Raw genomic sequence first — 230,686 nt, 5'->3', positions numbered from 1 at the left:
AAGCTTTCACCAGAGACAGGATCTTCGCCACACAAAAACGCCCTACGAACACAGCGTGAAACACAGTGATAGTAAGGCGTATCTTGTAAACTAATTTGCTGACTTCTGGCCCTTGGCATGACGAAACCTCTCTTCCATAAGAAATGCACTGGTTAAATATACAGTATAGAGAGAAATCGTCAAGTTACGATGGGTGTCTTATTAATATTTTGCTTTTGCGCCGGTGAAGCCCATGGCCAAGAAGACGAAGCCGTCGCGGGTGATGCGATACATAGGGCGAGTCTTGTCTTGTTCATCTTTGTATTCGGCCAGCTCAAAATTGAGCGCGCTAAATTCATCGCTGCATTCAAGGCTTTCTATTTTGCGTAAAACGTTTCTGTGATGCTTGCCAAAACATTTGGCGAGATCGGTCGAGGTGGTTGTGATTTGGTCGTTGATGATTTGTACAACGGGTGCGTCATTGCTTGAGATAATGTCCATAGCCATGTTTGGCCTCCTGTGTATGAAGTTGACCACCTCGTGAGGTACTAATCTCAGTGAGGTGGTGGATCTAAATCAGGTTAGTACTACCGCCACAGGAACGGCCAACCCGAAGGTTGCCCAACAAAGACCCACCATAACAGGCAAATCTCGGCCACAAAAAAACACGCTCTGCGTGTTTTAGGCCGCTGTGTAAACGGGGTACTAATCCCGGCACTGGATTTTGCCAGTGCAAGGAGAATGTTAGATCAAGATTGGGGGCGGGTCAATGAAGTTAATGACTAATATTTAAGAGCCAAGTATGATTTTATTCCAAACCTCTCTATGTTCATGAGTTACATTATTATCACTACCAAGAAGATCAGTATATGCTTTATAAACATTTTGCGGCTCCTGAACCAGTCTCAAATAATATTGAATTGTTGGGAAAACACCGTTTACAATTACTTGGCAGCCAATTTTTTGTTTTAGTATTTTTAACTGAGAAATCTGCTCATCGCTAGGTTTACATTTTTCTGAAGTTGTCAAAATATAATATCGATCAAGTTGAAAAGGTGAAATCTTCTTGCCAGTATCTTGAATTAACTCTTTTGTTACTATAATTCCATGTTTAATTTCTAAAGCCTCAATTACTTTGTGTTCCTTATCCTCAAACTCAATATCACCAGCTGATCCAGTTTGAGAATCGGCTGCAGAATGCTCTTCAAGTTGTTTTAAATTTAAGGTTGCATACCGAGAAATTTCCTTTGAAACAAGCTGAAGCGTTGCGTATATAGCAAGAACAGGTAATCTAGAACCACCTTTTCCAGCGTACTTGTACATAATATGTTGCTTTAAGTGATCAACAATTGTTGTAATTTCATCTATATTAGGTGTCGCTAAATTAATAACTCGACCTTCTCTTAAAATAATTTGTTTATAAAACAAATATACAAAGAGGCTTTTTATTACATCTATTGACTGCTCTTGTGTTGCTTCATAGATTTCTAGAAATTCTGTCTTTACGTGTGCTATGTTTTCAACGTAGGATCTATTATATGGCTTAGGCCTTTCTAAAGTCCTTGTCTGCCATCCAGATTTTGCACCACTAAAATTCTTTAATGATAACCAAGGATAAATTACTTTTTCACTTAATCCTCTATGATTAAACCATTGTCTTTTAAGCAACGATTCTTCTTGAATTTGAGTCTGATGATACCTTACATCAAGTTCATTAAATGCTAATTTAATTGCTAGACCTGTAATAACGTTGTTAAAGGCAGCAGAAGCAGTTTCAGCTTTATCACATAAAACATCTACATAAGAAACTAGCCTTAAATCAATATCAGGGATATAATTATTTTTAGTATTATATATTTTTAAAGCTTCGACATATATTTCTTCAAGTTTTTTTTCAACACTTAATCTTAACCCATCTCCAATTTCTGATTTTTTACTCATTCATCAATTCCTTTGCTTTGAAATTCATCTGCTTCCTATTAGGCAATGTAAAAGGATAAGCAATCATGTATTGGTTTTTATCAATTGCTACATTTAGTTCTTTGCTTCTCAAGTCAAATCTAAATGCTCTAAGATATTCAACTAGATCAACAAAACTATCTATTTTAAAAATACTTGAAAACATTTTTGTCAAATGAGTTTTTTCGACAAAAGTTGAACAATTTTTGAAATCGGAACAATACTTCGCAAAAGAACAAATAGGATGATCAGAAAACTGATCAAAAGATTCAATGATAAAATCGGGATGAGGCTCAGTAAAGTGTCCGTAAATTTCAAAAAGCGAATGATAGTTGCTTGATTGAATAACAAAATCATCTATTGCGTTCCACATTGTCTGAATAGCGTGATCTGAATCACCAAATAGCTTCACATTTAAAGTAATTTCAAAATCTGAAAAAGATGAACTATTTACTGCCCCTAATTTCAGTGTCATTTTTGCAAAAAGCTTTCTAACCGAATCAGCCCTAACTTCAAGATTTACAACTCCATCACTATCTACAGTCGACACGACATTTTTTCTAGATTTTTTAAATGAGTGAGGAAATATTTCTTTTGAGTAATTGAACGCAATAAATTTATTTCTAATAAAAACTCTATTTTTTACAACAGACAAATGCATACTTTTTGTTTGCTGCGCTTTAATACCTTTTCTTTTATCAAAGGAAAGATTTTCTTTCAATGAAATTAATTCAAGTCCCTTTGTATCTTCACCTTTATCATCAAAAAGTTGTTTTTTAACAGAAAGAGCTAAAATATAAGCCATTTTAGGACTTACCGAATTTCCTATTTGCCTAATTTTTTCAGCTCTCTTTCCAGCAAGTTTGAAATCATCTGGAAAACCTTGTAGTCTTTTATACTCTGAAACAGAAAAATATCGATTATCCCAATGAAGTGGGCCGGTGTATTTACCAGGGCTTGCAATCAAAGTCTTTGTTGGATTGGATCTATCTGCTTTGTATAAAAAGTCTGAAAATCTTGAACGGTAGGCAAATATTGGATTAGGATACCCTCTCTTTTCCGTGAAATGAAGATAATTACTTCCTTCGGGAACTTCAGCTAATAAATGAGAATATTTACCACCAGTAAAAGAAAGATTAGTTATGTCTTCATCATGCTCAACTCCTTTTAGGGCTTCTTCTGCACCTATATGAGGAGTACCATTTTTCGAGTCGGGACCATGAGTAGGGCGAGGAAATTTAAAATCGAAGTCTTCATTATGACCAACAAGAATCAATCTTTCTCTATGTTGAGCTATTCCATAATCACACGCGTCTAATATCCTAAAGTCCAACTTATAGCCTATATCGCTAAAATATTTTTTTATATCCTCCCAATCTTTGCCTTTATTAGAGCTTAAAATACCTCGGACATTTTCAAAGAGAAAACCTTTAGGTTTTTTAGATTTTATTATTGCCCCATATGCTTGAAAAAGTGTTCCTCGATCATCTTGCTGACCTGCAGCACCACCAGCGCGTCTGCCAGAAGCTGAAAAAGTTTGGCATGGTGGTCCACCAATGATGAAATCTATATCATCAGGCAAATCATCTGGATCGATACTCCGAATATCACCTGAGAGTATCAATTTATCCTCAGTAAAATACTTACCCTTATTTAACTCAAGAGAATTACAAAACACTTCTTCCAATTCATTAGCAACCAAAATTTCAAAGTCTGCTTGATGAAAGCCTAAATCTAGCCCTCCGCAACCTGAAAAAAAACTTAAAGTACGAATTTTGTTCATTTTTTACTCTTACTTGTATCGGCGATGTAGCTATGTAAACTTCTAAAAACAGAAGTAAGATATCAACTATACAGCACCCTATAAGATCTCAATTAAAGCTACAGCTCTATTCTACTTATAGATTGGCTATGTAATTAGAATATAAAATTACCCTGTATAAATAATCAGTTATATTTGCATGCAAATTAACATAAATAGTTTTAAATTAGAACTGGAGCAATATGAAACTAACGTTCAAACAATGTAGATATGTGCTACATTCTCACTAACTCCCTCTCTTATCCGTCAAACTCCCATCTGCCCTTGTGGCCACATCGATGTTGCCCATCATGCCCTGTGCAAATTCGACTTTGAGTCTTTCTATCACTTGGTCGCTGACTTGTTGGTCGTAACTTGCGTTGCCTGTTGGCGTTAGGTGAATGGTTGGCGCGAAGGTCATGCTTTTGTTGTTGTTTTGCAGTTGTTGGCTTTGTTGTGCGATGGCGTCTGGTGCGGGTTGGTCGGTTTTGTCGTCTTCAAACCAGCCGCCCATTCATTCAGCTGGAGAGCGCCGCCGATCCATTCGCCCAAAGAGCCACCGCCCATGCCGCCTGCGATGGAGCCGACGATTCCCCCAATGGCAGTACCACTAATAGGCACGACGGAGCCAATGGCAACACCGGCTAGTCTGCGTCTGTCATGGCAAGGTCACCTAAACCACCCGCGTTGGCGGAACCTGAGAACATACCCAAAAATGATTTATTCTATTGATTAATTTGTATTAGCTTAAAACTAGCTTGTCTTGTCTCTTAGCTATCTTGTAATTTTATGACATAATGTTGTGCATCAGTCGCAGAGAGTTGCTCTCTAATATCGCGGCGCTTTTTTGAATTAATTCGATAGTAGAATCATGTCACTAGATAACGGGGCAACCCCAGTAAACCCAAGCAATAAGCTTGATCGCCGATTCTCCATTGCCCCCATGATGGAATGGACAACAAGCGACTACCGAGTTTTTGCTAGAACATTGACGAAAAATACGCTGTTGTATACCGAGATGGTGACAACAGGCGCTTTGTTACAAGGCAATCATCCTGAAAGATTCTTACGTTATGATGGTTGTGAGCATCCTATTGCTTTGCAATTGGGTGGATCTGACGCGGTAGCCTTGGGTAAATGCGCAAAAATGGCGGAGCAAGCGGGCTTTGATGAGGTTAACCTTAATGTTGGTTGCCCAAGCGATCGAGTGCAAAACAGTTTGATCGGTGCGTGTTTAATGGCGCACCCTGATAAAGTGAAAGACGCCATGCGTGCTATGCAAGATAGCTGCAGTATTCCAGTGACAATTAAGCATCGCATTGGTTTAGACGACCAGGAAGACTACAGTGTGGTTCGGGATTTTGTCGGTGATGTGGCAACGACTGGGGTGAAAACCTTCATAGTCCATGCCCGTAACGCGATTTTGGCTGGCTTAAGCCCGAAAGAAAATCGCGAAATACCGCCACTGAAATACCATTATGTGCATCAGTTGAAGAAAGATTTCCCAGACCTTGAAATCATTCTAAACGGTGGCATAAAAACAGTAGCAGAATGCCAAGAACAGTTGGCACACGTCGATGGTGTGATGGTTGGCCGTGAGGCATACCATAACCCTTGGATTTTAAGCCAAGTCGACGAAGTATTATTTGGCGGTCAGGCCTTGGTGCATGATCGCTACGAGGCACTAGAGGCTTTTGTTCCTTACGTGGAACGCAAGCTGCAAGAAGGCGAACGCTTAATGCATCTAACCCGACATATTTTGGGTATTTTTCAGGGTGAAGCCGGCGGCAAACAGTTCCGTCGCTACTTATCTGAAAACGGTCATAAAGCCGACGCACAGATAAATGTATTATTAGAGGCCATTGAATTGGTCAAACATCATCAACGCAAAGGATAAGAGCAATGAGCAATAAGTTATCTCAGTTAAAAGAGTTCACGACCATTGTGGCCGACACCGGTGATATCACGGCAATCAAAGATTTTTTACCACAAGATGCGACCACTAACCCATCGTTGATGCTTAAAGCTGCGCAAATTCCAGAATACGCCCCTTTCCTTGATCAAGCGGTGTCTTGGGCGAAAACACAAAGCAACGATAAAGATCAGCAGATTCTAGACGCTGGCGACAAGTTGGCGGTTATCGTGGGTACGGAAATTCTAAAATACGTTCCTGGTCGCATTTCCACTGAAGTGGATGCGCGTTTGTCTTTTGACAAAGAAGCGACTCTAGCGAAAGCACGCAAACTGATTGCACTTTATGAAGAAGCAGGTGTGTCTCGTGATCGAGTTCTGATCAAAGCAGCGTCTACTTGGGAAGGCATCAAGGCCGCAGAAGAGCTAGAAAAAGAAGGCATCAACTGCAACCTAACGCTGCTTTTCTCTTTCGCTCAAGCACAAGCTTGTGCCGAAGCCGGCGTTTACCTGATTTCTCCTTTCGTGGGTCGTATCCTTGATTGGTACAAAAAATCTACTGGCCAAGAATACACAGCTGAAACAGACCCAGGTGTGGTATCTGTTACTGAAATCTACAATTACTACAAGCAACACGGCTACAACACAGTAGTGATGGGTGCAAGCTTCCGTAATATCGGTGAAATCGAGCAACTTGCCGGTTGTGACCGTTTGACGATCAGCCCAAACCTTCTGGAAGAGTTGAAAAAAGACGAAGGCAAACTTGAGCGTAAATTGGTGCCAACCACTGACGTGAAACCAGCGCCAGCTCCTATCACAGAAGCGGCATTCCGTTGGGCGATGAACGAAGACGCGATGGCGACAGAAAAATTGTCTGAAGGCATTCGTAACTTTGCAGCCGACCAGCGCAAATTAGAAGTTACTCTAGCGTCTATGTTATAAAACAGAAGCAAGTAAATTATGCTAAAAACGCGGCCTAGGTCGCGTTTTTTATTTTCCACAAGAAGAACAAATGATGAACAAGCAGACAGAATTTGAAAAGATGGTTCAAGGTGAATCCTTCAATGGGATCGACCTTGATCTTAGATTACGACGGGAAGCCGCTCGCCTTGCGTGCGCTAAGTACAATGCCCACCCAAGCAAGGGTAACCTTCGCCATGTAACGCGTTTGTTTGCTAAGTTTGGCAGTGTGGTGATTGAGCCCGGTTTCCAGTGTGACTATGGCTCGCAAATTCATCTTGGCGATAGAGTCTTTATCAATTTTCAATGCATCTTTTTAGACAGCGCGCCGATTCATATTGGCGACGATGTCTTAATAGGCCCTGGGGTGCACCTTTATACAGTCGATCATCCAAGAGACGCCGAGTTACGAGCCTCTGGCGAATGCTTTGCACGCCCTATTAGCATAGGGCACAAAGTCTGGATAGGCGGCGGAGCCAAAATCCTTCCTGGTATAAAGATCGGCGATAATGCCATTATCGCAGCGAATGCGGTGGTTACTCGACACGTTGCTGAAAACGAACGTTATTTTGGCTGACACGTGGTATTGAATGGCTGACACGCGACCGACGTCCAGCCTGTTCGCCAGATCTGTTTAGAGAGGATATTTTTTGCACTATCCCATCAAACCATCATGATTCGCGCCTTATTTCTAGCGTCGCTGAACACTTCATCCAACTAGGTAAGCAATTGGCAATTGCTAAGGAAATGCACGACGCTTCCCGCTTGTTTCGATTATTTGCTATATACTTTAGTCAAATTAGCGAATTAAAGAGGTTGCTTCATGAAAACGTGGATTCTATTTTTAGCCAGTCTATTGGCACTAGATGCGAACGCCTCAAAAACGATCGTTGACGGTTCACTCAATGTTGAAGAAGTAACGCAATTTGACGGCACACCTTGGGGTATTGCCCTATTGAATGACAAAGAAGCCATCGTCACGGTCAAAAAAGGCGTAGCCTACAAGGTAAATTTAGCCAATGGTAAACAACAAACCCTAAGTGGATTGCCTGAAGTGGACAATCGAGGCCAAGGCGGACTGCTTGATGTCGCCAAATCCCCTACTTTCGATGAGGAAAAATGGGTCTACTTCACGTATTCTAAACCGGCCGATGAAGGCGCAAAAACCACATTAGCCAGAGCCAAGTTGATCAATAACGCTTTTACCCAGTGGCAAGATCTGCTGGTCACGGACTCAGCAAGCTCCGATTCAAAGCACTATGGTGGACGCATTGCGTTTGATGATAAAGGACATGTGTTTTTCTCTGTTGGTGACCGCGGCGTTCGTGAAAACGCTCAAAATCTAAACAACCATGCTGGCAGTATCATTCGTCTCAATTTAGACGGCAGTGTGCCGGCCGACAACCCTTTTGTCACACACGCGAACATTCGTAATGAAATTTGGAGCTACGGACATCGTAATCCCCAAGGGCTTTTTTATGACACAGACACCCATACCCTTTGGTCAAATGAGCATGGTCCGAGAGGCGGCGATGAAATCAACCTTATTCGCCCAGGCGCTAACTACGGTTGGCCGATTGTGTCCCATGGCAAAGAATATTGGGGCCCCATTGGCGTGGGTGACGGCGCCGAAAAAGACGGCATAGACAACCCTATCAAAGTATTTATTCCGTCCATCGCACCAAGCAGCTTATTGCGTTACAAAGGCATGCTATTTTCTAACTGGAACGGGGATTTCCTCTCAACAGCGTTGGCACTGCGACACTTAAATAAAGTGAAAATTGAACAAAATGGCGACACTACTGAAACTCGCTATTTAGAAGATCTTGATGAGCGTCTTCGTTCTATCGCACAAGATTCAACCGGGGCACTGTACATTGGCACGGACTCTGGGAAGCTTTTAAAAATAACGTTAGCAATCGAAACCAGCCTCAAAAAAGCGGGCTGAATGTGAAGAACTGAGCAAAGAAACAAACTAAGTAAGGAGCAGAGTCACTGTGCTTCCTTACTCAGATATAACCCTGTTAATCTGCGAACACAATACGGTTGCGGCCAAGATTTTTGGCCGCATACAAACGTTGATCAGCCAATCTGTACAAAGACTTAAAATCCCCTTCTCCTTCAAAACTGCAAGACACACCAATACTGATCGTATAGCGAATAGCCAGGTCATCCCAATAAAAGACAGCGTCTTGCACATAATGACAAAAAGAAGTCGACCAATCATGGCGGTTTGCGGCAGGCATCAAGACACAGAACTCTTCCCCACCTAAACGAAAAAGCTGATCACTATCATCGACATGCGCTCTAAGACGCTCTGCGAAGTCCACTAATACGGCATCGCCCACATCATGCCCATGGGTATCATTGATCTTTTTGAAGTTGTCTAAATCAATCAAAACAAGCGCCAAGGCATCACTTTCTCCTATCGCTTGCTGAAGTTGGTATTGAAAATGCTGACTGATATTACGCCGATTGGCCAGCCCTGTTAGCGGATCCGTAGACGCTATTTTCTTTAGCGCATATAACATTTTTTTATGAACGCGCTCAGCGCCATGAGTTAGCCCCCACAAAAACGCATAGGCACAGCTCAAGTTAATGACGACACTGATTAACTCTTTTCCAAAATCCTCATAGAAACGCAGATAAAGAATGCTAATGACTAAGCCCAGACAAATCCCGCTCAGCCAAACTCCTGTTTTCTTTCCTAACATAAGGTAAGAGGTCATTGGGAAGATAAGCACCCAAACTTGTCTTCCAGAGTGCAGTGGCGAATAACTTATGCCTGTCAAAATACACGCAAAAATAAACGCCACATAGATGAGTAGAGTCCATTTATAAAAGCGCGACTGCTGAGAACAGAACCACACAAAAATGGTCAACATAAGCAAAACGGTTTCAATCAATGCCAGCTGATATTTTGCTGCCAATAGATTCACCACGATGAGCACTGAGCAGGCGCTCCCAATGACCAGCAAAAAGCCCTTCAGTAAAGCTTCATTGAAAAGGGCTTCATTAAACCAATGCGTTGTCGACAGTTGCTTCTTCATTCCATACCATACATTACGTTATTCGGACCAACTTGAGTCCGCGGCAAAGTCACCCTCTGATAACACATCTGTCTCTTCACTCGTAGACACGTCATCGCCCCAACTGTCACTTGATGTCTCGTCACCCCAGCTATCTCCTGCCGCTTCTTCCCCCCAGCTGTCATCGTTGGCAGAGTCGGGGCTTTCAATCGCGTTGTTTTTCTTTGGCGGATTGCCGTCATACACATCGTACGCTCGACTCTGTAAATATACGTCTCGCACGAAGCTGTATCTATCGCCAATAATCATGGATTCAGCACTCAACAAACGCGCACGTGTTTCCACAACATCTAAACCTAAAAGCCCTAATTTTTCATCGCTATTGGGGTCTAATATTTCCGTTTCATCAATATAAGTATATTCAAGCACCAAGCCAGAACCATCACGAACGGTTGATGGGCCAAAAAAAGGCAAGACCAAATAAGGGCCAGAAGAAACACCCCAATACCCCAAAGTTTGCCCAAAATCTTCTTTGTAGCGCTTTAACCCCATCTCACTGGCGACATCAAAGATCCCTAACCAACCCGCGGTGCTGTTGATTAAAAACCGAAAAGTAGAGGATGCGGTTTCATCCCATTTGCCTTGCAATAAGTTATTGGTGATATTGCCAATTTCGCCTAAATTCGAGAAAAAGTTGCTCACGCCTTTTTGCACTGGATTCGGTGTTATTGCTTTATAGCCTTCAGCAACGGGTTTTAATATCGCCCCATCTACCGCATCATTGAAAGAGAACATGGCGCGGTTAAAGCCTTCCCATGGGTCTTCTTCCGTTGCGGCCGAGGCCACATGAGAAAACAAAAAAAACAGACCCAATAATAACGAACCTATCACATTGCGCATTTTTTCATTCATCCTACGTATTTACATTCTAGTCAAAGACTTTTATTTCTGCTTGTCCACTAAACCAGCTTTTTGACTTCTTGCCACTGCTTAGCAAGACGCTTATCGGAGATGGGCTCTAGTGTACCGACCGACTGGGCGAATAACGAAATGCGATATTCTTCAAGCATCCAGCGATACTTGATCAGTTCAGGGTCATACAGCGCTTTTTCGTCATGCGCTTTTTTCTGCCGAATATAGGTCTGCCAGAGGCCTTCCAACTCAGACACGTATTGATTCTCTTTGTTCAAATGGTTTTGAAAACGCTCTAAACGCACTTCAATCCCTTTGAAATATCGCGGTAATTGCCCCAACCAAAACAAAGGGGTATTACCAATAAAGCCTGGGTAAATCAGCTGCTCTAATTGCACTTTAATATCGCCATAAATGCGTGTCCAAGGCAAAGGAATGCTGCCTTTCATTCTTTTCGCCACGCCCTGATAAGAAGACAATACGCGGTAAAGCTGCCCTGCCATGTCATTCGCCACACTGACCAATTGTGGTTTATGGTTGACAACGCAGCTGTCGAATTCCGCTTTGGTACGTGGTAAAGCGCGACCATCCAAGAAGACTTTATCTAGCACCGCATTAAGTAAATCGTCCAACAAGGATTCTTTTGGGCCCAATGGTGAAAAAATTAACATAGATTCTTTTAAGTGCGGTAAGTTCTTTTGCAAGTAGCGCATTTCTTTACTCAAGGTCAATTTGAGCAAGGTGATCACGCCTTTACGGTGGGTTTCCACTGCGGTATTTTGGTCATCAAACATTTTTAAAGACACATGGTCGCCTTGCGCGACTAACGCAGGAAACGCTGTTACCTTAATGCCCGCTTGTTTGATCTCTTGACGCTCTGGAATCCCCTGCTCAGGCCATGCCGTTAAGCCTTCTTGCTCATGCTGTTTGGTGCCAAACTTGGCAAAGCTTTCTTCCACCAAATCGCTAAATTGAGTTTGAAGCTGCGCAAGATCTTTACCAATCCCCAATACTTTGCCGCGCTCATCCACAACCTCTAAGTTCAACGTCAAATGTGAATCAAGCTTGTCCGCATTCCATTCATTAAGTGGAATATCAATTAAGGTCTCGCGCTTAATTTGCAAACTTAACTGCGCTAATAAATCGCCTTTGTCTTTCGATAAATTAGGATAAATACGATCCACAAACTGAGGAATCGGCACAAAGCGGCGACGCAATACTTTTGGTAACGCTCGAAGCAAAGCTTCACAACGCTCTTTGATAAAACCGGGCACAGCCCAACCCAGATCTTCCAGACTTAACTGACGTAACAGTCCCACAGGCACTTTCAAAGTAGCACCATCGGATTCTTGGCCAGGTTCGAACTTATAGTCAATTGGCAACGCCACGCCATGCAAACCAAAGGAATCAGGAAACGCCTGATCGTCAACCATTACATCTTGGTTAATCAAATCCTCCCGCGTCATGAGCAAAGCATCGGGTGAGGTTTTCACAAAATGCTCTAAGCTTTTTGAGTTACGCACATGATCAGGCAATCGCGCATTATAAAAAGCAAATACGGTTTCATCGTCCACCAAAATGTCACGCTTACGCAGCTTGGCCTCTTGGGTTTCTAACGACTCAATCAAGGTTTTATTCTTGTGGAAGAAAGCTTGCTTAGTACGCAACTCGCCTTCGACCAATCCAGAACGAATAAAAATCTCTCGAGCTTCTTCAGGATTCACATGACCGTAATCAATACGACGCTTTGCCACAATAACCAAGCCATACAAAGAGACTTGTTCGTGGGCCATGATACGGCCTTGGTTGCGTTCAAAATGCGGATCAAAGTATTGACGTTTCACAAACGGCGCAGCGTATTCTTCGATCCACGCTGGATCGATGCGAGCTGCTACCCGCGCATAAAGTTTACTGGTCTCCACAAGCTCCGCCGCCATGATCCACTGCGGTGGTTTTTTGAATAACATTGAACCTGGGAAGATGGCCAGTTTGCGAGAACGACAGCCCAGCATTTCTTTGCTGTCTTCCATTTTATTGGCCACGTGAGTGAACATGCCCGCCAACAAAGCCCGATGAATCGCTTCATAATGACGCTCTTCGTGGTGTACTTCTTTGAAGCCAAGCTGCTTGCAGGCAATCATGATCTGACGATGAATGTCTCGCCATTCACGCATGCGCATGAAGTTTAAAAATTGCTTACGGCAATATTGGCGTAATTGATTCTGTGATAAAGCTTGGCGCTGCTCTTCAAAACGCTCCCATAAATTCAAGAATACCGCGAAATCAGAGTCTTCGTCTTTATCCACCGCGTGAGCTTGATCCGACTGAGTTTTCTTATCTTGTGGGCGCTCACGAGGGTCTGGAATGGACAAGGCACTGACAATAATCGCGACTTCCTTGAGCACACTGTGTTGCTCAGCGGCGATGAGAATGCGGCCTAATTTCGGGTCAATAGGTAACTTAGCCAACTGACGACCAATCGGCGTCAGTCGCTCTTTATGCAAAGCCCCCAGCTCCGTCAAGGCTCGATAGCCATCGTTGATCATGCGTTTGTCTGGCATTTCAACAAAAGGAAATTTCTCTACCGCGCCCAGCTTTAGATTGGCCATCTGCAAAATAACTGAGGCCAAGTTAGTACGAAAAATTTCAGGGTCGGTAAACTCTGCACGATTGTTAAAATCCGCCTCATCATAAAGACGAATACAAATACCATCAGCGACACGACCACATCGACCCGCCCTTTGGTTGGCGCTGGCTTGGCTGATTTTTTCAATCGGTAATTGCTGCACTTTGGAACGCACACTGTAGCGACTAATACGCGCTAAACCGGGATCAATGACGTAGCGAATCCCAGGCACAGTCAACGAGGTTTCCGCCACGTTGGTCGACAACACAATGCGGCGACCAGAATGAGGCTTGAAAATACGTTGTTGTTCGCTGGTGCTCAATCGAGCGTAGAGCGGCAACACTTCGGTATTGCGCAACTCGGCACGGCGCAGAATATCGGCGGTTTCGCGTATTTCTCGTTCCCCTGGCAAAAACACCAAAATATCGCCCGCACCACGGTAACCAGATTGACGTTCTTCGGCGATCAATAGCTCTACCGCATCGAGAATTCCTTGCTCCATGCTTTGGTCTTCGTCTAATTCTTCAGAATCCGACTTGCTCATCAAGGGCTGATAACGGACCTCTACCGGATAAGTACGGCCAGATACTTCGATAATAGGCGCATTGTCAAAATGTTCAGAAAAACGCTCTACGTCAATCGTTGCAGAGGTCACAATGACTTTTAGGTCAGGACGAGCCGCCAAGACTTGCTTTAAATACCCCAACAAAAAGTCAATGTTCAAGCTGCGTTCATGGGCTTCATCGATGATGATGGTGTCGTATTTATACAGGCGCTTATCTTGTTGGATCTCAGCCAACAAAATACCGTCTGTCATCAGTTTGATCAGAGTTTCTTCATTGCTTTCATCGCTAAAACGAACCTGAAAACCAACTTGTTCGCCCAGCTTAACTTGCAACTCATCACTGATACGTTCTGCCACGCTGCGCGCTGCAATTCGTCTTGGTTGCGTATGACCAATCAACCCCGCAATTCCCCGACCTGCTTGCAAACACATCTTAGGCAGTTGTGTGGTTTTACCAGAGCCCGTTTCACCTGCAATAATCACCACTTGGTTTTCTTGAATGGCCTTAATGATTTCATCGGCACGGGCGGCGACTGGCAAGCTTTCATCGTAGGTAATCTTAGGCAGACGAGACAAGCGAGCTTGATACAAGGTTTCAGACTGCTCAATCAGCGCGTTCAACTCGGACTGCGTTTTGTCAAAAGGCAATCCCTCCTTTTGACGCTTACTAAGCTGTGCTTGTTTTTGATCAATTAGATGACGATCGCGCGTCATTACGGCATTTGTCGACATGATAAGTAAATTTGTATCCTTTAACTTGGCGCAGAGAAAACAGCAATGATAAGTAACGCGCCGTTGGTATTAGAGGGCTTGGCACTAAATGGCAAACAGCCAGCTTAATGGTGGTAAGAAAACCTCTATCGATATAGTTGTAAATTCTAACATCAATCCCAAGGTAAGGGTTATAGTGATCAACATTAGCAACGTATCTAATACGCTGCTGTCACCGTCAACAGACCAATAAAAAAGGAAATGGTATGTCTCATCAAGTATTCGAAGATAACTCTCTTACCATTGGCAATACGCCTCTTGTACGTTTAAACCGTATTGGCAATGGTAATATTTGGGCCAAGCTCGAATCTCGTAACCCTGCGTTTTCAGTAAAATGCCGCATTGGCGCCAACATGGTGTGGGATGCAGAAAAGAAAGGCATTCTGACAAAAGGCAAATCCATTGTAGAAGCTTCTAGTGGTAATACGGGTATTGCCTTGTGTTTCGTGGCGGCATCGCGTGGTTACCCTATTACGATTACGATGCCATCTAGCATGAGTATTGAACGCCGCCAAGTCATGAAAGCGCTTGGTGCGACAATCGTTCTAACCGAACCCGCGAAAGGCATGAAAGGCGCGATTGCCAAAGCCGAAGAAATTGCCCAAGACGAAAACTTCGTTTTATTGCAACAATTCAACAATCCAGCCAACCCAGAAATTCATGAAAAAACCACTGGTCCAGAAATCTGGCAAGACACCAATGGAGAAATTGATGTGTTTGTGGCAGGCGTAGGTACAGGCGGCACCATCACTGGCGTAAGCCGTTATATCAAAAACACTCAAGGCAAAGCCATCATCAGCGTGGCGGTGGAACCGACCAGCTCTCCGGTTATTACACAAACGCTAAACGGTGAAACGCCAGCACCATCACCACATAAAATCCAAGGCATTGGCGCAGGCTTCGTCCCGAAAAACCTCGACCTATCTATGGTTGACCGTGTAGAGCAAGTCACAAACGAAGACGCCATTGCCATGGCAAAACGCTTAATGCGTGAAGAAGGTATCCTGTGTGGTATTTCATGTGGCGCAGCTGTGGTTGCCGCAGAACGCTTGAGCCAATTGGCTGAGTTTAAAGACAAAAAAATCGTCGTGGTTTTGCCAGACTCAGGAGAACGTTACTTGTCTACCGCTTTATTTGAAGGCGAATTCACTGACAACGAATTGGTTCAATAAGTCTCGATGAAAAGTCCCCTCGCGACCTCCACTTTGTAAGCGGGAGGAGTAAACAGCCCCCTCCCCTTATGTCTTTCAAGGGGAGGGGTTACTTTCTAACGTCATTAATGCGGCTTTTTCGTTCCGTAGCGCACCATGTCTTTGCCATTCTCAAAAACATAAGGGGTTACCCAACGCCCTAACAATAGCTGCTGATTATCATCCAGCACCGCCACAAAGGGACGCCCATTGGCATTGTTGGTCGCCAACGCCACCCCAGACACATTATTCAAACCTAAACCACCCGCTTCAACCAAACGCAAAAATGTCTCAAGCTCATCAAGGGTGTCAATTACTTCATTGTCATTAATCATTCGTTCTACTCTTTTGCCTCTATAATAGCTTTACATTCATACTAACCGCGAATGCCATGCGTTGGCTGTTCCTTCGATACCTTGTTGTAAATCAAGCTGCCGATTGCCCAATTGATAACTGAAGCAGATAATGCTCAAGCTCCGAGTCTGTCACTATTTCAAAATCGGTAAATAAAGCGACTGGCTTGATTGCTTTGCCATTACCTTGCTCTAAACGCACAAAACCTTTTTCGCTTAACGCTTTCAACGTGTTTGATAAGTTTGATTTTGCCCGTCCTGTTAATTCAGACAACTCGGTTACACTTTCTGGCCTTTCAGAGTCCATAAGGCGTAACAGCTCAATATTTTCTGGGCGCAAAATCTGAGAGATAGCGTTGATTGAGGTATACCAAACCTTGGGCTCATTTTCTTGAGGTCTGTACTTACCTTGAGCAATCGCTAATAACCTCATACGAATGAGCTGTTCAGACATAATTCCGATTCTTGCTTTCATATTATTTATCCTCAATTGCAGCAATGGTTTTGTCTATTCCCTCAAAGAAATCCTGAAGCAATGTGTAACAATCAGAGAATTCATAAGCTGTACCTTGGTCAACTGCTGATTTATGCAGATGATCGTATTCATAACGTTTACCACTAAATCTTTTGCCTTTCGGTGGTTTTACCGCATGAGCATTGTCATGACCAAACACCCTTTTATTGTATTTATTATGCAAAGTGAGATTGTAACGAATACCATGTGGTCGTTCTTTCGTTGGAGGAACTGACCATGCTTCAATTTTCCACCAATAACCATCATCCCTATGAACTTGCTCACCATGCATACTTAAAAGAACGTCAATTTCATCCAAGCTCAAGCCCTCACATCCATGTTATGACCAGATCATAACATATGACACATGTAATGCAAAATTGAGGAATTAATTAAATTGACTGGGCAGACACGTTAAAACATTTAGTCTAAATGATGGTGATTCATTTTTGCTATTTTCACTCTGACAGCATCACAAACAAAAGCGTTTAGACTTTGGCCTTCGGCAGCAATAACGACTTCTCGATACAATGCCCCACCAGTTCCAATATTCACCTTTACTAGATTATAGACTATAGCGCGGCAGCCAAATTGTTGGCTTTGATCTGACAAACCACTTCCCCTGCATCAAACACACACAATTCCCCAGCGTCCATTTGCTGCCAAATCTCGTCGTGGGTTAAGGGTTGTGTGGCGATCACAGTAACAACGTCTTTGTCCGTGGTGACTTCTTTAAAATCCACAATCACGTCTTCGTCTGACAAGGTCGCTTTTTTAAAAGGGGCACGACGGGTGATCCAATGCAGCTTGGTGGTGCAAAAGCAATATAAACGAATACCATCGGACAGCATCATGTTGAAAACGCCCATGGACTTTAACTGCAACGCCAGTTCAGCCAGTGTCACAGACAACGCCTTCAGCTCAGGCTCGTGCTCACCAAAAGAGGCTTGCAGTTGCTCGATAATCCAGCAAAATGCTCTCTCGGAATCCGTGCTGCCCAATGGGTGATGATGCACTATTGGTAATGACTCCGATGCCGCGAGCTGACCATTATGAGCATAGGTCCACGTTTTCCCCCACAGCAAGCGATGAAAGGGATGTGTGTTTAATAGACTGACAGCCCCCACATTGGCTTGACGAATATGGCTAATGACGATGTCACATTTCAGCGATGTCTTGCTCATGACTTCGGCCATATCGGAGTCTGCACTTGGTCTTGGATCGTGAATCGCCCATACGTAACCATCACGATACATGGCCATGCCCCAGCCATCTTTATGCGGACCTGTACGGCCACCACGGGCACGCAGACCAGAGAAACTAAAACATATATCGGTTGGCACATTCGCACTCATGCCTAATAACTCACACATCGTCTAGATCGTCTCTTTTAATAGATTTACGGCTTCTCATCCGGCGATACAATAAAACGCCACTGCCAATAATCAGAATCGCGCCTAGATTCAACACACCATACATAATCCATTCTCTCGTGGTAATGCTGCTTGCTTTGTCACGGATTTTTTCAATTTGAGTGCTTTCAACCACACTCTCACTTGGCTCTTCGACAAGGTCTTGATTTTCTTGATTGTCATCTACCACAGAGACAGTCGGCGCAAACGACACAGGCGCCACCTCTTGATCGGCCGAAGATGGCGTTATTAACTCATCCGTTAATGCGTTATCCCCTAAAGTGACAACAGGAGGACGTCCTGCTTCACGAGATACGCTCCACGATGGCGTCCAGTAATCGAATCGTAAATCGGTTTGTGTCATTCCCACCAGCTTGGCGCGCACTTTAATGTTGTCACCAACGGAGACCGGAATCACTTTTTCCCAGTAGCCTTGCCCAATCAATGGCATCTCTTGCGTTTCGATGGTGCCGTTTCCATAAGAGAATTCCAGTTTTATATTGGAGCGCAATACATTGAGCTTTAGATTAACAGGCTTAGCGGCAAACGCGACCAAATCACCGCCCTCACTCACCCCAGTAAATTCAATCGCAGGATGAACCGCAAAATATTGACTCAACTGACGCGAAAAGGTCTTACCGTCCACCAAAGTGACTAACTCATAGTTACCCGGCTCAACAATCCCTTCGATACGCTGCTTAAACTGACCATTTGTCCTCGCCAATTCGTTGCTATAAATTGGCTCTTCTGTTTCGCCACTTAATCGTTTTAACGTTTGTGTAACGCTAAGCAAGTTCAAAACATCGTCATCTTTGATCATGACATCGCTTTGAAACAAGCCTATGGTGGAATAAATAGGCTCATTAACAAAAATAACCGGAGCGACTTTCGTTGCTTGCGCACTCAAATCCGTAATCACCCTGACACTGCTTCGTGCCAAGTCGACATTGCTCACCTGCCATTCGCCTGCAGCAGGGTCGTTAATCGTGATTAAGGTATAGTGATCAGAAGCCGATACCGACACACCTTGGCCATTTTGCAACGACAAAGTGCTGGCATCCGGTTTTGTGATAAGCGGTTGCTCATTGCTTTCATGAAAGACGACAAGTGTCAGCTCTTTAATGGCGTCATCCACTAAAAAGCGATTGCCATTAAAAGGTAACTCATCCACTGGGGCAGCTTGAGTGAATATACGCTCAAAAACATCCAATAAATCTTCAGGTAAAGCCACTTCTGTGTGGATGGCGTTGGTTCTTAATGACAGCGACTCAAGCAAGGCTTTGTCTGTGTAGCCTGTCATAGAAATGGTATGAAGGTGAATGCCACGCTCTTCTAGTGTTGCGGTCAATTCGTTCAGTATTCGATCACGTGAAGCTTTGTTGATCGACTCATCCAAGCTAATGTCTACCATGCCATCCGTCACCAATATCCAGTGACGATCGAAACCTGGCGCCAAATCGCCCGAGTCTGGCGTGTCTAATAACAGCTTAATAATGGCTTCTAAATCGGTTTCTACGTCTTCAGTAACATAGGCATCCACATAGCTAGCCAGTTTTGCTTTAGTGGCTTTATTGACCTTGGCTTCGGACAACAAGACCCGAGGTTCTTCACCAAATAGCCAAATGCCTAGCGTCGCTTCTTCTTCAGGAGCGAGATTCGAAATAAGGCGCAATGCCTCTGATGTCAGTTTATCAGGATCACTGATTAACATACTGCCAGAGGCATCAACAATAACACGAAATTGAGTATCCGCTTGACTAAGTGGTCCCCAAAAAGATAAGACGGCTACTAACAACACAGTATTTATTTTCAACCATTTCACGTCTGCGAACTCCTTGAACGATTTACTTTGTTGAAATTAGCAACCGCTATCACGTTATATCATACGGTTCCGGCATTCCATGTACCCACTTTATAATATGGGTTTCCCATTCCTCTTCTTCAACATTATGCTCATTCACCGCATAATGTCGAACCGTTAGTCCCTGACGAAGCATTTCTTTATCACTCCCCACCACCAAAGGATGCCAGTTAGGCAAGTCTTTGGTTTCATGCAGAACACGATAACTGCACGTATCAGGCAACCATTGAAAATCATCAATCTGGTTTGGCGTAAGCGTAATACAACTGGCCACTTTTTCTTGTCGAGTCTCATACACCTTACACTGACAAGTCCCAATATTCAGTTGATGACAAGAAAGATTAGTATAATAAACCTCTTCTGTATCATCATCTTGTAATTTTTGCAGGCAACATTTGCCACAACCATCGCAAATAGATTCCCATTCAGTGGACGACATTTGCTCCAATGGAATGGTTTTCCAAAATGGCTCGTAACGCTTTGCAATCATTCTCTGAATCCAACCAATTAATAAACCGCTTGTGTCGGCGTTTTATACAAGTCCAGCAAATAGTCTTCTTTAACTGGTGGCAATTGTAGATAAAAGCCTTTTTCACGGATTTCGCTTGCCACTTTTTCCGGTGTGGCACGCGCTAACTTACTCTCATTTGTGAGTAACATCGTCATGGCGCTGATACCTTTGCCAAAACGCGCCATCAACGCTTCTGGAATGTCTTTCAGTCCCTTGCTTTTTTCCACATACAAGTACATACCATCATGCTTGGATGAGCGAAATACTTCGACGATTAAATGTTGCTTCATAATTTTCTCTTGGCGTTATTACGCCGTGTTAGGACTTTTTAAATTTTTCCAATACAGGATTAACGATTGCTTCACGGCGCCAGCCAGTTAAAGCGGGATTCTGCCAATCAATCTCAGTACCATCAAACAAGTGTCGCACCAAAGGATCGAGCAGCTTTCGCTTCATCATGGCTTCTGGTGCAATATTAAGCGTTTCGGCGCGTTCACGTACAAAGGCTTTAATGGCCTTAGTCAGCTCTCCCGCCTGAGATGGTAGAGGAATTTCCAACGGCAATTGGTACTCATCCGGTGATAATTCATTCACCAAAGCAACGTTTTGCAGAATCACTTCCCCATACAAACGATGCTGACGCCCCGTTATTTCCTCAGCCTCTGAAATGGCTTTGTGGTGCGTTGGCAAAATTTTCGCCAAAGACCAGAGCGTGCGATCTTTTAAAATCTGCCCTTTCGGAACATCTTCTTTTCGGGCTTGTCCATCACGCCAAATAAACAACAAACGTAGAAGCGTCAGACCTTCAGGCGACAAGCGCCAAGCGGTTTTTATACCGTCCCAGTTTTGCTCAGGATCGGCGTTCATTTGGTACTGCCATTTTAAAGAGTCACAATCTTCCATGACCCAGTCGAGCATATTTTTAGCGTTCAAACGAGCAATTTGCAACGGATATACTTTCGCCAAATAAACCACATCCAACGCGGCATATCGCTTTTGAGCGTCAGTCAATGGTCGTTGAATCCAATCTGAGCGCGTTTCGTCTTTGGCCACTTCAATTTGTAAATATTCATGGATCAGCTTCACATAACTGAGCGACCATTGTGCGCTGGCATAGGCTTCGCCTATTTGAGTGTCATAAAACGGCGTTGGCAACACCCCCAATAGACGCTCAAAAACATCCATGTCTTCGGAACAAGCATGGAACACCTTCATCACTGATGGATTTACCATTAAGTCACGCAACGGCTGCCACGCATCAATGGTCAATGGATCAATTAGGACGGCTTTTTCGCCTTCACTAACTTGAATCAACCCCGTAATCGGAAAATAGGTAGAGCGGCGAATAAATTCCGTGTCGACCGCGATAACGGGTAACTGCGCCCAGTAATCACACCAACTTGCCAGCGATTCATTGTCCGCTACCCAAACAATATTCAGAGCATCATCTTGATCATTCATACTAGAGCTTCTTCCGTCCCTCTAGCGCTAAAGCCAGAGTGTTTCCATCAACGTATTCCAGTTCACCACCCATAGGTACACCGTGAGCAATACGACTGACATTGATGTTTAATGTTTTTAATTTTTCAGCGATGTAGTGGCAAGTTGCCTCACCTTCCACCGTGGAGTTTGTGGCAATAATGGCTTCTTCCACGTCGTTATGCTGCACCAAACTTTCTAGGCGATCTAAGCCTAATTCTTCTGGCCCTATACCATCAATTGGCGACAAATGCCCCAACAGCACAAAATAACGACCGGTATAAGTGCCCGCTGACTCGATGGCGATGACATCGGCAGGTGTTTCAACAATACACAAACGCTTTGCATCACGCTCTGGGTCTTTGCAAATACCGCACTCAGCCTCTTCTGTCAAAGTACGACAGCTTGAACAGCGCCCAACCTTGTCGAGCGCTTCTCGCAATGCCGTTGCCAGTCTATCCGCCCCTTGATGATCCCGTTCTAATAGATACAACGCCATCTTTTGCGCCGACCTTGGACCAACTCCAGGCAAACAGCGCAATGATTCAATCAACTCTTTAATTAAGGGACTAAACAAAGCTCGCTCCTAGAAAGGCATCTTAAAGCCAGGTGGCAAAGACATACCTGCTGTTGCCGCTGCCATTTTTTCTTTTTGAGTCACTTCAATATTGCGCACAGCATCGTTTACCGCTGCCGCAATCAAGTCTTCTAACATTTCTTTGTCATCCGCAAACAAAGAATCATCGATAGAAACGCGCTTCACATCATGACGGCCTGTCATCAGGATTTTTACCAGACCAGCACCCGCTTGACCTTCTACTTCCATATTGGCGATTTCTTCCTGCGCCTTCTGCATGTTTTCTTGCATCTGTTGCGCTTGGCGCATCATGTTACCCATTCCACCTTTAAACATATCTTTGCTCTCCAAATTAAGCTTTAACTTTAACCGTATCGTAAACCAATTGTGCGCCCATCGTTGCCGATAAGGCTTGCACAACAGGGTGTGAATTCAGATGTTCTATGGCCACTTGCAAGGCTTCAGCTCGCTTGCTAGCGGCGAATTCCTCTGCAGTAACCCCTGTGGTATCTTCCACAGTATCGATAATAAGAGGCACAGTCATAGCGAAAAAATCGCTCAGCGCCCCTTGTATTTGCTCATAACGCACTTGGTTCAGCATGTGACCATATTCCAATGGCACTTCTAAACGAACCCCTTGATCACTGGCATCGACCAAGCTGGAGTTCATCAAAATGTTCTGCACCAGGCCAGTCAAAGGCAAGCGCGGCGCCACCAACCACCAGAGTTTCATAGTAAGCTGATTATAATGCTTTAGTTCAGGTAAGGGCATACCTAATGCGGGTTGGGCGATGGTATCCGGCACTTTTGATAAGCGAGTATCCGCTTCTTTGCTGTCTTCGACGACGGTCGACTCAGTTGGCTCCGCACCGAGTGCATCGACTAAATCTGCTGCGGGGTTGAATGGATCAACAATATCCGCGATAGCACGCTCTTCGGCTTCTTCATCGTCGTCATCTTCCTCTTCCAAAACATCATCTGTTGCAGAAAACGAATCGCCTGCGATCACAAAAGGCTTGGGCTCTGGTTGGTTCGCCACATCAGTCTTGGTCGGCGGCGTGACTGACTCCATCGAAGCAGCTGGCGCCATCAAAGCAGATGACTCGTTTTGGTCTAGCTGGGTATTATCAAGAGAATCCCCCCCTTCTGAATGGAAGGGTGCAATCGTTTCTGAATCACGGGCTGAAGCCATGTCATCATACAGATTGTCCTGATCCGCCGTCGTACCGTCGAACCTTGCATCGTCAAGCGTTGAGCTGACAGGCTCGATGTCGTCAGGAAGAGCATGGTCAGACACCACTTCATGCTGCATGGCAGCATCAGGTATCGACGAGGCAGCATTCACAGTTTCTGGTGATTCTTCCCAAGGCGGCCGCTCCGCTGCTGACATTGGCTTTGGTGGCGCTTGCTCAGAAATAGGCTCTGCGACCTTTATCCCTTCAGGTTCAGGTTCAGATTCAAGTTCAACAGCGGGTGTTTTTTTTTCTGTCTTCGGCGAAACCGAATAATCGGACTCAGTCGTTGAATTCAGTATCGCTGGCGATCCAGCTGGTGCGGCGGAAACCACCGGTGGTGCATCATGGCTCACGACCATGGGCGGCGTCGGACGAAAGGCAATCAATCGTAGCATCAGCATTTCAAAGCCTGCACGAGCAGAATGCGCCAAATGCAAATCACGTCGACCAATCAACAGGCTCTGATACATGATTTGAATTTCTTCTGAACTCACGCTAGCCGCAATTTCTTGGATTCGCACCAAATCACCGAGCTGATCCGTTAATGCACCAGGAACCTGCTGCTCTATTGCCACGCGATGCAATACGTCCAGTAAACTGCCACATATTGCGGCAAAGTCTGGTTGATAATCAGCAAGTTGCTCAATTCGCGTCAAAACTTGTGCGGCATTTTTTGCGGCCACACTCTCCAGCAAATCCAATACTTGTGCTTGGTTGACCAAACCTAACATGGCGGTTACGCCAGATTCTGTAATAGTACCGTTACCGAAAGCAATGGCTTGATCCGTCAAACTCAACGCATCCCGCATACTGCCGTTTGCTGCCTGACCAATTTGCCACAGCGCAGGCTGGTCATATTTCACTTGTTCGGTGGTCAGCACGGTTTGTAAGTAATCCACCACGCGTTGCGCAGACATGTTCTTCAAATTGAATTGCAAACAGCGGGACAAAATCGTCACCGGCAGTTTTTGCGGATCGGTGGTGGCAAGCAAAAATTTAACGTGTGCAGGCGGCTCTTCAAGGGTTTTTAGCAAAGCATTGAAGGAATGCGTCGACAGCATGTGCACTTCGTCTATTAGATACACTTTAAAACGACCACGAGTGGGCGCGTATTGCACGTTTTCCAATAACTCTCGTGTGTCTTCTACTTTTGTACGAGATGCCGCATCCACCTCTATCAGATCAACGAATCGTCCCTCAGCGATTTCACGACAGCTATCACAGGTGCCACAAGGTTCTGGAGAAATTCCGTTGGTTTCGCAGTTTAAGCATTTGGCAAAAATACGCGCAATGGTGGTTTTACCTACCCCACGAGTGCCGGTAAATAAATAGGCATGGTGCAAACGCTGCTGACGCAACGCATTGACCAAGGCTTGAAGGACATGATCCTGCCCTGCCATTTCGAGGAACGTCTGCGGACGCCATTTACGTGCTAAAACTTGATAACTCATGATGGATACTGGCTGATAAAAAGCGATTTTTTATTGTACGGCAGTCCGAGCAATTTCGAAACCACTCTTGGTACACTGGATGACAGGTAATCGAGACAAATAACCAAAAAACTTCACTATAAAGATCAATAGCTTGGATTTAGAAAAGCATTTTGCCCGACCAGGCCGGACAAAATGCTTAACCTAACTAACGAGCTTTTGCTTCACGCACCTTGCGTTGACGCTCTTTTTCCAAGGCTTTTTCTAAACGATGCTTCTCAACGGCATCCAACACCTCGGCACCAATATGCTCTTCGCCTCGCGCACGAGCAAGCTGCACTTGACGTTCACGCTCAATAAAACGCTGGCGCTGCTCATCGGTGAACTTATCAAAACAATGAACACAACTCACACCTTGAACATAGCGCTCATCTTGCTTTTCTGCCTCTGTGATAGGCATACGACAAGCGTGACATTGATCATATTCGCCTTTTTGCAGGTCGTGATTAACCGAAACGCGGTTATCAAAAACAAAGCACTCGCCTTCCCACAAGGTGTCTTCTTTTGGCACTTCTTCCAAGTATTTCAAAATACCACCTTCTAGGTGATACACCTCTTCGAAGCCTTGCTCAAGCATGTAAGCCGTGGATTTTTCACAGCGAATCCCGCCCGTACAAAACATAGCGACTTTTTTATGTTTTGCAGGATCCATGTTTTCTTTCACATAAGCTGGAAATTCACGGAAAGTCTCTGTTTTTGGATTAACGGCGTTTTTGAAGGTACCAATTTGCACTTCGTAATCGTTACGCGTATCCACCAACACCACATCAGGGTCAGAAATCAGCGCATTCCAGTCTTGTGGTTTGACATACGTGCCCACCACACGCTTAGGGTCAATACCCTCAACACCCATGGTAACGATTTCTTTTTTCAATTTAACTTTTGTGCGGTAAAAAGGCATGTCTTCATCGTAAGACTCTTTGGACACAATTTTGTCCAAGCCAGGCTGTTGATCTAACCACGCCAACATGGCGTCAATACCTTCACGCGATCCCGCTACCGTGCCATTAATACCTTCGCTAGCAAGCAATAAAGTACCGCGAATACCGTGATCTTCTAAGGTTTTTTGAAGGGGTTCACGAAGGGACTCAAAATGAGGCAGTTCAACAAACTTATAAAGGGCACACACGACAATTTTAGACATCTTTTTCTCCTATGCGATCTGGAACGTAAAACCAGAGCAATTAAACAAGGCGAGTATTATAGAGATTTATAGCGCCCTTTTCGAGTTGAAATCTAAAAAACCACACAAACAAAAAGGGATAACATAAAAAAGCAGAGCCGTTGCGACTATTGATCAGGGTCCAACGTTGTGCCAGTGGTATTATTGACACGAAACCAGCCTGCAATACTGTGTCGAGTTCGCTTTGCCAATTTGACCTCATGATAAAAACATTCACTTAAAAATACCGCCAAACGGCCTTTTTTTGGGAAAAACCGCCCCACTTCGACAGACGGATCGTTTTCATCGTAAATCACCAGTTCACCGCCATCGCCTTCTTGCCACTCTTCGTTCAAGTACAATACGGTAGACAAAATCCGATTACTCTCACCCTTGAACGCATCAATGTGTTTCTCATAAAAAGCGCCCTCTTCGTAACGAGCAAAATGCGCTTCATAATCAAACAACCCGAGAAACAAACGACGGTTCAACGCCACCCGCAGTTCGGCCATCATCTTCAAAAAATCTTTACGGATCGGGGTATCAGGGTCTATCCATTGAATATAGTCTCGACGCGCTTCTAAGGCTATTTGATGATCTTGTTTTCGACCAACACCCGCCTGCAACATAAAGGCATTCTGTATGCTTTCCGCTTCGTCCATCAAGGCTTGAGTGAAGTCCGTAGAAAAAAACGCATCCTGAACACTCCAGCCTTTCGTCTGTAGATCCATTAATAAATTTTCAAACGGTTCTTCGCGACTAAACGCGGGGATAGAGTTCTCAACATAAAGATGGGTAACAGGTAGCGCATGGATTGACATAGATGGATTAATCACTTCTAAAAAGGCAAAATAACATAGGCCATTATGATACTGTAGCCAAACACACAAAAACACCAAGATTTCACCCTTTTATGACCCAAGCCTTTCAATTACGCGACTATCAGATTCAAGCCGTAGACGCCTGTTTAGAACACTTTCGCCACACCAATGACCCTGCGGTTATCGTGCTTCCCACCGGCGCGGGCAAAAGCTTGGTCATAGCTGAACTCAGCCGATTAGCAAAAGGTCGCGTCGTGTGTTTAGCTCATGTCAAAGAACTCGTTGAGCAAAACCACGCAAAGTTTGTCGCCACCGGCACGTCAGCGGGCATTTTTTCAGCGGGACTGAAGCAAAAAAACAGTCACGAAAAAACCACGTTTGCCAGCATTCAATCCTTGTCGGCCAATCTCGATGATTTTAACGCCCCGGCCAGCCTTGTCATTATTGACGAATGCCATCGCGTTGGTTTAGAGGACGGCGGCCAATATCTGAAAGCCATTGAACACTTTCGCATTCTGAATCCCCAAGTAAAAATACTGGGACTAACCGCCACACCCTATCGCCTAGGCAGCGGATGGATTTACCAACATCATTACCATGGTTATACGCGCCACTGCCCTGACGGTTTTTTCAAAAAATGCATTTTTGAACTGCCACTGCAGCACATGGTTAAAAAAGGTTACCTAACCCCGCCCATCCATTATGACGCAGCCATCGCCCACTATGATTTTAGCCTACTGACGGAAAGCTTAGATGGCGAGCAAAATACCGACGACATTGCTTTAAACGAGCTCATTCACAAATACCCGCGCGTCACCAAAGCGGTGACAGAGCAAATACAGCAACTGAGCGAGGACCGTCAAGGTGTGATGATTTTTGCCGCGACCATCGATCATGCCAAAGAAATTGCCAGCTACCTTCCTGCCGAGACAACAGCGCTGGTGACAGGCAAAACCAAACTCAAGCAGCGAGACACCTTGATTTCGGCCTTCAAAGCCAAAGAGATTAAATACCTCGTCAATGTATCGGTATTAACCACGGGGTTTGACGCGCCACATGTAGACGTTATTGCTATTTTGCGCCCAACACAATCAATCAGCTTATTCCAACAAATTGTCGGTCGTGGATTACGCTTAAGCCCAGGTAAAAAAGACTGTCTCGTTCTAGACTACACCAACAATGGCTATCATATTTTCCAGCCGGAAATTGGCGAAAAGCGCCCTACGCCAGATTCCGTTGCCGTACAAATACATTGCCCTGCCTGTGACTTTGCCAATACTTTTTGGGGAAGAAAAGATGCGGAAGGCAATGTGCTTGAGCACTTTGGGCGCCGCTGTCACGGCTTAATAGAAATAGACGGCATAGAAGAACAATGCACCTATCGCTTTCGCTTTAAACGCTGCCCTTACTGTAATGAGGAAAATGATATTGCCGCACGACAATGCCAACACTGTGCCGAAAAATTGATCGATGCAGACGACTTACTCAGAAGTGCGCTCAACTTAAAAGACAACAAAGTACTACGCTGCGCTGGCATCACACCAACAATTAACCTCAAAGAAAAAAGCCTTAAAATCACCTACCATGACGAGGACGGTTTAACCCTGTCTGAAACATTTCGCTTTAATTTCAAAAAGTCACGACAAACATTTAATGACCTCTTTGCGCGCCGAATCGCCAATGGTAGCCAATCAATTGTGTTTGACAGGCTTGAAGAAGTTGAGCGTTTTTTACCCTACTTACCCACACCAGACTTCGTTATTGCCAAAAAGCAAAAGCAACATTGGCAGGTCACAGAAAGGTTATTTGATTACCAAGGGCCATACCGAAAAGCCAATGAGCTAACTTAACCGGCGACTAGCTCCGATTTTTAAGCGCGCTCCGATATGACATTTCAAACGGCAGGTTCATTCTTTTCAAGTGCTCAATTGCCTCTTGACCTAAAACCCCTTTCGGAACGGCGTTTAATAACACAAACCAATAATTAGCAATCATATTGTCCGCAAAAATACTCGCCGTTTTTTCGTCTACGCCAATTTGCTTAAATCGTTTAATAATACCCTCTGATATCACCGTCATTTGCTTGGTATGAAACCCTCCTTTCGCCAAGCTATCTAACAACACCAAACGCGTAAATTCTGCATATTGATCGTAAAAATCAAATAAAACTTGCGCCATTTGCAATAGGTAATCAATGGGGGAGGCACTGGCTTTTTGGGCAACCACAGCAGTACGAAGGGCCGCATCCATTTCGTCAAAAAAAATGTCTTTTACCAAAGCTAGCTTATCCGGAAAATGAACGAACAAGGTCCCCACAGCAATGCCCGCCTGATCGCTCAAATAGCGCGTGCTGGTGGCTTCAATGCCTTGTGTTAAAAAGGCCTGTTTGGCAATGGTTTTGATTTTAGATCGAGTATTGGCTTTTTGTTGTTGACGAAGGCTCACGTTCTCATTCCCCTCAGTAAGAAGTTAAGAGAGTCTAGCCTGTCTTATTTTCGATGACGAGTGCAATTTACTATACAGAGTATTAACGCAAAGAATTTACGCTGGGCATACCTGACTTGTTTAACGACTCCGACAAATCCCTCATAAACGATTCGATTCGCTCAGCATTGACCCCGTAGTCACCACTCCCTACTCTAGAACAAGAACGCATGTCCACACGAACCCGATTATTTTCTACCTGAGTGATACGAATCACCACATCGTCACGAAACCCAAAAATCGGCGTACGAGCAGTCGCTTCAATTATGCCTGCCCCAGCATACACAGCCACAATATCCCAACCACGTTCATCCACTAAGGTTGCCGCCGCGTCGTAGACAACAGACTTATCTTCTGAAGAAAAAACCGGCTTAACCTCGGGGTAATACTTAGCTTGAATGGGAGCCCATTCACTATTGTAATTGAGATCATTCTCTTTGGAACTGCGAATAAAGTTGACGTTTAGAAAGGTAGGAGGCATGTCCGTGTCCGTTGTGATGTCATTAATATCAGGCAAGCTGGCACGCTGTAGATAAAAGCCAATCCACATTAAGCTGTAAACCAGCGAAATAAGCAGCACTAGAATAAAAAAGCGGCGACTAGCAAGATTGCATTCTTTACGACAAACACCTAACGACAACGCAGCCAGCAACGATAAGAGCAACGAGGCAAACACACTTTTTCGCAACATGGAAAAGCCCGTTATCGGCTCAAAAATTCCAACTCGAACACCGGCAATAGAGATAAACGCAACACACCCTACTAACATGAGAAGAATGTATAAAACCGGAGAGATATAACGACTCATAGACAGCTCATAACGGAAAAATAATATCTCACACCATATCGCGACTTGATGACAACGAACAGAAGCAACAAGGCTGTTTCAACGCATTCCTTTGTATTTGCATATTTTCCGTAAATTTTTCGATAGCAAAGATTAAAGATTAGCAATCCTTATTAACAAATTGAAACAATCTAAACCAAGACTCGCCATCATTCATCTTTTATTCATTACCGCGGCACTGAACAGAACGCTAAAAGTTTACCTAGACATCCAAAACAAAAAACCGATAATAGCGCGCGATTAAAGACAGAAGATTTTATCCATGAAAACAGCACCAAACAAGCATTGTGTCGATCTATTGCGCGAGCAGTGTAAAACGGTTTCGATTCGCCCTTTCATTGCTAGAGGGTCGAGGGCTATTCGTTGTCCACATTGCCTAATGACGGAATTTGCTTGTTTTTGTCATTTAAGGGAAAACCAAACCTCTCCGGTAGAATTTATTTTACTTTTCCACCGAGACGAAATTCACAAGCCTACCAACAGCGGCAGACTGATTGCCGATTTATTTCCTCATGACACTCATGCGTATTTGTGGAGCAGAACCGAGCCCCAGCAAGCCTTGCTTGATCACATAACAAGCAAACAAGGCAATTGCACAATATTGTTTCCCAATACGCAAACAGCCAAAGAACAGAATAGACCATTCAGAAGCGTGATCCCATCAAACACCAATGGGGACACAAAACACACCTTCATTATCCTGGATGGAACCTGGAAACAAGCCAGTAAAATGTTTCACCAGAGTCACTGGTTAAAAGATATCCCACACTATGAAATCAATAGTGAAGCACAGCGATCCTTTCTTGTTCGCCATTCCAGCCATGAAATGCAATTTGCTACGGCGGAGGTGACAGCCATGCTGCTAGACACATTAGGACACAAAGAGCATGGCCAACACCTACTGCACTATTATCAAGCGTTTAACGAGCACTGTCTGATCAGTCGACAACGTGGAAACAACCCATAGCGCCAGATTGTGAAATAAAATAACCAAATATCATCAAAACGGTTTAGACGGACAAACGCAATCAAGATTCTCTAAAGAGTAAATTCACCCATCCATTGGAATGAAACTGCGCTGCTTGCTTTTTCTTTTTACCGACTAAAATCGGCCCGTTATCCAAAAATAAAAATGCCTTCCAAGTGCGCTTAAAGACACCCCAAGAAAGTTCAAACACCAATTCATTGTGACAACAAAAAAATACGGTTGTGTCATCTCCCCAATTAGAACAATGCGTTAGTACACCTTCAGGCAAAGAAGGCAGCTCGCTATCCCAGACCTTTTCCCATTGAATCTTGCCATCTGGGGCCTGTGTATTGGCTTTTTTCAACCAATCACGATCGGTAAAATGATCCGGATGCACTTGCTCATCACTGATATAATCTCGCCAAATCTGCCCTGCACGCTCCTCGCTTAATAAGCGAATTGCTTGCAAATCTTCCGGCTCAACCTTGGGGTCATTACGTTTGAAAATCCAATTTTTTGAAAAATGTTCTAACGATTGATACAAGAAAGTGTCCTTTGATAAATGAAACCATATAACAAGTTAAATGATGAAAAAAACTAACCTAACACGTGAAAAAGGATCGTTTGTTCAATCGGTCAAGCTTCTCTAATATTAGCATTGTTGTAATAAAACAACATTTTTTAAATAACCAACGAGGAGAATACTATGGACTCTCAACAACAATACGAAGCATTACTAGCAAAATGGGGCTATGCAGACACTACCGTTGAAGACCACGCTCGCCGTCAAAGACGCGCTCGTCGTGTAAAAGCTGTGGTTGCTTTTTTCAAGAACGCTTTCAAAGCGATCAAAAAAGCCAGCGCTCGTCCTCAGCAACTTGGTCAAGCAAGCAACTAAGCGCAACAAGAACACAATCTATTGCCATTGGGCGCTAGTATAACGTAAAGAGTTAGTCTTTTTTAAGGGGAGAAAAATAATAAAACCTCCCTCCCTTCCTTAACCCCGTTCAAATTCGTTATGATCCCTTTTCATTCACAACGAAACTTACTTTTCCTATGAGCTATTCTTACAAAGCCATCATCTTTGATTGCGACGGTGTCATTGTCGACACAGAAAATATATCCAACACCATCCTCAAGTCCATGTTAAGTGAATGCGGCCTAGAGCTCGATGACGAGACGCTGCACGCTAAATTCACGGGCTTCACCAATAAAGAAAATCTCATTAACGCGGAAAAACTGCTTGGCAAGCCATTACCTGCTGATTTCGATGAAGATTATAGACAACGTTTTCACGCTATTATCGAAGCAGACCTAGAGCCCATTACCGGCGTTCGTCAGTTACTCGATAAAATCACGGCCCCTATCGCCATGGCAACCAATGCACGACGCCAAGAAATGAACTTTAAACTGGATAAAATTCAACTAGCAGATCGTTTTTCCACTCGTTTTTGCGTTGAAGACGTGGAAAATGGCAAACCTGCGCCAGACTTGTATTTGACCGCTGCAAAAGCACTGAATGTTGAGCCTAAAGACTGCCTAGTAATCGAAGATTCTGTTGCCGGCATCACGGCTGGAAAAGCCGCAGGAATGCGTGTGCTCGCCTTTAGTGAAACACTCGATGCTAAAATGCAAATGGCCGCTGGGGCGACTGAATGCTTCAGCACTATGAAAGAGCTAGAAGGTTTGCTAGGTCTTTAACACACCCTCTAGCCGTTTTTGTCGTCCACTAAATTACCTGAGTAATTTAGTGAGACATAGACTGCAATTGTTTTAGCAGACTCTTCGGCAAGTCTTTAATCGTCAGCGTGCCGGAGTCTGCATTAAACACAACAGATTCCCCTAACAACTCACTGTCAAAACTAATGGTCAATGCTCGTGAACTTCCAGACAAACGGGTCAGTTTTTTCAGAGCCGCTTTCTCAACAAAAATTTCCTTTTCCATTTTGAAACTATCAGAGTCGGCAATTTCCAAAAACTTATTTGCCTGCTCGACAGAGAATCGAGATTCAACCTGAGAAGCAATCTCTTTAATGGCCAAGGGCTCGCGGTCTTGTGCTTTTGCTTGGCAATGCTCTGAAACCACTTTCTTAAATTCATTCGCCTGTTTAGACGGCAAACCTTCCGATTGACAAAAGGCAGCGGTCAAATCCACCAGCTTACGCGTCTCTTTCGCGGCAACCTTTGGCTCATCACAACCAATGAACTGAGTAAAATACTCACTCTCAAATTTCGGCGCACGACCAAAACGAAAGGAAATATAGCGTCCTTCGTCACCCGCTTGCCATGCGGTTAAATTGATGCGCAACGACATGTGCAACTTTTCCATCTCAATTTGTTCAATTTGCGACAGACTTAGATCCGCACCAAGACCAATGCCTTTTTTACGCTTTAACATCACGATGTATAAAAAATGCGTATCGTGAAGCTCATAATGGTTGAACCATAACAGGCCACCTTCTGCTTCTTCGACAGGCTCTAAATACTTTAAGTATTCTGCTGCACAATCCTTAGTAAAACCCGCAAAATCCACGAAAGTATCGTTCTTAAAATGCTTAAACAACAGAGCGGGCAATTGCGCGCCCTCTTCGCTTCCTTGAGGGTTAACAAAACGCCCAGTATTCATCCCCGAGCGATTAAAGAGATTCGTTACCTGAGCCGACAGAGCCTCAGCTTGCCCATCAACGGGGTTCTCATTTGGACGCGCAATCAGTATTGCTTTGCGCTCGCCTTCATGCTTTTGAATCTCATGCACAATTAAGTTGCTAATAGACACCAGCTACCTCTTACGTTTAATATGGATAATTACGATCAATTTTTAACCCATCGACTTGCATAGGATCTTCCCAAACCACAACACTATGATAAAACCAAAAACCACAAAGAGAGACACACGAAAAGAACTGGAATCTCTGGTAGATCAATTTATCAAGAAGAACGGAACCATCCAACAAGTCGACATGGGTGAGTCCGGTTTAGTTGATGGCAAGTATAACACGAGCCACATAGGCTTTAACGAGCCAAAACAAGATCGCACACCATTAAATCACGTTGTTGCGGCCATCCAACAACGAAAACACAGCAAATCACCGACCACCACACCGCCTAAAAAGCGCCCTAAGAAAAAAATCATCTATGATGACTTTGGCGACCCTATTCGCTGGGTCTGGGAAGAATAAGTATATAAAAAGGCTCTTCTGTCTATGGCTTTGAATTACTGAACTGATACTGCAATAATGCCACCACATATATTCATTACATTAGGGAGTTATCATGTCCATTCGATACCTACACGCCATGATAAGAACAGACAAACCAGAAGAAAGTCACACATTTTATACGCAAGGTCTAGGGCTCATTCAGACCAGACGCATGGACAGTGAAAAGGGCCAGTTCTCTCTGATCTACTATGCTACTGAAAAAGGCGCACCAGAAGTCGAATTAACCCATAACTGGAGTGATCGTACCTACACAGGCGGTGATCAATTTGGTCATTTGGCGTTTGAAGTCGACAACATTTATCAAGTGTGTGAAAAACTGCAATCTTTAGGTGTCACGATATTGCGTCCACCACGCGATGGCCACATGGCATTCATTAAAGACCCTAATGGCATTTCAATTGAGCTATTACAGAAAGGTGACTCTCTTGAAATCGCTGAACCATGGGCCTCAATGGCAAATATCGGCAGCTGGTAGTTACATTTCATTACAAAGTAACCGTTTGCTTAAACAAAGCTACAAAAATCTCATGGTTATTAAAAGTGTTTTTTCTTAAGCTAAAACGATACAAGTAATAACGAGGGTAACAATAACACTATGACTATTTTCATCAAAAGTATCAGCTTGATCGGAGTGCTCTTCGCCTTCAGTCATTCTGTTGCTGCAGAAAGTCTGTACGCATCTAATGTGCAGTCACGTCTTGCTGATGCGGATAGAGATGGGGTTATTGATGCCCGCGACCTTTGCCCTGACACGCCGAAAGATGCGGCAGTAGACAACTACGGGTGCCCTGACCAAACGACAAAATTACTGTCCGTCGAACTGAATGTCTTGTTTGACACGGGTAAAGCGGATATCAACCCTCGCTTCTACACAGAACTCAAAGATCTGGCTAAATTTTTACAAGACAATCCAACCAGCAATGTGGTTATCGAAGGGCATACGGACAGTCAAGGTTCTGCGGAATTAAACCAAGAGTTGTCTCAACAGCGTGCAAGTGCCATTGCCAATGTACTTATAGACAGTTTTAGAATATCACCAGACAGGGTAAAAGGCATTGGTTACGGTGCCAATAGACCGATTGCCACCAATGACACGGAAGATGGACGCAAACAGAATCGCCGTGTTGTTGCAGAAGTATACGCCAAACAACAATTTGCTAATGAACGCTGGACCATCTATAGCGTGGACAAAAATAGCAATACCGCACTAAATAATAGAAACTAGTTATCTTCTTGCCCCACTTCATTTCAATCATACTTAGAACAACTCCTAGAGCCCACCAATACTTCGCCGCAGCCAAACACATCGGCAAAGTACTGATCAAATTCCAGTCTTATCGTTACAGTAATACAAAAACCAAAAGATAAGCTCAGGGGCTTCTCTTTTTTGATAGATAAATACCGTGTTCCGTAGCACTTCAGCCACCCACATAGTGAACACCATAAAATGAAAATTCTCTTAAATTAGCAATGATGCCTAAGCGCACTTTACGGTAGAATAAACAAAAGTTTACCAGTATTAAGGAAGAGCATGATCCCTAATTACCAAGACTGCATGAGGCCTTTTTTGGAAGCCGTCAACAATGCATCGGATACGGAAGTAAAATTAAGAGACATCATTACGGCCATTAGCGATCACTTCCAACTGTCAGATGCAGAACGCGCTGAACCTTTGCCCAGTGGCAAGCAACCCATCATCGACAACCGCGTGGGTTGGGCACGCACCTATCTGAGCAAAGCCGGCTTAATCGACAGCCCGCGCCGCGCCCACTTTCAAATTACTCAACGTGGATTAAACGCCCTAAACGACCCAAACACAGAGATTAATACCCAATATTTAAAACAGTTTGAAGAATTCATCGACTTCACCAGCACCAGTACAAAAACAAACGATGCAAAAACACTAGAAGAACAAAACGTCGATGCCAACGACACACCCGACGAAGTATTGCGCAATGCCTACAAAACCATCAACGACGCCCTCGCCCAAGACATTCTAGAGCGCACTCGTAACGTCACGCCGGCTTTCTTTGAACAACTGCTTATCGACCTACTCATTGCCATGGGTTACGGCATTAATGGCTCAGGACACCGCTTAGGTGGCGCCTACGATGGCGGTGTTGACGGCGTGATAAACCAAGACCCTCTAGGTGTTGAGCAAATTTATATCCAAGCCAAACGCTATGCTCACGGTCGCAATATTACCCCAGAACAAATGAACAGCTTTGCAGGTGCCTTAGACAAAGTAAAATCCAAAAAGGGAATCTTTGTGACCACATCAGACTTCTCTACCAACGCCATCACAGAATCACAAAAATTCAGTGCACAAGTCGTACTGATAAATGGCCAACAGCTTGCGAAGTTAATGCTGCGCTATAACATAGGCTGCCAGACACAACAGACATTGCATTTAAAGCAAATAGACGAAGAATTTTTTGACCAAAATTAAACCGTTATCGCAACAGCATAAGATTAAGAGCACTCAAGATGCTATTGGACAATAAACTCAATATCACTGACCAAATAGAACTCTCGAAAGCAGAAGAAAAAATCAGTAAGCAAAAAGCGAAACAACTGTTTGACTCCAATGACATAGAAAAAATTGAGATTGGCACCTTTAAAGGCCTCGCCTATATCCACGCCTACTTGTTTGACGATATCTACCACTTTGCGGGTAAAATTCGCGAGGTAAACATAGCCAAAGGGGCTGATCTTCAAAATATAAGCCGATTTGCTCCTCTGATGTATTTAGAGCCATCACTGAAACACATCGACGCCATGCCTCAGAACAATTTCGACGAGATCATCGAAAAATACGTCGAAATGAACATCGCCCATCCATTCCGTGAAGGCAATGGCCGCGCTACCCGCATCTGGCTTGATCTTATACTCAAAAAAGAAATCCAACAGGTCATCGACTGGAATGCCGTCGATAAAGACGACTACTTTTCTTCCATGCAGCGCAGCGTCGTCAAAGACGTTGAAATTAAAGTGTTACTCAAACAAGCCCTAACCGATAAAATCCACGACCGTGCGCTATTTATGAAAGGCATTGACGTGAGTTACTACTACGAAGGCTACAGCGAATTTAAGACCGAAGAGCTATAGCTATTAGTAACAAATTTCTTTCCCAGCGCCTCTTCTTGCCCGAAAAACTGCCTTTGCATTGTCGATTTCACAAACTAAAAAGCCGCTATTAAGCGGCTCTGGTACAAACAATAAAAACGACTTATTGCGGCATGCTCTTCGCTTTTTCAAGCATCTGTTGCTGCTCCTCAATCGCTTTTTTTGCGATCCGGTCAAAAAACTGGCATTTTTCTACAGACCTAGCATGTCGAAAAAAAAACAGAAAAAGGCGTCAATTTCACTTTTTTAGGAATTAGCATTTCGTATCTCCTTAACTACCGTAAACCGACAATAGTTCTCTAATTGCTCACGATTGTACTTTTTGCGCAAAACCTCGCTAATAAAGCATAAAGTTAGTCATGAAGAAACAAAGCCTAATCTGCTTAAAACCAATTACTTGCAAATAACTAGGGCTCGCGCACCTCATCTAGCACGACTAAATACCCTTCTTACTCATACCAGATAAATGCACTTATTTACTAAACTGTACGGTAGGTAACACAACGCGGGGTAAGCGCAAACGTTCACACTGAGCACTTAAAAATTCACGCCAATAAGGCCAAACATGAAAACTGGCATTTTGCAGTGCGAATTCATCGATAACGTCTTGCTCTAATAGTTCTGCCATTTGATATTCAGCGATAAAGTCCGCCTCAATAAACGCTTTAATATTAGACTCCTCGCTATCGCTTGGGGACAGCCAGCGGGTTCCTAAACGAACATAAATCCTTACCAGCAATTCAGCATCATTCACTTTAAGCACTTCACTTTTTCGTACTGTATGCATTTGCTGAACAAGCAACTCATCTAACTCAGTTGATTTAGGATCAAAATCGTCTTCGCATTGCGCTTGTGTTGATTTTAAGTAAACATCCTGAATCTTAAGGTTCTCGATGGCTTGCTGTAATTTTTTACTAACTTTAGCCGCCATAACGCGCCTCATATCCAGTGGAATGGGAAGTAATCATCACAGCCTTTGCTTTAGCCCTATAGTTTGCAAGATTAACAACGGTGACATCATTCCACAGAGCATCTCGCTTAATATGAACACCCGCATTGGTCATTAACTTATCCAATACCGTAGGCACTTCATCGGCCATTCGTAGCAATCTATCCATTGCGTCAGATTGCATGACATCGTCGGCTTCATATTTAGAAAAAGCAACAGGACCGCCACCAAAAACCTTTGCCGCTTCGTCCTGGCTCAACCCCCAAGTCTTACGAAGGTCTCGCACCTGCTTACCCGTTAATAAACCTTGCACCTGCTTTTTAAAAGCTACCATGGCACGCTTATTAAAACGCGCTTCAGTTGCACCAGCTTGCTCGCTGCCACAGGCATCACATTCTGCATAATGACTTTCAACTCGGCCTTGTTGACCTAAATACTCAACATCAATCCATTCAGTATGAGTATGTAATTGCCCAGCTTCACAAATCGGACACATTCTTTGTTTCATAACATTCCCCTACTGCGATAAATGACAAGAGACAAGTAGCAATAACTTCCCTGTCTTAGCAATCGCAAATTTCACATAATATTCGTAACGCAGATGCTTATAAGCATTGTCATTCCACTCATCACGTAACAAGCGGTAACTATCACACGCCGCCCAAGGACCTGTTGGTTTTTGTACACACCATTCAGAATTGATGTATTCGCCTTTGGTTAATGCTTGCTTCAACAGCTCACGCACATCGGCAATATCAAAGGCCAATCGCCCAACGTCTTGTACGCACTTGCGAGTCCATAAATTGGTTTTATTGTCGCCCTGAGCTAGAAGCGCAAGAACATCAGCAACCTCATAAAGAGGACCACTTCTTATTCGAGCTCTTCCATTGCCAACCTCCGTAGGCGGCACACCATCATAAGCGCTAATATTTGATGCATTATTTACCATAATGGTAACTATATCCAGTAATATTCATTCTTTCCTTAGTTAATACAAAAAAGAGACCTGAGCTCTTTTTTGTCCTCATGCTACCATTAAAACACTACAACGCTTGCTCAACTAACGCCTCAGCAAGGTTCAATTGCGTGGTTTGCGCTTCACTGAGTCGGGCTTTCAGTTGGTCGCAGATAGCCATTAATTCATCGACTTTGGCGACGATGCGGTGCTGTTCTTCGAGTGGAGGAATTGGCAATAAAATAGTACGAACTTTGCCAACACTTAAATTGTAAAGTCCACTTGAAGTAACTGCTAACCGTTTCATTTCAGAAATACCTAACGGCGAATTAAGAACCATCAGCACCCAATCACTTAATTTATGTATAGCTGGGCGACACTTAATCAAATGATTTTGGTGAAGACAATTCTCAATTTCACCTTTCCAGATAGCACACCTACCAATTTCATTTTCACTCCCATTACCTTCAACAACCAGTAAATCAAAACTTTCCAGTCTGTACTGGTCCAGCTCTTCACCTGTTACTTCGAATCTTTTTAGGTCATTGATATCAATATTACCCCGCTGCACATTTGCAACGGCTAAATACGGGTAATGATTAGAAACTGGTGTTCTTTTAGGAGTCTTTTGAATGCCTCCAGATACGTAAAAACAACTGTCAACACTAGAGACTCTCCACCCTACCGGTAAATCAAACGGTTTTTCATCCTCTGAAATAGGAGGTAGTGGCTTCTGTTTTTTGATTTTCTTTTGCTTAATCAGTTCGTCTTTCTCGGCGGCGATGCGTTTTAGTAGCTCAGACGCGGGCTCATCATTGGGATCTTGGGGCACCAGTTTGCCCATCACGGCGAGTTGCAGGATGGTTTGTTTAAGCTGGTCGATGCTGTGTTCTGTAGTGAACAAGGTGTCGAAGTGGCCGCTGATGCGCATCCAATTTTCCGCTAATTCTTCGGCATTCTGGCTATTCACTAAAGTGTCTAGTAAGACTGTTACCAAGGCTTGGTGAGCATCAAGGCTGGATTCGGTTTGCGCTTCGAGTTGATCGCAAAGCGCCGTCAACTCATCGACTTTAGCAACAATACGGTGCTGTTCTGTTAAAGGAGGCAAAACAACTGGAATCATTTCCCACTTGCCTTTATTTATAATCGCGATTGTAGTGCTTGCAGAGAAACTCCATGATAAATTTTGGAAGTAAGAAGCAGAAAGAACTTTAAATAAAAATTCACTAATGTCCAAATATGGTGTTATTGAGTTGATTTGCTGATTAAAAGCACACTTTTGATCAATATAAGCGCATTTGCCAATCGTGCCAATACACACCATTAAAACGGAGCCTTTTGGCGCTATTCGCCCTAGAGACTCAGCCCCAAAATAAGATAACCCCTCATTAGAGTAATTAACTTTCCCTTCTAAAATATCTCCTGGTTTTATAAAAGGTATATCTGATCCAAAATACTCCGTCTTATTTTTGCTTGGAGTCCCACCTGTTTGCGTATAGCCCAATTCACCTAATCTCGCCCACTCCCACCCTTCAGGCAATTCAAACGGCTTTTCGTCTTCACTTATCTCTGGCAGCTTTTTCGGCTTTTTGATTTTGCCTTCTTTCACCAACTGGTCTTTTTCTTGGACGATACGTTCCAGTAAAACAGACGCAGGCTCATCATTCGGGTCTTGAGCGACAAGTTTACCGCGCACGGCTAACTCTAGAATCAGCTCTCGCAGTTTTTTGATGCCGTACAGTTCTATTTTTTTACTTGAGCCTCGGCCAGAGCTGGATTTGCGCTTGATGGCGCTGCTCCAGATGTCGATATGCTCGGTGATCAAATTGTCTATTGGGCTATGGGATTGCTCAGACATTACTTCTCTCCGCCTACACTAGCGCCAGACGAGCTTAACGCCGCGCCCAGTATGCCTTTTAGCTGGTTCCGTAAAGCGGCGATGTCGTTTTGTTGTGCTTGATAGGTTGCCAGTAGCTCTTCTGGATCGTGGCTTTCTATCGCTTCTTGGTAGGGGTTCTTAATGTCTAAGTTAAAGTTCCGCGCGATGATGTCTTCAATAGAAACTTTCCAAGCTTGGTTGGTTTCCACACGGCTGGCAAAGCCGTCAGCCTCGTCACCCCACCAGTCGATTTCCGCCTGAAACTCTTCAAACTTCATTGGTTTGGTTTTGTTGTAGTTTTTCACGCCATCTGGATACGGATGCTCTTAGAACCACACGTCTTTTGTCGGCTGGCCTTTGGTGAAAAACAGGATATTGGTTTTAATGCCGGTGTAAGGGTTAAACACACCGTTCGGTAAACGCACGATGGTGTGCAGGTTACATTTTTCCGTGAGCATTTTTTTGATCTTGGTTTTCACACCTTCACCAAACAAGGTGCCATCAGGCAGTACCACACCAGCTCGGCCTTGGTTGTTCAGTACTTCTATGATCAACTGCAAAAATAAGTCGGCCGTTTCGCGGGTTTGCATGTCCGCTGGAAAGTTCTTTTCAATGCCGTCTTCTTCGGTGCCGCCAAACGGTGGATTGGTGGCGATCACATCAATATTACTGTCCCAGTTCGCCAACGGCTGGCTCAAGGTATTGCCATGGCGAATTTGCACGGGCACCTCAATACCATGCAACATCATATTGGTGATGCACAATAAATGCGGCAGCTGCTTTTTTTCCACGCCGTGGATCTGTTGTTGAAGAGTTTGATGATCTTCCGTGGTCTGCACATAACGATCTTTCACATGATCAAAACTGCAAGCAAGAAAGCCGCCCGTGCCTGCGGCAGGGTCCATGATACTTTCCCCTAGTTTGGGGTCGAGACGGTTGACGATAAACTGAGTCACGGCACGAGGTGTATAAAATTCCCCTGCGTTGCCCGCGCTTTGCAAATCGCGCAGAATTTGCTCGTAAATATCACCAAACAGATGGCGCTCTTGGGAATCGGTAAAATCGATTTCGTTAAGTTTATTGATCACCTGGCGCAGCAAGGTGCCGTTTTTCATGTAGTTGTAGGCGTCACTGAAAGCTTCTTTCACCACAAAACCACGAGGATTACGATCACGAGTGGCATCAAGGTTTTTCATGTCAGGGAAAAGATCATCATTGATGAAATCAAGCAGGTCGTCGCCAGTAATGCCTTCGGGGTTGGTTGCCCAGTTACGCCATAGGTAATTTTCTGGAATGGGTGCTTGATAAGCATCATCCTGTTCAAAGGCTAACTCTTCTTCTTGGGCGTCAAAAATCTTTAGAAATAGCAACCAAGACATTTGTCCAAGGCGTTGGGCGTCGCCGTCTACACCAGCGTCTTTGCGCATAATGTCTTGGATGGATTTGATGACAGTCGTGATGGACATAATTTTCTCTATTGCATTTGTTCGAAATGATGTCACTCAAGCCAAATACTGGCTTGAGTGACATATGAATTGGGGTTGGTGTTATGCGCTTTGATCTTGATAAAGCTCGTCTTCTAATGCTTTCACCGCGTCGTAATAGGTTTCTTTTTTGCCATCGAAGCCTTTTTTAATAATTTCCTGCATACGCCCGAACTGGTCGAACGGCGCGACTTTAAGTACTTGTATGTTTTCGATTTCCGCTACACCGACATCGGCGTATTTATCGAGCAGACGGCTAAGCACTTCTTGCGCCACGCCATCATAACGCGTGAAGTAGTCGCGCTTTTTCACTTGGTTGACGCGCTCTTTGCGGGTCAGCGGCGGCTGATCATATACGATATGGCAAATCATATCGAATGGATCTAATTCTTTTCCGACTTCCTGTTCGAGTAATTCCCAAATCACTCCGCACTCTTCCAGCTCATCAATAATGGCTTGTTTGCGTTCTGCCGCTTGCCACGTTCTGACAAATTCATCGAGAGAAGCAAAACGCTTCGCTAAAGTTTTGCGGGTGTAGTCTTTAAAGGATTCGGTCACCAGTTTGCCGTCGGTATCATAATATTGTACCCGCTCTGCGAGGGCTTTCACTTGCACACCGTTCACATGAAATTTACGTGGTTTATCATCAGTCCAATCTGCATCATCCAGTTGGCAATCTTCACGACGACCGTTTTGGTAGTCACCTTGGGGCTCTTGAATGCTATCTGGGTCTATGCTGTCATCTTGACTCAGGTCGATCTCTTCACCATCGTGGATCATTTCATCAAGAAGAGCGTCATCAGCAAAATCTTCTGGCTTACTGACTCTAATTTGCTCTGGATCTCCATCAAAGCGCGGATCAGCAAACAGCTCAGTGGCCTTTTTAAAGTCTAATATGGTGAACCAAAGCTTATTGTATTCCTGATCAATACGAGTGCCACGACCAATAATTTGTTTGAACTTGGTCATAGACTGTATGCCTTGGTCGAGCACGATCAATTTACAGGTTTTGGCATCGACACCTGTGGTCATTAGTTCCGAGGTGGTGGCAATCACGGGATAAGATTCTTTTCGGTTAGTAAAATAACTTAGCTGATCTTTGCCCTCTTTTTCGTCCCCGGTAATGCGCATCACATACTTGTCACTTTTCGCCACCTGTTCAGGATTAAGGTTAATCAAAGCTCGGCGCATGCGTTCGGCATGATCGATGTTGTTACAAAATATAATGGTCTTTGCCATAGGGTCGGTGCGCTTTAAATAGTTGGTCACAGTTTGTGCCACCAACTGGGTGCGCTCATCGATTATTAGGTTGCGGTCAAAGTCTTTTTGGTTGTAGATGCGGTCATCTACCAAATAACCATCTTTATCTAACTTGCCTTTTTCTGGTCGCCAGCCTTGTACATCCACATCAATGTCGACACGCATCACTTTATAGGGTGCAAGGAAACCATCTTCGATACCTTGTTTGAGGGAATAGGTATAAATCGGCTCGCCAAAATATTCGATATTCGATACGTCTTCGGTTTCTTTCGGAGTGGCAGTTAAACCAATTTGTGTCGCGCTGCTAAAGTGGTCGAGAATGTCACGCCAGTTACTGTCTTCTGCGGCGCTGCCTCGGTGGCATTCATCAATCACAATCAAATCAAAGAAATCAGGGGAGACATTTTTATAGGCCTTTTGTATCTCTTCCGTGCCTGTCATACCCTGATACAGACCAAGGTGAATTTCGTAAGCAGGGTCAATTTTATGGCCTTTGATTTTGGTCATGGCCGCACCAAACGGCTGAAAGTCATTGATAAAAGTTTGATCAATTAAGGCATTACGGTCAGCCAAGAATAAGATGCGTTTTTTCTGCTTGGCTTTCCATAACCGCCAAATAATTTGAAAGGCGGTGTAGGTTTTACCTGTTCCTGTAGCCATGACTAATAACAGGCGATTTTGACCTTTGGCAACCGCCTCTATGGATCGGTTAATGGCTTGCATCTGGTAATAACGGGGCGCTTTGCCCTCGCCATCACTATGGTAGCTTTGCGTCACTAAGGGCAGCTGGTCGTTACGATAGCCTTTCCATTCACAAAATTTTTCCCAAAGCTGCTCGCAACTAGGGAAATCATCCAGCGCTATCTCGCTTTCAACTTGGTTTGGATTGGTTTTATCATGGAATAAAAAGCCATTACCGTTACTGGCAAAAGCAAAAGGCACACCTAATCGTTCGGCATAGTCCAAGGATTGTTGAATACCATGACCAACAGAATATTGATTGGACTTGGCTTCTATCACCGCCAGTGGCATACCGTCTTTATAAAAAAGTGCAATATCGGCTCTTCTCGCCTTTTGACGCGCTGCCACTTGACCTCGCACCACCACCTTACCATCTGTAACAGGGAACTCTTGTCGTATCTGTGTACGATCGTCCCAACCAGCACTTTTAACAGCGGGCAGAATAAATTTCGTGATGATGTCGGTTTCTGTTAATTTCGCTTTATTAATGCCTGAGGCCATGCCATTTATCCGCTGCAACTCCATTTAACTTCCTAATATAACGAAAGTTTTGTGTAAAGCCGAGTGTATTTGGGCAGTTAACCGAAAATTGAATGATCAGTTTCTGCTTTCTTCCCTAGACCAGCATGGGTATGCTGATAAGCAAAAATAAATTGGGATCCGCTGTACCATTTTAAGGATTGATAATGACCGCTTTGTTGAGTTTTTTCACTACCCGCATTCACTCCAATGCCTATATATTACTGATTTTATGCACTCTGTTTTGGGGTGGAAATACCATTGCTGGCCGTCTGGCTATCGCTCAGGTTTCACCACTCTCCGTGGTGTCTCTACGCTGGCTGATTGTGAGTAGCGTGATGTGGTTCTTTTATGGCCGCCAAGTCCGTCAGGAATGGCACCTGCTGCGTCCCCATTTGCTAAAAATGGTGCTGATGGCGACTCTGGGCTTCACTTGTTTTAATTCTCTATTTTATATTGCCGCTCATCAGACCACCGCCATTAATATTGGGATCATTCAAGGCAGTGTGCCTGTATTGGTCCTGCTCGGAACCATGTCCTTGTATCGAGAAAAGGTCCATCTTTTGCAGTCCATTGGTATTATTCTCACTTTAGTGGGGGTGACTTTGGTGGCCACTCAGGGCCACCTAACCAAGCTGCTAGAACTGTCCATTAATCCGGGAGACGGATATATATTGATCGCCTGCGTGTGCTATGCCATTTACACCTTGGCGCTACGCAGTAAACCAAATGTCTCTGCCATGGTGTTCTTTACTGTTTTGTCCTGTATTGGTGCCATCACGGCGCTGCCCGCTCTAGCCTATGAAATAGCCACTGGCGCGGCCTACTGGCCCACCCCACAAGGTTGGCTGATTGTGTTGTATATTTCGTTCTTTCCCTCTCTGATTTCTCAGGTATTTTTTATGCGTGGAGTGGAATTGATAGGCCCTGCCAGAGCCGGAGTATTTATTAATTTTGTGCCAATTTTCGCCCCCATTTTAGCCGTGCTACTGCTGCACGAAACCTTCCACTTTTATCATGCTATTGCTCTGGCCATGGTACTGGCAGGGATCTGGCTGTCGGAACGCAAAAAAACTTTGCAGACCGACTCAAAACACTCTCAGTAGGTAGACTAAATACAGACCAAACCAATTTTGGTCAGTATTTATTGACCAAACTGGCTTTGGTCAATAATTTGTGCTTTTATTATGCCTTTACTTAGCGATTAATCTTGGCGAGCTGGGAGGATAAATGCATGAGTTTGAATAGCAAAGCGGCGCTTGCCGGTGTGATCACCGGTGATATGGTGAATTCCAGTGCTTTGTCGGATGCGGAGCATCAAGCCTGTTTACAGCAGATTGAGCAAACCATTGGCATTTTCCAAGATGAGTTTAGCGCTCAGGGGGATGTGTTTCGCGGTGATGAGTTTCAAGTATTTGTCCCCGACCCAAAACACGCGCTGCGCTGTGCGCTGTTATTAAGACTCACACTGATGAGGTGTGTAAAAGACGCCGACGCTCGGGTGTCTATCGGTATTGGTCAGTATCAACAGATCGAAACGGAACTGAGAAAAACCGCCAAAGGCGAAGCTTTTCAACTATCAGGCCGCGCTTTAAAGGACATGAATGAAGAACGCCTTAAGCTGTCTTTGCCAGACACAGTTGAAGCCAACCCCAGCCGTGATTTATTGATTCGTCACCTCGATTTTATGATGACGGGGCTCAGTGAGAAACAAGCTGAGGTCTTGTTCCCTCGCCTTCTTTATCCTGAATTCACTCAAGAGGCTCTTTCCGCCAAAACGGGGATTCACCGCCGTTCATTAGCATCACGGTTGCAACGCGCCAATGCGAGTTTGATACTGGATACTTTGAATGTCATAGAAACCTCGTTAATAGGGAGTAAGTCGTGATGTTTCAGTTCGACGGTTTGGCTGTGTTGCTCTTGTTATTACTGGGGCATGTGATTGGTGATTTCTTCTTACAACCCAATACTTGGGTAAAAGACAAAAACACCCTCCAAGGCCATTCGCGCGCTTTGTATTATCATGGTCTGGTTCATGGTGCCATTGTCTTAGCGATTGTGAGTTTCGCAACCGCCACCAGCTTGCTCGGCTCGCTCTTCATCGGCTTATTATTCGCGCTCATTCATGGCCTAATCGATTATGCAAAAGTGAAAGTGGGACAAGGCTTTTTGTGGTTTATCATCGACCAGCTACTTCATATCCTCAGCATCCTATTTTTATGGTTTTATCTCTTTGATACTGCGATAGAACAAATCAGAACACTCATTGATAACATAGACTACAACGCGGCGTTACTCATCGCTCTCGCTTATTTAGTGATGTTAAAACCAGCCTCTATCGTTATTGGTGAAATTCTTTCCAAATGGTCGACCAATTTAAATGGGAATGGTGATGATAGCCAAAACACGAAAGTGCAATCCTTACCGGATGCAGGTAAGTACCTAGGCTATCTTGAACGCATTTTGGTATTAACCTTTATTTTAAACGGCCAATACACCGCCGTAGGATTCGTGCTGGCCGCGAAATCCATTTTCCGCATGGGAGACTTACGCGAAGCCCATGATAGAAAATTTACAGAATATGTGATGCTGGGCTCACTGTTTTCGGTGAGTATCGCTTTATTCACTGGCTTTATTGTGGTGAAGCTACTGTCCTAGCCCCCATGGTTAAAACGGGTGCTACGATATAACCATTCTTATCTGCTATAACGACTAACATGTATTCATGTTTAGAAAACAACACTGATTGAGTGAGTAATGTATGAAACGTATTGGTTTTTTGGGTTTAGGGATCATGGGCAAAGCCATGGCTGCCAATTTATTAAAAGCGGGATTTGATGTCACCGTGTGGAATCGCAATTCTGCAAAATGCGCTGAGTTGGTGGCATTAGGCGCACACCAAGGCGAGACCCCTAAAGCCGTTGCCGCAAGTTGCGATATGACCTTCGCCATGGTATCTGACCCTGAAGCCGCCCTCGCCCTTTGCCAAGGCCCAGATGGTGTTGTGGCAGGCATTGGTGCTGGCCGTGGTTATGTGGATATGTCGACCGTAGACGATACCACCTCGAAAACCATTGCCCACTTAATCACCCAAGCGGGCGGACGTTTTTTAGAAGCGCCCGTTTCAGGGACAAAAAAACCCGCGGAAGATGGCACATTGATTATTCTCGCCGCTGGAGACCCATCCCTTTATAACGACGCAAAAGCGGCATTCGACGTCATGGGCAAGATGTCACCGTACCTTGGCGAGGTTGGTCAAGGTGCCAACATGAAGCTCGTGGTGAATATGATGATGGGCGGTATGCTAAGCATCTTTAGCGAAGGCATGTCACTAGGACAAAAAGCGGGCTTAGATGGACAACAAATTTTAGACATTCTGGATGCAGGCGCGATGGCAAACCCAATGTTTAAAGGCAAAGGCGCAATGCTATTAAATGAAAACTACACCACCAGCTTTCCACTCAAACACATGCAAAAAGACCTACGACTTGCCATCGCGCTTGGAGACCAGCTTGAGCAACCTCTCCCAACCGCCGCGATTGCCAATGAAGCCTTTAAACAGGCGCTAAAAGCTGGCTTTGCAGAGGAAGACATTGCCGCGGTTTACAAAGTAATAAAGTAATCTTAAAAGTATGATGAGGAGATATTTCGGCATATCTCTTCATTGTCGTTCAAAATATTTGCATCAACCGCTTGGTAACCCCTTCTAAAATAAGGAAATAACGTCCAGCCAATTTGATTTGACCGCTTCCTTATGTCTCACCTCCTTCTATGCAGGTTAAGATAATCTATACTTATTTTTTTGCAGAGGTCTTAACCATCCTGACCAATACAGTAGGAGGACACTATGAATAATAGTTTTAACACTCAGCAACAACTCACTGTAAATGGCGAAGCGTTTCATATCCATTCCTTACAGGAACTTGGCAGCAAGGCAAAACGACTGCCTTTTTCATTGAAAATCTTATTAGAAAACTTGCTGCGTCATGAAGACAGCATCAGTGTCAAAGCCGAAGACATTCAAGCCTTACTTGATTGGAATCCACAGGCAAAACCCAGCAAAGAAGTCGCCTTCACGCCAGCTCGTGTTGTTATGCAAGACTTTACGGGGGTGCCCGCCATTGTGGATTTAGCGGCCATGCGTGATGCCATGGAAATACTCGGTGGTGATCCGGCGAAAATAAACCCTCTCTCTCCCGTTGAACTGGTCATCGACCATTCAGTACAAGTAGACGGTTATGGCAATGATGGGGCATTTGATTTAAACGCTAAACTAGAATACGACCGCAACAAGGAGCGTTACGAATTTTTGCGCTGGGGACAAACTGCGTTTGATAATTTAGAAGTAGTCCCTCCAGCAACCGGTATTGTGCACCAAGTAAACTTAGAATATTTAGCACGTGTTGTGTTTCATAAAGACAGTAACGGCGAAAAATCGGCTTATCCAGACACGCTAGTGGGCACAGATTCTCACACGACCATGATTAATGGTTTAGGCGTCCTAGGCTGGGGCGTCGGTGGCATTGAAGCCGAAGCCGTTATGTTAGGGCAACCTATTAGTTTGCTTATACCGCACGTTGTCGGGGTAAAATTAAGTGGCCGATTACCAGAAGGCACAACCGCAACCGATCTGGTGCTTACCGTAACGGAAATGCTGCGAAAACACGGCGTTGTCGGTAAGTTTGTTGAATTTTATGGTGATGGCCTTGCCGAATTGCCGCTTGCTGACAGAGCCACCATTGCCAACATGGCCCCTGAATACGGCGCTACCTGCGGTATTTTTCCTATTGATGACGAAACTATCAACTACTTGCGCTTAACCAATCGCGACGAAGCACAGCTTCACTTAATAGAAGCCTATGCCAAACATCAGGGCTTATGGCGCCACAATGGTGATGAGGCAGATTATTCCGATTATCTTGAATTAAAATTAGGCGATGTGGTGCCTAGCCTAGCAGGCCCAAAACGGCCACAAGATCGAATCCCCCTTGACCAAGCTGGCGACGTGTTACGCAAGCACTTAAAAACGTTTCAAAATGAACGCATTGAACGCCGAGAAAAAAACGATCACCAGCAAAGTCTTATTGAAAGCGAAGGCCCAGCCAAGGATGCCAATGAGCCGGTAAACGAAGCGCAGTTTATGGGAGCGGCCAATGTGACATCGCAAGGACAAGCGTTTGAACTCAATGACGGTGCTTGTGTGATTGCCGCAATCACAAGTTGTACCAATACGTCTAATCCAAGTGTGATTCTCGCCGCAGGTTTGGTCGCAAAAAAAGCCAAACAACTCGGCATTAATGTCAAACCTTGGGTGAAAACCTCTCTAGCACCGGGTTCTAAAGTCGTCACAGACTATTTAGAAAAAGCGGGAGTCTTAGAGGATTTAGACTATCTGGGGTTTAATCTAGTGGGCTATGGCTGCACGACCTGCATTGGTAACTCGGGTCCATTAGCCAATGAAATATCCGAGGCCATTCAGAAGCATCAACTCATTGTGAGCTCCATTTTATCAGGTAATCGCAACTTTGAAGGCCGCATTCATCAAGATGTAAAAATGAACCTGTTGGCTTCGCCACCCCTGGTTGTCGCTTACGCTATTGCAGGGCGCACGGATATTGATGTTTATAGAGAACCGCTAACGCAAGACAAACAGGGCAATAATATTTATCTAAAAGATATTTGGCCAAGCGTGAAAGAGGTCAGCGATTTGGTGAAAGACACCGTCACCAAAAGCCTGTTTGAAAAAAACTATGCCAATGTCTATCAAGGTGACCATCGTTGGCAACAGATTCAAGTACCCGATGGCAAACTATACGATTGGAATGAGGCTTCTACCTATATAAAAAAAGCCCCCTTCTTTGATGGCATGACGGTCGAGCCTCCCGGCATACCTAATATAAAAGGCGCCCGTTGCTTGGCGAAACTTGGCGACTCTGTCACGACCGATCACATTTCTCCGGCGGGGGCGATTAAAACAGATTCACCTGCAGGCTTATACTTACAGGAGCATGGTGTTGAAAAATCGCAATTTAACTCTTATGGATCACGTCGTGGTAATCACGATGTCATGGTTCGAGGTACCTTTGCCAACATACGTTTGAGAAATCTACTCGCCCCCAGCACAGAAGGCGGCGTAACACGTACCCAGCCCGATGATAATTTAGCCAGTATATATGATGCTGCCATGGCCTATCAAAAGCAGCACACCCCACTGATCATTTTGGCTGGCAAAGAATATGGAACAGGCTCATCCCGCGACTGGGCCGCGAAAGGCTCTTTACTACTAGGCGTCAAAGCCGTTATAGCTCAGAGTTATGAGCGTATTCACCGCTCCAATTTGATCGGAATGGGCATCTTGCCATTGCAATTTAAAGAAGGGGAAAGCCATGAGTCATTAGGATTAACCGGACAAGAAATATTTTCTATCGATGGCTTGCAGGACAGCGTCACTGACGTCACGCTGGTGGCAACCAAAAGCGATGGAGAAACGCTGCGTACCCGTGTCGATCTGCGTATTGATACGCCGAAAGAATGGGAGTACTACAAACACGGTGGCATATTACAATATGTATTGCGCAATATGCTTCATCAGTCCACTTAATGCTTGATGAACCTGACTACCAAGGCGAGTGAAGCAGACTTCATAAGCCTTGGTTTTTTTGTTGTGTGAATAAAATAGGTTAGTTTCGAAGGCAAGCAGCGCACCGATCAATATCAACAAACGCCTCATTTCTTCCGATTAGCCGATTAACTCACAACAACTCACGCGGTTAATATATCAATCCCCTTATCTTTTAACTCGTTAAAGGCGCCCTCAGGCAAACCAGAATCCGTGATGATGGTATCTATTCGCTCCATATCCAATGCATGAAAGGCCGCGATTTTCCCGTATTTGGACGTATCAGACACCAGACAAACGGCTTTCGATGATTTGGCAATGGCTTGCTTAACAATGACCTTCTCTTCATTCGGTGTAGAGAGTCCTTTCAAATTCCAAGACGAGGTTGAAATGAAAGCGATATCAATGTTCATGCTGAGTAAAAAATCAGCGACCTTTGATCCAACCGTTGACTGGTTTTGTCGATCTACCTTACCACCAGTATGGTAAATATCATTACTTGAGTTCGCCATTAAAAAAGCCGAAATCGCAAAATCATTGGTAATCACCAGCAGATCCTTGCGTTGAATAATTTGATGGGCAATCTCTAAAGTCGTGGTGCCAGCATCAAGGTAAACGGTCATGTTAGGCGCAATGATACTCGAGGCCAGCTTACCAATTTTTTCTTTTTCCGCGGCAAACTGCGTAATCTTCACATCGTGCGAGAGTTCAATATGAATATTTCTGGCCAGTTGAACCCCACCTGAAACAGAGCTGACTTTACCAATAGCTTCAAGCTTTTCTATGTCACGACGAATGGTCATGTGCGAAACATTAAATAAATCTACCAACTCCGTGATACTAACGACTTCTTGATTTTTCAACAAAGTCAGAATTTTTCTTTGCCGTTCAATAGGGATCATATTTGCGCCATTCCATTCACTAAATTACGTATTTCGCAGCTTAGCAAAAAACAACCCTCATGTGAATTTATGTGAATGAGCAGTAAAAAAACGGACAGTTCCCCTGTTTAATGCCATGTTTCGTGCTAGACATCACACCATGAGACGAGAAAAAGTCAAAAACACCGAATAAAAGTGTTAATAATTGTTGAAATATGTGAAACAAAACGCTTTAATCGGTTTCAATGGTGAAAAAATCACAAATCCGAACATAAACTAACAATAATTCAGTAGGTATTGTATGACAAATAAAGCGAAATCCGTCGGCGTGATCGGACTAGGCTCTATGGGCATGGGTGCGGCTAAGTCTTGTATTAATGCAGGTTTAGATGTGTACGGTTTTGACTTAAACCCTAACGCTCTAGAAGAGCTAAACCTTGCCGGTGCAAAAGCGGTTTCCAGTAGCGCCTTAGATTTTGCCGAGCAATTAGACGCCATCTTAGTACTTGTCGTAAACGCAAAACAAGTTAACTCCGTATTGTTTGATAGCGGCTTAGCGGCTGCACTAAAACCACAAACTGCCGTCATGGTATCTGCAACTATTTCCGCTGAAGATGCCAAAGCTATTCACCAAAAACTCTCTCAACACCAATTATTGATGCTCGATGCGCCCGTGTCTGGTGGAGCTGCAAAAGCGGCAACAGGTGACATGACTGTCATGGCATCCGGATCAATAGAAGCCTTTGAAAAACTACAGCCCGTCCTAAATGCGACAGCGGCTAAAGTCTACAACATTGGTGAAGAAATCGGCCTTGGTGCAACCGTTAAAATCATTCACCAATTGTTGGCAGGGGTTCACATTGCTGCCGGTGCTGAAGCGATGGCCCTTGCCGCACGCGCCAACATTCCGCTTGATCTTATGTACGACGTTGTCACCAATGCTGCGGGCAACTCTTGGATGTTTGAAAACCGCATGAAACATGTTGTCGATGGTGACTATACCCCAAAATCTATGGTGGATATTTTTGTTAAAGACTTAAACCTTGTTGCTGATACCGCCAAAGAGCTGAAATTCCCCCTTCCTTTATCTAGCACCGCTTTAAATATGTTCCTTTCTGCTAGTAACGCAGGTTTCGGCCAAGAAGATGACAGCGCGGTGATTAAGATCTTTAGCGGCATTAATCTACCAGGCGTGGAGAAGTAATATGTTATTAGGCGTTATTGCAGACGATTTTACCGGTGCAACGGACATTGCTGGCTTTCTTGTCGAAAACGGCATGCGCACCATTCAAGTCAATGGTATTCCTTCTGTAGATACGGACATCAATGCAGACGCGGTCGTTGTGAGCCTAAAGTCGCGCTCATGCCCCGTCGAACAAGCGGTAGAACAATCCGTAGCGGCACTTAAGTGGCTACAGTCAAAAGGCTGCCAACAATTTTATTTTAAATATTGCTCTACTTTTGACAGTACCGCTAAAGGCAATATCGGACCTGTCACCGATGCTCTTCTGGATGCATTGGGCGAAGACTTTACGATTGTCTGCCCCGCCCTTCCCGTTAACGGACGCACGGTTTTTAACGGCCATCTTTTTGTGCTGGGTCAATTGCTCAGCGAGTCAGGTATGCGCAACCATCCGGTCACGCCTATGACGAATTCGAATCTTATGGATTTGATGGACGCGCAATCCAAAGGCAAAACGGGTTTGATTCATTATCAAAGTATTGAGCAAGGCGCAGATGCCATTATTGGTGGATTCGCGGAGTTAAAAGCACAAGGCAAACGTTACGCCGTTGTCGATGCTTTTAAAGCAGAACACCTTAACGAAATTGGCAAAGCCGCTCGCTCGCTCAAATTAGTCACGGGCGGTTCTGGTTTAGCAACTGGGATAGCAAAAAACTGGGGAGAACATTTACAAGACCAAACTCTGGCAAAACAGGCTGGTCACCCATCTAAAGCACCAACGGTCATACTGTCAGGCTCATGTTCTGTCATGACCAACAAACAAGTTGAACTTTATAAAGCCAAAGCGCCTTTTTTTGCCATTGATATTGAACGCTGTATGAGCAATGAAAGCTATGTCAACGAGGTATTTGATTGGGTTGCCAACCACGTTAACGAATCCTTGGCACCCATTATTTACGCTACCGCTGACGCTGAAAAGCTCAAACACATTCAACATCAATATGGCGCTGAGGCTTCAAGCCAAGCGATTGAAACACTTTTTAGTCTACTGGCCACCAAACTACATGCTTACGGTGTGCGCAATTTTATCGTTGCCGGTGGCGAAACCTCTGGTGTCGTAACGCAAAGTCTAAAAGTCGACAGCTTTCACATCGGCCCTCAGATAGCCCCTGGCGTGCCTTGGGTAAAAGCCATTAATCAAGACGTTTCTCTTGCGCTTAAATCAGGCAATTTTGGCGATGAGAACTTTTTCACCACAGCTCAGGGGTATTTTTCATGAATGAAGCTGAATTGAGACAACAAATGGTCGATTTAGCTCGCTCCATGTTCAACCGTGGTTATGCCACTGGTGGTGCGGGCAACTTATCACTCAGACTCCCTAGCGGACACTTTCTCGCAACACCGACAGGATCCTCTTTTGGTCGTTTAGTGGCGGAAGAGTTGTCTGTCGTTGACAAAGAAGGTAACCACCTCTCTGGTAAACGCCCTTCTAAAGAAGTGGCTTTTCATTTAGCTATTTATGATAAAGACCCAAACTGCAACGCGATCGTGCATTTGCATTCCACCTATCTGACTGCGCTTTCTTGCTTGGAAAATCTAGACCCAAAAAATGCAATCAAAGCCTTTACGCCTTACTACGTGATGCGAGTCGGAGAACTGCCTGTTGTCCCATATTATCGCCCCGGCTCACCCAATATTGCCGAAGATCTTGGCAAATTAGCGGGTAAATATCGCGCCTTTTTACTGGCAAACCATGGGCCGATCATTACCGGCAGTGATTTTTTAGACGCTGTTGATAACGCAGAAGAGCTAGAAGAAACCGCGAAGTTGTTTTTTTTATTAGCAAACAAACCCACGCGCTACTTAACCGATGATGAAGTAACCGATCTAAAAGGGAGAGGCAAATAATGGCTAAATTTGCAGCAAATCTAACCATGCTGTTCACTGACGTTCCCTTTTTGGAACGCTTTGAGCGCGCACATAATGCGGGCTTTAAAGCCGTTGAATATCTGTTTCCTTATGCTTTTGACGCTGATGTCTTAGCGTCTAAATTGCAGCAATACGGATTTGAACAGGCTTTGTTTAACATGCCTCCTGGCAACTGGGATGCAGGCGAACGAGGCTTTGCGGCTATTCCAGGTCGTGAAAAAGAATTCCAGCAAAGTGTAGAAACCGCTTTAGCCTACGCACAGGCACTTAACTGTAAAAAAGTGCATGCTATGTCTGGCATTGTTGATCCTAACTTCAGCCGTAAAGAACACATCAACACATTCATCAATAACATTCGCTTTGCCGCAGACGAATTTGCTAAACACGGTATCGAGCTGATGATTGAGCCCTTGAACAATCGTGATGTTCCTAACTATTTCATTGCTCATCAACGAGAAGCCGCCGAGCTAATCCGACAAGTAGATCGACCGAACGTCAAACTTCAATTAGACATTTATCACGCCCAAATTATGGATGGGGATCTTACTCGTCTCATCCAAGATCTGGCCGATGTCACCGGTCATATTCAAATCGCTTCCGTTCCAAAAAGACATGAACCATCTGAAGGCGAAATAAACTACCCGCATTTATTTAACATATTAGATGAATCTGGTTATACGGGTTGGATTGGCTGTGAATACAATCCGAAAAACAGTACAGAAAGTGGCTTAGCTTGGGTTAAACCTTATTTATAAAAAACACTTTAAATTAAAATAAAAATATAAGGATAAATACATGAATATCGTCATTACTGGCGGAGCCGGATTTTTAGGCACCGAGCTATTAAAAGCATTATTAGTCAATTCCCCCACAATAAATAGCATTAAGATTGTCGATAAAGTGTTATTGAACGACACCTTACTGACTGATACTAAAATACAATCCATTATCGCAGATATCACTGTCGAAGAAGACGTTTCTAAGATTATTGATAAAGATACAACGCATGTTTTTCATCTTGCCGCCATTGTTTCAAGCCACGCAGAAGAAGATTTTGAACTTGGCATGCAGGTCAATTTAAAAGCCACTCAACTTCTGCTCGATCGTTGTCGTGAAGTCAATACGAGTATCCGCTTTGTTTTTTCCAGTTCTTTAGCGGTGTTTGGTGGAAAGCTTCCAGAAAAAATTGATTACATGACCGCCATGCAACCTAGCTCATCTTATGGCACTCAAAAAGCCATCTGTGAGTTATTGGTGAATGATTACGCTCGCAAAGGCTTTGTTGATGCCGTATCCGTTCGCCTACCGACTATCTGCATCCGTCCTGGCGCACCAAATAAAGCGGCCTCCTCTTTTGTAAGCGGCATTATTCGCGAACCGCTAAAACATGAGAAAAGCAATTGCCCAGTGGATATTCATTTACCACTTTGGGTATCTAGCCCAAACACGGTTATTAAAAACATGATTCATGCGAGTCAAATCGATACCCGCCTTTTAGAAGGGTTTAAAACCATTAACCTACCAGGTTTACAAACTTCTCCAAAAGAAATGATTGCCTGCCTTGCTGGCGCCTATGATGACTCTTATCTTGATTTAATTTCTTATGAAAGAGATGAAAAGATTGAAAAAATCGTTTCAAGTTGGCCCAAATCGATTAATAACGAAAAAGAGTTATCAATAGGGTTTATTAAAGACCAAAGCTTTCATTCGATATTCACTGAATTTGTAGAATCTATTAAATAAAAAACCAAGCTCTAATAACAATAAAGGAAGTAAAACTATGCTACCCATATCTGTGATCGGCTTAATAATAGCTGTCTTTGTTTTAATATTTTTAGTACTAAGAACCAGAGTTCATGTGTTGATCGCCATGTTAATTGCGGCCTGTATTGCCGGCTTAATCGGCGGGTTGAGTGTTGATGAAACCATGTCCGCTATTAGTAAAGGCTTTGGTGGGACATTGGGTGGCATCGGTATTGTCATCGGCTTAGGGGTCATGATGGGAGCGATTCTAGAGACCTCTGGTGCTGGCGAATCTATTGCTTACCATTTCATAAAATGGCTAGGAAAGAAAAAAGAAGAAACAGCATTGGCCATTACAGGATACATTGTCAGTATTCCGGTTTTTGTAGACAGTGCGCTTATTATTTTATATCCCATCGCTAAGTCTTTGGCGAAAAAATCTGATCGCTCTATCTTAACCTTAACCGTCGCCCTAGCTGGCGGATTGGTAGTCGCCCATCACTGCATTCCACCCACTCCTGGACCTTTGGGTGTTGCCAGTATTTTTAATGTAGATCTAGCGTCTATGCTCGGTTTTGGACTGTTAGTGGCGATCCCTTGCGTATACGGCATTGTTTTGTACGCACGCTGGTTAGAAAAACATTTCCCTGAATTTGCCGTTTCTCCGACATTGGCGGCCGATGCTGACCTTAAAAAGATTCATGATGATTACATGGCATCAAAAGAGTCAAAGGAGCTGCCTTCGCTGATCAAATCGATCATGCCGATTGTCGTACCGATTGTGTTAATTTTGATTAAGTCTCTGATGAGCTTGGCAGAGAAGCAATTTGCAATGGAAGGCCTATCAACGAGCACTGTTGGCGCCCTATTTAATTTCCTGGGTAACCCAATTATTGCCCTTTCTATCAGTACACTACTGGCCGTCTATACGCTGACGCCTTATTTAGACAAAGAAACAACCACCAAAAAATTAGAAGATGGCATATCGACTTGCGGCATCATTCTTCTAGTAACAGGAGCGGGTGGCGCATTGGGCAGCGTATTGCGTGAATCTGGTGCGGGTGCTGAAATTGCGAATCAGATCGTCGCACTTTCAATTTCGCCTATCATGATTCCATTCATTATTGCGACCTTGGTTAGGATTATCCAAGGAAGTGGTACGGTTTCAATGATCACGGCCGCTTCAATTTCTGCTCCAGTGCTCGCTGAAATGCAAGGCGTTAACATGCTGTTTGCTGCGTCTGCCGCCACCATGGGCAGTTTGTTCGCCGGTTACTTTAACGACAGCCTTTTCCACATTGTTAACCGTTTAATGGGCGTGACTGAGGTGAAAAAACAATTGGTCATCTGGACTATTCCAACGACGATTGCATGGGCAATTGGTGGATCGCTGATCATGATTTTGAACCTAATATTCGGCAGCCTAGGCAGTATCTACGATCCCGTCCTACCTTTAGTTGTGTTAGCAGCCTGTGTCTTATTTGTAAAAAGCCAAAGTAAGCCAGAAGCTAAAATCGCTTAAATAGGTCTTAATCAATAACTAGGGTCGACCGTAGTGTGTCGACCCTTTTTTTGTCCATTATTATTTTGAATCCAACTGAATGCGCGCCAGTATCTTGGCTGGCTGACTCAAGGGAAGGGATAAGATAGCGGCCTCGGCAGAGTTGGGATACACCTGCGTCAGTGCTGTAAAATTGACTTGATGTGTCACTAATATGGTTGGCTGGCTGACGCTTTGCTGAGAGAACCTTTGCAGCAGGGCTTGTGTTTGTCCTACGCGGTCTCCCTGACCGGCAAAAAACGAATTTAATATCGGCAAAGGCGTTACATCATCTTGAGCCAACAAATTCGCGGTTTCCAAACAACGACACCATTGACTACTGTAAACCGCAATGGAACCAGAATACTGCTCGCGTATATGTTCACCCCAAGCTAACGACTGTGAGCGCCCAGCGTCATTTAGGTTACGCTGTGTGTTACAGTCTTCTAGTACAAAGCCTTCGGGATCCCCTACGCCAGGAGCCAAAGCATGGCGCATAATCAGCACCGCCTTACCCTCTCGCCACGCCTGCCAAGCCGCAGCGTCCGCCCAACTGACGACAGGCCAAACACATAAAATCAACCACAAAAACGTTTTCATCAGCATCCTCCTCACAGTCTTTCTTAACTGTACGCAATGGCATAACAATAAGTTCAATAAATTAAGTTATATCGATAAACCATCATGGATCGATGGAATTGTACTGTTAACTTTTGAAAAAGCCTTTTTTGAGTAAAAAGCATACTAAACACCATAAAATATTATCAACCCCTTAACTTTTTAGCTCTGAAACGCACTAAAATAAGGCATTATTAACACCTGTAGTAACTCCCCCTTAAGTACCTTAATGAAGATTGGTGATTAGTGTCTAGGAAGTAGTGGTAATATCAGTACTAGAAAAAACTCGAGGCAGGTGAAAAGTAGGCTAAATTTACATCTGCCCAAAAAACTGAAAAATTGGCTAAGAAGCAGCATACTTTGCGCCTGATTTTGAAAGCTCCAAGCTCCAGGTGTACGAGTTAGCCTCAGGAGAGAAATTATGGATAACCCAGTTTTTGTGAATACCTTCTTGGTACCTCCTACCAATATCGATAGCTAATGTTGACTGCACTGATAAAAACAGATGAATTTTCTTACACCCTATCTTTCCTGAAAGCTCATCAATTACCTTACAAATTTCAGCTGAAATTCTATTAAGATTTTCTTGGTTCTTAACCATATTTCTTTCAGCGTTTTGATTTGAGGACATTATTAAAGTATTTGCCCTTAATTCTTCTGGCAACTGATCTTGGATTATCGGAGTAGTAAAACCTATAGCCAGCCCCACATCCCCAGATTGACTTGGACTGATATCCTCTATTTGATGCAAAGACAAACTAATTCTCATGTCCTCGTCATCCAACAACTTCCAAGATCCATCTCGATGAAACTTGTCGAAATAAACAACAGAACACCTCAGATTTTTCAGCATATACCCATATGCAACTAAAAGTGGAACCCTAGCCAAACCACCAAAGTACAATCGTTTACAGTCATCATGAACAATGAAACGGTTTAGTATGTCCACCAATAGCTCAGAGTTGTAAAATTGAACCTGCCGTTTAATATTTTCATCATTCCCTGCAATAGCTTGCCCCAAAATAGCAGCCTCACGACAAAACTCTTTCTCAGCACGATCGAGAATTACATCCGGAAACTCTCTCGACATTCCAGGCATAGAAGAAATTAGAATTCTAGAAGTATGTCGAACCTTAGACTTCAAGTCTGAATGAATTATATAAGCCCCAACAACCATCAAAAATATAGAAAACCAAAGTGGCTGAGATGTATCTACAAGGCTAGCACTAATAGAGTCAACGGGGGATTCAGATCTAAAGCTAACCGTTACATCAATTGCAGAATAGATTATTGATAACGAAAAAGGCCATAAACAAAGCTTTGCCCCAATAGAAATTTTAGGGTACGGAGACTTCTTGAGTCGCCAAGCCGTAACCCAAAGCCATTTAAACCTCTCCCACATTAGCAGTCTTCCCCTAGAACAGCGAACTCAATAGGTTCTCTATCAATGATTCCAAAAACCTTTACTTCATCTTTTCCAACGATAATAAAAAACAATTGCCTATCTTGATTTTCAGACTCATGCGCTAGCCAGTCTTTTAAATCCAAATTGGATGGCGATGGAACGGCTTGAGGATGTGTATGCCAAGTCCCTATATATCCCAATAAACCATCAGAGCAAGAAAAACATTCATCAATAATTTTTTGGTGGGAAGTAGGATCAAGCTTAAAATATGCCCGATCCCGAATATCCGATTCTTGTGGATAGGTAATTTCATACAGAGTGTAAATACTGTCATTTCCATAGCCAACCAACAGTCCTGCCGATTCAACATCATCAGAACCATCCTGCCGATATGATGTTAATTCCTCAACTACTGAAGCAGGAATTCGAAGCTTAAGATCATGGTTTCCATATACAACATACCTTTGATCCGAACAGACATCACACATTGGGTGACATAGTGATTGAATCTTCAGGTTTTTATCAAATGAGGAGTAACGACGGCTCAGTTTCAAGCCTTGATCTATCGCATCATCGTCATATCCTTTCCAACTCACCTTCGCTGATTCAGTTTGCTTTCCTCTCAAGTACTTTAGGGCAAGATCTGTAGCAACCAATGCCGTCTGACTTGAACTAAGGTGCCCATATGGAATAAACATCTCTCCACAACCTGCAAAGTTTTTAACTACGTCTTGATCAGATACGAGAAAATTCAGATTAGATGCTAATCCCCTACGACCGCTCTCTGGGTCAACATAAGCACACTTCAGACAACCTTTACTTCCCGGAACATCAAGCACTGCATGACCACCAATACCATACCCCTCCAGCCACGTATAAATAACAGAGGTATTAATATTATTTTGAACGACATAATCTTGAAAAATTCGTTCTTGTGTAGGGGAACCGATTGCTGCGATAACAAGATCAAACTCTCTCAAAATATCTTGATCTCTAAGGTCCAGAAGAGACTGTCCATAACCTCTAGCCTCAAGCCATGGGTACTTGGACATTAGCTGATAAGAAACGGCTAAGGACTTATGCTCAAACAGCCACCGAGAATCCAAGAAATGCCTATATATGTTAGATGGGGAATAGTAATCAGGGTCAACTATAGATAACAAGCCAACCCCAGCAGCACCCAGTTTATCTGCGACTTCACTGCCAACGGAGCCACAACCAACAAGTAAAACTTTCTTTCTCGAAAGTGTATTATCTGCTCCTCCTCGAAATAAAAGCTCTTCTTTATTCAACATTGTTAGAAAAATCGGCTCAACACTCCAGTTAGCCAGCTTTTCAAAGTTATCAGGAAATGATTTTTTGGAATTACAACAAAACCGAATCCCAAAATAAGAAACACCTGAAGGTGTTTCAATACCAAATACGCCCCAGAATTGCTTAGAACGACGAGACTTTAGGATACTTTCGATCTCTGATCGTGCATCACTATCAAGCAGTTCGAAAACCTCACAAATCCAATGCTTTAATTCAATTTCATTGCTTGGAAAACCTAAACTAATTTGCTTAACTGACATATAAAATGCAGAAATATATTCAGGAGCTTTAGAACGGACCGGCAAAGATAAATAATTTGAAATATTCGAATTTAAGTATTGCCTCGATACCGCCACATATGACAGCCCCAGAGGATTGACATTAGCACCAGCCAGTGGTCGAAAGATTTCCAAAATGTCGAAATCCTTCAAATCACAAGCACATATTAAGGATTCGACTTTTGTTGACTGCTCACTGAGCCATGTATTTTGCCAGTTCGTTGAAAACTCTCTCAAAAGCTCGCTTTCGTTGAATTCAGAGTCTGTCAAAAGCTTCGTTAAAAGATCCTGATGTCGTCGGATTGATTCCTCAAAAGCCAACTCAGGGCACTCGTAGTTAATGGAAACCGAATCCAAATTATTGACACATATGGATCCTAAGCCTTTCAAATCAGGATCTCTAGAGAGTAACACGTGGGCTAGTCGCCCAGATTTTTCATAATTCTCCAAAAAGAAATGTGGCAGAGATGTAATCTCTGCCACACAGCGATGCAAAAGGCTGACTACAATCCCGTTGATTTCGAAAGATACACGAAGGAAATCAAGCCCCTTAAACTCACATGGCTCAACATCATATTCGGAGTCCAGAAAGTACTCATAAATTTTTGAATAATCGAACTTATGCACCTTGAGAAGTCCCTGAAGCGCCAGCTGTAGGGAAATATGCGGCGGCTACACCTGCTACAGACCCAGTTCCTTTGTTGCCAGAAGAGTTAGGGATTTTAAAGTCATCACCGAAGACCTTATTCAGAATTTCGCATTGTTTGATCTCATCTGTTTCATTGTTAGCTTCTTCAAGCTTCCTCAACAGATTTGTAAGTTTGTTTCTAAACAATGTACCGATGTTGGTATCACTACCCGACCATGACTGATTTCCTACTTTATGCTGAAAGACATTTCTGTACGGTGATTTAGGCAAGTTTACTGATACCCTATATAATGGCTGATCAATTGAACCTGCTAATTGTATATATCCCGCATTCAGCATTTTACGTACAACCTTTTCAAGCACTACTAAGTCATCTTCAACATCTGAGAAGTAATCAGGCTGATACTGTTCTTTAATCATGATTGTCAAACCGATTGAGAAAAGCTTTTTCCGAGATTGTTCGTTGAAATTGACATCCCTCCAGCGTTTCATGTATCGAACCAGTCGCTTGTACTGCTTTCTCTTATTGAGAGCACTTTGGCCATAGTTAGAGGTATCATTGATCCAATCCATCAAACCTTTAGGATCTGTTGGTGACCACTCCTTATTTTCAACTGACGAGCCAAGTTTGCCTACTGCTAATTTATAATTTCCACTGGAGTCTCGAGTGTAAATTGTATAGTCAATGTGAAGATTGATACTCAAGTAGTCCGCTGTAACACATGGCTTCTTAACTTTTGGATTTTTAAAACTCCTCTTCGTCAGAACCTCAAGCGCAACGCCTTTCAACTTGACAGGATCCTCAGGCGCGGAGCCTTCATCAATGACCAATGCACGATCAATGTCATAGTCTCCGTCGAGATTATTAATTGCAGTGTTAACTGAAAATGACCCCTGTAAGAAGGTATCAACTACTGGATAACCTTCCTCTTTAAAGCGCGTTTTCAAATCATTAAGAATACTATCGTCTTTCTCTTTTGCATTCTTATAACCTGGTGACTGTCCAGTTAAGTAAATAGCTTTATCAAAATTATTGAAGTGGGTCTGAATTGCCATGTTGTAGGCTCCGAAAACAAGGTATCCTTATAGGTTGTGATGAAATGATCGAATTCAAGATCTAGCTTGAAACTATCTGACAGATCAACGTGAACGTCACTGAATGGACCAGCCTTTACTAGTCAGCTTTTAATCATCAAACCTTTTGTCATCACAAATCACACAACAAAAGTACACAGAGGAAAATTAACTCTCCAATTCCATTTTTAACGAGATTTTGCGAAGACAACACTGAAAGCCTCAGCGCATCAAGCATTGAGGCGATTAAAGGAAAATTCAGTCTGAAAAGTTAACAGTTTAATTCCAACGATCCATTCACACATACTGCCCAGCGCAGTAACCACTCGCCCATGCCCATTGGAAATTATAGCCGCCAAGCCAGCCAGTCACGTCTAGGACTTCACCTATAAAGTAGAGCCCTTTTTGTTTTTGTGATTCGAATGTTTTAGAAGACACTTCATTGGTATTAACACCGCCAAGGGTCACTTCCGCAGTGCGATAGCCTTCGGTGCCATTGGGTGCGATATCAAAGTTCGCAAGATAGTTGAATAAACTGTCGATCTGTTCATTAGAGGTCTGTGCGCTGCGCTCGGTTAACCACGGAAATTCGGCTTTTATCAGCTCTACCAATCTTTTTGGTAACACATTAGACAAGAAGCCTTCGTAGCTTTTCTTTGGCGTCCTTTGACGAACATCAAGTAAGTCGTCTAACGACAAGGTCGGAGCGATATTAATACTAAGGGCTTCGCCTGGTTGCCAGAAGTTGGTAATTTGCAAAATAGATGGCCCGCTCACACCACGATGGGTAAAGAGCATTGGCTCTTGAAAAGTGACACCATTGGCCGTTGCGGATATTTCACAGGCAATACCGGATAACTCAGACAGTTGTGCTTTACGATCTGGTTGTACCGTAATGGGAACCAAGCTCGCACGTGTGGGCAAAATATCATGTCCAACTTGTTTCGCTATGTCATAACCAAAACCGCTCGCGCCCATGGTTGGAATCGACAAACCACCCGTTGCGATAACAAGAGATTCGCAAGCAAACTCACCTTGGTTGGTTTTAACAAGGGTATGCCCATCTTGAAAATCAATGTGATGAATTTTCGTGTTTAATTTTAGCTCTGCACCAGACCATTCAAGCTCTGTCAGTAGGATATCAAGCAGATCTTTCGCAGAATGCTCACAGAATAATTGCCCCGGTGTTTTTTCTACATAATCCAGACCATGACGATCCACTAGGTCGACAAAGTCTTGCGGTGAAAAACGACGCAGCGCAGAAATACAAAAGTGCGGATTGTCAGATAAAAAATGTTTAGGCGCTGCATCCATGTTAGTAAAGTTACAACGGCCTCCACCCGACATAAGAATTTTTTTGCCAGCTTTGTTTGCGTGATCCAACACCACCACTTTTTTACCTCGGTAGCCCGCTGTTGCCGCACACATTAAACCAGACGCTCCGGCACCAATTACGATCACATCCACTTTATCCACAACCTACCTCATCTCTTATTAGTGGCTGCATTATAGTGTCTACGTCATTTATTGCCATCTAATCAGGCAAATAGACTTTCCAATCAGAACACAGAACGGAAGGTCAAAATCTTGTCCACAGAAACCGTTAAGAAGGCTGTGGGAATCATGAATATTCCCTTTAAATTCAATCAACTAAATAAAATCAAACATTATTTTTAATAATTTAAAAAAGCGACAAACAGCACAATCACGATAATTTTTTTGAGAAATGCAAACTATTTTTGAAAAAACAACTTGTAAAAACGTACTGTTCGGATATACAGTACTGTATAAATAAACAGTAAAGACAGTTTAAAGGATGTGTATATGATCAAGCTACCAAGCCCTACTCATACTATTCATAAAATCGCTCTACTCGGTGTTGTTGCACTGGCCTTGTATGCACCAGTGAAAGACCTTCTGAAATTCACAGAATCTGTCTTAGCAAAGGAAAGCATTCAAATTGTGGATGCATCGTTTGGCACTAATATGCCTTGGCAAGAAGACGATATGGCATTTGTAAAAGTCAGCCAAAATGCACAAACGAGTTTGTCTAGAGCACAGATTATCTACACAAAATTACGCTTTACTAATCCAACACCTACCCCACAAACTTATCGTAAGATTTGGCTGAATTTCTCTCATGAAAACGGCGATCAAGAATATACGACGGATTACACTCTTTATAATACCGAAACACGCCAGAGACTCATTGGACAGTCTGTACAATTAGGTCCAAACAGTAACATCGAAGTCATCGCTGCCTATCGTTTTATCCCTAGTTATAAAAATAAATCCCCCGTCAGTATGAGTGTATCGTGGGAAGGACAAAGTTTATTACGAAATAAGGCTTGCGAATACGATCTTGCGAGCTCTGCCGGTAACACATTTCAATACCAATGCCACTGAGGACAGTGCCACAAGACGCATTCGAAGTTTGTAAAAAATGCGCAAGCGCAATGTTGATAATCGTTTTCATTTCTAATACTATGTTGGCACATAAAATATTGGAGCCTCTAAGATGAAACGATTGTTAACCCCTATCGCAATTTGTGTGACTGGTGCGATGCTTACGGCCTGCAGTCCTGCCGCTCTAAAAAATGAATCCACAGCCGTCTCCGCTGACTCCGTTGTGGTTCATTATGCAGACATTGCGGAAGCGGTTTACACCGATTCACTAACAACGGCGCAAACACTCCGTGCTTCTATTGATACCTTATTAGCCAATCCAACAGAGGCTAATTTACAAGCCGCACGCACGGCATGGATCGCGGCTCGTGTGCCTTATCAGCAAAGTGAAGTTTACCGTTTTGGTAATCCGATTGTGGATGAGTGGGAAGGTAAAGTTAATGCTTGGCCTTTAGACGAAGGCTTGATTGATTACGTGGCGGCAGACAGCTACGGTACAGAATCCGATTTAAATCCGCTTTATACAGCCAATGTGATTGCGTCCACCAGCTTGATGATCGGTGGAGTAAAAGTCGATACTACCCAGATTACCCCTGAGCTAATTGCCGATCATTTACAGGAAGCGGATGGTGTTGAAGCCAACGTTGCCAGTGGTTACCACGCCATTGAGTTTTTACTGTGGGGTCAAGACCTAAACGGCACTAATCCAGGCGCAGGTGAACGTCCCGCCACAGATTTTGACCTAAATAACTGCACAAACGGCCACTGTGATCGTCGTCGCGCTTATTTAGTGGCTGCGACTGATTTGCTGATTTCAGACTTAGAGGAAATGGCAAATAACTGGAAGCAAGGTGGAGCGGCTCGTGTTGCGTTACTAGAGCAAACACCAGAACAAGGTCTTGCGACTATTCTTACTGGTATGGGAAGCCTTGCATACGGCGAGTTGGGTGGGGAAAGAACCAAATTGGGTCTTATGCTACATGATCCAGAAGAAGAGCATGATTGTTTTTCTGATAACACCCATTGGTCACATTACTATGACGCGAAAGGCATTAAAAATGCATATTTAGGTGAATACAAACGTGTTGATGGTAGCTGGGTAAAAGGAGCCTCTCTCTCCAATCTTGTAGCAAAACAAAATCCTCAGCTCGATACAGAAATGAAACAGAAGTTGGCTGAAACAGAAGCCGCAGCACAAGCTATGGTTGACGCCGCAGCTAAAGGTCAAACTTTTGATGTATTAATTGCCATGAACAACATCAAAGGCAATCAGCTGGTACAAAATTTTGTTGATTCGCTCGTTAACGAAACACGCACGACCGAAGACGTTATTCATGCACTAAAACTTGAAGGCATAGCACTAGAAGGGTCAGACAGTTTGGATAATCCAAGTGCAGTTTTTGATAATTAAGTGTGTCATAAGGACTGATCTGTAGTTAAAGCATGGATGAATGAGGCGTGTCATGTGAGACTTTTGCTTTTTAGCAAAGGTCTCTATCCACCTGTTATGGTACTTATCTGTTTATGACAGAAAACATCAAATTTTGTGTGTTTCTTGTTGCTAGCGCATGCGCTGGCTTTTTTTGTTTTCAAAGCTTTGCATTTGCCAGTGATTATTCCACGCCCTTGGCAGGGATAAAAATTGAAGACAAGCTGGACTTTTATATAGGTGAAGGCGTTTTTCAAAAGTTTTGGGTACCAGCCCCCTCCTCAACAACAGCCAGCGATGGATTAGGCCCTCTCTTTAATACTCGCTCCTGTAACAATTGCCATGTCAATAATGGTCGAGGCCATGCTCCTGATGAAAAGCAAAGCGGTGCATCGGTTCCTTCTTTTTTAGTTAGATTAGGAAAATCTTACCCTGCGTTAAGCGATAAGAAAGACAGGATCTACCCTCATATTGGCGACAAGCGATATGGTCATCAATTTCAAGGACAAAGTTCCCCAGGTATTTTACCTGAAGGCGATTATTATCTGACTTACAGCACCCGAATAGAAACACTCAGCGACGGCTCACAAGTGCCGTTAAGAAAGCCTAACCTGCATTGGAGTTCACTCAATTACGGTGAATTCGAAGCGAGCACTGGTTTTACGATGCTGGTATCGCCTGCTCTTGTTGGCATGGGTCTGTTGGATAACATTCCTGATGAAATGATAATGGCAGGTGCCGACCCTGATGATAAAAATAATGACGGCATTAGCGGCCGAGTAAGTTGGATTGTAAGCGATAAAAAAAAGCTCATAGGTCGTTTTGGTTATAAAGCCTCCGTTGCAACTCTCAGCGCACAAAATCAGTCGGCTTTTAATACGGATTTAGGCCTATCGACGCCTCTAACCCCCTCACCATGGGGAGATTGCACAGAGTTCCAAACAGACTGTTTGGCTAGCCCGAATGGCAACAGTGCACATTTGGGCAACCTTGAAGTAGACAAACAGCAAGCCAGGCTTGTGGATCTTTTTGTCTCTCTTTCCTCTCCTCCAACCATGAGAAACTTAACGAACGATACATTTTTACAGGGAAAGCATATTTTTGATGAGTCAGGATGTGCGAGCTGTCATACACCTAAAATGAAAACAGGCGATCACTCGCCCTTTGCCGTCCTTAACCACCGTACCTTTTACCCCTTCACCGACATGCTGTTACACGATATGGGCGAAGAACTTGCCAGCGGATTCCCTAGTTTTTCAGCCCGTCCAAACGAATGGCGAACCGCACCGCTGTGGGGAATCGGCGTCTCTGAAAAAATCTCAGGTAGAATGGGCTTTTTACACGATGGTAGAGCTCGAAGCATTGAAGAAGCCATTCTCTGGCATGGCGGAGAAGCGAAACAAAGCCAAGAACATTATAAAAGCCTATCTAAAGCACAACGAAATACACTCATTTATTTTTTGGAGTCACTTTAATGTCATATGTTTCAACACTAATGGCCTTAGCTATCGGGGCAGCGAGCCCTTTGATCGCAACAGCAGGCCAATGGGAAGGCCCACTTAACGGGATTACCGCCGAAGTCGTCACCCAAGGATATCAAGCCTATTCCACTTCATCGGCGTCGCTTGCGAAACTCAGCGTCGCACTTTGTAATGCGCCGTCTGAACAAGCGTTAGCTGCGACTCAAGCGGCTTTTAAAATCAATGCCCAAGATTGGCAACAACTACAGTGGCTCAATTTTGGTCCTGTTACCTATTTCATGCGTTACTATGCGTTTGAATATTGGCCAGATAAAAAAGGCGTTACTCAACGCCAATTAAGAACGCTAGCGCAAGGCGATCCGTCAGTGATGGATGCGCCAAAATTTTGGACGTCAGCGAGCATTGCGGTAAGAGGCTTAACGGCTATCGAAAGCTTGCTTTATCATCCTGATTTTACTCCGACACAATCAAGCAATCATTGTCGTCTTTTAGATAAAATTACCGCGCACCATGCTCAAAGTGCAGACGCAGTATTCAAACAGTGGCAAGAAGGCAAGGCACAAGATTGGGTTTTCGATGAAGAAGGCATGGGCTTTGATCCTGAGAAAGTCGCCTTAGAACAATTCTTACAGCAATGGATAGAGCACATGTCAGCGGTAAAAGACGCTAAGCTCGAAACGCCAATCGGCTACAATGGTCGAGAAAACCTCAAGCTTGCGGAATTTTATCGTAGCGATCTTTCACTCAAAGCCATACAAAAAAATCTGCAGACATATCGAGAAATTTATCACGCCGGCTCACCTTCTTTATTTGATATTGCGAAACAAAATGATGCCCGTCTGGCCGAGCAATTAGAATCTCTCTTAACTGACAATATAAAATTGGCATTGCTTCTTCCTGACGACTTTTTTAATGGCCATTACACAAAAGAGGAGCGTTTTAATCTGGCACAGCCACTTGTAAAGTCCATCTCAAACAGCCAGTCCACCCTATCTAATATTGTCACGACACTCGGCTTTCAAATTGGCTTTAATAGTAGGGATGGAGATTAAGCATGTTATCTAGACGGTCTTTTTTGATGTTGAGTGGCACTCTCATAACCACGCCAACGTGGGCCGCGCTTAGCCAACAAGAAGCAGGAGCGGCGCTGTATGCCTCAGCCTACTCACTCGATAAGAATACACATTTTTTTGCGTTATTTGATGATGAGGGCTCTATTTCATGGACAGCCCCCTTATCACAGAGAGCTCATGCACCAGTTATTCACCCTAGACAAAGCATTGTTGGTATTGTCGGTAGAAGACCTGGATTTTTTATGGATTTTTTTGACGTCTCAAGCAACCAAAGAATCAAACGCATTGAACCAAGCAAAGATCATCATTTTTACGGCCATGCCCTTTTTTCCGCTGATGGCACTCAGCTTATCACACAAGAAAATTACTACCCGACTGGCGAGGGCAAGATCTTTATACGTGATTGGCCGAGTGGAAACATCTTACAATCGTTCAGCAGTAATGGCATAGGTCCTCATGAGTCTGTTTTTTTAAATGACCAAGTGTTGGTTATCGCTAACGGTGGGCTCATGACTCACCCGAGAGAAGACAGAAATATTTTAAACCTTGATACCATGCAATCCAATGTCACTTATCTTTCTTTAAAAGAGGGTCGCATTTTAAATCAAGCCACTCATCACGAAGCGCTACATCAATTGAGTATTCGACATCTTGATGTGAACCAAAAAGGGACGGTTGCACTGGGCTTTCAGTATCAAGGCGATATGTGGGATCAAGTTCCGTTGGTCGCTTTATCTCGACTAGACCGTCCTGAACTAGATTACCTTCCTATGCCAGAAGACATTAGAGTTCGCTTCAAACAATACTGCGGCAGTGTTTGTTTCGATAAGTCTGGTGACATTTTGGCGATCAGTACACCAAGAGGTGGTTTAGTTGCCTTTTGGCATGTGGAGACGAAAACCTTTTTAGGTGTTGAAAATTGTCGTGACGTTTGCGGTCTTGTGTCGACAAGCAACGCCCATGAATTTTTATTGACCAGCGGAACCGGAGCACAGTTAAAAAGCAATCCCGTACAGAACACCAGTGAAATGATCAAAAATCATACCAACATACAATGGGACAACCATTTTCGACAAATTAATATAGAAAATTATGCCTAAAAATCAAAACTAACGTGGTCAAATTCACGGTTTTTAGGTAATGTCTATTTTAGAGCCGCAAATAAGTGCGGCTTCTTTTTGACATTATGAAGTTGATTAATGTTTATTGATTTTCTTAAAGGTTATTTTTTACTTGATTCGGACGCAGCCACTGAAGGACATGAAAAAGTCTTCCAGCAAAGTGCGTTAAGAATTTTGTTGGCGCTCACAGTGTGCATTTTAGTCATATCTGCATGCCACGCACTGATATTCTCAAGTGAAATATCGTTTCTAGGTATCAATACAGCGTACCTTTTTTTGGTTGCGTTACTACTGCATTTTAGCAAACAATACGTTCAAGCCTCGGCCATCCTATTCCTTCTTACTTTGTTGATAAGCGGCTTTTTACTGCTTGCTTTAAACGATGAATTCTATGCGCAAAAGTATGCGCTTATATCGCTTTATTCACTGCCTCTTATCACGCGATTGCTCTTTAGTTTTAGGGCCTCTCTGATCGCTATGATACTCAATCTATATCCGTGCTATCTGATTATGACAGAAAGCCTAAACAAACCTTTGATAGACATATCCTCTTCTTTCTACTTTCAGTTGCTTACCTTTGTCACGCTCAACATTGGTTTGCCACTGGTGGTTTCTCGTATTCTTAATACGCTTGAAAAGAACGCCTTGAACATGAGACAGCTTTATCAAAAACTCAATGATAATTACGCTCTCTATGAGGAGTTTTTCGAGAACACCGGTACGCCGACTTTGCTCTGCGATCAGCGAGGCAAAATACTCAAAGCCAATCAACTCGCTCGAGAACTGCTGTCAGATTCAGAACCAAACGATTTCAGCAATTCAACCATCACAAATTGGCTATCCCCAACGGGCGATGCTGGAAAGTTTTTCTGGCAATCCAATATTGCAGAATGCACCCTTAAGCACAAAGCCAATGTCCATATTGAAGTACGTCGGGCTTCGCTAACACAACATGGCTACTATGTCCTACATCTACAAAATACAACTCAATTAAAAGCCATCCAGCAAGAGCTTGAAAACACACAACAAACCAATAGCCGTCTTGCCCATTTCGACTTGCTCACCCTTTTACCCAATTACAGACATTTTTGCAGCCAAGTGAATCAGCGCATTAATGAGCAAGAGCGTCATCTAACGGGAGCCATGTTTATTATTCGAATTAGTCAGTTCAAACTGCTAAATAAGCAATACGGCAAAGACAATGCTAACAAAGTCATCCTGAATTTCTCTAAAATGCTACAAAAGAAACTCTCAGAGCACACTATCATCGGCCGATTACGTGGCGTAAAATTTTCTTGTTTTGTGCATTTGAGCCAGGCGTACCTAATTCAAAAAAACCTATCGGCACTTATCCATTCTGTTTTACCAAGCCAAATAAGTGTCGATGGGAATCGATTGAACATGGATTACCAAGTCGGTATCGCCTATTACCATACCGACGGAAAAACCGCCGAAGAACTCTTAGAACATTGTGAAATGGCGCTGGAATATTCCAGTCCGACCGAACGCTTCTCTTATTACAACCAAAACCTTGAAAACAAACTGATTGAGGAACACAAACTTGGTTTGACCTTAAGCTCGGCGATTAAAAACAAGCAAATTCGTATATGGTTACAACCACAAGTAAAACCAAATGGTCAAATATGCTCATTTGAAGCATTGGCGCGCTGGCAAAATAATGGACAATTCGTGCCACCAACGACCTTTATAAAAATCGCTGAAAAACTAGGACTGCTTCCTCTACTCGCTGAAAATCTCGTTCGTGAGCTAGTCAATACGCTGTCAACATGGCATAAAGAGCACATCTACACTCCCATTGCCTTCAATCTAGCCGGCCAAGAACTTATGAACGATGCGTTTTTTGCCTTGCTGATGACACTAATTGCGGATAAACCTTGGCTAAAAGACATGCTGGAATTAGAAATCACAGAAACCAGCTCTGTGATGACGCACCCGCTTATCCACAAACGTTTGAGAAGCTTGTCACAGTACGGCTACTCTATTGCCATTGATGATTTTGGCACTGGCCAAGCGTCTTTGGGTCAGCTGGTAGACATTCCTGCGAACATTCTCAAAATAGACCGTCGATTTGTGTCTCCCCTACCCGGTGACCAACGTCATGTTGATATAGTGAAATCTACCATACAGCTCGCAGAGTCGCTTGGTATGACGGTCATTGCAGAAGGTATAGAAACAAAAGAGCAAGCTACCTTGTTAGCAGCCTTAGGGTGTACGACACTGCAAGGCTATTATTTTGCGAAGCCCTCACCCTTATCAGACTGGACAACCAACGATAACGCCAAAGCAAAAGAACTTCGCATGGTTTATTAAGCCCTATCAATAAGATGCGGCACCCAAAAAATATCAGACCCCAGACACTAAAAAGCCAGAGTTCAATTTGAACTCTGGCTTTTTTAACGCAATAACAATTTATGCCATGATAAATTAGAACGCCATATTCATCGCAACAGAGACAACATTAGCAGAGGAACTGTAGTCAGCACTTAACTTACCACGAGCTCGGTCCTCGCCAGTTCCATCACGACTAACAGACACATCGTCGATCATCACATGGGTGAAGGCAAAGGTGGCCGATGTCATATCATTAAAGTCATAGGTGGCACCAATGGATATCCACTTACGATCTCCGTCTGGTGTCCGTGCTGAACGATATTTATCCGTCACTGGCGAATTATCCATTGCCACACCCGTACGCAACGTCAATTGATCAGAGTAGGCATAAGTCAAGCCTGCCGAGTACATCCACTGATCTTCAAAACCAAAGGTAAGAACTGAATTTGGCTGATCGCTATCAAAATCAATATTCAGACCATCCATAGATCCCCAGCCAGTTCTAATAGCGGACAATCCTAAAATCAATTTCTGCGTTAGATCTTGTTCCACACTTAAAGTAAGAACGGAAGGCAAAGTAACTGAATCTGATACAGTTGTATCAATTAAGTCATATCCGGTTGTAAGCGCACTAGCATTTAAAGTAGCAACATTTTTATATTTCACATCACCCTTAAAGTCGAGATCCACTTCACTGCGGTAACCTAAACCGAGACGAGTACCTTTTCTTGGCTCCATCGCAATACCAAAGCTATACCCATAACCAGTATCATCTGCTTCAATACGACCATCACCCTCTACACCCGAAATACCGACAGCAGAACCTAACACCACTTCGGCTTTATGAACTTGAACACTGGCACCAACAGAGACCCAATCATTCATACGATGGGCAAGAGAGAAACTCAAGGCAATATCCTGAAGTGATGTTTCTGTTGCATGAAAACGCCCTGCCCAATCATCACCATAATCTCCCGACAAACCAAAGGGCACATTCAAAGAAATACCCGCTACTGTTTTATCAGACAATGGCTTCGCAAAGTAAAAGGACGGCACAAACGTATTATCAACAGAGTCACTGTTTGTTGTAGAACCTGCAATAGCCGCTCCACCTGCAGCGGTTGCATTATTAGCACTAATGTTAGTCACGTCCATGCTCGGCATGACATAGGCGCCGGACACAAACACTGTCGTTTCTTTGGCATTCACAAAAAGCGCAGGGTTCCAGAAGCTAGCAGAGATATCCGCATTGGACGCCGCGACACCACCTAAGGCTTTACCTGACGCTGTCGCACTGTGATCGTTTAAAGCAAAACCAGCTGAGTATGCAGAAGACGCTGCTGCCACAGAGGCTGCAACAAGACTTGCTCTAAACAAGAATTTCGAGGAGGTAGTCATAAATAAGCTCCATTGTTATTTTTATTGGGAATTATATTGTGATCTTACAAAACACTTATACGCTTCAAGTATAGAAGCACATACCCTGATATTACCAGCAAGTATTTCTTCCGCAATAGCATCTTTACAAAATATCAGACGAAAAATAAAAATTATTAGTAAAAATCGGCATTCAAGACAAACAGCCAATAGAAAAGGTAGCAGATAATTTCAGTTATTGAGAAGTAGGATTGGGCGAAGACAAAAATATATTTAGTAGGCGTAAACAAAGCTATAAACACAGAATAAAATGCGTATTTATATAGCATTATTCAAGTAGGGAAAGTGCTGTAAAAGATAAGGTATGATATGTAGAGGCTTTACAATGCAAAACTTTAACGAAGTAGTCACGATGAACGTTAACAGTTTTAAATATAACAGTATTTTTTCCATACTTACGTTTGTAAGTAATGGCGGAATGGACGGGACTCGAACCCGCGACCCCCTGCGTGACAGGCAGGTATTCTAACCAACTGAACTACCACTCCAACACAATTGTTTTTAACGTCTCATCAGACGTGCCTTTACATCGGCAAGATGGTGGGTGTGGAGGGGTTCGAACCCCCGACATTCGCCTTGTAAGGGCGACGCTCTCCCAACTGAGCTACACACCCGCTCGTAATGTCTACACTTTGCCACACTCAGTAAGTAATGGCGGAATGGACGGGACTCGAACCCGCGACCCCCTGCGTGACAGGCAGGTATTCTAACCAACTGAACTACCACTCCAACACAATTGTTTTTAACGTCTCATCAGACGTGCCTTTACATCGGCAAGATGGTGGGTGTGGAGGGGTTCGAACCCCCGACATTCGCCTTGTAAGGGCGACGCTCTCCCAACTGAGCTACACACCCGCTCGTAATGTCTACACTTTGCCACTCTCAGTAAGTAATGGCGGAATGGACGGGACTCGAACCCGCGACCCCCTGCGTGACAGGCAGGTATTCTAACCAACTGAACTACCACTCCAATACAATTGTTTTTAACGTCTCATCAGACGCACCTTTTACATCAGTGAGATGGTGGGTGTGGAGGGGTTCGAACCCCCGACATTCGCCTTGTAAGGGCGACGCTCTCCCAACTGAGCTACACACCCAAGTTATCTAACGCTATTAGCCTAACTTACTTTATTAAGTAAGTGGTGCCGCCACCAAGAGTCGAACTCGGGACCCTCTGATTACAAGTCAGATGCTCTACCAACTGAGCTATAGCGGCTTAACGCCAAATCAAATTTTTATTTACTTACTTCTTATAAGTAAGTGGTGCCGCCACCAAGAGTCGAACTCGGGACCCTCTGATTACAAGTCAGATGCTCTACCAACTGAGCTATAGCGGCTTAACGCCAAATCAAATTTTTATTTACTTACTTCTTATAAGTAAGTGGTGCCGCCACCAAGAGTCGAACTCGGGACCCTCTGATTACAAGTCAGATGCTCTACCAACTGAGCTATAGCGGCTTAACGCCAAATCAAATTTTTATTTACTTACTTCTTATAAGTAAGTGGTGCCGCCACCAAGAGTCGAACTCGGGACCCTCTGATTACAAGTCAGATGCTCTACCAACTGAGCTATAGCGGCTTAACGCCAAATCAAATTTTTATTTACTTACTTCTTATAAGTAAGTGGTGCCGCCACCAAGAGTCGAACTCGGGACCCTCTGATTACAAGTCAGATGCTCTACCAACTGAGCTATAGCGGCTTAACGCCAAATCAAATTTTTATTTACTTACTTCTTATAAGTAAGTGGTGCCGCCACCAAGAGTCGAACTCGGGACCCTCTGATTACAAGTCAGATGCTCTACCAACTGAGCTATAGCGGCTTAACGCCAAATCAAATTTTTATTTACTTACTTCTTATAAATAAGTGGTGCCGCCACCAAGAGTCGAACTCGGGACCCTCTGATTACAAGTCAGATGCTCTACCAACTGAGCTATAGCGGCTTTAATAAAAGCAAAATCTTTTTTCATTCTCTTCTTTAACAGAAAAGAACTTTGACCAAAACTGGTGCCGCCACCAAGAGTCGAACTCGGGACCCTCTGATTACAAGTCAGATGCTCTACCAACTGAGCTATAGCGGCTTAACGCCAAATCAAATTTTTATTTACTTACTTCTTATAAGTAAATGGTGCCGCCACCAAGAGTCGAACTCGGGACCCTCTGATTACAAGTCAGATGCTCTACCAACTGAGCTATAGCGGCATAACATAACGCAGTTTACTTTAAAAAAACTTCCTAAGAAGTGGTGCCGCCACCAAGAGTCGAACTCGGGACCCTCTGATTACAAGTCAGATGCTCTACCAACTGAGCTATAGCGGCTTTAATAAAAGCAAAATCTTTTTTCATTCTCTTCTTTAACAGAAAAGAACTTTGACCAAAACTGGTGCCGCCACCAAGAGTCGAACTCGGGACCCTCTGATTACAAGTCAGATGCTCTACCAACTGAGCTATAGCGGCATTTCTCAAATTTTGGTCGGGACGGCAGGATTTGAACCTGCGACCACTAACACCCCATGCTAGTGCGCTACCAGGCTGCGCTACGCCCCGAAAACTTACGTCGAAAGAGTTAAACTCTGTCTCTGTCAGCGGGTGCGTATATTACTATAACAAATTGAAAAGGGAAGACTTTTATTAAGTTTTTTTCAATTTAATCATCTTACTAAAATTTAGTGGAACAATTGCTTAAACATTGATCTAAATGTCTTTCTAGAGGCACTTTAAAGCGGACATAACTTAGAAAACACGTCAAAAGCCTCAGCACACTCCTCCGTGCCTTTTAAAGTAAAAAAGCCATCCGAATGGATGGCTTTAGAAACAACAATAACAACATTACTCTTGCATGTAGTCTTCTACTTTAGACTTAAGCTTTTGCCCAGGTCGAAAAGTCACAACAGTACGCGCTGTAATCGGAATTTCTTCTCCCGTTTTAGGATTTCGACCGGGACGCTGACTCTTCTCACGTACTTCAAAGTTACCAAAGCCCGACAACTTAACTTGCTGCCTTTCTATCAAAGAATGGCGCACGACATCAAAAAAACCTTCTACAAGATCTTTTGCGTCTTTTTTGCTTAGACCAACAGAGTCCACCAAGTTTTCAGCAAGATCCGCTTTTGTCAACGATCCCATAAATCTACCCCCTTACAACGGCTCCCAACTGCTCAGACAAAGCTGCAACAGTTTGTTCGACTGAGTTGTTCACTTCTTCATCACTAAGAGTGTGTGAAGGATGCTGCCACGTCAAGCCCAAAGCAACACTTTTTTTCGTTTCATCAATACCTTGGCCTTGATAAACATCAAAAACCAAGACATTTTTGAGCGCATCACCTGCGGCCGAAGCAATCACTTTCTCCAACGCACTAACAGGCACAGAACGATCCACCAACAAAGCCAAATCACGACGCACTTCAGGGAAACGAGAAACCGCCTCATATTCTGGCAAGGTCGCATTCAACACAGCCGCTAAGGCAATATCAAACACATAGATAGGTTGATTCGCACCTAACGTCTTAGACAGTTGAGGATGCAACTCCCCCATCAAACCAACAAACTGACCATTCATAAAAATATCAGCGGAACGGCCTGGGTGTAAAAACTCACACTCAGAGCGCTCATAAGTTGGCTTACCGCCGTTATTCAAAGCAAACAATGCCTCTACATGCGCTTTTAGATCGTAGAAATCGACTTTCTCACTACCATGATACCAAGCCTCAGAATGGCGTGTTCCTGCAATTAAACCCGCTACTTGTTGCTGTTGATCTAACTCAGACAACGCCTCAACCGACCCAATAAAGCGACGACCCGTTTCAAACAAACGAACGCGTGATTGCTGACGATTTTGGTTATAAAGGTAAGCTTTCACCAACCCAGGCACCAAACTAGGACGCATCACCCCCATATCGGCTGAAATCGGATTTGCCAGCGGAACAGGCTCAATATTCGGTAAAAACTGTTTACTTAACACAGGATCAATGAAGCTATAAGTGACCGCTTCTTGATAACCCTGCGACACCAAAATAGAACGTAACACTTGAATCTGTGTTTTTGATTCTGGCAAAGGCGTAAAATTCACGGCCGCTTGCGGCATAGAAGAAGGAAGATTATCGTAACCATAGATACGAGCGACCTCTTCGATCAAATCTGCTTCAATCGCAATATCAAAACGATGCAATGGCGCCTTTGTTGTCCAAGCTTCGTCTGTTACTTCGACCATCTCTAGACCAAGACGAGTCAAAATATCTGTCACCACATCTTTGTCGATAGAGATTGCCAAATATTGATCTAACTTCTTACGTCGCAAAGTAACGAGTGCCGCTTGTGGTAAAGAGGCCTCATTTACCACATGTGTAATTGGGCCAACTTCACCACCAGCAATGTCCACAACCAATGCGGTAGCACGCTCTATCGCCAGCTCTTGTAACGTTGCATCCACACCACGCTCAAATCGATGAGAAGAATCCGTATGCAACCCATACGAACGCGCCTTGCCTGCCAACGACAAAGGAGCAAAAAAAGCACTTTCAAGGAAGATATCTTTCGTATCTTCACTCACACCAGAGCCTTCTCCGCCCATTACCCCAGCGATCGCCAACGGTGCTTTTTCATCCGCGATAACTAAAGTGTCATCGCGCAGCGCTATTTCTTGACCATCAAGCAAAACAATCTTTTCATCTTGAGTCGCCATCCGAACAACGATCGAACCGGACAAATTCGCCAAATCGAAAGCATGCATTGGCTGCCCCAATTCAAGCATCACATAGTTAGTGATGTCCACGATTGGATCAATAGAGCGAATACCACTGCGACGAAGCTTCTCAACCATCCATAGAGGTGTCTGTGCTTTTACATCAACGCCACGCACAACACGGCCCAAATATCGAGGGCAAGCATCCACCGCGTCGACTTGCACAGAGAAAGTATCATCGATGACAGTCGCCACCGGTACAACCTTCACAGGTGTTACATCTAGCTTATTCAGAACACCCACTTCACGCGCCAAACCCGCAACACTTAAACAATCACTACGGTTCGGCGTCAAATCAACATCAATAACTCGATCATCAAGCCCTAAGAAAGCACGAAAGTCTTCACCTGCTTTCGCAACAGCAGGCAACTCCATAATTCCGTCATGGTCATCACTCAACCCCAACTCAGAGGCCGAACACAACATACCAAAGGATTCTACTTGGCGAAGCTTGGCTTTTTTGATTTTAAAGTCCGCGCCCAATACCGCACCGATCTTAGCGAAAGGAATCTTGATGCCTGGACGCGCATTTGGCGCTCCGCAAACGACTTGAAAAATGTCAACGCCATCAGACACTTTGCACACTTGCAATTTATCGGCATCTGGATGGGGTTCAGCACTGATGATTTCACCTACCACAACACCTGAAAATGCAGATGCCACAGGCAAAACTTCATCCACTTCAAGGCCAGCTAGGGTAATCTGAGCAGCCAAGTCATCACTACTGATACCTGGATTGACCCACTCTCTTAGCCAATTCTCACTAATTTTCATAACAATATCCTAGGTCGACTGGTTACTTGAACTGTTTAAGGAAACGCAAATCGTTTTCAAAGAACATACGTAGATCATCCACTTTATAGCGCAGCATCGCGAAACGCTCTACTCCCATGCCAAAAGCAAAACCTGTGTATTTTTCAGAGTCAATTCCTGACATTTCAAGCACTTTAGGATGCACCATGCCACAGCCCAACACCTCTAACCAAGACTCTTCGCCCTTGCTATTCGTTCGCATGATATCCACTTCAATGGAAGGCTCAGTAAATGGGAAGTAGCTAGGACGGAAACGTACTTTCAAATCATCCTCAAAGAAAACGTTCAAAAATTGCTGCAAAATTCCCTTCAAGTCTGCGAATGAAATATTTTCGTCAATTAACAAACCTTCCACCTGATGAAACATCGGCGTATGAGTTTGATCTGAATCACAACGATACACACGACCAGGGCAGATAATACGAATCGGGGGCTGAGTCGTTTCCATTGTGCGCACTTGAACAGGCGATGTATGCGTTCTTAGTACCGTTGACGGATTAAAATAGAAGGTATCTTGCATCGCACGCGCAGGATGATGCGCCGGAATGTTTAACGCTTCAAAGTTGTGATAGTCGTCTTCGATTTCTGGCCCTGAAGCCACATCGAAACCAATACCACGGAAAAAAGTTTCGATACGCTCCATGGTGCGAGTCACTGGGTGCAAACCACCCACTTCCTGACCTTTGCCGGATAAGGAGATATCTATTGTTTCAGTTGCGAGCTTAGCATTCAATGCCGCTTCTGCAAGAAACGCTTTACGTTCAGTGATTTTTTCCTGAACTTGATCTTTTGCTTCGTTGACCATTTGACCGAATTTTGGCCTATCCTCTGCAGAAACGTTACCAAGCTGTTTCAACAAAGCAGTCAGAGCGCCCTTCTTACCCAAATAATGCACACGTACATCATCCAGAGCGGACTCACTCTCAGACGCAGCCACTGCGCTTAGCGCATCAGCAAGAATCTGCTTTAGGTTCTCCATTTACACACTCCAAAAAATAAAATAGGGGAAGAGCCATTGGCTCTTCCCCTATCAAAGACTGCATTGAGTGACTCGCTCTATTAAGATGAAATCTATCAAGATCGAACCACCCTAAGGCTACGTCAGAAATTAAGCCAAGCTTACTTTCGCTTTTTCAACGATAGCAGCAAAAACTTCTTTCTCGTACACAGCTAGGTCAGCCAAAACCTTACGGTCGATTTCAATTGCTGCTTGTTTCAAGCCAGCAATGAAACGGCTGTAAGATAGACCGTTGATACGAGCCGCAGCGTTGATACGTGCAATCCACAATGCGCGGAATTGACGTTTACGTTGACGACGGTCACGGTACTGATACTGACCAGCTTTGATAACAGCTTGTTTTGCTACACGAAATACACGGCTACGTGCACCGTAGTAACCTTTAGCTTGCTTTAAAATCTTTTTGTGACGGCGACGAGCCTGAACACCACGTTTTACGCGAGGCATAATATAAACCTTATACTAATAAATTAATGAACTAAAAAAAATCTAGACTTAGATGTATGGCAACATGCGTACGATAGACGCTTTATCGCACTGCGCGATCTGTCCCATAGGACGAAGATGACGCTTACGCTTAGTCGATTTTTTAGTCAAAATATGACTAGTATGAGACTGTTTATGTTTAAAACCATTCGCGGTACGTTTGAAGCGCTTAGCTGCGCCACTGTGTGACTTAATTTTGGACATGATAAAACCACTCTCGCATTCGTTAATGTTAGTGTAATTTTTCCACAATTCAGGCCTTAAGAGCCGAAACTCTTAAAGCTAAATTACGTGAAATTACTTCTTCTTTTTGGGGCCTAGCACCATAGTCAATTGACGACCTTCCATTTTCGCAGCTTGCTCTACTACACCATAATCCTCTAAGTCTGCTGCGACTCGATTCATAAGCTGCATACCAAGCTCCTGATGGGCCATTTCACGACCGCGGTATCGTAAAGATACTTTGGCCTTATCCCCGCCTTCAAGGAAACGTATCAGGTTGCGGAGTTTTACCTGATAATCCCCTTCCTCCGTCCCTGGACGGAATTTCATTTCTTTAACCTGGATCTGCTTCGCATTTTTCTTTTGCGCAGCTTTCGCTTTCTTCGCTTCAAAAATATGCTTGCCGTAGTCCATTATTTTGCAAACAATCGGATCTGAATCAGCAATTTGCACTAAGTCTAAAGTAGCCTCTTGAGCTGCTTTTAGTGCCTCTTCAAGAGAGACAACGCCAACTTGTTCACCATCAGCAGCGATCAAACGCACTTCGGTAGCTCGAATGTTCTCGTTGATTAGAGGACGCTGCTTACTAGCGGTACGTCCACGATTCATATTACCTTTTATAGTACTATCTCCATTTCTTGTTTACGGCTACGGCGAGCAACTTCTTTTTGAATTAAACTTTCAAATTCGGAAATACTCATCACTCCAAGATCTTCGCCAGTGCGAGTTCGAACAGCAACTTGTTTCTGTTCTACCTCTTTATCACCAACAACAATCATGTACGGCACTCGTTGAAGAGTATGCTCGCGGATTTTAAACCCGATCTTCTCGTTTCTCAAGTCAAGTTTTGCTCTAAAGCCATTTGAATTCAATGTTTTTGCCAAATCAGAGCAATAGTCTGCTTGGCGATCTGTAATGTTCATGATAACAACTTGTTCAGGCGCAAGCCAGACCGGAAACGCACCTTCTGTCTCTTCGATCAAAATACCGATAAAACGCTCAAGCGATCCGACGATCGCACGGTGCAACATAACCGGTGTTTGGCGAGAACCGTCTTCCGATACATACTGAGCACCCAAACGAGTTGGCATTGAAAAATCCACTTGAATAGTACCACATTGCCACACACGGCCAATGGCATCTTTCAAAGAGAACTCAATTTTTGGTCCGTAGAAAGCGCCCTCACCCGGCAATTCTTCCCATTCCAAACCAGCAGAATCCAGCGCATCAGATAAAGATTTTTCTGCTTTATCCCATACTTCATCAGACCCAACACGCTGCTCAGGACGAGTGGACAAACGATAAATAATATTTTCAAAACCAAAGTCTGCATAAACTTCATGTAACAAAGCAATGAATTCAGACACTTCTTGCTGAATTTGCCCCTCTGTTACAAAGATATGACCATCATCTTGAACGAAATTGCGAACACGCATAATACCATGCAACGCGCCAGAAGGCTCGTTACGGTGACAGGAACCAAATTCCGCCATACGAAACGGCAAATCACGGTAACTTTTCAGCCCTTGATTATAAACCTGAATATGACAAGGGCAGTTCATTGGTTTGACGGCATAATCACGATTTTCAGAATGTGTGGTAAACATATTTTCATGATATTTGCCCCAGTGCCCAGATTTCTCCCACAGCACACGGTCAACAATTTGCGGCGTTTTCACTTCTTGATAGTTATTATCAAGTTGCTTTTGACGCATATACTGCTCAACAGCCTGATATAAACGCCATCCTTTAGGATGCCAGAACACCATTCCAGGCGCTTCTTCTTGAAGATGAAAAAGGTCTAATTTCTTACCCAACTTGCGATGATCACGCTTTTCAGCTTCTTCGATTCGAGTTAGATAAGCGTTTAATTCTTTTTTATCGTTCCATGCTGTGCCATAAATACGCTGCAGCATTTCATTATTAGAGTCACCTCGCCAGTACGCACCAGCCAGCTTCATTAATTTAAAATGGCGCAACACTCGGGTATTTGGCACATGAGGACCACGGCACATATCCATGTATTCTTCATGATGATACAAGCCAACTTCTTTTACCGACTCGTCCATATCATCAATCAAGGCGACCTTATAGGTCTCGCCTCTATCAACAAATTGCTGACGTGCATCGGCAACGGGTGTCATTTTCTTAACGACATCATAATCGGTTTTGACCAACTCACTGATTCGTTTTTCAATAGCGGCCAAGTCTTCTGGCGTAAAAGGACGCTCATAAGCGATGTCGTAGTAGAAACCCTCATCGATCACAGGACCAATGGCCATTTCTGCGGTGGGATACAGTTGTTTAACCGCGTGCCCAACAAGATGCGCAAAAGAGTGGCGAATAATCTCCACGCCTTCTGAATCCTTTCCAGTAATGATACTTAAAGTAGCGTCATCAGAAATCAGTTCACACGCATCAACCAACTGACCATTAATACGACCAGCAACCGTGGCTTTTGCAAGACCCGGACCAATATCCTCAGCCACTTGCATGACAGTAACAGGATTTGAAAAAGAACGTTGGCTGCCATCAGGCAAAGTAATTACAGGCATTTTATTCCCCTATCGGAGTCAGTGGTGCTCCATACCAAAGAGCACATGTAAATTTCAGCGCATAAATTAGCATTTTTCGATTATGCATGCGAATCTAATTTAATGGTCGATTTAGGCCCATTAAACAGCTACATAGAAAAATCAAGCCCTTTTTCTCTCTTTAAGGCATAGACATTCTCTGCACGCAGAGTAAAATTGCACCTCGTTTCACACAGACTTCATTTATTAAAAGGCTATATGGATCTTTCAACTCTTGACGACTACTGCATTGAGACCACTCAAGCAGAACCTGACTTATTAATCGAACTGGTTGAAAGAACGTACTCTGAGATGGGTTACCCGAACAAGTTGTCGGGCAAAACCATTGGCCGTACATTGAAGCTTCTGGCAAAAATAGCTCAACCTAAACGTGCACTAGAGATCGGTATGTTTACTGGTTACTCTGCGCTTTCTATCGCCGAAGGTATGCCTAGCGATGGCAAGCTTATTTGCTGTGAAACAAACCCTAGAGCGATTGAATTCGCTCAGTCATTTTTTGATCGTAGCGAGCACGGCACAAAAATCCAAACAATTTTTGGCCCAGCACTCGATACAATCGAATCCCTAGAGGGAGAATTTGACTTTGTCTTTATTGATGCCGATAAGCGCAACTATTTAAATTATTATCAAGCCGTTCTACCGCTTGTTAAGTCCGGTGGCCTTATCATCATTGATAACTCCTTATGGCAAGGAAGAGTTCTAGACCCAAAAGAAAACAGCGATATCGCTGTGGATCAGGTCAACCGCTTAATTGCGCAAGACACACGAGTTGAGAATGTTCACTTGAATGTTCGTGACGGTCTCAACATCGTCGTAAAACACTAAACCCATTTCTTATAAACCCCAGTCACCTTTGGGTTACCTCAGGTGACTGGGGTTTATGTGCTATTAAAAAGATATTACGTAAGAGGCAGCGATTTTGGTCGTTTTTAAAATCACAAATAACATCTCCGGCAAACACTACATTGGAACGTCTTTCAATAGTGGCTTCCAACGTTTCGAACAGTACGTTGAAGCAACAAGTGAAGGGTTAGACTTTCCTTTATACAACGACATTAGGGAGAATGGCGTTGACGCTTTTACAGTTGAAGAACTATTTGAAACAAGCGACAAAGAAGAGCTTTATGAATTAGAAACGGATTACATTTCTATTTATAACGGTGAAAGTTTACGCGGCTACAAAATTGCACAAACAGCCGAAAAGTCTGTTAATTTAAATTTCGGTAAAAAAGCATTATTTGATGCAAATGGCGTATCAACAGCCGAGCAACCTAAAAAGACGAGAAAAGTCGCGGAAAAAAAAACCGTTGACCTCCCTAAAAAAACCGTCGAACCTGCACCAACAGCTAAGTCCTTTTTTGGCGAGCTGATCGGTGAAGACAGATTGGGAGCACCGGTTGCCGCTGTTACTGAAAAGAAAAAAGCACCTCCTCGCGCAAAAAGCAAAGCCAGCATCCAAAAAATGCTAAATGAAGCGGAAAGAGCCGCAAAAAAAGAACGCGAAGAAAAGCTGAAATCACAACAACAAGCAGAAGCAGAAGAAATGGCCCTCATCATGGCCAAAATTGATGTCACATCAAAATCTGCTACGTCCGCCTTTCGTCGCCGTAAAGGCTAATACTATTAGCCCATAAAAAAGCCCCAGATTGAAGCAATCACTCAATCTGGGGCTTTTTTGATTCTTTAGCGCATCACGCTCTTGCTTTTTTGAGCGTCTCAGAAATCATGAAAGCCAATTCCAAAGACTGATCCGCATTTAAACGAGGATCACAATGCGTATGGTAACGATCTGCCAGATCCGCCTCTGTCACTTCAAAAGCACCGCCAACACACTCTGTCACATTCTGACCTGTCATCTCAAAATGCACACCACCTGCGTAGGTACCTTCTGCATTGTGCACTTGGAAGAACTGCTGCACTTCTCTTAACACATCGTCTACACGTCTTGTCTTATAACCCGTTGACGCTTTTACCGTATTACCATGCATTGGGTCACTACTCCAAACCACTTGCTTACCTTCACGCTGAATGGCACGAATCAGCTTAGGCATCCCTTCTGCCACTTTATCAACGCCCATCCTGACGATAATATTTAAACGACCAGGCTCATTTTCAGGATTCAAAACGTCACATAAACGCAAAAGATCCTCTGGATCCATGGAAGGACCCGCCTTTACACCGATAGGATTCTTTACACCGCGCAAAAATTCAACATGAGCGCCATCAAGCTGACGAGTACGATCACCAATCCATAGCATGTGCGCTGAACAGTCGTACCAATCCCCTGTCAGACTGTCTTTGCGTGTCAAAGACTGCTCATAAGGCAACAGCAAGGCTTCATGTGAGGTGTAAAAATCGGTTTCCCTGAGTTGAGCCAAGCCAGGACCAATACCACAAGCCTCCATAAACTGTAATGCGTCATCTATTTTATCGGCAACACCTTGATAACGACTTCCTGCTGGGCTCGCACTTAAAAAGTCCAAATTCCATTGGTGCACCTGATGCAAATCAGCAAACCCACCTTGCGCAAAAGCACGCAGTAGATTCATAGTCGAGGCACTTTGATTATAGACTTGCACCAAACGCTCAGGATCGGGAACCCTAGCCTGCTCAGTAAACTCGATGCCGTTAATAATATCCCCCCGGTAACTGGGGAGTTCAACGCCACCTATTGTCTCTGTACCCGCGGATCTTGGCTTAGCAAATTGCCCTGCCATGCGCCCAACTTTAACAACGGGGCACTTACCTGCGTAGGTTAAAACCACGGCCATTTGCAACATCACTTTAAAGGTATCGCGGATATTATTGGCATGAAACTCCGCAAAACTCTCTGCACAATCGCCACCCTGCAGTAGAAATGACTGTCTATTGGCAACTTGCGCTAGAGCCTTTTTCAACTGCCGCGCCTCACCAGCAAAAACAAGTGGAGGCATTTTACCTAATGTTTTTTCAACTTGAGCCAAATGCTCTGCATTAGGATAAACCGGCTGTTGCAACGCCGTTTTTTCTCTCCAACTTGTTAATTCCCACTGCTTCATAATTTTCTACAACCTTCTTCTATTAATTATTTATTAACGGGCAACCACCCAGAGTATTTCAGCATCTTTAGTCGATGTCGACACCACAGCGTGCCCCATAGTGGCATCATAATACACACTGTCACCTTCTTTTAATTCAATTGGCTCATAGAGCTCAGAGAAAAAATTAATTTTACCCTGCAAAACCAACAAAAACTCTTCACCATCATGGCGAACCCACTCTTTAAACTCTGCAAACGATCTAGCGCGGACGGTGGTTTTAAACGGCACCATTTTTTTACGGCTAATGGAATAATTCAAAAGCTCATGCTCATACGTCGCCGTTGGATGAGGCTCCCCCTTGCCTTTGCGGGTAATGTCTCGCCTTCCTGCAATAGAGTGCTCACTGGCCTCAACAAACAGTTGTGGCAAGTCCATCTCTAAACCTTTAATTAACTTCTGCACGATAGTAAAACTGGGAGAAACTTGATCGTTTTCAATTTTAGAGAGTGTCGAACGAGCAATTCCTGTTCTTTTCCCCACTTCTTCAAGCGTCCAGCCTTTCGCTAAACGAATTTCCTTAACGCGCTTACCGAGCTCTAGCGGCTCAACAAACCTATCTGGGTCTGAGGCTGTGGCAGTTTCTAACGATGGACGACTAACCATAATTTTCCAATACTGTTATTTAAAACCCGATAACAGCCTATTAATCTAGAACGTCTCCGCTCTTAGTAGGCCTATTTTACCAAAGGAGCCATAGCGGCCACGCAGCGAGATAGGTCAAAGCCCTTACCTGACACCTGCCCGACTAATTCTTCATAGCTCCCCCCTTTGGCGTTTTCTAACAACACCCACAACACAGACGAACGCGTACCAGTGCGACAAAATGCCAATGTTTTCTTCTCTTCCAACAAGGCACGCCCTTGACAATCGACCTGATCCTGAGAAAGCGCCGCCAAATTGATAGGATTACTCACATATTCCATACCTAAAGATTCCGCCGTGGCACGTAAATTATCACCAGAAGGCTGATCATCCGACTCACCCTCTGGACGATTATTAATTACCCGCTCAAATCCCTGCGCCTTAAGCGAAGCGAAATCAGACTCAGTAAGCTGGGGGGCCACAAAATACAATGCATCGAGCTGAATAGGATGACTCATAACCTCTCTCCTCTTAAATAGACTTAGGAACGATATAACACTTTAATAAGATGAAACCCAAATTGCGTCTTTACAGGCCCTTGAACTTTTAACAAAGGTCCAGTAAAAACGGCTTTATCAAAAGCTGCAACCATATCACCTTTACGAAACTCACCAAGATCACCTCCCTTCTTACCCGACGGACAAGTAGAAAACTGTTTGGCTAATTTATGAAAATCAGCCCCCTTATCCAGTTTATCTTTGAGGGACTCCGCTTCCGCCTTTGTTTTCACCAAAATATGACATGCACTTGCCGTCGCCATCAAAACCTCTGCTATTTAAATTTACTAGATAAAACATGTTAACCTATTTAGTATAAAGGAATTCACTATCAGCAATCATTAACCTTAAATTAGTCTGAGCAAAAAAAGCAGTATTAACATCAATATAGGCGGTTTTACAATATGAGCAGTTACGCAGCAATAAGTGATCTTTCTTTTCTCCTTGTGGAACCCTCAGACACCCAAAAAAAAATCATTACGAAAGCGTTAGAAGACGCTGGCATCAGAAAAATTGACCATGCCAACAACATCCAAGAGACCATAGCATCGCTCGCTTCTTTCCCCCCTGATCTCGTCATCTCCACCATGTACCTACCTGATGGCACAGCCAATGATTTAATTGACAAAATCAGAGCCAACGAAGCAACCGAAAACCAATGCTTTATGCTCATTTCCAGTGAGCGCAACCGTGACCATCTTGAGCACCTAAGACAATCCGGTGTCCTTGCCATACTTCCTAAACCCTTTAGTAAAATAGACTTACAACGCGCCATTCATGCCACATTGGATCTCATTGTCGAAGAAGAAATAGACCTCGAAATGTTCGATCCAAAAACGCTGCGTGTACTCGTAACAGATGATAGCCTAATGGCCAGAAAGCATGTCAGCAAAACACTCAATACGATGGGAATAGAAAACATACAATTTGCGGAAAATGGCAAAGAAGCCATCGCATTGCTTAATGAAATGGAATTTGACCTCATTGTTACCGATTACAATATGCCAGAAATGGATGGAAGAGAACTAACCGAAGCGGTCAGAAAAGATCCCGCTCTCGCCCACATCCCTATCCTTATGGTGAGTTCAAACTCGGAAGACAGCCAACTATCAAACATCGCCCAAGAAGGCGTCGATGCCATCTGTGGCAAACCTTTCGAACCCAGCGTCGTTAGAAAATTATTGGCCAAAATACTAAGCTAGAAACAAAAAAAGAGCTTCAAATTTGAAGCTCTTTTTTTGGGTATAACAATCATTATTGAATGCGTTATCGACTGACCTATGCGGACGCCATGAGGGCTTCTACAATGACTTTATTTGCCTCAGGAAACTCATAAGATAACAAATCAGTAACAGCAACCCATCTCACCTCTTGGCCTTCTCTGCCAATCGGATTGCCATCAAATCCCGTCACTTTAAAGAAATGCAGCTCGACGCGCTTGTCGCCGTAGTCGTGGGAGATGGTTTTGAAAAACGAATAATCCGTTATAACAATCCCACACTCTTCCTTTAACTCTCGCAGCAAGGCCACTTCTGCAGACTCTGACGACTCACATTTACCACCAGGGAACTCCCAAAGATCGCCCTGATGCTGATTCGACTTTCTCAACGCAATGAACACAGAGTCATTGCGAAGAATGACTCCAGCGGCAACTTTTACCAACATCAGGTACGGTACTCAGCATTAATAGTAACGTATTCGTGAGAGAAATCTGTTGTCCAAACCACGTCAGACTCTTCCCCCATACCAAGATCAAGCACAATGTGAATCTCTTGTGGTGCCATCGCCTGCTTACCGTGCTCTTCCAAATAATCTGGAGAACGCCCGCCATTACGAGCAACCTCAAAACCATTGATGTGCAGCTGCACCTTATCAACATCCAAATTTTGAACGCCTGCACGACCCACAACCGCTAAAATACGCCCCCAGTTTGGATCGGAAGCAAAAAGCGCCGTCTTGACCAAAGGTGAATGAGCAATTTCAAACGCCGTCTTAGTTGCATCCGATTGCATAGCAGCACCGACCACTTCGACCGTTACAAATTTCGTCGCACCTTCGCCATCACGGACGATAGCATGAGCCAATTCCTGCATTACTTCCGTAAATGCTACGATAAACGCTTGTGCCAGAGGCTCATCAACAGAAGTTATCTTGACATTACCCGCCATACCCGTTGCAACAGCGATACAAGAGTCATTGGTTGATGTATCGCTGTCAATTGTTATACGGTTAAAGCTCTTATTGACAACATCCTTCAAAATCGATTGAAGAACAGACACTTCCATCGCAATATCGCTGCAGACATACCCCAACATGGTCGCCATATTAGGACGAATCATGCCCGCACCTTTCGAAATACCCGCAATACTATAAGTCTTGCCTTCAAATTCAAAAGTACGAATAGATCCTTTTGGTAAAGTATCAGTGGTCATAATACCAATACCAGCAGAATGCCAGTTATTCGCAGATAAATTACCCAGTGCCGCTGGAATAGCAGCAATGATCTTATCAACAGGCAAAGGCTCACCAATCACACCAGTTGAAAATGGTAAAATGGCTTCCACATTAACACCAGTCTGATCCGCTAAAAACTCACACGTCTTCAACGCCGTCGCCAAACCCAATTTGCCTGTTCCAGCATTGGCATTACCTGTATTAATAAGCAAATACCGACTACCAGACAAACCTAAATGCTGCTGACAAATTCGAACAGGAGCGGCGCAAAAAGCATTCTGCGTAAAAACACCAGCTACCGATGCGCCTTCACACAATTCAAAAATCACGACATCTTTTTTATTAGGCCTTTTAATACCCGCTTCAGCTACACCAATTCGGATCCCTTTTATTTCCGGGATAAATGGAAAATCATGTAATCCTACCGCCATTTAAACTTTCTCCAATTAAATCAGACGACCGTGACATTGTTTGTATTTCTTACCAGAGCCACATGGGCACGGCTCATTTCGACCTACTTTAGGATATTCTTGAGAGTCATCAGCACCTGCAGAAGAATCCGATAATGCATCCAAAGAATCATGGATCATACTCATCGTTGTTTTCTCTTGCTGCAGTTGACGTGCTTGCTCTATTTTCTCCGCTTCTTCAGCCGATTGAACCTTCACACGCGTAATAATCTGAATAACTTCAAATTTAATTTGTTCTAACAAACCTTGAAATAATTCAAATGCTTCGCGTTTGTATTCTTGCTTAGGATTCTTCTGCGCATAACCACGCAAATGAATTCCCTGTCTTAACATATCCATCGTTTGAAGATGCTCTTTCCACAAGGTATCCAGCACCTGTAGAAGCACTTGCTTTTCAAACGATCTAAATGGCTGCTCACCTGCGATGGCTTCTTTCGTTTGATAATCCTCTAGGAAGCTATCCAATATTTTCTGACGTAGTGGCTCTTCATAAAGTTTTTTGTCCTCTTCCACCCACTTAACAATGGGTAAAGACAAACCAAATTCATTACGGATTTTCTCTTCCAAACCAGGAAGATCCCACATATCGAAAATACTTTGTGGCGGAATAAACTCATCAATCAGCCCTGCCACTACTTCTTCGCGCATCGCCAAAATGGCTTCAGACAGATCTTCAGACACCATCATCTCAAAACGCTGGCGGTAAATAACTTGTCGTTGATCGTTTGCAACATCATCGTATTCTAATAATTGCTTACGAATATCGAAGTTACGCCCTTCAACCTTGCGCTGAGCTTTTTCAATCGCATTGGAAACCATCTTATGTTCAATGGCCTCACCCTTCTCCATGCCAAGCGCCATCATCATCTTTTTAATGCGATCGGACATAAAGATGCGCATTAAATTGTCTTCCAGAGACAGGTAAAAACGCGACGAACCCACATCGCCCTGACGACCAGCACGACCACGCAACTGATTATCAATACGGCGCGATTCATGACGTTCAGTACCAATAATATGCAAACCACCGGCAGCGAGAACCGCTTCATTACGCGCTTTCCAATCGGCTTTCAAAGCATCAATGCTTTCCTGACTGGCGGATTCACCGAGGTGAGCCAACTCAACCTGTAAGTTACCCCCTAAGACGATATCGGTACCACGACCAGCCATATTAGTCGCAATGGTAACCGCGCCAGGACGACCCGCTTCGGCAACAATTTCAGCTTCTCGCTCATGTTGCTTAGCGTTCAACACATTGTGCTTAACATTCTTTTTGAGAAGATAATTAGAAAGAAGCTCTGAATACTCAATAGACGCCGTACCAACTAACACCGGCCTACCTTGTTTTACATTCTCTTCAATGTCCAACACAATGGCTTCAAACTTGTCTTCAGTAGACATATAAATCAAATCATTGAAGTCTTTACGCTGCACTTGACGGTTGGTCGGAATAACAATCACTGATAATCCGTAGATTTGCTGAAATTCAAACGCCTCAGTATCGGCCGTACCTGTCATACCGGACAATTTTTCATACAAACGGAAGTAGTTTTGAAATGTGGTAGAAGCGAGCGTTTGGCTTTCCGCTTGGATAGTCACACCCTCTTTCGCCTCAACTGCCTGATGAATACCCTCAGACCAACGACGACCAGCCATAGTACGACCAGTATGCTCATCTACAATGACAATTTGGTCGCCTTGAATAACGTAATCTACGTTCTTCTTGAAGATAACATGTGCTTTTAGACACGCATGCACATGGTGCAACAAAGAAAGATTGCCTGCTGCATAGAGGCTTTCACCTTCCGCCAACATACCTTGCTCAACCAGCCAGTTTTCAACGAAAGAATGACCGTCTTCTGTCAATTCGATACTGCGTTGTGACTCATCAAAAATGTAGTGCCCAGTGGACTCTTCACTTTCACTCTCTTCTTGTTTGACCAAAAGAGGGGCAAGCATATTAATTTTTCGATACTGCTCAGAGCTGTCTTCTACCGCACCAGAAATAATCAGCGGCGTTCTAGCCTCGTCTATCAAAATAGAGTCAACTTCATCGACAACTGAAAAATGCAAGTCGCGTTGCACACGATCTTCTAAACGAAACACCATGTTGTCACGAAGATAATCAAAACCGAATTCGTTATTAGTTCCGTATGTTATGTCGCAAAGATAAGCCGATTTTTTCTCTTCTCGATCTTGGCCAGAAAAAACCACGCCGACGCTCATGTCTAAAAACTCATAAAGAGGCCTCATCCAATTAGCATCACGCTTCGCCAGATAGTCGTTTACCGTAACAACATGCACACCTTTCGAAGATAATGCATTCAAGTAAACCGCCAAGGTCGCAACTAATGTTTTACCTTCACCTGTCCGCATTTCTGCGATTCTGCCTTCATTAAGCACCATCCCACCAATGAGCTGAACGTCAAAATGACGCATACCCATGACACGTTGACTGGCCTCTCGAACAACAGCGAATGCCTCTGGTAAAATAGAATCCAGTGATTCCCCTTTATCAAGACGATCGCGAAACTCACTGGTTTTGCCAGAAAGATCATCATCAGATAACTTATGGAAGGACTCTTCAAGTTGGTTAATTTGTGTAACGACTTTTTTGTATCGTTTTACTTCTCGGTCATTCTTTGTGCCGACAATTTTTTTAATTACAGTTCCTAACATCTTGAACTCATCGTAGCCAATTAGTAATAAAGACAGTCTATCATGGTAATGTGTGACAAAACATGAAATATCAAGGACCTAAATACAAAAAAACCAGACATATAGTCTGGTTTTTAATAATCCGATCAAGAATTAATCACTTACTAAGCACCAACAAACGCTGGCTCAACGTAAGAAATCGGATGTCTTTGAGCTTCATCTTCAAATACAACATATTCCCAAGCATCTTGATGCTCAAGCAATGCCAATAACAACTTGTTGTTTAGCGCATGACCCGATTTATAGGCTTTATACTCACCAATCAAGCTATGACCAAGAAGATACAGATCGCCAATCGCATCCAATATCTTGTGGCGCACTAACTCGTCACGGTAACGCAAACCTTCATCGTTCAAAACACGGTAGTCATCAAGAACGATGGCGTTTTCCATGTTTGCTCCACGAGCAAGGTTGTTATTTTTGAAGTACTCAAGATCCTTCATAAAACCAAATGTTCTTGCACGGCTAATCTCTTTAACGAAAGTAGTCGTTGAAAAATCAAATGATGTGCTCTGAACATCTTCACCAATGGCTGGATGCTGAAAGTCGATAGTAAAGGACAAACGAAAGCCTGAGTGCGGCTCTAAAGAAGCAAATTTGTCACCTTCGTCCACGCGAATCGGTTTTTTGACTCGAATAAAACGTTTAGGGGCATTTTGCGCTTCCAAACCAGCGGACTGCAGAAGAAAAACAAAAGGACTAGCACTTCCATCCATAAGCGGAATCTCACTAGCACTCACTTCTACATAGGCATTATCAACACCCAATCCCGCCATCGCGGACAACAAATGCTCTACGGTACTAACCTTCACATCACCTTGACATAAAGCCGTAGCAAAATTTGTTGACCCAACTGCTCGTGCATCGCCATGAATCTCGACAACTGGATCCAAGTCTGTACGAACAAATATTATACCTGTGTTAACAGGGGCAGGCTTTAGTGTCAAATACACCTTTTCGCCAGAGTGAAGTCCCACTCCAGTTGCTCGAATAATGTTTTTTAGTGTGTGTTGGCGTACCATTATATTCCTACATTTTTATGACTGGATACTATTCTTAAAAAAAATAGTATCAATAACACATTTTTTATACAATCCAACATACTGATATTGCATCGTTTTTACTCAAACTAGTCAGCTTGACGACGTAAAAATGCCGGAATGTCCAAATACGATAATTTATCGCCACTTGAAATCGAAGCAGAATCCGATGACTCATTCTTCTCATTCAAGCTTTTCTCCACCTTCTCCACCTTCATCGTTGATGAAGGTTTTGGCGCAGGTTGAGCAACCGCTGCTTTAACATCATGACTACTTTCAGCAGCAGACTGCCCTACTTTTGCCATAACCGGTTGAGAGACAACAGATTCACCAACAGCAGATTGAACCTCAGCTGAAGAGCGACCCTCCAAACCAGTTGCAACCACCGTGACTCGCATTTCATCCCCTACACTAGGATCAATTGCACAACCAATCACGACAGTAGCGTCCTCAGACGCATATTCCTCAATAATCGCACCAACCTCTGTAAACTCAGACAACCCAACTTCTTCGTTAGCTGTAATGTTTACTAGCACGCCTCGCGCACCCCTGAGATTGATGTCTTCCAGTAACGGGTTGTGTATGGCAGCTTCAGCCGCCACTCTTGCCCGATCATCACCAGAAGCAGACCCAGTACCCATCATCGCCATACCCATTTCAGACATAACCGTTCTTACATCTGCAAAGTCAACGTTGATTAAACCAGGACGCATAATCAAATCTGTTATACCTTGAACCGCATTGAACAAAACGTTGTTCGCTTCACCAAATGCTTTCAACAGTGAAATATTCTTACCTAGCACTGGCAAAAGACGTTCATTAGGAACTGTGATTAAAGAATCAACATTTTCTCTTAATTCTCTTACACCCTCTTCAGCCACTCTTGCACGACGGCGACCTTCAAAAGGAAAAGGCTTCGTCACGACAGCAACTGTCAATATACCTAATTCACGAGCCACTTTTGCGATCACTGGCGCTGCACCAGTTCCTGTGCCACCACCCATACCAGCGGTGATGAACACCATGTCAGCACCCGTTAGCAACTGGGTGATTTTTTCTTGGTCTTCCAATGCAGAATCTCGACCAACTTCTGGATTTGCACCCGCCCCCAATCCTTTGGTAATGGTTGATCCTAACTGTAAAGAAACACCGGTCTCGAAACCTATAAGCGCTTTGGAATCAGTATTAGCACAAATAAACTCAACACCTTCCAAACGATTTTCCAGCATGTGACGAACAGCATTACCGCCACCACCGCCAACACCAATTACTTTTATAACAGCGTTATCTGATAGATTATCTTCGGCTAAATCAAAGACATTCATGGGCTTATCGCTCCTCAATAAATTCATAATCAATTCTGACTAAATATAACTTTGAAACCAGTGTTTTAATTTCTGCCACGCCTTCGCTGCACTGAAAGATGGTCCGATTTCTTTAGGAGCCAGAACTGATGTTTCTCGTTTAGTTTGTGTCTTAGACATCATCCGTTTCGAGATTTCAGTTACGTCAGCCTCTTTACTACCATAAGCCAATAATCCAACGCTTGTTGAATATATAGGGTTATCGACAATGTCAGACATTCCTTTAGTACAATCTGGTAAAGATAATCGAACTGGCATCTGAAACACCTTTTCTGCCAGCTCTGCCGCACCCTCCATAAGCGACGTCCCCCCAGTAATTACAATGCCTGCAGGGATTCGCTCGGCATAACCGCTGCGTCTTAACTCATCCAAAATTAAATTGTAAATTTCTTCGTATCGAGCCTCAACCACCTCCGTCAAAGCATGACGGGTAATGGATCTAGGCTGACGATCACCAACACTTGGCACTTGTAAAACCTGATCTGCCGACGCCATTGAAGACATCGCACACGCGTATTTCACTTTAATCTCTTCAGCATGCTGAGTTGGTGTGCGCAATGCCATCGAGATATCATTCGTCACTTGATCGCCTGCAACTGGAACCACAGCAGTATGATGCAAAGCACCATCAAGCCATACAGCAATGTCAGAGGTTCCCGCACCGATATCAATCAAGCAAACACCCAAATCTTTCTCATCTTCACTCAGAGAAGACTCACTGGAAGCAAGCTGAGACAAAATGACACCGTCCACACCTAAACCACACCGCTTGATACATTTCTCAACGTTCATCACGGCATTCACAGCACCCGAAATCAAATGCACATTGGCTTCAAGGCGAACACCAGACATACCCAAAGGATCTTTAATACCTTCTTGGGAGTCTATGTGGTACTCCTGGGGCAAAATATGCAATACCCGCTGATCGGAAGAAATAGGCACAGCCTGAGCAGCATCTATAACCCGATCAATGTCTTCCTTTTGCACTTCACCATTCTTCACAGCAACTATGCCATGCGAATTCAAGCTTCGGATATGGCTACCTGCCACACTGACATAAACCGAATGTATATTACAACCCGCCATCAGTTCCGCTTCTTCAACAGCACGTTGAATCGATTGAACTGTTGACTCTATGTTTATAACAACACCGCGTTTCATGCCTTTTGAGCTATGAGAACCAATACCGACAATTTCCAAACTACCATCAGCTAGAACTTCGCCTACCAAACAAATAACTTTCGATGTGCCTAAATCCAAACCGACTATCATTTCACCTTCCCGGCATCACATGTTGTTATGACAAGCCATTCATTTCTCTAAAAAAGCAACAAATAGGCCAATATCACTTATTTTGTTTCCAACCCACCGCTATGCCATGTGGATAGCGAGCATCAACAGACGTTATTTGGTCTATTCTACCCGATAAATCACTCTTATACACAGCTATAAAACGCTGCAACCTTTCTAAAATGTCTTCTCTGCCGAGCTTAACCTCTACACCATTGGTAAAAATTATGTTCCAAGCCCCCCTTGGCTCTAAGGTAAGAGTGGCAACACGCAGTGAAGTAGAAGCAAGCACTTGACTAATCAAACCAAACTGCTCAAGCACCACACCACTGGAATCTTCCGGACCATAAAACCTCGTTAGCGGCAAATCTGGCACCTTACGCGGGGCAATCACAACCGCTGAAGTGGAAATAAGTTGCCCATCCCCCCAGTATGCAAGAGGCGTATGTTCATGAACAAGGACCTGCAATGTATTTGGCCAAACTTTACGAATCTCTGCGTTTGCCACCCATTCCGATGACAGAACCACATCCATAACATGGGACAAAGAGACACTCAAAAGACTTTGGCCCAACAAAGAAGAATACTCAGATTGCAACTCTTCTTCTGTTGCGTATTTCAACTGCCCCTTTATTTCAATCTTTTGAATAGCAAACCAAGTATCAGGAGAGTCGTCGCCCTGAAAAGTGGCAACGATGATTAATAAAACTGCCCCTATTAGTGCCGCTATCCTCATAAATCAATCACGCCCTACTTTGCCAAGCGTTTTGCGCAATTTTTTCGACTAATGACGCGTAGTCAATCCCAACATACTTGGCCGCCATTGGAACCAAGCTATGCGATGTCATTCCAGGCGCTGTATTAACTTCTAACACCCAAAACACACCAGCTTGATCACGCATCACATCAACACGCCCCCAGCCAGAGCACCCTAAAGATCGATACGCATCCAAGGCCAACATTTGCAGTTCATTTTCGTCATCTTCATTCAATCCACATGGCAGCAAATATTCCGTGTCGTCGGCGATGTACTTCGCCTCATAATCATACAATTTATGATCAGGGGCAGGCTTCAAACCTATTGGCGGATAAGCAACATCATCAATAATCGTGATAGTGAACTCCGGCCCATCAACAAATTCCTCAACCAAGATATCGGAGTCATATTCAAGCGCTTTCAGCAGAGCCTCATCCAGCTCGGCACGATTCATCGCTTTATTGATACCGATAGTGGAGCCCTCTCTAGAAGGCTTTACTATCATCGGATAAGACATTTGCTGCTCAATCGCATCCGCATCTGCATGATTGACAAAAGACAAATACGCGGGCGTAGGAATACCAATACCATTCCAAAAACGCTTAGTGAGCACCTTATCCATTGCTAACCCACAAGATAACGGTGAACTACCGGTATAAGGCTTACCAAACATTTCAAGCAACGCCTGAACTCGGCCATCTTCCCCCTCACCGCCGTGAAGCGCAATAAAAGCCAGATCAAATGCAATAGACTGCAATTGGACAATCGGATCAAGTGACGCATCAGGCCCGTAAAGATCGAGCTCTACAACATTAAAACCTTTCGAACGCAGCCCCTCAGCAACCAAAGGACCACTCTGCATTGAAACTTCACGTTCCGCAGAACGTCCACCGTAAATCACGGCAATCACGGATTCTTTGAGTGTCTGTGCCATATTAAATACCGCTCACTGATAAATTTTTGGATACCATGCCAATATCGCCTGCCCCTTGCGTAATCAACAAATCCCCATCACGTAAAACGTTGCTCAAAATAGAACGCAAATCCGTCTCACTACCAACATGAATAGGATCAACATTACCGCGCTGGCGAATGCTGCCACACAAAGAACGACTATCAGCGCCATTGATCGTGTTTTCACCGGCTGAATACACATCAAGCAACAGCAACACATCCACTTGGGACAAAACCCTCACAAAATCCTCATATAGATCACGAGTTCGAGTATAGCGGTGCGGCTGATAGACCATGACTAAACGCTTCTCAGGCCAACCTGCACGAATCGCTTTTATTGTTGCCAAAACCTCACTTGGGTGATGACCATAATCATCAACAAACATCACGCTTGAACCGTCAGATAATTCGAGAGGCTTTTGCTCTTGGAAGCGACGCCCAACCCCTTCAAACCCCATCAGACCCGCTTGAATAGCCGTGGCATCCACACCCAAATCCGTTGCAACAGCGATAGTCGCCAATGCATTCAATACATTATGACGCCCTGGCATAGGCAAACGAATCTTCAATGGCTCACCATCCGGACGATGCGCCAAAAATTCACAATAACGCCCTATTTGCACAATATCCGTCGCATAAAAATCAGCTTCTTGATCAATACCATAGGTCAAAATAGGTCGACTCAATGATGGCAAAATCTCTCGAATATTTTCATCATCAACACACATCACAGCCAGACCATAGAAAGGCAAATTATGCACAAACTCTATAAAAGTATGCTTCACCTTTTCAAAATCACCATCATATGTGTCCATATGATCCGCGTCGATGTTGGTTACAATGACTGTTTGCGGTTGTAAATGCAGAAATGACGCATCACTCTCGTCCGCTTCCGCTACAAGATACGCACTACTACCTAGCTGCGCGTTAGCGCCAGCACTGGTTAAACGCCCACCAATAACAAAGGTTGGTGCTTCGCCTGTCGCGGCTAAAATAGAGGCCATTAAACTGGTCGTTGTCGTTTTGCCATGCGTCCCCGCAACCGCAATACCATGACGATAACGCATCAGCTCAGCTAACATTTCCGCTCGACGCACAATCGGAATACGATTCTCTTTACCCCAAATAATTTCAGGGTTTTGTTCATTTATCGCCGTAGACACGACAATAACGTGAGCGTCATAGACGTTTTCTTCCACGTGCCCAATATATACTTTAATACCCAGCCCTTCTAAGCGCTCTGTTGTGGATGATGCTTTGAGATCCGACCCAGACACTTGGTAACCTTGATTATGCAGCACCTCAGCGATACCACACATACCCACACCACCAATACCAATAAAGTGAATATTCTGAATGCGGCGCATGGTGGGAATATCGTACTGAGCTTTATTATCAATCATGATTTTATTAACCTTAAACAATGTGCAACAACATCTTGTGTTGCATTGGGGCGAGACATTAATTTAGCTTGCTCACCCATTTTCAATAATGCTTCCTCGCTCTCTATAAAACCAGAAAGCAAAGAAATCACTTTTTCGCAATTCAACTGCGTCTGAGGCAACAAATAGGCCGCCCCAACCTGCTCTAAATAACGAGCGTTCGCAGTCTGATGATCATCAATTGCGTGCGGATAGGGAACCAAAATAGAAGGCAGGCCCGCTACAGCTAACTCACTCACAGTCATGGCACCAGCTCGGCACAATACAATGTCCGCCCAGTAATAAGCTTGATCCATGTTCTCCAAGTAGGCTTCAACACGAGCCTCTACGTTCGCCTCTTTGTAACACTTAGACACTTCTTCAAAATTACGCACACCCGTTTGATGCCAAACATCCAAACGCTGAGAAAACGGCCACGTTGCCAAAACCTGAGGCATGACATCATTAATGGCTTTCGCCCCCAAGCTGCCGCCAACAACCAGCAATCGCAAGGGTCTTGCACTGCCGCTTCTGGGTTCACGAACACGCTGCGCCAAGATATCACTGCGAATCGGATTGCCGACACTAATCCCACTATCAAGCGCACCGTCAAAGGCCTGCAGCCTTACACGTGCTACTTTAGCAAGCAACTTATTGGTTGTTCCAGCAACAGCATTTTGCTCATGTATCGCTAATGGTATACCTAAAAGCCGAGCCGCCACACCACCTGGCCCAGCAACAAAGCCTCCCATACCTAAAACGATATCAGGCTTCTCTTTTTGCAAAACAGCTACGGCTTGACCAATCGCATGCAACACCCTAAAAGGCGCCACCAAAAGACCAAGAATTCCCTTACCCCTTACCCCTTTAATAGACAAAGAGTGCAATTGAATATCGTGTTTTGACACCAGAGACTCTTCCATTCCCCCTTTAGAGCCAAGCCACTGAACCTCTAAGCCTTTATCTTTAAAATTCTGCGCACAAGCCAGTGCAGGATAAATATGCCCTCCTGTCCCGCCAGCCATTATAATGACTTTTCTCGCCTTATTCATTTCCTACTCTCTTCACGTCACTTGCACCAGATGAGTCCGTATTATCGCCATATTCAAGCCGACGATTTTCAACATCGACACGCGCAACAACAAAAAGACTGCCTAACGTAATAATAAGACTACTGCCGCCATAGCTGATCAAAGGCAGCGTCAAACCTTTAGTCGGTAAAAACCCTGTATTCACCCCAATGTTAATGATGACTTGAGCCAAAATGAGAATAGCAAAGCCAAAACACATGTAGCCTGCAAAGGGACGAGAAAGTGCCATGGCTTTGTGGCCAATTTTGAACGCACGAGCCACCATAAGAGCAAACAAACAAATCAGTAGCAGTCCACCGAACATCCCAGTTTCTTCTACCCAAATAGAAAACACAAAATCCGTATGGGCTTCGGGCAAATAAGCCAACTTCTGAACACTATTTCCCAAACCAAGACCAAACCACTCACCTCGGCCATAGGCTATTAACGCCTGACTAAGTTGATACCCCTCATTGAAGGGATCCGCCCATGGGTCAATGAAATTCAACAGTCGTTTCAGACGGTAGCTTTCCGAAATCGCCACGACACCCAGCATACAAACCGCCGCCACCATCAATAGCAAAAATTGATACAAGGGCGCGCCACCCAGAAACAGCAGCACCATCACTGTGCCCAGCAACACCACGGAGGCACCAAAATCTGGCTCGAACAACAAGAAAAGAAGGAAAATACTGCAGAGACAAAGCGGCAGAACGAACCCGACCCAACTTTCTCTCACACGGTCTGCTCGGCGCACCAAGTAGCCTGACACATAAACCACCATACAGACTTTAGCGACCTCAGAAGCCTGTAAGTTAAAGACCACTAAATTGATCCAACGACGACTGCCGTTGACGCTTTTCCCAATACCAGGAACCAGCACAAGAATCAGCAAAATTAAAGACAATCCCATCATAAGGATGCCCCATTGCTGTAATTGGCTTGTAGGCAACGACAACAGCAGCCAACCAAAAGCCAACCCCAGAACAAGATAAAGAAGCTGCCTTCTCATAAAAAAATAAGGATGGCCGTGAATACTTTCTGATATGGAGATTGACGCACTGGACACCATCACCATGCCCAGAGCCAAGATAGAAATAACGGCGGCAAGAAAAACCGCATCCACTTTTACAAACTCGCGCCAAGACACACGATCAAATAGATTGAGCCATGTCATAACTCAGCAACCAAACGAGCGAAGTGCTGTCCACGCATCTCATAGTTTTTATACATGTCTAAGCTAGCGCACGCAGGCGAGAACAAAACAATCTCCCCCTTATGGCTATCTTGAGCAATACTCGCCACAATTTGATCCAAGGTTTCAAAGTGCCGAACATCCACGCTCGGGGATAACACCTCAGCAATTCGATGAGCATCTTTACCAAACAAATAAACAATGCGCACAAGATCTTGAATAGGCTTCGCCAGAGCACGAAAATCAGCGCCTTTCCCCTCACCCCCTGCGATCAGCAAAACCTTTTTATCCGCAGGCGAACCAAGCCCTTGCAACGCCGCCAACGTGGCACCAACGTTGGTCCCTTTTGAATCGTTAATGTACGTCACGTCATCCAGTACTCGGACGGTTTCACAACGATGAGGCAAACCGCCAAAAGTTCTCAACACCTCACCCACCGCATCAGACATAACATCCACGCCCAGCAACTCAAGCATCGCTAAAGCAGCCAGTACGTTCGCGTGATTATGAGAACCTTTAAGGGCAATTTGAGAAGTATGATACAATCGCTCAACACCACGACATAGCCACGCGCCGTCGCCATCTTTTAGCATGCCATATTCTTTCAGGTCCGGACTTTTTGTTGTGAACGCACGGACAGGTACACCTTCCGCTAACAAGGGCGCGGTTAAAATGTCTTGTTTATTACAAACCGCAGCCTTACAGCCTCGATAGACTTTTTGCTTAGCTCGCTGATACTCATACAAATCTTTATAGCGATCCATATGATCTTCAGAGACGTTGAGAAGACAAGCTAAGTCAGCTTGAAGCGCATGCGTTGTCTCAAGTTGAAAACTGGACAACTCCAACACATAAAAATCGGTACCTGGAGATAGAAGGTCTAAAGCAGGCAAGCCTAAGTTTCCACCTGCTTTGGTATTTTTGCCACAAGCCTGCAGCAACATAGCCACCAAAGTCGTCACCGTACTTTTCGCATTCGAGCCTGTAATGGCAACAAAAGGGGCATCGACATAATCACAAAACAAATCAATGTCACCACGCATCGCCACACCGCGTTCAGCCAAACGCGCTAGAACTGGTGTACGCAATGCGATCCCAGGACTAACGAATAGCTCCGTCACCCCCAAGGTCTCAAGAACATCTAAGTTGCCAGTAAAAATACGGTCTTCAGAACAAAATTCTTTGGCTTGTTCCAAACCAGGAGGATTCTCACGGGAATCCACCACATAAAACTCTATGCCCTTACTCGCTAAAAAACGTACGCAAGACAAGCCTGTCGCACCCAAGCCGACAACGGCTCTTACCCGATCTGACCCGATCAACGACATGCAAAACTCCTAACGTACTTTTAAAGTGGCAAAACCCACTAACACAAGACAAACCGTAATAATCCAAAAACGCACAATGACTTTTGGTTCAGCCCAACCTTTTAATTCAAAGTGATGGTGAATCGGTGCCATGCGAAATATTCGTCGTTTGGTTAACTTGTAGGATGCCACTTGCAATATTACCGATACTGTTTCCATCACAAAAACACCGCCCATGATGAACAACACCAACTCTTGACGAACGATAACCGCAATCGTACCCAGCGCTGCACCTAATGCCAAAGAGCCTACATCCCCCATAAAAATCTGTGCTGGGTAAGTGTTAAACCACAAAAAGCCTAATCCCGCTCCAGCTAACGCGGCACAAAATACCAACAATTCACCGGAACCCTGCACATAAGGGATAAGCAAATAATCAGCAAAGCGAATATTACCCGTCAGGTAGGCAAAAACACCTAACGCACCACCCACTAAAACCGTTGGCAAAATTGCCAAACCATCCAAACCATCTGTTAAGTTCACAGCATTACTCGTGCCGACAATCACAAAGTAAGTCAATACGATAAAAAACATTCCCAAGGGGATCGCCACATCTTTAAAGAGCGGCACAAGTAAAGCGGTTTCAGCAGGCGTAGTTGCGGTGTAATACAAATAAAACGCCGCCGCCAAACCAAACACACTTTGCCAAAAATATTTCCATCGACCAGGAAGACCGCGAGGATTTTTCTCCACGACTTTTCGGTAATCATCCACCCAACCCACAACGCCAAATGCCAACATGACCAACAGAACAACCCATACATACTCGTTGCGCAAATCTCCCCACAAAAGCGTGCTCACGGAGATTGAGAAAATAATCAACGCGCCACCCATGGTAGGCGTGCCAGCTTTAGATAAGTGCGTCTGAGGACCGTCATTACGGACCGCTTGACCAATCTGCAAACGCTGCAATAACACAATCACTTTATTGCCAATCAGCAGTGAAATCGCCAACGCCGTAAGAACACCTAAAATGGCGCGCAAAGACAAATAATTAAATACAGTAAAAAATGTATGGTATTTACTTAAATAAGCCGTTAGGAGGAGTAACATTGGTAAGGATTATCCTAATTAATTAATGCTTCAATGACATTTTCCATTTTAGCAGAGCGAGAGCCTTTGACTAAAATAGCGTGTTTTTTATCTAATGGGCGAACTACTGTCGCCGCTTCATTATGCGTATTACAAAATATTGCATTACCGCCTTCACGTCGAAAAGCCGCACCAGCAATACCCGCTATAGGACCAACACAAATCAAACACGAAATCCCTTTACCCTTAGCATACATCCCTAACTCGTGATGAATAATGTCTCGCTGATCTCCAAGCTCGGCTAACGCCCCTAAAATCAACCAAGTTTCTGCTACCGACTGCATCGCCAATACATCAATTGCCGCTTTGACTGATGACGGGCTGGCATTGTAGCAATCATTAATTAATAGCGCGCCATTTTTTGTCTTAAGGCGCTCTAACCTGCCTGCAACCAACACTGGCGAAGCCAATTTAGCGACCGCTTCTTTAAAATCCACGCCAATGACTAACATGGCTAACACCACTGCCATGCCATTCGCGATTTGATGCCGACCAGCACCAGCAATAAGAACAGGCAGTGCTGCCCCACTATAATGAAATATCGCTGTACTGGAATCCGCACCCAACTCTAAATCAGAGGCATATAAGTCCGCAGACTCAGTAAAACCAAAAGAATACACATTTCGATTAGCCGCAATACCACACCAATAATCGAAAAAAGCGTCGTCTGAATTGAGAATCACGCTTGCATCGGATGCTGCTCCAGAAATCAAACCGCCTTTTTCTTTTGCAATACTCTCAAGACTACCTAAACCTTCGAAATGACTGCCGCTCGCATTCGTCAAAATCACTACGTCAGGGGAGGCAATTTTCGCCAACAGGGGTATTTCACCCACAAAACTGGTACCGGCCTCAATCACAGCAACATCATGCTTCGACTCTAACTCTAACAAGGTCTGCGGGACCCCAATTTGATTGTTTAAATTGGCGCGTGTTTTTAACACATTTTTATCGGAAAGTGACTGCGCCAACCAATCCTTTACGGTTGTTTTACCATTACTGCCGGTAATACATACAACAGGACCTGCAAACGCATCTCGGACCAACCGCGCAATCGCACCATAAGCCAAAGTCGTGTCTGCTACCTTAACATAATTAGGCACATCCAGATCACGATCAGACACAACGGCAACGGCACCATTTTCAACGGCCTGCTTCACATAGTCATGCCCATCAAAGCGCTCACCTTTTAACGCAATAAAAAGACACCCATAGGTCAACTTTCTCGTATCCGTCACAACGGCTTGCAGAACACAATCCTCTCCCACAAGTACGCCACCACAGACCTGAGCAATGTCTGAAAGAGTCACATTAATTAACATAAGCTTCTATCGCCTTCAGCGCCTCTTCTTTATCGTCAAAAGGATGCTTAACACCTTCAATATCCTGATAAGTTTCATGCCCTTTACCCGCCACAAGGACAACATCATTTGGGCCAGCTGACAAAACAGCATTACGGATAGCAACACGACGATCAGGCTCAAAAGTAAATGCCGTATCATCAATTGTCTGCGCCAACACATCAGAAAATATTTGTTCAATAGACTCGGTGCGAGGATTATCAGAGGTTAACCAGACATAATCAGCGTACTGCTGCGCTGCGGCCATCATTAAAGGTCGCTTACCTCTGTCCCTGTCGCCACCGCAACCAAATACACAAATCAATCGACTACTCGAATGCTCCTTCAAGGCTTGTAACGCCACTGCTAGAGCATCTGGCGTATGAGCATAATCAACCACAACAAGAGGCGACTCCGCTAAATGCACTTTTTCCATACGGCCCGGCGCACCAGACAAATAGGATAACCCAGCAATAAGACGCTCTTTATCCTCTACAAAAGCCCACAGGCTGGCCAAAGCCGCCAACACATTTTGCACATTAAAGCGACCTAGCAACGGCAAAAATACGGGGACTTCACCGTCTGGATGACATAGATCAAATCGACACCCTGCCGATTCAAGCACCAATTGTTTAACATAAAAATCGGCCTTTGAATTTTGCTCACTATAATAATAGTGGCGCGAATCAACAGCGCCGTCAGCCATGAAACCAGCGTAAGCATCATCCAAACAAAATACGGAATGCGTCACACTGGGAAACGAAAACAATCGCTGCTTGGCCAGAGCGTATGAATTCATATCGCCATGATAATCAAGATGATCACGGGAAAGGTTAGAAAACACCGCTGTTTGAAAAGACACCCCTTCTAGACGCCCCTGATCCAAAGCATGAGAGGAAGCCTCAAAAGCGACAAAATCTATCCCTGAACCCGCCATATCCATTAATGTCAGATGCATAGACAAAAGATCAGGGGTCGTTTGTTTCGATTCAGATAAATTGTCCAACGGACCCACACCAAAAGTGCCCACCAAACCACTCTTAAAACCAACAAACTGGGCAAGTTGCGCAATGTAAAAACAAATGGACGATTTTCCATTAGTCCCAGTAACCGCAACCATATTTTTCGGCATGCGACCAAAAAAGGTATGTAGACACTCAACCAATAACTTAGCGGGATCGGCAACAGAAATAAGCTCAATATCACTCCGTTGCAAATGAAGATCTTCAGGGACAATGGCCACTTTGCCCCCTAATGCAACGACCTTATCCAAATAGTCCCAACCATTTGAAGCCACGCCTGGTAATGCAAAAAAAACCGCATCACCATCCACTTTTCGACTGTCAGTTTCCAAATGGCTATAAACAGCAGAATGCGGGATACCCTCTGAAGGATATCCCGCTAAATTAAGCAGTTGCTTATGTGACAGTTGACTCATTTAACCACCTTGTACCACCTGATAAGGCGCTTTTTTAGGTTGCAAGCGTACTTCTCTAAGTCCTTCTGGTAAATCAGGGTAAATATTTAACGTGGTTAACGCCCCTTCCATCACTCGAGAAAAAACAGGCGCGGCGACTTCACCACCATAATATTCTCGCCCCTTGGGATCGTTAATCATAACCACCATCGCCAGCCTAGGATCCGATGCGGGAGCAACACCAGCGAAAAGAGCGATATACTGATCGTACTCATACCCCTTAGAACCCACTTTATGAACCGTACCCGTCTTACCGGCAACACGATAGCCGGGTATTTGCGCCGCTTTACCAGATCCACGCTGTACAACTGCTTCCATCATTTTCACCACATCTTGGGCAACTTTCTTTGGAATCACTTGCTTTCCGTCTGCCGGAACGTCTTGTTTAAAAATAGTCACTGGAACGCGATAGCCACCATTGCCTAGCGCCATATAAGCCTGAGCCAACTGCAAAGTAGAGACCGACAAACCATAACCATAAGATAAGGTTGCTATTTCAGATGGATGCCATTTAGGATGAGAAGGCAGCACACCAGATGCCTCACCAGGAAAGCCTATCCCGACCGGAGAGCCAATACCTAACTCATAGTCCATATTCCAGACCGCATCCTGAGGCAGCGACAACGCTATCTTAGATGCGCCCACGTTACTGGACTTGATCAAAAGTTTTTCAAAATCAATCACGCCATAATTAGCCGCGTCGCGAATGGTAAAACGTCCAAATCGCATAAACCCTGGAGAAGTATTAATCGTCGTTTCTGTCGTGTACTGCCCAGACATTAAGGCGGCAGAGATAGTGAAAGGCTTCATTGTGGAGCCAGGCTCAAACAAATCAATCACAGCGCGATTACGTAACTCTTCATATTCAAGTTTTGAACGGTCATTTGGGTTATAGGATGGCTGATTGACCATCGCCAAAATTTCACCCGTTTTTACATCTAAAATGACAGCAGACGCCGACGTAGCTCTATGCTCAGTCACCGCGGCCTTTAGCTCTCGATAAGCCAGATATTGCAACCTAAGATCGATGCTCAGCTCAATATTTTCGCCTGGGTGTTCAGCTTGCTCTACACCCACGCCCCTAATAATATTGCCTGTTAGATCTTTCACATAACTGCGACGGCCAGGCTGCCCTTCCAGGGCTTTATCATAGGCAAGTTCAAGACCTTCTTGCCCCTTATCATCGATATTCGTAAAACCAACAACATGGGAAGCCACTTCACCAGCAGGGTAGAAACGCTTATATTCTTTTGTTTTACTTACACCCACCACATTTGCGGCCATAATAGCCTCTGCTTCATGAGGCGGTATCTGCCGCTTTAAATACATGAACGAACGACCTTTGTTCGCCTCAAATCGCTCTTGCAACCAAGCACGACCAACACCCATCACTTCCGCAAGACGCTTAATTTCTTCTTCTGGCCCGATATTTTGAGAAGGATCTCTTGGTAATTTCCACAACGCTTTAGGATTCGCAATAATCGTCCACGTGGGCGTACTAACCGCCAAAGGTTCACCTCGACGATCCAAAATCATACCCCGCGTAGCGGGTATAGCCTCTGTTCTAACCGCGCGAATTTCACCCTGATTTTGCAAAAAGGCTTTATCGACAACCGTCAGATAAAAGAGACGACCGCCCGCGATAAGAAACAGCAGCAACGCGATGCCGTATACAAATATGAAGCGCCATTTTCCTGGAGTTTGAACACTGTTTTCAATATTCATGGTTTCACTATTATCAATTCATCCTGAGAAGGTGCGTGCATTTTTAAATCTTTAATGGCCGCCTGTTCCAAGCGGCTAGGCTGAGTAAGTGCACTTTGCTCAAGCAGCAACTGCCCCCACTTCACCTCATAATCCACTTCATCTTGTTTAAGCGTCTGCAAATAAGAGAAGTTTTTCCTAAAATCATATACTTGGATCACCACCGCAATAGACACCAGAGTCAACAACACAACCCCAATCACAAACACCAGCGGCAAGTGACGTGTCTTAATCACTGACTCGCTCCAAAACACGTAAAACAGCACTTCTTGACCTTACGTTTTCACTTACTTCGGTTTGAGAAGGCTTAATCGCCTTACCTACCGTTTTAAACTTAATATCGAGATGGGCATTTTGAATCGGCAAATGCCTTGGCAACTCAGGTCCCTTCGCTTTCAACTTCATAAAGCGCTTCACAATACGATCTTCTAATGAATGGAAGCTGATAACCGCTAACCGACCACCCACCTTCAAAGCTTCCGCCGCCGCATCAAGGCCTGTTTCAAGATCTCCCAACTCATTATTGATATGAATCCGAATACCTTGAAAAGCGCGAGTAGCAGGATTTTTACCTTTTTCCCAAGCTGGATTGGCCTCTGCAATGATTTTTGCCAGTTGCAGCGTGGTTAAAATAGGCGTGTGGGCACGATAGTCACAAATAGCCTTTGCAATACGACGAGAAAAACGTTCTTCGCCGTATTGATACATCACATCGGCTAGCTCCTTTTCGTGAACCGTAGCAACCCATTGAGCAGCACTAATGCCTTTGTCTGGATTCATGCGCATGTCAAGTGGGCCATCATTCATAAAACTAAAGCCACGCTCAGCATCATCAATCTGAGGAGAAGAAACTCCCAAATCCATCATGACACCATCTACTTTATCCACACCAAACACGGCCGAAATATGCTCTGCCATATTCGCAAAACTGTCTTGAACAATCGTAAAACGAGCATCTTCTTGCTCTAAAGACTTGCCATGACGAATCGCCACTGGATCTTTATCAAAACCAAGCAAACGTCCATTCTCAAGTCTTTCCAGCACCAAACGAGTGTGACCACCACGGCCAAACGTGCCATCTACATAAAGACCATTTGCGTCGGTTACTAGCATATCGACGGACTCATTAAGCATGACGCTTATGTGTTCTGCCATCGTCTTTGTCATAAAGAAATATCCATCATGGTTTCTGTTTGTAAGTCACCAAGCGCATCTTGGGACAAATAATCTTCGCGCTGCGCTTCCCATTCTTCTTGGCTCCAAATTTCTAATTTTTTACCTTGACCCAGAATCGTTAGCTTTTTATCCAAACGCGCAAATTCGCGCAGCGGCGCGGGTAACAAAATTCGGCCCGCATTATCCACTTCTAAATCGGTTGCATGTCCCACTAAAAGACGCTGAAGACGCCTAGCCTGCGGCTGAAAAGTAGGCAATTTATCGAGCTTTTGTTGAATCAACTCCCACTCAGACAAGGGATAAAGCAGTAAGCATCGAGAGACAGGATCTATGGTGACAACCACGCCGTTATCATCATATTGGGCCAAATCATCACGCAAGCGTGCTGGAAGCGACATACGCCCCTTTGCATCCACACTTACTTGATGAATCCCACGAAACATTGTCATATCCCACTTATCGACACTTTATCCCACAATTTAACACCTTTTCACCAAAATAGTAAAAAAATATTACGTAAAGATATAAACACGCCAAAAAAGACACAAAAAAACCGCCCCAAAGGCGGCTCTTGATCAAAATAAATCCGTAGAAACGCAAAAAAACCAGATGCCATAAAGCAATCTAGTCACTAAGAAATTGATTTTAGTTTGGAAAAAAAATAAGAAAGGAAAAAATTGCAAGTTGGCCGATAAGCCGGGTTCTGTCGTGGACAGTCATTCATCTAATACGTACATCACTGCACGTCTCTAGCAACCTACCCGAACTCAGCGCGGGTCACGCCAAAGAGTTCCTATTTGGTCTTGCTTCAAGTGGGGTTTACCTAGCCACGAACTGTTACCAGTCGCGCGGTGCGCTCTTACCGCACCATTTCAACCTTACCGGCAGTAAACTGCTTAGGCGGTGTATTTTCTGCTGCACTTTCCGTAGGCTCACGCCCCCCAGGCGTTACCTGGCACTTTACCCTGCGAAGCCCGGACTTTCCTCCCCCCAATAAATTGAGCGGCGACTGCCTAGCCAACTTGCGACGGGCATGTTACTTACCTATGAGGACAATAACAAGGGCTTTCTTCCAAATAAAAGCACACAATACTCTCTAGTACATTCACTAGGCTACAGGGAGCTGAAAACACACCTCTAATCCACCCTCCTCACGATTACGAGCCATTATTTGCCCCTTGTGCGCCCTGATAATACGTTGCGATATAGTAAGACCAACACCAAAGCCGCCACTGTTCGCCTCCCGAGCCTCAGAAGAACGATAAAAAGCGTGAAATATTTTCTCCAGCTTATCGTCAGAAACGCCAGGACCATTATCGCGCACATAAATAAAGGCCGTCCCCGCTTTCTCCAGAGTTTCCACTTCAATAACACCCCCACAACCGGCATAAAAACACGCATTGCGGAGCACATTCTCTATCGCATGACGCAATTGAAGAGGATCGCCCAAAATGGTTTTCGGCATACGACCAATTTTTGTCACCGAAATCCCCTTAAGCTGACTTTCAAAACTCACATCCGCAACAATTTCACTCAGCCACTCTTGAAGATCCATCTCCTCTTTTATAAGAGAGGCTGCCTCTAGGCGACTTAAAGTCAACACCTGTCCAATTAACTCATCAAGCTCATGAAGCTCAGTGCGAATGCGATGAAGATAACCTTTCTGCGCCTCAGTCCCATACTTATCTTCCGCAATCGTCAGCGCCACCTCAATTCGAGCAAGTGGCGTTCTTAACTCATGAGAAACATCGCGCATCAGACGCTCCTTTGAAGACAAAAGCGTTTCTATTCTGACTGCCATTTCATTAAACTCACGCGCCAACTTACCCACCGCATCACTTCTGCGCGCCAGCTTATTCTCCACCCTAGCGGTCATGTCTCCCTGACCAAAGGAGCGAGCCACGCGTTGCAACTTAAGCAAAGGCCCCAGCAACCAATAAGCCAACACACCACTTGAAACCAATAGTCCAAGTAAAGAAAAACCAACAACCGCTTCAGGGGCTAACGAGCTAATTTCGGGATCAGGCTTAAATATCAGCAAGTACTGGACATTATTACCACCAATCACCTGAATAAATTGACTGTGCAAGAAATCCGCCGCTGGCCGAGTTGATGAACTCGGCGTATTCTGCTCTCTAAAGTTACGCGGCAAAGGCTTAAGAAGAGGTCGACCATTTTCTTGATACAAGTAAATGGTCCCAGACAAGCGCTTCTCTGCCTTTTTCGTTTCCTCTTGCAAGGAAACAATACCAAACTTTTCATACCCAGCGACCAACTGAACACCGACATCACCCAGCAAATCAGCGGACACCTGGTTGCGTTTCTGAATAAACTGCACCATCCCTAAACCAATACTAACCACAATAATATTGGACAGTAACACCACCAGAAACACACGCAGAAAAGTATTTTTCATAAAAGATTAAGCACCCTGCTCATTTGACACAAAAATATAACCAACACCACGCACCGTCTTAATTCGAGGGTCGCCGTTCTCTAAGCTGCCTATCTTCTTACGCAAATTACTGATGTGCATATCCAAACTGCGATCGTACATGGTTAATTTACGACCCAAAGCCTTTTCAGAAAGCTCTTGCTTTGTTAAAACCTGACCGGGCGCCATCAACATACATTCTAATAACGTGTATTCAGAGGTCGTTAACTCTACCAACTCCCCCTCAAGGTAAACTGTTCGATCTTTACGACGCAACAAAACACCAGAAAGATCAATGTCCGCCGTTGGGTCATCTTCACGCTCCTGACTTGCGCGACGTAAAATCGCCTTAATGCGAGCCAGTAATTCACGCGGATTGAATGGTTTTGACAAATAATCGTCCGCGCCCATTTCCAACCCTAGAATACGATCAATATCATCGCCTTTTGCTGTCAACATAATGACAGGCACAGCACTCTTATTACGAATCTGCTTTAACGTTTCAAAGCCATCCAATTCCGGCATCATGACATCAAGAATAATAATGTCAGGCATGTCGGCCGCCATCAACTCTAAAGCCTCGCGACCATTCCAAGCATGAGCAACTTCATAGCCCTCACCATCAAAGTATTCCTTTATTAGATCCGACAAACGAGCATCATCATCAGCAAGCAATAACTTAACCATAAATATTTCCTCTCATTTTTCCATTATTTAGCAGACGGTTACATCGCCATAAGTTCAATTGTAAATATTACCTTAGCGCCCAGCAAACTCCTCCCCCTCTTTTCACTCTATTTACAAAGAATGCTAATATGATGAACTTAGCGACCCACAAAAACAAAAAAAGCCGCAAAATGCGGCTTTTTTACAACAATATAAATGACTAACGCTTACTGCTTGAAGGGATCGCGCAACACAATCGTTTCATTACGATCAGGGCCAGTAGAAATAATATCCACCGGTACGCCAACCTGCTCTTCCAAGAAGCGGATATAATCTTGAGCATTTTTAGGCAAGGCCTCGAAGTTTGGCGCCCCCACCGTTGACTCAGTCCAACCAGGCATTTCTACGTACACTGGCTTAGCTTGCTCATACCCCTCACTGTCAACCAATGAACCCGCAACTGGATTACCGTCTGCGTCCGCATAAGACACACAAACTTTAATCACAGAAGAGCCGTCCAATACATCCAATTTAGTCAAACAGATGCCAGATACGGAGTTGATTTGAACCGCATGACGTAAAGCCACCGCATCAAACCAACCGCAGCGACGAGAACGGCCCGTTGTTGCACCAAACTCATGACCACGACGACCTAAACGCTCACCGTCTTCATCAAACAATTCTGTTGGGAACGGACCCGACCCTACGCGAGTGGTGTAAGCTTTCGTAATACCCAACACATAGTCCAAGTACAAAGGACCAAACCCTGTACCCGCTGGCGCTCCACCTGCTGTGGTATTGGAAGAAGTTACGTAAGGATACGTACCATGATCCACATCCAGCAATGAACCTTGAGCACCTTCGAACATAATGTTCGCACCCGCTTTACGCAAATCGTGAAGCAAGGTAATAGTGTCAGCAACCATTGGACGCAAGAACTCGGCCATTTCTAGGCCTTCCGCATAGACCTGATCAAAAGAGATAGGCTCTACTTTATGATAATTCGTAAGAATGAAGTTGTAGTACTCAAGCACTTCTTTCAGTTTGGCAGCAAAGCGCTCAGAATCCAACAAGTCACCAACACGGATAGCACGACGCGCCACCTTGTCTTCGTATGCTGGCCCAATACCACGCCCAGTGGTACCTATTTTCTTCTCGCCCTTAGCAAGCTCACGAGCCTGATCAATAGCAATGTGATAAGGCAAAATAAGTGGGCAAGCCGCACTGATTTTTAAACGTTCAACGACTGGCACACCCTGCTCAAGCAACTCCAGCATTTCTGTCTTCAACGCTGCCGGAGACAAGACAACACCATTACCTATAATGCATTGCACGCCATCACGCAAAATACCAGAAGGAATCAAATGCAAGACCGTTTTCTTGCCATCGATCACCAAGGTATGGCCAGCATTGTGACCACCTTGAAAACGTACAACTGCAGCAACATCCTCAGTAAGTAGGTCTACAACCTTACCCTTACCTTCATCGCCCCATTGAGTGCCTAGAATAACAACATTTTTACCCATAATTTCAGGTCTCATTTAGATAGTTCTTAAAGAAAAGTCTAGCTTCGAAGCGGCAACAACTGCCAAGCCCCATCCACAAAATCCAACTTAAAATCAGCGCTTCCAGCGTAAAGGTCGTCTAAAACCTCAACAACTTGATAACCCTCAGCACGCAGAGAATTTACCTTTAACCAAAGCTCGTTACTTGAGCAAATTGGTGACAGTACTGTTTTTGGTTTATTAACAACAATATCTGTCAAAGAAACCAAAGCTTTTACATCCGTGCTAAAACCTGTAGCAGGCCTAGACCGACCAAATACTTGGCCAATATTATTGTAACGCCCACCACGAGCAATCGCATTTCCGTGACCAGGAACATACGCCGCAAACACCACACCGGTATGATAGCTATAAGAAACCAAATCACTTAAATCAAAATGCAAGCCAACATTAGGAAAACGCTGACAGATAGAACGACTTACTTGCTGCAACAAAACAATCGCATCACGAATGGATTCATTAACATCACCAAGTAGCTCAGATGCACGCTTCAGAACATCTTCGCCACCACACAAACGCGGCAAGTTAACCAACCACTGCTTTTGAACATCACGCAGATCATTTAAACTTTCAACATAGCGGTCTAATTCAGGCAAATCTTTCGCCTTATAAAGCTCAATCAGCTTTTTTTCCTGATCCGCATTCAAATCACAAGCAGCCAGCACGCCGCTTACAACATCAACATGACCCAAATCAAGCACAACATTTGAAAGACCGGCGACAGACAAAGTTTGCAACATCAAAGACAGCACTTCGATATCACTCTCTACTCCACCATGGCCATAAATTTCTGCACCTAATTGAATAGGGCTACGAGTACCATCCAATCCAGCTGGCATCGTCCTCAAAACACTACCACAATAACTCAAACGCTGAACCCCATCATCCTTAAGACAATGAGCGTCAATACGAGCCACTTGAGAAGTAAAATCAGCGCGTATTCCCAAAAGTCGACCTGATAATTGGTCAATCACTTTAAAGGTTTCAATTTCTAGGTCTGAACCAGCACCCGTAAGAAGGGAATCCAAATACTCTAAAAGAGGGGGTATTACTAATTGATATCCCCAGCTTTCATGGAGATTAAGCAGAGTTCTTCTAAGATGTTCGATTTTAGCCGCCTGCTCAGGCAACGCTTCATCAACGCCCTCAGGAAGCAACCAACGATCTGCTAATGTCATTAAATTATCCTCTTAGCTTCGTGTCAGCAAAAGAAGTATTAATCCAAGAAACATACTAACCGCCCCCAGAATGCGCAAATTCAAATCTGAGCTCGCGATGGCTTTTACCATTATTTCCCTCCACACATTTGGAGCCAGAAAAGGCAAAACACCCTCGGCGATCAATAAAAGGCTGACGCCAACCAGCAGCGACTGCAACAATTCCTGCATAGATTCTCTTTATTTTGACCATTAAAAAACCGGGCTGGGCCCGGTTTGTGTAATAGTATCATGTTTCCCATTTTAACAAATAGGCTTCACGAACGATTATTGACGAATATGGACGCTATTTCGTACCGCCACGAACTGAACTATTCAAATACTTGAAGAATTCACTGTCTGGTTCAAGTACAAACAGATCACTGCTGCCATTAAAGCTTTCGCGGTAAGCCTGAAGACTACGATAAAATTCATAGAATTCTGGGTCCTGCGTATAGACTTTAGAATAAATAGCCGCCGCTTTAGCATCGCCATCACCACGTATCATTTCAGCGTCACGCTGCGCTTCTGCTTCAAGAACAACCTGCTGACGATCTGCATCAGCACGTATACCTTCCGCAAGCTCCAAACCTTTCGATCTATGCTCACGAGCTTCACGCTCACGCTCCGTTCTCATACGCTGATAAACAGACTCACTCACATCAGGCGGTAGGTCGATTCGCTTAACACGGATATCAACGATAGAAATACCTAACTCATTCTGAGCCACACGATTTAAATCGTCACGCAACTCGGTCATCAACTGATCTCGCTGACCAGAAACCACCTCATGCATGGTTCGTTCACCGAACTTATTACGCAACCCTGTATCAACACGGGAAGACAAAACTCGGTTCGCAACAAACTCATCACCCGATGTGGCCTGATAAAACTTAGCGACAGAATCGATTTTCCATTTAACATAAGAATCCACGATAACCGCTTTCTTCTCTAGCGTTAAATAACGCTGAGGACGCGAGTCCATCGTTAGAATTCGTGCATCAAACTTCTTAACTTCATTCATAATCGGCAGTTTAAAGTGAATGCCAGGCTGAACATCTTCCCGAACAATCTCACCAAACTTAAGCACAACCGCACGCTCTGTTTCTTTGACGACAAAAAGCGTCTGAGAAGCAATTAACACACCGAGAAGAACAACAAATAAAACTGAAAAAGAAAAGCCTTTCATTAGTTTCTGCCCTCTCTACGAATAGTTGCACTTTGGCGCTTACGTATTTCATCAAGCACTTGATCTGTTAGCGCCCCAATATTTCCAGAGCTCATAGAACCGGTACCAGTAGATGACTCAGCACGCTGCTTCATCAGCTGATCCAAAGGCAAGTACATCATGTTGTTTCCACCCTCAGTATCAACAACAACCTTATTCACATCTTTGTAGACCGTTTCCATCGTTTCAATATACAAACGACGACGAGTTACGTCTGGCGCTTTTGTATACTCACGATACAAACGATCGAAACGATCCGCCTGACCACTTGCCCGAGCAACAATCTCAGAGCGGTAAGCTTCAGCTTCTTCACGAATACGCTGCGCACGTCCACGAGCTTCAGGAATGATACCATTCGCATAAGACTCAGCTTCATTTCGTACACGCAACTCATCTTCTTTGGCTTTGATAACGTCATCAAACGCTTCCTGCACCTGAGTTGGCGCCTGAGTATTCTCAACGTTCACTTTCGAAATCAATACACCAGTTCCGTACGCTGTACTGTAATCTTGAATTCTCACCTTCACTTCTTCAGCCAACAACTCTCGGCCTTGAGTAAGAATTTGATCCATTTCAGAACTACCAACAACATGGCGAAGCGCACTTTCTGTTATCTGAGCAAGAGATTCTTCAGGATTACGCACGTTAATCAAGAAATCCTTAGGATCTTGAACAGAATACTGAACAGACACACCCACTTCAACAATAGCATCATCAACTGTCAGCATGAGTGCCTTGTGATCATGAGAACGCACTTTAGTAACATTCACTTTACTAACTGAGTCAATCATTGGTGGATTCCAATGTAACCCCGGCATAACAGTAGAGTGATATTTACCCAAACGAAGCACAACACCTCGCTCCTGTTGGTCCACCTGATAAACCCCTGTCGCCGCCCACAAAGCAAGCAAAGCCAACAGAACAATCGCAATCAGACTACCGCCAAATTTGCCAGACATGCCGGAATCACCACCGTTAGGGCCACCAGACTTGCGGGATTTTTTAACCCCCAACATGTCCATCAGCTTACGGAATGCTTCATCCAAATCTGGAGGGCTTTGATCTTTGCCTCCAGTTGGTTTACGACCCCAAGGATCATTATCGGCGTCTTTCTCACGACCTCCGTCCGGGCGCCCAGCACCATTATTACGGTTCTTATCTGGATTCCATGGGTCATTGTCGTTATTACCCGGTTCATTCCAGGCCATACTACGTCTCCACTTATTTTAATGATAACCCTGTATAACTCACGCTACCTCTATCTGATCTTCAGACATTCCCGCACGAGCCAAAATCTGTAAATAGTCTTTTTTAGGCAACTTCACATCAAGAACAGAACGACCACTTTCATCGAAACGCTCCGATCTGACAGCACCATGCTCAAACAGCATCGCCCTTATGCGCCCATACTTACTGGACAAATAAAGTGTTTCACTAAAAACATCCTCCGCCAATAGCTCAGAGATGGCCTGTTTAAGCAAATCAACACCTTGACCATCACGAGCAGACAACCAAACTCGGAAAGGGTTCCCGTCAGCGTCTCTATCGATACGAGGTTCCGTATCAGCCAAAGCGTCTATTTTGTTAAATACTTTCAACATTGGCACCTCATCGGCACCAATTTCTTTTAATACTGAATCAACATGCGCCATATTCTCATCACGAGAAATGTCTGCAGCGTCAACCACATGCAAAAGTAGATCCGCCTCAGACGACTCTTTTAAAGTCGCCTGAAATGCTTTAATCAAACGGTGTGGTAACTGTCGAATAAAACCTACGGTATCCGCCAATACAATAGAGCCAATTTGCTCCATCTCAAGGCGACGCAAGGTTGGATCCAATGTTGCAAACAGCTGATCTGCGGCGTACACATCCGCCCCTGTCGCTCGGTTGAATAAAGTCGACTTACCTGCGTTTGTATAACCCACTAATGACACAGTAGGCACAGCAGATCGGTCACGAGATCGACGACTCTGGTCGCGCTGTGACTCCACTTTTTCCAATCTTTTCTGAATAGACTTGATACGCTCTCTTAACAAGCGACGATCTGTCTCAAGCTGAGTCTCACCTGGCCCACGCATGCCTATCCCGCCTTTTTGGCGTTCTAAGTGCGTCCAACCTCGAATAAGACGAGTTGACATATGCTGCAACTGAGCCAACTCAACTTGCAACTTACCTTCATGAGTACGTGCTCGTTGTGCAAAGATATCAAGGATTAAGCCTGTACGATCAAGCACACGACATTGAAAAACACTTTCTAAATTGCGCTCTTGGGAAGGAGACAAAGCATGATCGAAAAGAACGACTTGCGCCCCTTCACGATCAACAATGTCTTTTATTTCAGCTAGCTTACCAGTACCGATAAAGTACTTAGCATCAGGACGCTGACGAGACCCCGTTACAACCGCAACAGGATCAGCGCCAGCCGAAATAGCAAGCTCAACAAACTCTTCAGGCCCATAAGATTCACTTTGATCACGAAAATCTATATGGACCAATACAGCTATTTCACCACTATCTGGACGTTCAAAAAACAATCTGGTATTCCTCTGCTTGCCCTATTAAAGACAAACTATTCAGCAGCATCTTCCGGCTGATCAGGAGACGGGACGCGGATAGTACGAGAAGGCACTACCGTAGAAATGGCGTGTTTATAAACCATCTGACTAACGGTATTTTTCAACAGAATCACAAACTGATCGAATGATTCGATTTGACCTTGAAGTTTAATTCCATTTACAAGAAAGATAGACACTGGCACTCTTTCTTTGCGTAGAATATTTAGATAAGGGTCTTGTAATGATTGCCCTTTTGACATTGGAATCTCCTTAAGTTAAGCGCAAAAAATTAAATTAAATATTGATAAAACAATACCGTAGATACTACACCAATTTTTTATCTATTTCCCCTATATAATCCTGCTTTCGATGTAATTCAAGGCATCAGGCACAAGATCTTTTGACAAACTGTCAAAAATCATCAAATCCTCCCACCCCCTTAGCCAAGTAAGCTGTCTCTTTGCCAGCTGACGAGAAGCAACGATACCTTTAAAGATAGCATCATCTAGCAAATCGTCACCGTCTAAATATTGCCATAATTGTCTATAACCGACACAACGCATAGAAGGCATCTCAATAGACAAATCTCCTCGGCGATATAAGCTCTCCACTTCCGCCAAAAAACCTTGGCTCATCATGTCGTAAAAGCGCTGTTCAATACGCTGATGCAAAACACTCCGCTCTTTCGGCATCACAGCCAAATTAATCATGTCAAACGGCAACGACACGGAGTCTTGCTCTGCCCAAAGTTGAGTCATAGACTTGCCAGTCAAACGAAACACCTCGATCGCCCTTTGCAAACGCTGCGGATCGTTAGGATGTATGCGCAGAGCCGCCTCAGGATCCACCTTTTGCAGCTCCTCATGCAGCGACGCCCAACCTTTGATGGACGCCTCCTCTTCAATAATAGCGCGCAATTCAGGATTTGCATTGGGCATTTCAGCCAATCCTTTTTGCAGCGCATTAAAATACATCATGGTTCCGCCTACTAGCAGCGGAACCTTCCCTTTTGAGAGAATATCTTGCGCGTGCTCAACGGCATCTAGGACAAAATCTGCGGCCGAATAAGACTCAACCGGATCGATGATATCAATCAATCTGTGCGGCGCTTTTGCCAACAGATCAGCGTCTGGCTTAGCCGTTCCAATGTCCATCCCCTTGTAAACAAGCGCCGAATCCACACTGATAATTTCAAAATCATGATGCTGCGCAAGCTCAACAGCCAGCCCAGTCTTACCGGAAGCCGTTGGCCCCATTAAACAAACTACATGTGGCTTTGCCATATCAACGCCCTCTCAAAAAGAGTTTATCTAAATCGGACATGCTCAAATGCGCCCATGTTGGTCTACCATGGTTACACTGCCCACTTCGTTCTGTCACTTCCATATCACGAAGAAGGCTATTCATCTCCGCAACAGTCAGTTTACGATTCGCTCGAACCGCGCCATGACAAGCCATTGAGGCCATTAATTCATTTGCCCGCGACGCCAACAAATCAGAGACCCCATTCGCGGATAAATCACTGATCACATCACGCACCAAACCTTCCACATCGCCACGAATCAGTATAATAGGCACTTCGCGCACCATGACACTTTCCAATCCCGCCCGCTCAACACAAAAGCCAAACGCACTAAATACATCAGCACTTTCTTCAACAAGATCCGCTTCACTCTGCGATACGGCAATATTAATAGGCACCAATAGCGGCTGGGAGGCAATGTTTTTTTGATAAAAAGCCGTCTTCATGCGCTCATAAACAATCCGTTCATGGGCGGCATGCATATCCACCAAAATAAGCCCTTGCTCACTTTCAGAAAGAATATAAACACCATGCAATTGCGCGACAGCAAAACCTAATGGCGGCACAGTTTGATAATCCGACTCTGACCTCACAAATGAGCCTTCACTTTCTCCTAGGCTATTTAACGGTGGAACTTCCCTGATTTCGCCAGTCTCTGGATCCACTATCTCAGTGGAAGAGACATATTCTTGGGCATAACCAGAGAGACGACGCATCCCATCAAGCTGCCCACGCACCTCAGAGACATCTGGAGAGCTAGACGTCGATCTCATCCAGTCCATAGAAGACGACGCAGACCGATTAGACAAGGGCAGAGCAGATTGCTCAGTAATATCCACGGCACGAGATAACGCCTCACCACCCACCGATTGACTCATACCCGTCGGGGCAGCATCAGACTCTGGCCGCACATCGGCAATCGCCTTATGGATACGACTGAACAGAAAATCATGCACCAGTCGCCCATCACGAAAACGCACCTCATGCTTAGTAGGGTGCACGTTAACGTCCACAGTGGCGGGATCTAACTCAAGATACAGAACAAAAGTTGGATGCCGACCATTATACAAAACATCTCGATAAGCTTGACGTACAGCATGAGCAACCAATTTGTCTTTAACCACGCGACCATTAACAAAGAAATATTGCAGGTCGGCCTGAGAGCGAGAAAACGTCGGCAGACCTATCCACCCCCACAGACGCAACCCCGCCGCCTCAACATCAAGGGTTAAAGCGTTTTCAATAAACTTTTTCCCCAACAAGGTTGCTAATCTATGTTCAGCGTGGAGCTGATCGGTGACGGGCCTAAGATCGTAAACCTGCTTACCATTGTGACTGAGACGAAAACCGGTTTCGTAACGACTCAGCGCCAGTCGCTTCACCACCTCTTCCAAATGGACAAACTCTGTTTTTTCAGTGCGCAAAAACTTACGTCGAGCAGGGGTATTAAAAAACAAATCTCGCACTTCAATGGTCGTACCCTGAGGATGGGAGGCAGGACGCACCGCCGCCGCCATGTCTTTCCCCTCTGCTTCAACACGCCAAGCCTCTTGTTCATTTTCAGCACGGGAAGTAAGATGCATTCGAGACACAGAACTAATACTAGCCAAGGCCTCGCCACGAAAACCGAGCGTTTTTACCGCCTCTAAATCATCCAACGTCACAATTTTGCTTGTCGCATGACGACTCAAAGCCAACGAAAGATCGTCTTTCATTATGCCAGTGCCATTGTCACGTATTTTTATGCACCTAACCCCACCCTGCTCCACATCGATATCAAGCTGTGAGGCACCGGCATCCAGACTGTTTTCAAGCAACTCTTTTACAACGGAAGCGGGTCGTTCAACCACCTCTCCCGCAGCAATTTGGTTAGCTAGACGTGGGGATAAAAGATTAATTCTTTGCATGAACGACCTTCAAAAAATGACACCCCTCCATGTAGAAGGGGTTTAAATATGGCGTTATCCGGCAGGAATAACAAGCTTCTGACCAACCCAAATAACATCATTACTAAGGTTATTAGCTTGACGCAGAACCGGTAAAGAAACTTGATTACGTCGTGCAATTTCAGACAAGGTATCCCCTTTACCAACCGTATAAACACGTTCGGTATGTTTGTTTTGTTTCCATGCCACCAAGGAACCATCAGGGGCATTTTTAGTGAAATACCCAATCACACCTTTGGCTATAGAGGCTGCAATCTTGACTCGATACGCCTTACTGGCTAGATTTTTCGCTTCTGTGCTGTTGGAGACAAACCCAGTTTCAATCAAGATAGATGGAATATCAGGCGATTTGAGAACGACAAAACCCGCCTGCTGAACACTATCTTTATGCAACACAGCAACATTTTTCATTTCGCCTAAAACACTGTCCCCCACATTCAAACTCATTTGAATGGTTGAGTTCATGGACATATCAAGCAGCACCTCGGCCAGCAGCTGATCTTTATCATCCAGTGAAATACCGCCCACCAAGTCAGCAGAATTTTCTTGCTGAGCCAACCAGCGACCCATTTCAGAAGTTTTACCGCTCAATGATAGCGCCCACACCGAAGCGCCACGAGCACTCGCCTTGGTAAAGGCATCGGCATGTATGGAAATTAAGAGATCCGCATTGGCCTCACGCGCCACCCGAGAACGATCACGCAGCTGAAGATACGTATCTGTAGATCGTGTCAACACCGCCTTAAAACCATCTACAGCGTTAATTCGACTTGCCAACTCTTTACCGATAGACAGCACGATGTCTTTTTCACGCACATTATGTTGCCCCAAAGCACCAGGATCCTTGCCGCCATGGCCCGGATCAATCGCAATCACGATATCGCGCTTCTCTTTTGACAAGTTTGCCACGCTTTTGACGACAGTGGCAGGTTTTTGAACACCGTACTCAAGCTCAACCAGTATGCGCGGGCCATACGTACCATTTGCCGCCAACACCGTACTCTTGGCCTTAGCTGCTTGCGCCAAATCAAGCACAAAACGCACGCCATCATTACGTTTAGCATAGCGGACACGCATCAACACATCGGACGACAGAGCAGACAACCCATCCACCACCGATGCTTGTAGATTGACGCCACTGACGTCCAAGACAATTCTCTCAGGATTTGAGAGCGGAAAAATCCGATGCTCAGAAAGCGCAGAAAGCTCAAAAACCAAACGTGTCACCCCTTCTTGCTGGGCAACACGAATATCTCTAACTTCTGCCGCAAACACATTTAAACATGCGACAGACAGGATCAAATTAATAAAAACAAAAAGACAAGTTTGAAATTTAGTATGCATATCAGACAGCTAGCTAGTATATCTGACACACTATAACCGCTGATTAAGCGGATCTCAATCTTACGAATAGTAAAGACATCTATACATCAAGAAGTTATAGCCTCTCCTAGAACATTTAACGCCACATTACCCTTTTCTGATTGCGCAATAAAAGAAACATGACGCCCTTGTCGTATCAATTGCAACGAAATCACCAAATCCGCCTCAGGGAGAACACCACGTCCCATTTCAGCCCATTCAATCAGACACAGACTGCCTACCGTGAAATAGTCACGGATCCCCATAAACTCAAGCTCTTCGGCATTTCCAACCCGATAAAGATCAAAATGGTAAGCCTCTAAACCAGCAAATTCATATGGCTCAACAATCGTATAAGTGGGACTCTTAACTGGGCCTTGATACCCCAAACCGCGCAACATCCCCCTTACCAACGTGGTTTTGCCCATCCCCAGATCACCCTCTAAATAAACAACTCCGCCACCTTTCAGCGCCTTAGATAGAGTTTCTCCCAAGTTTTCCATGGCCTCTTCACCATAAATTTCTTTTTCTATTCGCATCAACACCAACCCTTCTCACAGAAAAATATACGCAACCTAGAACAATAACCGCAATTCTAATACACAAGTCTTTTGAAACAAGCATCAATGGCGCATAATTAGTATGTTAGAGAGCCTCAACCACAAACAACACCGCACATTAAGGACACCTATCTATGGATTGGTTTCTCATCTCACTGATTGGTATTGCTGTTTTTATCACTGGCATTTCGAAAGGGGGATTTTCTGGCGCATTTGGCATTCTCGCCGTACCACTCATATCCTTACAAACCTCCCCCACCCTAGCGGCTGCCATCATGCTACCCATTCTCTGCATCATGGATATATTTACCGTGCAAAAATTTTGGCGGAAATGGAACACAGAGCAACTACTCAAATGCATTCCCGCCGCGATCGTTGGCGTTATTATTGGCGGCTTAACAGCGTCATGGTTCTCAATTGAATGGCTAAAAATCATGGTCGGCATTATAGCGGTGGGATTTACACTCAACTCATGGCCAAGAAAAAACACCCGCACCACACGAAAACCGCTTAGCGCTATAGTTGGCAGACTGTGGTGTTGCCTAGGTGGGTTTACCAGCTTTATCGCCCATGCTGGCGGACCACCAATGAGTGTATATTTACTTAGAACCAATCTTGATAAAACCCAATACGTGGCCACCGCAGCGGTGATTTTCACCGCCATCAATTACGTTAAATTGATCCCTTATGGCATGCTAGGGCAACTCAACACCGACAATATACTATTGTCGCTTAGCTTTACGCCCATCGCTTTTCTTGGGGTACAACTTGGCGCATGGTTACACTATAAAATATCCACAGAATGGTTTTTTAAAGCCATGTATAGCTGTCTTTTTTTAACAGGATTAAAACTAATATGGGATGGTACTTCCGCACTAAGTTAGCGGACAAAGTGAGTGAAATAAGTTAGCGGACAACCGCCCACTAACTTATTTAGAGGCTAACGCTCAATTCAAAAGGTTGACGCCTTAATCATCCAAACCAAACATGGTTTTACGATAATGTTTCAATTCACCAATAGACTCTAAAATATCGTCCAAAGCCAAATGCGAACCCGATTTAGAAAAACCTTCTAACGCCTCTGGCTTCCAGCGCTTCGCCAGCTCTTTAACTGTACTCACATCCAAATAACGGTAATGGAAAAACGCTTCTAACTTAGGCATGTAGCGATATAAAAAACGACGATCTTGCCCAACACTATTACCACAGATTGGCGATTTACCAGCCGGAACATAATTGGCTAAAAACTTGATGGTCTCCTCCTCAGCTTGTTCCATACTAATCGTTGAGGACAATACCCTTGCCGTTAATCCCGAATCCCCATGATGCTTCGTACACCATTCATCCATCGCATCCATTACCGCCTTGTCTTGATGAACCGCAAGATTCGGCCCTTTAGCCAACACATTCAAATATTTGTCTGTTACCACCGTCGCAATTTCAATAATGGTATCGGTTTCTGGGTCCAATCCCGTCATTTCAAGATCGATCCACACTAAATTCTCTTCATTTAAGCTCATAATCTTCCAAGTCCTTTATTATCAATGCCAAGCATTATACTCTATGCGCCTTACTTTATGACCAGACGAATCTAATGTCGAAGCGAAAACTTACTAAACAACAAACGTGGCGAATCGAAAGAATTCATAAAGAGCGCGTTGAACGCACTCAGAAACGAGGGGATATCGCCGAAGAACTTTTACAATCATCTGACCTCGGCCCAGAGACAGAAGGCATCATCATCTCGCACTTTGGCACGCAAGTGGAAGTGGAAGGCACCCAAGAACCTTTTATTGGCGTCTCTACGCGTTGTAATTTACGTGCTAACTTAGGCCAATTGGTTACTGGCGACAAGGTCATCTGGCGCCCTAAACAAAATGAAGGTGGCGTGGTCGTCGCGACCACACCAAGAAATACATCGCTGTCACGCCCAGACATGCACGGTAGAATAAAACCCGTCGCAGCCAACATAGACCACATCATCGTCGTTATTGCTGCTGAACCTGTTGCACACGCCAACTTAATTGACCGCTACTTAGTGGCCGCTGAAACCGTTGGCATACCGCCGGTTATTTTGCTCAACAAGTGCGACTTGATCGACGACAGCAACCAAGAAGAATTAGACACATTGATAAAAACCTATGAAGATCTTAATTACAAGATCATCAGAACCTCTATCAAGAATCAAGCTGGCATGGAAGCGCTTTATAACTTCCTGCAAGATAAGACCAGCGTCTTTGTTGGACAATCTGGCGTTGGCAAATCGTCGCTTATCGGCACATTGCTTCCTGGCATTGACATTAGCGTGGGAGAGCTGTCTCAAAAACGCAAAAAAGGCGTACACACCACCACCACAGCCAGACTGTTCCACATGCCAAAAGGTGGTGACTTAATTGACTCACCAGGCATTCGAGAGTTTGGTTTATGGCACATTTCGGAAGACGAACTATTGAATGGCTTTATCGAATTCCGGCCGCATATAGGTTATTGCCGATTCCGTGATTGCGCCCATGAAAAAGAGCCCGGATGCGCCATTCTCGCCGCTCTAGAAAAAGGTCAAATTACCGAACACCGCTTCCAGAGCTTCCTACGAATTAAGCAGTCTATTCGGGAAAATCAAGCCTTCTAAAACACCGTTTCAGGCGTGATATTCAAATCCGATTGCTGGACAGGGTTACCGTAGTTGCGGCGATTCTGATCCAGCAATTTTTTGTACGCATCATCCGTTAATAACGTAATGCTAATACGTCGATTTTCAGCACTGTCTGTCTCAAATCGATTGTAAGGTATGGTATCAGACAAACCAATCACCTGAGCAATACGTTTATCCTCTACACCGCCCTCCTCAAGGATATGACGCGCCGCATTCGCCCGCATCGCCGACAAATCCCAGTTATCCAAACCACCACTCCCACTAAACTTAGAAGAGTCAGTATGTCCCGTAATCACGATTGGGTTGGTGATTTTATTAAAAATCGGCGCCATTGTGAGCAACGTATTTTCTATGTCAGGCATCATGCGAGCACTACCGCGCTCAAACATTGGCTTATTTGGATCATCCAGCAAAGTAATTCGCACCCCCAGCGGAGTAATTTCAATGCGCATGTTTTGCTGCTGAGAAAGCAAAACATTCATCTTACTCAACTCTTCTTGCACCATATTATTAAGACTATTGGACTCAGCAGAATCTGGACCATTGCCCATTTGCGTGTCTCTCGTTGGCACATCGACACTGCCAGCCTCAGGCTGCTGCAGATCCAGCTTCTTCTCAGGACTCTTGGCTGGACTACCACCTAAGTCTATTGGATTTGCACTAAAACCCGCTGTAGATGCTCCCGTAGGATCTTGAAAATACCCCTCAATACTTGCCAACTCCTCAGGCGAGGCGACACTCAATATCCACAACACCAAAAAAAGCGCCATCATTGCCAAAGCAAAATCGGCTAAAGCAATCTTCCATGCACCACTGTGATGGCCGCCCTTTTTAATTTTTTTAACTCGACGAATCACCAAACCGTTAGAACCTAAGGCCATTCAATATGCTCCTTATCTGCCATGACGTCCAAATTAACGGTACTGCTTAAGATCATCGGCTAGCTCAATAAAACTAGGACGCATTTCAGGAGGCAACAACTTCCGCCCCGTCTCTACTGCCACTGGTGGCGCATAACCTGATACGATGGAGTTAAGACAGGCTTTAACACACAAATACGCTTTTAATTCGTGCGTACCCAGACTTTCTAAATGAGAGGCAGCCGGCCCGACAAAACCATAACCAAAGAAGATACCCAAAAAAGTGCCAACTAAAGCCGCCGCCACATGCGCACCAATCTCTTCAATCGGGCCACCAATCGACCCCATTGTGATAACAATACCCAATACCGCTGCCACAATACCAAATCCTGGCAACGCTTCTGCCACCCGAGTTAAGGCATGACTGGGGGCCACTAATTCCTCTTGAATTTGCTCTATTTCATTATCCATGATGGCCTCGATCTCATAAGCAGGCAAACCGGTTAATGTAAAGATACGGTAGTTGTCCGTTAAAAAATTCACCACCTCATGATCGCGAATGACGTCTGGAAAGCGATTAAACAGCTCACTCGTAAAAGGTGACTCAATGTCTTCTTCAATTGCCAAAAAGCCATTCTGGCGACTTTTCTGAAACAGACAATACATCAACCCCAGCAACTGCGTATAGAATCGCTTGTTATGCCGACTGCCTGAAAACACCTGAGGCAACATGGTCAATACTTTTTTCTGCACAATAAATGGGTTAGCCACCATAAAAGCACCCAATGCAGCACCACAAATTATAATCACCTCAAAAGGCTGCCACAAAGCCAGCATTCTTCCATGAGATGCCAAATAGCCAGACACCACACTAACAATCACCACCAACACGCCAGCTAATGCAAACATATTTTATTCCTTAATACCGACAAAGTATTCTCTCACCTCAATATACAGTATGATTAATGAGATCAAAAACATAAGAGCGCGTTAAACACACATCAACAAGAGCCACTAATGTAACCAGCTATGATAGACAAGTCACCTTCTGGCCTAAATGAATGGCTACATTTTCTGAAAAGCAAAAAGTTTCCTGTTCAAGCAGTCAATCTTACTCGCCTTAAGACTCAAATAAAACGAACAGAAGATACGCTTGATGGCATACAAGCCAACATAGCAGCCGATCCATTACTGGCATTTGCCATTCTCAATGAAGCAAATCGCATCGTACCAAATAAAAATAGTGAAATAAAAACACCTTTTCATGCTGCCGCCATGGTGGGAATGAACCGCATCGAAAAACTCATTCCTCAATTTGCTCCTTACACGCTTAGTACAAAAGAAAAATCCGCGCCATTAATCGCCTTTTTAAGCGAAATACAAATCAGCTACGAAGCCGCTACGATGGCTCGCCGCTGGGCAATAGAAAAACTCAGCAGCCACGAAGACGATATTTTTTGGATCACACTATTTCGCGACGCGGCCAGATGGCTATTATGGTTTTATGCCTACCCGACCATGACAATCATTGAACAAAAAATTAAACAAGGGCAAAAAGCCAGTCAGGCCGAACTTAATACCTTAGGGTGTCGCATTGATGAGCTCACAGTGCACCTCTGCACGCATTGGCACACCCCAAGCAAAGTAATTGAATCGTTTTTAACCAAGCACATACCCAATGCTAAAGAGCTACAAACACTCGCTCACTTAGCGCATCACCCAGATGAGCTGCCCGGTTTTGCCGAAGACAAAAGACTGACTATTTTAATTAACAATCCGTTAATTTTTTCATACTGCGCCAACAAAGTAGCCCATGAAGCGAATCGCATGGGATGGGATTCCAAAAATCTGCCTTTTTACTACCGCGTTGTGGCAACCATTATGCATCGGCGCGTGGGTGAAATCATTCAAACGGCGCATTTAGCAAGCACGGAAGCAGCCAAACTTTTTAACAAGGGAGGGAAAATATCACTCGCTCAACAGCTGCTTGACCCCATGCTTTATACAAATAAGACAGGGCCAACCACCAAGAAACACAGCCCGCTATCGCCTCTTGCTGAACTCAAAAAAGCAGTGAGCAAAACAAAGAATATGGGGACTAAGCAAAGGGCAAACCTGGCACTAAAAACGATCTTAAAGACCATCCCTAACACCCAGCACTGTATCTTATTTAGACATTCTGACAATAAAGTATCGCCGCTTTATCAGTCCGGCTACAATATAGACGCCATCAAAGCGATAAAGTGGAATGCCCCCTCAAACGTCTTCAAAAAGCTGGCGCAGAAAAGATCGGCTAGCCATCTAAATGGGGAGAAACTTGACAAAATATTAACTGAGTTACCACACACATCAGACCAAATTATTGATAAAAACAGCCATCTTATGCTTGCCTCAACACCAACATCAGCACATGAAATGGTCATATTTTGGCTAGAAACACGTAAAAAATTCAGTGAGAACGATTATAAAACGCTTAAGCAGATCGTTTCTATAATCAGCCACTCCACCTTATAAACTCACCTACTAGGACAAATAACGTGACTAAAGATCAACTTTTTGCATTTGCACAACACATCACTCCACAAAAAACCCTATCACGTGTTATCGGCAAGATAGCCGAGTGTGAAAATACTTGGGTAAAAAATACCTTCATCAGCCAGTTTGTAAAAAAATACCAAGTTGACATGAGCGAAGCGGTAAACAGCGATCCACTGTCTTACCGAAATTTTAATGATTTTTTCACTCGTGCCATTCGCCCCGAACTACGCCCTATCTGTAACGAAGAAAACAGCATCGCCTGTCCAGCAGATGGCGCCATTAGCCAACTCGGCAAAATAGAACACGGCACACTGTTCCAAGCCAAAGGCCATTATTACAGCCTAACCAGCCTACTAGGAGGTGACGCATCGCTATCCAATCAGTTTTTAGGCGGCTCTTTTGCAACCGTTTATCTATCACCCAAGGACTATCATCGTGTGCACATGCCACTCACTGGCAAACTCACCAAAATGATCCATATTCCGGGCAAACTATTTTCAGTAAACAAGGTAACCGCAGAGCAAATCCCTAACGTTTTTGCTCGCAACGAACGAACGGTTTGCTTATTCGATACAGAGGCAGGTCCAATGGCGGTGATACTGGTTGGCGCTATGATTGTCGCCAGCATTGAAACCGTATGGGCAGGACAAGTAACACCATTTAATAAAAATGTCGTCACTTGGGACTACGATCAACTCAGCAAAATAAACATTAACAAAGGCGAAGAAATGGGTCGATTCAAACTAGGATCCACTGCCATTGTATTGTTTGGTAAAAACGCCATCAATTGGGAAGAATCCCTACAAGCAGAAACCCCAACCAAAATGGGCATGCAGTTCGGTCAAGTTATCAAGCAATAACCCCACCCAAAATCAATAACAAAGCCTGCTCTGAGCAGGCTTTGTTATTTCTATCTATTTCTATCCATTTCTATCCATTTCTATCATTGGGCCGCACTGATAACAGGCACAATATCGTTACTTAACATGTCATGCAAACTGTCTCGATAACCCGTACGACCAGAAGGCAATGTCTCCTCTGACGTGATCGCAACAGTCAACGCCAATTCGGGCAATACGTAAATCATCTGCCCACCATAACCCCACCCGTAATAACCTTGTACGCCAGCAAAAGTTTGAATAAACCAACCATAACCGTACTCACCTTCATGAAAGCGAGACTGCGTTCTTGGTGTCCAACTCTGCGTGATCCATTCTTTAGAGAGCAAACGCTTACCCGACTCAGTCACACCACCGCGTCGATACAACTCACCAAACGCCAACAACGAAGCAGGAGTCATGCCCACCTGGTTGCCCCCCATTGGAATCCCTTTTGGACTCATCTCCCAACTTTGTATCGAAACACCGGAACCTTGCAACCACTGGTTAGCCAAAAGATAAGTATGCTGGCCACTTTGCTGCATAACAATAGCGGATAACAAATGCGTATTGCCCGTTGAATACTGCATATCGCCACCGACAGCATCAACAAAAGGCCAAGATAAAGCCGTCTTTACCCAGTCATCACTCACCACCCAACGGCCATAATTACGCCCTGAGGTTCGCTCCAAGCCCGCCTGCATCGACAGCAAGTGCCCTACCGTAATATCCTTTAAACGCGGATCTGGGTTATTGGGCAATTGCTTAGACAGCAAGGACACGATAGGCTGATCAACTCCCTCTATGACGCCGCGATCAATTGTCATACCAACAATGGCAGACATCAGCGACTTCGACGCTGACTTAATATTCGCCACCGCGTTAATATCGGCTTTATTATAGGCTTTTGCCCAAACTACTTGCCCATTATGGGCAATGTGGATTGTCTTAATGTTCGAAAAGCCCTGAGCGGTTTTATCCATAGCCGCAAAATCCAAAGCCTTAGCCTGAACACTCATAAACATGAGCAACGAACCAAACAGCCAAAAACGCATATTGAAAAATTCACCCCAACTTAAAACACATAAATGACCAGGACAGAACCAATGATCACAACTTCAGTCTGCTCAATAAAACCACATTGACCAAGAAAGTCTACAAAAAAGCCTGCATGAAGCAGGCTTTTTTGACAGTACCAGACAACAAAATACGCTAAGGTAGATCGTCTTCTAATTCTTCTTTCGGTGCAGGAATCAAGTCTTCTCTCTTCACATCCATCGCCAACAACAAATTTGCCGCCACGAAAATAGAAGAGTAAGTACCAATGATAATACCGACCAATAACGCCATGGAGAAATTATGAATCGCTTCACCACCCAAGAAAAACAACACTACTAAAACAAACAAGGTAGTCATCGAAGTAATCAAGGTACGATCTAGCGTCTGGTTAATCGAATCATTGACCAAATCATATGGCGTAGTGTCGCGCATAATACGGAAATTTTCACGAATCCTATCACACACAACAATCGTATCATTAAGTGAATAACCCACCACAGCCAACAAAGCCGCCAGTACAGTTAAATCAAATTCCACCTCAAACAGAGAAAAGAAACCTAAGGTGATGATAACGTCGTGTATCAATGCAATCACAGAAGCGAGAGAAAATTTGAATTGGAAACGCACTGCCACGTAAATCATCACGATTGCCAAGGCAAGTAACATGCCCAAGCCACCCTGCTCACGCAACTCTTCACCTACTTGAGCACCAACAAACTCTGAACGCTGCAGCGTCACCTCATTTGATCCGTGGTTTTGCAGCGTTGATAGTACTTCATCCCCTAAAGTCGGGGTGTAGGCATTCGCCATACGCACCACAACATCAGTCGTAGAACCAAAATTCTGTACTACAACATCGCTGTAGCCATTTTGTCCAAGCAGCTCACGAACATCGTCTAATTTTGGCGCTTCTTTATAAGCTACCTCAATCAAAGTACCGCCCGTAAAATCGAGACCAAACTGCAAGCCTTTTGTCGCCAAAGAACCAAGAGAAATCAGGATCAGCGCAACCGAAAAAGCAGCTACGATTTTACGCATTGCCATAAATGGAATATTTGTCACTTTCATGGCGCTCTCCTAAATATACAATTTCTTGTTTTTACGACCACCATACACAAGGTTAACCTGCGCACGAGTGACGACAATTGCCGTAAACATCGAAGTAAGAATACCCAACGACAAAGTCACAGCAAAACCTTTAACAGGTCCAGTGCCTACCGCAAACAAAATAACAGCCACAAGCAAGGTTGTGATATTCGCATCAAGAATCGTCGTAAATGCACGATTAAAGCCAGAATGTATGGCCTGTTGACTTGGCATACCACTCGCCAACTCCTCTCTAATCCTTGAGAAAATCAACACGTTTGCATCCACCGCCATCCCCATCGTCAACACAATACCAGCAATACCCGGCAAAGTGAGGGTGGCCCCTAAGATAGACATACAAGCCATCAAAAGAATAATGTTCAACGCCAAAGACACATTGGCAAAAATACCAAATACCTTGTAGTAAATCAGCATGAACAACATAACAACCAGCAAACCGATTTGCGCAGAGTTGATGCCCAACTTAATGTTTTCAGCACCCAAACTCGGGCCTATGGTACGCTCTTCAACAAAATAGATAGGCGCTGCTAAGGCACCAGCACGAAGCAACAAAGCAAGTTCAGAAGACTCACGAGGGCTGTCCAATCCGGTAATACGGAAAGAATTCCCCAAAGTGGTTTGAATCGTTGCCAAAGAAATAATGCCTTTCTCACTATAACTTCTTCGCACTTCTTCCATCTTGCCGTCTGTCTCAACAAAACGACTACGAGACTTATGCTCAATGAACACAACGGCCATGTTTCGACCAACCGCAGAACGAGTTACTTTACTCATCTGTCTGCCGCCTTTGCCGTCCAAGCTAATATTCACTTGCGGACGACCATTCTCATCAAACGATGAGCTAGCATCAGAAACGCTGTCACCCGTAATAATAATGTCGCGCTCTAAACGTGCCGTACGCCCACTGCCATCACGGAAGGTCAAGGTTTCTATGTCAGCGCCATTGTCTTCCAAGCCCGCTTCCAGATGAAACTCTAAGTTCGCCGTTGCACCAATAATACGTTTTGCCGCAGCGGTATCTTGCACACCTGGCAATTCAACAACGATACGGTTACTGCCTTGACGCTGAACAAGCGGCTCAGCCACACCCAGTTCGTTAACACGGTTTCGCAGCGTTGTTAAGTTCTGCTGCAAAGCATAGGCTTCAATTTCCTTCTTAGCCGCTTCCGTAAAAGTCACATCCAAATAAAACTCACCCGCTTCTTGACGAGTCGCATAACGATATTCAGGAAACTCACCTTTCAGCAGCGCTTCAGCGGACGATAAATCACCCGACTGCAAGAAACGCACAGATAGAACGCCATCTTCTATATCCACACTACGATAACGCACACGATCCTTGCGCAGTATTGCCTTCATCTCACTTGCGCTTACTTCAAGTCGTTGCTTAAGCGCCGCTGGAGTATCCACTTCTAATAGAAAATGCACACCGCCACGCAAATCAAGCCCCAATTTAGCAGGCCCAGCACCCAATGAAGACAACCACTCAGGTGTTGTAGGAACTAGGTTAAGCGCGGTTACAAAGTCATCACCCAAAGCTGCCGCCACAATAGGCTTAGCAGCCAGTTGGTCCTCACCGCTATTAAAGCGCAAGGTACCGCCAGCAGAGGTAAGCTCTGCTTCTTTCAATTCTATATTCGCAGTAGCAAGCGCATTTTTTGCTCTTAGCAAAGCTTGCTCATCAACAACCGCCGTTGCTTTTTGGGTAGATAGTTGTAGCGCTGGATCATCCGGATAAAGGTTTGGGAAGGCATAGAGTAGCCCCAAAGCCAAAACAAGAAGAATTAGCAAATACTTCCACAAGGGGTACTTGTTAAGCATGAAAAATCCTTTACACCTAAAATGAGACTGTTATTCGCAACACAGTGCAAACATCTCAAAATTTAATAAATCGGAAAAAGAAAAGCGCCTACACTAGGCGCTTTTCCAGGAAGGTTAAATAGACTTCAACGTTCCTTTTGGCAATACTGCAGCAACAGAAGACTTTTGAAATTTCATTTCAATGCCTTCAGACACTTCAAGTACTACATAGTTATCGTCTACTTTAGACACTTTACCTAATACACCACCGCCAGTTACTACCTCAGTACCTTTCGCTAGCGATGCAATCAAGTTTTTATGCTCTTTTGCACGTTTCGCTTGTGGGCGCCACATAAGGAAGTAAAAAATGACAACGAAGCCCGCAAGAAGTACTAGGTTAAAAATACCTGCATCTGCTGGTGCGCCGCCTTCAGCGTAAGCTGGTGAGATCAATGCGATCATGGTGTTAACTCTCCAATGGTTTATGAAACTGTTGTCATTTCTTGCGTAAAGCAATTGACATAATTTTGTTTATTATTCACTCAAAGCTGGCGTTTCTAAGCCACGCTTTGCATAAAACTCATCAACAAAGGCGTCAAATCTACCTTCATCGAGCGCCTGACGCAATCCCGCCATGAGTGTTTGGTAATATCGTAGGTTATGAATCGTATTTAATTGCGCCCCTACCATTTCTTGACACTTATCTAGATGATGTAAATAAGACCGAGAAAAGTTTTTACAAGTGTAACAATCACATTCTTTATCAAGTGGCCCCACATCATGACGATATTGCGAGTTTCGGATGCGCACAACGCCATCGGAAGTAAACAAATGGCCATTACGGGCATTACGTGTTGGCATCACACAGTCAAACATATCAACACCGCGACGAACACCCTCCACCAAATCCTCTGGCTTACCCACGCCCATCAAATAACGTGGTTTGTCCGCTGGCATTTTAGGGGTAATGTGGTCTAAGACTTTCATCATTTCGTCTTTCGGCTCACCCACTGACAAACCGCCAATGGCATACCCATCAAAACCGATATTCACCAACCCTTCTAAAGACTCGTCTCGAAGGTTTTCGTACATACTGCCTTGGATAATACCAAATAACGCCGATGGGCTATCGCCATGCTCATCTTTCGAACGCTGTGCCCAACGCAGGCTCATGCGCATAGACTTACCGGCCACATCAGGAGTCGCTGGATAAGGCGTGCATTCGTCAAAAATCATCACAATATCAGAGCCTAGATCGCGCTGAACTTGCATGGAAATTTCAGGACTTAAAAACACCTTAGAGCCATTGATAGGAGAACGAAAACTCACTCCCTCTTCCGTGATTTTGCGCATTTCACCAAGTGAAAACACTTGAAAACCACCCGAATCCGTTAAAATCGGTTTTTTCCATTGAGTGAAATCATGCAAATCTCCATGCGCCTTTACCACGTCCGTTCCCGGACGCAACCAAAGATGAAAAGTATTGCCCAAAATGATATCCGCACCAATTTCTTCGATATCTTTCGTCAACATTCCTTTCACTGTACCGTAGGTACCAACCGGCATAAAAGCGGGTGTTTCAACTTTACCACGGGGAAACGTCAAAGTTGCACGACGCGCCTTCCCTGACGTCGTGTGAAGTTCAAAATCCATAAAACATTCTGGGCGCTTATCAGACATTCGTCTTATTCCTCACCTTGCGGGCCTTTAGCCTGCGGATTACGTGTAATAAACATGGCATCACCATAACTGAAAAATCGATATTGTTGGGCGACAGCCTCTTTGTATGCGGCCATCACATGATCATACCCTGCAAAGGCACTGATCAGCATAATTAACGTGGATTCTGGTAAATGAAAGTTCGTTACCAACGCATCTACGGTTTTAAATTCGTAACCCGGATAAATAAAAATACTAGTATCGTCTTGCATTGGCGCGATTTCGCCACCTTGACTGGCCGACTCAAGACTACGAACACTCGTGGTGCCAACCGCAATAACGCGACCACCACGGGCTTTTGTGGCTTTCACTTGCGCGACGACACTCGGCTCAACTTCCACGTACTCTGCGTGCATGATGTGATCTTTCACATTTTCAACCTTCATCGGCTGAAAGGTTCCTGCCCCCACATGTAGGGTAACAAACGCAATCTCCACGCCTTCTGCGGTTAGTTTTTCCAGCAAAGCCTCATCGAAATGCAGCCCAGCCGTTGGAGCGGCAACCGCTCCAGGCTTTTGATTATAAACGGTTTGATAGCGTTCCTGATCACTGTCTTCATCAGGACGTTCGATGTAAGGTGGCAACGGCATGTGACCCGCCCGCGTCAACACCTCCAAAACAGATTCATTAAAAACAAGATGGAATAAAGCACCGGAACGACCAATCATAGTCGCTTCAATATGCTCCCCTTTATCTTGCCCTAAAATCAATTTACTGTTTTCTTTTGGTGACTTACTGGCACGAACATGAGCCAGTGCTTCATTGGTATTAATAATACGCTCAACCAATATCTCAACTTTACCGCCAGATTCCTTCTGCCCAAACATTCGCGCAGGGATCACTCGGGTATTGTTGAACACCATCAAATCGCCAGGCTGAACCAAATCCAACACAGCAGGAAACTGACGATGCACTACTGCACCACTTGGCCCATCCAGATGCAACAAGCGGCTTGCCGTTCTGTCTGGCGTCGGATAATGAGCGATTAAAGAATCGGGTAAATCAAAGTGATAATCGGAAACGAGCATGAAAAGAAAGCTACCTAGGAAAAACGACCCAGTATTCTAGCGAAAATCCACCCAAAAAGGTACTTCCAAGCGAACAGATGTTAAAAAGATAAAAAATAACACCAAGAGGCGTTGACTTATCTTTTAAATACCCTAGAATACGCCTCACCTTTTTCAAGGCCAGTATGGTGGAATTGGTAGACACGACGGATTCAAAATCCGTTGCCTTCGGGTGTGGCGGTTCGAGTCCGCCTACTGGTACCAACATAAAAAGCCCTGATCACTGATCAGGGCTTTTTTTTCGTTCCTTGAATGTCATTCTTGGGTTATTAAATCAGACAACCGCGTCATTTTAGGAACAAAATATGAACCGCCGTAAAAAAATCAAAGACATTCTTACCAAACGCATTAAACAAGCCAATTTGAAAGCCAACCCCAAAAAAGCCAAGCCTAAGTACATTTCCAAAGCAGAACGCGCTAAAATGGAAGAAGAAGCCATGGCAAACCCAAGCACAGAGGCCGCTGCAGAAACACCTGACACAAGCGAAACAAAAGACGCCTAAAATCGCGCCCTAAAATGCCAGTCACCCTCTTTCATGTCATTTCTGATTGACTGGCAAATATCTTTATCTATTTGATCACTGTCTATATCGTACAGACCACATTGCGCCATAGCGCGCTTATTATTGATATTCAAGCCTAAATATTCGTACACAACACGTGCGCAGCATGGCGCTCTTTCACCACTTCCCGACACACCTAAACGCAACCCTGTTAATCGTTCAACACGGTTTTGAAAAGAAGGATAAAGAATCGTCTGGGTCATTTCCACATGAGTTTGTCTTTCATAATCGATCAAAAACAACCGATCTGACAGCAATTGCACTACCCCACTGTACACACCATGAAAAGACTTCTTTAGGTTTCTAGGATTAAGTCGCTCGGTGCGATGATAGTATGTTTTGTCACCTTGCGACTCGATATGCACCAAGGTACGCAGAATTTTTCCAGGACACGCCATGGAAAGATAATACTCAAAGTAATAGCCGCTGTATTTCGTCAAACCGTGCTGACCAGATTGATTAAGCTGGTTAAATTGTTGCTGCTCAGGTGTCAAACTTTTCACTTCATCACTCTGGCGAATGGGGCGCGATTGCACCAGCTTAACGAATTGCGCATGAGGCAAAAGCATTTCACTGGGTTCGACGCCAAAAAACTCACCAATACGTCGCTGAGTACTGTGGCTAGGAACCGTTGTTCCATTTAAATAGCGATTAAACTGCGCACGATTAATGTTTAATCGACGACACACATCCGCTACAGATTTGTAGAAACTGCATAACAGCTGCAAGTTATCGGCAAAGTCTTCCACCACAGTTTTTCCCCCGCAAAATCAACCAACATGGCACACCAGCAGTGTAATGAAGATCTCCCTTAAAAACACCCAATAAATGATGCTAGTTGATACTCCTATAGCATCAACCAGCACCAAAAAGCATCTTTTTACGAACTCCCTTTTCTACACATTTTTCGCTCCAATGAGCGTCTGAATTCCCCCTTAATAAATCTAAAAAAAACTAGGAGTCATCATTCATGCTATCCCTTCTCACCGACTTGCTTTGGAGTAAAGTGCTCATTGCCGTACTAATCGGCATTGGCATCTGGTTCACCTTTGCTACCCGCTTTGTGCAATTTCGTTATTTTGGCAATATGTTCGGTATTCTTACCGCCAAACACCATGAGCCAGGCGGTAAACATTTAAGCTCTTTTCAAGCCTTAATCTTATCCGTCGCCGGTCGTGTCGGTGGTGGTAATATTGCAGGGGTCGCTGTCGCCATTACCATTGGTGGCCCGGGCGCTATATTTTGGATGTGGGTCGTTGGACTTATGGGCATGGCCACCAGCTTTATCGAATGCATGCTGGCGCAAACCTACAAAACAGCCGAAGCCGATGGCACCTACCGCGGAGGCCCAGCCTTTTACATCGAACGCGGTCTTGGTAAAAACTGGAGATGGTTATCGGTATTGTATTCCATCCTTCTATTGGCGACATTTGGTATTGCTTTTACTACCTTACAATCTTATTCCGTTGCAACGTCCCTACAAGACGCCTTTGGCATCCAACCTTATTACAGCGGCATCGGTATGGCGCTGATTGTTGGTCTGATCATCTTCGGTGGCGTAAAACGTATTGCACAAGTCGCTGAAATTTTGGTCCCCATCATGGCTGGCGGCTATTTGCTCATCGCCCTTATTGTGCTTGCAATGAATTTAAGCGCAATCCCAGACATGCTTATTATGATCGTTAAAAGTGCATTTGGTCTAGAACCGGCCATTGGTGGAGGCATGGGTGCCGCCATTATGATGGGGGTAAAACGCGGTTTATTTTCCAACGAAGCAGGTCTTGGTAGCGCACCAAACGTGGCTGCGGTAGCACACATTCCCCATCCAGCCAACCAAGGAATTGTACAAGCCTTTTCCGTATTCATTGATACCATTATTTTATGCACCTGTACTGCACTGATCATTCTACTCGGCAGTGCGTATGACCCAAGTAGCACAGACACAGTACAAGGTGTCGCCTTAACACAGGCGTCGTTAGCAACACATATGGGCGACTATGGACGTATGTTCGTCAGTATTGCCTTGCTCTTATTCGGTTTCAGTACCATTTTGTACAACTACTATTTAGGTGAAAACAGCGTTAGCTACCTCACAAAATCAGACAATCATGGCTTTTACATGAACGCCTTCCGCGTTGTCATCATTTGCCTTTGCTGCACCGGCGCCATTCTTGACCTTGGCACTGTGTTCGCTTTTGCCGATTTGAGCATGGGGTTATTAGCACTGGTGAACTTATTCGCACTCGCTTTACTGTTCAAAGTGGCGAAACGCATTTTGAAAGACTTTGACGTTCAGCGTGAACAAGGCAATAAAACACCGACATTTGAAGCCAGTCGCTTCAGCGATTTGGAACTGGACCAAGCATCTTGGCCCAATAGTGATCCGTCAATAAACGACAAAAATCATCAATAACCCAACTTAGATTACGCCTCACTGACCAACAGTGGGGCGTCAGGAAGCACATCATGAATACTCGCTCTGAATACGATTTACTTGGCAATATGGACGTTCCTGCTGACGCATTGTACGGTATACAGACATTGCGTGCCGCCCAGAACTTTTCCATCACCGGCGTTCCCATTTCACATTTTCCTGAACTAATCAAAGCGTTGGCGATGGTAAAAGCGGCCGCTGCTCGAACCAACCAAGAAATGAAACTGCTCACGCCAGAAAAAGCCGACGCCATTGTCTACGCCTGCCAAGATTTGATTCAAGGCCAATATCACGACCAATTTATTGTCGACGTAATCCAAGGCGGTGCTGGCACCTCGACCAATATGAACGCCAACGAAGTCATTGCCAACATTGCATTGATGAAATTAGGCCATGAAAAAGGCGAATACAAATACCTCCACCCAAATGATGACGTCAACCGCTCACAATCCACTAACGACGCTTACCCAACGGCGGCTTGCTTAGGCATTCAATTTGCTGCCGACAACTTTGTTCCTAGCCTTGCCTCACTCAAAGAAGCCTTAGAAGCCAAAGCGCGTGAATTCGCACACATTGTCAAAATGGGTCGTACACAACTTCAAGACGCCGTCCCCATGACACTGGGCCAAGAATTTGACGCCTTTGCCGTTACTCTGGGCGAAGATATTGACCGCATCAGTGAAGCATGCGCATTGCTTTGTGAAGTAAACCTTGGCGGCACCGCAATCGGTACGGGTATCAATACGCCAGAAGGTTACGCCAAATTGGTGGTCGAAAAATTAGCCACCATTTCGACTAAGCCACTGATACCTGCCAGCAACCTAGTGGAAGCCACCTCTGACATGGGTGCGTTTGTGTTTTTCTCCGGCATATTGAAACGCCTTGCTATCAAACTCAGCAAGATGAGCAATGATTTGCGCCTACTCTCAAGTGGCCCTCGCACAGGCTTAGGCGAGATTAACTTACCGCCCATGCAACCAGGCTCTTCCATTATGCCGGGCAAAGTAAACCCCGTTATTCCTGAGGCCATGAACCAAACCGCGTATCAAGTCATTGCCTCAGATCTTGCAGTAACATTAGCTGCAGAAGCTGGCCAATTGCAGTTGAACGCCATGGAACCCATGATCATTTACAACGTATTAAATTCGTTAAAAATGCTCAAAGAAGCCTGCCAAATGCTAGAAACACGCTGCATACGCGGCATCACCGCCAATGAAGCCGTCTGCGCAGGTCATGTGGAAAACAGCATCGGCATCATCACCGCACTGGTTCCCTATATTGGTTACGCCAATGCCTCTCGCATTGCTAACACGGCGTTGCATACGGGCAGCACAGTCAAATCTCTGGTCATTGAAGAAAACCTACTCACGGAAGAACAGGTCAATATTTTGCTCAGCCCACAATCCATGCTATCTCCTAGTAAGGTGGTCATATGAGCGCACAAGTACTCATCCTTTACACAGGCGGCACCATCGGCATGGTGCAAACAGAGCAGGGCTTAGCCCCTGCTTCTGGCTTGCAAGAACGCATAGAAATGGCATTGGGCATGAGTCTGAACACTCTCCCCTCTTTTGAAGTGCTGGAAATCTCTCCTCTGATTGATAGCGCCAATATCACGCCAAAACATTGGACAAAACTGATGTCAATTCTGGCCACTCACTGGCGAGATTACGATGGTTTTGTCATTCTTCATGGTACGGACACTATGGCGTATACCGCCTCAGCCCTGTCTTTTATGCTCGGCGCGTGCACGAAAAACATTATTCTGACTGGCTCACAAATTCCATTGGGCATGAATCGCAGTGACGCCACATCCAACCTGCAAGCGGCGTTATCTTTGGCAATCTCCCATAGAATAGCCGATGTCAGTCTTGTTTTTGATGGCAAACTCATGCGCGGCAATCGCATCCAAAAAATCAGCAGTGGTCGATTTGAAGCCTTTCATACGCCAAATGATGATTTATTAGGGGAACTTGCCATCGGCATGCAGCTGTACCCAACGCGCATGATTAAGAGCAACAAAGACAGCTCTGATACACGGCTTGATAACAAACTGGTCAGCTTTAGAGAAGGCGCGGTTGGCGTCATCACTCTCCATCCCAGTCAGCCTACCGCCCTCTATCAAAGCCTATTAGACGACGATAACTGCAAAGCCATCGTATTGTTAACCTATGGCGCTGGCAATGTACCGGATCAAAATCCGGCCTTTTTGTCTTTCTTAACCGAAGCCATGTTACGCAAGAAAAACATCGTGAATTTGACACAATGCCTACACGGTGGTGTATCTCAAGGCGCCTATGCAGCAGGCTCTATTCTATCGTCAATGAATGTATTGAGCGGCAGAGACATGACCCTAGAAGCGGCTTTCTGCAAACTTCATTGGTTGCTTGCTTTAGGGGAAAGTTATTATGGCATTCTAGAAAAGTGGAACACCAACTATTGCGGTGAATTTACACCGCAATAATCGATAGCACCAAAAACAGATAGCACCAAGCATAGCCGACATGGATTCACCATTATGTTTACCATAATCGTCTCGTCGGCTACGTGTTTGGCTGACGAGACGATTAAACCGGTTCACTCCACACAGCCCATTCGTTGCCACATGGGTCTAGGAAATGAAAACGACGACCACCAGGGAAATCAAAAATTACCTGCTCGATTGTGCCGCCAGCCGCTTGTACTTTTTCAAACACCACTTCCAGATCATTGCTGTATAAGATAATCAAGGCGGCACCATTTTGTGGCCTTGAACAAAAGTTCGCTTGAAAAAAACCACCATCTAACCCCGCATTTTCAAACGCTGCGTATTCCGGTCCGTAGTCCTTAAAACCCCAACCAAATACGTGACTAAAAAACGCTTTATTTAACGCCAAATCCCGCGCGGGCAATTCAACATAATTGATTTTATTCGATTCCATACCTTCCTTCCCTTACTTAATAGTCGATATCACCACCAAAATAACACTGATGACAATCATCGCACCACCAAGCCACTGCTGCTTGGTTATTTTTTCTGCGAAGCGCACTTTGGAATAATACAAAGTACCAAGAATTTCTATCTGCCCAAGGGTTTTCACTAAAGCGGGATTAACCAAAGCAAACCCTGTAAACCAACCAATTGAGCCCAACGAACTTAACACACCCACTTTGCAACTGAGCACAAAATTCTGCCTAAACGGAGCCAATATATCTTTGCTTTTGTACACCTGAATGCTGCACAAAATAACCGACTGCAACGCCAAAACATACCATAAGGTGACGCCTGCGCGGGTAATAATAGAACCAGACAAAGCATGACTCGCCATGGACGCCGTCACCGAAGTGATCGCAAAACACAATCCACTTGCCAAGCCCAACAACAAGGAAATATCTTTGTGAGCCTGTTTGATATTTTTCCATTGAACACTCATCACAATGGCACCCAATACACCAAACGCAATGCCCAACCAGGACCCAAACGTCAAAGTATAATGCAGTAAGGGCAAGCCAATTAATGCGGCCAGCACGGCTTCTGTTTTGGCTAACAAGGTTCCCAGCGCAAAGCTGCCAGATTGAAAAACACGCAACATAAAATAGGTCGCCATAATCTGAGCAACGGCACAAAGAGTCGCCGCCACAATAAAAACAGACCTATCTTCGACCGACACCCAACCAAATAGCCACCAGCAAATCACCAAATACAAAGTAACTAAAGGCATGCCATACAAGGAACGCGACATAGTGGCATGCAAAAAACCGCTTTGACGAGCCAAAGTATTTTGATACGCCGTTCGAACTGACTGACACCCTGCTGCGAACAGAGTAATGAAGATCCACATGCTTTAACGCTTCCTAAAGAATACAAGAAAGCGCTAGCATGCGGTCAAGAGAGGTATTTGTAAAAGGAATAAAACTTATCTGTTGGATTCCTATCAGGAATCTAACGAGTGGTTTTTATTTCTTTCGTAATTCCGTTACCTGCTCACCAGCAACACCCCAATTATCCGTATTGACTTCATCGATCACGACGACGGTGGTGGCTGGATTTTTACCTAACACATTAACCAGCAAATCCGTTGCGCCTTTAATCAGCGCCTGTTTTTGCTCTTTGGTTACTCCTTCATCGGTAATCCGGATATTGACATAGGGCATCAGGAACTCCTTATAGTTTTGCGACCAGCGCTGACAAAGACTGCTTTACCGATTCATCAACGATGTTGCCATCTTTCATCACATCGTAGAAATTCGGCACGCTCAAGCTGCCAACCACATTCCCTTTGAAATACGGCATACTGTTCACCGTTTGCGCAAGCACACTGCTTGCCCCACCCGGTCCTGGTGAAGTCGAAAGCACAACAACGGGTTTGTTTTGAAAAACGGCTTTTTCGACACGAGACGCCCAATCAAAAATATTTTTATACGCGGCAGAATACGAACCATTATGCTCTGCAAATGACGCCACAATCGCATCGGCCTGCGCAATAGCGTCCACAAAAGCGTGCGCTTGTGCTGGCACCCCTGACGCTTTTTCAACGTCTTCACTAAACAATGGCATCTCAAAATCATTAAGATCCAGCAAAGTCACGTCCGCGCCATCCACCAGATTCGCCGTGTATCCTGCCAAAGCCTTATTAATTGACTGACGACTTGAACTGGCACCAAATGCAAGTATTTTCATGTTCGATCCTTTTCGTTTGTTAAAAAAAATAATCCAGACTAACGTGGTTTCATCTTTTTTTGATGTTTCCCCACTTAGAATGCCACCATGAACGCCATTTTTAAACACACATTTGTTCGTTTTGCCTTTGTCGGTGGTATGGGTTTTCTAGTCGACTTGAGCAGTATGTTGCTGCTTTCGATGTGGATTGCCCCTCTGCTAGCGCGTGCCATGGCATTTTGGATCGCTGCCAGCTCAAATTGGTGGTGGAACCGCGTCATCACCTTTAAAAAAGCAGAGCAAAACAGCCAAAATAAAAAAGCCGCCGCATTGCAATGGCTGCAATTTATCGGCGGCTCTGTGATTGCCTTTGTGCCCAATTGGGGGTGCTATCTGATACTCATGTCTCACCCACCCACAACTCCCAACGCGACACTGATTCTTTTATGGCCATATTTAGCCATGGTCCCCGGCGTCGCTATGGGTATGATGCTCAATTACGCTTTCTCACGCTTTTGGATCTTTTCGCAGACAAAACACTAATTTATCGGGCTCATTCACATTAAAGAATTAAGGCTTTTCTGAGCCATATTCCGCAAAGCGACCTTTCGATTTGTCGTGCACTTGATCGTGGCGCGGCCAAGGCCAACCACCAAATTGCGTGCGTTGATAATCTTGGAAAGCCTGCTGCAACTCAGCCCGAGTGTTCATCACAAACGGCCCATGCTGCTCTACATGCTCACCAATTGGACGTCCTTGCAAGAGTAGGAACCGCGCCTTTTTGCCAACATTACGCAACACCAAAGACGCGTCACTCTTCAACACAAACGCCTCATTAATCGAACCACTCGTCTCGTCTAAGGTGACCTTTTCACCTTCAAAAAAATACAAGGTACGGCTCAAATTAGCCGCTGCTGCAGGTAATGTCCATTCCCCCTTTTCAGGCAGATCAATCAGCCAAATAGCCACGTTATTTTGAGAGTCAGCCGCCCAAGAATTCGGTGGACAAGGTGACGGCTCAACATGCTGAAACGTCCCAGCCACCACCTTAACGTGTGTTTCTAAACCATTGCTGTCTGGCACTCTCACCACTGGCGTGTCTTCATTCCAGAGCATGGCAAAATGCGGCGGCACCATTTTATTTTTACTGGGTAAATTCAGCCAAATTTGAAACAGTTCTAAAGGGTTTACATCGTCTTGGTTTAGCAAAGGAAACATTTCAGAATGTTGCACACCTTCGCCTGCCGTCATCCATTGTGTATCCCCTTCACCATAGCGGCCCGCTGCGCCCAAAGAATCTGCATGATCCACAAAACCTTTGTTGACGATAGTCACCGTCTCAAAGCCACGATGCGGATGCGCCGGAAAGCCAGGAACGCTCTTACCATGATACATGCGCCAACCATCAATACCGCCAAAATCTTGCCCTAAAGGACGATTATTCAGTGGCGCGTCAGGCCCCATTGAGGCGTTGGCTTTTGGGTAGGTATCATTATGAAAAGCACAAAATAAAAAAGGATCAAACGTTGGCCAAAACATTTGCAGCGGTATACGTTTTAAAATGGATGAGCTCATGTTATTTCTCCATCAAGCAATAATGTAACGAATACAGCTATAGTATCATCTACCAAGTTGATTGTTTTATGCTGATATTGGTTTCAAAATATCGATTTTTTAGATAGAACATCAAAGTGACACAGCATCCTCATAATGACACCGGAAAAACCACTTTTGCCGTACAGCCCGCCGCTCCGACGTTGTCCGTTAATGAAAACGAGCAATGATACTTAGCGCATATATCTCGCACTATCATGAGACCTAAACCGTAACTTTCCCCACCCGGCTTACCACTTAAACCACAGCCCGTGTCCACAATGGCAATTTCATTATCCGCTACTAAAATATTCACATGACCCTCTTCAGTACAAGCCATGGCATTTTTTAACAAATTCCCCACTAAAATATGCAAGGTTGGAATCGGCAACTTGGTGACCACTTGACCTGTTTCAATGATATCAACCGTTACCAATTTGTCTGCTAGGTAGCCCAAATGCATTTGACGAATCCCTTCAAATTCAGTGGATTGCACAACACGCGATGCAACAGCGTCTAAATCTTCATCTCGAGTCAGAGACAAGAGTGTGGTGATATAATCTTCCATCTCCTGACATGCTTGCACCATGCGCACACGTTGCCGCTCTAAAAACACTTTAGAATCAGATTTACCCAACAAAGTAGTAGCACCTTTCATCACCATAAGAGGCGTACGCAATTCATGACTTGCATAGCGATTAAAGGCTCTCTCACGCTCAATCAGATCTTTGATTTGATCTTGGTAACTGTTTAACCGATCCACCAAATGACGAATCTCTCTTGTCGCAGCACCTTCCGGCAACTCGATGGCCGACAAATTCGCGGGTGTTTTTTCACCAAGGCTTTTAGACAACTGAGCAAGAGGCTGAGTTAAACGATCCGAGATTCTCATCACCACCCACAAGCTCACCACCAGCAATAACAAAGACAACATCAACTGCGTACTTTGCGTTTCAAACATTTGCTCTTCAGAAATTTCATAAATCTCATCATAGTGAATGACATAAATATCTTTTAACTCACCATTTATAGCCACCTGAGAACGCATTGAAAAAATTTCCAGCGTTGTATCAGATCCTTCGTCTAACTCGTAGGGTTTATCATTTGTCATGCTTGGATTTAATACCACCCAAGCGGGTAAGTTTTCTTTCCCCACATAGACTTCAGAAAAAGGGGGAACAGACACATGCGTCTGCTCAGTGCCGTTCAACAAAGACACCGCGGTATTTCTGTCCTTGAGCATGCGATTTTCAGCATAAATCATCTCGATATTTTCAATCATCGAGGTAAACATAGAAAAGTGAAACGCAATAATAGCGAACGCCACAATCGAAAAATACGTGAAGGTTAACTGTTTCGCGGTTTTAATGGGTTTCATTCGTCACCTTCGGCAACTAGGCGATAGCCTACTTTCGACACAGTTCTTAAATACGCATGCTCAAACGGACGGTCTATTAAGCTTCGCAATTGATAAATATGGCTGCGCAACACCTTGCTGTCTGGTTCTTCATCGCCCCACAAGGCATCACATATTTCATCTTTAGACACCACATCGGGCGCTTTTTGAATCAAGCATTTTAAAATCGTGTATTGTGAAGGGTTGAGCGCATAACGACCACCCTCACGCTGCAAGACCCGAGTATTCATATCCAAGGATAAATGCCCATAGGTTAACATTCGATTCGCCAGACTGCCCTTGCGTCGTCTCACCAAAGCTTGCAACCGAGAGTCAAGAATTTCCAAATCAAATGGTTTTACCAAATAATCATCGGCTAAATGTTCAAAGCCAGACAGAATATCGTCTTTGGTATCACGAGCCGTTAACATCAGGATCGGCGTATCAATGCCCGCTTCACGCAACGATTTGCAGACGCTTAAACCATCCATTTTAGGCAACATTACGTCTAAAATAATCGCATCATAATGTTCGGTTTTGGCCAACTCATACCCTTGCAGGCCATTACCCGCATAATCCAACACGTAGTTTTTAATTTCAAAATAATCAAAAATAACGCCCGCAATGTCTTTATGGTCTTCCACTAACAGTAATTTCATAGTTATCTCAACAGTCAAATCTCAACAATCCACAATGCCGATAAAAAAAGAGTGGCCTAATAAAGACCTATTGTCACATAAAAGCATGAAAAAAAAGTGAATCACCTTTTTGCGACAAGACAGTGAGTAGGATGAGCTCAAGAACCTTTTCCTGAGCAGGAGAACCGCCATGAAAGCCATCCAATACAGACAATATGCAAACGTTAAACAGGCCGCAAAAGAACCCAAAGTCAAAGCCCAGCCTTTCGTGTCCGTGATTATTCCCTTTCTAAACGAAGCCGATGTTTTGGCAGTGTGCCACCAACGTGTCTGTGATGCCCTTTCTTTGCTTAAGCAGCCTTGTGAAATCGTCTATGTTGACGACGGTAGCACCGACGCCAGCTGGGCATTGGTAAGCCAGTTAAAGCATCCTTTACATCAAGTTCGCAGCTTACGCCTAAGCCGCAATTTTGGCAAAGAAGCGGCGATGAGTGCCGGCATGAAAATCGCAGAAGGCCGCGCCGTCATTTTATTAGATGCCGATTTACAAGACCCACCAGAATACATTCCGGAAATGGTAAAAGCCTGGCAAGATGGCGCCCAAGTGGTCGAAATGCAACGCCGTGAACGTCACGGTGAAAGCTGGGTTAAACGCACCACGGCTCATTGCTTCTATCGTTTTATGTCAAAAATAAGCGATCACCCAATCACTGAAAACGTCGGTGATTTTCGCCTTATGGATCAAAAAGTCGTGCAAGTCATCAATACCCTGCCTGAAAGAACGCGCTTTATGAAAGGGTTGCTGGCTTGGCCTGGTTTTACTCGCAAAATACTCACCTTTGACCGCGATCCTCGCTTAGCAGGCAACACCAAATGGAATTACCCAAAACTTATCCATTTAGCGCTAGAAGGCATCACCTCGTTTAGCACCAAACCCTTACGCTGGGCCACTATGGCAGGCCTAACAACGTCGGCCATCGCCTTTATAATGACGCTGATTATTCTTACCAAAACCCTCGTCTGGGGCGACCCTGTAGCAGGTTATCCATCAACCATTCTTATCGTGTTATTTTTGGGTGGCATTCAACTTTTATCCATCGGAGTACTGGGTGAATACGTTGGCCGATTGTTCATTGAATCCAAACAACGTCCCTTGTATGTACTGATGGAAAACACCCTAACCAAACCAACTCTTCACTCTGTGGACGCTGAATAATGCAAAAGCCAATGCTCTCTCGCCCTTCTGCCAAAATGCTGCTTATCTTGCTGATCAGCACAATGGCTCTGCGCTTGCTGTCGCTTGCACTGTATCCATTAATGGACACTACAGAAGCACGCTATGGTGAAATGGCGCGTATCATGTTCGAAACGGGTAATTGGATCACGCCCATGTTTGACTACGACGTGCCCTTTTGGGGAAAACCCCCTCTTTTCACTTGGCTCAGCAGTTTAGGTTTCAGCTTATTTGGCATAAATGAATTTGCGGCACGTGTCCCACACCTACTCGTTGGAATGGGGGTTATTGGCTTAGTGTATAAACTTGGCAAAGACCATTTTCAATCCACCGCCATGGGTATTTTTAGTGCAAGTATCTTGGCTTCGACCGTCTCATTCATTGTCTTAAGTGGCGCGGTCATGACAGATACCGCTCTGACTTTTTCGATCGCCCTAAGCATGGTCAGCTTCTGGCAAGCATGGAACAACAGAGGCAAGATCTGGGGTTATTTATTCTTTATCGGTCTGGCCTTAGGCATGCTATCAAAAGGCCCATTGGCGCTGGTATTAATTGGCATCAGCCTAAGCGTATGGCTATTTCCCAATGCACGTTGGAAAAAACTATGGCGCACCTTGCCTTGGGGCATTGGCACCCTGCTCTTTTTGCTCATTTCCGTGCCTTGGTACCTTATTGCAGAATACAAAACACCGGGCTTTTTAGACTATTTCATCATTGGCGAGCATGTTAAACGCTTCATCGTCAGCGGCTGGCAAGGCGACCTTTATGGCAGCGCACACGAAAGAACACGCGGTACAATTTGGGTATACGCTTTCATTTCCATGCTGCCATGGAGCCCTTTGGTTATTTGGCAGTGGATTCGCTCGATCAAAGACGCCAAAGACGTGGAAGAAAGCCCCGATGGTTTTGGTAGCTTCTTACTGTTGTGGATGCTATCTCCAATGATTCTATTCAGTTTCTCGGGCAACATCTTAGCCAGCTATGTTATGCCAGCTTTGCCAGCAACCGCGCTATTAGTGGTGCATTTGCACCACCAAAAGCCGCTCGCGAAGTGGCTTTACAAAATAGGATTTATAACCCCTATTTTACTGATTATTCTCATCAGTGCGCTGCATTTTGATTGGGTAGAAAAACGTTCCGAAGACAAAATAATGGCAAACTGGAAACAACAACCTGAAGCCGCCCAGAGCGATTTATTTTACCTACACAAACGCCCTTTCTCGGCTCAATACTATTCAGCTGGAAAAGCCAAACAGCGCTCTACAGACTTAGATTCTTGGCTGCCATCACAGCACAAGGCGTTCTTCATCGTGCAATCAAACAAAGACCACACCGTCTATGCAAACTGGTCCTGTGAAGAAAGAAGCCACATTGGAAAAGAGAGTCTTATCTATTGCAAAAGCAAGCCATAGACATACACTTGCCCAAAAAAAGGAGCCTTTCAAAGGGCTCCTTATTGGTACATTAAAGCACTAACCTACACCGCAACTGACCCATAGCTGGGTTCGCTGTGTGAATGATTTAACGCATCATGAGCATGGGCAATGTACATGATGGTGTTGTTTTTTGGCTCATTCGGTAATTCAGCTACGTCACCCTTCCAAGCAATTTTTCGCTCATCGCGAGGCGACACGCCGATGTGTTTACGATAACAACGGCTAAAATGTGGTGTCGAGATAAAGCCACAGGCCATGGAAATTTCCACAATCGACATATTGGATTGCTTCAGCAGTTTACGCGCCCTTTCGAGCCTTAAACGCAAGTAATAACGAGAGGGCGAACAATCCAAATGACGATGGAACATTCGCTCAATTTGACGACGTGACACATCCACAAAAGTGGCTAATTCATCCAGTTCTATGGGTTCTTCTAAGTTGTTTTCCATCAGCTCAATCACATCCACCAATTTCGGTGTGCACATGCCGACGCTATTAAATTGACGCATTGGCATGCGCTGTTGATCGGATTCACTGCGGATACGATCGCAGATAAACATATCAGAAATGGCATTCGATAATTTGGGGCCATGCTGCTTGGTCATCATGTTTAAAAACATGTCCATCGGCGCACTGCCACCAGAAGAGGTCAGACGATCTTTATCAATAGAAAACAGCTTGTTGTTGCAGTTCACCTTGGGAAAGGTTTCCTGTAGGGCCGTTAAACATTCCCAATGCACACTGCACTGATAGCCATTTAAAAGACCCGCATAAGCCAGTACATAAGCCCCTGTGCAAATACCGCCTAGCTGAACGCCTTTGCGAGATTGCTTTACCAACCACGATACCTGTTTCGCAGTGAAAGCTCGAGTAATGTCGATCCCACCCGCCACAATAATCAAATCAAACTCAGCACTGTCTTCCATGGACAGATCTGGCGTCAAACTCAAGCCGTCACTGGCCGTTACAGATTGCCCATTTTCAGAAATCAAACTCCAACTATACAGCTCTTCCGCTGACAACTGATTTGCCATTCGCAAAGGCTCAATCGAAGAAGCAAGCGCAATCATAGTAAAATGGTCAAGCAGTAAAAATCCTACTCTTGTCGTGCCCCTTGCACTAAAAGCTAGGGTCGAGTTATTTGCCATATCAATGTCCTCATATATGTGCTTCCTTATATCACTAGGCAAAATCCAGACCATATTTCCAGATAGCATTCCTAAATAACGGCAAGAAGCGCTTTTATTATTTTTAAGGAGATACAAAGTCTAAGTATCATAAGGGTTAGAGGGCAATGGCAATCAAACGAAAAAACACCATTACCCACCGACGCTACAAAGACCAACCAATAGAACATAGCACCACGCACTAAAATTGACCAGCATTGCGCTTTTATTGAACGCTTATTTAATAAAAAATCAGTATTCGATGACTACATTCGACTTAGGCACAGTACAACAAGACAACACGTAACCCGCCTCAACATCATCGTCGGTAATTCCACCATTGTGATCCATTTGGGTCTCGCCTTCTTTGACCAACACCTTACAGGTTCCACAGATACCCATACCACATGCTTTGGGTATCATAAGATCCAGCCTTGCCGCAGCATTATGCAAGGTCTCTCCGGCGATCACTTGAATACTTTTACCACTCCCAGAAAACTCAACACGCAATAAATCCGCTTGATTCATCGCTTCGGCTTCGGCCTGTGCGACTTCCGCTTGCTCAATGGCGTCTTCCACCACCTCAGCGGGTGTCGCACCAAAAGATTCTTCATGGTAATGCGACATATCAAAACCACGCTCTTGAAGCAGCGCACGCACTGCTTTCATATAAGGCGCAGGTCCACAGCAATAAATCTCTCGCTCCATAAAATCGGGGGAAATCATATCCAGCTTCGCCGCGTCTAAATAGCCTCGATAACCTTGCCACGGCAAACCATTTTCCATACGCTCAACAATCAAATACAAACCAAAATTATCCAATCGAGCCGCCATGTGGTCCAACTCACGAGAATAAATCACATCCCGAGGTGAACGCGCGCTGTGAATAAAGGTAATGTCTACATCAGCATTCGTATCAAACCACCAACGCGCCATCGACATAACAGGAGTAATCCCAACACCACCAGAAAGCAGTAATACTTTCTCGGCTGGAAAATCGATACAGTTAAACTGCCCAACAGGCCCATGTACCGCCAGCTCAGAACCCACTGTCATATTGTCATGCAGCCAATTCGATACTTCACCGCCAGGCACCCGCTTTACCGTAATCGAAAAGCTATAAGGCACAGATGGCGCGCTCGAAATAGTATAAGAGCGCATCACCTGCTTACCTTCGATGTCCAACTCTAACGTGACAAATTGCCCAGGCTTAAAAAAGAACATAACGGGCTGCTGTGCCATAAAACAAAAGGTTTTCACATCCCATGTTTCATGAATCACTTTCACACAACGAACATTATGTCGTCCATTTACCCAAGTCTGAGTATGTACTGGTGCCAAATAATCGGCGTTCACCGTCTTTGTAGAGTTAGTCATATGGAAATCTCTTAATGAATGTAGCGTACCTAAAATAATTGAACTGCACCTTTTCGAGCCATTTTGGATGCTGTTGAGCCGTGCAAGTTAACTCTCTGCGACAATTAGTTGCTCATGGCAGCCAACGCCAGAAGGGACAAGAGATTGCGAGTCGATTTAGGTATCTTCCCGTGTCGTGAATGGTCATTTCTTTCCCGCTTGATTGCGCCAATATAGCCTCACAATAAACGACACTGTTAAACAGTCCATCACTCTTTTTGTCATGTAAGGCCCAGAAAGATGAATCAACAACACGACCTACTGAATGTACGCCATGCTTCTCTAGAAGAAGCGAAAACTGCCATGACACAGTTACTAGAAAAACGCGCGAGCAATTACTCCTTAGACGCGCCGCTTTATAACGACCCACACATGTTCCGAATCGACATGGAAGAAGTCTTTCAAAAAGAATGGCTCTTTGTCGGTATGACCAGTGAAATCCCCAAAAAAGGCGATTACTTTACGGTGGAAATTGGTCAAAACCCCGTCTTGATTGTGCGCGACGCCGAAGGCAAGGTGAATGCTTTTCATAACACCTGTCGTCACCGTGGTTCGGTTATTTGCACAGAGCACCGCGGTAAAGTCGCCAATTTGGTTTGCCCTTACCACCAGTGGACATACGACCTAAAAGGCAACCTGCTGTTTGCTGGCACAGAAATGAATAAAAACTTCGACATGAAACAGCACGGCCTAAAATCGGCGTTTTGCAAAACAGGCGGAGGTTTTATCTTTGTCTGTCTCGGCAAAACCGCACCCGATGACGGTTTTGACGATTTCCTAGCAACACTCGACGAATACATGGAACCCTACGACGTAGAAAATACCAAACTGGCCGTCGAATCGACCATGTACGAACGCGCCAACTGGAAACTGGTATTGGAAAACAACCGCGAATGTTATCACTGTGCAGGCAGTCACCCTGAACTGCTCAACACATTATTAGAATGGGACGACACCGAAGACCCACGAGCACCGCAAGACTTCCTCGACCATTACCACGCTCAAGCCGCACAATGGGATGCGGAAGGCATTCCACACAAGCATAAAAGCTTTGGAGCAGTGCAGCGTAACCGTATTGTGCGCATGCCGCTGAAAAAAGGCACCAAAGTCATGACCATAGACGGATCTTCCGCTTGCTCATTACCACTGGGTCGCATTAAAAACCGTGAACTGGGCTCCATGCGCATATTGCACTTACCCAACTCATGGAACCACATGCAATCCGACCACTTCATCGTCTTCCGGGTGCTGCCTATTTCCGCCCAAGAAAGCATAGTCACCAGCAAATGGTTCGTTCACAAAGACGCCGTAGAAGGTATCGATTACGACACAGACACGCTACGCAAGGTCTGGGATGCCACCAACGAACAAGACAAAGTCCTCGGCGAACGCAACCAGCTCGGCATCAACTCCATTGGCTATCAACCAGGACCTTACTCAGAAACCTACGAATTTGGCGTTATCAACTTTTTGGACTGGTATTCATCAACCGTGCAGAAAAATCTAAAAGCCAAATAGCCCCAACCTTTTTCTAGCCCCTCTAGAAAAGCAAAAAGCGAATCGTTTGATTCGCTTTTTTTATGACATAACAACACGGAAATATCTTTTCTACAAAATCCGCTTAAGCAATCGATCCGCCCGTGTGCGAATGACTTTTTTCAACAGTCTTTGGATTTTGTCAGGGTAATCATGAATGGTTTCCAACTGACGATACGACGCAATCCGTTGAGTATGTTGATGAATATTATCAAACTCCGCCGTAAACTTAGCCAACAAATGCTGCTGCGGATCTTCCACCAACAAGCCGTTTTCCAAATCCAACGCCCAGGCTCTAGGGTTAACATTATTACCGGTTAGCAACATAGTCCGACGATCAACCCAAAGACCCTTTAAATGATAACTATGGTTGTCATGCTTCCATAAATGGATCGACAACTCGCCCGAGGCAATATGACTTTCATTCGCGCGGGCAAATTTACGCAAATTCATCTCATACAAATACGGCAAACCACCAATGGCTTTAAAAGGCTGATCGGGCGCGATATAAAAATCATTCGCGGTTTTATCCCCCACCACAACATGCACCTTCACACCACGTTTGATCGCGCGTTTCACTTCTCTCAGCACAACTTTCGGCAAATTAAAATACGGTGTGCACAGCACAATCTCCTGTTTCGCCTCCGCCAACAGCACCGTAATTTTTTGGTTCAGCGCGTTAAAACGTTTCCCCACTCCCACCAAAGGCGTCACCGCCACCTGCTGATCGCCAACAAACTGCTTTTCACCACCATAAGACGAACGGCCCAACGAGATTCTAAATTGTCGAATGACAGATTTTAGCTCTTTCGTCGCAGGCAGTCCGGCTTGGGCAAGATTGTTCACCGCGGGATGACGTATCATCTCATTGCGAACGAAGCCCACCATGCTGTCCGCCAACGCAGCATTCTGAATCACATGATAACGGTCAAACCGATAACGGTCTTGAAAATGCAGATACACATTGTTCAAACTGGCACCGCTATAAATCACCGTATCATCAATAACAAAGCCTTTTAAATGCAATACACCAAACACTTCACGGTTACGAACCGGCACGCCATACACCGGAATATCGTACTCATATCGTTCAGCAAACGCTTGATACATAGCCGCATTGCCCGCGGCTTTTTCAGCGCCAATCAAACCACGCTGAGCACGATGCCAGTCCACACAGATAGCAATGTCTAACTTAGGGTTACGCTGCTTGGCTTCATAAGCCGCCGTCAAAACCTCCCTGCCCGCTTCATCATCTTCAAGATACAGCGCCACAAGATAAACTCTCGACGTCGCGTTATGAATCGCTTCTAATAAATATTCTCGAAAACTAAGGGCAGATTGCAGAACATGGAATTGGTCAGGTTCAACCGCAAAAGTAGGCGTTGAACCGAATAAATGTCTAATGGGCATAATACAGAGGTGCTACCTTATTTTTAACGAACGACAGACTGTAACAAATTCACCGTCAATATCCTAAAAAAGAATCTACACCTTCACCTCTTCCACTTCAGGATGATTCTTTAAATACGCCTGCCATGACAAATCTATCGCCTTCACCTCACCTTCAATCCAATGTTTGAACGCCGTCACCTTTTGGTATTTAAAATGCGGTGCGGGCGCAACAAGGTAAAAATCGTACTGAGACTTCATGTAAATCGGCAAAGGACAAATCAGCTGCCCTTTCTCAATCAGCTCATACACCAAACCATAACGCATCATTGCCAAACCTTGGCAAGACAACAAAGCCTCCACCAAAGAAGTCGAATCCGCCACATGCAAATGCGACTTCATCGGCATATCGTAAAGGTCCAAAAAGCGCTGCAGCACAGGCCACACATGTCGTACGTCCGGCCCAGTATCGGTAATAATAGGAATATTGAGCAACTGCTCCTTGATTGGCTGGCTCATGTTGATCATCGAAGGATGACACACCAGTACCAAATACTCTTTGAACAACAATTGCGATTTCAGCCCCGCATACTGACCACGGCCCAAGCGAATACACAAATCCAAATCACTGTCCGCAAAAGTCGATAAATCAATGCTCGGACTCAAGCGCAGATTAATCTCCGGCTCTTGCGCTTGAAAGCGCCCTAAACGCGACACCAACCAACGGCTCGAAAACGACGGCACCGAGCTGATCACCAAGGTATTGGGTGTCGGATCTTCCATAATGCCTTTCACCCCTTCTTCTAATAAACCAAAGGCTTTTTCAACGTAATCCAATAAATACTGACCTTCCGCCGTCAATACCACTTGGCGAGTGTGTCGTTCAAACAACGCCACACCCAAGGCTTGTTCCAAGGTTTTCATCTGCTGACTCACCGCCGCCTGCGTCACAAAAAGCGACTCCGCTGCCTTCTTAAAACTCAACGTCTGCGCCGCATAACGAAACGCCTGCAGGGATTTAAGCGGTGGTAAAGCTCGACTAGAAGACATAAAGCATACCTTTTATAAATAAGATTTTCTTAACTATAGAACACTTTTTCTCGTTTGTCGCCGCGCAATTTAAAGCCGATGATTTGACCATAAAGCAAACACCTCAACCAACCGAGAAAAGGAAAACGCCATGAAAAACAGCACATCAGACGAGATGCATATTCTCACAAACCGTCCGCTAGACATAAGCCAATGCTGCAAAGCCACATTAGATAATCTGAAAGAAAAACCATGGAAAGCGATTATCAAAAAAATCGCCCACAACTGGCGCACTCGAAACCGACTCAGCCACCTAAACGAAGCACAACTGAAAGACATCGGCCTCACCGCAGCGGACGTGGATCACGAAGTGAACAAACCGCTGTGGAAGTGAGTTTTTTGGGGGTGATCGGGGCGCTTGGTGGAGTGCCTTTTTTGATATAAATAAATTCAGATTCAAGAAGCTCTGCACGAAATGACAAAATTGATCACTTAAAAAGTTAAGTTAATCAAAACATATAACTGCAAAAATGTCTTTATTGCTACAACAGCCTCAAAGTATCATGTATTTTCGCGTAAAAAAGCAAACAAGAGACTAAATATGGGCTGGTTAGAAGATATTGGTAAATCGCTTCCTATTGAAAAAATATACGATGATTTAGCTAGAAAATCTGTAGTTCAAGTTGGCGATATAGCACTAAACTCAATAAAAGCTGCTAGATGCATTCTTGCACCAATAGACTATCTCGCAGCACAACAGGACAAATTACAAAATCACCTAAAAAGAGTAAATGACAAAGTACCTGAAGATAGACAAATCAATGCTCACCCACTACTCACTGGTCCCATCATCGATAGCCTAAAATATGTTGAAGAAGAAAGTCTAATTTCAGAAATGTTTGAAAACCTCCTTGCTAGAGCTATTGATAGCGAAAGAGCAAGTGAAGCTCACCCTGCTTTTTCGAAAATTATTGCTCAACTATCACCTGATGAAGCTGTCATTCTTTACCACTTCAAGAGTCAAAGCTATGAAGCAGAACTTAATTATATTTATGCTCCTAATTTTAAAGATATTAATTCTATAGAGGTTTTGAGAAATCAGTTTCCAGTTGAGCTTTTAACGTTCCCCAATAATTACACTATGTATTTAAACCATCTTTGTCATTTAAATTTATTAACCCAGTTTAATAACATATCCCATGTAAAAGAAGGAGCCCCTTGTAACCACAAAATGTGTATAGAAACGACTAAAATAACCACCTTTGGCCAGCTATTTTCTCAAGCCTGCATTCCAGAGAAGATCGATTTATTTAAAATATAATTTTCTAGGGAATAAAATATAAAACTCCAGATTTTCATTCACAACCTTTTTAAATATCATTTAATATATTTTTTCTAGGTTGATATAGTTAAGGATAATCAATGAATATCACAATAGAAAACTGTAACAGTATTGATACAACAGCAATTACTCTAACGGATAAAAAATTAAACATTAAATTTGCACCAAACGGTACGGGTAAGAGTACAATAGCAAAAGCTGTCACTTTACATGCACAAGATGGCTCACTTGATGGCTTAATGCCATTTAAGTTAAGAAAGAATAACCCTAATAATAAAGCCCCTAGTGTGACCTCAGACACTGTGATAAACAGTGTTATGTGCTTCAACGAGGAATATGTACGTCAATTTACGTTTCAATAAGACGAGTTGATAAGTAACAGTTTTGACATTTTTATCAGAACAGATGCATATAATGCTGTTGAAGGAGACATTTCGACTATTGTAAGCGAAATCAACGGCTTATTTGGTGGCAATGAAGAGCTTGAAGCATTCATTGCAAACTTAAAAGAATTGGGAGATGCATTTACCTTATCGAAAACTGGTTTATCTCAGAAATCAGCTGGTATGAAAGGACTTTCCCAAGGTAACAAGTTACAACATATCCCTGAAGGTTTAGAGGCATATCGGCCTTTCATTAATAGCTCTTCGAATATAGCTTGGATTGATTGGCAAATAAAAGGTTCTCAACAGTTTTCTGAATTATCTGATTGTTGCCCATATTGCTCATCTGATACTACCGACAAGAAAGAGCAAATCACCAAAGTTGCTGAAGAGTATGACAAGAATGTCATTAAAAACCTAGTAAAAATCATTGATATAATCGACAAACTTGGTAATTACTTTACTGAGGCATCTAGGCAAAAATTAAAAGAAATTACTCTTCTTCCAAATGGTCTTGAACTCGAGCATATAGATTATCTTAAACAAATAAAAACACAAATCGACCGTTTATCTGATCGCTTGACTAAGTTAAAAGCACTCAAAGGTTTTGATTTCAAAAGAGATAAATTGGTAAGAGATCAGTTAAATGCATACAAGATAGATCTTGCTTTTCTTACTGAATTAAATTCTGATGCTACCAAACAAGAAATAGACTCAATTAACAGCTCTATAGATGAAGTTGTTGTGAAGGCTGGTCAGCTGCAGGGTAAGTTAAACCAACAGCGTAGTGCAATGCAGAAGCTGGTTGAAAAGTATCAAACAGAGATTAACAGTTTTCTATCTTACGCTGGTTATAAATATAAAGTACAAATATCAGGAGAAGATGATCAGTCTCAATTGAAATTACAACATATTGATCATGATGATTTTGTTTCTGGTGGAGATCAACACCTGAGCTTTGGTGAGCGTAATGCGTTCGCAATTGTGTTGTTTATGTACGAATGTTTATCCAAAAAGCCTGATTTGATCATACTGGACGACCCAATTTCTTCATTTGATAAAAATAAGAAGTATGCAATTTTAGAAATGCTTTTTCGAAGAAAATCTTCCAATTGCTTAAAAGGTAAGACCGTCTTGATGCTTACTCATGATGTTGAACCAATCATAGATACAGTAAAAGCTGTACAGAAACAGTTTGATAGTCAGGTGTTTGCTTCATATCTGAGATTTGACACTGGATTAATCGTTGAAATGTCGATAGATAAGAGTGACATAAAAACGTTCTCTCAAATTTGTACGGATTACTTAGCGACAGACGCTCATTCAATTTTAAAGCTAATCTACTTACGCAGACATTTCGAAATTGTCGACGATTTGGGCGATACCTACCAAGTTCTTTCTAACCTACTCCACTTGCGGTCGCAGAAGGAAGCAATAGATACACGTGAAGAAGGCCACCCAGTTATGGATAGCAGCAAACTAGAAGAGGGAATTGTTCAGATTACATCAAGTATTGCCGATTTTAGTTACGATGGTTCTCTTGAACGATTGAAGGATAAAAGATCGTTAAAGGACATTTATGATAACTGTTCAAGTGGGTATGAGAAACTGCAAATATTTCGTTTATTTGATGGGGTAGAAGTAGATAACTCCGTTCTTCAAAAATTCATTAATGAAACCTACCATATTGAGAACGAGTATATATGTCAACTCGACCCAACCAAATTTGATTTGATACCTGAGTATGTAGTTAAGGCTTGTGATGATTGCTTAATGGAAGCTGGGTTTTAATAAATATAGTAAGCAAAAAAGGCTATATTTATTTTTTGCTCTTATCATTTATTGAACAGTAAATCATATGTGCCTTGTACTCGAAAATAAAATAGAGCGGGAGTCTTTAGTTTCAAAAAAGCCAACAATAATGATTGTCCCAATTTTTCGAAAGCGAAAAGTGGGACAATCGCTGACACCGTTTTAGCAAGTGATTACTAGCCGCTACAGTTGGGCATAGATTTGAGACATTCCTTTATCTCCCGCTTTGTATTTTGGGGGATTAACCTGAAATACATTTCCTGTGATCTGTAAGTCTTGAATATTAGCTACTATACACAAATCCCATTCATGGCCCGGAGTAATATGCCCGCATTGTGTTTGATAGCAGCGTAGAACCTCATTTCCAGCTGTTGATATTCCTACAGCAGAAGGTTGTGCAACTCGCGGTAAGCCGCTATAAGTAAATGATACTTCCTCTCGGTTATTTATTGCTGAAATTAAAGTATTAATCATATCCGACTCTTATAGTTTTTTTTGGGAATATTCCCTTATTTTTCTGTAATTTTTTAGAACTATTATTAAAAATAACCTCACAAACCCTGTAACTAGAAAGCCAAGCCTGAATGTGACGTTTTAACCAACAGCGCGTTTTGTTATCCTTACTTTTTACTCTTTAATCTTAGTAGGCTTTTCATTTTCTGCAGTGCAAACCTGCATTTTAATTATTTGACACAGTAGGACACCCACATAAAAAATATAACCTCATCATACAAAAACATCCCTCGCACAGAAAGCATGTTTCTAAGAAAGTTTTCTTCTACTATTTTTAAAATACGAAACTCATTGCTTAAAGGCAGGTTTAGTGATTTTTATGCGAGTGAATTTACTAATGAAGGATTAGTTAATGACGAAAGACTTGGGTTGATTTAGGGAAGCTAGGCGTGAAGCCGAACATTGCTTGATCTAGGCTTTCTTTGGAGATTGTTTGCATGACAGTAATCCATAATTGACTGCTCTGCACCCACAACTGCTCCTGTTCTTGACCCAAACTCCGTGGCAATACACAGCCAGTTCTCAGAGGAAATATTAAGCCTTTGAAGAATTGGTAACATTAAAGCGTCTATCGCACCGCGTTTGTCTTCACGTATGAGGCGCCCTGTTATATCGACCAATTCAAGATAGTCCGTCAATTTAAATGGCAATCCATCAGGCATATCTTTTCTAGGATTTCCAACAAAAGGATAGAGTAGTTTTGGTTGCTTTTGATGTCTTGCAGCAACCACTCGCTTTTTAACACTGGTGAACTCTGAGGTTTCAGGTGTTGGATTGATTTTTGCTCTTAAGGGATTGAGGTCAACATAAGCCATACAAGCCGCTAATGCAGCTTCATCCAGCAAAGCTTGGGACTTAAAACGTCCTTCCCAGAATCGACCTGTACATTTGTCTTCAAAATTGGCTTGTCGAGCAATGAGTTCATTCAATTCTTTCATAAACCAGCTAATGTCTATAAAACGGCATCTAAAAGCTTCAGCAGACTTTTCAACCAAGGCCAAAGCAAACTCTGGTTGTTCTTCTCCTCGGACGTACTGCTGAGTAAACAAGGTACCTTTATGCAGCTTATGCCACCTTTTCAGAACCTCCAATGTAGACCATTTAGCCGCTTTTTCTACGTTTATGTGCAACACTACATGAAGATGGTTACTCATTACCGCATAGGTATAAACATCAATAGCAAAGACACTGGCAAGAAATAATAATCTATTTTCAACCCAACCTCGACGGTGCTCAAAGCTTTCACCAGAGACAGGATCTTCACCACACAAAAACGCCCTACGAACACAGCATGAAACACAGTGATAGTAAGGCGTATCTTCTAAACTAATTTGCTGACTTCTAGCTCTTGGCATGACGACGCCCCTTCCAAGAGAAATAAATAACACTGATTAAATATACAGTATATTTTCAAATCATCAAGTTTAAATGGGTGTCCTGTAAGTTCGTAGCCTCACCGCAGCGGATGTGGATCAGGAAGTGAGAAAACCGGTTTGGAAGTGATTTTTTGGGGCGGGAATAAGGGCGCTTGGTGAAGTGCCCTTGTTGCAGGGTTGTGGTTTCTATAGAAAGGGTTGTCTTTTAAGGCCCATTCAGCGGCTTGTCCGCTGCCTTTGTTTGTTACATACTACCATCCAAGTGGGATATTTATTAAATCTGAGAAGGCCCATAACACAGTGCCAATTTTTAGCATTGTGAATTCCCAACCCCTAAGCTTTTTTGACCAAATATCAAACATATCTTTTAGCCAAGCCTTAATAAACCCTTCCTTATCAAGACCTGCTAATTCACCGTCCTCATAATTCTTTAGGCTATTTATGATTTCAATAGCGTCCTTTTCATTAAACCCTGGTTTAATGCGCTCTAACTCGTTCTTTTTCTTATGCACAAAACCCGATGCCCATATTTCAAAAAGCTTTTCCTTACCTATAAATTTAATCATTTCTTCAAAACTCATATTCCTAAGATCCAAATAGAAATCTTTATAGGCCATAGTTATCGCTATCAGTGTTACAACAGCCCCCGCTCTACCTAAATGCGTAAAATCCTTAAATAGGATTGCTGTTACAAAGCCAACAACAAGAACTAAAGCTGCAGTAATGATATATGCAATAAACTCTATGAAAAAATTAAAAACAGGAGAGTCTTTATCTAGCTTCCATGTATCTTTATCTGACATTTGAACTCCATCGACTTAGAGCGCAACGCTCATTTTGTATGTGACAATTAAGAGTTATACAGCAGCGTAGCTGCGGCTATAGCCACTGTTGAACGGCTACGTGTTTATAAAGGGGGATTTGCTTTTTTCATGATAGGACTTCCCTGTTATATAACTCGCTAAATACCAAAGTCTGTTTGAGCTATGCCGCTTTAGATGGTCTTTGATCGCCGCTATGTTCGTTCTTCATTTACTCTTTTGTAGCGCGATTTGATCCGCGAGGCAAGCAATTCCCTCAGCCCTTTTTACCTGCTCCGCTTTCAAGGCAATGTATTTACGTCTAACTAAATGGGAGAAAATTAATGACGTTGTCGGGCTGAAGCCGCGACCTACAAAAAATCGAAGGAACTTGTCCGTAGTTTGAATGAGTCATTCATTAGAACAATGGCATTTCCTTAAAAAAAGCCGCTCCGCTTATCGTGCCCTACGTGTAAGTTTGTAGGAGGTATTTTGATGATTGATGCGGAGCAAGGCGAACGCCAAGAGCAAAGCTAATTGTTTTTATACACAGAAGACCTGTGTGCGACTTTGATCACGTTTATGATCAATACATCGTCCCTTATCTCATAGATGATCCGGTATAAACCTTGTCTTACGCGATAATTATCTAAACCCGATAGCTTGATGCAGCCTTCTGCTCTTGGATTATCAGCTAGACTTTCAATCTTTTGAAGTATTTTGGGTACGTCTTTTTTAGGAATATTCTTAAAATCTTTGCCAACTGACTTTTTGAAAGTAATTTTATATTTTGCCATTCGCTTTCAGCTCATTTAGGAAAGCTTCATAAGTCACTTCTGGCTCATTTACTCGTTCTGAAATGGCAGCGAGGTCTTCTTGATCTTCTCTCATAAGCAAACGTACCGCTTCATCAATTAGTTCTGAGATAGAGACATCAGATGATGCCGCTCGCATTTTTAACGCTTGATGGATAGCAGGCTCAAAGTAGACAGTTGAACGTTTTGATAAATTACTCATGTTACACCTCGACGACTTTTGGAGTTTTGACATTGTAGCGCTATAACGTTAAAACATCAAAAAGCTAATTTATACGAGCAAAGCAAACACCAAAAGCGAGGTCAAACGGCAATCTATAACAGTAACGTCGAGCGGTGGAGTTTGGTTTGCCTACGTCTCCGGCGGAGGTTAATGCAAAGAAAGCTTCGCTTTCGCGGCAGATTACGCTCCGCTTATCGTGCCCTACGTTTGGAGATGACTTGCAGGAAGCAAGGCAAACACCAAAAGCGAGGTCAAACGGCAATCTATAACAGTAACGTCGAGCGGTGGAGTTTGGTTTGCCTACGTCTCCGGCGGAGGTTAATGCAAAGAAAGCTTCGCTTTCGCGGCAGATTACGCTGCGCTCATCGTGCCCTACGTGTAAGTTTGTACGCGAGGTATTTTGGTGATTGATGTGGAGCAATGCGAACACCAAAAGCGAGGTCAAACAACAATCTATAGCGTAACGCCGAGTGGTGACGTTTGCTTATGTTTCATTTTCTATCAATTCGAGCTGTCTCTCACTTCGCCAGACGCGTATGAGCACAATCTCTTTAGCTTGCTTGAGGTAGACAACCCGAAATGGCGCGTGAATCAACTCACGAATGTGATCCATGTTGAATTCAGGAGCAATTCGGTCTGCATCAGGGTGAATTTGAAGCATGCCGCAATGCTTCAAGATAGCAGTGACGAAGTCCTCACCGATATGCGGCACACCCTCCTCTCGGTAATACTTCTGAATAGAACCCGTTAACAAGTACGGTAAGGAACAAGGATAACGCCTTGCTGGCTGAACTTGGGCAGTCAGACTGCTCTTCCCTTTCTTAGCTCTTCGATGTGTCGCTTTGGTGATTGTCCAAAAAGTCGAGCATATTCGCGGCTGAAGTGGGAAGGACTCTCGTAGCCTACTTGAAAGGCGGCGCTTGACGCATCAAGGTTTTCGTTAAGCATTAAACGCTGAGCTTCATTTAGGCGCAACCATTTCTGATACTGCAAAGGGCTCATTGCAGTATGTTCGCGAAAATGATGGTACAGAGTAGTACTACTCATTTGTACATGTGAAGCCAGTTCTTCAATATGAAAAGGTTTAGAGTAATGCGTTCTCAACCAACCAATCGCTCTTGAAATTCGATGGGTCTGACTCGCTGTTGACGCAATTTGCCAAAGTCGACCGGCTAAATCGCTGTTCAAAAGACGAAAGTGAATCTCTCTTATAATAAGAGGAGACAAGGTTTTAATGGCACTTGGCTCATCAAGCAAGGCTAGTAGGCGAATAAAGGGCTCTAATAAGGAGGTCGTAACGCGGCCTATTGCAGAACTGCCACTAATAGAATGCTCATAAGGTGGAGGCATGCCATTTTGAGCAATAATGTCCGCCATTAGTTGCGTATCAAGCTTTAACATTAACCCTAAGCAAGGCCGATCTGGACTGGCATCAAGCACTTGTGAACTGGCGGGTAAATCAAGTGAATTCAACAAAAAATGCTGGGTATCGTAAAGGAAGTTCTGCTCCCCAACCAACAGTTGTTTAGTGCCTTGAACAACAAAAAGCACGCTTGCCTCAATCATACAAGGACAGGGTTCCGTGATCACCTCTCGCCGAAAAAGGGAGAGTTTTTCAATCAAGGTAGGACAATCTTCCTGCCCTATCGTTCTGTCTTCAATCGTCTTAGCGAGTTCACGTTGAATACTGCCAATATCTCTATTCATATACTTACTTTTCGTTATGTCGTTGGTTGAGTCGTCATGTAAGACGCCCGATACATGCTCATTAAATAATAGGTTGAGCCATAACCTAGGTCACGCAAAATTCTCCCCTTCAGGAGTATTAGGCAAGAATCAAGCAGAATCCTGCTAACCAAAAATCACCAGAGCTGCAAAACTAGATTCTAATAAATGCTTTCAGAAAGACGATGTTACATATCTCTTTGTGAATCCTAGCTCAACTGCTTTTTTGCCTAACATTCACTTATCTGGAGAACGATCATGGATAAACCGACTAAAACGACCAATATTATTACCCAACAAGATGTGCCTGATGAAGGCCGTCGTAATTTAATGAAATTAACGGGGGCTGGTATGGTGGCAATGGGAGTTGCCTCACTTACAACGGGTAAAGCCTTTGCTTCGTCCATAAAGCTAAATAATGACTGGGACAAAAAGTTCGCAAAAAGTGACAAGGTTGATCATAAAAAAGTCACCTTCAAAAACCGCTACGGCATTACCCTTGCTGGCGATCTTTATCAGCCTAAAAATGCCTCTAGCAAGTTACCTGCCATTGTTGTTGGAGGGCCTTTCGGTGCTGTGAAAGAGCAATCTTCTGGCCTGTATGCACAAACCATGGCAGAACGAGGCTTCGTGACGCTGGCGTTTGATCCATCTTATACAGGAGAAAGTGGTGGTACGCCTCGTAATATCGCGTCTCCAGATATCAACACGGAAGACTTTAGCGCGGCCGTAGATTGCATTGGTATGCAAACCAATGTGGATCGTGAGCGTATCGGAATGATTGGTATTTGTGGCTGGGGCGGTATGGCATTGAATGCGGTAGCCGTTGATAAACGTGTCAAAGCCGTAGTCGCCAGCACCATGTATGATATGACTCGCGTCATGTCAAAAGGCTATAACGACAGCGTCACCCTTGAGCAACGCACACAAGGATTAGAACAGCTCAGCCAGCAGCGTTGGCAAGATGCAGGCAAAGAAGCACCAGCTTACCAAGCCGCTTACAATGTATTAAAAGGCGGTGAGCCGCAATTCATGGTCGACTACCATGATTATTACATGACGCCTCGCGGCTACCACCCACGTGCGGTCAACTCTGGTAATGCTTGGTCACAGACAACACCATTATCTTTTATGAATATGCCTTTATTGACCTATATTGCTGAGATTTCACCTCGTCCGGTGTTGTTTATCCATGGCGAAAAGGCACACTCGCTCTACATGAGTAAAACCGCTTATGAAAATGCGGCTGAACCAAAAGAGTTGATGGTCATTCCGGGGGCAAGCCATGTCGATTTGTATGATCAGATGGATGTCATTCCGTTTGACAAGCTAACAAGCTTCTTCAAGCAACACCTAGCCTAATCGGCATCGGAATAGTTGAAGTAACTTCTGTACCATGCGTGCTCTTTAGGCTCGCATGGTGCTTTTTTGTAACAATCAAGGCATAACAAAAATCTATGGCACTCACCACATCTGATACTCGTGATGGAACATCAACAAACAAGGTCGATAACACCGCTCATTGGAGTGGCGTTTTTGCCATGTCACTATGCGTATTTACGTTGATAGCGTCCGAGTTTATGCCGGTTAGTCTACTAACGCCCATTGCCAGCGACTTACAAATTTCGGAGGGAATGGCAGGGCAAGGTATCGCGATTTCGGGTGCCTTTGCTGTACTAACCAGCCTTTTACTGCCTATGCTAATTGGTACTATGGACCGCAAAAAATTAATGCTGGTGCTAACAGTCTTGATGGGAATATCTGGAAGCATTGTCGCGCTGGCTCCAAACTACCCAGCTTATATGATTGGTCGTGCGCTCATCGGTGTGGTTATCGGCGGATTTTGGTCAATGTCAGCCGCTATGGCGATTCGGTTAGTTCCCTCTAATAAAGTTCCTAAAGCTTTGGCTATTTTTAATGGCGGTAACGCACTAGCAACGGTAGTTGCTGCGCCATTAGGAAGTTATTTAGGCTCTATTGTAGGGTGGCGAGGTGCATTTTTAGCCATCATACCTATCGCACTAATCACCTTAATTTGGCAGTGGATCGCATTACCTTCTATGAAGGGAAAGGCGCGCAAATCAGGTTCAGGCAATATTCTCAAGGCACTAAAAAGCCGTGCCGTTGCCTATGGTATGGCTGGATGCGGTGCCTTCTTTATGGGCCAGTTTGCCCTATTTACCTATCTACGCCCTTTCCTTGAAACCGTTACGCAGACTAGCGTATCGACACTGTCTCTTCTATTGCTCACCATTGGTTTTTCAGGATTTATCGGTACGCTGATCATTAGCTTAATTCTAAAACGCACGCTATATGGCCTACTTATTGGCATCCCAATTTTTATGGCTGCCATTGCTCTAATACTGATACCAGCCGGAAGCTATGTGGTACCCGTCGCTTTATTGCTAGCAATGTGGGGACTGGTCGCCACTGCTGCACCTGTCGCTTGGTGGACTTGGTTAGCGAAAGCAATGCCAGATAATGCTGAAGCAGGCGGCGGTCTGATGGTTGCCGTGGTTCAATTATCCATAGCGTTAGGCTCAACGATAGGAGGCATACTCTTCGATGCAGACGGCTATCAAAGCACCTTTATTGCTAGCGCAGCCGTCTTGCTCATTAGTGCCTTTCTGACGCTTCAAGCTTATCGCACACCAGCACAATAATGCCACTAAACTTACCGCTAAGGAAATCACGACAATGAGCCAATCACATGCATTAAACCTAAAACAATTTTTTCTATCATTGCTGTTTATAACAACACTGAATGATGCCTATGCAACGCAGCCAACTACTGAATCGAGCACAACTCAAACAACATCCATTCAATCGAAGAAGACTCACATGTGGATCACCATTGGAGAACGTCGATTCGCCGCAACCTTAGCCAATACGGACGCAGCAAAAGAATTTGCTACTTTGTTACCAATGACCCTAGACATGGAGGATCTGAACAGTAATGAGAAGAAATTTGATTTATCAAATGCACTGACGAAAAATACTTATCAACCTGGGATCATTCACAATGGAGATATCATGTTGTGGGGATCGCGCACGCTAGTGGTCTTCTATAAAACCTTTGATACCTCATATTCATACACTCGTATTGGACACATAGAAGATGCAACCGAATTATCACGAGAGTTGGGGCATAGCAGTGTAGTAATAAAATTTTCAAAAGACTAACTCAAAATACCAAGCCCTTGGAAGACATAAGGGGAAGGAATAATGACGTTGTCGGGTTGAGACCGTGACTTACAAAACCAAAGAAAATTGGTCGTTGTTTGAATTAGTTATTCTGTAATGACCAACGGCATTTCCTTAAAAAAAGCCGCTCCGCTTATCGTGCCCTACGCAGGAATCAGGACTAAGCCTGTTCCTTTTCATCATTGAGGGCGCTGTTGATTTCTTTCCAGGTAAGTCCGCTGCCCTTTTTCGCTTCTGTTTTGGTTTGGGTAATCTGGATAATTTGCCCGGCGATGGAGATGGCGATGTCGAAGGGTTTCTTACCAGTGATTTCGTTTAGTCCAACGGGGCAGTGGACGGAGTCGATTTCGGCTTGACTGAATGAGGCGCTGACGAGGCGTTTTTTGAAGCGCAGGGCTTTGGTTTTCGAGCCGATTAGGCCGATGAATCGGCAGTCTTTTCGATCCAATAAGGCTTCCACTAGCTGATAATCCAAGGCGTGGTCGTGGGTCATGACTATGGTGATTTCGTTATGGCTCATGTGGTCGATGTGTTCCAACATGGATTCATACAAAAAGGGTGTAACGTTGCTCGGTAGGCCTTTGATACTGTGGTCTTGAGCAAGGTTTTCACGGCTGTCGACCCATGAGATTTTCGCCTGCATGTTGCCCAATACATTCACCAAGGTGGTCGCCACATGACCCATTCCAAAGATGGTGATCTTAGTGGCGGGCTCTGGGAAATATTCCAGCAGTACGCTGACCGTGCCGCCGCAACATTGGTTGGTTTTGGCGGCAAGGGGAAAGTTTTCCAACACGTGTGAAGGCGATGCCGCATCTTGCAGCATAGCACGGGCTTTTTGGCAGACAGCGTATTCGAGCTGTCCGCCGCCTATGGTGTCGAAGCTGTGTTCCTCGGTAATGATCATCTTGCTGGATGATTCCCGAGGGGCAGAACCTTGGGTGCCGATCACGGTGGCGATCACCCAAGCCTGCCCAGCTTTTTCCACTTCCTGCAAGGCATGAACCCAACTCATGGAAGACATCATAGGCTGGCTTCCTCACTTGTTTTATGATTTTGCGCCGCTTGCATGGCGTAAAACACCGCCTCTGGCGTCGCTGGCACGGCCAATGGTGGCGACATTTTGTGATCGGCAACCGAGGCGCAAGCGTCTTTTAACGCACACCAAACGGAAATCCCCAGCATTAACGGTGGTTCGCCCACGGCTTTAGAACGATACACCGATTCTTCGCTGTTGGGTCGATCGAACAATTTAACGTTGAATTTTTCTGGAATATCCGCCGAGGTGGGTATCTTGTAATTCGCCGGGCTGTTAGTGGTTATACGGCCTTTGTCATCCCAACTTAATTCTTCTGAGGTGAGCCAGCCCATACCCTGTACAAACGCGCCTTCGATCTGCCCAATGTCCAAATCCGCGTTAATCGAATCCCCCACATCGTGCAAAATATCGACTTGCGTGACTTTGTATTCCCCTGTGAAGGTATCAACAATCACTTCGGACACGGCCGCGCCATTGGCAAAGTACAAAAATGGTCTGCCTTTGGCGGCTTTGCGGTCATAACCGATTTTCGGTGTTTTATAAAACCCGGTAGACGACAAAGACACGCGGTTCATGTAAGCCAACTTAATGAATTCAGGGAAGCTCATGGTATCGCTGCCTAAAACCACTTGATCGTTCTCAATCGCAAAATCCTCCGCAGCAATGCCGAAGTGCTCCATGGCGAATTCCTGCAAGCGCCCTTTGATCGTCAAGGCCGCGTCCAGCGCCGCCATGCCGTTCAGATCTGTTCCGGCAGAAGCGGCGGTGGGCGAGGCATTTGGCACTTTATCGGTACGTGTAGAGCCAACGTTGACACGTTGGTAATCAATGCCAAACGCTTTGGCAACAATTTGCGCTACCTTGGTGTATAAGCCTTGCCCCATTTCCGTCCCGCCGTGACTTACGTGCACACTGCCATCCGTATAGATGTGCAGCAAAGCACCACCTTGGTTCAGATGTTTGGAGGTAAAGGAAATGCCGAATTTTACGGGAGTGAGCGCGAGGCCTTTTTTCAGGAAAGGATTTTTCTTGTTGAAGGCGTTAATGGCTTCTCGGCGCGCACGATAATTAGAGCTTGCTTCCAATTCTTCGATCAAACTCAGTAAAACATCGTCTTCAATTTTTTGCCCATAGGGTGTGGTGTTTTTCTCCCCTTGGTAGCAGTTCAGCTTACGAATATCTAAGGCATCTTTGCCTACCGCGCAGGCGATTTCCTCAATCACATTTTCCGCTAAGATCACGCCTTTGGGGCCGCCAAAGCCACGAAACGCGGTATTGGAAACCGTATGCGTTTTACCTCGATAACCACTGATACGCGCATTCGGTAAAAAGTAGGCGTTATCGGCATGGAACATGGCGCGATCTACCACGCCGTCGGATAAATCGGCGGTACAGCCGCATTTGCCCACCATGTCGTATTCGGCAGCGAGGATTTCCCCTTCATCGGAAAAGCCCACTTGGTAACTGTTCCAGAAATCATGACGCTTGCCCGTTTGCACCATGTCATCTTGGCGCGGCATGCGATATTTCACCGGGCAACGGTTACGTACCGCTAGCACCGCCGCCATGCAGCCCAGCACAGCCGCTTGGGATTCTTTACCACCAAAGCCGCCGCCCATACGGCGCACTTCCACCAGCACTTGTGCCACGGGCAAGCCCAACACACGTGCCACCAGCTTTTGCACTTCGGCAGGATGCTGAGACGATGCGAATACTTGCACGCCGCCATCTTCATTGGGAACGGCGACGCTGATCTGTCCTTCCAAATAAAAATGCTCTTGGCCCTTGATGTACATATCCGACTTTAGCTTGTTTGGCGCGGTTTCCAATGCGCTTTTGGCATCGCCACAACTGATGGTGTGCGTTGGCAATACAAACTCTTGGCGTTCCAGTGATTGACGAGGGTGCAAGGTGGCTTCGCGAGGTTTATAGACAATCTCCGCTAAAGCGGCAGCTTGTTTCGCTGCGCGCAAACTGGTGGCTGCCACCGCAAAAATCGCTTGCCCAATAAAGTGCACAAAATCGCCAGCCAATAATAAGTCGCCACTTAGCACAGGCGACACGTCCACTTCTCCCGGAATGTCTGCCTGTACAATCACATCGACCACACCTGGGTAGGCACGAACTTTATCCAAATTGATAGAGACAATGTCCGCATGCGCTTCGGTAGAAAGCCCCGTTGCCACATGCAGTTCGTTCGGCCATTCCGGCATATCGTCAATGTAAACGGCTTGACCTGTTACGTGTTTAATCGCCGATTCATGAACGGGCAAAAGGCCGTTCTTAAAGGCTTTTGTATCGAGTGTAAAATCTTGTGGAAGTTTACGCATGAGTGCTTGCCTCCAAGCCAGTCGATAATAGGGAATCACTCACCGCGTGTCCTGAAAAAGTCACTACGTCAGTGCCGTTCAGTTCCAGCCATGCTTTACGGATCAGGTTACACGCCATGTCCAAGCGGTATTTCGCGCTGGCGCGCATGTCGCTCATGGGGGTTAACTCGCTGCGTAATGCGTCGATGGCTTGGTTTAGGCCTTGTTCGTCGTTAATGGCTTTGCCAGTCAACGCGGCTTCTGCTTTTAAACCTCGAATCGGTGTGGCTGCCATACCACCAAACGCCAAGCGTACATCGCTTAATTTGCCATGATCCACGTCGAATCGAACCGCCAACATGACACTGGAAATGTCGTCTTCCATACGTTTCGATACTTTATAAAAACGGTGAAATTGCGCCAGTTTATCCAGAGACAATTCAAACGAAGCGATTATTTCATCGCTTGCTAATTGGGTTTTCTTATAACCTAGGTAAAAGTCCGCAATGTTCACCGCTCTTGTGCTGCCATCGTGTTTCAATAACTGAATGTTGGCATCAAACGCCAGCAACAGAGGCGGTAAATCGGCAATCGGGGAAGCATTTGCGACGTTGCCACCAATGGTGCCACGGTTACGAATTTGTCGTGAAGCAATTCGGCTTAATAAAGCGTTCATCTGCGGATAAAGGGGCTTGCTGAAATCTTCCAATTCACTGTAGGTGACAGACGCGCCAATCGTTAAAGCCGCTTCACCAATCTGTAAGTGCTTCAATTCAACCACATTCGACACATCGATCAAGGTATTAAAATCACGATAACGCTGAGTATTTTCCAGCATCAAATCCGTACCGCCTGCGATTAAAACAGCGCCTGGATGGGATTTGAGCGCATGAGCAAGTTGCTCTAAATCGTTCGGTTGCAGGTAATTACGGCTGTTTTTGGGTTCTGTTTGCAAACGTTCAAGCTGGGTTTTAACCCGGTCGTTTTTACTCATTAGCTCAACAAAAGACGTTTCTTTAGCGTCCTGCACCTTGATCATGGGCTCTTTAGTCATGGACAAGCCCGCCTCAATGATCGGACGATAACCTGTGCAACGACACAAATTACCAGAGATCGCATCACAAACCGCTTCGCGGTCGATGGGCTGTTCGCTGCGCTGTGTCTTTTCATAAAGCCCAGCCAAAGACAACACAAAGCCCGGTGTACAGAAGCCGCACTGCGAACCATGACAAGCCACCATGGCTTGTTGAGCAGGATGCAATTCTCCCGACTTAGACAAGTACTCAACCGAAACAACGTGCTTGCCAGCTAGGGATTGCATCGGCGTGATGCACGAATTGAGAGTGGAATACGTTAGCTCCCCGTCTTCCAGTGCACCAACAAGCAGCGTGCACGCACCACAATCGCCAGACGCACAGCCTTCTTTTGTTCCCATCAATCCGCGTTTTTCTCTTAAGTAGCGTAATGCCGTAAAGTCGCTAGGGAGCGTGTTATCGTCGATGAGCTCATCGTTTAGTAAAAATTGCAAAGCGCTCTCCTTATTTAAAATGGTCTATAGAATAATAGTTGAAATGCAAAAAGCTGACCAATCGTACAAAGTTTAACTAAAAACTAATAATACAGACTGGACAAGCAAGCGCCAGCGCTTTTTATGAGCATTCTTTTAATAATGCTCCTTCTTTCTAGACTAGCACTCAAAGTCCTATCTCTGCTAAAGAAGCTAAAAGAGGGTGAAGCACAAAAAATATAGCACCTCACAAAAAATAGATCTAAAATCAGAGCTTAATTTAGCACTTAATTGGGAATTCTATGAGACAAGTATTAGCGAATTACACAGCCAGCATTTCTGAGCTAAAGAAAAATCCAACCGCTTTGCTTAACGAGTCTGCCGGTTCAGCCATTGCTATTTTAAACCACAATAAGCCAGCTGCTTACCTTGTTCCTGCTGAAACCTATGAGCTTTTGATGGAGATGGTAGATGATATTGAACTGGCAAAACGGGTCGAATCCCGTCGTGCAGATTTATCCAAAGCGGTCGAAGTTAGTCTAGATGACTTATAAACTAAAACTAAGAACCTCAGGCTACCGCCTAGCTTATGAAGCCATAGACAATGAAGTCGTCTATGTGAGGGCAATTGGCAAGCGAGACAAAGACGCCGTTTATAAAAAACTCGCATCTTGGGCTGGTTGACATCGCACCATTTTGTTTCATAATCGCCATAAAACGCCCTATAGTTCCTTCCACATCTCTCTATAGATTTAAATTTATCCCAATTAATTCAATCAGTTAAATAACTTTCTATGAATCCATAAAAACATGGAACAAATGTTGCTAATTACAAAATACATGAAACAAGCGGGTCTTTAGCCCCTATTAATTGTATGGAGTAAGGTTATGAGTAAGGCAAAGAAAACAGCAATCCGATTGACTCTTTTAGCCAGTCTTGTCTCAAGTGTTTCGGCCATGGCAGCGGATCAGGTGACGTTTCAGTTAGATTGGCTTCCTGGCGGTGACAAAGCGCCTGTTTATGTGGGAATTCAACAAGGTTTCTTTGCGGACGAAGACTTAGAGGTCAAAATCGCCAGTGGTCGCGGCTCCACCGATGCATTGACCAAGCTAGCCACAGGCCAATCCGATATTGGCAGTTCCGACATTGGTGCATTAATGGCCGCAAAAGCCCTAGATAATGTGCCTGTCGTCGCCGTCTACCCCTACTTCACGCAAGCACCTCACGCGTTCTTCGTACTTAAAAGCAGCGGCATCACCTCTATTAAAGATTTGAAAGGCAAAAAAGTCGCCACCTCACCTTTCACCTCATCGAATGCGTTTTTACCCTTAGTATTGCAGCAAAACGGTTTGAGCGAAACGGACATTCAGCTAGTGAAATCCGATCCAGGGGCGCTTGCGCCAATGATGATAACGGGCAGCACTGATGCCATTATCGCTTGGGTCACCAACACAGCACTTTATGACGCACAAGCAAAAAGCGCAGGCAAAGAGCTGATCGAAATGCCCTGGTCGAATTCAGGTTTATCGCTTTATAGCTCGTCTGTTTTGGCGTCTGAGAAGTTCCTAACCGAGCGTCCCGATGTCGCTAAACGCTTTATTAAAGCCTTTGCCAAATCCATCGAGTATACCTACGCCAACTCCGACCAAGCCGGTATCGACTTGCACAAAATGGTGCCTGAAGTGGATGCCAGTATCGTTTCTGCCCAAATTAAGAGCATTTATAACTTGGTCTACAACGACGTGACAACACAAGACGGCTTTGGCAATTTCACTGACGAACGCATTCAAAAAACATGGGAATACGTGGCAGAAGCCAATGGTCTCTCAAAAGATGCGCTCGATCCCGCAACGGCAGTCAACAACCACTTTAAGCCGGAGTAGCCAAATGCAATACAACAGCACCATAGAAAACAAGAAGGTGACGGATGGCAGCGCTAAAGCGGCTTACGTCAGCATGAAAGGCGTGGGTCATAAATATGACCCACGCCCAGAAACACCCATGGTCGTTCAAGGTATCGATCTGGATATTCATCGCCATGAATTCGTGGCGGTGGTAGGGCCTTCTGGGTGTGGTAAATCCACCCTATTGCGCATGGTGGCAGGCTTACTGATTCCATCCCATGGGCACGTTTCAGTGTTCAATTTACCCGTCACCGAACCCCGCGATGACGTGGGTATTGTGTTTCAAAAAGCCAATTTATTGCCTTGGCTAACCGTGCGTAAAAATGTGCTGTTTCCGCTCAAACACAAGTATGGCAGCTATTCTGCCAGTGATGAAAAACGCGCCAATGAATTGCTAGAAATGGCCGGTTTAACGCAATTTGCAGACAAGATGCCAGACGAGTTATCCGGTGGTATGCAGCAGCGCGTTGGTATTGTACGTGCCCTTTTGCTCAACCCAGACATTTTATTGATGGATGAACCTTTCTCGGCGCTAGATGCCTTAACACGAGAACAAATCGGTTTTGATCTGCTCGATATTTGGAAAGAGCATCCAAAAACCGTGTTGTTTATCACGCACTCCATTAGTGAAGCTGTGTTGTTGTCTGATCGCATTTTGGTCATGAGCAAGCGCCCTGGCACCGTGTTGGATTTGATCGAAGTGGACTTACCGCGCCCACGTTCTGCAAAGACCATTAACTCGCCACGCTTTGCCGAGCTAACTGACAAAATTAGAGGCTATATTTATGAACCCAACGTACCTGCCTAACTCTTGGCTTGCACAGCAAGCAAATCGTTTCGCGCCCGCCTTGTTCTTTATCGGCCTTGTTCTGTTATGGGAATTAATCTGTCGTTTCGGCAATGTGCCAAATTATATTCTGCCATCACCTTCTGCTATTTTTATGGCATTTTTTGACGTGGAATTTTCTCGCTGGTTAACCCATCTTTGGGCCACATTACGTGTGGCTTTGATGGGCTTTGCCTTGTCTATCGTCATAGCGATTCCGCTTTCGATTGGCATGATGCGTTCGCAATTGATGAACCGCGTGCTGTATCCGGCTTTGATCGTGATTCAATCTACGCCGGTCGTAGCCGTTGCGCCTTTGATCATTGTATTGCTTGGCACCGACGATCCCTCTCGCGTGCTGATCACTTGCTTGATCACCTTCTTCCCTCTGGTGGTATCCACCACAACAGGCATGCTGGAAACACCGCCAGAAATGATTGAGCTCAGCCAATCCTTGCGCGCTCCGCGTTATCGGGAAACCTGGCAGATTCGTATTCCGTATGCGATTCCTCATATTTTTAGTGGGCTTCGTGTTTCTATTACCTTGGCGATTATCGGTGCGGTGGTGGCGGAATTCGTCGCAGCGGAAGAAGGATTGGGCTATTTCATTCAATTCTCCACCTCGTTCTTTAAAATTCCACAGGCGTTTGCAGGGCTTATCTTCTTGTCGATCATCAGCCTGCTGCTGTTTAAATCGATCCAATGGATTCAAGCGTGGTTTTTTCCGTGGAGCCTGCCCAAAAAGCAATCTTAACAATAGAGACAGATATGACATTAAACACTAAAGACGCCGATTTTTTACGCCAGAGCTTTGCGCTTGCCGAGGAAGCCAAGCAACAGGGTATTCACCCGTTTGCGGCGATCTTGGTTGACGATCAAAACAATGTACTCATGACGCAAGTTAACGGCTACTTGCCTAACTTCGATATGACAGGCCACGCAGAACGCAAGTTAATGACGCGTGCTAGCAAGGCGTATCGCCCTGACTTTATGGCGAAATGCACCATGTATGTCTCTGCTGAGCCCTGTGCGATGTGCGCCGGCTCCGCCTATTGGGCGGGACTCGGACGTCTGGTATACGGATTGAGCGAAGACCGCTTAAAACACATCACCGGCAATCACCCAGAAAATCCTACTTTGGCTTTACCTTGTCGCACTGTATTTGAATCGGGACAACGTCAAGTGGAAGTCATCGGCCCTTGTCTTGAAGAAGAGGCCGCAAAATTGCATGAAGGGGTCTGGTAAATAAAAGCGGTGATTAAAAACGGTCACGAAAACCGACCATGAACTAAGCAATAGAAAACAACCGGAGTAGAAGCTGTCAGATGCCTTTCAGAGGAAATGCATCAGGTCATTGCTCCATTTTCCACTAGGCAAAACACCTAGTTATTTTACCCCTAGGAGAATGGGAGAAAACCATGACACATTCATATTCACTTGAAGAACTGCAACGCGAAACCACGTTTGGTGGGGCTGGCGAAGACACCAACGACCGAGAGATTCGCATTATTGACATGAGCGATTTTGAAAATCGCCGAGAAGAAATCACCGAGCAACTCTGGCTGGCGGCCACAGAAATAGGCTTTTTTCAATTAAGCCATCACGGCATTGCCCCACAAGAAATAGCCGCGGCCTTTGGCGAATCGGAACGCTTTTTCAACCTACCTGAAAGCATTAAAAGCCAATACCCCAGACCCAAAGGCGTCAACGCGGGTTGGGAAAGCCGCAGTCAAATCCGCCCTTCTACGGGCACCAAAGATCAAAAAGAGTCTTATCAGATTACCCAATATCACATGGACGATTTATGGCCGACTGAGGATGAATTACCAGGTTTTCAGGCCAATACACTAGGTTTTGAAAAACAATGTTGGGAAGTGGGCATGAAGGTATTATCTTGCTTTGCGGACAAACTCGGCTTTGATCGAGATTTTTTTACTAAAGCTCACGACCCACGCCAAGCAGATTACCAAAGTACCCTCCGCTTGCTGCACTATTACGCCACCGAAGGGGTAACAGAACAGGGTAATATTTGGCGCGCTGGCGCCCATACGGATTTTGACTGCTTAACCTTACTGTTTCAACACGAAGGCCATGGTGGTTTGCAAGTGTGCCCTGGCGCTGAGGCTCAAACCCAACGCTGGACCAGCATTCCACCCTATGGCGATGTGATCACTTGCAATATCGGCGATATGTTGATGCGCTGGAGTGATGACCAACTTAAATCCAATCTGCATAGGGTGCGCTTACCACGTGTCGACGAATACTGCGGCAGCCGTCACTCCATCGCTTTTTTCTGCCAAGCCAATAAAACGCAGATCATCCAAGGTCCAGCAAAACGCTACCAACCTATCAGCGCGGAAGACTTTCTAACCCAACGCATTCAAGCGAACTTTGTCGATAAATAAGCGCTCAAATTTCACAGATCGTGAACAAAAACCACCATCGATTTTAACAGCAGATCGATGGTGGTTTTTTATAAACGCCTTAAAACAATGCTACAAATCCGCCAATCTAAACCCTGCAATTTTATGCACTTCGCTCATGGCGCGGTCAAACTCTGTTTGCCAGTCATTAGGCGTTCTGGCTTCAAATCCAGCCAATATTTGATCCTTAGTGGCGCCTTTCACCGCCATGATGAAAGGAAAGCCAAACTTCTCCCGATACACATCGTTCAATTGTAAAAAATACGCCAGTTCTTCTTCTGAGCATTGATCCAGCCCAGCACCCGCTTGCTCAGACGTCGATTCCTGCGTCAGTTCACCAGCCAAAGCCGCCTTACCCGCCAAATCAGGGTGAGCGCGTAGCAATATCAATTTTTGCTCATCACTGCTTTGCTCTACGATATGGGCCATGGCAGCTTGAATTTTGTCTATGCTGTCAAAATACTCACTTGGATGCGCCGCCTTTTGACGCCACAATTCTTCTGCCACCCAGCTAGAATGCTCATAAATACGGCTGAATAATGCAATAAAGTCGGCTTCATTTAATTGATTAAGTGTGTTTAACGGGTCGTGCATGGTAAAACTCCAAATTCCAACGATTCTATAAAAACAGCGCTGACAAACAAAACCTCGATACCATAGAAACACATGGCACAAATATTGATATCTATGAAACAATATTTTCAGGCACTTTTCACTTATTACTATGCTACTTGCAAAAAATAGGCAAGATAACGCAATCACCTCAAAAAACACAAAGGAAAAACAATGGGATACTTAACCACACACATTTTAGACACCACCAAAGGCATTGCCGCAGCAGGTGTCAAAATAGACCTTTATAAACACACCACAGACGGACAACGACAACGCATTCACAGCACGCTGTCCAACAACGATGGACGCTGTGATCAGCCATTGCTTCAAGACGATGATTTCACAGTGGGCGTGTATGAACTGGAATTTGCCATTGATGAGTATTTCAATCACAACGACAACCCTAACGACGACGACACCAAAACTCCAAGCTTTTTAAATACTGTGGTGATTCGTTTTGGCATCAGTGACGACAATGCTCATTACCATATCCCCCTACTGGTTTCGCCTTATTCCTACAGTACTTATCGCGGTAGCTAGTCACCGATCGTTTAGCAAGCAGAGACAACTAAGCGAGCCAGAATAGCGCAACATGTACAAAAACCGCACCAAGATAAGCCACTTTCTGTCTCATCGGTCAAAGAAGAAAACAAGCGAGTTTCTTCTTTGACCCGACAGCAAAAATGACCAAGGCCCTAAAACAAAGGTTTCACAAATAAAAACATAGACTCATTTGTTTCATGGCATATTTATTGCCATTTACTTCTTTAACAAAAGATTAAAAATGCGCCAAAACACCTTAATAAGGCGCAAGATTAAAGGAGAATGAGATGAAAGCACTTATTATCGGCGCCGGCATCGGTGGCATGTCTGCGGCAGCGGCTTTAAAACAACAAGGCATTGAATGTGAGATTTTTGAAGCTGTAAAAGAAATCAAACCCGTTGGCGCCGCACTCTCTATTTGGTCTAACGGTGTGAAATGCATGAAGCATTTAGGCATGGGTCATATTATGGATGATCTTGGCGGCCCAATGCACAACATGGCCTACCATGACGGCATAACGGGCAGCGTCATGACGCAATTCAGTCTAGCGCCTTTGGTAGACGCCGTAGGAGAACGCCCTTGTCCTGTATCACGAGCAGACCTACAAAGCCAAATGATCGACTGGTGGGGACAAGATAAAATCCAATTTGGTAAACGCATAGAAAAAGTGATTCAAACAGATACCGGAGTCACCGCTTATTTTACCGATGGCAGCGAAGCCACAGGCGATTTTATGATTGCGGCTGACGGCACTCACTCAGCCGTTCGCGCTGATGTGATTGGCTATCACACTGAACGCCGTTATGCGGGCTATGTGAATTGGAACGGCTTAGTCGAAATAGACGAAAGCATCGCCCCAGCGGATCAATGGACCACTTTCGTGGGTGAAGGCAAGCGTGTTTCTATCATGCCCATTGCGGATGGTCGTTTTTACTTTTTCTTTGATGTGCCCTTACCAAAAGGCCTGGCAGAAGACAGAAGCACCTTAGTCGCGGATCTCACTCGCTACTTTGCAGGCTGGACTGAACCTGTGCAAAAGCTGATTGCGGCCATCAACCCCGACACCACAAACCGCATTGAAATTCATGATATTGACCCCTTCGACACCTTAGTAAAAGGCAAGATCGCCCTACTGGGAGATGCCGCCCACAGCACCACCCCAGACATTGGACAAGGTGGTTGCTCGGCATTAGAAGACGCCGTTGTCCTTGGTCAGTGTTTTAGAGAACAGTTCTGGTCAGACAAAACAAAAACACTTTCTGGGGTAATGGAAGCCTTACAAAACTATGAAGAAGCACGCCGTTTCCGTGTGAAAGACCTTGTTTTAAAAGCGCGTAAACGCTGTGATGTTACCCACGGTAAAGACATGCAAGAAACCCAAGCTTGGTACGACGAACTCAGACAAGAAACCGGTGAAAATATTATTGCCGGCCTGCGTACCACCATTGTCGGTGGACCGCTGGCTTAACCCTAATAAGTCTCTAACAAAAATGAGAAAGTGATCCCCTTTATTGAGGATCACCTTCTCGCGAGTTTTAAAAAACGCTCTCGACTGTTTGTTAAATGCAAACGCATCGCAGCACGTGCGGCGTATGAATCGCCACGCTCGATCGCCGCATACACTTCTTCATGTTCATGATTGACATGAGCTACATCAATACGCTTGCGTGGAACAAGGCTGTTTTCCATGTGTTTCATAATATCAACAAAGTAGTGATTACCTGCTGATTTGGCGATTAATAAATGAAAATTAAAATCCGCTAAACCTGCATCCGACACATGTCCATTTCGATCTATCGCGCGTAAGGCATCCAGCGCTTTGCGTATTTCTACTAGCTGTTCGTCACTGCGTCGCAATGCCGCCAAACCTGCAATCTCCACCTCCAAACCAATGCGTAATTCCAAAATCTCTACCGCATCGTTCACATAATCAAAAGACAAGTCCATTGGACCCTGCCCTTTACTCTGCAAAATAAAAGTACCAATACCGTGTTTGGTTTCTACGTGCCCAGATGCTTGAAGCCGTTGTAACGCCTCTCGCACAACCGTTCGGCTCACTCCATGCGTTTGCATAATGTCTGCCTCTTTGGGCAGTTTGTCACCGGGGCTCCATTCTTTATTGTCTATTTTATGCAATATTTCTTGAACCAGTTTTTGTGCCAGATTGCGTTGTGGCTTGTGTTCTCGATGAGACTCAACAGAAGAAGTTACAGTCGATGAAGGATCATCTTGCATTTTATTATTCCTAACAACTCAAAAAAGTCATCATACAACATGTAATAGAAATACGGAAAATTAAAAAATAGAAGGATTATTTGATCATAAAAATCACGTTTCCTGAGATAAAGACAGCATAAGAACAAGAGAAAACGATATTAGACCTGAAAATAAAAAATAGTCATCATATCTCTTGACCAATAAAAAGTTAGTTGTATGATGTACTACATCAAAACATTAAAGCTCATTAAAAGAGACTTTCTTAGCCATGAAAATTACAAAAATAACAGTCAGGCGAATCGCTATTCCCTTTACTGCCGGAACAAGAAAAATCGCTCAGGTTAAAGAGGAAGACAAATTCAACGGCGCCTCTCCTAACATAGATAAAATGGAATCACTTCTTGTTGAAGTGGCAACCGATACAGGGCTGATTGGCTGGGGCGAGGCTTTCGGACACGCCTCCAACATCGTAACCTATGCGGCTTTGGAGCACCTTGTTGCACCTATGTTTCTTGGTAAAGACGTGGCGAATTACGAAAAAGATTTGTATGCCGCAAAACGTGCTTTACACAGCTTTGGTGGTTCTGGTCCCATGCTCTACGCTCTGTCTGCCGTCGATATTGCTATTTGGGACTTAAAAGCACAGCAAGCCAAACAACCTCTGTATAAATTTCTCGGCGGCACCACAGGTAAGATTAGTCTTTACGCCAGTTTAGTAAGCTACGGAAACGAACCTGCAAAAGTTCGTGACAATGTCCTTCGCACCGCCAATGCGGGCTTCAAAAAAATCAAACTGCACGAGACAACTTATGCCGCTATTGAAGCGGCCCGTAAGGCTTTACCTGACGACATAGAGCTAATGGTGGACGTGAATTGTCCTTGGGATCTCGTCGACGCTACTCGCAAAGTCACGGAGTTAAAATCGCTTAACCTGAGCTGGATAGAAGAACCTGTTTGGCCACCAGAGAATTGCGCTCAACTAGCAGCTATTCGCCAGATTGGCGTTCCCATCTCTGCGGGCGAAAATGCCTCAGGTCCAGAGGGGTTTGAGCAGTTATTTACAACGGGAGCGATTGATATTGCACAACCAAGCGTTAGCAAAATAGGCGGCATCACAGGTATGTACGATGTTTGCAAACGCGCCGAGCATCATCGGGTAAAAGTGATCCCACATTGCTTTTATTATGGTGCGGGTATGGTTGCTACTGCCCATTTTATCGCAGCCAACATGCCTGAGACTTCATTAGAAATTCCTTTTATTGAATTAGGTGATCATCTTCACCCACTCAATGAATGCCCTGCGACTTATGATCTTGGAGACGCCTTTGGATTAGGGTTTTCACCCGAGCCCAGAATTCTAGAAAAGTACACGATCGCAAGCTGCATTATACGCAGCAAATAGCACAATATTTCTTAGCACAATAAAAATAATCTACGCTCGAAGCGTATACAGGAGAAGACCATGTTCACACGCAAAACCCTTGCCGCTCTGACTATTTCATCAGCCCTTGCCGTCACACCTGCCGCTTACGCCGCGAAAATGATTACGGTAGCTAACTTTTTCCCTGATACTCACCCTAACAGCATCGCCTTAAAAGAGACTTTTAAAAATGAGGTCGAGAGCTTAAGCAAGGGAGAGTTAAAGGTCAAAGTGTTTAGTAATGGCGTTTTAGGCGCAGAAGAAAAGCTTTATAACTCTGTGCGAGGCGGTACAGTAAACATGGCAATTCTCGGTACTATCATGGATAAGGAAGTACAAAATGTGGGGATTATTCAACTGCCTTTCCTATTTAAAAACTACGAACATGCTCAAAACGCATTAAACAGCGATATCGGCCAAAAACTGGTCAATGATATGGATACCAATACAGGACTTCATTTTCTTGCTTACGGTGTACAAGGGTTTCGTGTTGTCGCCAGTAACCGAGAAATTGCGTCTATGGATGACTTCCAAGGCTTACGCCTTCGCTTCCCAGGGATTTCTAGCATGATAGAGATCGGCAAAAACCTCGGTGCGAACATTACACCGTTACCTATTTCCGATGTATTTAGCGCCTTAGAGCAAGGTGTTGTCGATGGTGTAGAGAACCCTTACCCAAATATCGTTGCATCAAAATGGTATGAAATCGTGAAATACATCACAGAAACTAACCATGTGTTCACACCGAATTTGTACCTAATGAACAACTCTTTTTGGAACTCGCTGACCAAAGAGCAACAACAAGTTGTTTCTACTGCCGCGCAAAATGCCGCAAAACAAGAGTGGAGCTTGTTGATCAAACAAGAGAGTGAGAACAAAGCCAAGCTTGAACAAGATGGCGTTAAAATTACTGTACCAGATCCAGCCTTTCACGATGCCTTAATCAAGGCAGAAGAGTCTGCTTATGAAAATTATTACACTTCGCATCCGGATGCTCGCGACATTGTGAAAGAAATCATTGCTGCTGGCGAAAAATAAAAAATAACCAAGAGGGCCTTATTAAGCCCTCTTTTTACATAAGAATCGGCCTTACTCTATTTACTGCACGGCTTAACTAACTAAGAGCATCATCATGATTAAAAAGCTGTCTCGCTCTGTAGACTTACTACTTGGAATCGGCATGGCGAGTTGTTTAACCGTTATGTCTTGTCTCGTTTTTTCGAACGTTATTCTGCGTTATTTGTTTGACTCTGGTATCACTTGGTCAGAAGAAATGTCACGCTATTTATTTGTTTTTATGATTTTTCTTGGCACCACACGAGCCATGAAGCTAAATCAACATTTGAACGTCGATGTATTCATCAAACTCCTACCATTCAAATGGCTAAGAGTTTCATTACAGCTGGTTTCAGCCGCCCTAATGCTTTACGCATTATGGTTACTCATAGACGGTAGCTGGCAATTATTGCATATCAATATAAACACGCTGGGACCCGCAACCAATATGCCGTTGTGGTTACTCTATGCAGGCTCGATGGGTATGGGCATTTGCATGTGTTTATTCATTGTCTTTGGCATTAAACGTTTATTTGAAAATGAACAACAAAATGCTCTCAACGAGAATAAAAATCATCAAGAAGGAGAGGCATAATGGAGTTGGTCATTTTTGCTGGCGCATTATTTGCGGCCATTTTTGTCGGTATGCCTATCGCTTTTGCACTTATCATGACAGGCATGGCGTTGATGTTTTATATGGGCATATTTAACAGCCAATTAATTGCAGAAAATCTAGTCAGTGGCAGTAACAACTTTTCGCTAATGGCCATTCCCTTTTTCATACTGGCGGGAGAGTTAATGAATGCGGGCGGTATTACTCGCCGAATTATTGATTTGGGCATGTCGATGCTTGGTCACAAAAAAGGTGGCATGGGCTATGTCACGATTGTAGCAGCAATACTGTTTGCCTCTTTGTCTGGCTCTGCGGTTGCCGATACTGTTGCCCTTGGTGCCATATTAATCCCCCTGATGACCAAAGCGGGATATGACCATAACCGATCCTGCGGGCTTATTGCGTCTAGTGGCATTATTGCGCCCATTTTACCGCCCAGCATCCCGCTTATTTTATTTGGCGTCACCAGCGGTGTATCTATTTCACAGCTTTTTATTGCAGGCTTAGCGCCAGGGCTTATGATGGGCGTTTTGCTTATTTTTGTCTGGTGGTACGTAACGCGCAAAGAAGACATTAAGCTATTAGAAAAAGCCAGCCTTAGTGAGCGGTTAACCGCATTAAAAAATGCGTTATGGGCACTCATCCTACCGGTCATTATTGTCGTTGGTCTGCGTTTTGGTATTTTCACCCCAACTGAGGCGGGGGCCGTAGCGGCTTTTTATGCCCTGTTTATTGGTACTTTTGTTTACCGTGAACTCACTCCAAAACGTCTTTTCGGTGTATTAGTCAACTGTGCAACACTCACGAGCATTATCATGTTCCTTGTCGCAGCATCGTCTATTGCCGCTTGGATGATCACCATGGCTGATATACCCGGCGCGGTATCCGAATTACTACAACAATGGAAAGACGACCCCACCACGCTCATGATCATCATCAACGTGTTAGTCCTAATCATTGGTATGACAATGGATCTTGCGCCAGTCATTTTAATTTTGACTCCAGTTCTCATGCCTGTTGTTACGGCCGCAGGTATTGACCCTGTTTACTTTGGGATCGTCTTTGTACTCAATCTCAGTATTGGCTTGCTTACACCGCCAGTAGGTACAGTATTAGCGGCAATATCCAGTGTTGGGAACACAAGCATGGGGGCAGTAACCAAAGGCATTGCTCCTTTTCTACTGGCTCAACTCGCCTTATTGGTTGCTTTGATTTTGTTTCCGTCTTTGGTTATGGTGCCTTTTAACGCCTTATACCATTAGCAAATAACAATAAGGGGGTATATTGACATTCTCTCTTCTTACTGAAGAGAGAATGTCAATTAAAACTTGATAAGGATCACAATTCTCGATATAAATGCATCTTCAACTGGAGATGACGATGAGTAAAAAGTTCTTATTGCTTACCCCTGAGGATGGCGCTGATATTCTAAAAAGCTTAGCCGCTCCAGCTCGATTGGCTATCTTGTCCTTACTGCACGAAAAAGGCCCAATGAATGTTAATGACATTGCCGATTTCCTAGAATTACCTCAATCCTCAACCTCCAGCCATCTAAACTCCCTTGAAAGTGCAGGGTTAATTACCACCGAAAGCCAAAAAGGTCGTAAAGGCAGTCAAAAAATCTGCCGTGCGGTCCACGAAGAAATTGTCTTATCCTTCAGTCATACCAAACAAAATCAGAACAATGTCATCGAAGTGGCCATGCCGGTCGGTTTGTATTCTGAGTTCGATGTCATGGCGCCTTGTGGCTTGTGCTCTGAATCTGGCATTGTGGGATATTTAGACAGTCCGGACACCTACCTCTCACCCGATCGTATGCGCGCCAGTTTACTGTGGTTCACCAAAGGTTATGTGGAATATCAATTTCCTAATAACGCGCGCATTGCAGGCCAAACAGTAAAAGAACTGGAGCTGGTAATGGAATTGTCTTCAGAAGTACCCGGCACCTCAGAAAACTGGCCCTCTGACATACATATTTCCCTAAATGGTAAAACCGCAGCTATTTGGACAGCACCTGGCGATTACGGCGATCATCGTGGCAAATATACCCCTGATTGGTGGAAGCTTGCTGGCAGCCAGTACGGCCATTTAAAAAGCTTTCGGGTCACTCATGATGGCACTTATATTGATGGAGTACGTGTTTCAGATGTTTGTTTGAAAGACCTAGCTTTGGAAGAACACAGGTCTATTCGCGTACGAATTTCCGTCCCTGACGACGCCGAGCATCCTGGTGGAATTAATATTTTTGGCAAGCACTTTGGCAATTATGACCAAGACATTATTTTACGCCTTCAATCTTGACCCCATACACAATATCTTATTTTCTGATGTTGATATTCATAAGCCAGCCCAAAAAAATAATAATTCAAAAATTCCATATATTTTAATACCTTAGCAATCACTAAAATACTTACCTCGTTCTTTTTTTGTTACACCCTCCACTCAAACATACCAATTTTGGTATTTAATTGCACAAAAAATACACGTCTTATTGATTGACCTCAGGTCAAACATGCTTTTAATATCCACTAATCAGATAATAAACAAAAAATCAGATATTTAATAAATCTGAATATCCTACAAAAATAAAAAAGGAGTAAGCATGCGCGCTAACGTAACTGCACACAAAGATTATGTGATTGCCAAAATAGACCCTCGTCTTTATGGCTCTTTCATCGAACACTTAGGTCGCGCTGTTTACAGTGGCATCTATGAACCAGACCATGAAACCGCCGACAAACATGGCTTTCGCCAAGATGTCATCGAGCTAATTAAAGACATTGATGTCCCCGTGACACGCTATCCTGGTGGTAACTTTGTATCCGCCTATAACTGGGAAGATGGCATTGGACCAAAAGAAGATCGTCCTACTCGACTTGACCTTGCATGGCACACATCAGAAAGTAACGAAGTCGGCATTCATGAATTCGCAGAATGGGCTGAACAAGCTGGCACAGAAATGATGCTAGCAGTAAACCTTGGTTCACGCGGTTTAGACGAAGCGCGCGCTTTTTTGGAGTACGTCAATCATCCTGGAGGCTCTTATTGGTCTGATCTTCGCAAACAAAATGGTCGTGAAGCACCATGGGATGTGAAGCTTTGGTGTCTCGGTAATGAGATGGATGGACCGTGGCAAATTGGCCAAAAAACCGCGGCGGAATACGGTCGAGTCGCTTTTGAAACCGCCAAAGCCATGCGTGCTTTCGATAAAAAAATTGAACTCGTCGTTTGTGGCTCTTCTTCACCCAAAATGGCCACGTATCCAGAATGGGAAAGCACGGTTTTAGATTATACCTACGACACTGTCGACTATATTTCCCTGCACATGTATTTCGATAACCACGAAAAAAACACCGCTAACTACTTAGCAAAAGCGCGCTTGCTCGATAATTATATCGACACCATCGCGGCGGTCATTAAAGCGACAAAAGCTAAAAAGCGTTCCAAACACGATGTGTATATTTCCTTTGATGAATGGAATGTTTGGTACCACTCCAACGAGCAAGATAAGAAAATCCTGGGTGGCAATGATGGCTGGCCACATGCTCCTGCCTTACTGGAAGATATTTATGATTTTGCCGATACCCTGCAAGTCGGCTGTATTCTCAATACCTTTATTCGCCACAGTGATGTTGTCAAGATTGGCTGCTTAGCACAATTGGTAAACGTTATCGCCCCCATCATGACGGTAAAAGGTGGCCCTGCGTGGCGTCAGTCTACTTATTATCCCTATTTATACGCCTCTCAGTATGGTCGTGGCACAGCATTGAATCTCGCCGTGCAATGTCAGGGTTACGATACTGAATTCGCAAGCGATGTGTCCTATTTGGATATCTCGGCCGTGCAATCCGATAAAGACGGCGCCTTGACTTTCTTTATTGTGAATCGCCATCCGGAAGAAACTATTGAGTTAGACCTCTCTTTACAAGGTTTTTCGCACCAGAACATCATTATGGATAAGGTCATGGCTGGTCATGCATTGGACGCAAAAAATGGCCCAAATGCAGAACAGGTCGCGCCACAAGATGGTCATGGCGCTTCTGTAGCACAGCAGCAACTAACGGCAAGCATTGCTCCTATGAGCTATCGCATGATTCGACTTGGGGCGTAAGCCCCAAGTACTTCCGTTTAACATTGGCTGAGAGAGAAAACCATGTCTGCATCTATCTCTATAAAAAATATAACAAAGCGATATGACAGCGTTACTGTATTAGACAACATCAATTTGCATATTCAAGACGGTGAGTTTGTTGTTTTTCTGGGCCCTTCTGGCTGTGGTAAATCCACCCTACTTCGTATGATAGCGGGACTGGAATCCATTACAGAAGGTTCTATTGAAATTGGTGACAAGCGCATTGACACCCTCCCCCCAGGACAGCGAGGCATTGCGATGGTGTTTCAGTCCTATGCGCTCTACCCTCACATGACAACACGTCAGAACATGGCATTTGGCCTTGAAAATGTGAAAGTCGCTCGAGACGAGATTGACCGTCGCGTCAACGATGCGGCAAAAATTCTCGAAATCGATCACTTGTTAGATCGCAAACCCGGTCGGCTCTCTGGTGGCCAACGTCAACGTGTTGCCATTGGCAGGGCCATTGTCAAAGAACCCAAAGCTTTTCTCTTCGATGAGCCGTTGTCTAATTTAGACGCCGCCCTTCGTGGCAGAACGCGTTTAGAATTGGCACAACTCCACCAGCGTCTTGGTTCGACCATGATTTTTGTCACCCACGATCAAGTGGAAGCCATGACACTGGCAGATCGCATTGTCATTATGCACAAGCAAAAGATTGAACAAATTGGTACTCCTATGGAAATTTACCAATATCCAGTCAGTCGTTTTGTCGCTGAATTTGTGGGATCACCACCTATGTCTATGCTGCCCATTAACAACATAGAAAACACAGAAAATGGCGTAACAGTAGAAGTCAGCGGTGCCGGAAAAGTCACCACCAGCATCACATTGCCAACCGATTTTAGCGCAAAAGACGCTGTGCTTGGCATTCGAGCCGAAGACACAACCCTTGTTTCAACACAAGAAAAGGGTCTGGATTTAACCATAAAAGTGATAGAACGCCTTGGCGACCGAACCCTACTCTATGGCACGTTGGCCGACGGCACAGAACTGATTGCGGAGGATTCTGGACGCTCAAAAACAAAAGCGGGCGACGTCGTAAGGGTATCCGTTTCACCTCATGCTGTGCATATTTTTGACGCTAACGGCTTGGCTTATCACAGTCATATGGAGGTGTAACGTGGCAGAAAGCTATCGTCGTTCTCGTTGGTCAAATGGTCTATTTGTCGTGCCATATTTAAGTGTATTTTTAACCTTGCTGGTCTTTCCGCTTGGCTGGGGCATTTGGCTGTCACTTAATAAAGTCGATCTTTTTGGCGGTGAGCGTTTCATCGGCTTAAAAAATTACGCGCGTGTATTGAGCGATCCTATATTTGGACAAGCGGTAAAAAATACCGTCATTTTTGTCGGCGTCTCTGTTCCAACGCTGGTGATCTTGGGGTTGTTTCTGGCGCTAGCCTTAAATAAAACCACCAAAGGCTCCTCTTTCTTACGAGGGGTGTTTTTTGCCTCTTCCATCTTGTCAGTGACCATAGTCACACTGATTTGGCGCATCGTATTTATCCCCAACGATGGTTTAATGTCATTAATATTCAACTATTTCGGCTGGCAACCCATTGGCTTCCTTTCCACTCAAGGTTGGTCACTGTTTTCCGTTGGTGTCGCGACGGTATGGTGGTGTATCGGCTTGCCCATGATGCTTTTCTTGGCCGCGTTGCAGCAGATCCCCAAAGACCTGTATGAAGCAGCCGCTCTCGATAACGCCACCCGCTGGCGGGTGCTTACTCGTATCACACTGCCATCAATCAAATCCACCATTATGCTGGTTGCCGTGATTCAAGTCGTCATGCAGTTCCAGTTATTTGGCCAAGCACAACTAATGACTAACGGCGGTCCTGCGGGCTCCTCTCGACCCATTGTTATGTACATTTATGAAGTCGGATTCTTACGCTGGGACATTGGCATGGGTGCGGCAGCATCGCAAATTCTCTTCTTAATCATTCTCTGTGCTGCCATGCTGCAGTATTGGATCAGCACTCGTAAAGAGGAGGCAGACGCATGAAAACATTACGCTATTCACCTGAACATTTAACCTCTAACCGCCGTCTGTTTTGGATAGCAGCAGCATTAGGCATCATCATGATGGCGCCTGTGGCATGGATCATTGGGCTATCTTTTAAAGACAATGCCGAACTGTTACGAGGCACAGAAGCTGTCTTTTCCCTGCCTTACACCTTGGTGAATTATACCAACATCCTAAAGTCTTCCAGCGTTTTTGGTTGGTTTATGAATTCTATGATTGTGGCAGTTGGTCAAACTTTTGGGGTATTACTCCTGTCTTCGTTAGCAGGATATGCTTTTGCAAGACTGGAGTTTCCCTTCCGTAAAACCCTGTTCATTATAGTGTTATTTGGTTTAGCCGTGCCTGAACAAGCTGTGATTATTGCCCGTCACCAAATGTTTAACTGGTTTGACCTACACAACACGCACATTGGTTTGATATTACCTAACTTGTCTTCGGCCTTTGGCGTGTTTCTGATGACGCAATTCTTTCGCGCTATCCCCAAAGAAATCGACGAAGCCGCTATGCTCGACAACGCCTCTACCTTTCGTATTTTTTGGAAAGTGCTATTGCCATTGACGCTGCCTGCACAAGCAACGTTAGGGATTTTCACCTTTTTACAAGCTTGGAATGATTATTGGTGGCCACTGATATCAGCCACTAAAGCCGATATGTACACCCTCACCATAGGCATAGCCTCCTCGCAAACAAACTTTGCACAGTCAGAAGGCTTAGGCTTTTTAGGCGCTCAAGCCGTCTTTGCCTCCTTACCTGTGGTGATTGTTTATATCTTTTTTCAACGCCATATCGTCACCGCTGTCTCAGGAGGTGCCGTTAAATAACCTTCACTACGGAAAACATGTAAGTAATAACAACCTAGGAGAAAAAAATAATGAAAAGATTACTTCTCGGAACAACCGCAATCAGTGTACTGGCACTATCGCCCATTGCGAATGCTAATACGACGATTGAACTGCAACGTTTTTTTGGTGCGTGTGATGCAGAATACGGCAGCAGCATCGATGTCTCAGCCGCCGTAGGGGAATGCGGCATTATTACCACTTTGGTCAACAAGTTCGAAGCGGACAATCCAGGCATCGACGTAAAAGTTACCACCGTAGAATGGCCAGGATACGACCAGCTTAACGCCCAATTGGCGTCCCGCTCTGCTCCAGATGTTGTATCCATGCATTACTCTGCCATGTCAGATTATCAGTCTCGCGGCCTACTCGTGCCACTTGATAGCTTATTGAAAGAGCAAGGCATTCAAGCAACAGACTTTACCGATGCTGCCATTTCGAGTGTGACCAAAGAAGATAAAATATACGCTTTGCCCTTCGACAACTGGACCATGCTCTTTCATGTAAATACAAATTTAATGAAACAAGCTGGCTTAATAGACAAAAATGACAACCCTGTGTTACCAACTAACCGAGACGAACTATTTGCACAAGGTCAGCAATTTAAAAACGCGACTCAACAACCGTATTTAATTCAAATATCAGCCAACGAAACGGCGGCATACGCACGTATTTTTTATACACTCATGATGCAACAAGACAGCAAATTCTTCGCTGATCCAAGTCGGATCGACTTAAGCGGTGAAGACGCCAAAGCAGCGCTTACCTTGATGAAAGAGATTGTCAACAAGGGGTTGAGCAGTCAAAATTTGGATTACCCTGCCGCGGTATCCGCTTTCGCTAACGGTAATGGCGGCATTGCAGTCAATGGTACATGGCTAATCGGCTCATACGATGCACAATCCAAAGAAGCCAATAATGCCTTATCGGACGGCTATCGTGTTTTCCCTGTGCCTCAATTTTTCTCACAAAAAGACGCCACTTATGCCGATGGGCACGGTTGGGTTGTCCCCCGCGGTGATCGTAGTGATGAAAAGATGGCGGCCATTGGCAAACTGTTTAAATTTCTTTATGACAACGATTATGAATGGGCTCGAACTGGCCATTTACCAACGGTGAAAAAAGTCATTACCAGTAATGAGTTCACCTCGTTACCACATCGTAGTGACATCGCCAAAATAACCAAAACAGGACAAGCCTTACCCGCTGAAGTATTACGCCAATTTGCTATCCAGGATATTCTTGGTGAAGAATTAGGCTCTGCCGTCAATGGCAATAAATCAATAGACGATGCTCTCAAAACAGCGCAATATCGTATTAACGACTTGTTAGAAAATATTTGATCTGTTTATACTCTGGGGGCCTCAGCCCCCATTTATTTTAATAAGAGAGCGTTTTCACTATGAATTTAGCGCCAGATTTGCACCAAGTTCAGCGTATTTTGCTGACAAACTCACAACTCAAGGTATCGATTTTAACCTTGGGGGCCAGCATCCAATCCATCCATTTAAAAGGCTACCCGCATTCGCTCGTATTAGGTTCGTCTAATCTTGCGGATTATCTTGGCAACGCTAAATACTTTGGTGCCGTTGTCGGCCGAGTTGCCAATCGTACCGCCAGAGGCCATGCGATGATTGACGGCAAGACGTATCAATTGCCACTAACCTTGCCGGAGTCTCACCATTTGCACGGTGGTCCCGCTGGCACAGGCAGTAAAAATTGGACCATCGTTGAACAAACCGATGACGGCGTGCAACTACAAACAAAATTGGCGGATGGTGAAATGGGTTATCCTGGCAACATGATAGTCAATGTTTTTTATCGCCTAATTGACAGCAGTTTAGAAATGGAAATTACCGCCACCACCGATAAACTAACCCTCTGTAATTTTGCGGGACACAGCTATCTTAATCTTGATGGCACAGGCTCTATTTTAGATCACCAACTTCACATCAAAGCCGATCACTATTTACCGGTCGATAACGAGCTCATTCCTACTGGAGAAGTAACCCCCACAGAAGGCAGTGCTTTTGATTTTAATCAACTGCGAAATATTGGCCGTGAAGATTATCCAGGGCTCGACACCAACTTCTGCCTTTCTCTGGCCAGTCGCCCCATTCAAACGGTAGCAACACTCAAAGCACCAATAACAGGGCTCAGTCTAGACTACCAAACAACAGAACCGGGACTGCAAGTCTATGATGGCCGCCACATACAACTGAGCGCCGAGGCGAACATCAACCAAGGTGAACTGACCGCTTATGCAGGCCTTGCGCTGGAAGCACAACATTGGCCCGATGCCGTCCACCAGTCACATTTTCCGCCTATTCTGCTGACACCAGACAATGCATACCAACAAATCACACGTTATGTGTTTCGTTAATTCCCGATTTTTTACACCCTACTGAAATAAAAAAAGGGCCGTTCTAATATCCCAATAGAACGGCCCTTTTTTACTAAAGAAACATCGCTTATAAAGCTAAGGTAAACGTGCCTTCAGGTGTCACAGGAAGATATTTTTTATAAAAATCCAAATACGCTTGTTCAGGATTTAAATCTGAAAACACTTCTGGGTACATGGCTTTTGCGTAGAATTCAATCATGGCAGCGTCTAAAATAGTACGGCATGCACCATGATAAGCACCATATAATCGATTATTTTGCACTGCCGCGATGGACGACCAGCCTAGACGATCTTTGTAACCTTCCAAACGCTTACGAGCTTCAGCCTCATCAACACCTTGCCCCATCACCATGGAGTCCGTGCCTTTACCCGTTTCATAACCCGTAATGATGATCACGTCAGGGTTAGAAGCGATTACTTGCTCAGGATTTAACTTGCCCCACCATTCAACAAAAGGTGCAGAAATATTGTCGCCACCTGCCATAGTAGAGATCGCCCCCCACATGTTTTTACCAAAGGTAAAACCCAGCTCTTGTACACCTGATGAACCAAATTCTGTGTACACTTTTGGCGCTGGCAAATTAGCCTCTGCTAGACGTTTGCTCACCATTTCAACGGTTTTTGTGTATTCAGCAGCAATAGTGGCAGCACGTTTTTCTTGACCAGTAATCACCCCAATCAACTCGGTGCTTTTTACATGACGCTCTAACGTTTGAGCATTGTAATCGACCACGATCACCTTGATACCCGCACTTTCAAGACGCTCAATATCCGTCCCTAGTCCCTTGTATTGCCAATCAGCCAACATCAATACATCGGGGTTCAAGCTAATCGCTTTTTCAACGGAAAAAGTTTGCGTATCAACACGACCAATTTCCGGGATATCTTGTAATGAAGGACGATGCTTCACATACATTTCCCAATTAGCCGGACGCGCTTCCCAGATGTATTTCGACATCCCCACAACTTTGTCGTAAGCGGCTTCCGTACCGATAGCCATATAATCCTCAGGATAAAACCCAACAATGACACGTTGTGCTGGTGCATTGAAAGTCACCTCACGATCAAGGACATCTTTCACAGTAACTTGACCAGCCCAAGTTGCACTCACACAAAAAGCGAACAAAAGCATTACAAACGACTTAACCATAGTGATACCTTTATTAATAAGTTTAGACGCATATGATAATCGTTATTACTTCATTTTTAAAAACAATTCTTTTGTATTTATACCAATCGTCTCGCTTAAGTTGTCAACCCATACCAAAAAACGTAATAAAAACCATAAAAAAAGACCACTGCAAACAAGTGGCCTTTTCTGTGTTTTATATCAAATCATTGCTTCGCTTTATTCAGTGCGGAATCGAACCACCATGGAATGTAGCTCTTTACTCAACAAGTCCTGCTTACGACAAAGCTCGGCAACGTCACCAGAAATACCGGAAACACGATGCGCCGATTCACTGATAGCATTGATATTGGCATTCACGCCTTCAGTGACAGCGCGCTGCTCTTCAGCAGACGCCGCTGTTTGCATGGTCATATCACGCATCTGCTTAACCACTTCTTCAATCTGTTCAAAGGAATTCAGCGCTTGGTCGGATAAACTCATGGCATTTTCCGATTCTGCCAAACTGGTCACCATGGAGTCCGATGCCTGCTTGGTTCGACTCGCCAGCAAACCTAGAATATTACTAATCTGTTCTGTCGATTCTTGTGTCCTTCCCGCCAAAGTACGAACTTCATCGGCAACCACCGCAAAACCACGACCCTGCTCACCCGCACGTGCAGCCTCAATCGCTGCGTTTAAAGCCAGCAAGTTGGTTTGTTCAGCAATCGCCTGAATGGTTGACAGTATCTGATTGATGTTCGTCGTTTCTTTTTGCAATTCAGTAATAATCTGATTCGATTCTTTTAGACGCGAGCCTAAACGGTTGACGCCTTCCGCGCTGTTTTTAAGAAGATTTTTTCCCGCTATCGTCGTTTCCAAACCTTTTTCAGAAAACTGCGCCGAATTGGCACAACTTTCCGCCGCCTCGTTCGAAGCAATCAGCATCTGTTGACCCGCCTCGGAAATCAGCTCGATGGATTGCAACTGTTTTGTTGCTGCTTGCGCAACGTCACTCGCTTTAGAGGAGGTTTCTGCCGCGATCTTGTCTATCTGCATACTGGATTTTTTAATGCCTAAAATCAGCGCCCGAGTGGATTCAATGAATTGATTAAACCAGTTAGAGAGCGTACCCGTTTCATCATTTGTCTGAATGTCGATTTTCGAAGTGAGATCGCCTTCCCCTTCTGCCAAAACACGCAGATGACTAGAAACGGATTCAATAGGCGTAATGAGACTTTTTGCCATCATGTAAGCAACCACAGCAAACACAAGCAAAAGCAAGATACATACAATCGCAGTGGTTTTAATCAACTCCATTGTGCTGGCATAAATTTCAGATGCAGGCATGAGACCCACAAACTTCCACTTCAAATTAGGCGAGGTAAAAACGTTGGCGTAATAATCAACACCATTTAACGAAAAATCAATTAAACCAGAGGGTGTTTGTGCTATTTTTTGATAAGCATCGCCCGTCAGATCACTGATTTTCTTAAAGTTATTATCAGCATTAAGGGCATCAACTAAAACAGTTCCCGTATTTTCAATCACCATAATGCTGCCGGTAGTGCCTAGCTTAGTTTTATTGGCCATTTCCGTTAAGGTTTTAATGGATACATCAACGGCCACAACACCACCAACGGCATTGCCTTTTTGATACGTTCGTACAGCAGAAACATACACAGCATCGTCTGGTTCCCAATAATAAGCGTCTCGCAACGCCACCTTACCAGGATTTTCCATCGCTCTTGTATACCAACCACGCTGTTTAGGATGCCATTCTGCGTACTCATACGTTCCTGGCCACTCTAAATAACCATCGGCATCATCCCCCATATAAACATAAACGTAATTTGGGTTATTTTTACCAATGGCTTCAAACAAATTAAACACTTCCGCCTCTCGACCGCCATTTTGCTGTGCAATAAGGCTAGGCGCTTTACCTTGTTTTTCGTGATAGGTGGTTAAAGGCATGGCATTAGGATCGGCAACCGCATCGCTGTCGGCCATAAACCCTACTACAGACTTTATGTCACTCATAAACTGGTCAAAGGATTTTTCGACCGCACTTAATGTTTGTCCACTGTTTTGTGAAAAGGTTTTAAGGGCTTGATCAGAGGCAAGAAAAGCGGTAATTGAACTAACGATTAGAACAGGCAGAACAGTAGCAATTGAAAAGGCAATCAGTAATTTTGTTTTGATTTTCATGTCATACTTCCAAACATATTAATGTCCATATTAATAAAATAAATTCGGGTCAAAATACGAGTCACGAAAGAATTTATACATCACTACGTCTTGTCCGATAAGAAACAAACCGCCAATAATAAATTACTATTAAAAACTCGCAATCTGATTAAATCTTTACTTTCTAAACAGGAATAAAATACTGGATTCTCTGAACTTAAACCATCACTTCTATTAAAAAATATAGCCTAAAAATGTATTTTTGATAGGAATCCATAAAATAAAATAGATTCCTAAAATTTGCCCTTTTTTAGCGCGTCATTCTAGGCGTTATATTAAGCATTTAACCAAACGCAACCATTACATTAGAGACGGCAGGTAAAACCGTAACATTATCTTTTTGCATTTCCTTGCAAAGATCTTTAATGAAGGGGATCTGCTCTGGGTAAGCTTTCAACCATGACAAAACGGCAGTCTGAACTTCCATTAGACTTTGCTCTTGAGTTACTGGGGCACCAAGTGCGATGAGCCTGTCTTTAAAATCAACCTCATCGACCAAATCTACAATCATCATCTTATGTACCTACCAACAAAAACTGTTCAATCAATAACCAACGGTGACATAGCTTATACCTAAATAGCCCTTTAGCGAATCACTTTTTCTTCTATTAAAAGATCAAAAATTGCTTGTGCTTTTTCCGTTGATGATTCGTTCCTCAGAACTTTACCTCCCCCTCCTACCGGTTTTGCTGTTGCCGCCTTCATTCTGTCGGCTGCCGTCTTCGCTTTTACCACTTTAATACGCTTAGGACGTGGCTTGGCGACACTGATTTGCCATTGGCTTGCGGCTTCATCAACCACAGAGTCACCATTCAACACTTTAAAATCCGCTCTTAAACCAGGTCCAAACGCCGTTTGACGTGCCTCTTGCGCGGCATTATCAACACTGGCAATAAACGGTAATTTAACCGTTACCGCTCGACGCTGACCACGAGGTAATGCCAGAAGCACTTCTGCCTCACCGTTTTTAATCTCTAAAACCTCTGCCACACGAGGAACTAACGGCCAACCTAATTTCTCAGCCAATAAATACGGCAACATACCCGAGGACTCCCCTCCTTCGGCGCGAACCCCTGTTAGTACGACATCAACAGATTTATCTTGTAAAAATGACATCAGGACAGGCAAGGCATCGCAACCCTCAGACTGTTCCAAAACCGTTAAAGACGGTAGCCCCATACCAGCATATTGGCGAAGTACAGGTTCTTTCGCATTACCAGCATGAACCACAGTTAAAGATTGGCCCGCCAGTGTTAAACCAAGTTCAACGGCTCGGCCATCTTGTTCAGCACGACGAGCACGGCCAGACTGTGGGTGACGCCCTATCGATACTAAAGAAACCACATTGATATTAGGCTGCATCGCTTTTCTCCTCTTGGCCTTTAGATAAGGAATAATGCTGAGCAAGTTGAATCAATTCGGCTAAGACGTCTTCGCTGTCCGCAATGACCGCCAGATCAGCCCGCTTTACCATATCGCAACCCGCATCGGTATTAATCGCAACCACTTTGTCGCATTGCCCAATCCCTTGCATATGCTGGATCGCACCGGAAATTCCCACGGCCAAATAGACTCGGGCGGTCACCCAAGTGCCTGACGCCCCGACTTGTCGAGCACGAGGCATAAAGCCATCGTCCACCGCAACACGGCTGGCCCCTTCGGTTGCCCCAAGCGCCGCAGCGGCGGCATGGAACTGATCCCAATTGTGAATACCATTACCCGCCGACAAAATAAATTCTGCTTCCGCCAATGGCACCGCATTAGAGTCCACAGCGATCAAGCCTTTATCAACCATCGCTGGTGTCGTTTGCTCAATACCATCAATAGCCATTGGCAAAACTTGGTGACGTGATTCATCGATGGCATCACCACATTCTTCCAGTAAAGTAAGAATGCGTGGCGTATCACGCAAAATATCCTGACTTGCCGAAGCGCCACGACACACTGTGTGTTCTGCGTTCACTTGCCAAGCCTGCGCGGCAAGTCGCTCACCTAAACGTGCTGATAGGCGGCAAGCCAAATCCATGCCGCCATGCACACTATCAGGGAACAACCAGTAATCGGGTTTATATTGCGCTTCTATTTGCAGTAATGCGTTGAGCCTTGCTTCTGGCGCAAAACCTTCGTATATCTCACCTTGAAGATGAACCAAACGATCCACACCCGCTAAATCACACTGTGTTTCTTTATTGTCACCAAAACACACCAAAGTCACGGCACCATTGCGTTTCGCCACCAATTGATGCGCCAACCCCAGAATATCTTTATCGTGACCAGTCAAACGACCGCCCACCATATCCGCCACCACCATGATGTAAAAGTCAGGATTTTCAACAATGTGTAGCGGCAACTGAGTTTCTTTCGTCGCACTTGAGCGTTTTTTGTCTCCAAGACTGGCACTAGATGTATTCGTCCTATCGATTCGTTTAATGCCATTAGGACCAATAAAGCCAATGACGTGTGGATTCTTACGCAATAAGCCAGACGGCCCACGTACTTCAACGCCGCCAATTTGCAGCATTTCATTATGCAAAGGATGCAATCGGTTCCGCGCAATCCATTCCGCTCTTGGGTCTCTTCGTAGCAGATTATCTAAAGAGCTGTCTTTTGATGATAAATCGCTCATCAGTGTGTCTCCTCAATTAACTGCCCAGCCAGAATTTCAGCAATGTCTTTTACAACGGGTCTAGGCTCAACCACACCTTCCAACATTGCCGTACATTGCTGACAACCCACCGCAACCATGTCCGCACCGGTACTGGTAACGTCTTCCATGCGCATATCGGCAATACGACGCTCACCTGGAATATCCGTAATGGGCGCACCACCGCCACCGCCACAGCAACGTGAGCGGAAGCGAGACCGCTCCATCTCAGCGACATCAATCCCCAAGCTTGCAAGCAACTCACGCGGCGCTTCATACTCGCCATTGTAACGGCCAAGATAACAAGGATCATGATACGTGACTTTACTACCAGCAAGCGGACTTAGGTGAAAACGTCCCTCTTTGATTAAACGATTTAAGAAAGTGGTATGGTGTAATACTTCAACATCTTTCAAGGCATCGGAACCAAAATCGCCATACTCATTTCGTAAACAATGGAACGCATGTGGGTCCGTTGTCACAATGGTATTAAAACGGTATTTCGACAAAGTCGCTAAGTTACGTTTTGCCAAACTTTGGAAAGTGGCGTCATCACCCAAACGGCGAGCAACATCACCGCAGTCTCGTTCTTCATCGCCAAGAATCGCCACGTCTACATTGGCGGCTTTTAATAATTTTACGAAGGAGCGCAAAATTCGCTGGCTACGCATATCAAACGCACCGTCAGAGACCCAAAACAATACATCCGCTTGCTTCACGTCTTTCATCACTTTCAAATTCTGATCGGCTGCCCAGTGGGTTCGACTCGCAGGTGAGTAACCGTTTGGATTGTCCGTCGCGATGATGTTTTCGAGAACTTGCGCCCCTTTATTTGGCGTCTCACCTTTTTCAAGAGTCAAGAAACGACGCATATCGACAATGGCGTCCACATGCTCAATCATCATTGGGCACTCTTCCACACAGGCACGGCAAGTGGTACATGACCACAGCGTATCTGGATTCACCAAACCATCCGTGATAATTTGATTTGGTGCCCCTTTGGCATGACCGACTTCAACATTTGGATAGGGACTGCCCGCGTACTTTTCATCGGTACCACCAGCCAAACCCACCACCATATCTTGAATCAGTTTTTTCGGATTCAAAGGCTGACCCGCAGCAAAAGCAGGGCACACCGCTTCGCATCGACCACATTGCACACAGGCATCAAAACCTAATAACTGATTCCATTTAAAGTCGGTTGGTTTAGCCACACCATAAACTTCTTTGATGGTAACGCCATCGCCAAAATCGACTGGCTTTAAACCTGTGGAACGACCGCCACCAAAACGCTCTGGACGACGATGAAACGCAAGGTGCAACGCGCCCGCGAAAGCATGTTTCATTGGTCCACCCCACGTCATGCCAAACAACATTTCACTTAGGCTGACTAAAATAAGAGCGGATAAAACCAGCGTCAGGATCCAACCACCTGTCCCTTCTGGCAGCATTCCAACAATAGGTAATCCCGCAGCCGGAAGTGTCAACACAAAAAAGGTGATAGAAAAGGTTAACAAGCTTTTTGGCAAACGCATCCATGGCCCTTTTGAGAGGCGAGAAGGCGGATTTAAACGACGCTTGTAAACAAAGATTGCACCGCAGAACATCATCACCAAAGCGGCTAATAACGCCCAAGCAAGAATGTGACTTTCAACACCAAACAAATGCACCAGTATGGTTAGCGCCATGGCGAGTACAAAACCGCCACCGGTTGCTACGTGAGTGCGAGACATATATTTATCGCGCTCAACCACATGGTGAAGGTCGTGCAGATAACGTTTTGGCATCGCCATTAAGCCAGCCAAGATATCGACTTTTTCAGCCTGCCCCGCGCGCCATAAATTGATGCGGCGAACCGCACCAATCACAGCTAACACAAGGAGGACACCAATCAAAGTTGGAGGTAACCAATCAAGAGTCATGATGAGTCCTCATCATTTTAAATACAGAAGGCACATAGAGTTTTTATCAATACATGCATTAGCGATTTAACGAGCTCAACCATCGTGTCCTATAGGTCTTTGCATAGACGCAAAGCGTCGTACATAGCCGCATGAACGTTACGCTGAGACACACCATCGCCCAAGCGCCACAGGATCATGCCGTCACCACTGTCTTCATTTAAGACAGGCTGAGGTTTGATATCAAACAAGGCTTCGTTATCAATTTGACCTTTATTACGCGAACTCGCTTTCAGTGCGTAATACAAATCTTCATTTGGACGCGTGCCGTTCTCTACCACGATCTGATCCACAACACGCTCTTCTTTTTGCGCTGTGTATTCGTTTTCTAGGACGGCGACTAACTTGTCACCTTCACGGTAAACTTTATCGAGCAGCATATCGGAAGTCATGATGACTTCTTTCTCATACAAGGAACGGTAATAGGTCGGGAAAGTCGTGCCACCAATGCCTACGCCGGGTTTAATGTCATCTGTGACCAATTCCACCAACGAACCTTTAGACGCCAAATAATCCGCCGCCGACATGCCTGAGAATTCACAAATCGTGTCATAAACCAAGACGTTTTTGCCGGGTTCGACCTTACCGCTAAGAATATCCCACGTAGACACCACTAGACCTTCCGCGGCGCCCCACTCTGGATTTTGCTCCAAGAAAGGACGGCCACCCATGGCCAGAATACACACATCGGGGTTCAACTCTTTTATCAACTCTTCGCTGGCGGCGGTGCCCAAACGCACTTCCACACCTAAACGTTCTATTTCCATCACCAACCAACGCGTGATACCCGCAATTTGATCTCGCTGCGGCGCTTTGGCTGCCAAGACTAATTGCCCTCCTAGCTCGTTTGCTTTATCGATCAAGGTGACTTTGTGACCTCGTTCTGCCGCCACACGAGCGGCTTCTAATCCACCAGGACCACCACCAACCACCACCACATTACGCACAGGCCCTGTGGTTTTTTCAATAATATGAGGCAAGCCCATATATTCACGAGATGTCGCCGCGTTTTGAATGCACAAGACATCCAAGCCTTGATACTGACGGTCGATGCAGTAGTTTGCCCCCACACATTGACGAATCTGGTCCACCTGATCCATTTTGATCTTGGCGATAAAATGAGGATCAGCAATGTGCGCACGAGTCATACCAACAAAGTCCACATAACCCGCTTCAATAATACGTTTCGCTTGGTTTGGATCTTTGATGTTTTGTGCGTGAATCACAGGCACACTCACCACTTCTTTTATGCCCGCCGCCAAATATAAGAAAGGTTCTGGCGGATAACTCATGTTCGGAATCACGTTCGCCAAGGTGTTATGCGTATCACAACCCGATCCAACGACACCGAAATAATCCACCATGCCAGTAGCATCATAATATTGTGCGATTTTTTTCATCTCTTCATGGCCTAAGCCATCAGGATGGAATTCATCACCCGTAATACGCATGCCCACCACAAAATCTGGCCCCACTTCAGCGCGCACCGCTTTTAGCACTTCCATCCCAAACTTCATACGGCCTTCAAACGTGCCGCCCCATTCATCGGTACGTTTGTTCACACGTGGCGACCAAAACTGATCGATCAAATGCTGGTGTACAGCGGACAACTCCACACCGTCTAAACCGCCCTCTTTGGCGCGTCGTGCTGCCTGAGCAAAATCCCCAATAATGCGCCACATTTCTTCCACTTCGATGGTTTTACACGTCGCTCGGTGAACGGGTTCACGAATACCAGAAGGAGACATCAAGTTTGGCCAGTTTTCACCATCCCAACGGGAGCGACGTCCCATGTGAGTGATCTGAATCATGATCTTGCCACCGTGCTTATGCACCGCATCGGCGAGATTTTGGAAATGAGGAATGATGCGATCAGTCGATAAATTAACAGAACTCCACCAGCTTTGTGGACTATCAATAGACACCACACTGGAGCCACCGCAAATACACAAACCACAGCCACCCTTGGCTTTTTCTTCGTAATACTTCACATAACGATCGGTTGTCATACCGCCATCGGTGGCGTACACCTCCGCGTGAGCCGTACTAACAATACGATTACGGATGGTTAATTTATTGATGTTTAATGGCTCGAACAACGCATCATATTGGGACATAACAAAACCCCGCCTAACTGGCAAAATCATAAAAATAAATCGTAATAAAGAAAGAGCACCTGCCCGCGCTCTTACCGACGAATTACAATGGAGAAACCTCAAAATAACCGACGGCAAACCCTTCTTCCGCCGCGCTCTGGGTTTGAATCGCTTTTGTACGAGTCGTCAAACCTTTACTTGCTAAGATCTGATCCAACGCACCGGCAAACCAACCAGTGAACATGTAATCCACCTTGCGATTGACTTTTTTACCGTGGATTTTTTCGTAGTGATAAACAAAAGCTGAGTTTTCTAAACGCACTTTTGCCGTGCCTTTTTCGATGTCCAATGCTTCGGTAATAAAAAACCCCCAACCGCGTTGAGAAAGACGCTTTAAGTAGTGGTGCCAAATGTCTTCGCCGTAAATACCATGACATTCAGACTCTTGTTCACACCAAAAATAGGCTGATTTATAACCGGCTTTATAAAGGATATCGGCATAACGTTCGGCACCTATCTCGTCTTCAATGCCCATGTGGTTATTAACAAAAAAGTGACGAGGTACGTACAGCATGGGCAACGCATCTGTTGTCCAAACACCGGTTTCATCGTCAACAACAATTGGCATTTCTGGCGCATGTGTAGACATGTTCAATTCCTTAAATTCTTTTCGTTAAGATCAAATACTGTAAAGCGTTACAAGCGCAGTAGCTTTACTCACCCCAAATTTCGTGAAGAAGGTTCACCCAATTCTCGCCCATTATTTTCACCACTTGACGCTCGCTAAAACCATGTTTCAACAGCGCTTCAGTCAAGTTCGGGAAATCGCCAACCGTACGCATACCCAATGGATTAATAATTTCGCCAAAACGCGTCAAGCGGCGGGCATAGCCTTTGTCGTGAGTGAGGTATTCGAAAAAGTCGTAACCGTGACCTTGCGTAAAGTCAGTGCCGATGCCGATTGCATCTTCACCTACGAGGTTGTAAATGTATTGAATGGCTTCTACATAATCGTCAATGGTGGCGTTAATACCGGCTTTTAAGAAAGGTGCGAACATGGTGACGCCAACAAAACCGCCATTGTCAGCAATAAACTTAAGCTCTTCGTCTGTGCGGTTACGTGGGTGCTCTTTTAAACCCGCTGGCAAACAGTGGGAATACGCTACAGGCTTCTTCGATTCGATAATGACTTCTTTCGCGGTATTTGGACCAACATGAGATAAATCACACAACATACCAACGCGATTCATCTCCGCCACGATCTCACGACCATAACCCGACAAACCACCGTCGCGCTCGTAACAACCTGTGCCGACCAAGTTTTGCGTGTTGTAGCACATTTGCACAATGCCTACGCCAAGGTCTTTAAAAATCTGGACGTAACCGATTTGATCCTCAAACGCATGGGCATTTTGAAAGCCCATCATCACGCCCGTTTTACCTTCGGCTTTGGCACGATGAATGTCTTTCGTGGTATACACCTTCAGCAATAAGTCACTGTTGGCTTCGATCAGCTGATTCATCTCAACCACATTGCGAACGGTCCCTTCAAAGTTCTCCCAAAACGATACAGTGCAATTCGCTGCTGTCAGCTTGCCCTTCGCCATGTCTTCGAATAATTCGCGATTCCACTTAGCACAAATTAAGCCATCAATGATAATAGACTTGTCGTGTAGCTCTGCTGCGTTCATTGTTTTTCCTTACCTATCTGATATGGGCTTTTTAAAGGAGTGACTATCAATGAACTCAGTGTAATTTTTCGCTACGGGTGGGAGCTGGCTGGAAACGACTATAGGAAGACTAAAAGCGACTAACCATCTTGGGGCTATCTATACAGATTGCATTCAAATCAAGCAGTATGCCAACCCAGCGTTCTATCGAGCCGTTCCGAAAGTTTTTATGTCTTTCTTTTAATGAAAGATTTTTAATGACAAACTCTGCACTAACAATAAGCAGCAGACATAAAATAAGGCTTCACTCGATCTCCATTTGCTTCTAACAAAAGCCCTTCTCTATAATAGCCGTTACATTCAACAGTCCATGCCGTTTTAAAGGTGGTTTTACATGATGTTTATGAAGATTTCTCTTAAGGCCGCTCTGGCCGCAGCATTAGTGGTTATGGTTGGGTGCAGTGCGTCTCCAACAGGTCGTAAGCAGTTTGCGGTGTTGCCTGATAGCCAAATGAATGAGATGGGGATCCAATCTTTCACAGAAATGAAAAAGGAAATCCCCACCTCCTCAGATTCTAAACTAGGCGAACAAGTGCAATGTGTGGCCGATACGCTGATCGCCGTGCTACCCGATAAATACCGCGATCAAAACTGGGAAGTCGTATTATTTGATGACGAACAAGTAAACGCCTTTGCTTTGCCAGGTTACAAAGTTGGGGTTTACACAGGACTTTTAAAAGTGGCCGAAAACCAATCTCAACTAGCCGCTGTTGTCGGCCATGAATTGGCTCATGTTATTGCCAGACACGGTAATGAGCGCGTCTCCACTCAATTGGCTACCAGTCAAGCGCTGTCATTGGGTTATCAGTTAAGCGGTGAAGAAACACCGGAGAAAGTCGCGATTTTCCAAGCATTAGGCATTGGTGCGCAAGTCGGCATTATCTTACCTTTCAGCCGCTCCCATGAGTCTGAGGCGGATTTACTTGGCTTAGAATACATGGCCAAAGCTGGCTTTGACCCTAGAGAAAGCGTCGCATTGTGGCGCAATATGAGTGCGGGCGGTGAAAGCAAAACCCCTGAGTTATTGTCCACACATCCCGCTAACGCTACGCGTATCAAGGACTTACAAGCCAATTTGCCCAAAAACCTGGCGGTTTATGAACCTCTTGCTGCACAAAATAAACAGGCGAAATGTTACTAATGGTTAAATAAAATGCCATTGGAGTGGGTTAAAATCAAAACACTATTTTAGCCTACTCCTAATTTTGATTGAATCCGTTAATACATTACCTCTTTTAGCCTGCGCTTTTTCACTTCTTTTTTATTAAGTTAATATTAAGTGTTTTTTTACCTTCATGGATGACGTTTTTTAATTGATTACCTTGATGTCATCGCCACTTTTTAAAAAAAGAAACTGAGTTTCTCTTCCTTTTTTAAATTATGACTGAATATTCAGTAACATTTAGAAACATTTTTTGTAAATTCTTCGTGATACTATTTGCTTATCTTTATAACCATAACCGTCATTCTTTTTTAGTACTCGCCTCAACATTAAAGGCATATAACCCAAAATGTGGAACGTCTCGCTGCTTATGAAACGCTCATTGCGTAGAAAAATGTCACTGGTATTGATTTGTACAAGTACGAGAATAAAAGTACTTCTTAATTGCTCACACAAAACATACACGTGGTGGTTGGCAATAACACTTGCCTACTGTGCAGGTGCCGTCCATGCAACCACTCCTTTAGCAGACTATTTTTCCGATACTTGGTCTACCCAAGACGGTTTACCACACAACAGCATCAATGCCATTGCGCAAACTTCCGACGGTTACCTATGGTTTGCCACTTGGGAAGGCGTGGCGCTTTATAATGGTCGTGACTTTCGCTTCTATGAACGTTCTGCGCAAACTGGCATCCTTGACTCTGGCACCCGCGCTTTAGTGCCTGACAATGATAATGGTCTCTGGATTGCAGGGGCAAGGGGTGGGATAACCTACCGTCATGGCAACCAATGGCTACCTCAGCCTACCGCACGCGGTATGGTGAATCATGTTCTCAAAGACAGCGCTGGCGACCTTTGGTTGGCCGTTGAAGGCTTGGGAGTGTATTACCGCCCTGCATCCGGTCAAATAACAACGCAAAGCAATGATTCTGTGGAAGAAGTATGGTCCTTACAAAATATCAGCGCCTATCGAATACTTGAAGACAGCCAAGGACGCATCTGGGCAGCAACAGAAAAAGGTTTATTTCAACTCAATGGCACCAATAAAAAAGAAGTATTAAGCCAACATAACCTACCCGAACTACGCGTCTATTCTTTATTAGAAACACAAGATAAACGCTTACTGATCGCTACAAGTCGTGGCGCCTATGTGCTAGATAATAATAAAGCCTATTTGCTTCATCCACGTTTGGCCGGTGAGGCCGTTACTACATTAATGCAGGATACGGATCAAAATTTGTGGTTGGGAACCATTAATAAAGGCATTTTTCGGATTCATAATAATCATATCGAAATGTTAGACAGTAAATCTGGACTCCCCAACAATCGTGTTTTGTCATTGTTCCAAGACCTAGAAGGCAGTATCTGGATAGGCACGACAGGGGGATTAATGCGCCTTCGCAAAGCGCCATTTACGACTTGGACCAAGGATCGACAGCTTGTCGGCGACTATGTACGCAGCGTCATCGAGATTAGTCCTAACTCAATATTAGTTGGTTCAAGTGAAGGACTCAGTCTTATCGAAAACAATATTGCCCACAATGCAAGAATCAATATGGGCACCTCTGTTTCAGTACTGAGTTTAGCCAAACGCAGCGACGATGGTGTTTGGGTTGGTACCTACCTAAATGGGCTTATGCTCTGGCAAGACAAACAGTTATTCCCTTTTTTAAATCAACAAAGTGGTTTGCCTAGCGATGAAGTCAGAGCCATTTTAGAAGACAGTCATGGGGATTTATGGATCGGAACGACCAGTGGTCTAGTACGACAAGACGCATCGGGCAAACAGCAACTCTTCACCCGAGAAAACGGCTTACCAGACAACTATATTCTAGCCTTAGCCGAAGACGATCAAGGCCAACTATGGGTTGGCACAGGCTATGGTGCAGCCAAACGGACAGAAAACGGATTTGAGATCGTTTCCATTAGAAGCCAAGAAGAAGCAGAATACGCCTTTGGTTTTTGGATGGAACCGGGCTATGTTTGGATAGCCTCGGACCGCGGTCTAATACGTTATCGTCAACGAGATGGAAAGTTAAGCTTAATTGGTCGTAACACAGGACTGCCCATCGACAAGCTATTTCAGGTTATTTACGACGGTACAAGTGGCTTATGGCTCACCAGTAATCGCGGCATTTGGCGAGTGGATTATAACGCGGCCCATGCGGTTGCGAACGGTAACCAAGAACACATTGAATTTGAACACTTCTCTGAAAGTGATGGCATGGCAAGCGCTCAAGCAAATGGCGGCTCTAATCCTGCAGCGATAGCAACCGAGAATGGCAAACTCTGGTTTGCCACCGCCAAAGGCGTTACCATGATCGACAGCTCCATCATATCGACAAAAAACACTGCTCGCCTGCCCCTGGTGATAGAATCCATATACGCAGACGGCAATCTGTTACCAGCAGAACAAAGCCACGTTCTGCCAGCGGGCACCAATCGCATAGTCTTTCATTATGCAGGGTTAGGTTATGTCATGTCGTCTCGTATTGAATATCGTACCAGACTTGTCGGATTTGAAGACAACTGGGCAACTCGAGGCAAGAACACCATTGCCGAATATACCAACCTAGCACCTGGCAATTATCAATTTTTGGTCAGTGCTCGTTACCCCTACAGCGATTGGCACAATGCCGAACATCTTTACGAATTCCGCATCTTGCCCTATTTCTGGCAACGGCTTGACGTGCAAATTGCCATTATTCTATCGATTCTATTACTGTTAGTTGGCGGACTTCGCTGGCGTTTGCAACGGTTACAGCAAAGTGAAATAAGACTAAAAGCACTGGTCGAAAAACAAACCTATGCATTGCGCCAACAATCTGAAGACTTTCAGCGTCAAGCGAACGAAGACGGCCTAACAAAACTGCCCAATCGCCGTGCGTTTGACAAATGGCTCAGTGAGAAATTTCCGCAAGCTAAAATAAAAGATACTAGTCTCATTCTGGCCATTATCGATATTGATAACTTTAAAATGATCAACGACCGTTATTCTCATCTGATTGGCGATAAAGCAATCAAGATACTAGCAGAACAGCTAAGACAGATTGCTGGTGACAAAATCCATGTCGCCCGTTGGGGCGGAGAAGAATTTACCTTAGTCATTGAAGGGTTAGAGCAATCAAATGTTGCTAGTTTCTGCGAAAACATCTGCCAACGTATTGCCTCACTCGACTACAGAGATATAGACGCAAACTTCACCATGACAGTCAGCATAGGGGCCGCTCTTGCCCACCAAGTAGACACCTACGAAGACCTGCTCCGTCTAGCAGACCAAGCCCTTTACAGAGCCAAAGAACAAGGACGAAATCGCGTTGAAATTGCACCATAGACTGTATTAATCAAACACAACATATAAAGCCCCTCCTTTAATAGGGCTGTTTCAAAGAGAGCAGACAAAGGAGAGTGGCTTACTACGATGTCACTCATTATGCGGCTAAAGACACTGTCTTGATTGGCTTTTTCGCAGCCACTCTTCGAAGCCCTTAAAATGAACGGTGTCCCCCACCACTAAAACCCAGTAACATTCCGGTCGTGAGTACGTGTGTGCTGTTAAGTGACATGATATTAATAAAAGAGACCATAGAATGACCGAACAAGTTAAAGTAATCGCAACGCACAACGGAAACTTTCATGCTGACGACGTGTTTGCGGTTGCTGCACTGAAAAATATTTTTCCAGCAGCTAAATTAATACGTACACGAGACCTAGCCGTCATCGCCAATGCCGACATAGTAGTGGACGTAGGTGGCATATTCGATACAGAAACAAACCGCTTTGATCATCACCAAAAAGGCGGCGCAGGCGCACGAGACAACGGCATCCCATTTTCATCATTTGGCTTGATTTGGCAAAAATACGGACTAACCATATGCGCCGGCAATCAGGAAGTGGCTGACGCTTTGGATAAAAATCTAGTCTCCGCTATCGACGCTATCGATTGCGGACACGTAGAAGGTGTACAAACCGGCATTAGCCTAAGCCAAACCATCTCCATGTTTAACCCAACATGGCAAGAACAAGACGATTTTGATGCCTGCTTCGATGAAGCCGTTGTCTTTGCATCACGCTTATTAACCCGATTTATTGCCGCAGCAACCGGTGGTGTAAACGCAAAAAGCATCGTCGCCAACGCCATAGAAAACGCGGAAGATCCAAGAGTCATAGTATTAGAACAATACACCCCTTGGAAAACCACCGTGCTTAGGTTATCGAAAGACGCCTTATTTATCGTCTATCCATCTCAAACAGGACAGTGGCGCATACAAACCGTGCCCGTCGAACTCGGCTCGTTTGAAGATCGCAAGAAACTCCCCGCACCGTGGGCAGGATTGTCTGATAAAGAACTACAAAACGTCACCGGTTTAAACGACGCTATGTTCTGTCATAACGGTTTATTTATCGCCGGCTGTGAATCTTTTGAAAACACCATGAAAATGGCAAAAATAGCGCTGGAATATTAATAAATTTAGGGCTAGATGAAAAAACCCCTCTTCAATCAACTAGCCCTTATCTTTTACTCATGGACACACAACTCAAAAAAACACCCTATCATTTACAAAAAGCCTTCGCACAACTTTTTTCATGGACACGCAACTTAAAAAACACCCTATCATTTAACTTTTTCATGGACACGCAACTTAAAAAACACCCTATCATTTACAAAAAGCGCTACAAAAAGCCTTCGCACAGAGAGTATTTCACTAAAAATGCGCTCTCTTACTACTGTAAAAAGACTAAATTTATTCTTTAGAGGCAGGATTATTGGTTCTTTTACGAGTACATTTACTAATATGACATTAGTCAATAAATATAGAATGGGCAGATTTGAGGAAGCTAAGCAAGAAGCCGAATATCACTTAATTTAGGCTTTCTTTGTCGTTTATTTGCATCGCAGTAGGAAGCAATTGACTGTTCTGAACCAACAACAACACCTGTTCTTGCACCAAATTCTATGGCGATACACAGCCAATTTTCTGAGGATATGTTGAGTCGTTGAAGAATCGGTAACAGCGAAGCGTCTAATGCGCCACGCTTGTCTTTTCGGATAATTCTTCCTGTTATATCCACCAATTCAAGGTAATCTGTCAACTTGAAAGGTAAACCATCTAGCTTGTTCTCTCTGCGGTTACCAACAAAAGGATAAAGCAATTTTGGTTGCTTTTGATGTCTTGCGGCGGTGACTCGTTTTTTAACACTGGTGAATGCCGAGGTTTCAGGTGTTTGACTTACTTTCGCTCTAAGTGGATTCAGGTCAACGTAGGCCATACAAGCCAGTAATGCAGGCTCATCAAGCAGCGCTTGGGACTTAAAGCGCCCTTCCCAAAACCTACCTGTACACTTATCTTCAAAATTCGCTTGTCGAGCAATAGGCTCATTCAATTCTTTCATGAACCAACTAATGTCGGTTAAACGCTTTCTGAAAGTCTCGGCTGAAGACTCCACCATAGCCATTGCATAATCAGGCAATGCTTCGCCTCGTACATATTGTTGAGTAAACAAAGTACCTTTATGTAACTTATGCCAGCGTTTCAAAACGTCCAGTTTAGACCACTTAGCAATTTTTTCTGAGTTTATGTGCAGCACAACATGCAGATGATTACTCATTACCGCATAAGCACAAACATCGATAGCAAAGACACTGGCTAAAAATAACAAACGCTTTTCAACCCAGCCGCGGCGATGCTCAAAGCTTTCGCCAGAGACAGGGTCCTTGCCGCATAAAAACGCCCTACGGACGCAACGAGAGATACAATGATAATAAGGTGTATCATCCAAACAAATTTGCTGACTTCTGGCTCTTGGCATGAGCACTTCCCCTCCATGAGAAAATATACTGGTTAAATATACAGCATAATTTTGGACTGTCAAATTTGCGTGTGGGTATCTTGTTAGTCTTTGTTTTAGTCTTTTTGTTAGTCTTTTTGGACTGTCAAATTTGCGTGTGGGTGTCTTGTTAGTCTTTTTTTTGGGTGTCTTGTTAGTCTGTTTCTCGCGCTTGCCTCATAAGATTTAAAAAATAACAGTGATGACTCTAAAGAAACAAAGCAAACAACGACCAAATTTCAATCAGCTAGTCTGTCAATGATGGCGCATTAGGATAAAAATGCACCAAAACTAGGCATTTTTACGTATTCTGTTTCTCCCCAGTATCACCAGTAATACGCCACCTAAGACACTTAATGTGGCGATGATGAGGTGTAAAGTGATGGATTCATTGGCGAATATCACGCCGCCAATGGTGGCGATGATGGGGACTAATAGTTGTAAAACAGCGGCACTGGAAGCACTAAGATAAGGCAGAACGGCATACCAGATGGCGTAGCCGAGTCCCGACATAATGGCGCCTGAGGTGACCGCTAGAACAATGCCTTCACTCTGAGGTTTGGTGGTCGTTGGCTCTGCACTGATATAAATAATCAAGAGGATAACGAGCAGCATAGGAAGGGTTCGTACAAAGTTTGATGTAGTGGCAAATAAGGGTTTCGTCGACGCCTTACCTCGCCATGTATACATACCCCACGCGATGCCAGCTAGCGTCATTAAAATAAAGCCTAATAAAGAAGGTGACGACAAAGTTGGCAATACCAAGTAAACAAAGCCAGAAAAGGCGATCACCAACCCTAGCCACTCCAGCCAAACTAGCTTCTGCCCTGCCCTGACGGCCAATGAGATCAAGGTCAGTTGCACAGCACCAAAGAGGATCAAGGCTCCCATTCCAGTAGATAAAGTAACGTAGGCGTAGGAAAAACCTAATGCATAAATAAACAATGCCAACGCTGACAACCAACTGCCTTCTTGCCAAGCCGTTTTCAAATCACCACGCGGTTTGGTTAGCGATGCCAACACACAAAGCACCACCAAGGTAATAGCTCCACTCAGTAAGCGCCAAGCGGTAAATTGTGCTGGATCAATAAGACCACCGTTAAGCGCAATCCGACACAATACTGAATTTGCCGCGAAGGCCAACAATGCCAGCATCACGTAGACACATAACCGTAGCAAACTTGTCATCATTTTGTTCAACAGCCTAGTTAACCTTTGAGCTGTACCTTATCAAGGAAAACGCCACTGTTACGCACTGGCACCAGATTTGCAAGACTATGACTAACGTCCACCAGTGGTATTTTGATGGACCCAAGAAGGAATCGATATGACAACGCTTTTAATTTTTACTGATTTGGATGGCACTTTACTCGATCATCACACCTACAGTTTTCAGCCTGCGCTAGCGGCTATGGGGTCTTTAAAGACCTTTTCCATTCCCTGTGTGATCAATACCAGCAAGACTTTTGTGGAGCTTGTAGAGCTCAGAAAAGCGCTCAATCACCAAGACCCTTTTATCGTAGAAAACGGTTCTGCGGTGTATATCCCGAAACATTCCGCTCTCACATTAAATGAAACATTAGAAGACTGTGGTGATTATTGGCGTAAGTCATTTGGCCCAAAACGAGCTGAGCTCATCGCGCTGACGAACGATAAACAAGATCAGTATACCTTTAAACGTTTTCATGACATGACTTGGCAAGAGTTAGTCACGCTCACCGGCTTAAGCGAACACAATGCAAAACAAGCCATGCAACGAGAATTTACCGAACCTATGGTGTGGACAGATTCCAACTTGGCACTGCGCATTTTCCGCGATGATCTTGCCAAGTTTGGTGTGCAAGTGCAAAAAGGAGGACGCTTTGCACACCTAATGGGCGTGCACTGTGACAAAGCTAACGCCATGTTATGGCTCAAAGCGGTATACGCCGAGCAAAGCGATGAAGACATTACGACCATGGCGTTAGGCGACGGTGAAAACGACGTTGGTATGTTAAGCAAAGCCGACATACCCGTGGTGATTCGCTCTCCGGTGCATGCTCCCCCAGAAATCCCACAGCGCAGTGATGCGTGGTTGAGTGATGCCTACGGCCCCGAAGGATGGGCGCAAGCCATTAATTTAGCGTTAACCAAGCAAGGTATTTTGTAGACCCAGACACAAAAACAATACCAAAAGTCATTTTCAAACTAGGAGAAATAACATGGGCGATTTTCATCAAAACGGTATCATCACCACACTTCATAATTTGGCACACCGCCCGTTAGAAGAAATGGAAAAAGAACTGTGTGAGTTTGCTAAAACGCGACCCATGTCTCTTATCCTGCCTTGTCTGTATTCTGAATTAGAAACAGATGCTATGCCGAATATTCTTAAACACTTACAGCAAGTACCTTATCTATCTGAGATTGTGATCGGATTGGATCGCGCCACGGAAGAGCAATACCGACACGCATTAGAGTTTTTTAGCGTGCTACCACAAAACGTCAAGGTATTGTGGAATGATGGCCCGCGTTTGCGAGAAATCGATAATGTATTAAAAGGTGAACACCTTTCCCCTTCGGATCCAGGTAAAGGCCGCAATGTATGGTTTTGCATGGGTTATAACCTCGCGGCTGGCAAAGCAGAATCCATTGCAATGCACGATTGTGACATTGTCACCTATGACAGAGAACTGCTTGCGCGGCTGATTTATCCGGTGGCCAATCCAAATTTTAACTACGAATTCTGCAAGGGCTTCTATGCCCGTGCTGCCAATGGCAAGATGAATGGTCGAGTCAGCCGCTTGTTGGTTACCCCTTTGCTCTGCTCGCTTAAAAAAGTCTTTGGGCACTTAGATTATTTAGATTACCTAGACAGCTACCGTTACCCTTTAGCAGGAGAGTTCTCTTTCCGACGCGATGTAATGACAGATTTGCGCATTCCAAGTGATTGGGGATTAGAGATTGGCGTGCTGAGCGAAATGTATCGTAACTACTCGACCAACCGCTTGTGTCAGGTCGACATCGCTGACATTTACGATCACAAACATCAAGATTTATCGGCCGACAATGACGATGGTGGTTTGTCTAAAATGTCCATTGATATTACCAAGGCCATTTTCAGAAAACTCGCAACCAATGGCACTATCTTTAATCAAGAAACTTTCCGTACCATCAAGGCGACTTATTATCGCGTGGCGCTGGATTTCATTGAAACCTATAAAAACGACGCTGAGATCAACGGTCTCAAGTTGGACGTTCACACCGAAGAGCGTGCCGTAGAATTGTTTGCCAGCAACATTATGAAAGCGGGCAACCAATATTTAGACAACCCAATGGAAACGCCTTTTATCCCTAGCTGGAATCGAGTCGTCAGTGCGTTTCCCGGCGTGATGAGCCAACTCGCCCAAGCCGTCGAATTGGATATGGCCCAATATGGCCCTAAAAAATAGCAGATCTAAAGACGAGTACCTCTTAAACAACGCAACGTGAACGTCGCCCTTATGGGCGTCTTTACGTGTTTTTTTTACTGAATAAAACACAGGTAGGTAAACATGGAAAATGCGCCTTTATCGCCCTTAGAGCAGCGAATTATTGCTCATTTACACGTCATTTACCCGAACTTGGATCATAAAGAGCTTGCTCATAAATGCCTCTCGACGTTTCAGCTCGATCCCACAACAGAATCGCCTCGTCCTCACCGAAACCTTTGGGATCAGTCTGATATCATGCTGATTACCTATGCAGACACCTTGCGAAAAAAAGAGGAGGCGCCGTTAAAAACCTTGCACGACTTTGTTAAAACGACGCTGTCGGATTGCTTATCTGCCGTGCATTTGTTGCCTTTTTTTCCCTACAGTTCAGACGATGGTTTTAGCGTAATGGATTACACCACAGTGAATCCCTCCTGTGGGCGATGGGCAGATGTGGTGAACCTTTCTCAAGATTTTAAAGTCATGGGCGATCTGGTGATTAACCATTGTTCCAGCCGCAGTCTTTGGTTTGAAAATTACAAAGCAGGTGTGGATCCAGGTTCACGCTTTTTTTATGAAGCGGACCCAAACGCTGATTTAAGCGCCGTGGTTCGACCGAGAACATCACCCTTATTACGTGAAGTGCAGACCAAAAATGGCACAAAATACGTTTGGTGTACATTTAGTCATGACCAAATTGATTTGAACTTCGAAAACCCCGATGTCCTGCTGGAGTTTTTGCGAATTATTCATCTGTATCTGGAAAAAGGCATTCGCTGGTTTCGTCTGGACGCGGTGGCTTTTTTGTGGAAAATCCCTGGCACCAGCTGCATCAACCTGCCACAAACCCATGAAATGATCCGCCTATTGCGCTTAATGATTGAGCATTACGCCCCAGAAGCCGTGATCATCACCGAAACCAACATTCCAAATCAGGAAAATTTAACCTACTTCGGCAACGCTAACGAAGCACATTTGATTTACAATTTCTCCTTACCGCCATTGTTAATTAACAGCCTCGTGACGGGAAACTGCCGCCATTTGAAACAATGGTTAATGAGCATGACCCCAGCCCAACAAGGTACCACTTACCTCAACTTTATTGCTTCCCACGACGGCATTGGCCTGCGCCCCACAGAAGGTTTACTGACTGAATGGGAGCTAGAAACGCTGATCAATACCATGAAACGTTTTGGTGGCAAAATCAGCTCTCGCACCACACCAGAAGGCGAAGCCAAACCCTATGAAATAAATATCAGTCTCTGGAATGCCTTATCAGGATCAGCGCAACAAGGACCAGACAAGTGGCAATTTGCGCGTTTTTTGTGTGCGGCCGGCGTCATGTTGGCACTAGAAGGCGTGCCCGCTTTTTACATTCATAGCTTGTTTGGCACAGAAAACGACCTGGAACGTGTCGACAACACGGGGCAATTTCGCTCTATTAACCGCCATATTTGGGACATGGAAGATTTAGACCATGCTTTAAACACGCCAACCCATCATCAAAAAGTCTTTCAGAGCGTGACCAAACTCACCAAAATACGCCGCGCTCAGCCCGCTTTTCACCCTAATGCGACTCAATACGTGTTGCACATGGGAGAAAACTTATTCGCTTTCTGGCGCCAAAGTCTAGACCGCAGGCAAAGCCTGTTTGCGGTATATAACATGACAGACCAGCCACAGAGCTTCAACTTGTCTGAACTCAATCTTATTGCCACCGATGAGTGGACCGATCTGGTTTCTGAACAAACGTACGAAGACCATTTGGGCAAAGTCACCTTAATGCCCTATCAATTCGTTTGGTTGGCCAATAAAAAAAGAAAGATCAAAGACAATTAGTGTTGTTTCGCATTCAGCAACACATCGTACCAACTTATGTTCACGAAAATCATCACCAAAGATGAGACAATGATAACCATTATCAACGATTGGTAATGGTTATTCTTTCAAGACATAGGTAATGGTAAACATGATGAATATACGAAAAATACTGGCTGTTGGCACCTTAGTGGCTGTTAGCCAACTGGGGACAGCCGCAACCTCTTCACCAACGGCCGCTGTATTTGATCTTGGCAGCTTAGACACCATGGCAGCGCTTAAATTAGAAGCTCATGTCGTTGGCGTCCCGAAACAAACGCTTCCGGATTATTTAACCCAATTTAAAGACGCACGTTATGCTGATGTTGGTGGTTTAAAGACGCCAGACATTGAGACTCTAAAAGCCTTAAAACCAGATATTGTTGTGATCACCGGTCGCCAAGCCGCTAGCAAAGCGGAGTTGGAGACCATTAGCAAAGTCAAACAAGTAGACGCTTCAGGTGATGATTATTGGCAAAGTTTACGCGACAACGTAACCTCTCTAGCGACACTATTTGATGCCCAACCCGCTGCCGAGTCCGCACTTACAGCATTAAAGACAACAATAGAAACCAGCAAAATGGCCATCAAAGGGGCACCGACTACCTTGTTTGTTACCCATAACAATGGTTCTTTTGGATTACGTGACGAACCCATCGCCACTCAGCTGCTTGGTTTAGCCAGTCCAGCCCTTCCCCCACATGTCAAACCTCAACAACGTGGAACTCGAACCTTTACCTCATTGACAATCAGCAATATCGCAGAAATGAAGCCCACAAGCTTATTTATCATTGACCGCAGCGCAGCCATTGGCAATACAAAAGAGGCGCTTGATGTAGAGAAGCTGAAAGCAGACTTAGCCGCTCAAGGTGGTCAAAACATTCAAATCACTTATTTATCACCTAAACTTTGGTACTTATCGGGTAATGGTTTGCAAAGCCTTAACATGCAAATCAAAGAAATCACCGACGCACTGTAGTAAAAACATTTTAAAACGCGTAAAAAAACCCTCGCTGATGTTTATCAACGAGGGTTTTATAACCAACTGCCTACTGGTCGTGGATGCCTTTAGCGCACGTTCTCAAAGTTATTTTCTAACTTTATCAGTGGCTTACGGTTTTCGAAAACACATTAATCACCACCACACCCACAACAATCAAAGACATGCCGATACAAGCCGCTAAGTCGAGTTTTTCATGGTTAAACAAATAACCAAATACCGAAATCAATACAATCCCTAAGCCCGACCAAATCGCGTATGTCACGCCCGTCGGCATAGAACGCATCACAATGGTTAGCAGATAAAAAGACACACCATAGCCAACAACCAATACGATGCTAGGGCCTAATTTAGTAAAAGAATCAGACGCCTTTAAAGCCGTGGTCGCAATCACTTCCGCCAATATCGCCAGAAACAAAATTAAATACGTCATGAGCCTTTCTCTGCCTTAGATTTTCAACGAATACGGTTATTTGATCGGCTCTTCTTGCTTAATCGCATCAAGGTCAACCTCGTCTAGGTCAATATCCTCTGCCAAAAAGCCGCCAGTTTGGTGCGCCCACAGTGACGCGTAAATGCCAGCATGTTGAATCAGCTCTTCATGGCTACCCTGCTCGACGATGTTGCCCTTGTCCAACACAATCAAGCGATCCATGGCCGCAATCGTTGACAATCGATGAGCAATGGCGATCACTGTTTTGCCTTGCATTAGCTTATACAGGCTGTCTTGGATGGCGGCTTCTACTTCCGAATCCAATGCGGATGTCGCTTCGTCTAAAATCAACAAAGGCGCGTCTTTTAATAACACACGAGCAATCGCAATACGTTGGCGCTGCCCACCAGACAATTTGATCCCACGCTCACCAACCATCGCATCGTAGCCTGCGTTGCCGAAGGGGTCGGTTAGCTCTTGAATAAATTCATGAGCTTCGGCTTTTTTCGCCGCCGCAATCATCTCTTCTTCCGTGGCATCGGGACGACCATACAGTAGGTTTTCCCGCACAGTTCTATGCAACAAGGAAGTATCTTGTGTCACCATGCCAATTTGCGCACGTAAAGAATCTTGCTTAACCGCACTAATGTCTTGCCCGTCAATGCGAATTTGACCGGATTCAATATCGTGAAAACGCATCAGCAAATTCACAATAGTCGATTTACCTGCACCAGAGCGCCCGACAAGACCAACCTTTTCACCTGCTTTAATAGACAGCTTCAGGTTTTCAATCACCTTGCTATCTTGTTTGCCATAATGAAAGTTCACCGCATCGTATTCAATGCTGCCGTTTGGCACAGATAAGGATGGCGCATTGGGTTTGTCTTCTATCTCAATAGGTCTAGACAAGGTTTTCATGCCATCGTTAACCATACCGATGTTTTCAAACAAAGCACTGATTTCCCACATGATCCATTGTGACATACCGTTCAATCTCAGCGCCAAACTAACGGCAATAGCAATGGCTCCAACACTAATTATGCTGCCTGTCCACAACCAAATAGACAAGGCCGCCACTGAAAATGCCAACACATAGTTACAGGTTTGCACGCCAACACTGAGCATGGTGACCAAGCGCATTTGCTTATAAACCGTTTGCAAAAAACCATCCATGCCTTCTTTGGCATAGTCTGCCTCACGTTGATGATGAGAAAACAGCTTCACTGTCGAAATATTGCTGTAGCTGTCTACCACTCGTCCAGTCATAGTGGAACGAGCATCCGCTTGTTCTGCGGACACTTTTTTTAATTTAGGCACAAAATAGAGTTGCAGCAGCACATAACAGACTAACCATCCCAACATAGGAATCATCAGACGATAGTCAGCCTTAGCGATCAGTACCACCATGGAAATAAAATACACCCCAATGTAGACCAAGACATCAAGCAATTTCATGACGGTTTCACGAACTGCAAGCGAGGTTTGCATTACCTTGGTGGAGATACGGCCTGCAAATTCGTCCTGAAAGAAAGACATGCTTTGGCGCAAAATATAATGGTGCGACAACCAACGAATACGCATGGGGTAATTCCCCAACAACGTTTGGTGAATAATGGTCGAGTGCAAAAAAGCCACTGTTGGCATAAGGACGAGAATCATTAAGGACATCCACAATAAATGCGTGCCCTCTTCGGCAAAAAAGGTCTCTGGATCTTTGTTAATCAGCCAATCCACCAATTGCCCCATAAAGCTGAACAAGGTCACTTCTAAAATGGCAATCGTCGCGGTTAATAACGACATAATTAACAGCGGAATCTCTACTCCTTTTGAGTAATAGCGGCAGAACGCAAATAAGGTCTTCGGCGCTTTAATCGCATCTGTGTCTGGGTAAGCAGACACCCACTTTTCAAAAAAACGTAACATGGGTATTCCTTAGTAAACCTAACTTTGACCGACAAAAAAGCAGCGTTTTAAAGAAAAACGCTAGGCGGGACATGAAAGCAATATGATTATCGACGTGAAATGGAGACGAAATTGAACCACGTTCCACTTTATAAAACCAGAAAAGATAATCCTTTTCATTATACCTGTTTAAGCGTGGTCTGACAGTTATCTTATTTTTTGATAACGCCTTTCAGGGCGGCCCACAGAGCCATAACTGACCTCTGCGGTCAGTTCTCCACAGCTCACCAAATGCTCTAAATAACGTCTTGCGGTGGTGCGGCTGGCATTAATTTGTTTACCCACTTCTTCCGCATTAAGAGAAGCACTCGACTCAGTAATCACCTCAATAACCTTGGCTAAAGTAAGTGCATCAACCCCTTTTGGTAGTGGCGAAGCCACTGGCGCCGAAGAGGCATGTTGACCTCGCGGCAGCAAACGGTCTACTTCCGTTTGCACTAGAGTGCTCATCGCATGAAGTTTTTCAAGGTGAAGTGCATAGTTCGCAAGGGCTTCTTTGAGCCGCTCGAACACCAAAGGCTTGAGTATGTAATCAAATATACCGCCATGCAAAGCCGCTCTGAGGGTATCAATTTCACGAGCAGCGGTAATCAATATCACATCGGTAGCGCAGTGATTTGCACGCAGATCGCGCAGCAATTCCAGCCCATTGCCTTTGGGAAACTGTACATCTAAAAGCAAAAGCTCTGGCTTTAGTATATCGACTAGATCTCGAGCCTCTTCAAGACCATGCGCCAAACCGACCAATTCGAAACCTTCTATTCGCTCCAAAAAGCGTTTCTGAATCTCTGCAATCTGTAAATCATCTTCGGCAATTACTACTCGTATGCTAGTGCTCATAACATCACTCCTGAGTCGATTTAAGATCAATAGAAGGTTTCTTTTTGGGAATGTAGACGGTAAAACGACTACCGCATAAATCAGCAGGCTCAATGATAATGGTCGCTCCCATTCGTGTCAGTAATTGATTCACTAGATGCAAGCCGATGCCACGGTTTGGTTCTCCCTTTGTCGAGACTCCGCGTTCAAAAATACGCGCTTGCTCTTCGACCGGAATGCCTGCGCCTTGGTCTTCTATTTCAAAAATCAGGTCATTGCCTAGGTCTGTCATGGTCAAACTGACGTCGCCACCAGCCCCCGTATGCGACAGAGTGGCTTCAAACGCATTGTCCAATAAATTCCCAATCACACTCACCAACAACTCCCGAGGAATATGCATGGGAATATCCGTCATATGACTTTCTGAATCAATGATAAGACGCAAGCCAAGCTCACGGGCTCGGTTGTATTTTCCCAATAGACAACCCGCTAATACAGGGTCTGGGATCGCCGCCACCAGCAAGTCAATGAGCGCTTGATGGTTCTCGGTCTCCTGACCGATCAAGGCCAAGGCCTCTTTGGTGGCGCCAATTTGAATTAACCCCGCGATGGTATGCAATTTATTGGAATACTCATGGGTTTGACTGCGTAAACTGTCGGCATACTGGCGAATACGAGTCAGTTTACGACTGACCATATCCAGCTCATCTTTTGGCCGAAAACTGGACACCACACCAATAATGCGATCATCCTGACGCACTGGCAGCCGGTTAGTAATAAAACACGCATCGCCCAACCACACTTCCTGATCAAATTGCGGCTGTCCATTTTCAAGTACACTGATCATCTGGCTATCCGGTAGTACTTTTTGGATGGGCTGCCCCAACAGGCTGTCCTTGTTTGACAAACCCAAAGTCTTTAATGCCGCGCGGTTAAAGGTAGTAATAATACCTTCCGCATTAATTGCCACAATTCCTTCACGGATCGATTCTAGGGTGGCATTACGCTCTTCAAACAAAAGCCCTATTTGCTCAGGTTCAAGCCCAAAAATAGCCTTTTTAAAATGACTGGCAAACCAGAGCGCAATCAACACACTGATCATAAAAGCCGATAAAATCGCAATCAGCAAGGTCGTACGATAGCGCGCCAAAATGCTTTCTACCGTATCCAAAATAAAGCCAACCGACACAATACCTACAATCTCGCCAGACGGATCGATAATAGGCGTCTTTCCTCTAATGGAAACGCCCAAGCTCCCCGTGGCTTTTTGCACATAAGCTCGACCATCCAACAAAGCGGGGTTGTTGTACTCCCCTCCCATACCATCTTCATCGTCATCGTTCATCGGTTTGCCAATTCGTTCGGGAGTAGGATGAGACAGACGTAAGCCATTTTTATCGCCGATAACAACAAAACGCGCATGGGTCGTCTCGGCCAATTGCAGACTTAAAGGTTGTAAAAAGGGGGTGTCCGACGCTTTTACGGCGGCAATGATTTCCGGCATTACAGCAATGGTTTTTGCGACTTGCAGTGCGCGTTCAGCGACCTGCTCTTCAAGGGACTCATTAAGGTGATTAAGAGCAAAAAGGCCTAAGAAGCCTGTTTGCAATAGGGCCATCAGACCTAAAACTAAGGTCATTCGAGTCTTGAGTTTGAGGTTACGTAAGGGGTTGGTCATATCAGTTAAGGCTCTTTTTTTATTCTATGGTATCGGAGAACGAATCAAACTGCCTGTGAACAAAATGCACAAAATGATTTTAAAGGATGATATAGCCTTTAAGTGCAATATATTTTTAAAAACAAAATGTCCGAATATAGTAAAGAAATCACTAAAAATATAAAAACAACTGAGGATACTAATATGTTATCTCGATTTCTTTCTCGTCAACGTTCAACTTTATTAGCGGCTGCTTTCGCGTCAACACTGACTGCGGGTATGGCACAGGCTGCCAACGACCAAATTCACTTCCTAGTACCTGGCGGTGCAGGTGGTGGCTGGGACGGCACCGCTCGTGGCGTAGGCGAAGCACTCACTAAATCAGGCTTAATAGAAAGAGCATCTTTCGAAAACTTGTCTGGTGGCGGTGGTGGTAAAGCCATTGCCAACCTCATTGAAAAAGCCGATCAAAGCCATGGCACCTTAATGGTGAACTCAACTCCCATCGTGATCAGTTCTTTGTCCAAGGTATTCCCACAATCTTTCCGTGATCTTAAACCCATCGCG

Annotated in this window: 208 protein-coding genes, 19 tRNA genes, 1 other RNA gene and 1 pseudogene (2 of these 229 cut by a window edge); 81 read left to right on the top strand and 148 right to left on the bottom strand. The window is 44.5% G+C overall.

The window, feature by feature from the left end; genetic code table 11:
* The 5 genes from DKT73_RS01985 to DKT73_RS20000 form a co-directional block, all read right to left on the bottom strand.
* Nucleotides 1-119, bottom strand: the start of a protein-coding gene (locus DKT73_RS01985) for a transposase (RefSeq protein ID WP_111636906.1). 853 nt of this gene lie to the left of the window's left edge; 119 of the gene's 972 nt are visible here — the first part of the coding sequence; its start codon is at nucleotides 117-119; its stop codon lies off the left edge, out of view.
* An 82-nt stretch (nucleotides 120-201) separates the two neighbouring features.
* Nucleotides 202-486: a Rha family transcriptional regulator gene (locus DKT73_RS01980; protein ID WP_232827756.1), complete on the bottom strand. Its 285-nt coding sequence runs from the start codon at nucleotides 484-486 to the stop codon at nucleotides 202-204.
* Nucleotides 487-768: 282 nt separating this feature from the next.
* Entirely contained in the window at nucleotides 769-1,920 is a 1,152-nt protein-coding gene (locus tag DKT73_RS01975) for a hypothetical protein (RefSeq protein WP_111636905.1), read from the bottom strand.
* Nucleotides 1,913-3,721, bottom strand: coding sequence for a DNA cytosine methyltransferase (locus tag DKT73_RS01970; RefSeq protein WP_111636904.1), 1,809 nt, complete (start codon nucleotides 3,719-3,721; stop codon nucleotides 1,913-1,915). The genes DKT73_RS01975 and DKT73_RS01970 overlap by 8 nt, the downstream gene beginning before the upstream one ends.
* Nucleotides 3,722-3,986: 265 nt before the next feature.
* Complete coding sequence (locus DKT73_RS20000; protein ID WP_157959139.1) at nucleotides 3,987-4,253, bottom strand: hypothetical protein; 267 nt, start codon at nucleotides 4,251-4,253, stop codon at nucleotides 3,987-3,989.
* Between the two features lie 357 nt (nucleotides 4,254-4,610).
* Between DKT73_RS20000 and dusA the strand changes: the two genes are divergently transcribed.
* The 4 genes from dusA (at nucleotide 4,611) to DKT73_RS01945 (ending at nucleotide 8,558) form a co-directional block, all read left to right on the top strand.
* On the top strand, nucleotides 4,611-5,636 hold the full coding sequence (dusA, locus tag DKT73_RS01960; protein WP_111636902.1) for a tRNA dihydrouridine(20/20a) synthase DusA: 1,026 nt from the start codon (nucleotides 4,611-4,613) through the stop codon (nucleotides 5,634-5,636).
* 5 nt (nucleotides 5,637-5,641) lie between these two features.
* Nucleotides 5,642-6,592, top strand: coding sequence for a transaldolase (gene tal / locus DKT73_RS01955; protein ID WP_111636901.1), 951 nt, complete (start codon nucleotides 5,642-5,644; stop codon nucleotides 6,590-6,592).
* A gap of 73 nt (nucleotides 6,593-6,665) precedes the next feature.
* Nucleotides 6,666-7,187, top strand: coding sequence for a sugar O-acetyltransferase (locus DKT73_RS01950; RefSeq protein WP_111637172.1), 522 nt, complete (start codon nucleotides 6,666-6,668; stop codon nucleotides 7,185-7,187).
* A 246-nt stretch (nucleotides 7,188-7,433) separates the two neighbouring features.
* Complete coding sequence (locus DKT73_RS01945; RefSeq protein WP_111636900.1) at nucleotides 7,434-8,558, top strand: PQQ-dependent sugar dehydrogenase; 1,125 nt, start codon at nucleotides 7,434-7,436, stop codon at nucleotides 8,556-8,558.
* A 76-nt stretch (nucleotides 8,559-8,634) separates the two neighbouring features.
* On the opposite strand, the gene DKT73_RS01940 is transcribed toward DKT73_RS01945, so the two are convergent.
* From DKT73_RS01940 to hrpA, 3 genes are read right to left on the bottom strand one after another with little or no spacing between them, the layout of a single operon-like run.
* Nucleotides 8,635-9,660, bottom strand: coding sequence for a GGDEF domain-containing protein (locus tag DKT73_RS01940; protein ID WP_232827754.1), 1,026 nt, complete (start codon nucleotides 9,658-9,660; stop codon nucleotides 8,635-8,637).
* A gap of 18 nt (nucleotides 9,661-9,678) precedes the next feature.
* Nucleotides 9,679-10,539 (bottom strand): MlaA family lipoprotein, encoded by an 861-nt coding sequence (locus DKT73_RS01935; RefSeq protein WP_111636899.1) that lies wholly within the window; start codon nucleotides 10,537-10,539, stop codon nucleotides 9,679-9,681.
* A gap of 59 nt (nucleotides 10,540-10,598) precedes the next feature.
* Nucleotides 10,599-14,456, bottom strand: a complete 3,858-nt coding sequence (hrpA, locus tag DKT73_RS01930) for an ATP-dependent RNA helicase HrpA (protein ID WP_232827753.1) — start codon at nucleotides 14,454-14,456, stop codon at nucleotides 10,599-10,601.
* Between the two features lie 263 nt (nucleotides 14,457-14,719).
* Here hrpA and cysK point away from each other — a divergent pair, with 263 nt between their 5' ends.
* Nucleotides 14,720-15,685: a cysteine synthase A gene (gene cysK / locus DKT73_RS01925; protein WP_111636897.1), complete on the top strand. Its 966-nt coding sequence runs from the start codon at nucleotides 14,720-14,722 to the stop codon at nucleotides 15,683-15,685.
* A gap of 104 nt (nucleotides 15,686-15,789) precedes the next feature.
* On the opposite strand, the gene DKT73_RS01920 is transcribed toward cysK, so the two are convergent.
* The 13 genes from DKT73_RS01920 to DKT73_RS01860 form a co-directional block, all read right to left on the bottom strand.
* Entirely contained in the window at nucleotides 15,790-16,038 is a 249-nt protein-coding gene (locus tag DKT73_RS01920; protein ID WP_111636896.1) for a hypothetical protein, read from the bottom strand.
* Nucleotides 16,039-16,129: 91 nt separating this feature from the next.
* Nucleotides 16,130-16,531, bottom strand: a complete 402-nt coding sequence (locus DKT73_RS01915; RefSeq protein ID WP_111636895.1) for an HVO_A0114 family putative DNA-binding protein — start codon at nucleotides 16,529-16,531, stop codon at nucleotides 16,130-16,132.
* Nucleotide 16,532: 1 nt separating this feature from the next.
* On the bottom strand, nucleotides 16,533-16,889 hold the full coding sequence (locus DKT73_RS01910; RefSeq protein ID WP_111637170.1) for a toxin-antitoxin system TumE family protein: 357 nt from the start codon (nucleotides 16,887-16,889) through the stop codon (nucleotides 16,533-16,535).
* A 253-nt stretch (nucleotides 16,890-17,142) separates the two neighbouring features.
* Nucleotides 17,143-17,943 (bottom strand): class II glutamine amidotransferase, encoded by an 801-nt coding sequence (locus tag DKT73_RS01905; RefSeq protein ID WP_111636894.1) that lies wholly within the window; start codon nucleotides 17,941-17,943, stop codon nucleotides 17,143-17,145.
* Nucleotides 17,936-19,804 carry a VWA domain-containing protein gene (locus DKT73_RS01900; RefSeq protein WP_111636893.1) on the bottom strand — a complete coding sequence of 623 codons (1,869 nt, stop codon included), beginning with the start codon at nucleotides 19,802-19,804 and terminating at the stop codon, nucleotides 17,936-17,938. Before DKT73_RS01900 ends, DKT73_RS01905 begins: the two co-directional genes overlap by 8 nt.
* Before the next feature lie 49 nt (nucleotides 19,805-19,853).
* On the bottom strand, nucleotides 19,854-20,333 hold the full coding sequence (locus DKT73_RS01895; protein WP_111636892.1) for a YcgN family cysteine cluster protein: 480 nt from the start codon (nucleotides 20,331-20,333) through the stop codon (nucleotides 19,854-19,856).
* A 17-nt stretch (nucleotides 20,334-20,350) separates the two neighbouring features.
* Nucleotides 20,351-20,644 (bottom strand): YcgL domain-containing protein, encoded by a 294-nt coding sequence (locus DKT73_RS01890; RefSeq protein ID WP_111636891.1) that lies wholly within the window; start codon nucleotides 20,642-20,644, stop codon nucleotides 20,351-20,353.
* A 28-nt stretch (nucleotides 20,645-20,672) separates the two neighbouring features.
* The gene (gene rnd, locus DKT73_RS01885; protein WP_111636890.1) at nucleotides 20,673-21,815 is read right to left on the bottom strand and encodes a ribonuclease D; all 1,143 of its coding nucleotides are present in this window, start codon (nucleotides 21,813-21,815) and stop codon (nucleotides 20,673-20,675) included.
* Nucleotide 21,816: 1 nt separating this feature from the next.
* On the bottom strand, nucleotides 21,817-22,410 hold the full coding sequence (gene recR / locus DKT73_RS01880; protein WP_111636889.1) for a recombination mediator RecR: 594 nt from the start codon (nucleotides 22,408-22,410) through the stop codon (nucleotides 21,817-21,819).
* Nucleotides 22,411-22,419: 9 nt separating this feature from the next.
* Nucleotides 22,420-22,746: a YbaB/EbfC family nucleoid-associated protein gene (locus DKT73_RS01875; protein ID WP_111636888.1), complete on the bottom strand. Its 327-nt coding sequence runs from the start codon at nucleotides 22,744-22,746 to the stop codon at nucleotides 22,420-22,422.
* Between the two features lie 16 nt (nucleotides 22,747-22,762).
* Nucleotides 22,763-25,096 (bottom strand): DNA polymerase III subunit gamma/tau, encoded by a 2,334-nt coding sequence (gene dnaX / locus DKT73_RS01870; protein ID WP_111636887.1) that lies wholly within the window; start codon nucleotides 25,094-25,096, stop codon nucleotides 22,763-22,765.
* 187 nt (nucleotides 25,097-25,283) lie between these two features.
* Entirely contained in the window at nucleotides 25,284-26,279 is a 996-nt protein-coding gene (gene trhO, locus DKT73_RS01865; protein WP_111636886.1) for an oxygen-dependent tRNA uridine(34) hydroxylase TrhO, read from the bottom strand.
* Nucleotides 26,280-26,425: 146 nt separating this feature from the next.
* Nucleotides 26,426-27,118: a 2OG-Fe(II) oxygenase gene (locus DKT73_RS01860; RefSeq protein WP_111637169.1), complete on the bottom strand. Its 693-nt coding sequence runs from the start codon at nucleotides 27,116-27,118 to the stop codon at nucleotides 26,426-26,428.
* A gap of 92 nt (nucleotides 27,119-27,210) precedes the next feature.
* Here DKT73_RS01860 and DKT73_RS01855 point away from each other — a divergent pair, with 92 nt between their 5' ends.
* Nucleotides 27,211-28,968: a DNA repair helicase RadD gene (locus DKT73_RS01855; RefSeq protein ID WP_111636885.1), complete on the top strand. Its 1,758-nt coding sequence runs from the start codon at nucleotides 27,211-27,213 to the stop codon at nucleotides 28,966-28,968.
* A gap of 7 nt (nucleotides 28,969-28,975) precedes the next feature.
* Here the strand turns inward: DKT73_RS01855 and DKT73_RS01850 are convergent, their stop codons facing one another.
* Entirely contained in the window at nucleotides 28,976-29,563 is a 588-nt protein-coding gene (locus DKT73_RS01850; protein ID WP_111636884.1) for a TetR/AcrR family transcriptional regulator, read from the bottom strand.
* Nucleotides 29,564-29,645: 82 nt separating this feature from the next.
* Entirely contained in the window at nucleotides 29,646-30,410 is a 765-nt protein-coding gene (locus tag DKT73_RS01845; protein ID WP_111636883.1) for a DUF1499 domain-containing protein, read from the bottom strand.
* 301 nt (nucleotides 30,411-30,711) lie between these two features.
* Between DKT73_RS01845 and DKT73_RS01840 the strand changes: the two genes are divergently transcribed.
* Nucleotides 30,712-31,416 (top strand): tRNA-uridine aminocarboxypropyltransferase, encoded by a 705-nt coding sequence (locus tag DKT73_RS01840; protein WP_111636882.1) that lies wholly within the window; start codon nucleotides 30,712-30,714, stop codon nucleotides 31,414-31,416.
* A gap of 61 nt (nucleotides 31,417-31,477) precedes the next feature.
* Here the strand turns inward: DKT73_RS01840 and DKT73_RS01835 are convergent, their stop codons facing one another.
* Nucleotides 31,478-31,960: a DUF2947 family protein gene (locus DKT73_RS01835; protein ID WP_111636881.1), complete on the bottom strand. Its 483-nt coding sequence runs from the start codon at nucleotides 31,958-31,960 to the stop codon at nucleotides 31,478-31,480.
* A 162-nt stretch (nucleotides 31,961-32,122) separates the two neighbouring features.
* Between DKT73_RS01835 and DKT73_RS01830 the strand changes: the two genes are divergently transcribed.
* On the top strand, nucleotides 32,123-32,314 hold the full coding sequence (locus tag DKT73_RS01830; RefSeq protein ID WP_111636880.1) for a hypothetical protein: 192 nt from the start codon (nucleotides 32,123-32,125) through the stop codon (nucleotides 32,312-32,314).
* 158 nt (nucleotides 32,315-32,472) lie between these two features.
* Nucleotides 32,473-33,117 carry an HAD family hydrolase gene (locus DKT73_RS01825; RefSeq protein ID WP_111636879.1) on the top strand — a complete coding sequence of 215 codons (645 nt, stop codon included), beginning with the start codon at nucleotides 32,473-32,475 and terminating at the stop codon, nucleotides 33,115-33,117.
* A 46-nt stretch (nucleotides 33,118-33,163) separates the two neighbouring features.
* Here DKT73_RS01825 and DKT73_RS01820 read toward each other — a convergent pair whose 3' ends face one another.
* Nucleotides 33,164-34,192, bottom strand: a complete 1,029-nt coding sequence (locus DKT73_RS01820) for a nucleoid-associated protein (protein ID WP_111636878.1) — start codon at nucleotides 34,190-34,192, stop codon at nucleotides 33,164-33,166.
* Nucleotides 34,193-34,277: 85 nt separating this feature from the next.
* Between DKT73_RS01820 and DKT73_RS01815 the strand changes: the two genes are divergently transcribed.
* The 5 genes from DKT73_RS01815 (at nucleotide 34,278) to fic (ending at nucleotide 37,745) form a co-directional block, all read left to right on the top strand.
* A complete protein-coding gene (locus DKT73_RS01815) occupies nucleotides 34,278-34,595 on the top strand; it encodes a hypothetical protein (protein ID WP_111636877.1) in 318 nt (105 codons plus the stop codon).
* Between the two features lie 94 nt (nucleotides 34,596-34,689).
* A complete protein-coding gene (locus DKT73_RS01810; RefSeq protein ID WP_111636876.1) occupies nucleotides 34,690-35,112 on the top strand; it encodes a VOC family protein in 423 nt (140 codons plus the stop codon).
* Nucleotides 35,113-35,232: 120 nt separating this feature from the next.
* Nucleotides 35,233-35,862, top strand: coding sequence for an OmpA family protein (locus DKT73_RS01805; protein WP_111636875.1), 630 nt, complete (start codon nucleotides 35,233-35,235; stop codon nucleotides 35,860-35,862).
* Nucleotides 35,863-36,168: 306 nt separating this feature from the next.
* Entirely contained in the window at nucleotides 36,169-37,086 is a 918-nt protein-coding gene (locus tag DKT73_RS01800; RefSeq protein WP_111636874.1) for a restriction endonuclease, read from the top strand.
* Nucleotides 37,087-37,124: 38 nt separating this feature from the next.
* Nucleotides 37,125-37,745: a protein adenylyltransferase Fic gene (gene fic / locus DKT73_RS01795; protein WP_111636873.1), complete on the top strand. Its 621-nt coding sequence runs from the start codon at nucleotides 37,125-37,127 to the stop codon at nucleotides 37,743-37,745.
* 490 nt (nucleotides 37,746-38,235) lie between these two features.
* Here fic and DKT73_RS01790 read toward each other — a convergent pair whose 3' ends face one another.
* The 6 genes and pseudogenes from DKT73_RS01790 to hsdR form a co-directional block, all read right to left on the bottom strand.
* Nucleotides 38,236-38,694 carry a preprotein translocase subunit SecB gene (locus tag DKT73_RS01790; protein WP_111636872.1) on the bottom strand — a complete coding sequence of 153 codons (459 nt, stop codon included), beginning with the start codon at nucleotides 38,692-38,694 and terminating at the stop codon, nucleotides 38,236-38,238.
* Nucleotides 38,684-39,220 (bottom strand): type II toxin-antitoxin system MqsA family antitoxin, encoded by a 537-nt coding sequence (locus DKT73_RS01785; protein ID WP_111636871.1) that lies wholly within the window; start codon nucleotides 39,218-39,220, stop codon nucleotides 38,684-38,686. The genes DKT73_RS01790 and DKT73_RS01785 overlap by 11 nt, the downstream gene beginning before the upstream one ends.
* A gap of 9 nt (nucleotides 39,221-39,229) precedes the next feature.
* A complete protein-coding gene (locus DKT73_RS01780) occupies nucleotides 39,230-39,661 on the bottom strand; it encodes a hypothetical protein (protein WP_111636870.1) in 432 nt (143 codons plus the stop codon).
* 94 nt (nucleotides 39,662-39,755) lie between these two features.
* Nucleotides 39,756-41,492 carry a restriction endonuclease subunit S gene (locus DKT73_RS01775; RefSeq protein WP_198666514.1) on the bottom strand — a complete coding sequence of 579 codons (1,737 nt, stop codon included), beginning with the start codon at nucleotides 41,490-41,492 and terminating at the stop codon, nucleotides 39,756-39,758.
* 32 nt (nucleotides 41,493-41,524) lie between these two features.
* Nucleotides 41,525-43,012: pseudogene (locus tag DKT73_RS01770) on the bottom strand (N-6 DNA methylase).
* An 81-nt stretch (nucleotides 43,013-43,093) separates the two neighbouring features.
* Complete coding sequence (hsdR, locus tag DKT73_RS01765; protein WP_111637168.1) at nucleotides 43,094-45,532, bottom strand: EcoAI/FtnUII family type I restriction enzme subunit R; 2,439 nt, start codon at nucleotides 45,530-45,532, stop codon at nucleotides 43,094-43,096.
* 185 nt (nucleotides 45,533-45,717) lie between these two features.
* Here hsdR and DKT73_RS01760 point away from each other — a divergent pair, with 185 nt between their 5' ends.
* The 5 genes from DKT73_RS01760 (at nucleotide 45,718) to acnA (ending at nucleotide 52,151) form a co-directional block, all read left to right on the top strand.
* Nucleotides 45,718-46,656, top strand: coding sequence for a DMT family transporter (locus DKT73_RS01760; RefSeq protein ID WP_111636868.1), 939 nt, complete (start codon nucleotides 45,718-45,720; stop codon nucleotides 46,654-46,656).
* 128 nt (nucleotides 46,657-46,784) lie between these two features.
* Nucleotides 46,785-47,438 carry a hypothetical protein gene (locus DKT73_RS01755; RefSeq protein WP_111636867.1) on the top strand — a complete coding sequence of 218 codons (654 nt, stop codon included), beginning with the start codon at nucleotides 46,785-46,787 and terminating at the stop codon, nucleotides 47,436-47,438.
* Nucleotides 47,438-48,208 (top strand): DUF3307 domain-containing protein, encoded by a 771-nt coding sequence (locus DKT73_RS01750; RefSeq protein ID WP_111636866.1) that lies wholly within the window; start codon nucleotides 47,438-47,440, stop codon nucleotides 48,206-48,208. Before DKT73_RS01755 ends, DKT73_RS01750 begins: the two co-directional genes overlap by 1 nt.
* A 103-nt stretch (nucleotides 48,209-48,311) precedes the next feature.
* Nucleotides 48,312-49,172 (top strand): NAD(P)-dependent oxidoreductase, encoded by an 861-nt coding sequence (locus DKT73_RS01745; protein WP_111636865.1) that lies wholly within the window; start codon nucleotides 48,312-48,314, stop codon nucleotides 49,170-49,172.
* A 225-nt stretch (nucleotides 49,173-49,397) separates the two neighbouring features.
* On the top strand, nucleotides 49,398-52,151 hold the full coding sequence (acnA, locus tag DKT73_RS01740) for an aconitate hydratase AcnA (protein WP_111636864.1): 2,754 nt from the start codon (nucleotides 49,398-49,400) through the stop codon (nucleotides 52,149-52,151).
* A 161-nt stretch (nucleotides 52,152-52,312) separates the two neighbouring features.
* On the opposite strand, the gene DKT73_RS01735 is transcribed toward acnA, so the two are convergent.
* A complete protein-coding gene (locus DKT73_RS01735) occupies nucleotides 52,313-53,071 on the bottom strand; it encodes a DeoR/GlpR family DNA-binding transcription regulator (RefSeq protein WP_111636863.1) in 759 nt (252 codons plus the stop codon).
* Between the two features lie 280 nt (nucleotides 53,072-53,351).
* Between DKT73_RS01735 and ltnD the strand changes: the two genes are divergently transcribed.
* The 6 genes from ltnD to DKT73_RS01705 are packed head-to-tail and all read left to right on the top strand — an operon-like array spanning nucleotide 53,352 to nucleotide 59,427.
* Complete coding sequence (gene ltnD / locus DKT73_RS01730) at nucleotides 53,352-54,254, top strand: L-threonate dehydrogenase (protein WP_111636862.1); 903 nt, start codon at nucleotides 53,352-53,354, stop codon at nucleotides 54,252-54,254.
* Between the two features lies 1 nt (nucleotide 54,255).
* Nucleotides 54,256-55,512, top strand: a complete 1,257-nt coding sequence (gene otnK, locus DKT73_RS01725; protein WP_111636861.1) for a 3-oxo-tetronate kinase — start codon at nucleotides 54,256-54,258, stop codon at nucleotides 55,510-55,512.
* Nucleotides 55,509-56,141 (top strand): 3-oxo-tetronate 4-phosphate decarboxylase, encoded by a 633-nt coding sequence (gene otnC / locus DKT73_RS01720; RefSeq protein WP_111636860.1) that lies wholly within the window; start codon nucleotides 55,509-55,511, stop codon nucleotides 56,139-56,141. The genes otnK and otnC overlap by 4 nt, the downstream gene beginning before the upstream one ends.
* A complete protein-coding gene (gene otnI / locus DKT73_RS01715) occupies nucleotides 56,141-56,917 on the top strand; it encodes a 2-oxo-tetronate isomerase (RefSeq protein ID WP_111636859.1) in 777 nt (258 codons plus the stop codon). The genes otnC and otnI overlap by 1 nt, the downstream gene beginning before the upstream one ends.
* 40 nt (nucleotides 56,918-56,957) lie before the next feature.
* On the top strand, nucleotides 56,958-57,905 hold the full coding sequence (denD, locus tag DKT73_RS01710; RefSeq protein ID WP_111636858.1) for a D-erythronate dehydrogenase: 948 nt from the start codon (nucleotides 56,958-56,960) through the stop codon (nucleotides 57,903-57,905).
* A gap of 37 nt (nucleotides 57,906-57,942) precedes the next feature.
* Nucleotides 57,943-59,427 carry a GntP family permease gene (locus tag DKT73_RS01705; RefSeq protein WP_111636857.1) on the top strand — a complete coding sequence of 495 codons (1,485 nt, stop codon included), beginning with the start codon at nucleotides 57,943-57,945 and terminating at the stop codon, nucleotides 59,425-59,427.
* A gap of 60 nt (nucleotides 59,428-59,487) precedes the next feature.
* Here DKT73_RS01705 and DKT73_RS01700 read toward each other — a convergent pair whose 3' ends face one another.
* From DKT73_RS01700 to DKT73_RS01680, 5 genes are all read right to left on the bottom strand, one after another.
* Nucleotides 59,488-60,045, bottom strand: a complete 558-nt coding sequence (locus DKT73_RS01700; protein ID WP_111636856.1) for a histidine phosphatase family protein — start codon at nucleotides 60,043-60,045, stop codon at nucleotides 59,488-59,490.
* A 361-nt stretch (nucleotides 60,046-60,406) separates the two neighbouring features.
* Nucleotides 60,407-61,465 carry an SAVED domain-containing protein gene (locus tag DKT73_RS01695; protein ID WP_111636855.1) on the bottom strand — a complete coding sequence of 353 codons (1,059 nt, stop codon included), beginning with the start codon at nucleotides 61,463-61,465 and terminating at the stop codon, nucleotides 60,407-60,409.
* Nucleotides 61,465-63,687, bottom strand: coding sequence for a ThiF family adenylyltransferase (locus tag DKT73_RS01690; protein WP_111636854.1), 2,223 nt, complete (start codon nucleotides 63,685-63,687; stop codon nucleotides 61,465-61,467). Before DKT73_RS01690 ends, DKT73_RS01695 begins: the two co-directional genes overlap by 1 nt.
* Nucleotides 63,680-64,765 (bottom strand): cyclic GMP-AMP synthase DncV-like nucleotidyltransferase, encoded by a 1,086-nt coding sequence (locus DKT73_RS01685; RefSeq protein WP_111636853.1) that lies wholly within the window; start codon nucleotides 64,763-64,765, stop codon nucleotides 63,680-63,682. Before DKT73_RS01685 ends, DKT73_RS01690 begins: the two co-directional genes overlap by 8 nt.
* 315 nt (nucleotides 64,766-65,080) lie before the next feature.
* Nucleotides 65,081-66,211 carry a BaiN/RdsA family NAD(P)/FAD-dependent oxidoreductase gene (locus tag DKT73_RS01680; protein ID WP_408631188.1) on the bottom strand — a complete coding sequence of 377 codons (1,131 nt, stop codon included), beginning with the start codon at nucleotides 66,209-66,211 and terminating at the stop codon, nucleotides 65,081-65,083.
* 396 nt (nucleotides 66,212-66,607) lie between these two features.
* Here DKT73_RS01680 and DKT73_RS01675 point away from each other — a divergent pair, with 396 nt between their 5' ends.
* The 6 genes from DKT73_RS01675 to DKT73_RS01650 all read left to right on the top strand — a co-directional run bounded on the left by DKT73_RS01675 (nucleotide 66,608) and on the right by DKT73_RS01650 (nucleotide 74,624).
* Nucleotides 66,608-67,189, top strand: coding sequence for a hypothetical protein (locus DKT73_RS01675; protein ID WP_111636851.1), 582 nt, complete (start codon nucleotides 66,608-66,610; stop codon nucleotides 67,187-67,189).
* A 112-nt stretch (nucleotides 67,190-67,301) separates the two neighbouring features.
* Nucleotides 67,302-68,600 (top strand): imelysin family protein, encoded by a 1,299-nt coding sequence (locus DKT73_RS01670; protein ID WP_111636850.1) that lies wholly within the window; start codon nucleotides 67,302-67,304, stop codon nucleotides 68,598-68,600.
* 113 nt (nucleotides 68,601-68,713) lie between these two features.
* Complete coding sequence (locus tag DKT73_RS01665) at nucleotides 68,714-70,093, top strand: di-heme oxidoreductase family protein (RefSeq protein WP_111636849.1); 1,380 nt, start codon at nucleotides 68,714-68,716, stop codon at nucleotides 70,091-70,093.
* Nucleotides 70,093-71,151, top strand: a complete 1,059-nt coding sequence (locus DKT73_RS01660) for an imelysin family protein (protein WP_111636848.1) — start codon at nucleotides 70,093-70,095, stop codon at nucleotides 71,149-71,151. Before DKT73_RS01665 ends, DKT73_RS01660 begins: the two co-directional genes overlap by 1 nt.
* Nucleotides 71,152-71,153: 2 nt before the next feature.
* Nucleotides 71,154-72,272: a DUF1513 domain-containing protein gene (locus DKT73_RS01655; RefSeq protein ID WP_111636847.1), complete on the top strand. Its 1,119-nt coding sequence runs from the start codon at nucleotides 71,154-71,156 to the stop codon at nucleotides 72,270-72,272.
* 99 nt (nucleotides 72,273-72,371) lie between these two features.
* Nucleotides 72,372-74,624: an EAL domain-containing protein gene (locus DKT73_RS01650; RefSeq protein WP_111636846.1), complete on the top strand. Its 2,253-nt coding sequence runs from the start codon at nucleotides 72,372-72,374 to the stop codon at nucleotides 74,622-74,624.
* Nucleotides 74,625-74,738: 114 nt separating this feature from the next.
* On the opposite strand, the gene DKT73_RS01645 is transcribed toward DKT73_RS01650, so the two are convergent.
* The 26 genes from DKT73_RS01645 to thrS all read right to left on the bottom strand — a co-directional run bounded on the left by DKT73_RS01645 (nucleotide 74,739) and on the right by thrS (nucleotide 85,916).
* Nucleotides 74,739-76,043, bottom strand: coding sequence for an OmpP1/FadL family transporter (locus DKT73_RS01645; protein ID WP_111636845.1), 1,305 nt, complete (start codon nucleotides 76,041-76,043; stop codon nucleotides 74,739-74,741).
* A 450-nt stretch (nucleotides 76,044-76,493) separates the two neighbouring features.
* A tRNA-Asp gene (locus DKT73_RS01640) sits at nucleotides 76,494-76,570 on the bottom strand.
* A 50-nt stretch (nucleotides 76,571-76,620) separates the two neighbouring features.
* Nucleotides 76,621-76,696: transfer RNA gene (locus DKT73_RS01635), tRNA-Val, on the bottom strand.
* Nucleotides 76,697-76,734: 38 nt separating this feature from the next.
* Nucleotides 76,735-76,811: transfer RNA gene (locus DKT73_RS01630), tRNA-Asp, on the bottom strand.
* 50 nt (nucleotides 76,812-76,861) lie between these two features.
* Nucleotides 76,862-76,937 (bottom strand) — tRNA-Val (locus tag DKT73_RS01625).
* A 38-nt stretch (nucleotides 76,938-76,975) separates the two neighbouring features.
* Nucleotides 76,976-77,052 (bottom strand) — tRNA-Asp (locus DKT73_RS01620).
* A 51-nt stretch (nucleotides 77,053-77,103) separates the two neighbouring features.
* Nucleotides 77,104-77,179, bottom strand: a tRNA-Val gene (locus tag DKT73_RS01615).
* Between the two features lie 43 nt (nucleotides 77,180-77,222).
* Nucleotides 77,223-77,298 (bottom strand) — tRNA-Thr (locus DKT73_RS01610).
* Nucleotides 77,299-77,343: 45 nt separating this feature from the next.
* Nucleotides 77,344-77,419, bottom strand: a tRNA-Thr gene (locus DKT73_RS01605).
* A gap of 45 nt (nucleotides 77,420-77,464) precedes the next feature.
* Nucleotides 77,465-77,540, bottom strand: a tRNA-Thr gene (locus tag DKT73_RS01600).
* Between the two features lie 45 nt (nucleotides 77,541-77,585).
* Nucleotides 77,586-77,661 (bottom strand) — tRNA-Thr (locus DKT73_RS01595).
* Nucleotides 77,662-77,706: 45 nt separating this feature from the next.
* Nucleotides 77,707-77,782 (bottom strand) — tRNA-Thr (locus DKT73_RS01590).
* A 45-nt stretch (nucleotides 77,783-77,827) separates the two neighbouring features.
* Nucleotides 77,828-77,903: transfer RNA gene (locus DKT73_RS01585), tRNA-Thr, on the bottom strand.
* A gap of 45 nt (nucleotides 77,904-77,948) precedes the next feature.
* Nucleotides 77,949-78,024: transfer RNA gene (locus DKT73_RS01580), tRNA-Thr, on the bottom strand.
* Nucleotides 78,025-78,086: 62 nt separating this feature from the next.
* Nucleotides 78,087-78,162: transfer RNA gene (locus DKT73_RS01575), tRNA-Thr, on the bottom strand.
* Between the two features lie 45 nt (nucleotides 78,163-78,207).
* Nucleotides 78,208-78,283 (bottom strand) — tRNA-Thr (locus DKT73_RS01570).
* Between the two features lie 41 nt (nucleotides 78,284-78,324).
* A tRNA-Thr gene (locus DKT73_RS01565) sits at nucleotides 78,325-78,400 on the bottom strand.
* Between the two features lie 62 nt (nucleotides 78,401-78,462).
* A tRNA-Thr gene (locus DKT73_RS01560) sits at nucleotides 78,463-78,538 on the bottom strand.
* A gap of 13 nt (nucleotides 78,539-78,551) precedes the next feature.
* Nucleotides 78,552-78,628 (bottom strand) — tRNA-Pro (locus tag DKT73_RS01555).
* Nucleotides 78,629-78,910: 282 nt separating this feature from the next.
* Entirely contained in the window at nucleotides 78,911-79,207 is a 297-nt protein-coding gene (locus tag DKT73_RS01550; RefSeq protein ID WP_111636844.1) for an integration host factor subunit alpha, read from the bottom strand.
* 4 nt (nucleotides 79,208-79,211) lie between these two features.
* A complete protein-coding gene (gene pheT / locus DKT73_RS01545) occupies nucleotides 79,212-81,596 on the bottom strand; it encodes a phenylalanine--tRNA ligase subunit beta (protein WP_111636843.1) in 2,385 nt (794 codons plus the stop codon).
* 22 nt (nucleotides 81,597-81,618) lie between these two features.
* Entirely contained in the window at nucleotides 81,619-82,614 is a 996-nt protein-coding gene (gene pheS / locus DKT73_RS01540) for a phenylalanine--tRNA ligase subunit alpha (protein ID WP_111636842.1), read from the bottom strand.
* A gap of 129 nt (nucleotides 82,615-82,743) precedes the next feature.
* On the bottom strand, nucleotides 82,744-83,100 hold the full coding sequence (gene rplT, locus DKT73_RS01535) for a 50S ribosomal protein L20 (protein WP_012070283.1): 357 nt from the start codon (nucleotides 83,098-83,100) through the stop codon (nucleotides 82,744-82,746).
* Nucleotides 83,101-83,148: 48 nt separating this feature from the next.
* The gene (rpmI, locus tag DKT73_RS01530; RefSeq protein ID WP_111607288.1) at nucleotides 83,149-83,343 is read right to left on the bottom strand and encodes a 50S ribosomal protein L35; all 195 of its coding nucleotides are present in this window, start codon (nucleotides 83,341-83,343) and stop codon (nucleotides 83,149-83,151) included.
* A 93-nt stretch (nucleotides 83,344-83,436) separates the two neighbouring features.
* Nucleotides 83,437-83,970, bottom strand: coding sequence for a translation initiation factor IF-3 (gene infC, locus DKT73_RS01525; RefSeq protein WP_111607287.1), 534 nt, complete (start codon nucleotides 83,968-83,970; stop codon nucleotides 83,437-83,439).
* Nucleotides 83,971-83,978: 8 nt separating this feature from the next.
* Nucleotides 83,979-85,916 carry a threonine--tRNA ligase gene (thrS, locus tag DKT73_RS01520; protein WP_111636841.1) on the bottom strand — a complete coding sequence of 646 codons (1,938 nt, stop codon included), beginning with the start codon at nucleotides 85,914-85,916 and terminating at the stop codon, nucleotides 83,979-83,981.
* A gap of 237 nt (nucleotides 85,917-86,153) precedes the next feature.
* Here thrS and DKT73_RS01515 point away from each other — a divergent pair, with 237 nt between their 5' ends.
* Nucleotides 86,154-86,780 (top strand): O-methyltransferase, encoded by a 627-nt coding sequence (locus DKT73_RS01515; protein WP_111636840.1) that lies wholly within the window; start codon nucleotides 86,154-86,156, stop codon nucleotides 86,778-86,780.
* A 94-nt stretch (nucleotides 86,781-86,874) separates the two neighbouring features.
* Complete coding sequence (locus DKT73_RS01510; protein WP_111636839.1) at nucleotides 86,875-87,573, top strand: GIY-YIG nuclease family protein; 699 nt, start codon at nucleotides 86,875-86,877, stop codon at nucleotides 87,571-87,573.
* Between the two features lie 73 nt (nucleotides 87,574-87,646).
* Here DKT73_RS01510 and DKT73_RS01505 read toward each other — a convergent pair whose 3' ends face one another.
* The 4 genes from DKT73_RS01505 to ppiC form a co-directional block, all read right to left on the bottom strand.
* Nucleotides 87,647-88,993, bottom strand: coding sequence for a class II 3-deoxy-7-phosphoheptulonate synthase (locus tag DKT73_RS01505; protein ID WP_111636838.1), 1,347 nt, complete (start codon nucleotides 88,991-88,993; stop codon nucleotides 87,647-87,649).
* A gap of 33 nt (nucleotides 88,994-89,026) precedes the next feature.
* Nucleotides 89,027-89,638, bottom strand: a complete 612-nt coding sequence (locus tag DKT73_RS01500) for a helix-turn-helix domain-containing protein (protein WP_111636837.1) — start codon at nucleotides 89,636-89,638, stop codon at nucleotides 89,027-89,029.
* Between the two features lie 71 nt (nucleotides 89,639-89,709).
* Nucleotides 89,710-90,135 carry a protein tyrosine phosphatase family protein gene (locus tag DKT73_RS01495; protein ID WP_111636836.1) on the bottom strand — a complete coding sequence of 142 codons (426 nt, stop codon included), beginning with the start codon at nucleotides 90,133-90,135 and terminating at the stop codon, nucleotides 89,710-89,712.
* A gap of 23 nt (nucleotides 90,136-90,158) precedes the next feature.
* Nucleotides 90,159-90,437 carry a peptidylprolyl isomerase PpiC gene (gene ppiC / locus DKT73_RS01490; protein ID WP_111636835.1) on the bottom strand — a complete coding sequence of 93 codons (279 nt, stop codon included), beginning with the start codon at nucleotides 90,435-90,437 and terminating at the stop codon, nucleotides 90,159-90,161.
* A 141-nt stretch (nucleotides 90,438-90,578) separates the two neighbouring features.
* On the opposite strand from ppiC, the gene DKT73_RS01485 reads away from it, so the two are divergent.
* Nucleotides 90,579-91,376, top strand: a complete 798-nt coding sequence (locus DKT73_RS01485; RefSeq protein WP_111636834.1) for a response regulator — start codon at nucleotides 90,579-90,581, stop codon at nucleotides 91,374-91,376.
* Nucleotides 91,377-91,452: 76 nt separating this feature from the next.
* On the opposite strand, the gene mutT is transcribed toward DKT73_RS01485, so the two are convergent.
* The 33 genes from mutT to tsaE form a co-directional block, all read right to left on the bottom strand.
* Complete coding sequence (gene mutT, locus DKT73_RS01480) at nucleotides 91,453-91,839, bottom strand: 8-oxo-dGTP diphosphatase MutT (RefSeq protein ID WP_198666512.1); 387 nt, start codon at nucleotides 91,837-91,839, stop codon at nucleotides 91,453-91,455.
* The gene (gene argJ / locus DKT73_RS01475) at nucleotides 91,839-93,059 is read right to left on the bottom strand and encodes a bifunctional glutamate N-acetyltransferase/amino-acid acetyltransferase ArgJ (RefSeq protein ID WP_111636832.1); all 1,221 of its coding nucleotides are present in this window, start codon (nucleotides 93,057-93,059) and stop codon (nucleotides 91,839-91,841) included. The genes mutT and argJ overlap by 1 nt, the downstream gene beginning before the upstream one ends.
* Before the next feature lie 15 nt (nucleotides 93,060-93,074).
* Nucleotides 93,075-95,777: a preprotein translocase subunit SecA gene (gene secA / locus DKT73_RS01470; protein ID WP_111636831.1), complete on the bottom strand. Its 2,703-nt coding sequence runs from the start codon at nucleotides 95,775-95,777 to the stop codon at nucleotides 93,075-93,077.
* 143 nt (nucleotides 95,778-95,920) lie between these two features.
* Entirely contained in the window at nucleotides 95,921-96,838 is a 918-nt protein-coding gene (gene lpxC, locus DKT73_RS01465) for a UDP-3-O-acyl-N-acetylglucosamine deacetylase (RefSeq protein WP_111636830.1), read from the bottom strand.
* Between the two features lie 107 nt (nucleotides 96,839-96,945).
* A complete protein-coding gene (gene ftsZ, locus DKT73_RS01460; protein ID WP_111636829.1) occupies nucleotides 96,946-98,181 on the bottom strand; it encodes a cell division protein FtsZ in 1,236 nt (411 codons plus the stop codon).
* A gap of 39 nt (nucleotides 98,182-98,220) precedes the next feature.
* Nucleotides 98,221-99,492 (bottom strand): cell division protein FtsA, encoded by a 1,272-nt coding sequence (gene ftsA / locus DKT73_RS01455; RefSeq protein ID WP_111636828.1) that lies wholly within the window; start codon nucleotides 99,490-99,492, stop codon nucleotides 98,221-98,223.
* Nucleotides 99,493-99,565: 73 nt separating this feature from the next.
* Nucleotides 99,566-100,246, bottom strand: coding sequence for a cell division protein FtsQ/DivIB (locus DKT73_RS01450; RefSeq protein ID WP_111636827.1), 681 nt, complete (start codon nucleotides 100,244-100,246; stop codon nucleotides 99,566-99,568).
* A gap of 7 nt (nucleotides 100,247-100,253) precedes the next feature.
* On the bottom strand, nucleotides 100,254-101,201 hold the full coding sequence (locus tag DKT73_RS01445; protein WP_111636826.1) for a D-alanine--D-alanine ligase: 948 nt from the start codon (nucleotides 101,199-101,201) through the stop codon (nucleotides 100,254-100,256).
* 1 nt (nucleotide 101,202) lies between these two features.
* Nucleotides 101,203-102,624, bottom strand: a complete 1,422-nt coding sequence (gene murC / locus DKT73_RS01440) for a UDP-N-acetylmuramate--L-alanine ligase (protein ID WP_111636825.1) — start codon at nucleotides 102,622-102,624, stop codon at nucleotides 101,203-101,205.
* Nucleotides 102,621-103,694 (bottom strand): undecaprenyldiphospho-muramoylpentapeptide beta-N-acetylglucosaminyltransferase, encoded by a 1,074-nt coding sequence (gene murG, locus DKT73_RS01435; RefSeq protein ID WP_111636824.1) that lies wholly within the window; start codon nucleotides 103,692-103,694, stop codon nucleotides 102,621-102,623. Before murG ends, murC begins: the two co-directional genes overlap by 4 nt.
* Nucleotides 103,687-104,889 carry a putative lipid II flippase FtsW gene (gene ftsW / locus DKT73_RS01430; protein ID WP_111636823.1) on the bottom strand — a complete coding sequence of 401 codons (1,203 nt, stop codon included), beginning with the start codon at nucleotides 104,887-104,889 and terminating at the stop codon, nucleotides 103,687-103,689. The genes murG and ftsW overlap by 8 nt, the downstream gene beginning before the upstream one ends.
* Nucleotides 104,886-106,235, bottom strand: coding sequence for a UDP-N-acetylmuramoyl-L-alanine--D-glutamate ligase (murD, locus tag DKT73_RS01425; protein WP_111636822.1), 1,350 nt, complete (start codon nucleotides 106,233-106,235; stop codon nucleotides 104,886-104,888). The genes ftsW and murD overlap by 4 nt, the downstream gene beginning before the upstream one ends.
* A 9-nt stretch (nucleotides 106,236-106,244) precedes the next feature.
* Complete coding sequence (gene mraY, locus DKT73_RS01420; RefSeq protein WP_111636821.1) at nucleotides 106,245-107,327, bottom strand: phospho-N-acetylmuramoyl-pentapeptide-transferase; 1,083 nt, start codon at nucleotides 107,325-107,327, stop codon at nucleotides 106,245-106,247.
* 14 nt (nucleotides 107,328-107,341) lie between these two features.
* Complete coding sequence (locus DKT73_RS01415) at nucleotides 107,342-108,688, bottom strand: UDP-N-acetylmuramoyl-tripeptide--D-alanyl-D-alanine ligase (RefSeq protein ID WP_111636820.1); 1,347 nt, start codon at nucleotides 108,686-108,688, stop codon at nucleotides 107,342-107,344.
* Complete coding sequence (locus DKT73_RS01410; protein ID WP_111636819.1) at nucleotides 108,678-110,144, bottom strand: UDP-N-acetylmuramoyl-L-alanyl-D-glutamate--2,6-diaminopimelate ligase; 1,467 nt, start codon at nucleotides 110,142-110,144, stop codon at nucleotides 108,678-108,680. Before DKT73_RS01410 ends, DKT73_RS01415 begins: the two co-directional genes overlap by 11 nt.
* Nucleotides 110,145-111,908: a peptidoglycan D,D-transpeptidase FtsI family protein gene (locus DKT73_RS01405; protein ID WP_111636818.1), complete on the bottom strand. Its 1,764-nt coding sequence runs from the start codon at nucleotides 111,906-111,908 to the stop codon at nucleotides 110,145-110,147.
* Nucleotides 111,905-112,183 carry a cell division protein FtsL gene (gene ftsL / locus DKT73_RS01400; RefSeq protein WP_111636817.1) on the bottom strand — a complete coding sequence of 93 codons (279 nt, stop codon included), beginning with the start codon at nucleotides 112,181-112,183 and terminating at the stop codon, nucleotides 111,905-111,907. Before ftsL ends, DKT73_RS01405 begins: the two co-directional genes overlap by 4 nt.
* The gene (gene rsmH / locus DKT73_RS01395) at nucleotides 112,176-113,114 is read right to left on the bottom strand and encodes a 16S rRNA (cytosine(1402)-N(4))-methyltransferase RsmH (protein WP_111636816.1); all 939 of its coding nucleotides are present in this window, start codon (nucleotides 113,112-113,114) and stop codon (nucleotides 112,176-112,178) included. Before rsmH ends, ftsL begins: the two co-directional genes overlap by 8 nt.
* Nucleotides 113,111-113,566 (bottom strand): division/cell wall cluster transcriptional repressor MraZ, encoded by a 456-nt coding sequence (gene mraZ / locus DKT73_RS01390; protein WP_111637167.1) that lies wholly within the window; start codon nucleotides 113,564-113,566, stop codon nucleotides 113,111-113,113. Before mraZ ends, rsmH begins: the two co-directional genes overlap by 4 nt.
* Nucleotides 113,567-113,799: 233 nt before the next feature.
* Nucleotides 113,800-114,148: RNase P RNA component class A (rnpB, locus tag DKT73_RS01385), an RNA gene on the bottom strand.
* Nucleotides 114,149-114,231: 83 nt separating this feature from the next.
* Complete coding sequence (locus DKT73_RS01380; protein ID WP_111636815.1) at nucleotides 114,232-115,539, bottom strand: sensor histidine kinase; 1,308 nt, start codon at nucleotides 115,537-115,539, stop codon at nucleotides 114,232-114,234.
* A gap of 6 nt (nucleotides 115,540-115,545) precedes the next feature.
* Nucleotides 115,546-116,244 (bottom strand): response regulator transcription factor, encoded by a 699-nt coding sequence (locus tag DKT73_RS01375; protein WP_111636814.1) that lies wholly within the window; start codon nucleotides 116,242-116,244, stop codon nucleotides 115,546-115,548.
* Nucleotides 116,245-116,450: 206 nt separating this feature from the next.
* Entirely contained in the window at nucleotides 116,451-117,749 is a 1,299-nt protein-coding gene (locus DKT73_RS01370) for an adenylosuccinate synthase (RefSeq protein ID WP_111637166.1), read from the bottom strand.
* 38 nt (nucleotides 117,750-117,787) lie between these two features.
* The gene (locus tag DKT73_RS01365; RefSeq protein WP_111636813.1) at nucleotides 117,788-118,966 is read right to left on the bottom strand and encodes an ATP phosphoribosyltransferase regulatory subunit; all 1,179 of its coding nucleotides are present in this window, start codon (nucleotides 118,964-118,966) and stop codon (nucleotides 117,788-117,790) included.
* A gap of 12 nt (nucleotides 118,967-118,978) precedes the next feature.
* Nucleotides 118,979-119,176 (bottom strand): DUF2065 family protein, encoded by a 198-nt coding sequence (locus DKT73_RS01360; protein WP_111636812.1) that lies wholly within the window; start codon nucleotides 119,174-119,176, stop codon nucleotides 118,979-118,981.
* Between the two features lie 115 nt (nucleotides 119,177-119,291).
* Nucleotides 119,292-120,173, bottom strand: coding sequence for a protease modulator HflC (hflC, locus tag DKT73_RS01355; protein WP_111636811.1), 882 nt, complete (start codon nucleotides 120,171-120,173; stop codon nucleotides 119,292-119,294).
* Nucleotides 120,173-121,420: an FtsH protease activity modulator HflK gene (gene hflK / locus DKT73_RS01350; RefSeq protein WP_111636810.1), complete on the bottom strand. Its 1,248-nt coding sequence runs from the start codon at nucleotides 121,418-121,420 to the stop codon at nucleotides 120,173-120,175. Before hflK ends, hflC begins: the two co-directional genes overlap by 1 nt.
* A 39-nt stretch (nucleotides 121,421-121,459) precedes the next feature.
* Nucleotides 121,460-122,749 carry a ribosome rescue GTPase HflX gene (hflX, locus tag DKT73_RS01345; protein ID WP_111636809.1) on the bottom strand — a complete coding sequence of 430 codons (1,290 nt, stop codon included), beginning with the start codon at nucleotides 122,747-122,749 and terminating at the stop codon, nucleotides 121,460-121,462.
* A gap of 35 nt (nucleotides 122,750-122,784) precedes the next feature.
* A complete protein-coding gene (gene hfq / locus DKT73_RS01340) occupies nucleotides 122,785-123,030 on the bottom strand; it encodes an RNA chaperone Hfq (protein WP_111607252.1) in 246 nt (81 codons plus the stop codon).
* A gap of 90 nt (nucleotides 123,031-123,120) precedes the next feature.
* The gene (gene miaA, locus DKT73_RS01335) at nucleotides 123,121-124,053 is read right to left on the bottom strand and encodes a tRNA (adenosine(37)-N6)-dimethylallyltransferase MiaA (protein ID WP_111636808.1); all 933 of its coding nucleotides are present in this window, start codon (nucleotides 124,051-124,053) and stop codon (nucleotides 123,121-123,123) included.
* 1 nt (nucleotide 124,054) lies between these two features.
* Nucleotides 124,055-125,980, bottom strand: a complete 1,926-nt coding sequence (gene mutL, locus DKT73_RS01330) for a DNA mismatch repair endonuclease MutL (protein ID WP_111636807.1) — start codon at nucleotides 125,978-125,980, stop codon at nucleotides 124,055-124,057.
* Nucleotides 125,981-126,034: 54 nt separating this feature from the next.
* Nucleotides 126,035-127,363, bottom strand: coding sequence for an N-acetylmuramoyl-L-alanine amidase (locus DKT73_RS01325; protein WP_111636806.1), 1,329 nt, complete (start codon nucleotides 127,361-127,363; stop codon nucleotides 126,035-126,037).
* Nucleotides 127,364-127,449: 86 nt separating this feature from the next.
* Entirely contained in the window at nucleotides 127,450-127,920 is a 471-nt protein-coding gene (gene tsaE / locus DKT73_RS01320) for a tRNA (adenosine(37)-N6)-threonylcarbamoyltransferase complex ATPase subunit type 1 TsaE (RefSeq protein ID WP_111636805.1), read from the bottom strand.
* Nucleotides 127,921-128,075: 155 nt separating this feature from the next.
* On the opposite strand from tsaE, the gene DKT73_RS01315 reads away from it, so the two are divergent.
* Complete coding sequence (locus DKT73_RS01315) at nucleotides 128,076-128,825, top strand: sulfite exporter TauE/SafE family protein (protein WP_111636804.1); 750 nt, start codon at nucleotides 128,076-128,078, stop codon at nucleotides 128,823-128,825.
* A gap of 84 nt (nucleotides 128,826-128,909) precedes the next feature.
* Here the strand turns inward: DKT73_RS01315 and orn are convergent, their stop codons facing one another.
* Nucleotides 128,910-129,461, bottom strand: a complete 552-nt coding sequence (gene orn, locus DKT73_RS01310) for an oligoribonuclease (RefSeq protein WP_111636803.1) — start codon at nucleotides 129,459-129,461, stop codon at nucleotides 128,910-128,912.
* A 74-nt stretch (nucleotides 129,462-129,535) separates the two neighbouring features.
* Between orn and rsgA the strand changes: the two genes are divergently transcribed.
* A complete protein-coding gene (gene rsgA, locus DKT73_RS01305) occupies nucleotides 129,536-130,570 on the top strand; it encodes a small ribosomal subunit biogenesis GTPase RsgA (protein WP_111636802.1) in 1,035 nt (344 codons plus the stop codon).
* On the opposite strand, the gene DKT73_RS01300 is transcribed toward rsgA, so the two are convergent.
* Both DKT73_RS01300 and motA read right to left on the bottom strand, forming a co-directional pair.
* The gene (locus tag DKT73_RS01300; RefSeq protein WP_111636801.1) at nucleotides 130,567-131,475 is read right to left on the bottom strand and encodes a flagellar motor protein MotB; all 909 of its coding nucleotides are present in this window, start codon (nucleotides 131,473-131,475) and stop codon (nucleotides 130,567-130,569) included. The two genes, rsgA and DKT73_RS01300, sit on opposite strands and share 4 nt — an antisense overlap.
* A gap of 33 nt (nucleotides 131,476-131,508) precedes the next feature.
* A complete protein-coding gene (gene motA / locus DKT73_RS01295; RefSeq protein WP_111636800.1) occupies nucleotides 131,509-132,363 on the bottom strand; it encodes a flagellar motor stator protein MotA in 855 nt (284 codons plus the stop codon).
* 120 nt (nucleotides 132,364-132,483) lie between these two features.
* Between motA and DKT73_RS01290 the strand changes: the two genes are divergently transcribed.
* Nucleotides 132,484-133,968: an HDOD domain-containing protein gene (locus tag DKT73_RS01290; RefSeq protein ID WP_111636799.1), complete on the top strand. Its 1,485-nt coding sequence runs from the start codon at nucleotides 132,484-132,486 to the stop codon at nucleotides 133,966-133,968.
* A 23-nt stretch (nucleotides 133,969-133,991) separates the two neighbouring features.
* Entirely contained in the window at nucleotides 133,992-134,852 is an 861-nt protein-coding gene (gene asd, locus DKT73_RS01285) for an archaetidylserine decarboxylase (protein WP_111636798.1), read from the top strand.
* An 83-nt stretch (nucleotides 134,853-134,935) separates the two neighbouring features.
* On the opposite strand, the gene DKT73_RS01280 is transcribed toward asd, so the two are convergent.
* From DKT73_RS01280 to queA, 6 genes are all read right to left on the bottom strand, one after another.
* On the bottom strand, nucleotides 134,936-135,925 hold the full coding sequence (locus tag DKT73_RS01280; RefSeq protein ID WP_111636797.1) for a serine hydrolase domain-containing protein: 990 nt from the start codon (nucleotides 135,923-135,925) through the stop codon (nucleotides 134,936-134,938).
* Nucleotides 135,926-136,082: 157 nt separating this feature from the next.
* Nucleotides 136,083-136,997: a protein translocase subunit SecF gene (gene secF, locus DKT73_RS01275; protein ID WP_111636796.1), complete on the bottom strand. Its 915-nt coding sequence runs from the start codon at nucleotides 136,995-136,997 to the stop codon at nucleotides 136,083-136,085.
* Between the two features lie 9 nt (nucleotides 136,998-137,006).
* Nucleotides 137,007-138,857, bottom strand: coding sequence for a protein translocase subunit SecD (secD, locus tag DKT73_RS01270; RefSeq protein ID WP_111636795.1), 1,851 nt, complete (start codon nucleotides 138,855-138,857; stop codon nucleotides 137,007-137,009).
* A gap of 114 nt (nucleotides 138,858-138,971) precedes the next feature.
* Nucleotides 138,972-139,298, bottom strand: a complete 327-nt coding sequence (yajC, locus tag DKT73_RS01265; RefSeq protein ID WP_012070335.1) for a preprotein translocase subunit YajC — start codon at nucleotides 139,296-139,298, stop codon at nucleotides 138,972-138,974.
* Between the two features lie 72 nt (nucleotides 139,299-139,370).
* On the bottom strand, nucleotides 139,371-140,489 hold the full coding sequence (gene tgt / locus DKT73_RS01260) for a tRNA guanosine(34) transglycosylase Tgt (RefSeq protein ID WP_198666526.1): 1,119 nt from the start codon (nucleotides 140,487-140,489) through the stop codon (nucleotides 139,371-139,373).
* 32 nt (nucleotides 140,490-140,521) lie between these two features.
* The gene (gene queA / locus DKT73_RS01255) at nucleotides 140,522-141,583 is read right to left on the bottom strand and encodes a tRNA preQ1(34) S-adenosylmethionine ribosyltransferase-isomerase QueA (protein WP_111636793.1); all 1,062 of its coding nucleotides are present in this window, start codon (nucleotides 141,581-141,583) and stop codon (nucleotides 140,522-140,524) included.
* Nucleotides 141,584-141,741: 158 nt separating this feature from the next.
* Between queA and DKT73_RS01250 the strand changes: the two genes are divergently transcribed.
* A tRNA-Leu gene (locus DKT73_RS01250) sits at nucleotides 141,742-141,826 on the top strand.
* Nucleotides 141,827-141,927: 101 nt separating this feature from the next.
* Entirely contained in the window at nucleotides 141,928-142,125 is a 198-nt protein-coding gene (locus tag DKT73_RS01245; RefSeq protein ID WP_111636792.1) for a DUF2986 domain-containing protein, read from the top strand.
* On the opposite strand, the gene DKT73_RS01240 is transcribed toward DKT73_RS01245, so the two are convergent.
* Complete coding sequence (locus tag DKT73_RS01240; RefSeq protein ID WP_111636791.1) at nucleotides 142,122-142,937, bottom strand: helix-turn-helix domain-containing protein; 816 nt, start codon at nucleotides 142,935-142,937, stop codon at nucleotides 142,122-142,124. The two genes, DKT73_RS01245 and DKT73_RS01240, sit on opposite strands and share 4 nt — an antisense overlap.
* Nucleotides 142,938-143,155: 218 nt before the next feature.
* Here DKT73_RS01240 and DKT73_RS01235 point away from each other — a divergent pair, with 218 nt between their 5' ends.
* The 3 genes from DKT73_RS01235 to DKT73_RS01225 are packed head-to-tail and all read left to right on the top strand — an operon-like array spanning nucleotide 143,156 to nucleotide 147,083.
* Nucleotides 143,156-144,598 carry an alanine/glycine:cation symporter family protein gene (locus DKT73_RS01235; protein WP_111636790.1) on the top strand — a complete coding sequence of 481 codons (1,443 nt, stop codon included), beginning with the start codon at nucleotides 143,156-143,158 and terminating at the stop codon, nucleotides 144,596-144,598.
* 53 nt (nucleotides 144,599-144,651) lie between these two features.
* A complete protein-coding gene (locus DKT73_RS01230; protein WP_111636789.1) occupies nucleotides 144,652-146,055 on the top strand; it encodes an aspartate ammonia-lyase in 1,404 nt (467 codons plus the stop codon).
* Nucleotides 146,052-147,083 (top strand): asparaginase, encoded by a 1,032-nt coding sequence (locus DKT73_RS01225; protein WP_111636788.1) that lies wholly within the window; start codon nucleotides 146,052-146,054, stop codon nucleotides 147,081-147,083. The genes DKT73_RS01230 and DKT73_RS01225 overlap by 4 nt, the downstream gene beginning before the upstream one ends.
* A gap of 103 nt (nucleotides 147,084-147,186) precedes the next feature.
* Here the strand turns inward: DKT73_RS01225 and DKT73_RS01220 are convergent, their stop codons facing one another.
* The 4 genes from DKT73_RS01220 to DKT73_RS01205 all read right to left on the bottom strand — a co-directional run bounded on the left by DKT73_RS01220 (nucleotide 147,187) and on the right by DKT73_RS01205 (nucleotide 149,279).
* Entirely contained in the window at nucleotides 147,187-147,540 is a 354-nt protein-coding gene (locus DKT73_RS01220; RefSeq protein WP_111636787.1) for a VOC family protein, read from the bottom strand.
* Between the two features lie 12 nt (nucleotides 147,541-147,552).
* Nucleotides 147,553-148,440: an EamA family transporter gene (locus DKT73_RS01215; protein ID WP_111636786.1), complete on the bottom strand. Its 888-nt coding sequence runs from the start codon at nucleotides 148,438-148,440 to the stop codon at nucleotides 147,553-147,555.
* A gap of 115 nt (nucleotides 148,441-148,555) precedes the next feature.
* Nucleotides 148,556-148,753 carry a 2-hydroxymuconate tautomerase family protein gene (locus tag DKT73_RS01210; RefSeq protein ID WP_111607226.1) on the bottom strand — a complete coding sequence of 66 codons (198 nt, stop codon included), beginning with the start codon at nucleotides 148,751-148,753 and terminating at the stop codon, nucleotides 148,556-148,558.
* 10 nt (nucleotides 148,754-148,763) lie between these two features.
* Complete coding sequence (locus DKT73_RS01205) at nucleotides 148,764-149,279, bottom strand: NADPH-dependent FMN reductase (protein ID WP_111636785.1); 516 nt, start codon at nucleotides 149,277-149,279, stop codon at nucleotides 148,764-148,766.
* A gap of 87 nt (nucleotides 149,280-149,366) precedes the next feature.
* Between DKT73_RS01205 and DKT73_RS01200 the strand changes: the two genes are divergently transcribed.
* Nucleotides 149,367-149,801: a GtrA family protein gene (locus tag DKT73_RS01200; protein WP_111636784.1), complete on the top strand. Its 435-nt coding sequence runs from the start codon at nucleotides 149,367-149,369 to the stop codon at nucleotides 149,799-149,801.
* A gap of 27 nt (nucleotides 149,802-149,828) precedes the next feature.
* Here DKT73_RS01200 and DKT73_RS01195 read toward each other — a convergent pair whose 3' ends face one another.
* The 3 genes from DKT73_RS01195 to DKT73_RS01185 form a co-directional block, all read right to left on the bottom strand.
* The gene (locus tag DKT73_RS01195; RefSeq protein WP_111636783.1) at nucleotides 149,829-150,833 is read right to left on the bottom strand and encodes a pirin family protein; all 1,005 of its coding nucleotides are present in this window, start codon (nucleotides 150,831-150,833) and stop codon (nucleotides 149,829-149,831) included.
* A 130-nt stretch (nucleotides 150,834-150,963) separates the two neighbouring features.
* The gene (locus DKT73_RS01190) at nucleotides 150,964-152,229 is read right to left on the bottom strand and encodes a sensor histidine kinase (protein WP_111636782.1); all 1,266 of its coding nucleotides are present in this window, start codon (nucleotides 152,227-152,229) and stop codon (nucleotides 150,964-150,966) included.
* Nucleotides 152,226-152,906, bottom strand: a complete 681-nt coding sequence (locus DKT73_RS01185) for a response regulator transcription factor (protein WP_111636781.1) — start codon at nucleotides 152,904-152,906, stop codon at nucleotides 152,226-152,228. The genes DKT73_RS01190 and DKT73_RS01185 overlap by 4 nt, the downstream gene beginning before the upstream one ends.
* 169 nt (nucleotides 152,907-153,075) lie before the next feature.
* Here DKT73_RS01185 and DKT73_RS01180 point away from each other — a divergent pair, with 169 nt between their 5' ends.
* Both DKT73_RS01180 and DKT73_RS01175 read left to right on the top strand, forming a co-directional pair.
* Nucleotides 153,076-154,101 (top strand): glycosyltransferase family 2 protein, encoded by a 1,026-nt coding sequence (locus DKT73_RS01180; protein WP_111636780.1) that lies wholly within the window; start codon nucleotides 153,076-153,078, stop codon nucleotides 154,099-154,101.
* Nucleotides 154,101-155,531 carry an ArnT family glycosyltransferase gene (locus DKT73_RS01175; protein ID WP_111636779.1) on the top strand — a complete coding sequence of 477 codons (1,431 nt, stop codon included), beginning with the start codon at nucleotides 154,101-154,103 and terminating at the stop codon, nucleotides 155,529-155,531. The genes DKT73_RS01180 and DKT73_RS01175 overlap by 1 nt, the downstream gene beginning before the upstream one ends.
* Nucleotides 155,532-155,596: 65 nt before the next feature.
* Here DKT73_RS01175 and gbdR read toward each other — a convergent pair whose 3' ends face one another.
* Both gbdR and DKT73_RS01165 read right to left on the bottom strand, forming a co-directional pair.
* Nucleotides 155,597-156,703, bottom strand: a complete 1,107-nt coding sequence (gbdR, locus tag DKT73_RS01170; RefSeq protein ID WP_111636778.1) for a choline metabolism transcriptional regulator GbdR — start codon at nucleotides 156,701-156,703, stop codon at nucleotides 155,597-155,599.
* 270 nt (nucleotides 156,704-156,973) lie between these two features.
* Nucleotides 156,974-158,098: a glycine betaine monooxygenase reductase subunit gene (locus DKT73_RS01165; protein ID WP_269808145.1), complete on the bottom strand. Its 1,125-nt coding sequence runs from the start codon at nucleotides 158,096-158,098 to the stop codon at nucleotides 156,974-156,976.
* 279 nt (nucleotides 158,099-158,377) lie between these two features.
* On the opposite strand from DKT73_RS01165, the gene DKT73_RS01160 reads away from it, so the two are divergent.
* Nucleotides 158,378-159,655, top strand: a complete 1,278-nt coding sequence (locus tag DKT73_RS01160) for a glycine betaine monooxygenase oxygenase subunit (protein ID WP_111636777.1) — start codon at nucleotides 158,378-158,380, stop codon at nucleotides 159,653-159,655.
* Between the two features lie 90 nt (nucleotides 159,656-159,745).
* Here DKT73_RS01160 and pssA read toward each other — a convergent pair whose 3' ends face one another.
* Nucleotides 159,746-161,083, bottom strand: a complete 1,338-nt coding sequence (gene pssA / locus DKT73_RS01155; protein ID WP_111636776.1) for a CDP-diacylglycerol--serine O-phosphatidyltransferase — start codon at nucleotides 161,081-161,083, stop codon at nucleotides 159,746-159,748.
* A gap of 75 nt (nucleotides 161,084-161,158) precedes the next feature.
* Entirely contained in the window at nucleotides 161,159-162,112 is a 954-nt protein-coding gene (locus DKT73_RS01150) for a LysR substrate-binding domain-containing protein (RefSeq protein ID WP_111636775.1), read from the bottom strand.
* 130 nt (nucleotides 162,113-162,242) lie between these two features.
* Here DKT73_RS01150 and DKT73_RS01145 point away from each other — a divergent pair, with 130 nt between their 5' ends.
* The 4 genes from DKT73_RS01145 to DKT73_RS01135 all read left to right on the top strand — a co-directional run bounded on the left by DKT73_RS01145 (nucleotide 162,243) and on the right by DKT73_RS01135 (nucleotide 165,607).
* Nucleotides 162,243-162,485, top strand: a complete 243-nt coding sequence (locus tag DKT73_RS01145) for a DUF1127 domain-containing protein (protein WP_111636774.1) — start codon at nucleotides 162,243-162,245, stop codon at nucleotides 162,483-162,485.
* Between the two features lie 207 nt (nucleotides 162,486-162,692).
* Nucleotides 162,693-163,412, top strand: a complete 720-nt coding sequence (locus DKT73_RS01140; RefSeq protein WP_111636773.1) for an Abi-alpha family protein — start codon at nucleotides 162,693-162,695, stop codon at nucleotides 163,410-163,412.
* A gap of 101 nt (nucleotides 163,413-163,513) precedes the next feature.
* The gene (locus DKT73_RS20120; protein ID WP_198666511.1) at nucleotides 163,514-163,795 is read left to right on the top strand and encodes an ATP-binding protein; all 282 of its coding nucleotides are present in this window, start codon (nucleotides 163,514-163,516) and stop codon (nucleotides 163,793-163,795) included.
* A 6-nt stretch (nucleotides 163,796-163,801) separates the two neighbouring features.
* On the top strand, nucleotides 163,802-165,607 hold the full coding sequence (locus tag DKT73_RS01135; RefSeq protein ID WP_198666510.1) for an AAA family ATPase: 1,806 nt from the start codon (nucleotides 163,802-163,804) through the stop codon (nucleotides 165,605-165,607).
* Between the two features lie 204 nt (nucleotides 165,608-165,811).
* Here DKT73_RS01135 and DKT73_RS01130 read toward each other — a convergent pair whose 3' ends face one another.
* The 7 genes from DKT73_RS01130 to DKT73_RS01100 all read right to left on the bottom strand — a co-directional run bounded on the left by DKT73_RS01130 (nucleotide 165,812) and on the right by DKT73_RS01100 (nucleotide 171,062).
* The gene (locus DKT73_RS01130) at nucleotides 165,812-166,102 is read right to left on the bottom strand and encodes a hypothetical protein (protein ID WP_111636772.1); all 291 of its coding nucleotides are present in this window, start codon (nucleotides 166,100-166,102) and stop codon (nucleotides 165,812-165,814) included.
* Between the two features lie 422 nt (nucleotides 166,103-166,524).
* A complete protein-coding gene (locus DKT73_RS01125) occupies nucleotides 166,525-167,496 on the bottom strand; it encodes a transposase (protein ID WP_111636771.1) in 972 nt (323 codons plus the stop codon).
* Between the two features lie 272 nt (nucleotides 167,497-167,768).
* On the bottom strand, nucleotides 167,769-168,320 hold the full coding sequence (locus DKT73_RS01120) for a hypothetical protein (protein WP_111636770.1): 552 nt from the start codon (nucleotides 168,318-168,320) through the stop codon (nucleotides 167,769-167,771).
* A 530-nt stretch (nucleotides 168,321-168,850) separates the two neighbouring features.
* Nucleotides 168,851-169,114: a type II toxin-antitoxin system RelE family toxin gene (locus DKT73_RS01115; protein WP_111636769.1), complete on the bottom strand. Its 264-nt coding sequence runs from the start codon at nucleotides 169,112-169,114 to the stop codon at nucleotides 168,851-168,853.
* Nucleotides 169,101-169,334, bottom strand: a complete 234-nt coding sequence (locus DKT73_RS01110) for an RH3 domain-containing protein (protein ID WP_111636768.1) — start codon at nucleotides 169,332-169,334, stop codon at nucleotides 169,101-169,103. The genes DKT73_RS01115 and DKT73_RS01110 overlap by 14 nt, the downstream gene beginning before the upstream one ends.
* Before the next feature lie 505 nt (nucleotides 169,335-169,839).
* Nucleotides 169,840-170,109 carry a type II toxin-antitoxin system RelE/ParE family toxin gene (locus DKT73_RS01105; protein ID WP_111636767.1) on the bottom strand — a complete coding sequence of 90 codons (270 nt, stop codon included), beginning with the start codon at nucleotides 170,107-170,109 and terminating at the stop codon, nucleotides 169,840-169,842.
* A 47-nt stretch (nucleotides 170,110-170,156) separates the two neighbouring features.
* Nucleotides 170,157-171,062, bottom strand: coding sequence for an AraC family transcriptional regulator (locus DKT73_RS01100; protein ID WP_111636766.1), 906 nt, complete (start codon nucleotides 171,060-171,062; stop codon nucleotides 170,157-170,159).
* A gap of 276 nt (nucleotides 171,063-171,338) precedes the next feature.
* On the opposite strand from DKT73_RS01100, the gene DKT73_RS01095 reads away from it, so the two are divergent.
* From DKT73_RS01095 to DKT73_RS01085, 3 genes are all read left to right on the top strand, one after another.
* Nucleotides 171,339-172,442, top strand: a complete 1,104-nt coding sequence (locus DKT73_RS01095; protein WP_111636765.1) for an alpha/beta hydrolase — start codon at nucleotides 171,339-171,341, stop codon at nucleotides 172,440-172,442.
* Between the two features lie 95 nt (nucleotides 172,443-172,537).
* A complete protein-coding gene (locus tag DKT73_RS01090) occupies nucleotides 172,538-173,743 on the top strand; it encodes an MFS transporter (protein ID WP_111636764.1) in 1,206 nt (401 codons plus the stop codon).
* A 34-nt stretch (nucleotides 173,744-173,777) separates the two neighbouring features.
* A complete protein-coding gene (locus DKT73_RS01085; RefSeq protein ID WP_198666509.1) occupies nucleotides 173,778-174,263 on the top strand; it encodes a cyclophilin-like fold protein in 486 nt (161 codons plus the stop codon).
* Nucleotides 174,264-174,444: 181 nt separating this feature from the next.
* Here the strand turns inward: DKT73_RS01085 and xdhC are convergent, their stop codons facing one another.
* Genes xdhC through xdhA form a run of 3 tightly spaced genes read right to left on the bottom strand, consistent with a single transcriptional unit; the run spans nucleotide 174,445 to nucleotide 179,160 of the window.
* On the bottom strand, nucleotides 174,445-175,311 hold the full coding sequence (xdhC, locus tag DKT73_RS01080) for a xanthine dehydrogenase accessory protein XdhC (protein ID WP_111636763.1): 867 nt from the start codon (nucleotides 175,309-175,311) through the stop codon (nucleotides 174,445-174,447).
* The gene (gene xdhB, locus DKT73_RS01075; RefSeq protein ID WP_111636762.1) at nucleotides 175,308-177,653 is read right to left on the bottom strand and encodes a xanthine dehydrogenase molybdopterin binding subunit; all 2,346 of its coding nucleotides are present in this window, start codon (nucleotides 177,651-177,653) and stop codon (nucleotides 175,308-175,310) included. Before xdhB ends, xdhC begins: the two co-directional genes overlap by 4 nt.
* Entirely contained in the window at nucleotides 177,646-179,160 is a 1,515-nt protein-coding gene (gene xdhA, locus DKT73_RS01070; protein WP_111636761.1) for a xanthine dehydrogenase small subunit, read from the bottom strand. The genes xdhB and xdhA overlap by 8 nt, the downstream gene beginning before the upstream one ends.
* Nucleotides 179,161-179,441: 281 nt before the next feature.
* Here xdhA and DKT73_RS01065 point away from each other — a divergent pair, with 281 nt between their 5' ends.
* The 6 genes from DKT73_RS01065 (at nucleotide 179,442) to DKT73_RS01035 (ending at nucleotide 184,275) form a co-directional block, all read left to right on the top strand.
* Nucleotides 179,442-179,693 carry a type II toxin-antitoxin system Phd/YefM family antitoxin gene (locus DKT73_RS01065; RefSeq protein ID WP_111636760.1) on the top strand — a complete coding sequence of 84 codons (252 nt, stop codon included), beginning with the start codon at nucleotides 179,442-179,444 and terminating at the stop codon, nucleotides 179,691-179,693.
* A 334-nt stretch (nucleotides 179,694-180,027) separates the two neighbouring features.
* The gene (locus DKT73_RS01055; RefSeq protein WP_111636759.1) at nucleotides 180,028-181,023 is read left to right on the top strand and encodes an ABC transporter substrate-binding protein; all 996 of its coding nucleotides are present in this window, start codon (nucleotides 180,028-180,030) and stop codon (nucleotides 181,021-181,023) included.
* Nucleotides 181,024-181,027: 4 nt separating this feature from the next.
* The gene (locus DKT73_RS01050) at nucleotides 181,028-181,852 is read left to right on the top strand and encodes an ABC transporter ATP-binding protein (RefSeq protein WP_111636758.1); all 825 of its coding nucleotides are present in this window, start codon (nucleotides 181,028-181,030) and stop codon (nucleotides 181,850-181,852) included.
* On the top strand, nucleotides 181,830-182,624 hold the full coding sequence (locus tag DKT73_RS01045; protein WP_111636757.1) for an ABC transporter permease: 795 nt from the start codon (nucleotides 181,830-181,832) through the stop codon (nucleotides 182,622-182,624). The genes DKT73_RS01050 and DKT73_RS01045 overlap by 23 nt, the downstream gene beginning before the upstream one ends.
* Before the next feature lie 14 nt (nucleotides 182,625-182,638).
* Entirely contained in the window at nucleotides 182,639-183,115 is a 477-nt protein-coding gene (locus DKT73_RS01040; protein WP_111636756.1) for a nucleoside deaminase, read from the top strand.
* 173 nt (nucleotides 183,116-183,288) lie between these two features.
* Nucleotides 183,289-184,275, top strand: a complete 987-nt coding sequence (locus DKT73_RS01035) for an isopenicillin N synthase family dioxygenase (RefSeq protein ID WP_111636755.1) — start codon at nucleotides 183,289-183,291, stop codon at nucleotides 184,273-184,275.
* 90 nt (nucleotides 184,276-184,365) lie between these two features.
* Here DKT73_RS01035 and uraD read toward each other — a convergent pair whose 3' ends face one another.
* Nucleotides 184,366-184,887, bottom strand: coding sequence for a 2-oxo-4-hydroxy-4-carboxy-5-ureidoimidazoline decarboxylase (uraD, locus tag DKT73_RS01030; protein WP_111636754.1), 522 nt, complete (start codon nucleotides 184,885-184,887; stop codon nucleotides 184,366-184,368).
* A 192-nt stretch (nucleotides 184,888-185,079) separates the two neighbouring features.
* Here uraD and uraH point away from each other — a divergent pair, with 192 nt between their 5' ends.
* Together uraH and hpxO are read left to right on the top strand one after the other, a co-directional pair.
* Entirely contained in the window at nucleotides 185,080-185,448 is a 369-nt protein-coding gene (gene uraH, locus DKT73_RS01025) for a hydroxyisourate hydrolase (RefSeq protein WP_111636753.1), read from the top strand.
* Between the two features lie 290 nt (nucleotides 185,449-185,738).
* Nucleotides 185,739-186,920, top strand: a complete 1,182-nt coding sequence (gene hpxO / locus DKT73_RS01020) for an FAD-dependent urate hydroxylase HpxO (RefSeq protein ID WP_111636752.1) — start codon at nucleotides 185,739-185,741, stop codon at nucleotides 186,918-186,920.
* Nucleotides 186,921-186,970: 50 nt separating this feature from the next.
* On the opposite strand, the gene DKT73_RS01015 is transcribed toward hpxO, so the two are convergent.
* Entirely contained in the window at nucleotides 186,971-187,687 is a 717-nt protein-coding gene (locus DKT73_RS01015) for a FadR/GntR family transcriptional regulator (protein ID WP_111636751.1), read from the bottom strand.
* A 250-nt stretch (nucleotides 187,688-187,937) separates the two neighbouring features.
* Between DKT73_RS01015 and DKT73_RS01010 the strand changes: the two genes are divergently transcribed.
* From DKT73_RS01010 to DKT73_RS00960, 11 genes are all read left to right on the top strand, one after another.
* The gene (locus DKT73_RS01010; protein WP_111636750.1) at nucleotides 187,938-189,071 is read left to right on the top strand and encodes a mandelate racemase/muconate lactonizing enzyme family protein; all 1,134 of its coding nucleotides are present in this window, start codon (nucleotides 187,938-187,940) and stop codon (nucleotides 189,069-189,071) included.
* Nucleotides 189,072-189,131: 60 nt separating this feature from the next.
* Nucleotides 189,132-190,127 carry a TRAP transporter substrate-binding protein gene (locus tag DKT73_RS01005; protein ID WP_111636749.1) on the top strand — a complete coding sequence of 332 codons (996 nt, stop codon included), beginning with the start codon at nucleotides 189,132-189,134 and terminating at the stop codon, nucleotides 190,125-190,127.
* Between the two features lie 94 nt (nucleotides 190,128-190,221).
* On the top strand, nucleotides 190,222-190,740 hold the full coding sequence (locus tag DKT73_RS01000) for a TRAP transporter small permease (protein ID WP_111636748.1): 519 nt from the start codon (nucleotides 190,222-190,224) through the stop codon (nucleotides 190,738-190,740).
* Nucleotides 190,740-192,020 carry a TRAP transporter large permease gene (locus DKT73_RS00995; protein ID WP_111636747.1) on the top strand — a complete coding sequence of 427 codons (1,281 nt, stop codon included), beginning with the start codon at nucleotides 190,740-190,742 and terminating at the stop codon, nucleotides 192,018-192,020. The genes DKT73_RS01000 and DKT73_RS00995 overlap by 1 nt, the downstream gene beginning before the upstream one ends.
* Before the next feature lie 118 nt (nucleotides 192,021-192,138).
* Entirely contained in the window at nucleotides 192,139-193,059 is a 921-nt protein-coding gene (locus DKT73_RS00990; RefSeq protein WP_111636746.1) for an ArsR/SmtB family transcription factor, read from the top strand.
* A 301-nt stretch (nucleotides 193,060-193,360) separates the two neighbouring features.
* A complete protein-coding gene (gene arfA / locus DKT73_RS00985; protein WP_111636745.1) occupies nucleotides 193,361-194,869 on the top strand; it encodes an arabinosylfuranosidase ArfA in 1,509 nt (502 codons plus the stop codon).
* A gap of 42 nt (nucleotides 194,870-194,911) precedes the next feature.
* Nucleotides 194,912-196,012: an ABC transporter ATP-binding protein gene (locus tag DKT73_RS00980; protein WP_111636744.1), complete on the top strand. Its 1,101-nt coding sequence runs from the start codon at nucleotides 194,912-194,914 to the stop codon at nucleotides 196,010-196,012.
* Between the two features lies 1 nt (nucleotide 196,013).
* Nucleotides 196,014-196,895, top strand: a complete 882-nt coding sequence (locus tag DKT73_RS00975) for a carbohydrate ABC transporter permease (RefSeq protein WP_111636743.1) — start codon at nucleotides 196,014-196,016, stop codon at nucleotides 196,893-196,895.
* Nucleotides 196,892-197,737, top strand: a complete 846-nt coding sequence (locus DKT73_RS00970) for a carbohydrate ABC transporter permease (protein WP_111636742.1) — start codon at nucleotides 196,892-196,894, stop codon at nucleotides 197,735-197,737. The genes DKT73_RS00975 and DKT73_RS00970 overlap by 4 nt, the downstream gene beginning before the upstream one ends.
* Nucleotides 197,738-197,787: 50 nt before the next feature.
* Nucleotides 197,788-199,098 (top strand): extracellular solute-binding protein, encoded by a 1,311-nt coding sequence (locus DKT73_RS00965; protein ID WP_111636741.1) that lies wholly within the window; start codon nucleotides 197,788-197,790, stop codon nucleotides 199,096-199,098.
* 59 nt (nucleotides 199,099-199,157) lie between these two features.
* Nucleotides 199,158-200,138, top strand: coding sequence for an aldose epimerase family protein (locus tag DKT73_RS00960; protein WP_111636740.1), 981 nt, complete (start codon nucleotides 199,158-199,160; stop codon nucleotides 200,136-200,138).
* An 88-nt stretch (nucleotides 200,139-200,226) separates the two neighbouring features.
* Here the strand turns inward: DKT73_RS00960 and DKT73_RS00955 are convergent, their stop codons facing one another.
* The 9 genes from DKT73_RS00955 to DKT73_RS00915 form a co-directional block, all read right to left on the bottom strand.
* Entirely contained in the window at nucleotides 200,227-201,309 is a 1,083-nt protein-coding gene (locus DKT73_RS00955) for an ABC transporter substrate-binding protein (RefSeq protein WP_111636739.1), read from the bottom strand.
* Nucleotides 201,310-201,507: 198 nt separating this feature from the next.
* Entirely contained in the window at nucleotides 201,508-203,475 is a 1,968-nt protein-coding gene (locus DKT73_RS00950) for a methyl-accepting chemotaxis protein (RefSeq protein WP_111636738.1), read from the bottom strand.
* Between the two features lie 322 nt (nucleotides 203,476-203,797).
* Complete coding sequence (locus tag DKT73_RS00945; protein ID WP_111636737.1) at nucleotides 203,798-204,028, bottom strand: hypothetical protein; 231 nt, start codon at nucleotides 204,026-204,028, stop codon at nucleotides 203,798-203,800.
* A gap of 71 nt (nucleotides 204,029-204,099) precedes the next feature.
* Nucleotides 204,100-204,876, bottom strand: coding sequence for an electron transfer flavoprotein subunit beta (gene etfB / locus DKT73_RS00940; RefSeq protein ID WP_111636736.1), 777 nt, complete (start codon nucleotides 204,874-204,876; stop codon nucleotides 204,100-204,102).
* A complete protein-coding gene (gene etfA, locus DKT73_RS00935) occupies nucleotides 204,866-206,140 on the bottom strand; it encodes an electron transfer flavoprotein subunit alpha (protein WP_111636735.1) in 1,275 nt (424 codons plus the stop codon). Before etfA ends, etfB begins: the two co-directional genes overlap by 11 nt.
* On the bottom strand, nucleotides 206,140-208,080 hold the full coding sequence (locus DKT73_RS00930) for a (Fe-S)-binding protein (protein ID WP_111636734.1): 1,941 nt from the start codon (nucleotides 208,078-208,080) through the stop codon (nucleotides 206,140-206,142). Before DKT73_RS00930 ends, etfA begins: the two co-directional genes overlap by 1 nt.
* Before the next feature lie 89 nt (nucleotides 208,081-208,169).
* Nucleotides 208,170-210,236, bottom strand: coding sequence for a dimethylglycine demethylation protein DgcA (gene dgcA / locus DKT73_RS00925; protein WP_111636733.1), 2,067 nt, complete (start codon nucleotides 210,234-210,236; stop codon nucleotides 208,170-208,172).
* Nucleotides 210,237-210,318: 82 nt separating this feature from the next.
* A complete protein-coding gene (locus DKT73_RS00920; protein WP_111636732.1) occupies nucleotides 210,319-210,864 on the bottom strand; it encodes a DUF5943 domain-containing protein in 546 nt (181 codons plus the stop codon).
* A 64-nt stretch (nucleotides 210,865-210,928) separates the two neighbouring features.
* Nucleotides 210,929-211,906, bottom strand: a complete 978-nt coding sequence (locus tag DKT73_RS00915; protein ID WP_111636731.1) for a dipeptidase — start codon at nucleotides 211,904-211,906, stop codon at nucleotides 210,929-210,931.
* Nucleotides 211,907-212,279: 373 nt separating this feature from the next.
* Here DKT73_RS00915 and DKT73_RS00910 point away from each other — a divergent pair, with 373 nt between their 5' ends.
* The 3 genes from DKT73_RS00910 to DKT73_RS00900 all read left to right on the top strand — a co-directional run bounded on the left by DKT73_RS00910 (nucleotide 212,280) and on the right by DKT73_RS00900 (nucleotide 217,576).
* A complete protein-coding gene (locus DKT73_RS00910) occupies nucleotides 212,280-213,086 on the top strand; it encodes a M48 family metallopeptidase (protein ID WP_198666508.1) in 807 nt (268 codons plus the stop codon).
* Nucleotides 213,087-213,579: 493 nt separating this feature from the next.
* Nucleotides 213,580-216,444 (top strand): ligand-binding sensor domain-containing protein, encoded by a 2,865-nt coding sequence (locus DKT73_RS00905; protein ID WP_198666507.1) that lies wholly within the window; start codon nucleotides 213,580-213,582, stop codon nucleotides 216,442-216,444.
* A 256-nt stretch (nucleotides 216,445-216,700) separates the two neighbouring features.
* The gene (locus DKT73_RS00900; protein ID WP_111636729.1) at nucleotides 216,701-217,576 is read left to right on the top strand and encodes an MYG1 family protein; all 876 of its coding nucleotides are present in this window, start codon (nucleotides 216,701-216,703) and stop codon (nucleotides 217,574-217,576) included.
* A gap of 373 nt (nucleotides 217,577-217,949) precedes the next feature.
* On the opposite strand, the gene DKT73_RS00895 is transcribed toward DKT73_RS00900, so the two are convergent.
* Nucleotides 217,950-218,921: a transposase gene (locus tag DKT73_RS00895; RefSeq protein WP_111636728.1), complete on the bottom strand. Its 972-nt coding sequence runs from the start codon at nucleotides 218,919-218,921 to the stop codon at nucleotides 217,950-217,952.
* A gap of 309 nt (nucleotides 218,922-219,230) precedes the next feature.
* Nucleotides 219,231-220,130 carry a DMT family transporter gene (locus DKT73_RS00890; RefSeq protein ID WP_332871622.1) on the bottom strand — a complete coding sequence of 300 codons (900 nt, stop codon included), beginning with the start codon at nucleotides 220,128-220,130 and terminating at the stop codon, nucleotides 219,231-219,233.
* Between the two features lie 136 nt (nucleotides 220,131-220,266).
* On the opposite strand from DKT73_RS00890, the gene DKT73_RS00885 reads away from it, so the two are divergent.
* From DKT73_RS00885 to DKT73_RS00870, 4 genes are all read left to right on the top strand, one after another.
* The gene (locus tag DKT73_RS00885; protein ID WP_111636727.1) at nucleotides 220,267-221,088 is read left to right on the top strand and encodes an HAD-IIB family hydrolase; all 822 of its coding nucleotides are present in this window, start codon (nucleotides 220,267-220,269) and stop codon (nucleotides 221,086-221,088) included.
* A gap of 52 nt (nucleotides 221,089-221,140) precedes the next feature.
* Entirely contained in the window at nucleotides 221,141-222,370 is a 1,230-nt protein-coding gene (locus tag DKT73_RS00880) for a glycosyltransferase family protein (RefSeq protein ID WP_111636726.1), read from the top strand.
* Between the two features lie 102 nt (nucleotides 222,371-222,472).
* Nucleotides 222,473-224,230, top strand: a complete 1,758-nt coding sequence (locus DKT73_RS00875) for an alpha-amylase family glycosyl hydrolase (protein WP_111636725.1) — start codon at nucleotides 222,473-222,475, stop codon at nucleotides 224,228-224,230.
* 130 nt (nucleotides 224,231-224,360) lie between these two features.
* Nucleotides 224,361-225,227: an ABC transporter substrate-binding protein gene (locus DKT73_RS00870; RefSeq protein ID WP_157959138.1), complete on the top strand. Its 867-nt coding sequence runs from the start codon at nucleotides 224,361-224,363 to the stop codon at nucleotides 225,225-225,227.
* A gap of 124 nt (nucleotides 225,228-225,351) precedes the next feature.
* Here the strand turns inward: DKT73_RS00870 and DKT73_RS00865 are convergent, their stop codons facing one another.
* The 4 genes from DKT73_RS00865 to DKT73_RS00850 all read right to left on the bottom strand — a co-directional run bounded on the left by DKT73_RS00865 (nucleotide 225,352) and on the right by DKT73_RS00850 (nucleotide 230,140).
* Nucleotides 225,352-225,681 (bottom strand): DMT family transporter, encoded by a 330-nt coding sequence (locus tag DKT73_RS00865; RefSeq protein WP_111636723.1) that lies wholly within the window; start codon nucleotides 225,679-225,681, stop codon nucleotides 225,352-225,354.
* 36 nt (nucleotides 225,682-225,717) lie between these two features.
* Nucleotides 225,718-227,604, bottom strand: coding sequence for an ABC transporter ATP-binding protein (locus DKT73_RS00860; protein WP_111636722.1), 1,887 nt, complete (start codon nucleotides 227,602-227,604; stop codon nucleotides 225,718-225,720).
* 186 nt (nucleotides 227,605-227,790) lie between these two features.
* Entirely contained in the window at nucleotides 227,791-228,483 is a 693-nt protein-coding gene (locus DKT73_RS00855; protein ID WP_111636721.1) for a response regulator, read from the bottom strand.
* A gap of 4 nt (nucleotides 228,484-228,487) precedes the next feature.
* Entirely contained in the window at nucleotides 228,488-230,140 is a 1,653-nt protein-coding gene (locus DKT73_RS00850; protein WP_111636720.1) for an ATP-binding protein, read from the bottom strand.
* A gap of 183 nt (nucleotides 230,141-230,323) precedes the next feature.
* On the opposite strand from DKT73_RS00850, the gene DKT73_RS00845 reads away from it, so the two are divergent.
* On the top strand, nucleotides 230,324-230,686 hold the 5' portion of the coding sequence (locus DKT73_RS00845) for a tripartite tricarboxylate transporter substrate binding protein (protein WP_111636719.1). 621 nt of this gene lie beyond the right edge of the window; only the first 363 of its 984 coding nucleotides appear in the window; its start codon is at nucleotides 230,324-230,326; its stop codon lies beyond the right edge, outside the window.

Source organism: Marinomonas shanghaiensis (genome assembly GCF_003259175.1).
Classification (GTDB): Bacteria; Pseudomonadota; Gammaproteobacteria; order Pseudomonadales; family Marinomonadaceae; genus Marinomonas; species Marinomonas shanghaiensis.
This window is presented reverse-complemented; position numbering and strand designations above follow the sequence as displayed.

What these genes read in the sequence shown, in the direction of transcription:
- DKT73_RS01015 (WP_111636751.1), bottom strand. Translation starts at nt 187,687, where the DNA reads ATGCAAGATGATCCTTCATCGACTGTAACTTCTTCTGTTGAGTCTCAT.
- DKT73_RS01670 (WP_111636850.1), top strand. Translation starts at nt 67,302, where the DNA reads ATGAAACGATTGTTAACCCCTATCGCAATTTGTGTGACTGGTGCGATG.
- DKT73_RS00980 (WP_111636744.1), top strand. Translation starts at nt 194,912, where the DNA reads ATGTCTGCATCTATCTCTATAAAAAATATAACAAAGCGATATGACAGC.
- xdhB (WP_111636762.1), bottom strand. Translation starts at nt 177,653, where the DNA reads ATGCGTAAACTTCCACAAGATTTTACACTCGATACAAAAGCCTTTAAG.
- DKT73_RS01500 (WP_111636837.1), bottom strand. Translation starts at nt 89,638, where the DNA reads ATGGTTAGTCGTCCATCGTTAGAAACTGCCACAGCCTCAGACCCAGAT.
- DKT73_RS01905 (WP_111636894.1), bottom strand. Translation starts at nt 17,943, where the DNA reads ATGTGTGAGTTATTAGGCATGAGTGCGAATGTGCCAACCGATATATGT.
- DKT73_RS01005 (WP_111636749.1), top strand. Translation starts at nt 189,132, where the DNA reads ATGTTCACACGCAAAACCCTTGCCGCTCTGACTATTTCATCAGCCCTT.
- DKT73_RS01140 (WP_111636773.1), top strand. Translation starts at nt 162,693, where the DNA reads ATGGGCTGGTTAGAAGATATTGGTAAATCGCTTCCTATTGAAAAAATA.
- uraD (WP_111636754.1), bottom strand. Translation starts at nt 184,887, where the DNA reads ATGCACGACCCGTTAAACACACTTAATCAATTAAATGAAGCCGACTTT.
- secD (WP_111636795.1), bottom strand. Translation starts at nt 138,857, where the DNA reads ATGCTTAACAAGTACCCCTTGTGGAAGTATTTGCTAATTCTTCTTGTT.
- DKT73_RS00965 (WP_111636741.1), top strand. Translation starts at nt 197,788, where the DNA reads ATGAAAAGATTACTTCTCGGAACAACCGCAATCAGTGTACTGGCACTA.
- hsdR (WP_111637168.1), bottom strand. Translation starts at nt 45,532, where the DNA reads ATGGCCTCAGGCATTAATAAAGCGAAATTAACAGAAACCGACATCATC.
- denD (WP_111636858.1), top strand. Translation starts at nt 56,958, where the DNA reads ATGAATATCGTCATTACTGGCGGAGCCGGATTTTTAGGCACCGAGCTA.
- pheS (WP_111636842.1), bottom strand. Translation starts at nt 82,614, where the DNA reads ATGGAGAACCTAAAGCAGATTCTTGCTGATGCGCTAAGCGCAGTGGCT.
- DKT73_RS01210 (WP_111607226.1), bottom strand. Translation starts at nt 148,753, where the DNA reads ATGCCCTATGTCAATATCCGGATTACCGATGAAGGAGTAACCAAAGAG.
- mraY (WP_111636821.1), bottom strand. Translation starts at nt 107,327, where the DNA reads ATGTTACTCCTCCTAACGGCTTATTTAAGTAAATACCATACATTTTTT.
- uraH (WP_111636753.1), top strand. Translation starts at nt 185,080, where the DNA reads ATGGGATACTTAACCACACACATTTTAGACACCACCAAAGGCATTGCC.
- DKT73_RS20000 (WP_157959139.1), bottom strand. Translation starts at nt 4,253, where the DNA reads ATGGGCGGCTGGTTTGAAGACGACAAAACCGACCAACCCGCACCAGAC.
- DKT73_RS01055 (WP_111636759.1), top strand. Translation starts at nt 180,028, where the DNA reads ATGAGTAAGGCAAAGAAAACAGCAATCCGATTGACTCTTTTAGCCAGT.
- rsmH (WP_111636816.1), bottom strand. Translation starts at nt 113,114, where the DNA reads ATGACAAAGACGATGGCAGAACACATAAGCGTCATGCTTAATGAGTCC.
- DKT73_RS01745 (WP_111636865.1), top strand. Translation starts at nt 48,312, where the DNA reads ATGAAACGTATTGGTTTTTTGGGTTTAGGGATCATGGGCAAAGCCATG.
- cysK (WP_111636897.1), top strand. Translation starts at nt 14,720, where the DNA reads ATGTCTCATCAAGTATTCGAAGATAACTCTCTTACCATTGGCAATACG.
- dgcA (WP_111636733.1), bottom strand. Translation starts at nt 210,236, where the DNA reads ATGTCCCAATATGATGCGTTGTTCGAGCCATTAAACATCAATAAATTA.
- DKT73_RS01050 (WP_111636758.1), top strand. Translation starts at nt 181,028, where the DNA reads ATGCAATACAACAGCACCATAGAAAACAAGAAGGTGACGGATGGCAGC.
- DKT73_RS01945 (WP_111636900.1), top strand. Translation starts at nt 7,434, where the DNA reads ATGAAAACGTGGATTCTATTTTTAGCCAGTCTATTGGCACTAGATGCG.
- DKT73_RS00960 (WP_111636740.1), top strand. Translation starts at nt 199,158, where the DNA reads ATGAATTTAGCGCCAGATTTGCACCAAGTTCAGCGTATTTTGCTGACA.
- ltnD (WP_111636862.1), top strand. Translation starts at nt 53,352, where the DNA reads ATGACAAATAAAGCGAAATCCGTCGGCGTGATCGGACTAGGCTCTATG.
- arfA (WP_111636745.1), top strand. Translation starts at nt 193,361, where the DNA reads ATGCGCGCTAACGTAACTGCACACAAAGATTATGTGATTGCCAAAATA.
- ftsA (WP_111636828.1), bottom strand. Translation starts at nt 99,492, where the DNA reads ATGATAGTCGGTTTGGATTTAGGCACATCGAAAGTTATTTGTTTGGTA.
- DKT73_RS01235 (WP_111636790.1), top strand. Translation starts at nt 143,156, where the DNA reads ATGCTATCCCTTCTCACCGACTTGCTTTGGAGTAAAGTGCTCATTGCC.
- DKT73_RS01185 (WP_111636781.1), bottom strand. Translation starts at nt 152,906, where the DNA reads ATGAAATTACTGTTAGTGGAAGACCATAAAGACATTGCGGGCGTTATT.
- DKT73_RS01550 (WP_111636844.1), bottom strand. Translation starts at nt 79,207, where the DNA reads ATGGGATCGTTGACAAAAGCGGATCTTGCTGAAAACTTGGTGGACTCT.
- DKT73_RS01655 (WP_111636847.1), top strand. Translation starts at nt 71,154, where the DNA reads ATGTTATCTAGACGGTCTTTTTTGATGTTGAGTGGCACTCTCATAACC.
- DKT73_RS01895 (WP_111636892.1), bottom strand. Translation starts at nt 20,333, where the DNA reads ATGATTGCAAAGCGTTACGAGCCATTTTGGAAAACCATTCCATTGGAG.
- DKT73_RS00930 (WP_111636734.1), bottom strand. Translation starts at nt 208,080, where the DNA reads ATGACTCTTGATTGGTTACCTCCAACTTTGATTGGTGTCCTCCTTGTG.
- DKT73_RS01365 (WP_111636813.1), bottom strand. Translation starts at nt 118,966, where the DNA reads ATGACATTAGCAGATCGTTGGTTGCTTCCTGAGGGCGTTGATGAAGCG.
- rsgA (WP_111636802.1), top strand. Translation starts at nt 129,536, where the DNA reads ATGTCGAAGCGAAAACTTACTAAACAACAAACGTGGCGAATCGAAAGA.
- DKT73_RS00865 (WP_111636723.1), bottom strand. Translation starts at nt 225,681, where the DNA reads ATGACGTATTTAATTTTGTTTCTGGCGATATTGGCGGAAGTGATTGCG.
- DKT73_RS01780 (WP_111636870.1), bottom strand. Translation starts at nt 39,661, where the DNA reads ATGGTAAATAATGCATCAAATATTAGCGCTTATGATGGTGTGCCGCCT.
- DKT73_RS01825 (WP_111636879.1), top strand. Translation starts at nt 32,473, where the DNA reads ATGAGCTATTCTTACAAAGCCATCATCTTTGATTGCGACGGTGTCATT.
- DKT73_RS00885 (WP_111636727.1), top strand. Translation starts at nt 220,267, where the DNA reads ATGACAACGCTTTTAATTTTTACTGATTTGGATGGCACTTTACTCGAT.
- DKT73_RS00945 (WP_111636737.1), bottom strand. Translation starts at nt 204,028, where the DNA reads ATGATGATTGTAGATTTGGTCGATGAGGTTGATTTTAAAGACAGGCTC.
- DKT73_RS01220 (WP_111636787.1), bottom strand. Translation starts at nt 147,540, where the DNA reads ATGGAATCGAATAAAATCAATTATGTTGAATTGCCCGCGCGGGATTTG.
- tsaE (WP_111636805.1), bottom strand. Translation starts at nt 127,920, where the DNA reads ATGCGAATAGAAAAAGAAATTTATGGTGAAGAGGCCATGGAAAACTTG.
- DKT73_RS01665 (WP_111636849.1), top strand. Translation starts at nt 68,714, where the DNA reads ATGACAGAAAACATCAAATTTTGTGTGTTTCTTGTTGCTAGCGCATGC.
- DKT73_RS01180 (WP_111636780.1), top strand. Translation starts at nt 153,076, where the DNA reads ATGAAAGCCATCCAATACAGACAATATGCAAACGTTAAACAGGCCGCA.
- murD (WP_111636822.1), bottom strand. Translation starts at nt 106,235, where the DNA reads ATGTCGTTGATCGGGTCAGATCGGGTAAGAGCCGTTGTCGGCTTGGGT.
- murG (WP_111636824.1), bottom strand. Translation starts at nt 103,694, where the DNA reads ATGAATAAGGCGAGAAAAGTCATTATAATGGCTGGCGGGACAGGAGGG.
- DKT73_RS01450 (WP_111636827.1), bottom strand. Translation starts at nt 100,246, where the DNA reads ATGAGGATAGCGGCACTAATAGGGGCAGTTTTATTAATCATCGTTGCC.
- DKT73_RS01095 (WP_111636765.1), top strand. Translation starts at nt 171,339, where the DNA reads ATGGATAAACCGACTAAAACGACCAATATTATTACCCAACAAGATGTG.
- rplT (WP_012070283.1), bottom strand. Translation starts at nt 83,100, where the DNA reads ATGCCTCGCGTAAAACGTGGTGTTCAGGCTCGTCGCCGTCACAAAAAG.
- DKT73_RS01375 (WP_111636814.1), bottom strand. Translation starts at nt 116,244, where the DNA reads ATGGTTAAGTTATTGCTTGCTGATGATGATGCTCGTTTGTCGGATCTA.
- DKT73_RS01650 (WP_111636846.1), top strand. Translation starts at nt 72,372, where the DNA reads ATGTTTATTGATTTTCTTAAAGGTTATTTTTTACTTGATTCGGACGCA.
- hfq (WP_111607252.1), bottom strand. Translation starts at nt 123,030, where the DNA reads ATGTCAAAAGGGCAATCATTACAAGACCCTTATCTAAATATTCTACGC.
- DKT73_RS00915 (WP_111636731.1), bottom strand. Translation starts at nt 211,906, where the DNA reads ATGAACGCAGCAGAGCTACACGACAAGTCTATTATCATTGATGGCTTA.
- DKT73_RS01165 (WP_269808145.1), bottom strand. Translation starts at nt 158,098, where the DNA reads ATGACTAACTCTACAAAGACGGTGAACGCCGATTATTTGGCACCAGTA.
- DKT73_RS00995 (WP_111636747.1), top strand. Translation starts at nt 190,740, where the DNA reads ATGGAGTTGGTCATTTTTGCTGGCGCATTATTTGCGGCCATTTTTGTC.
- ppiC (WP_111636835.1), bottom strand. Translation starts at nt 90,437, where the DNA reads ATGGCGACGGCAAGTGCATGTCATATTTTGGTGAAAACAAAGGCGGAA.
- DKT73_RS00920 (WP_111636732.1), bottom strand. Translation starts at nt 210,864, where the DNA reads ATGTCTACACATGCGCCAGAAATGCCAATTGTTGTTGACGATGAAACC.
- motA (WP_111636800.1), bottom strand. Translation starts at nt 132,363, where the DNA reads ATGTTTGCATTAGCTGGCGTGTTGGTGGTGATTGTTAGTGTGGTGTCT.
- DKT73_RS01035 (WP_111636755.1), top strand. Translation starts at nt 183,289, where the DNA reads ATGACACATTCATATTCACTTGAAGAACTGCAACGCGAAACCACGTTT.
- hflK (WP_111636810.1), bottom strand. Translation starts at nt 121,420, where the DNA reads ATGGCCTGGAATGAACCGGGTAATAACGACAATGACCCATGGAATCCA.
- DKT73_RS01915 (WP_111636895.1), bottom strand. Translation starts at nt 16,531, where the DNA reads ATGAAAGCAAGAATCGGAATTATGTCTGAACAGCTCATTCGTATGAGG.
- DKT73_RS01415 (WP_111636820.1), bottom strand. Translation starts at nt 108,688, where the DNA reads ATGTTAATTAATGTGACTCTTTCAGACATTGCTCAGGTCTGTGGTGGC.
- tal (WP_111636901.1), top strand. Translation starts at nt 5,642, where the DNA reads ATGAGCAATAAGTTATCTCAGTTAAAAGAGTTCACGACCATTGTGGCC.
- DKT73_RS00990 (WP_111636746.1), top strand. Translation starts at nt 192,139, where the DNA reads ATGAGTAAAAAGTTCTTATTGCTTACCCCTGAGGATGGCGCTGATATT.
- DKT73_RS01175 (WP_111636779.1), top strand. Translation starts at nt 154,101, where the DNA reads ATGCAAAAGCCAATGCTCTCTCGCCCTTCTGCCAAAATGCTGCTTATC.
- DKT73_RS00900 (WP_111636729.1), top strand. Translation starts at nt 216,701, where the DNA reads ATGACCGAACAAGTTAAAGTAATCGCAACGCACAACGGAAACTTTCAT.
- pheT (WP_111636843.1), bottom strand. Translation starts at nt 81,596, where the DNA reads ATGAAAATTAGTGAGAATTGGCTAAGAGAGTGGGTCAATCCAGGTATC.
- acnA (WP_111636864.1), top strand. Translation starts at nt 49,398, where the DNA reads ATGAATAATAGTTTTAACACTCAGCAACAACTCACTGTAAATGGCGAA.
- DKT73_RS00955 (WP_111636739.1), bottom strand. Translation starts at nt 201,309, where the DNA reads ATGGTTAAGTCGTTTGTAATGCTTTTGTTCGCTTTTTGTGTGAGTGCA.
- DKT73_RS01010 (WP_111636750.1), top strand. Translation starts at nt 187,938, where the DNA reads ATGAAAATTACAAAAATAACAGTCAGGCGAATCGCTATTCCCTTTACT.
- DKT73_RS01100 (WP_111636766.1), bottom strand. Translation starts at nt 171,062, where the DNA reads ATGAATAGAGATATTGGCAGTATTCAACGTGAACTCGCTAAGACGATT.
- gbdR (WP_111636778.1), bottom strand. Translation starts at nt 156,703, where the DNA reads ATGGCAAATAACTCGACCCTAGCTTTTAGTGCAAGGGGCACGACAAGA.
- DKT73_RS01975 (WP_111636905.1), bottom strand. Translation starts at nt 1,920, where the DNA reads ATGAGTAAAAAATCAGAAATTGGAGATGGGTTAAGATTAAGTGTTGAA.
- DKT73_RS20120 (WP_198666511.1), top strand. Translation starts at nt 163,514, where the DNA reads ATGAATATCACAATAGAAAACTGTAACAGTATTGATACAACAGCAATT.
- DKT73_RS01940 (WP_232827754.1), bottom strand. Translation starts at nt 9,660, where the DNA reads ATGAAGAAGCAACTGTCGACAACGCATTGGTTTAATGAAGCCCTTTTC.
- argJ (WP_111636832.1), bottom strand. Translation starts at nt 93,059, where the DNA reads ATGGCGGTAGGATTACATGATTTTCCATTTATCCCGGAAATAAAAGGG.
- DKT73_RS01980 (WP_232827756.1), bottom strand. Translation starts at nt 486, where the DNA reads ATGGCTATGGACATTATCTCAAGCAATGACGCACCCGTTGTACAAATC.
- DKT73_RS01065 (WP_111636760.1), top strand. Translation starts at nt 179,442, where the DNA reads ATGAGACAAGTATTAGCGAATTACACAGCCAGCATTTCTGAGCTAAAG.
- DKT73_RS01110 (WP_111636768.1), bottom strand. Translation starts at nt 169,334, where the DNA reads ATGAGTAATTTATCAAAACGTTCAACTGTCTACTTTGAGCCTGCTATC.
- DKT73_RS00855 (WP_111636721.1), bottom strand. Translation starts at nt 228,483, where the DNA reads ATGAGCACTAGCATACGAGTAGTAATTGCCGAAGATGATTTACAGATT.
- DKT73_RS01160 (WP_111636777.1), top strand. Translation starts at nt 158,378, where the DNA reads ATGAATCAACAACACGACCTACTGAATGTACGCCATGCTTCTCTAGAA.
- DKT73_RS01315 (WP_111636804.1), top strand. Translation starts at nt 128,076, where the DNA reads ATGGATTGGTTTCTCATCTCACTGATTGGTATTGCTGTTTTTATCACT.
- hflC (WP_111636811.1), bottom strand. Translation starts at nt 120,173, where the DNA reads ATGAAAGGCTTTTCTTTTTCAGTTTTATTTGTTGTTCTTCTCGGTGTG.
- DKT73_RS01230 (WP_111636789.1), top strand. Translation starts at nt 144,652, where the DNA reads ATGAATACTCGCTCTGAATACGATTTACTTGGCAATATGGACGTTCCT.
- DKT73_RS01800 (WP_111636874.1), top strand. Translation starts at nt 36,169, where the DNA reads ATGATCCCTAATTACCAAGACTGCATGAGGCCTTTTTTGGAAGCCGTC.
- DKT73_RS01505 (WP_111636838.1), bottom strand. Translation starts at nt 88,993, where the DNA reads ATGAAGCAGTGGGAATTAACAAGTTGGAGAGAAAAAACGGCGTTGCAA.
- trhO (WP_111636886.1), bottom strand. Translation starts at nt 26,279, where the DNA reads ATGTCTAAAATTGTCGTGTGTGCCCTTTATAAGTTTGTTGAACTGCCT.
- DKT73_RS01205 (WP_111636785.1), bottom strand. Translation starts at nt 149,279, where the DNA reads ATGAAAATACTTGCATTTGGTGCCAGTTCAAGTCGTCAGTCAATTAAT.
- DKT73_RS01790 (WP_111636872.1), bottom strand. Translation starts at nt 38,694, where the DNA reads ATGGCGGCTAAAGTTAGTAAAAAATTACAGCAAGCCATCGAGAACCTT.
- DKT73_RS01380 (WP_111636815.1), bottom strand. Translation starts at nt 115,539, where the DNA reads ATGAAAAATACTTTTCTGCGTGTGTTTCTGGTGGTGTTACTGTCCAAT.
- DKT73_RS01495 (WP_111636836.1), bottom strand. Translation starts at nt 90,135, where the DNA reads ATGAGTCATCCTATTCAGCTCGATGCATTGTATTTTGTGGCCCCCCAG.
- DKT73_RS01735 (WP_111636863.1), bottom strand. Translation starts at nt 53,071, where the DNA reads ATGATCCCTATTGAACGGCAAAGAAAAATTCTGACTTTGTTGAAAAAT.
- lpxC (WP_111636830.1), bottom strand. Translation starts at nt 96,838, where the DNA reads ATGGTACGCCAACACACACTAAAAAACATTATTCGAGCAACTGGAGTG.
- DKT73_RS01090 (WP_111636764.1), top strand. Translation starts at nt 172,538, where the DNA reads ATGGCACTCACCACATCTGATACTCGTGATGGAACATCAACAAACAAG.
- pssA (WP_111636776.1), bottom strand. Translation starts at nt 161,083, where the DNA reads ATGCCCATTAGACATTTATTCGGTTCAACGCCTACTTTTGCGGTTGAA.
- DKT73_RS01970 (WP_111636904.1), bottom strand. Translation starts at nt 3,721, where the DNA reads ATGAACAAAATTCGTACTTTAAGTTTTTTTTCAGGTTGCGGAGGGCTA.
- DKT73_RS01045 (WP_111636757.1), top strand. Translation starts at nt 181,830, where the DNA reads ATGAACCCAACGTACCTGCCTAACTCTTGGCTTGCACAGCAAGCAAAT.
- infC (WP_111607287.1), bottom strand. Translation starts at nt 83,970, where the DNA reads ATGAATCGTGGACGTACCGCTAGTAAGCAGCGTCCTCTAATCAACGAG.
- DKT73_RS01855 (WP_111636885.1), top strand. Translation starts at nt 27,211, where the DNA reads ATGACCCAAGCCTTTCAATTACGCGACTATCAGATTCAAGCCGTAGAC.
- DKT73_RS00870 (WP_157959138.1), top strand. Translation starts at nt 224,361, where the DNA reads ATGATGAATATACGAAAAATACTGGCTGTTGGCACCTTAGTGGCTGTT.
- DKT73_RS01195 (WP_111636783.1), bottom strand. Translation starts at nt 150,833, where the DNA reads ATGAGCTCATCCATTTTAAAACGTATACCGCTGCAAATGTTTTGGCCA.
- DKT73_RS00895 (WP_111636728.1), bottom strand. Translation starts at nt 218,921, where the DNA reads ATGCCAAGAGCCAGAAGTCAGCAAATTTGTTTGGATGATACACCTTAT.
- DKT73_RS01890 (WP_111636891.1), bottom strand. Translation starts at nt 20,644, where the DNA reads ATGAAGCAACATTTAATCGTCGAAGTATTTCGCTCATCCAAGCATGAT.
- DKT73_RS01660 (WP_111636848.1), top strand. Translation starts at nt 70,093, where the DNA reads ATGTCATATGTTTCAACACTAATGGCCTTAGCTATCGGGGCAGCGAGC.
- DKT73_RS01280 (WP_111636797.1), bottom strand. Translation starts at nt 135,925, where the DNA reads ATGCGTTTTTGGCTGTTTGGTTCGTTGCTCATGTTTATGAGTGTTCAG.
- DKT73_RS01300 (WP_111636801.1), bottom strand. Translation starts at nt 131,475, where the DNA reads ATGGCCTTAGGTTCTAACGGTTTGGTGATTCGTCGAGTTAAAAAAATT.
- fic (WP_111636873.1), top strand. Translation starts at nt 37,125, where the DNA reads ATGCTATTGGACAATAAACTCAATATCACTGACCAAATAGAACTCTCG.
- etfB (WP_111636736.1), bottom strand. Translation starts at nt 204,876, where the DNA reads ATGCAGCCTAATATCAATGTGGTTTCTTTAGTATCGATAGGGCGTCAC.
- dusA (WP_111636902.1), top strand. Translation starts at nt 4,611, where the DNA reads ATGTCACTAGATAACGGGGCAACCCCAGTAAACCCAAGCAATAAGCTT.
- DKT73_RS01190 (WP_111636782.1), bottom strand. Translation starts at nt 152,229, where the DNA reads ATGAAACCCATTAAAACCGCGAAACAGTTAACCTTCACGTATTTTTCG.
- DKT73_RS01200 (WP_111636784.1), top strand. Translation starts at nt 149,367, where the DNA reads ATGAACGCCATTTTTAAACACACATTTGTTCGTTTTGCCTTTGTCGGT.
- DKT73_RS00880 (WP_111636726.1), top strand. Translation starts at nt 221,141, where the DNA reads ATGGGCGATTTTCATCAAAACGGTATCATCACCACACTTCATAATTTG.
- DKT73_RS01840 (WP_111636882.1), top strand. Translation starts at nt 30,712, where the DNA reads ATGAAAACAGCACCAAACAAGCATTGTGTCGATCTATTGCGCGAGCAG.
- DKT73_RS01245 (WP_111636792.1), top strand. Translation starts at nt 141,928, where the DNA reads ATGAACCGCCGTAAAAAAATCAAAGACATTCTTACCAAACGCATTAAA.
- DKT73_RS01685 (WP_111636853.1), bottom strand. Translation starts at nt 64,765, where the DNA reads ATGGCAATTCAGACCCACTTCAATAATTTTGATAAAGCTATTTACTTA.
- DKT73_RS01810 (WP_111636876.1), top strand. Translation starts at nt 34,690, where the DNA reads ATGTCCATTCGATACCTACACGCCATGATAAGAACAGACAAACCAGAA.
- DKT73_RS01085 (WP_198666509.1), top strand. Translation starts at nt 173,778, where the DNA reads ATGAGCCAATCACATGCATTAAACCTAAAACAATTTTTTCTATCATTG.
- secA (WP_111636831.1), bottom strand. Translation starts at nt 95,777, where the DNA reads ATGTTAGGAACTGTAATTAAAAAAATTGTCGGCACAAAGAATGACCGA.
- DKT73_RS01225 (WP_111636788.1), top strand. Translation starts at nt 146,052, where the DNA reads ATGAGCGCACAAGTACTCATCCTTTACACAGGCGGCACCATCGGCATG.
- murC (WP_111636825.1), bottom strand. Translation starts at nt 102,624, where the DNA reads ATGATTGATAATAAAGCTCAGTACGATATTCCCACCATGCGCCGCATT.
- DKT73_RS01150 (WP_111636775.1), bottom strand. Translation starts at nt 162,112, where the DNA reads ATGTCTTCTAGTCGAGCTTTACCACCGCTTAAATCCCTGCAGGCGTTT.
- DKT73_RS01405 (WP_111636818.1), bottom strand. Translation starts at nt 111,908, where the DNA reads ATGAATATTGAAAACAGTGTTCAAACTCCAGGAAAATGGCGCTTCATA.
- hpxO (WP_111636752.1), top strand. Translation starts at nt 185,739, where the DNA reads ATGAAAGCACTTATTATCGGCGCCGGCATCGGTGGCATGTCTGCGGCA.
- rpmI (WP_111607288.1), bottom strand. Translation starts at nt 83,343, where the DNA reads ATGTCCAAAATTAAGTCACACAGTGGCGCAGCTAAGCGCTTCAAACGT.
- DKT73_RS00970 (WP_111636742.1), top strand. Translation starts at nt 196,892, where the DNA reads ATGAAAACATTACGCTATTCACCTGAACATTTAACCTCTAACCGCCGT.
- DKT73_RS00850 (WP_111636720.1), bottom strand. Translation starts at nt 230,140, where the DNA reads ATGACCAACCCCTTACGTAACCTCAAACTCAAGACTCGAATGACCTTA.
- DKT73_RS01130 (WP_111636772.1), bottom strand. Translation starts at nt 166,102, where the DNA reads ATGATTAATACTTTAATTTCAGCAATAAATAACCGAGAGGAAGTATCA.
- DKT73_RS01875 (WP_111636888.1), bottom strand. Translation starts at nt 22,746, where the DNA reads ATGTTTAAAGGTGGAATGGGTAACATGATGCGCCAAGCGCAACAGATG.
- DKT73_RS01815 (WP_111636877.1), top strand. Translation starts at nt 34,278, where the DNA reads ATGATAAAACCAAAAACCACAAAGAGAGACACACGAAAAGAACTGGAA.
- otnK (WP_111636861.1), top strand. Translation starts at nt 54,256, where the DNA reads ATGTTATTAGGCGTTATTGCAGACGATTTTACCGGTGCAACGGACATT.
- DKT73_RS01785 (WP_111636871.1), bottom strand. Translation starts at nt 39,220, where the DNA reads ATGAAACAAAGAATGTGTCCGATTTGTGAAGCTGGGCAATTACATACT.
- secF (WP_111636796.1), bottom strand. Translation starts at nt 136,997, where the DNA reads ATGAAAGTGACAAATATTCCATTTATGGCAATGCGTAAAATCGTAGCT.
- mutL (WP_111636807.1), bottom strand. Translation starts at nt 125,980, where the DNA reads ATGCAAAGAATTAATCTTTTATCCCCACGTCTAGCTAACCAAATTGCT.
- DKT73_RS01290 (WP_111636799.1), top strand. Translation starts at nt 132,484, where the DNA reads ATGATAGACAAGTCACCTTCTGGCCTAAATGAATGGCTACATTTTCTG.
- miaA (WP_111636808.1), bottom strand. Translation starts at nt 124,053, where the DNA reads ATGGCAAAGCCACATGTAGTTTGTTTAATGGGGCCAACGGCTTCCGGT.
- hrpA (WP_232827753.1), bottom strand. Translation starts at nt 14,456, where the DNA reads ATGACGCGCGATCGTCATCTAATTGATCAAAAACAAGCACAGCTTAGT.
- DKT73_RS01805 (WP_111636875.1), top strand. Translation starts at nt 35,233, where the DNA reads ATGACTATTTTCATCAAAAGTATCAGCTTGATCGGAGTGCTCTTCGCC.
- yajC (WP_012070335.1), bottom strand. Translation starts at nt 139,298, where the DNA reads ATGATCGCATTGATCTCACCAGCTTACGCTGAAGGCGGCGCACCAGCA.
- DKT73_RS00950 (WP_111636738.1), bottom strand. Translation starts at nt 203,475, where the DNA reads ATGAAAATCAAAACAAAATTACTGATTGCCTTTTCAATTGCTACTGTT.
- DKT73_RS01370 (WP_111637166.1), bottom strand. Translation starts at nt 117,749, where the DNA reads ATGGGTAAAAATGTTGTTATTCTAGGCACTCAATGGGGCGATGAAGGT.
- DKT73_RS01215 (WP_111636786.1), bottom strand. Translation starts at nt 148,440, where the DNA reads ATGTGGATCTTCATTACTCTGTTCGCAGCAGGGTGTCAGTCAGTTCGA.
- otnI (WP_111636859.1), top strand. Translation starts at nt 56,141, where the DNA reads ATGGCTAAATTTGCAGCAAATCTAACCATGCTGTTCACTGACGTTCCC.
- DKT73_RS01485 (WP_111636834.1), top strand. Translation starts at nt 90,579, where the DNA reads ATGAGCAGTTACGCAGCAATAAGTGATCTTTCTTTTCTCCTTGTGGAA.
- ftsZ (WP_111636829.1), bottom strand. Translation starts at nt 98,181, where the DNA reads ATGAATGTCTTTGATTTAGCCGAAGATAATCTATCAGATAACGCTGTT.
- DKT73_RS01695 (WP_111636855.1), bottom strand. Translation starts at nt 61,465, where the DNA reads ATGTGGGAGAGGTTTAAATGGCTTTGGGTTACGGCTTGGCGACTCAAG.
- otnC (WP_111636860.1), top strand. Translation starts at nt 55,509, where the DNA reads ATGAATGAAGCTGAATTGAGACAACAAATGGTCGATTTAGCTCGCTCC.
- tgt (WP_198666526.1), bottom strand. Translation starts at nt 140,489, where the DNA reads ATGGATTTTGAACTTCACACGACGTCAGGGAAGGCGCGTCGTGCAACT.
- DKT73_RS00860 (WP_111636722.1), bottom strand. Translation starts at nt 227,604, where the DNA reads ATGTTACGTTTTTTTGAAAAGTGGGTGTCTGCTTACCCAGACACAGAT.
- DKT73_RS01705 (WP_111636857.1), top strand. Translation starts at nt 57,943, where the DNA reads ATGCTACCCATATCTGTGATCGGCTTAATAATAGCTGTCTTTGTTTTA.
- DKT73_RS01115 (WP_111636769.1), bottom strand. Translation starts at nt 169,114, where the DNA reads ATGGCAAAATATAAAATTACTTTCAAAAAGTCAGTTGGCAAAGATTTT.
- DKT73_RS01445 (WP_111636826.1), bottom strand. Translation starts at nt 101,201, where the DNA reads ATGGCACAGACACTCAAAGAATCCGTGATTGCCGTGATTTACGGTGGA.
- DKT73_RS01515 (WP_111636840.1), top strand. Translation starts at nt 86,154, where the DNA reads ATGGATCTTTCAACTCTTGACGACTACTGCATTGAGACCACTCAAGCA.
- DKT73_RS01360 (WP_111636812.1), bottom strand. Translation starts at nt 119,176, where the DNA reads ATGCAGGAATTGTTGCAGTCGCTGCTGGTTGGCGTCAGCCTTTTATTG.
- DKT73_RS01760 (WP_111636868.1), top strand. Translation starts at nt 45,718, where the DNA reads ATGACCGCTTTGTTGAGTTTTTTCACTACCCGCATTCACTCCAATGCC.
- rnd (WP_111636890.1), bottom strand. Translation starts at nt 21,815, where the DNA reads ATGAATGATCAAGATGATGCTCTGAATATTGTTTGGGTAGCGGACAAT.
- dnaX (WP_111636887.1), bottom strand. Translation starts at nt 25,096, where the DNA reads ATGAGTTATCAAGTTTTAGCACGTAAATGGCGTCCGCAGACGTTCCTC.
- DKT73_RS00875 (WP_111636725.1), top strand. Translation starts at nt 222,473, where the DNA reads ATGGAAAATGCGCCTTTATCGCCCTTAGAGCAGCGAATTATTGCTCAT.
- DKT73_RS01000 (WP_111636748.1), top strand. Translation starts at nt 190,222, where the DNA reads ATGATTAAAAAGCTGTCTCGCTCTGTAGACTTACTACTTGGAATCGGC.
- DKT73_RS00910 (WP_198666508.1), top strand. Translation starts at nt 212,280, where the DNA reads ATGATGTTTATGAAGATTTCTCTTAAGGCCGCTCTGGCCGCAGCATTA.
- DKT73_RS01040 (WP_111636756.1), top strand. Translation starts at nt 182,639, where the DNA reads ATGACATTAAACACTAAAGACGCCGATTTTTTACGCCAGAGCTTTGCG.
- DKT73_RS01950 (WP_111637172.1), top strand. Translation starts at nt 6,666, where the DNA reads ATGAACAAGCAGACAGAATTTGAAAAGATGGTTCAAGGTGAATCCTTC.
- DKT73_RS01845 (WP_111636883.1), bottom strand. Translation starts at nt 30,410, where the DNA reads ATGAGTCGTTATATCTCTCCGGTTTTATACATTCTTCTCATGTTAGTA.
- thrS (WP_111636841.1), bottom strand. Translation starts at nt 85,916, where the DNA reads ATGCCTGTAATTACTTTGCCTGATGGCAGCCAACGTTCTTTTTCAAAT.
- queA (WP_111636793.1), bottom strand. Translation starts at nt 141,583, where the DNA reads ATGCTCGTTTCCGATTATCACTTTGATTTACCCGATTCTTTAATCGCT.
- DKT73_RS01125 (WP_111636771.1), bottom strand. Translation starts at nt 167,496, where the DNA reads ATGCCAAGAGCTAGAAGTCAGCAAATTAGTTTAGAAGATACGCCTTAC.
- DKT73_RS01860 (WP_111637169.1), bottom strand. Translation starts at nt 27,118, where the DNA reads ATGTCAATCCATGCGCTACCTGTTACCCATCTTTATGTTGAGAACTCT.
- DKT73_RS01700 (WP_111636856.1), bottom strand. Translation starts at nt 60,045, where the DNA reads ATGAAAACGTTTTTGTGGTTGATTTTATGTGTTTGGCCTGTCGTCAGT.
- DKT73_RS01920 (WP_111636896.1), bottom strand. Translation starts at nt 16,038, where the DNA reads ATGATTAATGACAATGAAGTAATTGACACCCTTGATGAGCTTGAGACA.
- DKT73_RS01830 (WP_111636880.1), top strand. Translation starts at nt 32,123, where the DNA reads ATGGACTCTCAACAACAATACGAAGCATTACTAGCAAAATGGGGCTAT.
- DKT73_RS00890 (WP_332871622.1), bottom strand. Translation starts at nt 220,130, where the DNA reads ATGATGACAAGTTTGCTACGGTTATGTGTCTACGTGATGCTGGCATTG.
- ftsW (WP_111636823.1), bottom strand. Translation starts at nt 104,889, where the DNA reads ATGACATGGCTCAATCTATTTGATCGTGTGTCTTGGCGCGAGTTTGTA.
- DKT73_RS01120 (WP_111636770.1), bottom strand. Translation starts at nt 168,320, where the DNA reads ATGTCAGATAAAGATACATGGAAGCTAGATAAAGACTCTCCTGTTTTT.
- etfA (WP_111636735.1), bottom strand. Translation starts at nt 206,140, where the DNA reads ATGAGCGATTTATCATCAAAAGACAGCTCTTTAGATAATCTGCTACGA.
- DKT73_RS01645 (WP_111636845.1), bottom strand. Translation starts at nt 76,043, where the DNA reads ATGACTACCTCCTCGAAATTCTTGTTTAGAGCAAGTCTTGTTGCAGCC.
- DKT73_RS01750 (WP_111636866.1), top strand. Translation starts at nt 47,438, where the DNA reads ATGTTTCAGTTCGACGGTTTGGCTGTGTTGCTCTTGTTATTACTGGGG.
- DKT73_RS01325 (WP_111636806.1), bottom strand. Translation starts at nt 127,363, where the DNA reads ATGCATACTAAATTTCAAACTTGTCTTTTTGTTTTTATTAATTTGATC.
- DKT73_RS01675 (WP_111636851.1), top strand. Translation starts at nt 66,608, where the DNA reads ATGATCAAGCTACCAAGCCCTACTCATACTATTCATAAAATCGCTCTA.
- DKT73_RS01680 (WP_408631188.1), bottom strand. Translation starts at nt 66,211, where the DNA reads ATGTGTGCGGCAACAGCGGGCTACCGAGGTAAAAAAGTGGTGGTGTTG.
- DKT73_RS01935 (WP_111636899.1), bottom strand. Translation starts at nt 10,539, where the DNA reads ATGCGCAATGTGATAGGTTCGTTATTATTGGGTCTGTTTTTTTTGTTT.
- xdhC (WP_111636763.1), bottom strand. Translation starts at nt 175,311, where the DNA reads ATGATGTCTTCCATGAGTTGGGTTCATGCCTTGCAGGAAGTGGAAAAA.
- DKT73_RS01755 (WP_111636867.1), top strand. Translation starts at nt 46,785, where the DNA reads ATGAGTTTGAATAGCAAAGCGGCGCTTGCCGGTGTGATCACCGGTGAT.
- DKT73_RS01145 (WP_111636774.1), top strand. Translation starts at nt 162,243, where the DNA reads ATGAAAAACAGCACATCAGACGAGATGCATATTCTCACAAACCGTCCG.
- DKT73_RS01410 (WP_111636819.1), bottom strand. Translation starts at nt 110,144, where the DNA reads ATGAGTCAACTGTCACATAAGCAACTGCTTAATTTAGCGGGATATCCT.
- mraZ (WP_111637167.1), bottom strand. Translation starts at nt 113,566, where the DNA reads ATGTTTCGTGGGATTCATCAAGTAAGTGTGGATGCAAAGGGGCGTATG.
- mutT (WP_198666512.1), bottom strand. Translation starts at nt 91,839, where the DNA reads ATGTTGGTAAAAGTTGCCGCTGGAGTCATTCTTCGCAATGACTCTGTG.
- orn (WP_111636803.1), bottom strand. Translation starts at nt 129,461, where the DNA reads ATGAGCTTAAATGAAGAGAATTTAGTGTGGATCGATCTTGAAATGACG.